Origin of the sequence: Rhizobium sp. 25PS6 (assembly GCF_032464655.1) — a bacterium.
In the GTDB taxonomy this organism is placed as follows: Bacteria; Pseudomonadota; Alphaproteobacteria; order Rhizobiales; family Rhizobiaceae; genus Rhizobium; species Rhizobium laguerreae.
Genome location: NZ_JAWDIV010000016.1, coordinates 1 through 194447 on the forward strand (window position 1 = coordinate 1; position 194447 = coordinate 194447).

A 194447-nucleotide genomic window follows, 5' to 3' on the forward strand; every position below is an offset into this window, starting at 1 on the left:
CCGGAACAGGAAACTCGCTGGACAACCTAATCGTCGGCGGTAGCGGGGCCGACACCATTGCCGGTGGCGCCGGCAATGATATCCTCGTTGGTGGCGACGCGGCAGACTTGTTCGTTTATTTGCTGAACTGGGGCCACGACACGATCATAGACTTCATGGCAACCGGCACGGCGCACGACACGATCAGAATCGATCACAACATTTTCGCCGACTGGGAATCGCTTTTTGCTGCATCCAGTCAGTATGGCAACGATACAATCGTTACAGCCGACATCGACAACACCATAGTGTTGAGGAACGTAGCCTTGACGAGCCTAGACTCGGGGGATTTTCTTTTTGCGTGAACCCAATCGGACCTCCTGGTAAACGCCCGGGGGAGATCGGGAATGCTGTGGCGGAGAGGATGACGGCGATTGCGGACGGGTTCGGGGAGGGTGGCGGTGTGAAACCGGCTATCGGCGGCCGCGTGGATTTACTCTGATAAATCCTGCGATCGATTGCGCATCAGGAACTGGCCCAACCGGTTCACGATCTTAAAGGCCCAGAACATCGATGTTGAGACCTTCAGGCCGTTGTCGGCAAGGGCGGACAGCACCTCCTTGTTCTGACGCGATATATTTTGAACGTTCTTGTTCGTGGCGCCCCCTAAGCGCATTCTGACCAGGACTCGCGGGATATAGATTGTTCTGATCCGCGCGACTTCCAAAAATCGCATCATAAGCTCGACGTCGGCTGCAAGCCGGTAACGCAGATCGAACCGCCCGAACTGTTCATAAATGCTACGTCGAACATAGAATGTCGGATGCGGCGGACACCAGCCGCGTGCGAAAGAACCGGATTTGAATGCACGCGATTTCCAGTAACGGATCTTGCGATCGACATGCCGGTTGGAAACATAGACGAGATCGCCGTAGCAGCCGTCATATGCTTGATCTTCCAGCGCAGCCGCCACAGTTCCGAGGGAGTCGCTGCTCTCGAAAATATCGTCCGCATTCAGGAACCCGATAATATCGCCGGTTGCTAGACCAATTCCTTTGTTCATCGCCTCATAGATACCTCCATCCGGTCCCGAAAGCACACGGCGGTTCTCCGCCGGCGCCGAAGCGATGATGGCGAGCGTAGAATCTTGTGAGCCGCCGTCGATGATGATGTGTTCGAAATCGCGGTAGGTTTGCGTGTCGATGGACCGCAACGTATCGGCAATGGTCCCCTCGGCGTTCCAGCAAACGGTGATGAGACTTATCCGGGGGGAGCTTGGATTGGCAGTATCTGCAGCCATCTAACGGTATCTTGCTCATATTTCAAAAGGCGATAGTAAGCCGACCCGTATCAGACGGAAAGGCAGTACCGCAATCGAGTACTGCAAGTTATCCTGGATCAACGCCTGATTGATGAGCGGTGGCGGCTCCTCATCTCGCTAAGTGCATTGCATGCGCATCAATCTATCTGTAGTGAGCACTGTCAAATAGCGATCGTCATAACGACAACCTCGCGAATGCGCGCGGATTTACCGGTTGCAGGAGGTCTCTTGTCTTCGAAGAAAAAACTGCGCAAGGGCATATTGCTCGCGGGGGGCTCAGGCACTCGGCTCCATCCCGCGACCCTCGCCATTTCGAAGCAACTTCTTCCGGTTTTTGACAAACCGATGATCTATTATCCCCTGTCGACGCTCATGCTTGCGGGAATCCGGGATATCTTGATTATCTCGACGCCGCAGGACACGCCGCGCTTTGAACAACTGCTTGGTGATGGCGCGCAGTGGGGATTGAATCTTCAATACGCCGTTCAGGCCGCGCCGGAAGGAATTCCCCAGGCATTCTCGATCGGCAGGGAATTCATCGGGCGAGAGGCAACCGCCCTCGTGCTCGGAGACAATATCTTCTACGGCAATCTCCTGACGCATGACTTGTCCGCGGCTTCGGAACGGTCAGACGAAGCAACCATTTTCGCGTATCAGGTTCACGATCCCGAGCGATATGGTGTGGTGGAATTTGACAGCCAAGGCAAGGTGCTGAGCTTGGAAGAAAAGCCATCCAAGCCTCGCTCCGCCTATGCTGTGACCGGATTGTATTTCTACGATAATGACGTTGTTGATATTGCGGCGGGTTTGAAACCCTCGCCCCGCGGTGAGACCGAAATTACCGATATCAACCGACACTATTTATCGGCGGGCCGGTTGAACGTCGCTGTCCTCGGCAGAGGGCATGCCTGGCTCGACACCGGCACCCACGATTCCCTGCTGGAAGCCAGTCAATTCATTGCCACCATCGAGAGGCGTCAGGGGCTGAAGATCGCCTGTCCCGAAGAAATCGCCTATCATTTGGGTTATATCGACGCCGAGCAATTGGAAAGGCTTGCGGCTCCACTTGAAAAGAGCTCCTACGGTCGATACCTGATCAGCCTGGTCAGGGAGCCAGCTCCGCATTTCCCGACCGGCTGAGGCGCCAACTGGAAACCAATCTTGTCTGCTTTTACCTTGCTTACGCTAAAGACGATGTCCGACACACGCGGCATGCTGACCGTCATGGACGGAATACTGCCCTTTCCGATCATCAGAAGTTTCTGGATCTATGGGGCTGACGGGCATAAGCGGGGTGGGCATCGTCATCACGAGACCCGGCAGGCGTTAGTGGCGCTTTCGGGATCCGTGGTGGTATCGATGGACGATGGTCAAACCCGGGAAGACATCACCTTGTCATCGCCAGACCAATGCTTGCTGGTAGAGCCAAAGGACTGGCACGAAATGACCTTCGGTCAGGATTCAATCCTGCTCGTTTTTGCCTCTCACGGATACGACAAGGACGACTACATCCACACTCCCTATGAGCGGCTTTGAAATGATCGAGTATGAAAGTCTTGCGCAGGCCAACCGTGCACTGATGGAAGAGTTGGAGGCAGTCGCTTCCCGTGTCATTCGTTCCGGATGGTACATTCTTGGGAACGAGGTCTCCTCATTCGAATCCGAATTTGCGACTTTCGCCGAAAGCAAACATTGCATTAGCGTGGCCAATGGGCTGGATGCTTTGATCCTGTCAATCGAAGCGCTCGATCTGCCCAAGGGCAGCGAGATCATGGTCGCATCCAATACCTATATTGCGACGATCCTGGCAATTCTCCGCGCGGGTCACATTCCGGTCCTGGTGGAGCCCGAGCGAGATACTTTCAATATAGATCCAGACTGTCTTCATGCGGCGCTGACACACAACACCCGCGCAATATGTGTGACGCATCTTTTCGGGAAAGCCTGCCGGATGACCGAGATCGCCGCGTTTGCGAGCGAGTATGGTTTGCGGGTGATCGAGGATTGCGCTCAGTCGCATGGCGCGCGCTATGATGGCAGGCTGACGGGAACCTTTGGAATCGCCGGCTGCTTCAGCTTTTATCCGACCAAGAATCTTGGTGCTCTGGGAGATGCCGGTGCGATCGTCACGGACGATGATGAGTTTGCGGATCGCCTTAGGCATATGCGCAATTACGGCTCGAAGAAAAAATATGAAAACCTTTATATCGGCGTGAATTCCAGGCTTGATGAGATGCAGGCGGCATTCCTGCGGGTTAAACTGCGTCACCTCGATCAAGTCACTGAACATAAGCGCGCGCTGGCGAACCTCTATTTCGCCAATCTGCCTGAATGGCTGACGCAACCGCTTCGCCGTTCTTCCGAGTATGATGTATTTCATATCTTCGGAATACGTCACCCAGACCGTGACGAATTGCGTCAGTGGCTGCTCGATAACGGGGTGAAAACCGAGATCCATTACCCGATCGCGCCGCATCGGCAGAAGGCAATGCAAGGAATTTTATCCGGCAATTATCCCATCGCCGATGAACTGCACGCCACCGAACTGAGCCTGCCTATTTCGGCGGGGCATAGCAGCGTTGAGATCGAGCGAGTCTGCAGCCTGTTTGCCGCGCTCCCCGAAAAGTTGAAGTTGACCGCATGACAGAGCACCTGAAGGAATCGACCTCCGCACGCGAGGAAGATTGGGATATCATTATCAGGCCCTCGAAGGGCAGTGCGCCGGATCTTGGCCTTGTCTGGCGATATCGCAATCTCATCTGGATGTTCTTCAAGCGAGATTTCACGACATTCTACAAACAAACCATTTTGGGCCCTGTCTGGTACATCATCCAACCGTCGCTGACGGCGATGACCTATTATGTCGTGTTCGGAAAAATAGCCAATCTTTCCACGGATGGTCTTCCGCCCTTCCTATTTTACATGTCGGGTACGATCGTCTGGAGCTATTTTGCTGCGTGTCTGACCAATAACTCCGAAGTCTTTTCGAAGAACGCCAATCTGTTCGGAAAAGTCTATTTCCCCAGGCTTGTGGTGCCACTGTCCGTTGCGATGAGTGGTGTTGTCGCCTTTGCCATCCAATTCCTGCTACTGCTCACGGTTGCCTTTGGGATCAAGATTGCGAACCCCGATCTGGCATTGAGCTATCGTTTCCTGTTTTTGACGCCATTGGTCCTGCTCTACATTGCAGTGCTGGGTATTGGTGCTGGACTGGTCGTTTCCGCTCTGACGGTGCGTTTTCGCGATCTCGTCTATGCCGTCGGATTTATGACGCAACTCTGGATGTACGCTACGCCGATCGTGTATCCATTCAGTCAGATCCCGGAACGGTATCATTGGTTCTACTACATCAATCCAATGACGACACCGGTTCAGATTTTCCGTTGGGCGCTCTTTGACGCTTCAGCTTTGCCCGTCACTCTCTGTCTTGCCAATCTAGCGGTGACCGTTGCGATCACGGTATGCGGGCTGGCACTTTTCTCACGGGCGGAAGCTAACGCGATGGATACCGTCTGATGAACGATGTTGTTATTCGAGCGGAGCACGTCAGCAAGCTGTATCGCCTCGGCGTGATCAATCACGGCACGCTTTATCGCGACCTTCAGAGTTGGTGGGCTAGGTGGCGCAATCTTCCGGATCCGAATGTTTCTGTATCCGACTATGCCTCCGACACGAGAAAGCAGTCGCGATTGAAGGGCGACATCTTTCATGCGCTTGATGATGTCTCCTTCGAGGTCGGGCACGGCGAGATCGTCGGAATTATCGGCAGAAACGGCGCCGGAAAATCTACGCTGCTGAAAGTAATGTCACGTATCACAATGCCCAATTCGGGTTTCATCGGTATCCGGGGCAGAATTGCCAGCTTGCTTGAGGTCGGCACCGGATTTCATCCTGAGCTCACCGGTCGAGAGAACGTCTATCTCAACGGCGCCATCCTTGGCATGAGCCGCGCCGAAGTCAGATCTAAATTCGAGGAGATCGTCGAATTTGCCGAAATCGGCGAATTTATCGACACGCCGGTGAAGCGATATTCATCTGGGATGTATGTGCGTCTGGCTTTCTCCGTCGCCGCGCATCTTGAGCCGGAGATTCTTCTGGTTGACGAGGTGCTGGCGGTCGGAGACGTCAACTTCCAGAACAAATGCATGGGGCGCATGCAGGAAGTCACGAAGACCGGTCGAACGATTCTCTTTGTCAGCCACAATATGACTGCGATCAGCAGCATCTGCCCGAAATCGATTCTAATGGCCGATGGCAAGGTCGCCGCGATGGGCGATACCGCAGATGTGATAAAGGCTTATCTCGATCGCCCGGAATTCGGTGGTACAGCAAGCTACTCGGTCAATCCCGAGGACGTCGACGGAAAGGCGATCATCTGCCGTGTCGCGGTACTGAACGACAAGGATGAAGTTTCTGGAACACTGGAGCTTTCGAAGGGATTCTCGGTCGAGGTCGAATACGAATTGAGGGAGCCTCTTTCCGGCTTATCGGTCGGGATGCAGATCAAGATGGAAGACGGCTACACCACGCTCGTCAGCCTATCCGATCCCGAACTCGACGTCGGTCGCTTGGATACCCGGCCAGCCGGTTACTATAGAGCTCGCGTCAAATTTCCGGGATATCTCCTCAACACGGGAACCTTCTACCTGCGACTTGGCATATCGAGCCGGTTCTCGATCTATTCGGTCGCCGAGGGCATCCGATTTGACGTGGAGGATAATGTAGGAATTATCCAGATGCTTGGTCAGCAACGGAAGCCATCGATTTCGGCGATCCAATTGCCTTGGGAAGTGGAGAAGCTCTTCCTGCGCGATTCTGAGGGTATTTTGAAATGAAGAAAGCGCTTGTCACTGGGGCGGATGGGTTTATCGGCTCTCATCTTGTCGAGACGCTGGTCAGGTCGGGTGTCGAAGTTCGTGCCCTCTGCCAGTACAATTCGTTTTCCAGCTGGGGCTGGCTTGACCAGTCTGAATACCGCGGCAAATTTGAGGTAATCCTCGGCGACGTCCGCGATCCAGCTCAGATGCGCACCGTTGCCAAAGACGTGGATACGATATTTCACCTGGCCGCGCTTATCGCCATTCCCTACTCCTATCAGGCACCGTCAAGTTACGTTGATACCAATGTGCATGGCACGTTGAATGTGCTTCAGGGCGCTCTCGATGCCGGCGTTGGCCGTGTCATCCAGACCTCGACGAGCGAAGTCTACGGCACGGCGCGTTTTGTGCCGATCAGCGAAAGCCATCCCCTGCAGGCCCAGTCGCCCTATTCGGCGTCCAAAATCGGTGCTGACGCGATGGCATACAGTTATCATTCGAGTTTTGACCTACCGGTGACGATCGCACGGCCTTTCAACACTTTCGGCCCGCGACAATCTGCAAGGGCGGTTATTCCGACTGTGATTTCGCAGCTTCTGAGCGGACGGACGACGCTGAAACTAGGTTCGCTGTCACCCACGCGGGATTTCAATTTCGTGCAGGATACATGCGACGGCTTTGTGGCGCTCGCAACCTGCGACGAGGCCATCGGCCAGACGGTCAATATCGGCTCCGGCAGCGAAATATCGATCGGCGATACCGTTCGGCTGATCGCCGACATCATCGGCGTCAGCGTGGAGATCGAATGCGATGAACAGCGTTTGCGTCCGGCAAATAGCGAAGTGGAACGTTTGTGTTGCGACAACAGCCTGATTAAGTCTCTGACAGGATTTTCGCCGCGTTACAGCTTGGAAGATGGTCTGAAAGCGACGATCGACTGGCTGCGTCAGCCGCAGAACCTGGCGAGATACAAGGCGGATATCTTCAATGTCTAGGCGTGCGGTCATTCTGGCGGGCGGAATGGGAACGCGGTTGCGGCCCTATACTGTCGTGCTTCCCAAGCCACTGATGCCGATCGGTGATTATCCTATTCTTGAGGTGATCATTCGTCAGCTGATATCGGGCGGATTTCAGCATATAACGCTTGCCGTCAACCATCAGGCCGAGCTGATCAAGGCTTTTTTCCAGGATGGCGACAAGTGGGGTGTACGCATCGACTACTCGCTCGAGGACGAGCCCCTTGGCACCATGGGGCCGCTGCGGCTGATAGAGGATCTGCCCGAGAATTTCCTGGTGATGAACGGCGACATTCTGACGGATCTCAACTATGCCGATTTTCATGATGCTCACGTCCGCGACGGGAATATATTCACGATCTCGTCCAAGACGCGTCAGCATCGCATAGACTATGGCGTTCTTGACACCGGCGAGGCCGGGCTGCTGACCGGCTTTCGAGAGAAACCAACGGCCGAATACAAAGTCAGCATGGGCGTCTACATGGTGTCTTCGAGGGCCGTCGAGCACATACCACAAGGTGGTGCCTACGGCTTCGATCAGCTGATGCTTGAACTTCTTGCGGCCGGCAAGCCGGCCACGGTTCGAGATTTTGCGGGCTATTGGCTCGATATCGGGCGGCCTGACGATTATGCCTTGGCGATCGAGCAGTTCGAATCCATGCGGTCCAGGTTCTTGAATGGTTGATGCCATCGTCACCGGTGCTGGCGGTTTTCTCGGGAGCCGTCTGGTCAGACGGCTCAAGGAGGCCGGTTTTGACGTGCTTGCGCTTGACCGGACACATGGAGATATAAGCGAAGAGCAGCTTTGGCAGGAGCTTCCCGCCGCACGCACGCTGTTTCACCTTGCCGGCAGGACATTCGTTCCAGATAGCTGGAGCCAAGGACCGAGTTTCACGGCCGCCAACGTTCTCGGAACGCAACACGCTTTGAACTGGTGCAAGCGACACAGGGCCAAACTCGTGTTCGCAAGCGCCTATGTTTACGGAGCGCCTGACCGGCTGCCGATCCATGAAAGCGATCCGGTCAGGCCGAACAATCCTTACGCTCTTTCCAAACATCTTGCCGAACAGCTTTGTGAGTTCGCCGCCACGCACGAGCAGATACCGGTGGTGGTATTGCGTCTTTTCAATATATATGGCGCAGGGCAGCGACCCGAATTTCTGATACCGACGCTTCTGAACCAGATACGGACCAAGCAGGAAATACAGGTCCTGGATCTCAGTCCCCGGCGTGACTATATCTTCGTTGACGATGTCCTGAGCGCCTTTGCCAAGGCCATGGACCTCGCGGAAGGCTACCATTGCATCAATATCGGCTCCGGAATGTCGTATTCGGTGCGGGAAATAATCGACATCTTGCAAGAAGCTGCCGGCACTGCTCTACCTGTAGTGTCATCTTGCACAGTTCGGCGGAATGAAATACCTGACGTGCGGGCCGATATCACGCGGGCTCGCACCGTTCTCGGATGGCGGCCGGAATGGGATCTGCCGGCCGGGATGCGCGCGATGATGAAGGAGTCGTAAATTGAACGAGCGTTACGTCCCGATCAACAAGGGCAACTACTCGATGGACACGGACGAGCGCGAAGCCGCGTTCGACAAATTCCGTGGCGAAGGATGGGAAGCAGAATACGCGGATTACCGTCGCAAATGGTCAGAAAATGCCCTGAACCAGCAGGTTTCGGATTATCCGCTGCTGGTCGATCTCGAGCTGGCGTCGATCTGCAATCTGCGCTGCCCGATGTGCTATACGATCAGCGACGAGTTCAAGAAAAGTGTGAACACGACGCGGATGGACTGGGATCTCTACTGCCGCATCATCGATGAGATCGGCGGCAAGGTTCCTGCGATCCGTCTGTCGCTGCGGGGCGAGGCTACGTTGCATAAGCGCTTTGCTGACTGCGTGCGCTATGCCAAGGACCATGGGATCAAGGAAGTCTCGACCCTCACGCACGGCTTCAAGCTTAACAGAGACTATTTCGCTCAACTCGTCGATGCCGGCATCGACTGGATCACCGTTTCGATCGACGGCACCGGTGAGACCTACGAAAAGATCCGCAAGCCGATCAAGTTCGAGGCCCTACTCGACAAGATCAAGGACATCAAGAAGTACAAAGACGAGCGCGGGCTCCACCGTCCGGTCATTAAGGTGCAGGGCATCTGGCCGGCGATCAGGGAAAATCCGGATCTCTATTATGAAACCTTTGCACCTCACGTGGATCTTGTCGCCTTCAATCCGCTGATCGATTACTTGTGGAAAGATACGGAGATCCAGTATCTCGACAATTTCACTTGCCCACAGCAGTATCAACGCCTCGTCATTGGCGCTGATGGACTTGTCATGAAATGCTCGAACGACGAGGAAAACAAAGAGCTTATCGGCGATGCCAATAAGCAGACTGTTCATGAAATCTGGCACGGAGAGAAGATGCAGGCTGTGCGCGATCTGCACAAGGAGCCGCAAGGCTTTATGAAGAGTGAGGTTTGCCGCCGGTGCTATCTGCCGCGATTGACAAATGACGAGACAGTGGAAATTGCTGGCCGGAAGGTGATCGTGCGTAACTATATCGATCGTATTCAGGAAGTCGGTAAGTAATGTGACGTCGAAGTATACGGAACTATGCTTTCCTATGGATTGATCACGTCGGAATATAAGCTCGTCATCGGTGATAATTTTGACCGGCGCTGAAACATTAGAGCGGTGTAATAACATCACCATCGAGAGCACAGCGTTTATGGGCTGCGATGTGCAGATAATTGACCACTATCGTGAAAAGGCCGCCGATCAGCCGATCTTTGAGAGCGTCGAAATTGAGCAGATGTTCATCGGCAACAGCATATGGGCCGGCGAGGAAGCAACAACTTTGATTAACACCCGCGCCAGAAACGGTGCGGCATTCGGTAGCTATGCCGTGGTGCGCGGAGTTACCCGACTACGCAATCGCGGTGATGTCCCTGCTCGGGCGCAAAATTAGGGAGTGGTAAATGTTCCGCAATTATAGACAAGACAGATGCTATATTATTGCCGAGATCGGTGGCAATTTCACAACTTTAGAGCAGGCGAAGCGTCTGATTGACGAGGCCAAGAAGGCGAACGTCGATGCGGTAAAACTTCAGACCTATCGGGCCGCGACCATTTCGAGCAAGCATGCAATCTTCGATATGGAGAATACGGGGGTTACCTCCCAATTCGACCTGTTCCGCAAGTACGAGGTCGACTTGGACTTGCATGAAGCCGTGTTCCGCTATGCCGAAGGGCATGGACTTGATTGGTTTTCCACGCCATCTCATGAAACTGACGTGGATCTTCTGGAAAAGTGCGGGGTGGGTGCGCACAAAGTCGGCTCGGACGATGCAGTAAATCTGCCTTTCTTGCGTTACTTGGCAAAGACCAAAAAGCCGATCATCCTTTCAACTGGCATGTGTACGATGGATGAAGTCAAAGAATCTGTGGCGGTCATCAAGGCAGCGGGCAATGAAAAATTGATCTTGTTGCATGCAATCACCAGCTATCCTACCCATGCTGAAAATGTCAATCTGGGTGCAATGCAGGCCATGATCCAGGCCTTCCCTGGTATCGATGTAGGTTATTCGGATCACACCCTGACTCCGATAGCCAGCCTCTGCGCTGCCTCCATGGGCGCGCGTGTCATTGAGCGACATTTCACTTACGACAAGAAGGCCGAAGGTCCCGATCATATGCTGTCTGCCGATCCCGAAGAAATGAGTTGGTTGGTTGATGCCATCAGGTCGTTCGAAATTATGCGCGGCAGCGGTGTGAAGGAGCCTGCGGCAAGTGAGGCGACGACCCGTATCAACAACCGAAAGAGCGTGATCTTGAGCAGGGCTATGAAGGCAGGTGACACGATTGGCACCTCTGACATCGCAATCAAGAGGCCCGGCTATGGTATCGCACCAAAGGACTTCGATCAGGTAATGGGACGCAAGCTCGCAAGGGATATGAGCGAGGACGCGGTGCTGAAGTGGGATGATTTGAATTGACGCTGGGAATAATCGTGCAGGCTCGGATGGGTTCAACTCGTCTGCCTGGCAAGGTGATGCGCCTGCTCAATGGCAAGCCACTAATCTCTCATGTAGTTGGCCGATTGGTCATGCTGCGCAACGACGCCGAGATCGTTGTCGCAACTGGACAAGGGCCCGAAGATGAAATCATCGAACGCTGGTGCCGCGAGAATAATGTGAAATGCTTTCGCGGCCAGGAGATGGATGTCCTCGACCGTTATTATCAATGTGCAAAAACCTATGGCTTCACTGATATAGTGCGGCTGACGGCCGACAACCCATTTACAGATGTTGCTGAACTGGACCGCTTAATTGATTTTCACCGGAGTGGGGGCTATGATTATACCCACGCTTTTGGCCACCTACCTGTAGGCGTCGGTGCTGAGATATTCACTTTCGTGGCATTGGAACGCAGTCATCGGGAAGGGTTGCTGCCGCATCACCGCGAACACGTCAACGAATACTTTATCGACCGGCCAGAACTCTTTTTGATCGGGGAACTGGATGTCTCAACCGCAAAGACTGCCCCCGGCTTGCGGCTTACAGTCGATACCGATGACGATTTGCGGCGAGCCGATGCGCTGGCGAGACATGCCGCCGAGATCTGGTTAACTACCGAAGAAGCGATCACCTTATGTTCGTCTTCTGCATAGAGAGTTCTCATTCGCGCGGCATGGGGCATTTGTATCGTTCGTTGACCCTCGCGGAGGAACTACGTCGACGAGGGCGTGATATCCATTTTTTGGTCAATGACCATGCATCGACACTGAATGTCCTTCAATCACGTGGCTTCGAATCCACCATCTATGATCCTTCAGCTCCCGACGGCTCATGGGAGGCTGCATTCACTGAAAAAGTTCAGCAGCTTGAAGTGTGGATCAACGATCGTCTCGACACTGCCTTTGCCCATGCGGAGGCGGTGATGAGTACCGGAGCTAGACTTGTGACCTTCGACGATCGGGGAGACGGAGCTGAATTGGCCGACATCAATATCGGAGCGCTTGTTTTTGACAACACTGCTCAACTCAAAGGGCGAGAAGTACGGACCGGTATTGAATATATGATCCTCAATCCTGAGATCGAGCGCTACCGTCGAGCACGCACGAGATTGGGCTCCATCCTGGTGACGCTTGGAGGAGCCGATACCCATGGCGTCACAGTTCGTGTCGCGCGTTGGTTGCGGAACAAACCGCTCAAGCTGACAATCGTGACTGGCCCCGCTTTTCAGCACCGAGAAGAGCTTGACGCTATATTGTCCGAACCAAGTTTAGCACACATCGAACATCTGGACGGTGTTCCTTCGATGGCATGGGAAATGAGTAGGCACGAGCTTGCAATCACCGGCGGGGGCCTCACCCCTTTCGAGGCAGCAGCAAGTGGGCTGCCCTCAATTGTCATCGCGAATGAACTTTTTGAAATTCCGGTCGGGCGCGCCTTGGAAGAGCTAGGCTTCTCCCGGTTCGCAGGTCACCACCGTTCTTTGGATCTTGGTAAACTATCCGTCGATTTGCCGATCGATGTGATGAGCCGAACGGCGTTGAGCCGCACCAATCTAGATGGCTATAGTCGGATCGCAAACCTTCTTGAGAGCTTGGTGCAGTGATGCTCACGGTAGTTATTCATCAACCGGACTTTGCGCCGTATCTCGGCTTTTTTCAACGCTTTCTAAATGCGGACCTTTATGTCGCCCTCGACCATGTATCTTTCGTCTACGGAAGCCGAGGTTGGACTCACAGAGACAAGATCAAGACGGCTCAAGGAGCAAAATGGATCAATGTTGGAATTCAGAAGCCTGATTATGGCGCTCCCATAAATGCAGTGAGGATGGCGGAAGATCGTGCCTGGGTCGACCGTAATCTGTCCTTGTTGCGAGAAAACTATAGAGGATGCGCAGGCTGGAACGAAGTGTTTCCTCGCATCGAACAGCTAATGCACGTCCGTTTCGATCTGATGTCGGACTTCAACCTTCACTTCTTAAATGGCATTCTGGAAATACTGCACGTGGACATTCCAACGGTGCGGTCGAGTACGCTTCAGCCGGAGGGCAACAAGAACGAATTGCTAATTGAGCTTCTTCAAAAAGTTGAGGCCACTTGTTACCTCTCGGGCCTTGGCGCACGGGATTATATGCAGCCGGAGCTTTTTGAAGCAGCAGGCATTCATGTGATATGGCAGAATTTCGTCCATCCCATTTATCCACAGCCGTTCGGCGAATTCATTCCCTATCTCAGCATCCTCGACACACTATTGAATTGTGGTATTGCAGGCACGCGTGACCTGCTCTGGAGTTGCAAATGAATATTCTCGCGATCGGTGCCCATTTTGACGACGTGGAACTGGGCTGTGGCGGTGCACTGGCACGCCATGCGGCAAACGGAGACACGGTTTACGTCTATGTCGCGACCGTATCCGGCTTTTCCAACCAGTATGATCAGTCCGTGCGCAGCAGCCAGGTCGCCAGGGCGGAAGCGGATGCTGCGATGGAAATCCTCGGCGTCGACAAGATGTTTTGCGGCGAGTTCAAAACGCTTCAGATCGAATTCGTCGATCCGCTGAATATCGAGATCCTCAAGCTCGTGCAGGATCTGAAGATCGATATGGTCTACACCCACTGGGTCGGAGACATCCACCATGACCATCTGGCCTTGTCGCGCGCATCGCTGCACAGCTGCCGCCATGTGCCCCGCCTCTTAATGTATCGCAGCAATTGGTATCATTCGACAGTCGACTTCAGGGGGAATTTCTACGTCGACATCACCTCCCATTGGGACCAGAAGGAAAAGGCGATCCTTGCGCATGAATCCGAGATGGAGCGCACGGGGCGGAAATGGGTGAGCTTCTTCCGCAATGAAGCCGAGAACGCCGGCCAGCGCATCGGTGTAAAATACGCGGAGGTTTTTGAGGTGGTGAAGTGGCTGCAGCTTTGAGAAAGATTTTGACCTTTGGCTCCATGCTGCTCCCCTATGGTGTGCATGAGCTGAAGCGCAGGCTAAAAAATCGTCACAAGTTATCTGCTGATGTCGCGAGATCGCTGGCAGAAAATAGACAGCTTGTTGGTCTGCACGCGGGGCAGCGCTGTTTTATTTTAGGCAATGGCCCGAGCGTCAAGGGCTTGGATCTGTCGCGACTTCAGGGCGAAACCGTTATAACCGTTTCCAATGGTTACCTGCACTCCGATTTCGACAAGTTCCAGTCTCGTTATCATTGTGTTCCGCAAATTACCTACGGATTGATGACGCCGGAGGACGTGGTCCGCTGGTTCGACGAGATGCATTCGCACCTGGGCGCCGCGGAACTGTTCCTCAGTTCCACTGAAGCGGAGCTGGTTCGAAAACACAATCTGTTTTCAGGGCGAACGGTTCGGTATCTCGTGCTCGGTGAAAGCTTCGACGAAAGACCATCTGTGGAAATCGTCGATATCTCTCGACCGGTGCCGCGTGTCGAGTCGGTGCCGGTGATGACCTTGATGATAGCAATGTATCTTGGTTTCAAAGAGATCATCCTGCTCGGCGTCGACCACGATCGTTTCCTGTCGTCAAGTTACGAATACGCGTTCGACCTCAAGGTGCAAAAGGGAAAAGATTTCACCGTAAATGCGGACGGCACCCCGACCACGACCCGTCACGACGACTTTCAGCGGGCGGCACGGCTGTGGCGACAATATCGAGCCATCGCAAATATCGCGAGAGCGAGTGATATCCGCATCTTCAATTCCACACCCGGCGGAGCACTGGACGAATTTGAGCGACGGCCGTTCGAAGCCTGGTTCGAGAAATGAGGCACATTAGTTTTTCGCTACCGGGCCTTCACTGTTTGCTGGAGGTGACGCGGGATTCGCCGCAGGCCCGTCAACAGGACATCTGGAGCGAGTTTCGGCGTCATAACGTCTTTTTCGACGGGCCGCACAATGATTGGCACTCGGCTATGGCTGCTTCAGAGGGATATGATGCGCCTGCTATTCTTGCCAGGGCCCTTGACGCGACACGCGCAGTTGCTCAGGGACGTGCCTCCTACGAGCGAGACACCGTCGTTTTCACGGAAAGAAGCTACTCGCACCCTCTGCTCGCCTGGCTTCTCTATGTCGCGTCCCGATCCGATCTTCGTTTGAGGGTGGTCGATTTTGGGGGCGCGTTGGGAAGTTCTTATTTCCAACACCGTTCGGCCTTGGCGCATCTTGCGGAACTGAATTGGTGCGTTGTCGAGCAGCCTCATTTTGTGAGCGCGGGCCGAGCCGAATTTGAAGACGGAGGATTGAGCTTTTCCGAAAGCCTGGATGAGGCGGTCGATCGTGTGAGGCCTAACGTCGTTCTGCTCTCCGGTGTTCTTCAATATCTTGAACATCCTCATGAATATCTCGAGGATCTTCTGTCGCGAGGCGTCAAGTTCATACTTATCGACAGGACAACAGCGCAATTCGATGTCGCAGCCGCACCCTTTGTGCAGCATGTGCCGGCGTGGATCTACAGCGCGAGCTACCCGGTATGGTTCTTAAATGCGGATGAACTGCACGACAGTTTTGCCAGGCATGGCTATGAGGTTGTGGACCGTTTCCAGCCCGCTGGAACATTTGGCTTAGTGACGCCGCCGCCCTTGCAAGAATTGAAGAGTTGGGGCATTGGCGTGACACCAGCGCCTCAGCAGCACGAATGGCCCTATGCTGGCTGGTTTCTCGAGAAGCTGGAAATCTAGCGAATGCGCGTGAACGTCATTATCCCTGTCTTCAATCGTCTGGAGCACACCCGAAAGGTGTTGGAAGTCCTCAGGAGACAGACGCTCTTCTCTGCGTTGACAATCGTCGTTGTCAACGACGGTTCGACAGATGGAACGGCAGAATACTTGCAGTTGCAGAGTGATGTGGTTGAAGTCCGAAGCGACGGCAATCTTTGGTGGGGGGGTGCCATCGAGGAAGGACTGAAACACGTACTTCCGTCCTGCCAAGCGGACGACTATGTCCTATTTCTCAATAACGATACTTGGTTCGACGAGCATTATGTTGAGACCTTGGTGCAGACATCCAGGGAAAATGGCGAGGCCGCGGTCGGAAGCGTCATCCACGAAGAGGGCCGGGATCCGCCCCTTGTCAGTATCGGGGCGAAGGTCAACGTTAACCGACTTGCGGTGTGGGATCTGCTTTCGGAATTGAGCGAAACGGAAAAACGATCGCCCAAAAGCCAGTACCGCGTCGATGCGCTGAGTGGTCGGGGAACGCTCTATCCTGCACCCCTGTTCAGGAAATATGGCGGTATGCGGCCGTCCCTTCTGCCGCACTACATGGCTGATTACGAAATCGCCATGCGTTTCGCGCGCGCGGGAGTGTCCCTGGTTGTCAGCAGCAATGCAATCGTTTATTCGCCTCCGATATATGGAAATGACACATCCAGACTTTCCTGGTGGAAGCAGTTATTTGGCAGGCGTTCGCCTCACAACGTGTTTCAGCGCCTCATTTTCTATTCGCTTGTCGGCTCACCGGTGCAACGCATGACCGCACCGATCCGAATGGCATATTTCTCGTGCAGCCGCGCGTTTTCGACGTGGAGGTCATTGGCGAAACGAAAGGAAGGAACAATATGAGCGGCGGCCAGTATCAGCAGTGCATCGCATGCGGATCGAAGATGGAAACTTTTATCGAGCGCATCAGCGATGATCGATACGGTTGCCCAGGCGTCTATGCGATAGACCGATGCGTTTCCTGTGGTCACATGTCGACGACGCCGCGGTTGACGGAAGAGGATCTGCCCGCGCTCTACAGCAATTACTATCCCCGCCGAGAGATCGATTTTGGTGCGCTGGAAAGAGAGGCTGCTCTCGTCGAGAAACCTCTCGCCGGGTTCCGCCGATGGATTGCTGGTACCGACAACCAAGGACACTATCTGGCCAAGCCGGGACAGAAGGTACTGGATATCGGCTGCGGTTCGTGCCTGTCCCTTCTGGAGATGCGCAGGCTCGGCGTGGAATGCTGGGGTGTCGAGGCTGATCCGAACGTTCGTACGATCGCGGAGAAATATGCTCTACGCGTTCATATAGGCAACATCTATGACGTGCCGTTCGCCGATCAGAAATTCGACCTCATCGTGCTGAACCAGGTCATCGAACATGTGCCCGATCCGCTTGCAATGCTGGTGGCACTCAAGGATCGTCTCAATAGAGGCGGACGCGTCGTACTGGCTTTCCCGAATACCGGTTCCTTTCATCGCAAGCTCTGGAAAGAACGTTGGATAAACTGGCACATTCCATACCACCAGAACCATTTCAATCGAACGTCCTTTGCTCTACTTGCTCGAAAATCCGGTTATGACGTCGAGCGCATCAGGACGATTACGCCCAATCTTTGGTCGGTGCTTCAGCTTAGAATGTCTCGGGAGCAGCGACAGGAGGGCAAGGCGTCCAATACCTGGTCGGAAAGCGGCGACTCTCAGAAGCCGCCGAGCTTTATTCAAAAGGTCCGCAACGTCGCAGTCTCGCGGGGCGCACGCCTTGCCGGCGTGATGATGGGCTTTGGAAACCGAACTCTGGACGCCATGGGGCAGGGCGATAGTCTCCTAGTAGAACTGCGACTCTCCGCGACAAAGAACTAGGATTTAGCGTCATGCGGATCGCCGTATTCGATACCTACTATTCCCGATTTCTGACGATGCATTATCGTCGCAATCGTGATCTGAGGTCGGCCTCTTCCCAAAGGCAGACCGACGCTCTGCTTGAGGCAGCGTTCGGCACGTCCGATTTTTATTCGCGCCACCTGAAGCAACTTGGGTGCGACGTCATCGATATCGTCGGCAATTGTGTTCCGCTTCAATCGGCTTGGGCGCGAGAGAACAGCGAACCATTCAGCCCTTGGGCGATGAAGTTGCCGCATCGGTTTTTCAGGCTGCCTTATATCGGCGCGCGTCTTGCGGCCCTCCCTGGTTTGCTCGAGGTCGCGATGGCGCGGGTCCGCGCATTCAAGCCGGATGTACTCTATTGCCAGGATCTCAGCTTCTTTCCGCCTCACGCCCTGACAGAGCTGAAAAAGACTGTACCATTGATCGTGGGGCAGATCGCTTGTCCATTGCCGCCCGACGGCTTTCTGCGACCCTATGACCTCATTCTGACATCCTTCCCCCATTTCGTCCCGCGTTTTCGCGAGATGGGGATAAAATCCGAATATTTCAGGATTGGATTTGATACGCGGGTGCTCGATGTCCTTGGCGATATCGCGCGCGATGTGCCGGTGAGCTTTGTCGGCGGCATAAGCCGCCATCATGGCAAGGCGATCCCCTTGCTCGAACATCTTGCCAACACGACGCCGATACAATTTTTCGGCTACGGTGCCAGGACGCTTCCGCGCTCCTCTCCGATTCGAAAACGCCACAATGGCGAAGTCTGGGGTCCGGATATGTATCGTGCTCTGGCGCGCAGCCGGATCACCGTCAATCGGCATATCAACGTTGCCGAGAACAATGCCAACAACATGCGGCTCTACGAGGCGACCGGTGTCGGATCGCTGCTCATAACCGACAGGAAGGATAATCTCGGTGAGATCTTCGAGGTCGGCAAGGAGGTGGTTGCCTATTCCAGCCCTGAGGAAGCGGCTGAACTTGTCCGCCACTATATAGACCACCCCGACGAGGCCGACGCGATCGCAAAGGCTGGTCAGGCAAGGACGCTGAAGGACCACACCTACAAGTCGAGAATGGAAGAACTGGTGCCGATCCTTGAGCGGTATCTGGGGGGACAGGGCTGATGTCGTTTCTGCGCGCGAGTCTCAATCGCTTTCCGGGAGTGAAGAACCAGTTGAAGCGATTGCGTGAACATCTGTTGCCCGCGACATCCGTATCATCACGCTATGTCGAGATAGACGCGGCTCGTAGAGACAGTGAAAGTTCGCGGCTTGCTGCATCTTGGAAAGCGAGTGATCTACCAGCACGTCAGAGGACCCTCGTCGAGCGCCAGCTGAAGGAATATCGCAGCGGCGCTTCCATCGATGTATTCGATGTTTTTACCGCCGCGTTGCGCAGAATCGAAAACCTGCCTGCGAATGGCTCGCTGCTCGAAATCGGCTGTTCCAGCGGATATTACTCCGAAGTGCTTGAGGTGAATGGCTTGCCTTTGCGCTATCGGGGCTGTGATTATTCCGACGCTTTCATCGGTATGGCGCGCAGCATCTACCCGGGACTGTCATTCGACGTGGAGGATGCGACTCGGCTCAGCTACCAGGATGAAGCTTTCGATGTCGTGGTCTCGGGATGCTGCCTGCTGCATATTCCCGACTATGAAGCGGCAATCGCAGAGAGCGCCCGCGTTGCCAAGAAATACGTGATTTTTCACCGCACGCCTGTTGTCTATGGAGAACCGACCAAGTATTTCCGCAAGCAAGCCTATGGGGTCGAGACCATAGAGATCCATTTTTCCGAGCCGCAGCTATTGGATATGTTTCACGTTCATCGCCTGGAAGTCCAGGCGACCTTCACGCTGAACGAGAGCGCCGATCCACGTGAGAGTAGCAAGGGCACTGCAAGCCGCACTTATTTGTGCAGGAAAAAATCCCAGTCATGACGAACTACTTTTGTACCCTTTTCGACAGCGGCTATCTCATCAAGGGGATGGCCATGATGGAGAGCCTCGTCCAGTGGTGCCCCGACGCGCATGTCTTTGTGCTTTGCATGGACCAGCAGACGCAGGATATTCTGATCGCCTCCAAGAGGTCCTACATCACTTGCATTGCACTTGCTGATATCGAGACGCCGGAACTCCTCGAAGCTAAGAAATCGCGCGGCGTCGCTGAATATTGCTGGACCTTGTCCCCGTGTCTGCCGAGTTTCGTGCTGGAGCAGCATCCGGAAATCGATTTCATCACGTATCTCGACTCCGATCTGCTGTTCTATTCACCGCTTCGTCCAATTTTTGATGAGATCGGCAATAGTTCCATTGCCATTATCGAACACCGCTTTGCCCCGCGGCTGCAAAACAGGGAAGTAAACGGCCGCTTCTGTGTGGAATGGGTGAGTTTCCGACGCGATGAAGAGGGAATGCGCTGCCTTGCGCGCTGGCGCGAGCAGTGCATCGAATGGTGCTACTATCGCCTGGAAGACGGCAAAATGGGTGACCAGAAATATCTGGACGAATGGCCGGATCTCTATCCGAATTGCCATATCATCGAGCATCCGGGAGCTGGGGTTGCTCCCTGGAATTACGAAAAGCTGCATTTTACGCAGGATGCATCAGGCAAGATCGAGGTCGATGGTTCGCCTCTGATTTTTTATCACTTTCACCAGTTTCAGTTGCTGACCAATGGCATGTTCGATCGGTTGTCGACTTTCTACACCGCCGTTTGCGAAGAGCCGGTGGCTGTCTACGAGACTTACGAGCGCGCTCTGATGCGAGCCCTGAAGGTGATCAGGACGATTTCCCCAGGCTTTTCCGGCGGCCTTCGCCCCTTTTTCAAGGTCATGGCGCGCAGATGGGTGCAACGTCATGTGCCCCTGTCGGTCAAACGCTTCCTGCACAATTTCATCAGGTATTGACGTCACGCTCGCGAGGAGGAGCCTTTCCTCCTCCGACCCGTTATTGATACTGGCGCTCGATCCATTGGCGGTAGCCGCCGCTTGTGACGTTTTCGACCCATGCTTGGTTGGCGAGATACCATTCGACGGTCTTACGAATGCCTGTCTCGAAGGTCTCGCTCGGGCGCCAGTCCAGCTCCCGCTCGATCTTGGTCGCATCGATGGCGTAACGGCGATCATGACCAGGCCGATCGCGCACAAAGGAGATCTGGGCCTTGTAGCTCGCCCCTTGTGGCAGGGGCCTCAATTCATCGAGGATCTCGCAGAGCGTATTGACCACCGATAGATTGGTCAGCTCGTTTCTGCCGCCGACATTATAGGTCTCCCCAACTTTTCCATTCTCCATAACGCACCGGATCGCGCTGCAATGGTCCTTGACGAACAGCCAGTCGCGCACCTGCATCCCGTCGCCGTAGATTGGGATCTGCTTTCCCGAGAGAGCATTATGAATGACCAGGGGAATAAGCTTCTCGGGAAAATGATAGGGACCATAATTGTTCGAACAGTTCGTCGTCAGAACCGGTAACCCGTAGGTGTGATGATAGGCGCGAACCAGATGATCGCTCGCTGCCTTGCTTGCGGAATAAGGGCTGTTGGGTTCGTATTTGCGATGTTCGCTGAAAGCCGCCTCCGCCGGGGCAAGCGAACCGTAGACTTCGTCCGTCGACACGTGAAGAAAACGGAAGCTCTCTCGGAAGGCTTCATCCTGTGAGGCAAGAAATCCGCGGATAGCCTCCAACAGGCGAAAAGTGCCGACGATATTCGTCTGGATAAATTCCTCAGGCCCGTGGATCGATCGATCGACATGACTTTCGGCAGCGAAATTCAGGATCGCGCGAGGCTGATGAGAGCGGAGCAATTCTTCAATAAGATCATAGTCCGCGATGCTGCCTTTGACGAACAGATGGCGCGGGTCCTCCCAGACGGAGGCGAGGTTCTCCAGGTTGCCGGCATAGGTCAGCACATCGAGGTTGACGATCGGTTCATCATGAAGCGCAAGCCAATCGAGTACGAAATTCGCACCGATGAAACCGGCTCCCCCCGTCACCAGGATCATATTTTCCCCCTTGGAGATCTGATAATTTGGAAAACTCTAGTCTCATTGTGCCAGCCCCACGTCAACCGCAGAGATCTGCAATGGCCATTTCGCTTGCCTGGCTCGGTTACATGGGGGTTGCGCTAGTTCGGCCGTTTCCATAAACACATCCCGAAGATTGCATCGAAAGACGACGTAGAAAATGACGAAAACCGCGCTTATCACTGGGGTGACCGGTCAGGATGGTGCCTATCTGGCCGAATTGCTACTGAGCAAAGGCTATACGGTGCATGGTATCAAGCGGCGATCCTCGTCTTTTAACACCGGCCGTATCGAGCATATCTATCAGGATCCGCATGAAGCGCATCCGCGCTTCATCCTGCATTATGGAGATATGATCGACGCGACCAATCTCCTTCGGATCGTGCAGCAGACGCAGCCGGATGAAATCTACAATCTGGCCGCACAAAGCCATGTCGGCGTAAGTTTCGAGACGCCGGAATATACGGCCGACGCAGATGGAATCGGTACCCTCAGGTTGCTCGAAGCCATCCGGATCCTGCGTCTCGAGGAAAAGACTAGATTCTACCAGGCATCGACCTCGGAACTCTACGGTCTTGTGCAGGAAGTGCCGCAGAACGAGAAGACGCCCTTTTACCCGCGTTCTCCCTATGCCGCAGCCAAGCTCTATGCCTACTGGATCGTCGTGAATTATCGCGAGGCCTACGGCATGCATGCGTCGAACGGCATACTTTTCAATCACGAAAGCCCGCTTCGCGGCGAAACCTTCGTCACGCGCAAGATCACCATGGCGGTGGCTGCCATCCATCTGGGGCGGCAGGATAAGCTTTTCCTCGGCAATCTCGACGCCAAACGTGACTGGGGCCACGCGCGTGAATATGTCGAGGGCATGTGGCGCATGCTGCAGCAGGACAAGCCGGATGACTACGTCTTGGCGACCGGTGAGACGACGAGTGTCCGCCAGTTTGTGGAGTGGGCTTTTGCCGACGTGGGCATTGCTTTGGAATGGAAGGGGTCCGGCGTCGACGAAAAGGGTTATGACGCCGCGTCCGGTGCCTGCCTTGTGGAAATCGACCCGCGGTATTTCCGCCCGACGGAAGTCGACCTTTTGCTTGGCGACCCGACCAAGGCACGTCAGAAATTGGGCTGGCACCACAAGACCCCGGTTCGCGAACTCGCCGCCGAAATGGTGCGGGAGGATGTCAAGCACTGGAAGGCTCAAAACAGCCGGAGAGAGATCTGAGTGTCCGACCTGTCCAACAAGAAAATCTGGGTCGCCGGTCATCGCGGCATGGTCGGCAGCGCGCTTGTGCGCAGGCTTCACTCAGAAAACTGTACTGTCATCACGGCAACGCGACAGGAGCTTGATCTCAAACGGCAGGACGAGGTCGAGAGATTCGTCCAGACGAACAGACCGGATGCGATCATCCTCGCTGCTGCAAAGGTTGGCGGTATTCTTGCGAACGATACCTTCCCGGCCGATTTCCTCTACGATAACCTGATTATTGAGGCCAATATTTTCGAAGCCGCGCATCGTAACGGCGTCGACAGGCTTCTGTTTCTGGGCTCAAGCTGCATTTATCCTAAATTCGCGCCGCAGCCGATTTCTGAAGATGCGCTTCTGACCGGACCGCTTGAGCCGACCAACGAGTGGTATGCTGTCGCCAAGATTGCCGGAATCAAGCTGGCCGACGCCTACCGCAAGCAGCACGGACGCGATTATATTTCTGCCATGCCCACCAATCTCTATGGTCCGGGCGATAATTTCGATCTGCAATCAAGTCACGTTCTGCCGGCGCTAATTCACAAGGCGCACCTCGCAAAGGTGACGGGGGCATCCGAAATTGCCATCTGGGGAACCGGAAAGCCACGACGGGAATTCCTCCACGTTGACGATTGCGCGGATGCGCTGGTTTTCCTGTTGAAGAACTATTCGGACGCGCAGCACGTCAATGTCGGTTCGGGAGAGGACATTGAAATCATCGAGCTCGCGCGGTTGGTTTGCCGTGTTGTCGGTTACGAAGGAAAAATTGCCCACGACCTCTCCAAGCCTGACGGGACGCCGCGTAAGCTCATGAGCACCGACAAGCTGAAGAATATGGGCTGGAAGCCACGCATCTCGCTGGAGGAAGGTATCCACGCAGTGTATGATTGGTTTCTGCAGTTCGAAGGAAACGCCGCCGTGGCGCGACAATAGCTGTCGGGCATCCAGAACTCCAAAGGGCGGCGATTGGCGTGACGTGTGAGCCGTCAGCTGTAGCCGACGTGGCTGCTACCCTTGATCGAGACGATGGGGTATGCCGAAAGTCCGGACTTGAACACCAAGTTCACCGTCGTTCCCGGCGTCTGTCCGCTCAATCTCATGGAGAAGCGGAAGACGTTCGACCAGCGTTCGGCTGAGAATTTGCAGTTCGTTCGGATTGCCTGGCGTGCGGCGGTACCAGGAAATCGAGGAGACCGTCGCCCCGTAGATCGGCGGTTCTCTTTTCCAGAATGTCACCAATCAGGGTCGTCAGAAATTCTGCTGTCAGATGGTTCCAGTCTGTGATGAACGGAACACCCCTGCTGGTCGTGAGGCATTTCTCCTTGTCGTAATCGCAGTGAAGCTTGACGATATCGAGGTAGGTGAACGCTAGATTGGATGGGAAAAATGGCAGTTGCTCTAAAGGCTGGTTGGCCGGCGGATAGGTCGCTTCCCGCAGGCATATAGAGGCATCGGATTTTCTCTGAAACATGAGCCCAAGGCACGAGTGTAATTCGTCGAGCTGGAAATAATTTCCGAAAACGAAAATTCGCGCGTCATCCGAGTGGCTTTTCATCCAGGAAAGAAGCTCAAACCTGAAGGGGTTGACGGTGTACTCAAAAGGCCGAAGGCTCGTGAGGAAGATCGCTTTCGTTCGGCTGAGCAATGACTTGTCGTTGATAAATTTTTCAAAGGGAATGCAGTATTTATCGTAAATGCTGGCGCGAGAGGGGGCCCTGACAATATCGTTCTTGATCTCTACCATGCAGTTTAAGTAGCTGACTGCCACGACTTGATATCGGTCGGTGTCGATGTAATTTTTCAGCGCGATCGACCAGTTTCTGGCGTGCGAGTCCCCAATTATGAAGATAATGGGCTTCCCGGCTTGAATGTTGTTGTTCAAGCTTAGAAAAGTGCTTTCGAGCCGTGCTTCGTTCGCCTGCGCGAGAGGTGGATAAATTTGATCCAACCTGTGAGGAAAACCGGCCATAGAGATTGCTGACACAACTGCAGCCGTGATGGTTGCAACTGATGAGCTCAGGGTGATCCAGAGAGCGCGGCTTCTCCTGGTGTGGCGAAGGGGCTTTTCGATAACGACAAAGCTCACGACCGCGACCAAGACCGTCGCTGCGATGGCGAGGAGCTTATCGCCGTTGTTGAGATTCAAGCTTGTCAGCCGCAAGAAGGCGAAGACCGGGTAATGCCACAAATATAAAGAGTAGGATACCAGTCCGGTGAGCGCCGCCGGTCGAGAAGCCAACAGGCGCCCGACTGCGTCCTGATGACCGGCAAATGCGAGCACCAGACAGGTCCCGATGACTGGGATCACAGTCAACACGCCAGGATGAACCGTGTCCTTCCTGAACAAGATGAGCGAACCAACAACGAGGACAAGCCCGGCCGCCGCGAGTAACGGCCGAGGGCGAGTTCGTCCACGCCTCACCTCGTAATAGGCGAGAAGTGTCCCGGCCAACAGTTCCCAGGTCCGGGTGAGTGGCGAGTAGAACGCCTGCTGCTGATCATACCGTACCGTCACCACACACAATACAAAGCTGAGGGACGCCACGAGCAACACGCACGGCAAAAACCTTGATTTCAGGTATCGGCGTGTGATCAACAATAAGAGCGGAAACCCAATATAGAACTGCTCTTCGACGCTCAACGACCAGGTGTGAAGAAAAGGCTTGAGAAGGGTATTGGGCTCCCCGTACTGAGCCGCAGTAAAATAAAAATAGATATTCGATCCAAATAGGAGCGTCGAACCTATGGAATTCGTGTAATCCAGTAGTTCCGATGGTAATAAAAGGTAATATGCGAAAGGAATTGTCGCGAAAATGACTGTGAACAACGCAGGAAGAATTCTTCGCGCACGCCGAGCGTAGAATTTAAGGAAATCAATACGCCCGGTTGCTTCGATTTCTGTCAACAACATTTGGGAAATCAGAAAGCCACTGATCACAAAAAACACATCGACGCCGATGTATCCGCCTCGCAGCAACGTGTGGCCGGCAACCGTGAACTCGGCGTGATACAGAATAACCGCGATCACCGAGATGGCCCTTAAGCCATCGATCTCTGGTCTGTAAACCTTCAATGTTAGCGCCTGCCTTCGATATCGAGAGCGTAACGTTGTCGCGCGCAAGGTTGGCGCTTGTGGGCTGCCTAACACAGAGATCTTGGAGGAGAATAGTATGGCCTGATAAAAGATTTGCGGGCGCGGCCGATTTCAGTCTTTATTTTCAGTGCTGTTGTAAATCAGCATTCCGGAACCCTCATTTGTTCTCCCAGTCGCTGACTAATTTTGTCTATCGGCCGTTCCAGAAGCGAGAAGACGTCAGTCCGACGCCAATAGCGCCTACCATCGCTGCCCGCCACGGCGCGTCCGAAATCAACAAAAATCGAAATGGCGCGGGTAATGCGTAGATGCTGCAAGATGCTCACCCAAGACACGATGTCGGATTCGCTGACATCCTGCGCCCGTCGATCTAAGCGATCAGGGGCAGCGAAAAGGAAGCAGGCATCGGAAGGGACGGGAGGGCAGATAAAAGCAAACCCGTTTTTGCCATAAAATCAATCGCTCAGTGTGAAATATTGGCTGGGGAACCTGGATTCGAACCAAGATTAACGGAGTCAGAGTCCGTCGTTCTACCATTGAACTATTCCCCAGCATAAGCGAACCGGCGGGCGGTCGGCTGGTGTGCGGCGCTTATAACCAAAAGCCGGGGAATTGCAAATAGCTGTTTTGAAAAAAATCGGTGCTGCCGCGGAAAGGTGAAACCGCTGCAAATCCCTTGGTCCAAAAAAGAATTTGGCGATTTCGGCGGGCGCTGATATCCTTGCGGCAACGCAATAATCGAATGAGCGCCTGCTGCATATCCCAGGACTTGCGCGGCGCGGTGGAAAAATAACGTGGAAGACCCCGAAGGCGGCGCAAAGCCGCAATTTGACGGGGCGTCGGCGGCAGGGCGCAAGGACGGCAAAAAGTCCAGGCGCCGCAAGGGCAAGCGTGGCGGGCAATCCCGCAACGCGGCTCATCCCGCTTCGCATGAGCCTTCCGGCAGTGCCGGACAGCCTGCGCGCCCGATGGAAGATGCAGCCGGGAATCCGGCCCGCAAGCGCAAGCGTCGCCGTCGAGGCGGCCATGGTGCTGTGCAGGACGGTTCACCTCTCCCCCAGGCAATGGAACAGACGGCGGCGGCAGGCAATGCTGCCCGCTCTGATAGCGATTCAGCGCCTAGCCGTCGCAACCGCCGCAAACACCGCGGCAAGCGCGGTCTGCAGGGCCGGCCGCTGACACCGGCAAAACCATCAGGTGCCCCGCAACAGGAACGCCGCTCAGAAGAAACGGTGCTCAGGGTCGAACTGCGTGAAACACTGAATGGCGCAAGCGCCAACCGCAGGACCCGCCCGGAAAGCCATTCCCATTCCGGGCATCAGGGGGATCGTCAGGCCGGCGAACACGCGTGGCCGGAGGAGCTCTACGCCGCCCTCGATCTCGGCACCAACAATTGCCGTCTCCTCATTGCCCAGCCGACTCGTCCGGGTCAATTCCGCGTCGTCGACGCTTTTTCCCGCATCGTGCGCCTCGGCGAAGGCCTTGCGGCCAGCGGTCGCCTGTCGGACGAGGCGATGGAGAGGGCGATCGAGGCGCTGAGGATCTGCGCCTCCAAGCTCAGGAACCGGCAGATCCGCCGCATGCGGCTGATCGCCACCGAAGCCTGCCGCCAGGCCGTCAATGGCGAGGACTTCCTCAGCCGGGTCGTTGCCGAAACCGGCCTCGAGCTCGAGATCATCGATCGGGAGACAGAGGCGCGGCTTGCAGTCTCCGGCTGCTCCTCGCTGGTCGGTCGCGAAACGCGCTCCGTCGTGCTCTTCGATATCGGCGGCGGCTCGTCGGAGATCGCGGTCATCCGCATCGGCGACAATCGCTTCAGCCGCCTTGCCAATCACATCACCCACTGGACCTCATTGCCGGTCGGCGTCGTGACGCTGTCGGAGCGCCATGGCGGGCACGACGTCACGCCGGAGGCCTTCGAAGGCATGGTGCGTGAAGTCGAAGGCATGCTTGGAAGCTTCGATTGCCCGGAGATCGAGGTCGCCCAGACCAGCGACTTTCACCTGATCGGAACATCGGGCACGGTGACGACGCTTGCCGGCGTCCATCTCGACCTGCCGCGTTATGACCGGCGCAAGGTCGACGGCATCTGGCTGTCCGATGATGAGGTCTCCGCCATGCAGGCAAAGCTTCTCTCCTGGGATTTCGCAAGCCGTGCCGCCAATCCCTGCATCGGGGCTGACCGGGCCGATCTGGTGCTCGCCGGCTGCGCCATTCTCGAGGCGATCCGCCGCCGCTGGCCGAGCCCGCGCATGCGGGTTGCCGATCGCGGCTTGAGGGAAGGCTTGCTCACCGACATGATGGCCGACGACGGCGTGTGGCGACGCAACCGCAACCGCCGCGGCCAGCGCGTGAGATCGTGAGATAAGGAATAGGCATGACCAAGGCACCGATCGCGGGAAACCGCACCGGCCGCAAGCTCGGCCAGCGCGTCAAGAACAAGAAGATGAAGGCCTCCTCCCGCCAATGGCTGGAGCGCCACATCAACGATCCCTATGTGCAGCGCGCCCAGCTCGAAGGCTATCGCGCCCGGGCCGCCTTCAAGCTGCTGGAGATCGACGAGAAACATCATATCCTGCGTGGCGCCAGGCGCATCATCGATCTCGGCGCTGCCCCCGGCAGCTGGTCGCAGATCGCAGCCAAAGTCACCGGCTCGACAGATGAGGATATTCGTGTGGCTGCGATCGATTTCCTTGAAATGACCCAGCTGCCGGGGGTCAAGATCCTGCAGCTCGATTTCCTCGATCCCAGTGCGCCGGAAAAGCTGCTGGAGGCCGTCGGCGGCACACCCGACCTTGTGATATCGGACATGGCGGCGCCCACCACCGGCCACCACCGCACCGACCATCTGCGCACCATGCATCTCTGTGAGGTGGCGGCGCATTTCGCCGTCGAAGTGCTGGGGGAAGGCGGGCACTTCCTCACCAAGACTTTTCAGGGCGGTACCGAGCGTGAGCTGCTCGCCATGCTCAAGCAGAACTTCCGCCAGGTCGTCCATGTCAAGCCGAACTCGTCGCGCGCCGAATCGGTCGAGATGTTCCTGCTGGCCAAGGGGTTCAAGGGGCGCAAGGCCGAAGGCGAAGCAGAAGCAGAAGAAGCTTGATCTTCGGGCCGGTCCTGACAGATGATGGCGATCGACTGCATAATTCCTTAGATCGGGATCGATTTGAGGATAAGATAGGCAGCAATGGAATGCGTTGCCGCGTCCTTTGCGCGTCCGAAAGGACGCGCGGCGCTCTAACGATTTGAACCGCTGATCCCATGCTTCTTTACGTCACGCTCGGAACCAACGACCTTTATCGCGCAGGGCATTTTTACGATGCCGTGCTGTCTCCCCTCGGCTATCGCCGCCAACGCTCTTCCGAAGAGGAAATCGGCTATTCCGCCGAGGGCGATACGCGCTGCCGCTTCTGGGTGGTGACGCCGTTCAATCACCGCCGGGCGACCTCGGGCAATGGCGCCATGGTCGCGCTGGCGGCCGAAACGCGGGCCGATGTCGATGCCTTCCATGCGGCGGCGATCGCGGCAGGCGCCGTGGATGAGGGCGAGCCCGGCCTGCGCTCCTACCATGCCCATTTCTATGCCGCCTATATCCGTGATCTCGACGGCAACAAGCTCTCTGCCGTCTGCGAAAGCCCGGACTAGAGCCTTTCCGGGTTAGATTGAAGCATTCTGCCGGAGCAGGTTTTCGTCAGGGCAAAGGCGATTGGCGAAGGGCATACCCCAAGGTACGTGCGAGCCGATCGCCTTTGTCCTGGCGGAAAGATGCCCGGCCCACCGGCCGCACCGCTTCGCCGTGGCGAAGCAATAGGTGCGTCCGGCAATTCCAAGTCTTGCAGATTTGCCAGGCAAATCTGCGGGAAGGTTGGCTGAAACGGGCCGGCTGATCGACCGGCCGGCTTGGCCGTAGAACTTGGCTACGACGCGCGCCGGCCGGTCGACCATCCGACTCCGTTTGAGCCAACAGAATGCTTCAATCTAACCCGGAAAGGCTCTAGCGGCTGCCTATTTCACCGCCTGCTGTTCGGCTTCAACCGTTGCCGCCGTCATCGCCTTGGAGCGGTGGCCGGAAACGATTGCGCCGGCATTGCGGTCCATCCGAATGAAGGGAATGGTCGCAATCACTGTCAGGCCGGCAATGATGTAGAAGGCGAGGTGGAAATCGGCAACCTGCAGCGCTTCGCCGCGGAAATAGATCGAGCTTTCCAGGATCGCGGCGGCGACCGCAACGCCGAGCGCCAGGCTGACCTGCTGCATCACCGAGCTCATCGATGTCGCCTGGCTGGCTTCCGCATCTTCGATATCGGCGAAGGCAAGCGCATTGACGCCGGTGAACATGAAGGAGCGGGAGAAGCCGCCGAGCAGCAGCACGCCGATGATGACGAGATGCGGCGTTGACGGCGTGAACAGGCCGGTGACGACAGTCACCAGGGTCGTCACCATGGCGGCGCCGAGAAGCGTCGTGCGAAAGCCGGCGGCGGCAAAGACGCGTTTCGCCATGAACTTGGTGGTGATTGCCCCGATCGCGCCGGCAAAGGTGATGAGGCCGGATTGAAACGGCGTCAGCCCGAAGCCGAGCTGGAGCATCAGCGGCGTCAGGAAGGGCATGGCGCCGACGCAAATGCGAAAGAGCATGCCGCCCAAGGTGGAGGCCCGGAAGGTCGGGTTCTTGAACAGATTGAGGTTGAGGATTGGCGCCGGATGCCGCTTGGCATGGCGCACGTAAAGCACGCCGCAGATGAGGCCGATCAAGGTGGCGGTGACGCCGATGATCGGGGGCAGGGCCGGCAGACTGACCACCGACAGGCCGAAGACGACGCCCGCGGCCGAAAGCGAGGTCAGCACGAAGCCGGTGACATCGAGCCGCGGCGGCGCCGTCGCTTCCACCTCCGGCAGAAAGATCGTCGCAAGCCAGATGCCGAGGATGCCGACCGGCACGTTGATCAGGAAGATCCAGTGCCAGCTGAAATAGGTGGTGATGAAGCCGCCGAGCGGCGGGCCGGTGAGCGGGCCGACAAGCGCGGGGATGGTGAGCAGCGCCATGGCCGAGACCAGATCACTGCGCTGCGTCGTGCGCACCAGCACGAGGCGGCCGACCGGCGTCATCATCGCGCCGCCCATGCCCTGCAGGAAGCGGGCAAATACGAATTCGAGGAGGTTGGACGAAATCGCGCAGAAAATCGAGCCGATGACGAAAACCGAGATGGCAAGGCGGAAGATCTTCTTGGCGCCGAACCTGTCGGCCATCCAGCCGCTGATCGGGATGAACACCGCAAGCGCCACCATGTAGGAGGTCAGCGCCAGCTTCAGCGTGATCGGCCCGACATTGAGATCCCTCGCGATCGCCGGCAGCGCCGTCGCAATCACGGTCGAGTCCATCTGTTCCATGAAAAGAGCGACGGCAAGGATCAGCGGGACGATGCGATTCATAGGCGGGAGCCTTGAGGGGCGCGGATGGGAGGTGGGAAGGCCCGTGCTGTTTAGTCCCAGTTTCGGGTTCTGCCAATCCCCCAATCCGGGTCCCAATTCGGGTCGATGACACGTTTGCTTCACGTCTGCGTGAGATGGCTTGCCCGATAACCAAGCCTATCAAGATTGACATATGTTTGCTTCGCCCGAGAAAAACCGGGCGGATCTACGTCGGGGCAGTGCGGCGACGCCGCGTATAAAAGACGCCGCGTATAAAAGGGGAGTGGATATGGCGATTTCAAAGAAGATAAAACGACGCACGCTTTTTGCCGCAGGCATCGGGCTACTGGCGGCGCCGGCGATTTTAAGAGAGAGGGCCGAAGCGGCCGCGACTGGAGAAAGCAACAATATGAATGCAACGCCTTTGCCCGAAATCAATCAATTCAAGCTCGGCTCCTATAAGTTCAGCGTCGTCCGCGACGGCATCAACGTTTCAGAAAAGCCCTATGAAACCTTCGGCACCAATCAGGATGCCGAAACGGTCAAGGCGTTGCTCTCCGCAAATTTCCTGCCGGCCGACAAGTTCCTGAACGGCTATACGCCGGCTCTCATCGATACCGGTTCGGATGTCATCCTCATCGATACCGGCTTCGGTGCGAGCGGTCGCGCACGCGGCGCCGGCCAGCTTGCCGAAGGCCTGAAGGCGGCGGGATATTCGGCCGACGACGTCACGCTGGTGGCGCTCACCCATCTGCACGGCGATCATATCGGCGGTCTGATGGAAGACGGCGCGGCTGCCTTCAAGAATGCCCGCTATATCGTCGGCCAGGCGGAATATGATTTCTGGTCGGACAAGGCACGTGAGGGCACACCTGCCGAGGGCGGCCACAAGGCGGTGCTCGCCAATGTCGTGCCGCTCGCCGAGAAGACCACTTTTATTAAGGACGGTGATAGCGTCGCACCCGGCATAACGGCGATGCTGGCGGCCGGCCACTCACCGGGCCATATGGTGTTCCACGTCGAATCCGAGGGCAAGCGCCTTGTGCTCACAGGCGATACCGCCAACCATTATATCCTGTCGCTGCTGCGGCCGGATTGGGAGGTGCGCTTCGACATGGACAAGACGCAGGCAGCCGCCACCCGTCGCAAGGTTTTCGAGATGATCGCCACCGAAAAGATCGCCTTCCTTGGTTATCACATGCCATTCCCGGCAGTCGGCTTCGTCGAGAGGCAGGATGGCGGTTATCGCTTCGTACCGAAGACCTATCAGTTCGACATCTGATCCGAAGCGGTTCAGCCTTTCACGGAAGCGCTGAACCGCTATAACATATTGTTTTTACAGAATTCTGGACAGAAAAACGCTTAGCGTTTTTCCCGAAATGCTCCTGGCGCATGGCACCCATGCCGAGCCGGGCGGGCATGCCGGGCTTTTTGCTATTTCCTTCCTGTCATAGACGTGTTACCAGCCCTCGCCAACTTCCAAGCAACCCATGCAGACCGCCGGGGCGGACGATTCGTTTCCGGACAGGGTCGCATTTTTATTAAACGAAGGAATTTGGCCATGGCACGCATCATTGAAACGGCAACCGGCGCCGACGCGCTTACCTTCGACGACGTGTTGCTGCAGCCGGGACATTCCGAGGTCATGCCCGGCCAGACGAATATCTCCACCCGCATCGCCCGGGATTTCGAACTCAACATCCCGATCATCTCATCCGCCATGGATACCGTCACCGAGAGCCGCCTGGCGATCGCCATGGCCCAGGCCGGCGGCCTCGGCGTCATTCATCGCAACCTGACGCCGATCGAACAGGCCGAGCAGGTCCGGCAAGTGAAGAAGTTTGAAAGCGGCATGGTCGTCAATCCGGTGACGATCGGCCCCGATGCGACGCTCGCCGATGCATTCGGGCTCATGAAATCCTACAGCATCTCCGGCATCCCTGTCGTGGAGAAGTCCGGCCGCCTCGTCGGCATCCTGACCAACCGCGACGTCCGCTTCGCTTCCGATCAGGAACAGAAGATCCATGAGCTGATGACCAAGGACAATCTGGTCACCGTCAAGGAAAACGTCGATCAGCAGGAGGCCAAGCGCCTGCTGCATTCGCATCGCATCGAGAAGCTGCTGGTGGTCGATACCGAAGGCCGCTGCGTCGGCCTCATCACCGTCAAGGATATCGAGAAGTCGCAGCTGAACCCGAACGCTTCCAAGGATGCGCAGGGCAGGCTTCGCGCTGCCGCCGCCATCAGCGTCGGTGACGACGGCTTCGAGCGCGCCGAGCGATTGATAGAGGCCGGCGTCGACCTTCTGGTCGTCGATACCGCCCACGGCCATTCGCAGCGCGTCCTCGATGCGGTTGCCCGCGTCAAGAAGCTTTCCAACTCGGTGCGCATCATGGCCGGCAACGTCGCCACCTATGACGGCACCAGGGCGCTGATCGATGCCGGCGCGGACGCCGTCAAGGTCGGCATCGGTCCGGGTTCGATCTGCACGACGCGCATCGTTGCCGGTGTCGGCGTTCCCCAGCTCGCAGCCATCATGTCGGCGGTTCAGGCCGCAAATGATCAGGACGTGCCTGTTATCGCCGATGGCGGCATCAAGTTCTCCGGCGATCTTGCCAAGGCGATCGCCGCAGGCGCTTCCGCCGTCATGATCGGCTCGTTGCTTGCTGGTACCGATGAGAGCCCAGGCGAGGTCTATCTCTACCAGGGTCGCTCCTTCAAGGCCTATCGCGGCATGGGCTCCGTCGGCGCCATGGCCCGCGGCTCGGCCGACCGTTACTTCCAGGCGGAAGTGCGCGACACGCTGAAGCTCGTGCCTGAGGGCATCGAAGGTCAGGTGCCGTACAAGGGGCCGGTCTCGGGCGTCATCCACCAGCTCGCCGGCGGCCTCAAGGCGGCCATGGGTTATGTCGGCGGCAAGGACCTCAAGGATTTCCAGGAGCGGGCGACTTTCGTGCGCATCTCCGGTGCCGGTCTTCGCGAAAGCCACGCCCATGACGTGACGATCACCCGCGAGAGCCCGAACTATCCGGGCGCCGGCCTCTGATCATGAAGGCGGGCAGCGGGATTCCTCTCTGGATCGTCGCGCTGCTCGCAGCCCTTTGCCTTGCCGTGCTCGCCTGGACGACCTTCGGCTTCGTCGTTCCCTTCAAGCACGAAACCGGCCAGGCGGTGCTCGATTCTTATTTCGCCGGTTACGACGAGTCTGCGGTCTTCCACATGCAGCAGCTGCTTGATGAGAACGAGACGGCGACCAGGCTGCTGCGCGCCATGTATTTCGGGCCGGAGCTGATCTTTCCGGCATTGCTGACGGCGCTGCTGTTCCTCGCCTTCCTCAAGCTCGGTCCTGTCAGTTCGTGGTTCGGCCAATCGGTCCATCCGGTCATTAGCAAGGCGGTCTACCTGCTGCCGTTCATCTACGGCATCGCCGATTATGGCGAGAATATCTCGAGCCTCATCGCCTTCGGCAACGGCGCGTATGCAGGTCTTGCAACGTACCTGCTGCCCTGGATGACGCGATTGAAATTCGCAAGCCTCGCCATCTGCTTCATCGTCGCCGCCCGGCTCGCCGTCATGCGCTGGCTCTCTTCGCGCCAGGACTGAGGCGCCGTTTCCATCCAGCTCCATGTCGAAAAGCCGGGACACCTGCGCCGACGTGCCTTAGCGACGCAGGTGCCGATGGGGCGTTGCCCTATGCTGGTATCCAGCTCCCCTTTCGGCTAATGCTCGCGTCGAAAGCGGAAGCCGAAAGGAAACGACCAACATATGACCGGCTATCAAATCTTCTGGCCACTGCTTGCCCATGTGGCCCTGGTCTATGGTCTTTATGCGCTTCTGGGCATGCGTCGCGCCAGGATGGTCCGCGCCGGCAGCATCGCGAAATCGGATTACCGCGAAAACCGTGGCGAGCCGGCCGAAAGCCAGGTCGTCAAGAACTGCCTCGCCAACCAGTTCGAACTGCCTGTGCTCTTCTACGCCTGCTGCGTTCTTCTTTATATCACGGACGCCGACAATATCGTCACCGTCGGGCTTGCCTGGGGCTTCGTTGCCCTGCGCTACGCTCATGCCGTCATCCACGTCACGAGCAACGACCTGCGCTATCGCAGTCCGATCTTCGCTGCGGGTTACCTGGTGCTCGCCGCCATGTGGGTTTGGCTCGCCATATGGATGGCGATGGGGTGAGGCGGCAGGCCTATCAACCGTCATACGGACCAGACCGCTTGGATCTGGTTGTGTGGCGATAGAATCGCAGCCTGAAATCGCGATAAAACCCGCTTTTTCCAGTCGTTAAAATACGAACGTTTCCATTTACCGCGGATGAAGACCTGCATGTCATATCGGCTCGACGCGCTGGCTGGCATATGCCTTCCGCCGCGAACAAAAAGAATGGGAACGACATGGGCGCGGAAAGCATGGATCGGATCGGCTTGCGCAGGAAGCCGAAGCAGGAGCGCAGCATCCAGAGGCTGGACCTCATTCTCGCCGCCGCCGCCAAGATCATCGCCGAAAAGGGCGTCAGCGCCATGCGGATGACGGAACTCGCCATCGCCGCCAAGGTACCGATCGGTTCGGTCTACCAGTATTTCCCGGAGAAGGCGGCAATCGTCAAAGCGCTCTTCGATCAGCATGCCTCGGCGATCCAGGCGAAGACCGCGGCGATGTTTAGCGACGTACGCTCACTCGACCAGGCGCTCGACCGCGTCTGCGCCACCATCGACTGGTATTACGATTCCTACCACAACGATCCCGTCTATCTCGGCGTCTGGATGGGAACGGAGACCGATCAGGATCTGCTGCAGCTGAATATCGAGCATAGCGGTCACGTCGCCGGCATCTTCCATGACGCCGTGCGTCAATTGGCTCCCGACCTTTGCGACGAAGACATGTATGCGCGCACTTACCTGTTCAGCCACCTGATCGGCGCCGTCATTCGACTTGCCGCCGTCAGTGAAGAGGCGCTGGCGCGGCGCATGCTCGATGAGTGGAAGCGCGTCATCCGCGCCTCCCTTTTTGCCACGATCGTGCCCCGCGCCGCCTGAACTCTTACCAGCTTGGTACCATATTGGCCGCCTTCAGCCGCGGATAAAGGCGCGCCTGGGCGGATTTGACGTCTGCCTCCAGGCTGTCGTCGGCGACAGTAGGCGTGATATTGTCGAGGCAGGCGGTGATATGTGCCGTGATCGCATTCATCAGCGAGAGTGAAACGCCCGGCCGCTTCATGATTCCGATCTGCACCGGCGGCAGCGCCGGGAAACCGTCTGCCTGGCTCAGCACCTTCATGCCTGTCCGCAGCGCCGATTCCGGCATCACCGAAACCGCCATGCCGGCAAGCACGGCAGCGGCAACGACAGTGCAGGACCAGCTGGTGAACAGGATCTGGTGCTCGCGTCCCACAGCATCGAGCGCCGAGCAGGCGAGCTGGCGCCACTGGCAATCGCGCCGGCCGACGGCAAGCGGCACCGGGGCGTCGTCACGGATCGGATGGTTGGCCGAGCCCACCCAGCAGAGCGGCTCGGTTCTCACCACATCTGACATGCGCTCGCGCGGATTGTGGGTGACGAGCGCGATGTCGAGTTCGCCCTTGTGCATGCGCTCGGCCAGATCCACCGAGGGCTCGCAGACGATATAGAGCTCGACATTCGGATGCGTCTTGGCGAAGCGGCCGATGATTTCGGGCATGTAGCGGTCGGCATAATCGTCCGGCGTACCGATGCGCAGCATCCCCTCCAGTCTGTTGTCGTCGAAAGCAGCAATCGCCTCATTGTTGAGGCGAATGATGCGCCGGGCATAGTTGAGCAGTTTTTCGCCCTCGACCGTCAGCCGATTGCCGCGTCCGTCTTTGATGAACAGCTGTTTGCCGATGCGCTCCTCAAGACGGCGCATCTGCATGGAGACGGCCGATTGGGTCTTGTAGACCCTGTCGGCGGCCTTGGTGAAGCTGCCGGAATCGACGATGGCGATGAAAGTCTGCAATTGGTCGAGATCAAGAGGCGCGGACATGTTTTCACCCATAAAGATAGCTGATGATAATCATTAGAAACATTCGTTGGACTGATCAATAGGTCTTTGGCATCTTCGGGATGCAAATCAAGCAAAGTGAAGGACAGACACCCTGCCTGTCCGAGCCAATTTCAGCCTTGCTCCTTCCCGTGCGACCTCGCGGGAGGGGTGGGTTGTTGCGCGCCTGAAAGAAATCGAAAGAAAGGAGAGTCCCATGCGGATGACAGACAGAACAATAGAACTCGACTGCGGCAAGCTCACCCCGACGTTTTCCCAACGTCTGGCAGCAGGCCTCGCACCGTTGACCTCCCTCTTTCGCGGGTTCCGCAATCGCATGGAGATCAACACGCTGCACGATCTGAGCGACGCTCAGCTGAGGGATATCGGCCTTAGCAGGGCCGACCTGACCTCCGCGTTCCTGGCGTCGACCTTCTTCGAGGACCCGTCGGAACATCTGACGCGCTCGGCGCGCAATCGCTGGCGCCTGTCGTCGTTCTTGCGCTCCTACGAGGAGCAGGAGCGTTAAGTTTCCCCGCAGGGTGATAGCCAATAGCCCTGCCGCTTGACCCGGTGATCGGCTTTCCCAAGCCATCTCCGGGTTTTTTTATGCGCGAAAGCATGTCGCGCAAAAGTGTGTCGCGGTTTTGCGATAACGACATGCGCAAAAATCTAAAGCATGTCGCGCAAAAGTGTATCGCGGTTGTGCGATAACGACATGCGAGAAACCAAGGACCTAAAGCGTGGCAAGCGAATCTGAAAGATCGCGACGCGCTTTAGTGCGCTATTCGCTCTTTTCCGAGGAAGGCTTCGGCCGATAGGTTTCGAAGATCGCTTCCAGGTTCCGCTGGTAGTTCTTCTGCACTTCCAGCCCGCTGTCGAACATGGCGTTCAGCATCTCGGTATAGCTGTCGGCATTGACCTTCGCCTCTTCCTTCGGCCCCTCCGGCGTCTTGGCCTTGGTCGTGGCCGCCGGCTGCTGGCCGAGTCCGCCCATCATCTCCTGGAAGGCCTTGGCGAAAGGATTGTCGAGGAAGGGGTTCGGCGTCTGCGTTGGGGCAGGCTTCGGCACGGAAAACATCTGCTGCATCGCCTGCGTAAAGGGATTGTCGAAGACGCTAGGCTCCGGGGCCGGCTTCGGCGCGAAGCCGGTACTCTCAAGCCATTTCTGGATGGTCTCGCCCATCGGCGTGTTGACGAAGGGGTTGACCGGCGAGGCCATCTGGCCGGTCGTCTGTTTGAAGAGCCCGCCCATCAGCGTATCGGCCAGCACCGGCAGCATCCGCTTGTAAATGTCCTGGCCGATCCCGGTCATCTGCGCCGCCTGGGCAGCGACCGCGCGCGAAACCTCCTTCGAGCCGAAGAGTTGGGCAAGGATGTTGTTGCCGTCGGAAATACCCTCCGGCGTGAACGCCCGGTTCATATCCTCGAAATATCGCGCGTAATTGCCGGAGGAAACCGCCTGCATCAGCCCGACGAAATCATAGGGATTGCTGGTGCTGCGTTTCAACCCGGCGGAAAAGGCCGGCATCAGCGCCGCCATCGCCTTCGTCGCCTGTTCCTGCGCAAGGTTGAACTGTCGGGCGATCGCCTCCATCGCCGCCCCGTTCTGCGCCTGCATCATCATGTCGAAGAGTGGCAGCATGGAAGTTCCTTTCCCCCGGTCGTGCGCGTTGTAACGCCACTATAACCGGAAATGGCAATGCGCAAACGGCTTTTTGCCATAAGAACTTAGCCTGATGAGGCGAAAGCGGCGATAACGACGGCCGGCCGTCACTCTCCGTCGGCCTATATGCTATCCTCACCGGAAACCGATCCCTGCGCGCCGGCGTTCTTCTTCCATGGCCGAAACCAAATCCTCCACTGGTCACGACGAGCCGCCACCGAATGAAGACGGTGCGAAGCCGGGCGCCGACATTTCCTTTCCCTACGACAGGATGACGGTCGAGCAATTCCGAAGACGCTTCCCCCGTGCCCGCTGGAGTGATACCCGCAAGGCCTGGTTCGTTCCCGGGCGGACGGCGTCCCGCCGCATCGGACGATGGCTTGCCGAGATGGAGGCCGAAGCCGACGCCCATGCGGATGCGAAGGGCCGCGACGCCTTCGCCTTCGATCCCATCGACAGTCCATATCTTGAACTTGGCAAGACGGGCTTTCGAATCCGCACGCCGTATTCGAAGACCGTCGTCAACGAACTGCGCGAAGTGCCATTCTCGCGATGGGACGGCGATCTCAAGATATGGCACGTTCCCTTCCGGTCCTATGAGGAACTCAGACGCCGGTGGCCGGAGATCGAGGCGGCGGCGCGCAGAAACGAGCCGGAAGAAAGACGACGTCGAGCCGAGGAGCGCAAGGGGACCGAACAGGATGTGCGCAGCAAGCTCCGCTTTGCAGAACGAAAGCGTCATCGCTACCCGCTTCAGAGCGACGACTTGCCGCCGATAGGCCGGCCTGTGGTCACCACCTATGGAATCGTCGTCTTTACCGAAATCTCAGGCGAACTGGTCGACCCGCACGTCGTTGCGGACTTCTATGCCGGCGTGACCGAGGATCACGTCTGGGGATATTGGCGGGTGCCCACGTTGGATGAACTTGTCCGCACCTGGCCTGCGAAGACGCCGCCAGTTCAAGACGCCGAGTGGTGGCTGCCGACGATCGAGGAACTGAGGCCCGCCCGCCGCACGGCCAGATCGCGCGAAGCCAGGAAGCGCGCGAAGGCGCCGTGACCACAGCTTGCTACTGCATATTCCTTGAATCGATTCCGATTTAGGGAATTCAGGGGCTCAGGCTCAGTACTGATAGTCCTCAAACACCGGTTCGACCGAGCCCTGCCAGCGGCCGTGATAGAGCGACAGCAGATCCTCGGCGAGCGTCGCCTTTTTGGCGAGCACCTCTTCGAGCGGCGCCAGGAAGATGCTCTCGTCCTGGCCTTCCCGGTTGAGCCTGCCCCGCGCCTTGAGGCCGGCCCTTGATATGCCGATCACCTCGCGCGCCATGTCGAAGAGCGGGTGCCCGCGGAATTGCGCCTTCAACCCTTCGGCGGGAACGGCGTTGCGCATTGCCTGGACCTCGGCAAAACCCCAATCCTTGGTCAGTTCGTCGGCGGCCTCGAGTGCGGCATCGTCGTAGAGCAGGCCGACCCAGAAGGCCGGCAAGGCACAGATGCGCCGCCACGGGCCGCCGTCGGCGCCGCGCATTTCGAGGAAACGCTTCAGCCGCACGTCGGGGAAAAGTGTCGAAAGATGGTTCGTCCAATCGCCCATCGTCGGCGCCGGATCGGCGACCTCGCCCTTCAATGCGCCGTTCATGAACTGGCGGAAGGTGACATGGGTGCAGTCGTGATAGCGGCCGTCGCGCACGATGAAATACATCGGCGCGTCGAGCGCCCATTCGGCATAGTCGCGGAAGCCGAAATCGTCGCGGAAGGTGAAATCGAGCAGGCCGGCGCGCCGGTTGTCGACATCGCGCCAGATATCGCCGCGCCAGGAGAGCAGCCCGTTCGGCTTGCCCTCGGTAAAGGGCGAGGATGCGAAAAGCGCGGTCGCCAGCGATTGCAGCTTCATCGAGACACGCATCTTCTTGCGCATGTCGGCTTCCGAGGAGAAGTCGAGATTCACCTGGATCGTGCAGGTGCGGTACATCATGTCGAGACCCTGGGTACCGACCTTCGGCATATAGCGGGTCATGATCTCGTAGCGCGACTTCGGCATCTGCGGGGTTTCCGCATAGGTCCATTTCGGACTGCCGCCGATGCCAAGGAAGCGGATGCCCATCGGCTCGGCGATTTCGCGCAGCGTCGCCAGATGCTGGTTTGATTCCCGACAGGTCTCATGGATCGTCTCGAGTGGTGCGCCGGAGAGTTCGAACTGGCCGCCTGGCTCGATCGAGATCGCGCCCATACCGTTCTGCTCGGCAAGGCCGATGATGTTGCCGCCGTCGGTGATCGGCTCCCAGCCGCTTTTCTTCTGCAGGCCGGTCAGGAGGGCCGAAATGCTGGCATCGCCAAAATAGGGAACCGGGCTGTTGTCGGCGCGAAAGAAGGCGAATTTCTCGTGTTCGGTGCCGATCCGGAAGCGCTCCCGCGGCTTGTTGCCCGCGGCGATATAATCGGTCAGATCCTGGACCGAAGAGAGCGGTGTCTGGTCGGTAGTGTCGCGGGCCATGCGGGATACCTGTATTCGGAAAGGTGCCCAGGGGGCCGGGCAATTGGAAGGGTGATTTGGACCCAAGCCACCTATGTTGCAAGTGAAATTCTTTCAACGACGCATCAAAAAAATAGCGCCGATTTCCATGTCAACCCGTTTTCGGGGTCAATTCCAGTCGCCGATCGCCGCCTGCACCACCGCAAGCGCCGCAACAGCTGCCGTATCGGCTCGCAGGATGCGCGGTCCGAGCGGAATGGCGGTGACGAAATCAAGGCTTCGCAACCGCGCCCGTTCTTCTTCCGAAAAGCCGCCTTCCGGCCCAACGAGCAAAGCGAGATGTCTTTCCCTGATCGCCGACAGCACCGGCAGCGGGTTTTGCCCGGCATCGCCCTCGTCGCAATAGATGATGCGGCGCTCGCTCGGCCAGCGGTCGAGCAGGTCGAGAAGCCTCACAGGCTCGGCCACATCGGGGATGCCGAGGATGCCGCATTGCTCCGCCGCTTCGACGACATTGGCGCGCAGCTTGTCGAGATTGGTGATCTTGCCCTGGACGTGCTGGGTCATGACCGGCTGCAGCAGGCCGGCTCCCATTTCGACCGCCTTCTGCACGAGGTAGTCCATACGGCCGACCTTGAGCGGCGCAAAGAGGTAGTGCAGGTCGCAAGGCTGCGGCTGCGGCCGCGTCTCTTCGGTTGCCGTCAAAAGGATGCGTTTGCGCGTGGGGAAGGTAAGGGTCGCCTTCCATTCGCCGTCGCGGCCGTTGAAGAGCAGGATCTCCGCACCTTCCTCCATCCGCAGCACATTGCCGAGATAGTTGAACTGATCGGCATTCGCCTCCACGACGGCGCCGCTGGAAAGCGGCGCGTCGACGAAAAGCCGTTGCATACGGAAATTGGCGCGCATTCGAAAACTCGGGGTTTCAGACGAAGAGCGCGAACATAACCCAATAAATCATTGCCGCAAGCGCTGCCGAAACCGGCACGGTGACGATCCAGGCGGCGATGATCGTCATGAAATGCGAACGGCGCACGAGATAGCGCCGCCGTGTCTCGTGGATATTCGGCTCTTCCGGCTCGTCGATGTCCCAGCTCTCGGCTTTGCGCCTTATATAGGCGATGCGGCGCTTCGAATGGCGAGTGTACCATTCGCGGAAGAATCCGACGCCGAAGACGGCGCCGACGGCGATATGGGTGGTGCTGACCGGCAGGCCGAGCCAGGAGGCGACGATGACGGTAAAGGCTGTCGACAGCGCGACGCAGTAGGCCCGCATCGGATTGAGCTTGGTGATCTCCTCGCCGACCAGGCGAATGAGACGCGGCCCGAACAGCAGCAGGCCGACGGAGATACCGAAGGCGCCGATCAGCATGACCCAGAGCGGCGGATGCCCGACGCCGCCGCTGCCGCCGATACCGACCGAATGGACGATTGCCGAAAGCGGCCCGACCGCGTTGGAAACGTCGTTGGCGCCATGCGCGAAGGACAGCAGTGCCGCAGAGCCGATGAGCGGCAGCCGGAACAGCGTCCGCAGCGAGCTGTTGCGGTTTTCGAGATCCCGCGCTTGGGCGAGAACGAGCGGTCGGGCGGCAAGCCAGCTTACCAGCCCGATGCCGATCCCGATGAGTATGATGGTGAAAGGCTGAAATCGACCGATAGGCGACAGCTGCAGCACCATATAGGCCATGAAAACGCCGGCCATCACCGCCACCAGCACCGGCACCCAGTGCCGCGCGGCTGCTACCTTGTCGTCGCGATAGACGATCAGGGTCTTGACGAGATAAAGCAGCCCGGCGGCGATCAGCCCGCCGATCAGCGGTGAGGTGATCCAGCTCGCGGTGATCTCCAGCATCACCCGCCAGTTCACCGGTTCGGGCCCGACGGCCGAGATGCCGGCGCCGATCACCGCCCCGACGATCGCATGGGTGGTGGAGACCGGCGCGTTCATCCAGGTTGCAAGGTTGATCCAGAGGGCTGCGGCCGTCAGCGCCGCCATCATGATCCAGCCGAGCATTGCCGGCGGCACCTGGACGGCGTCGACAATGTTTGTGGAAATCGTCTTGACGACCTCGCCGCCTCCGACCGTGGCACCAAGAAGTTCGAATGTTGCGGCAATGATGAGTGCCTGGCCCATCGTCATGGCGCGCGCGCCGACGGCGGCACCGACATTGTTGGTCACGTCATTGGCGCCGATGTTTAGTGCCATGTAGCCGGCGAGGGCCGCGGCGGCCACGACCAGCACCGCTCCCGGCTGGTCGAACACGTAGACGCCGGCAAAGAGCATGGCCAGACCGACGAAGATCAACCCGAGACCAGGCGTCACCAGCCGCCGCAAAACATGCTTCGCCGCGTCCTCGGCATGGGTGATCTTGTCGAGGTCCTTGTCGAGCGTGCGTTTCGTGAGGACTGCGGGACGTGGCGGCATTCTTTTTCCTGAGGATGAATCTGCTTCTACGCTGCTTTTTTAGCAGCGCAAGATGGCAGGATTCACTCTGCCGGAAATTGTTTCACCGCCGGAGTTTGCTTCGGTGCTTTGGACGAAAGCCTGTCGGCTATCGTCTGCTGAAAGGCGAGGAAAAGATTGCGGAGTTCGGGTTCGCGCACGCGCCGGACCGCCTCGTCGAAAGAGACCCATTCGATAGTGCGCTCGCCTTTTTCCTTGAAGTTCTTTGCCATGTTGGTGACTTCGAGCGCATAGACCTGCACCTTACAGATCACCTGCACCCCGTCGCGCAGCACCTTCGGATAGGTGTAGGCGCCGAGCGTCTCCGTTTCGACCGCGCCGCGGACGCCGGCTTCCTCGAAGGCTTCCTGCACCGCAACCTCATGGGCGCGTTTTCCAGTCATCGGCCAGCCCTTGGGAATCACCCAGCGGCCGGTGTCGCGGCTCGTCATCAGCAGCACCTCGACCTCACCGCTCTTTTTCTTCACCCGATAGCAGAGCGCACCATATTGCTGTCGCGGCGGACGCCGGAACATCAGTTGCACATCGGAAGCCAGTCGGGCGAGAAGAGTCAATGGTCGGGTCACCTTCGCAGTCGTCGTTAGGAATCACTCATATACGTATATCATGGAAAGCTTACGCAATCCAAAAGGCCGCAGGACGATTCGAAACGCGATTTGATCGCCGTTCATAGGGGAAATCGAGGTGGACAGGTTCGGAAAATCCGTCACGCCTTGTCCCGAATGCGTCACATTGCACAGCTGTACAATATGGCGTGATCTTGCCTTTCGTTCAATGGCGAGATCTAGTGATCCACTGTTGATTTTGTGAATGTCGTCCTCATGCGTCTTCCACCGCTCAATGCCATCCGCGCCTTCGAGGCCGTCTGCCGTCACGGCAGCATTCTGAAGGCTGCCGAAGAGCTGAATGTGGTGCGCGGCGCCGTGCGCCAGCAGATCGACACGCTGGAGAATCACTTCGGTCGCAAGCTCTTCCTGCGTGACGGCCGCAGGCTGGTTCCGACCTTGCAGGCCAGCGCTTTCGCGGCCGCCGCGAGTGCGGCTTTCGACATTCTGCAGCGCGCCGCTTCGGAACTCGAAGGCGCCGTGCCGGGCCGCATCCGCCTTGGCGTGCCCTCCGCCTTCGCGGTCTGGTGGCTGATGCCGCGCGCGGCAGACATGCAGGCAAGCCTCGGCCATACCGTCGACATCGTGCCGATGACCGTGGTCGAACCGCTGCAGATGCACCCCGAATTGGACGCTGTGATCATGGGTGGCGAATACCGGCCGGCCGCAGGCATTACCGCCCTGCGGTTCATGGAGGATGAATTCGGCCCAGTCGCAACGCCGGCGCTTGCCGCGACACTATCGAGCGGCCCGGCTGCAATGGGCGCGCTGACGATGCTTATCAGCCGCAGCGTTCCGAAGCTCTGGGACGAATGGATTGCCGAAAGCGGCACTCCCCCGATCGTCTTTACGCGCGTCCAGGAATTCGAAGATCTGCTGCTGGCGCTGGGTGCTGCCCGCTCCGGGCTTGGCGTCGCGCTTGCGCCACGCGCTTCGATCGAGGACGATCTCGAGCGCGGGCATCTGGTCGCGCCCTACGGCTTCATCTCCCGGCCATCGGGCTACAGCCTCTGCTGCCGCACGCCGGATGCGAAACGGCCGGCCTTTGCCGCCTTGTCCGGTTGGCTGCTTCGTTGCGGGACACCGGCCTGAAAGGGCAGATTTTCTGCCCCTTCGCCAGAATTACTTCCATACTCGCAGCCCTATTGCTCCGCTAAAAACAGCGCCACGCAAATAGGAAAGAGATGATGGAAAAGAGCGCAATCCGCATCGACTGGATCGGCAACAGCTGCCGGCTGCTTAAGGCGACGGCGGCCGAATTCGAACGGACGCATCCTTTGAAGGGCCTGTCGATCGGCACCGGCATTCATTTGGAGCCGAAGACGGTGGCGCTGCTGATGACGCTTCGCGCCGGCGGCGCGCGTCTCGTCTGCACCGGCAATCTCAACAGCACCCAGCCATCGACGGTCGAGTTCCTGCGCTCGCAGGGCATCACGGTCTTTGCTACCCAGACAACCGATCCCGCCGCGCATCATCGGAGCCTCGAAGCTGTGATCGCCGAAAAGCCGGATCTGCTGCTCGACAATGGCGGCGATCTTTTCGCCATCGCGGCGGAAAAACCCTACACCAATCTCCGCGGCGGCACCGAGGAAACCACCTCGGGCCGCACCCGCCTGCTGCGGCTGCGCGAGCGCCTGAACATGCCGATCCTCGTCATCAACGACAGCCCGATCAAGCAGTTCGCCGAAAACAGGCATGCCGTCGGCCAGAGCCTGTTCGAAAGCTATCTGCGCTTCACCAACCGCTCCACCAACGGCAAATGCGTGACGGTCTTCGGCTACGGCGCATGCGGCAAGGGTACGGCTGCCTGTTTCCGCAATGCTTTTTCCACCGTCAGCGTCGTCGATATCGATCCGGTGACGACGCTCGAAGCCCATCTCGATGGCTTCGTCACGCCGCTCCGCGACGCGGCCATCCGCTCGGCCGACATCATCATCACCGTCACGGGTTTTGCCGGTATCGTGACGGCAGCCGACCTGCCGCTCGTCAAGGACGGCGCGATCCTGATGAATGGCGGCCATTTCCCGCATGAGATCGATGTCGAGGCCTTCCGCCGCCATTCCGATGTCGTCGGCATCGACCGTTATGAGACCGATCATATCGAGACCTTCCAATTGAGTGACGGCCGCTCCTTCCACGTGCTCGGCGGCGGCCACATGGCCAATCTCGCCGGCCCGCGGCCGCTCGGCAATACCGTCGAATCGATTCAGGCCCGCTGCCTGGAACGCATCGCCAGAGGCGAAGCCGGTCCCCAATCCTGCATCGTGCCTGTGCCCGCCGATATCGATGCGATGGTGGCGAACGCCTATCTCGATCTGGCGCGCTGAAGCGGCGTCAACGCTCCCAATAGGGGACAGGCCCGTAAAGTTCCGCCAGATAGTCGATGAACAGTCGCACCTTGGCCGGCAGGAACTGCCGGCTGGGATAGACGGCCGACAGCGCTACATTGTGCGAGCTCTCATAGGCCGGCAGCACCTGCACCAGGCGGCCACTCTTGAGCTCTTCGCCGATGTCCCAGGTGGAGCGCAGCGCGATCCCGAGACCGGCGATGACAGCCTCGCGGATCACTTCGCTGGAATTGGTAATCAGCAAGCCTTCCGGCCTGAGACTCAGCGCCCCGTCCGGCCCCTTTAGCCGCCAGGTGTCATTATTGTGGGCCGGCAGGCAGCGATGGTGTTTCAGCTCGTCGATATGCTTCGGCTCGCCATGCGCCGCGAGGTAATCCGGCGAAGCGCAGAGCAGCCGGCGCACCGGCGCCAGCCTTCGGGCAACGAGGCTCGAATCGGTGAGTTCGGCGATGCGGATCGCCAGATCGAAGCCGCCGCCGACAATGTCGCTGAATTCGTCGGTCAGCACCAGGTTGATCGCAAGCTCCGGATGCGCCTCCATGAAATCCTTCAGGTGCGGCGCGATATGCATGCGCCCGAATGAGGTCGGGGCCGAGATCTTCAGCGTGCCGTGCATCTGCGCCGAGCGGCCGGAAATATAGAATTCCGCCTCTTCCAGCCCGGCGAGAATGCCGAGAACACGGTCGTAAAAGCCCTGTCCGGCTTCCGTCAGCGAGATCTGCCGCGTCGTGCGCTGCAGAAGCCTTGTGCCGAGCCGGTCCTCCAGCCGCTTGATCCGTTTGGAGACCACGGCCGGCGAAAAGCCGAGCGCCCGCCCGGCGAGCGACATGCTTCCGGTCGAAACGACCTTGGCAAAGATTTCGAGATCACCCAAATTGGTCATAAGGTTTTCGTGACTTTTTCCCCTTTTGGCATAAGTGCTTAGCATTTGCGCCACTTTCGGGAAAGTGCTAAGCCGATCTATCGGCGGGAGGGAGGTTTGCAGCCGGTTTCCGCTGTCATCTTCCCGCTGTCATTCCCCGTCGTCAGGGCCAGGGAGAACGCCATGTCCGACGCCATTTCGTTTCTCGAGCCGCGCGCCGACGTGCTGGCGCGCCGCGCCCAGATCGTCGCCGATCTGACCGATCTTCTGCCGCCGGAATGCCTGGTGCATGAGGCGCGCGAACTGGTGCCGTTCGAGACCGACGCCTTCGTGTCCTATCGCCGCCTGCCGCTCGCCGTCGCCCTGCCGCGCACCACGGCTGAGGTTTCGGCCATCATGCGCTATTGCAATCGCTACAGCATTCCCGTCGTGCCACGCGGCGCCGGCACCTCGCTTTCCGGCGGCGCCATTCCGCAGGAGGATGCCGTCGTGCTCGGCCTGTCGAAGATGAACAGCATCCTCGAAATCGATCTGCCGAACCGCGTCGCCGTGGTTCAGGCGGGCGTCACCAATCTCAACATTTCCGAATCCGTCTCCGTGGACGGCTTTTTCTACGCGCCTGACCCGAGCTCTCAGCTTGCCTGCACCATCGGCGGCAATATCGGCATGAATTCCGGCGGCGCCCATTGCCTGAAATACGGCGTCACCACCAATAATCTGCTCGGCGTCAGGATGGTGCTGGTCGATGGCACGGTGATCGAGCTTGGCGGCAAGGCGCTGGATGCGGCCGGCTACGATCTGCTCGGCCTCATCTGCGGCCACGAAGGCCAGCTTGGCATCGTCACCGAGGCAACGGTGCGGCTGATCGCCAAGCCGGAAGGCGCGCGCCCGGTGCTCTTCGGCTTCGAAAGCTCGGAGGAGGCCGGCGCCTGCGTTGCCGATGTCATTGCCGCCGGCATCATTCCGGTTGCGATCGAATTCATGGACAAGCCGGCGATCGAGATCTGCGAGGCCTTCGCCCATGCCGGATACCCCCTCGATGTCGGGGCGCTGCTGATCGTCGAGGTCGAGGGATCGGAAGCGGAGATGGACGCCGCGCTGAAGGACATCGTCGAGATCGCCCGCCGGCACGCTGTCAAGACCGTGCGCGAATGCCAGTCAGCGACCGAGGCGGCATTGATCTGGAAGGGCCGCAAATCCGCCTTCGGCGCCACCGGCCGCATCGCCGACTATATCTGCATGGACGGCACCGTGCCGCTCAGCCAGCTCTCCTACGTGCTGAAGCGGACCGCCGAGATCGTCGATCATTACGGCCTGCGCGTCGCCAACGTCTTCCATGCCGGCGACGGCAATATGCATCCGCTGATCCTTTTCAACGCCAATGATCCGGAGGATGCCGCCCGCGCGGAAGCCGCCGGCAACGATATCCTGAGGCTCTGCGTCGATGCCGGCGGCTGCCTCACCGGCGAACATGGCGTCGGCATCGAGAAGCGCGACCTGATGCGCCACCAATATTCCGAGGCGGACCTCGCCCAGCAGATGGGCGCGCGTGCTGCCTTCGATCCCGGCTGGATCCTCAATCCGTCGAAGGTATTCCCGCTCGAAGGGCGTCCCGCCGTATGATCGATCTGATGCCGAAGACCGAGGAAGAGGCATCAGTGATCGTCCGCGCCCATGCGGAAGCCGGCCGGCCGCTGGCAATTTGCGGCGGCGACAGCCGCTCGGGCTTCGGCAATGCGGTTGCCGCCGAAGACCAGCTGCGCTCGAGCGAAATCTCCGGCATCGTCGCTTACAACCCCGGCGAAATGGTCATGACCGTCCGATCCGGCACGCCGCTTGCCGAGGTCGAGGCGGCACTTTCGGAGAGCGGCCAGATGCTCGCCTTCGAGCCTATGGATCATCGCCCTGTGATGGGCACGTCGGGCGAGCCGACCATCGGCGGCGTCTTTGCCGCCAATGTTTCCGGTCCGCGCCGGCTGATCGCCGGTGCCGCCCGCGACAGCCTGCTCGGTGTGCGCTTCGTCAACGGCAGGGGCGAGATCATCAAGGCCGGCGGCCGAGTGATGAAGAATGTCACCGGCCTCGACCTCGCCAAGCTGATTGCCGGCTCGCACGGCACGTTGGGTTTCCTCACCGAAGTCACCTTCCGTGTGCCGCCGCGCCCGAAGACGGAGCGGACGGTGGTGCTATCAGGTCTGAACGACGCCGAGGCGGCAAACGCCATGGCGGCGGCGATGGCCCTGCCGGTGGAAGTCTCAGGCGCCGCCCACCTGCCGCTGACGGTGACGTGGAAATTCCTCGCCGGCACATTGCCCGAGGGTGAGGCGACGGTTCTGCGCATCGAAGGCTTGGCCGGCTCGGTCGACGTGCGCGTCGAAAAGCTCGTGGCGGCCATGTCGGCCTTCGCCACGGTCACGCGGCTGGAACAGCCGGAAAGCTCCAGGCTCTGGCAGGAAATCCGCGACGTGCTGCCCTATGCCGATGACACCGCACGACCGGTCTGGCGCGTCTCGGTCGCCCCCGGCACCGGCCATCAGCTGGTCGCAGCCCTTCGCCTCGAGGCCGGCATCGACGCCTTCTACGACTGGCAGGGCGGCCTCGTCTGGATGCGCATGGAGGCCGGCCCCGAAGCCGAACTGGTCCGCCGCTACATCAAGGCGCTCGGCGGCGGCCACGCAACGCTGATCCGGGCATCGGGTGAGGCGAGGGCGGTCACCGCTGCCTTCCACCCGGAGCCCGAGGCGGTGGCGATGTTGTCTCGGCGGGTGAAGGAAAAATTCGATCCGGCCGGCATATTCAATCCGGGCAAGATGGGGTGAGGAACAAGATGGGTCTGCGTCTGAGATACCCCCCTCTGTCCTGCCGGACATCTCCCCCACAAGGGGGGAGATTGGCTGGGGGCTATGACTTCGCCAAACAATTCGGGCAGTGCGACTCCGACACAGCAGATAGGAAGCGATGGTCCAACCTCTTGTTGATCTCCCCCCTTGTGGGGGAGATGTCCGGCAGGACAGAGGGGGGTATTCCAGACACAACCCCCGACATCCTCCCAAAGCGGAGGCTCCGCTAGATGCAAACCAATTTTACCCCGACCCAGCTCCTCGACCCCGACGTCGCCGAATCCGAGCAGATCCTGCGCAAATGTGTCCATTGCGGCTTCTGCACCGCCACCTGTCCCACCTATGTGACGCTCGGCAACGAGCTCGACAGCCCGCGCGGCCGCATCTACCTGATCAAGGACATGCTGGAAAACGGCCGGCCCGCCGATGCCGAAGTGGTCACCCATATCGACCGCTGTCTCTCCTGCCTTGCCTGCGTCACCACTTGTCCCTCCGGCGTCGATTATATGCATCTGGTCGACCATGCCCGCGCCCATATCGAAAAGACCTATAAACGCCCCTTCATGAATAGGCTGACGCGCGCCATCCTTGCCGCCGTGCTGCCCTATCCCGGCCGTTTCCGCCTGGCGCTCAATCTCGCCCGCCTCGGGCGGCCCTTCGCCGGCCTGATGCGGGGGCGCGCGCTGAAACCCTTTGCCGCCATGCTGGCGCTTGCGCCGCGCCGCATCCCCGCCGCTTCGGACTTTGCAAAGCCCGGCACGTATCGGCCCGAGACGGAACGGCGCGGCCGGGTGGCGATGCTTTCCGGCTGCGCCCAGCCGGTGCTCGATCCCGGCATCAACGCGGCGGCGATCCGCCTGCTGACGCGGTTTGGCGTCGAGGTCGTGATGCCGGAAGGCGAGGTCTGCTGCGGCTCGCTGGTCCACCACATGGGCCGTGCCGAACAGGCGCTTGCTAGCGCGCGTGCCAATGTTGATATCTGGACACGCGAGATCGACGGGCAAGGCCTCGACGCGATCATCATCACCGCTTCGGGCTGCGGCACGACGATCAAGGATTACGGCCACATGCTGCGCCTGGATCCCGCCTATGCCGCAAAGGCGGCCAGGGTCTCAGCGCTGGCCAAGGACGTCACCGAATATCTGGCAACCCTCGACCTGCCGGCGCACACGCCGAAGGGCATCACGGTCGCCTATCATTCCGCCTGCTCCATGCAGCACGGCCAGCGCATTACGCTCGCGCCGAAGCAATTGCTGAAAGCGGCGGGCTTTACGGTGCGCGATCCGGCGGAAGGTCATCTCTGCTGCGGCTCCGCCGGCACCTACAACATCATGCAGCCGGAGATCTCGGCCGCGCTGAAGGCGCGCAAGGTCAAGAACATCGAGGCCACCAAGGCCGATATCATCGCCACCGGCAATATCGGCTGCATCACCCAGATCGCCACCGGCACCGGCATGCCGATCCTGCATACGGTCGAGCTTCTCGATTGGGCCTATGGCGGCGCTGTGCCGGAAAAATTAACAGGTTTGCCGTTAGGCTGAGACCTATTGCAGCGCCGCGCATCTTTTCGAGAGCCGCAAACGACGCTGTCTCGGAGGTTGGGCAATGTGGCGTGGAATGATCGTATTTGCGGGACTGCTCGGTGCGGCAGGTGCTGCCCATGCCGACAGTCGCTTTTTCTGTTCCGCCGATGACAAGGAAGCGCGCTTCACGGTCGAAAGCGGTTTCGAAAGCGCTGCCGGCCACAAGCTCAACCATTTCCGCGGCGCGCTGATCGTCAAGGATCCGGCCCAAGAGGCGGTGTTCGGAAAACGTGTTTTCGAATCGCAGCACCTGACCAACCATTGGTCACGTGACGGCGAACTGCTCATGGAAGTCTTCGACGGCGGCGAAGATGATACCGGTGGAGCAACGCTGGATCTGGTGGTCGTCGCCGGCGAGCGCGGCAAGCCGGCCGCAAATTTCAGCGGCAGCTATTCCCTGACCATCGAAGGCGGTGAAAAACCCTATGCCGTCGAGGGCAAGGTCAGCTGCGGCACCAAATAGAGCAATTTCAGGCAAAGCGCGAAGCGGTTTTGCCGGGAATTGCGTAACAATAAAAGGTTAGAGCGGTTCTGCGCTTCTATGCGCTGAACCGCTCTAACACCGCAGCTGAAATTTGTTACCAGTGGAACGAAACGCCGACGTTGACGGCATTCGTGAAGATATTGGTCTTCAGGTCCACGCCGCTATCGATCGGAACGTCGATGCGCGAATAGGTGCCCTTGTATTCGACGAAGGTCGACCAGCGCTCGGTCACCTTGAAGTCGACGCCGGCCTGGGCCTGCAGCGTCACGCCGCCGAATTCGTAGGCCCAGGTCTTGCCCTCGGGACGAATCACTTCGACATGCGGAATGTTCACGCCGATACCGGCGCCGAGATAGGGCGTCCAGCGGCGGGCCGGATCCTGGAAGCGGTAGAGACCGTTCACCGTGATGAGGTTCAGGCCGTCGGTGAATTCGAAATGCGACCAGCCGGCCTTGGCCAGCGTATCGTCGTCGGCATAGACCTTGTCATGGGTAAAATCGAGCGAGATGCCCCAGTTCGGCTTGTTGAAGTCCTCGAGCCACCAGGTGACGCGGGCACCGTAATAAGGCGGGCTGCCGAAGGACTTGCCTTCCCAGCCGGCGGTGAAACTCGTGCCGTCCGAAAGGTCGACGCCGCTGTGCGGTGCGGTCTGGTAGCCGCCGTAAATGGAGAATTGCAGGTCTTCCGCCAAGGCGGAAACTGCCGAACAGACGGTAAAAAACGCGATGCCCGCAAGCAAGGAAGCGGAGGAACGCAGCGCAGATATCATTGAATAGCCCCGAAACAAATATGTCGACTCTTAGGCACGTGTGCCAGCTTTTGGCCGCAAAGTCTAAGCAAAACAAAAGGCGCGTCAAACTGCGCCTTTCGTTTTTTTGGTAAGTGTTGCTCAGCCGCCGAACATCGTGCGCAGCACGTCGATGCCCCTGTCCTCGAACGCCACTTTGCCCTGCCTGTTGCCGGGGCCGATGACGATCACCTTGGTGCCGACGGAGGCGCGATCGTAAAGATGCATGACGTCGGCGTTCATCATGCGGATGCAGCCGGAAGACATGTTGAGGCCGATCGTCCAAGGCTGGTTGGTGCCGTGGATGCGGAAGATCGTGTCGCGGCCGCCCTGGTAGAGATACATGGCGCGGGCGCCGAGCGGATTGTCCTCGCCGCCTTCCTGGAAAGCGGGAATGATATGGCCCTTGGCGGCTTCGCGGCGGCGCATCTCGGCCGGCGGCGTCCAGCTCGGCCATTCGGCCTTGCGGCCGATCTTGACGACCCCCGACCAGCCGAAGCCGTCGCGGCCGACGCCAATGCCGTAGCGGGTGGCGCGATTGTTGCCTTCGACGAGATAGAGATACTTGTTGTTGGTATCGATGATGACGGTGCCGGCGGCCTCCGTCGTGACCAGCCGCACTTTCTTGCGCTTGAACTGCGGCTTCACATATTTCGGCATCTGCGCCACGCGCACGATCTGCGCCGGGCGCCGTGCATTGTCGGACGCGGAGCCGGCGGGTGCAGCAAAGGCGGATGTGGACATCAAGGACAGGACAAGTCCGGCAGCAGCCAGACCCGACATTAGTTTGATCATGATCGATTCCCCTCAAGCAAATCCGCTCGAAGCTACATGAACTTCTGCCCGATTCAAGATCGGTGTGGCCGGATAAAACATTTTTTGGAGAAGGGGAGCCGGATGTTCTTGCGGCTCCTACTGCATAATTTATCCTCAAATCGGAATCGACGTAAGGAAAAATTATGCAGCAATTTAAAGAATTAGAGCGCCCCTTGCGCATCAGAAAAGACGCGCGGCGCTGTAAGTATTGCGCCGCCGTTACATGACGATGACGCGGGTCCCGACATTGACGCGGTCGTAGAGGTCGACGACGTCTTCGTTGCGCAGGCGGATGCAGCCGGAGGAAACGGCGCTGCCGATTGACCAGGGCGCGTTGGTGCCGTGGATGCGGTAAAGCGTCGAGCCGAGATACATGGCGCGCGCACCGAGCGGGTTTTCCGCCCCGCCATCCATGCGCGCCGGTAGATAATGGCCCTTGGCGGCTTCGCGGCGGACCATCTCGGAAGGCGGCGTCCAGTCCGGCCATTCGGTCTTGCGGGTGATCTTGTGGGCGCCTGCCCATTCGAAGCCCGGCTTGCCGACGCCGACGCCATAACGCCGCGCCTTGCCGCCTTGCATCACCAGATAGAGGAAGCGGTTGTTGGTATCGATGACGATCGTGCCGGGCTTTTCCGTGGTGTCGTAATCGACCATTTGCGGCAGGTATTGCGGTTCGATCGGGCGGCGGATCGACGGAATGCCGGGATTGATCGCCGAGACGGTCTGCGGTGCGGCCTGCGGCGCCTGGCGCAGCACGCGGCGCTGGAAAAGGCCGCGCTGCTGCTGGCGGATGACCGGCCGCTGATAGACGACGGGACGAACCCTGCCGCCGCCCAGCTGGTTGATCCAGGGCGCAGTCAGATCGGGGCTGAGCACGACGGGCGGGCGGGTGGCGTAGCGGTCGTCTGCAATGGCGGCCGTGGAGAAAATGCCGAACAGGGTTGCGGCAAGAACAAGCTGTTTCATCATCGGACGAACTCTCTACAAATGACCGAAAATGCGGCTGGCGGGACAGGTCCGCCCGGGCGGAGATGTTCCGCCCGGGAAAGACGCTGCCACCCTATCCGCCAGCGAATGGTAAAGATCGATTCATGAAAAGCCGACCGACGGGATAAACTTTTCGTCAGGGTTACCGTTCGGTTTGGAAAGACGGTTTGCAAATGGTAAAGCCGGAATCATGAGCAGAGAACGAAGCGGACCCCCGCAGAATGAAGGATCATGAGCGCGACTGGCATCATCATCGGCGAGGACGGCAGGAGCCGCTGCCACTGGCACGCCAACCTGCCCGATTATCTCCGGTATCATGACGAGGAATGGGGCCGCCCCGTCACCGATGATACCCGCCTCTTCGAGAAGATCTGCCTCGAAGGCTTTCAGTCCGGTCTTTCCTGGCTGACGATCCTGCGCAAACGCGAGAATTTCCGCGCCGCCTTTTCAGGTTTCGATTTCGAAAAGGTCGCCCTCTTCGGCGAAGGGGATGTCGCTCGCTGTCTTGCCGATGCCGGCATCATCCGCCATCGCGGCAAGATCGTCTCGACCATCAACAATGCCAAGCGCGCAATCGAACTCCGGGACGAATTCGGCTCGCTCGCCCATTATTTCTGGCGTTACGAGCCCGGCCATAACGAGCGGCCGGCGGTGGTCGACCGCGAGCATATCGTCGCCAATCCGACGACGCCGACATCGGTGGTCATTTCGAAGGATCTGAAGAAACGCGGCTGGACCTTTGTCGGCCCGACCACAGTTTATGCTTTCATGCAGGCGATGGGTCTCGTCAACGATCATCTGGAAGGCTGCTTCTGCCGGCCCGAGGTCGAGGCGATGCGCACCGCTCTGGTTCGCCCATGAAAGATCATTCCGTGAGAACACTGATCGCAGCCGCTGCCCTTTTCCTCCTGACCGTCTCCGCCATGGCGCAGACGCCGCAGCTCGATCCCGGCGAGAAGCTGGAGAAGCTGCAATTCCCGGCCGTCACCATGCAGTTGAAGGGCTGGACGAAGTTCGGCAATGGCCATGTTTATACGCTGCCGGTGCGCGCCGGCCAGCACCTGAAGATCAGTTTTTCCACCAAGAGCAAATTTGCCTTCCTGGCGATTTTCGACCTGTCGAAACCCGATGACGAGGCCTTCTTCGGCACCGACGAGGACGGCATGAGCTTCGAGACGACGATCAAGGAAAACGCCACCTGGCTGCTGCGTCCCTATTATTCCAAGGTCTCGCCGCGCCGTGGCCTCGGCGCTCCCTTCAGCATCCTGATCGAGCCGCTGGTGGCTGCGCCGCCAGCGAAACCGCCGGCCGAGCCGGAGCGCCCCTCGCTCTTCCCGAAGGCCCCGCCGAAGCGGCAATGAGGCAGAGGGTGTGCCCGGCTTAGCCGAGCCGGTCGATCAGGTCGCGCAATTCGCCGAGGTGGTCGATCTTGCGGAAACGCGGCGCCTCTTTTGGCTCGTCCACATGTTCCAGCACCCAGGTCAGTTCGTGCGGCACGAAGACGCCGTAGCTGCCGGCGGCGATTGCCGGCACGATATCCGATTTCAGCGAATTGCCGACCATCATCGCTCGCTCCGGCCCGTCGCCGACCTTGGCGAAGATGCGGCGATAGGTGACTGCCGTCTTGTCGGAGACGATCTCGACGGCATCGAAGAAGTCGCCGAGCCCGGATTGGGCAAGCTTGCGCTCCTGATCGAAGAGATCGCCCTTGGTGATCATGACGAGCAGGTATTTGCCGGCAAGCGCCTCCAGCGTATCGCGCACATGCGGCATCGTCTCGACCGGGTGATTGAGAAGATCGCGGCCGGTATCGAGGATCTTGGCGATCACGCTCGCCGGCACCTTGCCCTCGGTGATCTCGATTGCGGTTTCGACCATCGACAGCGTGAAGCCCTTGATGCCGAAGCCGTAATGGCGAAGGTTGCGTTTTTCGGCCTCCAGCAGCCGTTCGGAAATCTTCGGTCCTTCGGCGAAATCGGCAAGAAGCCTGGTAAAATGCGCTTCCGTCAGCCGGTAATATTGTTCGTTCTGCCAGAGCGTATCATCGGCATCGAAGCCGATCGTGGTCAGTGGTCGCGTTGCCATATGCGTACCTCTTAAAATATGGTCGGCAATCTATCGGCGGCCTGTGTCGAGACAAGGGCATCGCCTCCGCAGAGCCAAGCTACGGCGTTGAAAAGCGCCGCCGCCGCACTACATGAAAATCGCCTCACCTTGCAGCCAGCCACGGCTGTGCCTGTCATATGCAGGCCAATAATCAAAAAATGAAGTTCTTGAGTTCGCAAGCCCTCTTGCGGCAGACACAAAGGAATTTTTCCACCATGCGTTACAATCAACTCGGAAATACGGGGCTTTTCGTCTCGGAAATCTGCCTCGGCACGATGACCTTCGGTGAAGCCAAGCAAGGCAGCGCCTGGGGCGCCATCGCCGATGTCGACCAAAATGCCGCCGACCGGATCGTCGAGCGCTCGCTTGCATCAGGCGTCAATTTCATCGACACGGCCGATGTCTATTCATTCGGCGAGTCCGAACGGCTGCTCGGCCAGGCGCTGAAGAACCTCGACATCCCGCGCAAGGACGTCGTCATCGCCACCAAGGTCTACGGCGTCATGGGCGACAAGCCGAACGACCGCGGCGCCTCGCGCGGCCACATCATGGATTCGGTCGAGGCGAGCCTCAAACGCCTGCAGACCGATCATATCGACCTCTATCAGATCCACGGGACCGATACGGTGACGCCGATCGAGGAGACGTTGCGCGCTCTCGACGATCTCGTTTCCCGCGGTCTCGTGCGCTATATCGGCGTCTCCAACTGGCAGGCCTGGCGCATTTCCAAGGCGTTGGGCCTCTCCGAACGCCGGAGCTTTGCCCGTTTCGAAACCGTGCAGGCCTATTACTCCATCGCCGGCCGCGACCTCGAACGCGACATCGTGCCGATGATGCAGGAGGAAAAGCTTGGCGTGATGGTCTGGTCGCCGCTCGCCGGCGGTCTGCTCTCCGGTAAATATGGTCCGGGCGCGCCCGGCAATGGTGAAGGCCGCCGCGCCAGTTTCGATTTCCCGCCCGTCGACAAGGACAAGGCCTGGGCCTGCGTCGCCGTCATGCGCGAAATCGCCGAAAAACACGGCGTCAGCGTCGCCACCGTGGCGCTCGCCTATATCCTCGCCAAACCTTTCGTCACGACGGTCATCATCGGCGCCAAACGTGTCGACCAGCTCGACCAGAACCTTGCCGCCGTCAAGCTCAAGCTTGATGAAGACGATATGAAGAAGCTCGACGAGGTGAGCGCACTTGCGCCCGAATATCCGGGCTGGATGCTGGCGCGACAGGGCGCCGGGCGCCGGCCAGCCGATTTCGAGCCGAAGGACTGAGATCTCATAAGTCTTGGGGAACGCCGGACATCCGGCGTCCCCTTTTCCTCAACGATCGACTACTTGCCGTGGGCCCTGAGCCAGGCGTTCATCTCGGCGATCTCGGTTCGCTGTGAATGTCGGCTGCAACCCAATACTGCCGGCGGTCACATCCGGATCACCAGCCGGCAATGACCTTGTGCTCGATCCTATAATCCTTGCTTTCTTCGCCGAGCGGAGCGACCGGCCATGTCCAGGCCGCTTTTGCCAGCGGCGGCAAAACGCCGTGCAGCAGGTCGGCCTCCTCATGCGTCCTGCCGTTGCGGTCGATGACGGCATAGGCGATATCGGTCACCAGGCAGTTGCGGCAGGGAAGCCCCGACAGTCCGGTCAGATGTGCCGAGATCAGCCTTTCCACCGTGTCTTCAGGCATTCGCCCGGCCTCGGCCTCATGGCGCCGTTTCACGCCGCGGCCGATCTGCGACAACAGGTTGGCGGAAACCACGAAATCGAGATAGGGCACGCCGCGCAGGAAGCCGAGCGGTTCAGGCTCGCGGCCGGTGGCGAGGTCGTCATAGCCGGAAAGGTCGCGCTCGATCAGCCGGACATTGCGATAGCCCTTGGCCGACAGCCACAGGCGCACCGAGGCGAGATGAGCGAGATCGACCAGGACGACGGTGTCGAAATCCCGCGCCAGCACTTCGATCGGCACGTCGCGCAACAGGCCGGAGCCGAGCACGACGGCCGTCCGTTTCTGCCGGAGATCGGCCGTAGCCGCCAGGATCGCCTTCCGGCTCATCTCCTCATGTTCGGCCCAATCCGCCGAACAGCGCCCGGCCCGCGACCAGAGATTGACGGAATAGCGGATGAACTTTCGATACGGCTTGCCGGTCAGCGGCAAGGTCGCGGCATAGAGAAGCGCCTCAGTGATCATGAGCATATCCGCATTTCTGATGGACGCCTCTTCGTTCAATCGATTCCGGTCTTGAGATCAAGTCCCTTCGCCCTTGCCGCTCCCCGCCCAATCCGCTAGGAAACCGCCACTGTCACAGTCAGTGGAATCCCCGGAAATGAACGACAAGCAGAAGAAACCGCAAAAGCTCAAGGCCCGCCTGCCGCGCGGCTTCGTCGACCGGACGGCCGGCGATATCCGCGCCGTCAACGAGATGACGGCAAAGATCCGGGAAGTCTATGAGCATTATGGTTTCGATCCGCTCGAAACGCCGCTGTTCGAATATACCGATGCGCTTGGCAAGTTTCTGCCCGATAGCGACCGGCCGAACGAGGGCGTGTTCTCGCTGCAGGACGATGACGAGCAATGGATGTCGCTGCGCTACGACCTGACGGCGCCGCTCGCCCGTCATGTCGCCGAGAATTTCAACGAGATCCAGCTGCCCTATCGCACCTATCGCGCCGGCTACGTCTTCCGCAACGAGAAGCCAGGCCCAGGCCGGTTCCGCCAGTTCATGCAGTTCGATGCCGATACCGTCGGCGCGCCTGGTGTTCAGGCCGATGCCGAAATGTGCATGATGATGGCCGATACGCTGGAAGCCCTCGGCATCAAGCGCGGCGATTACCTCATCCGCGTCAATAACCGCAAGGTTCTGGATGGCGTGCTCGAGGCGATCGGTCTCGGCGGCGACGACAAGGCGGGGCAACGGTTGAACGTGCTGCGCGCCATCGACAAGCTCGACAAGTTTGGCCCGGAGGGCGTGGCCCTGCTGCTCGGTCCCGGCCGCAAGGATGAATCCGGCGACTTCACCAAGGGCGCAGGGCTCGATCAGGCGCAGATCGACAAGGTACTGTTCTTCGTCGGCATCAAGGACTATGCCGAAAGCGCTCAACGCCTCGCCGAGCTGGTTGCGGGAACCTCCAAAGGTGGCGAAGGCGTCGACGAGCTGAATTTCATCGGTGCGCTGGTGACCAGCGCCGGCTATGGCCCTGACCGCATCAAGATCGACCCCTCCGTCGTCCGCGGCCTGGAATATTATACGGGTCCGGTCTATGAGGCCGAACTGACCTTCGACGTCACCAATGAAAAGGGCGAGAAGGTCGTCTTCGGTTCGGTCGGCGGCGGCGGCCGTTATGACGGCCTCGTCTCCCGCTTTATGGGCCAGCCGGTTCCGGCGACGGGCTTTTCGATCGGCGTCTCCAGGCTGATGACGGCGCTGAAGAACCTCGGCAAGCTCGGCGCTAGCGAGGTCATCGAGCCGGTGCTGGTGACCGTCATGGACGGCGATGTCGAGGCGATGGGCCGTTATCAGAAGATGACGCAGGAACTGCGCGCCGCCGGCATCCGCGCCGAGATGTTCCAGGGCAACTGGAAGAAGTTCGGCAACCAGTTGAAATATGCCGATCGCCGCGGCTGCCCCGTCGCCATCATCCAGGGCGGCGACGAGCGCGCCGAAGGCGTCGTGCAGATCAAGGATCTGATCGAGGGCAAGCGGCTCTCCGGCGAGATCGAGGACAATGCCAGCTGGCGCGAAGCGCGCGTAGCGCAGGAAACGGCGCCGGTAGCCGACCTCGTCGCCAAGGTGAAGGAGATCCTTGCTGCGCAGGCCGAAGATCGGAAAAGGGCGGCGAATGCGTAGCAAACCCCTCCCCAACCCCTCCCCACAGGGGGGAGGGGCTTCAAGTGGCGCCGCTGTGCCCAACTCGGCGTTTGCTTCACCGAGGAAACTCTCAATTTATTTCGGCGATCGCCGCGGGTTAGTCCCTCCCCCCTGTGGGGAGGGGTTGGGGAGGGGTCTTTTTCCAGGAGCGTCACTATGCCCCTGATCAATCTCCCCGAATTCGCCAACGACCTGCTTGCCGAATTCATCGAGCGCAACGCCGAGCGCATCGACACGCCTGTCATTCAGCCGGCCGAACCTTTCCTTGACATCGCCGGCGAAGATCTGCGCCGCCGTATTTTCATGACGGAGAGCGAAACCGGCGCCAGCCTTTGCCTGCGTCCCGAATTCACCATTCCCGTCTGTCTGCGCCACATCGAGACGGCAACCGGCACGCCGAAGCGTTACGCCTATCTCGGCGAGGTTTTCCGCCAGCGTCGCGACGGCGCCAACGAATTCTATCAGGCCGGCATCGAGGATCTTGGCGATATCGACCTATCAAACGCCGACGCCCGCGCCATCGGCGATGCCACCGGCATTCTCGCCCGCCTGCTGCCGGGCCGGCGCTTAGCCGTGACATTAGGCGACCAGGCGGTGTTCGAGGCCGTCGTCCAGGCGCTCGGTCTGCCGCTCGGCTGGCAGAAGCGCCTGATCCACGCCTTCGGCAATATGACGCAGCTGGAGGCACTACTTGCCAGCCTGGTCAGCACGCAATTCGTCACCGGGCTGGACGATGATATCGCCAGGCTTGTCGCATCAGGCGACGAGCAGGCGCTCGTCGCCCATCTCGAGCGCGAAATGCAGAAGACCGGCTATTCGACGAATGCCGGCCGCTCGCCTCTCGAGATCGCCCGACGGCTCAAGGAAAAGCTCATCCTGTCCGAAACGCGCCTCGACGATGCCGCCTTCCATGTGCTGGAAGAGTTCCTGTCGCTCGACGTGCCGCTCGTCAATGCGTCCGCAGCCCTTTCCGGTTTCGCTGATGCCGCCGGCCTGAAACTCGGCAACGCGCTCGCCCGCTTCAATGGCCGCGTCGCAGCACTTTCCAATGCCGGCGTCGATCTTTCCTGCCTCGACTACCGCGCCGCCTTCGGACGGCCGCTCGACTATTACACCGGCCTCGTCTTCGAGGTGACAGTCGAAGGCTCGACCGCAGTTCTGGCCGGCGGCGGCCGTTTCGACCGGCTCCTGACTTTCCTCGGTGCGACGGACCGCATCCCGGCCGTCGGCTTCTCCTTCTGGCTCGACCGCATCGAAACCGAGAGGACAGCCGCATGACCATCACCATCGCGCTTCCCTCCAAGGGCCGGATGAAGGAAGACGCGTCGGCGATCTTCGAGCGTGCCGGCATGACGATCTCGGCGGTCGGTAACGATCGCTCCTATCGCGGCCGCGTCGAAGGCTGGGACGATGTGGAAATCGCCTTCCTCTCGGCTTCCGAAATCTCCCGTGAAATCGGCAACGGCACCGTCGATTTCGGCGTCACCGGCGAGGATCTGATGCGGGAAGGTTTTGCCGAAGTCGACAAGCGCGTCGAATTCTGCGCCCGCCTCGGCTTCGGCCATGCCGATGTCGTTGTTGCTGTGCCGGAGATCTGGCTCGATGTCGAGACCATGGCCGATCTCGTCGATGTCGCCGCCGATTTTCGCGCTCGCCACGGCCGACGCCTTGCCATCGCCACCAAATACTGGCGGCTGACCCAGCAGTTCTTTTCGAGCCAGCACGGCATCCAGCTTTATCGCATCGTCGAAAGCCTGGGCGCCACCGAGGGCGCTCCCGCCGCGGGCTCGGCCGATATCATCGTCGATATCACCTCCACCGGCTCGACGCTGCGGGCCAACCACCTGAAGGTGCTCCAGGACGGTGTCATCCTGCATTCGCAGGCCTGCCTGGTGCGGGCCCGAAAGGAAAGCCACGCCGGCGAGCCCGCCGTGCAGGCGATCATCGAGGCGGTGCGCGCGGCCCTCTGATCCCGGCCATTCAGGCACGAGAAAACCCGCCGTCGGATGACGGCGGGTTTCGTATTTGCGGGAGGATGTCTGCTGGTATCAGGCGGCCACGTAGGCGCCGCGGCGTGCGTCGATCGAATAGGCACCGGCACCAACGGTGGCGAGCAGGATGTACGCACCGGCCAGCGTGACGTTCTTCATGACCATGATCTGGTTGAGAATATTCACGAGTTCCGTGCCGCTTGCGTAGGGCAGGTGGAAGGCAACACCCGTGAAGACACAGAAGGCGGCGAGCAGCCAGCCGGCGATGCGGACCTGGAAGCCTGTGAGAACCGCAAGGCCGGCCAGCAGTTCGAAAAGGCCTGCGACATAGGCCAGCAGGGTTGCTGCCGGCAGGCCGGCACCGGCGATCATGCCCGCAGTACCGGCAGGATCGGTGAGCTTCATGAAGCCGGAAAGGATGAACATGAAGGAAAGAAGAATACGGGCAATCAGGATGATGACGTTGTTCGACATGGACGTTGTCTCCGTTTCAAGGACTTTGGAGATCTTGGTGCCCCGGCACCGGTTCGACCTCGGATGCCTCTATGTCGCTCTTTTCTTGCGTTGTGGAAAGATAAACGAAAGGGGACAGTTCGTTCACTAATATGGAACGATCTCTCTTGAGGTCTCCCCGCTTGCCTTTGCCAAGCCCGGTTTTTATGGTCAGCACCCAACATGGAGAATCCGATGGCAGATCTTTCCGCATTTCCGATCACGACGCGCTGGCCGGCGAAAAATCCCGACATCATCCAGCTTTATTCCCTGCAGACGCCGAATGGGGTGAAGGTCTCAGTCGCCCTCGAAGAGCTCGGCCTTGCCTATGAGCCGCATTATATTTCCTTCGCCGCCAACGAGCAGAAATCGCCGGAATTCGAATCCCTCAATCCGAACGGCCGCATTCCTGCGATCATCGATCCGAACGGGCCGGATGGGAAGCCGATCGGCCTTTTCGAATCCGGCGCCATTCTGCTTTATCTCGCGGAGAAAACCCGCAAGCTCATCCCTGCCGATGCCGCCGGCCGATATGAAACCATCCAGTGGGTGTTTTTCCAGATGGCGGGCATCGGTCCGATGTTCGGCCAGTTCGGCCATTTCTACAAATTCGCCGCCGACAAGGTCGCCAACAACGCCTACCCGGTGGAACGTTATCGCGATGAATCCAAGCGCCTGCTCGGGGTGCTTGAAGACCGGTTGAAGGGCCGTCAGTGGATCATGGGCGATCAGTACACGATCGCCGACATCACCACCTTCACCTGGGTTCGCGGTGCCGATATTTTCTATGGTGGCCGCGAGGTGCTCGAATACGCGAAATTCCCCGCCATCTCGGATTGGCTGGAGCGCTGCATCGCTCGTCCGGCAAGTGCCAGAGGCCTCAACATACCGGTCAAGCCGGAGTAACGAACGACCCAAGAGATCGCCGATCCCCCCTCATCCGGCTGCCGCCACCTTCTCCCCGTAAACGGGGCGAAGGGACAAGCCGCGACCTTTCCGTTCCCCGCCTACCTACCGCAGGGCACGTCCCCTCGCCCCGCGAGCGGGGAGAGAGTTAGGGTGAGGGGCAGCCATTCCGGCCTATCGTCGGCTTGTGATCTGCTTTGCGCCTTCCAGCTTGAAGCGTGGAAAGACGAGGACGCCGACCATGCTGCCGCCGAATTTTTCTTCCAGACCGTTGGACTCGCCGATGCAGAAGAGCGGCTGGCGAAAGCCGTTCGGCATGATGATCGTCGTCGAAAAACAGAAGGAGGAGCAGCGCGCCGCCGCCTGCTCGAACAGCTCCAATATGTGGCTGCGGTCCTTGGCATCATAGCAGCGGATCAGGCTGAGCAGTCCGCATTCCTGTGCGGCGAGGCCGTGCAGCATCGCGCTCCATTCGCCGAGACGGAGCATGCCGCTCGAAAAATCTCCAGTCCAGGCTTCGGAAACGGAAAACTGCGCCAACATCTTATGATTTTGATTGGCGTCATCAAGCGTGCTGGGTGTCAAAGGTACGGCTGCATTGGCTCTGGCGATGTTAAACAAGGCGTCCCCCCGTTCGGATGCGGCTCCTCGGCCGCACGCTCGGCAAACACAAAGAAACAGGATCACGCAGCAGCGGGCATGATGCCCGCGCTTACCTCCGGCGATTATTGCCACGGCCATCTGGCCTCCGTAACCGGAGCTCCTCAAAGCCGAACGTTCACGTATCGCCTTCCGCGCTCCGGCCTCGTCCATTGGCGAAAAATTATCGCCGGGCGCGCATTAATTCAGCGCGGATTTATAGGAGCTTTTGGACAAACGGCAACGGCTTTTTAAGGGGTCTTCGGATCGGCCTCTTTTCTTAGGATGTCTGCATCTTCGGCCTATTTCGCGAGAATTGGCATGGGAGGATCAGCTTTGAAAGCTTTGCAAACGTTTTCACTCCACGTCAGGTCGGAAATACTGCAGCAGCACTGCGATCTCTCGCATGTCGGCAGGCTGATAAATACGCAGGCAGCGCAAGTTTGGCGCAAGCTTCGTGCCCGGAGCCCGCAAGAGAGAACTGCGCAGGCGTTCGTCGGCTATGCAAATCACTGTGCCGCGCGTCGAATCGCTTTGGGCAAAAGAAAAGGGCGACCCGAGGGCCGCCCTTCCTGTTCCGGATGCCGGAATGGTGGTCAGTGATGGCTTTCGCCGATCACATCATGTCCATTCCGCCCATGCCACCCATGCCGCCCGGCATGCCGCCGCCAGCCGATTCTTTCTTCGGCAGTTCGGCAATCATGGCTTCGGTGGTGATCAGCAGCGATGCAACAGAAGCAGCGTTCTGCAGCGCCGTGCGAACGACCTTGAGCGGGTCGACGATACCCATGGCGATCATGTCGCCATATTCGGACGTCTGGGCGTTGTAGCCGAAGTTGTCTTCGTTCTTGTCGAGGACCTTGCCGACAACGATCGAGGCTTCGTCGCCTGCGTTTTCAGCGATCTGACGAACGAGCGACTGCAGGGCGCGGCGAACGATGTTGATGCCGGCTTCCTGGTCGTCGTTTGCACCCTTGACGGTGATCTTCGTGGAGGAGCGGAGCAGAGCGATACCGCCGCCGGGGACGATGCCTTCCTGAACTGCAGCGCGCGTCGCGTTGAGCGCGTCGTCGATGCGGTCCTTCTTTTCCTTCACTTCGACTTCCGTCGAGCCGCCGACGCGGATGACGGCAACGCCGCCAGCGAGCTTGGCAAGACGTTCCTGCAGCTTCTCGCGGTCGTAGTCCGAAGTGGTTTCTTCGATCTGCGCCTTGATCTGGGCAACACGGCCTTCGATGTCGGTCTTGGCGCCCGAACCGTCGACGATCGTGGTGTTTTCCTTGGAGATCGAAACCTTCTTGGCACGGCCGAGCATGTCGAGCGTGACGGATTCGAGCTTGATGCCGAGATCTTCGGAGATGACAGTGCCGCCCGTCAGGATGGCGATGTCTTCGAGCATGGCCTTGCGGCGGTCGCCGAAGCCAGGAGCCTTGACGGCAGCAATCTTCAGGCCGCCGCGCAGCTTGTTGACGACGAGCGTTGCAAGGGCTTCGCCTTCGACGTCTTCAGCGACGATGAGGAGCGGCTTGCCAGTCTGAACGACGGCTTCGAGAACCGGGAGCATCGACTGCAGGTTCGAGAGCTTCTTCTCGTGAAGGAGAATGAAGACGTCTTCGAGGTCGGCGATCATCTTTTCCGGGTTGGTCACGAAGTACGGGCTGAGGTAGCCACGGTCGAACTGCATGCCTTCGACGACTTCGAGTTCGGTTTCGGCGGTCTTGGCTTCTTCAACCGTGATGACGCCTTCGTTGCCGACCTTCTGCATGGCTTCAGCAATGTCGAGACCGACCTGCTTGTCGCCATTTGCCGAAATCGTGCCGACCTGTGCAACTTCTTCCGAAGTCGAGATCTTCTTGGCCTTGGCCTGGAGATCCTTCACGACGTCGGCGACAGCAAGGTCGATGCCGCGCTTCAGATCCATCGGGTTCATGCCGGCTGCAACGGCCTTGTTGCCTTCGCGAACGATCGCCTGGGCAAGAACGGTAGCCGTCGTGGTGCCGTCGCCGGCGATGTCGTTGGTCTTCGAAGCAACTTCGCGGACCATCTGTGCGCCCATGTTTTCGAACTTGTCTTCGAGTTCGATTTCCTTGGCGACCGAAACGCCGTCCTTGGTGATGCGCGGAGCGCCGAAGGACTTGTCGATGATGACGTTACGGCCCTTCGGGCCGAGCGTGACCTTCACTGCATCGGCGAGAATGTCGACGCCGCGCAGCATCTTTTCGCGCGCGGTGCGGCCAAACTTGATTTCTTTAGATGCCATATTCTTAACTCCTGAATTCGAGTTGTTCGGGCAAAAGGCCCGTCAGCCATTTCGGGAAAGCAGGTCGGCCGATCAGCCGATGATGCCCATGATGTCGGCTTCCTTCATGATCAGAAGGTCTTCGCCGTCGATCTTGACTTCGGTGCCGGACCACTTGCCGAACAGAATGCGGTCGCCAGCCTTGACGTCGAGTGCGACGACCTTGCCGGACTCATCGCGCGCGCCGGAGCCGACGGCGACGATTTCGCCTTCCTGCGGCTTTTCCTTGGCGGTATCGGGAATGATGATGCCGCCCTTGGTCTTGGCTTCGGACTCAACGCGGCGAACAACGACGCGGTCGTGAAGGGGGCGGAAGTTGGTGCTTGCCATTGTCTAATCCCTCGATCGAATGACATTCGCGGACCGGAGTGGCCCACATGGATAGATGTTAGCACTCCCTTGCGGTGAGTGCTAGCGACGAGCATTTAGGGATGGCTCCGAGAGGAGTCAATGAGAGCAATCACGAATTTTTGTGCCGGAATTGTGAAGAGACCGGAGAATAGTCGGAGATTGCGGCCGAAACCCGCGCAGGCGAACTTTGCCGAACTCGTCCGCCGTCGGCGATCTGCCGCTTGGCGATAATCGTCAAACCCTTTGCCTTCCGCTTTGTCGGACCGCCGTTCGAGCTCTTCGCATTGGCCCGGCAGCGAAGAAAATGCCTTGCCATCGCCTTGCGCCTTTGCAATGTCACCGGTGACTGAAGCAAATCGGGAAATCGGAATGGCCAAGCGGATAGAAAACTTCTCGGAGATATCAGATCGCTATGATGTGGTGCTCTGCGATGTCTGGGGCGTCGTTCACAATGGCGTCGATCCGTTCCCGAAGGCGGCCGCAGCCCTTGAAGCGGCACGCGGCAGCGGCCTCGCCGTCGTCCTCATCACCAATTCGCCGCGCCTTTCCTGGCAGGTGGTCGAGCAGCTGCGCCAGATCGGCGTTCCCGACAGCGCCTATGACAGGATCGTCACCTCTGGCGACGTCACGCGCGGTTTGATCGCCGAAGGGCCGAAGACCGTCTTTCTGCTCGGCCCCGAGCGCGACAAGGCGCTTCTCGAAGGTATTGGCGTCGAGCGCCGGCCGGCGGGCGAAGCGCAATCGCTGGTCTGCACCGGCTTTTTCGACGACGAGACGGAGAAGCCGGAGGATTACACCGACATGCTTCTCGATTTCAAAGCCCGCCACGTGCCGATGATCTGCGCCAATCCCGACCTCGTTGTCGAGCGCGGCCATCGCATCATCCCCTGCGCCGGCGCCATGGCCGCCTATTACCAGCAGCTCGGCGGAAAAACCCGCATCGCCGGCAAGCCGCACCGGCCGATCTACGAGGCGACACTTGCGGCTGCCCGCGAGCTTCGCGGCGATTTCCCGGTCGACCGCGTGCTGGCGATCGGCGACGGCATGCCGACCGATGTGCGCGGCGCCTTGAATTACCGCCTCGACCTCCTCTACATCAGCGGTGGTATCCACGCTAAGGAATATACTCTCAACGGCGAGACTGATGAGGCGATCCTCAACGCCTATCTCGAACGGGAAAACGCCGCGCCGAAGTGGTGGATGCCCCGCCTTGCATGAAGACACGCCTTGCATGAAGAGAAGCCAGCCGATGACCGTCTTCCACCGCAATGAAACCCGCGAACCCCTGCCCGCCCATCTGAAGGGCGGCGTCATTGCCATCGGCAATTTCGATGGCGTGCACCGCGGCCATCAATCGGTGCTGAGCCGGGCGCTCGAGATCTCCAAGGCGCGCGGTATCCCCGCTTTGGTGCTGACCTTCGAGCCGCATCCGCGCACGGTCTTCCGGCCGCAGACACCGGTCTTCCGGCTGACGCCGGCGCCGCTGAAGGCCCGCATCCTGGAAACGCTGGGTTTCAGCGCCGTCATCGAATATCCCTTCGACTACGAGTTCTCGCAGCGCTCGGCCGATGATTTCATCCATTCGATCCTGAAGGATTGGCTCGGTGCCTCCGAAGTCGTCACCGGCTTCGATTTCCATTTTGGCCGCGGCCGCGAGGGCGGTCCGGCCTTCTTGATGAATGCCGGCCATGCCTACGGCTTCGGCGTCACCCTGATCGATGCCTTTCGCGACGAAAACGCCGATGTCGTCTCTTCGAGCCATATCCGCGCGCTGCTGAAGGAGGGCAATGTCAGCGAAGTCGCCGGCATGCTCGGTTACCGCTATACGGTGGAAGCTGAGGTGATCGATGGCGAAAAACTCGGCCGGCAGCTTGGTTTCCCGACAGCCAACATGCGCCTGCCGCCGGAGGTCGATCTTGCCGCCGGCATCTACGCCGTCCGCTTCCGCCGACAGGACGGCACGCTCCACGATGCCGTCGCAAGCTATGGCCGCCGCCCGACGGTGACGGAAAACGGCGCGCCGCTGCTCGAAACCTATCTTTTCGATTTCAGCGGCGATCTCTATGGCCAGCGCTGCTCCGTCTCCTTCTTCGGCTATCTCCGCCCGGAGCTGAAATTCGACGGCCTCGATCCGCTCGTCGCCCAGATCAAGCGCGATGAGGAAGAGGCGAGGGCGCTGCTTGCAGGTGTTAAGCCGCTCGGCGCTCTTGATCAGAAACTCTGCTTTTCCTGAGGTCGCCTTGAGTGCGGCTGTCGCTGAGATGCTGACAATTTAAGCCGATATAGCCGATTGCCAACCGCGAATTCTCCTCTTCCTTTTCCCGGCAAAAACGCCTATGAACCGGCGCGATGAAGAAATATCGGCTGGCAATGATGATGCGAATTATCGGCCCGGCCTTCCGCGCGCGCTAAGCGGCCGGAAGGTCCGGGTTTTTGGCGCTTGGATACGAGCGCTTCCGTCACCAGCTATTTCACGCCCGTTGCGCCCCTTCCTGGGCCGCCAGAAAACGATTGTCAGACATGACCGACACAGCCGAAAAGATCGACTATTCGAAGACCCTCTATTTGCCCGAGACCGATTTTCCCATGCGCGCCGGCCTGCCGCAGAAGGAACCGGAACTCGTCAAGCGCTGGCAGGAGATGGGTCTCTACAAGAAACTGCGCGCTTCCGCCGCCGGCCGCGAGAAATTCGTCCTCCACGACGGTCCGCCCTATGCCAACGGCAACATCCACATCGGCCACGCGCTGAACAAGATCCTCAAGGACGTCATCAACCGTTCGTTCCAGATGCGCGGCTACGACGCCAATTACGTGCCCGGCTGGGATTGCCACGGCCTGCCGATCGAATGGAAGATTGAAGAGAAGTACCGCGAGAAGGGCAAGAACAAGGACGAGGTCCCGGTCAACGAATTCCGCCGGGAATGCCGTGAATTCGCCGCCGGCTGGATCAAGGTCCAGGCGGAAGAGTTCAAGCGCCTCGGCATCGAGGGCGACTTCGACAATCCCTATACGACGATGAACTTCCACGCGGAATCGCGCATCGCCGGTGAACTCCTGAAGATCGCCGCGAGCGGTCAGCTTTATCGCGGCTCCAAGCCGATCATGTGGTCGGTGGTCGAGCGCACGGCGCTGGCCGAGGCCGAGGTCGAATACCAGGATTATGAGAGCGACACGATCTGGGTGAAATTCCCGATCGTTAGAGGAGTGACCGCCGATTATCGCCGTGATGGAACATCGCCTACAGCGGATGAGGTCAACCCGCCGTTGGTCAATGAAGATGCGTTCATCGTAATCTGGACAACAACACCTTGGACGATCCCGGGAAATCGCGCGATCGCATTTTCTGCTCGCCTTGAATATGGCCTGTACGAGGTCGAAAGCGCTACGAATGATTTCGGCCCGCAGCCAGGCGAGAAATTGGTTTTCGCCAAGCGCTTGGCTGAGGATTGTGCTTCGAAAGCCAAAGTAACCTTGCGTTTTGTGCGGGACGTAAGTGACGACGAACTGGCTAACGTTGTTTGCGCTCATCCATTCAGAAATTTGGATAATGGCTATACGTTCGATGTCCCGCTGCTCGATGGCGATCACGTCACCGATGACGCCGGCACCGGCTTCGTCCACACCGCGCCAAGCCACGGTCGCGAAGACTTCGATGCCTGGATGTCGGCTGTCCGCACGCTTGAGGCCCGCGGCATCGAGACCAAGATCCCGTTCCCGGTCGACGACGGCGGCTTCTACACCGCCGACGCCCCCGGCTTCGAGGGCGCCCGCGTCATCGACGACAACGGCAAGAAGGGCGATGCCAACGACCGTGTCATCAGGGAGCTGATCGCCCGCGGCGCGCTCTTTGCCCGCGGCCGGCTGAAACACCAGTATCCGCATTCCTGGCGCTCGAAGAAGCCGGTCATCTTCCGCAACACGCCGCAATGGTTCGTCTATATGGACAAGACCCTTGCTGACGGCACGACGTTGCGTTCGCGCGCGCTGGGTGCAATCGATGATACCCGCTTTGTGCCGGCCGCCGGCCAGAACCGCCTGCGCGCCATGATCGAGGGCCGTCCGGACTGGGTGCTCTCGCGTCAGCGCGCCTGGGGCGTGCCGATCGCCGTCTTTGCCGACGATGAGGGCGAGGTCCTGGTCGACGAAGCCGTCAACGGCCGCATCCTCGAAGCCTTCGAACATGAGGGCGCCGACGCCTGGTTTGCCGAAGGCGCCAAGGAGCGCTTCCTCGGCAATGACCACGACCATTCCCGCTGGACCCAGGTCATGGATATCCTCGACGTCTGGTTCGACTCTGGCTCGACGCACACCTTCACGCTCGAAGACCGCCCGGACCTGAAGTGGCCGGCCGACCTTTATCTTGAAGGTTCCGACCAGCATCGCGGCTGGTTCCATTCGTCGCTGCTGGAATCGGCGGCAACCCGCGGCCGCGCGCCTTACAACGCCGTCCTCACCCATGGGTTCACCATGGACGAGAAGGGCGAGAAGATGTCGAAGTCGAAGGGCAACGTCACAGCACCTCAGGAAGTGATGAAGGATGCCGGCGCCGATATCCTGCGCCTCTGGGTGATGACCTCCGATTATGCCGACGACCTGCGCGTCGGCAAGACGATCATCCAGACTAATGTCGATGCCTATCGCAAGCTGCGCAACACCATCCGCTGGATGCTCGGCACGCTTGCCCACGACAAGGGCGAGGAGATCGCGCTTGCCGACCTGCCGGAGTTGGAGCAGTTGATGCTGCACCGGCTGGCCGAACTCGACGAGCTGGTGCGCGAGAACTACGATGCCTTCGACTTCAAGAAGATCGCCCGCGCGCTGATCGATTTCGCCAATGTCGAACTTTCGGCCTTCTATTTCGATGTCCGCAAGGATGCGCTCTATTGCGACGCGCCGTCGAGTCTGCGCCGGCGCGCCAGCCTGCATGTCATCCGTCAGATCTTCGATTGCATGGTGACCTGGCTCGCCCCGATGTTGCCCTTCACCACCGAGGAGGCCTGGCTGTCGCGCAACCCGTCCGCCGTTTCCGTGCATCTGGAGCAGTTTGCTCCGGTCGCAAAGGAATGGCGCAACGACGTCCTGGCCGAGAAGTGGAAGAAGATTCGTACCGTGCGTTCGGTCGTGACCGGCGCCCTGGAAATCGAGCGCAAGGACAAGCGCATCGGCTCCTCGCTGGAAGCGGCTCCTGTCGTTCATATCGCCGATCCGGAACTGCTGAAGGCGCTGGAAGGCCAGGACTTCACCGAAGTCTGCATCACCTCGGCAATCGAGATCAAGGCCGGCGAAGGACCGATGGATGCATTCCGCCTTGCCGAGGTGCCGGAGGTCAGCGTCGTCCCGAAGCTTGCAGAGGGCGAGAAATGCGCCCGCTCCTGGCGCATCACCAGGGATGTCGGTTCCGATCCGGAATATCCAGATGTTTCGGCCCGCGACGCCGCTGCCCTTCGCGAACTTGCGGCGCTTAAGTGAAGAATATTGCCGGATGAATTGCGTTTTCGCGGTTCATCCGGTAAAAGCTGCCTGAAAATGGCCGGATTTTTGCGTCAGGGGGACGGTTGTCCGGTTGGGCGACGATTGCACCGGCAGGGCTGGAAGGGTTTTCATGTTAGCAACGCATTGGTTCCGTATGGGCGCCTGCCTGTCTGTTGTAGTGGCGGGATGTTCCCTGGTGTCCGGTTGCGCCAGCAGCCCGACCTACGGCACCGACAAGACCGCTATGGAACAGTTGACCGACGATCTCGGCCAGTCCGTGTCGTTGACCGGTCCGGACCCGAAGAACAAGGGCGTCAAGTACACGCCACGCCCGACGCTGGTGCTGCCGGCGCAGGCGCAGAAAGAGACCCTGGTTGCGCCGCAGCAGACGGTCGCCAACAAGGACAATCCGCAATGGCTTGAATCGCCGGAGGAGACGCGTGCTCGTCTCGTTTCGGAAGCTGACGCGAATTCGGACAATCCGAATTACCGCTCGCCGCTCGCCAGTTCTGCGATCGAAGGCGGCCGGCGCACGACGGAAGCCCAGACCAAGGCCTATCGCGAGGCCCGCGCTTTGCAGAAGGGCTCCTATATCGATCAGCGCCGCTATATCTCCGACCCGCCGCCCGGTTACCGCACCGTCGACGATCCGGCAAAGCTCGATGATGTCGGCGAGCCCGAACTCAAGAAGCAGAAGAAGCGCAAGAAGGAAGCAGCGGTCGCCAACACCGGCAAGCAGTGGTGGAACTTCCTGCAATAGCTTTTTCGGCGCGCCGGCAAAAATGACGCCCGCCGCGCCCAGGCGCCGGGATTACGGCGCCTCTCTCCTTTGCGAAAAGAACCTTCGCAGCAGATCGGCCGACTGGACCTCGTTGAAGCCAGAATAGACCTCCGGGGCGTGGTGGCAGGTCGGTTGCGCATAGAATCTCACGCCATTGTCGACGGCGCCGCCCTTTGGGTCCTCGGCGCCATAATAGAGCCTGCGGATACGCGCAAACGAGATGGCTGCTGCGCACATGGTGCAAGGCTCCAGCGTCACGTAGAGATCGGCGCCGGCAAGACGTTCCTGTCCGAGCGCTTCGCAGGCGAGCCGGATCGCGGCGATTTCGGCATGCGCGGTCACGTCTTTGAGCTCGCGCGTGCGGTTTCCCGAGCGTGAAACGGCAATATCGTCGACAACGACGACGGCGCCGATCGGCACCTCGCCGCGTTCTCCGGCGGCACGCGCTTCTTCGAGCGCCATCTCCATGAAACGATTTGTCTTCACGATCGCAAGAATTTCCACTTAACCGCAGATGCGTGACCTGATAGACAGGCCCAAAAGGCAGGCAAACAACAAATGACACCCAAAGACAAGCCAAAACGCCCCGGCGCAAAGCCCTTTTCACGGGGCACCGGGCAGAAGCCGGGCGATGCGAAGCCGGCAAAGGCTGCAGCCGCGCGTCCGATCGCCGCCGAAACCGAAGGCGAGGCCAAGGCCGAACGCATTTCCAAAGTGATGGCGCGCGCCGGCGTCGCCTCCCGCCGCGACATCGAACGCATGATCATGGAAGGCCGTGTGACGCTGAACGGCAGGGTTCTCGAAACCCCCGTCGTCAACGTCACGCTCGCCGACCGCATCGAGGTCGACGGCGTGCCGATCCGCGGCATCGAACGCACCAGGCTGTGGCTTTATCATAAGCCGACCGGGCTGGTGACCACCAATGCCGATCCGGAAGGCCGGCCGACTGTCTTCGACAACCTGCCGGAAGAATTGCCGCGCGTCATGTCGATCGGCCGCCTCGACATCAACACCGAAGGCCTGCTGCTCTTGACCAATGACGGCGGTCTCGCCCGCGCGCTCGAGCTGCCGGCGACCGGCTGGCTGCGGCGCTACCGCGTCCGCGCCCATGGCGAGATCGATCAGGACGCGCTCGACAAGCTGAAGGACGGCATCGCCGTCGACGGCGTGCTCTACGGCTCGATCGAGGCGACGCTCGACCGCACGCAAGGCTCGAACGTCTGGATCACCATGGGTCTTCGCGAAGGCAAGAACCGCGAAATCAAGAACGTGCTCGGCGCGCTCGGCCTCGACGTCAATCGCCTGATCCGCATTTCCTATGGCCCGTTCCAGCTCGGCGACCTGCCGGAAGGCCATGTCGTCGAAGTGCGCGGCCGCACGCTGCGCGACCAGCTCGGCCCGCGCCTCATCGAGGAAGCCAAGGCGAATTTCGACGCGCCGATCTACAATGCGGCGGCGGTCGCTGCCGAGGAAGAGGCAGAACCCGCAGCACCTGAAAAGCGCGAGCGTCCGCGCCGTGACGAGGACAAGCGCGAACGGGCGTTGAGCCGCCTCGACACCAAGCGCGACGATCGCCACGGTGGGGCGCGCAGAGATGATGATCGCCGTGACGGCGGCCGCAGGGACGACGAGAAGCCGAAGCGTCCCCAGCCGCTCGGCCAGCGCCGCAGCGCCAATGTCTGGATGGCGCCGGGCGCCCGGCCGCTCGGCGAAAAGGCCGCGGCGAAAGCTGCCAAGAATGCGCAGACCGCACGCAAGCGCGGCGAGCAGTCGCCGGCAAAAGGCCCTGGTTTCGATCGCATCGAAGATCGCCCGCGCACCCAGGTGAACCGCGTGCGCGAAGAGGATGGCGAGTGGATCCGCTCGAGCGAAGAGCCCCGCCGCAAGGATGAGGGCGAGGGCTTCGGCCGCAAGCGCGGCTTTGGTGGTCGCCCCGCCCGCGAAGACCGCGGTTCTGGCGACCGCCCGGCGCGCGGCGAACGGCCGTTCGGTGATCGTCCCTCGCGTGGGGATCGGCCCTTCGGCGACAAGCCGCGCGGTGATCGCAAGCCGCGTGCGGATGGCGACGAGCGGCCTCGTGCCGCCAGAAGCTCCGCCGGTGAGGCCCGTTCGGAGCGTCCGCGCGGCGACCGGCCGTTCGGCGATCGTCCGTCACGTGGAGATCGCCCCTTTGGCGACAAGCCGCGCGGTGACCGTAAGCCACGTGCGGAAGGTGACGAGCGTCCTCGGGCCGCGAGAAGCTCCGCCGGCGATCGTCCGTCGCGTGGAGACCGGCCCTTCGGCGACAAGCCGCGTGGTGATCGCAGGCCGCGCGAGGACGGTGACGAACGTCCGCGAGCAGCCAGAAGTTTTGCCAGTGAGGGCCGCTCCGAGCGTCCGCGCGGCGAAAGATCGTTCGGCGACAAGCCTGCGGGTGACAAGCCCCGCGGCAAGAGCTTCGCGGGCAAGCCCGGCGGGCCTAAGAATTTCTCCGGCAAGCCGAAAGGCGCCAAGCCGGGCGGTGACAGGCCGGGCGGCGATAGGCCTGCGGGCGGGCCGTCCAGAGGTGGTGCTAAAGGAAAAGGAATGACGCGCGGTGCGGATCGTCGGCGGTGAGTTTCGCGGACGGCCTCTCGCCGTGCCAAAATCCAACGAGATCCGGCCGACTGCCGACCGGACGCGCGAGAGCCTGTTCAATATATTGAGCCATGCCTATCCGGAATGCGTCGATGGCACCCGGATTCTCGACCTCTTTGCCGGCACCGGCGCCGTCGGGCTCGAAGCGGTTTCACGCGGCTGTCGCCATGCGCTCTTCGTCGAAAACAGCGTCGAGGGCAGGGCGCTGCTCTGGGAGAACATCGATGCGCTCGGCCTGCATGGCCGCACGCGCATCCTGCGCCGGGATGCGACCGATCTCGGCAGCGTCGGCAATCTCGACCCCTTCGACGTGCTCTTTGCCGACCCGCCCTATGGCAAGGGTCTCGGTGAGAAGGCGATGGCGGCGGCGGCCGAGGGCGGCTGGCTGCGGCCAGGCGCAATCGCGGTGCTCGAAGAACGCGCCGATATTGTCGTTTCCGTGCACCCTTCCTATGTTTTCCTCGAAAGCCGCATCTTCGGCGATACGAGGGTGCATTTCTTCCGATATCAGCCGCAATAAGCGGGGGCGGGCGTGCAGCAGGCAGAGATCATCAGCCCGAAATTGCCTGCGATCAGCGATGTGCCGACGGTCGCCGTCGCTTTTGGCGGCGGCGGTGCGCGCGGACTTGCCCATATCCATGTCATCGAGACGCTCGATGAACTCGGCATCCGCCCGGTGGCGGTATCAGGCTCGTCGATCGGTGCGATCATGGCAGCCGGCATGGCGGCTGGCATGTCCGGCGCCGAAATCCGCGAACATGCGCTGACGACCGTCGGCAACAAGACGGCGGTCGTTGCCCGCATCTGGGGCCTGAGGCCGGCGACGGTGCGCGATGCGGTGGCCAAGGGTATCCGCATCGGCCAGTTCAATCTGGAGCGGATCCTGAAAGCCTTCCTGCCGTCCGAGCTGCCGGCCCGCTTCGAGGATCTGCTGGTCCCGATGAAGGTGATCACCACGGACTATTACGGGCAGTGCGAAGTCATCATCGAGCAGGGCGAACTATTTCCCGCACTCGCCGCCTCTTCCGCCATCCCCGCCGTCTTCATGCCGGTGCGCCTGCGCGATCGCGTGATGATCGACGGCGGCATCAGCAATCCGGTGCCCTATGAATGCCTGATGGATCTTGCCGACATCGTCGTCGGTATCGATGTCGTCGGAGCGCCGGAAGGTGACGGCACCCATATTCCGAACCGTATGGAGAGCATTTTCGGTTCCGGTCAGCTGATGATGCAGACGGCGATCTCGCTGAAGCTGAAGCTTCGCCCGCCGCATATCTTCCTGCGCCCGACGGTCGGCCGCACCGGCGTCATGGATTTCCTCAAGGCCCGCGAAGTCCTCGCTATGTCCGTCGGCGTCAAGGACGACCTGAAATTCGCCCTTGACCGGGAAATTGAGGCTCGGCTGAAGCGCTAGCTGTTTCTTTGCTTCATTGGGCATGGCCCTCATGGCCGGCATGACCCGCGCCGTTTGAAGCCTCGTTCATCATCACCGTGCCCTCGAAGCTTGAGAAGAGCGCAAGCGCGGAAGAATCGAGGCCGGTCTCGGCATGCTTCAGTTTCGCAGCTAGCCCGGCGGCGTCACCTGCGGAGAGCCCGATCGTCTCCAGTGTCGCGGCATCCTTCAGGCTGTCGCCGCTGCAGAGATAGATGCTCCAGCCGTGATGCGTCTTCTTCATCAGGGCCCGTCCGCCGCGTCCGTCCTGCCTCCAGCCGACGATCGCCCAGTCGGCCTGAACTACGACCGGCGCGATATCGAGCGGCTTGTCTGGCCTTTCGAACATCACCTTCAGCCTTGCCGGGATCGCCTGTTGCGGATCGTCGGTCGCAGATGCCATGGATGCAAGCAGCACGCCTGCAACGATCGCGATGATCTTCTTCATCTGATGGCCTCCCTCAGGTGATGGCCTCCCTCAGGCGAGAACGCGTTTCAGCAACGGTACGAACCGCACGACGATCTGGTCGAAGGCGATCATGGCGAGAATCGCGAGCCCGCTCATCGGGAAGGTGACCGCGAAGATCCCGACAATCACCCACAGGCCGTAATAGATCGAAGGCTTTGGCGGCATGGGTGGCACGCCGAGGCGGCCGATCGGGCGCCGTTTCCACCACATGACGACGGCGGTCACGCAGCTGAGCACAATTGCGAGGCATGTTGCGAGCATCAGCAGCTGGTTGAAACGCCCCCATTCCTGTCCTTGGTGGACATTGATGCCCCACTCGATCGCTTTGCCGAGGAATGGATATTGATCGAAGCCGATATCGATCAGTGGTTTGCCGGAGTATTGATCGATATGGAGGGTGCGTTCGTCGGTAAGGGCGTCCGGAAAGAGAGAGGCGGTATAAACGCCCGTCTCGTCGGAGGGGATCGCCACGTCGAAGCCCGACGCCATGCCCAGCCTCCTGGCGATCTCCACGGCTTTGTCAAGGCCGATTGGCCTGGCTGATTGCGCTGCGGCGATATCGGAAAGCGGAACGGGCGCCTTCTCGACGATCCAGCCGCTGTTCGGAAGGATATCCTCGGTGACTTTTCGCGACTTCGGCACATCGTCCCAGAGCTGCACCGGATAGCCGAGGCCGTGTTCGGTCAGCCAGGCATTGGCGTTCGCCCCCCAATAGCCCGACCATGGCATGCCTGACATCGCGAGGAAGAAGATCAGGACACCGGCGAAGGCGCCAGTCACGGCATGCAGGTCGCGCCAGAAAACGCGGCGGCCGGGCGTCCCCCGTACGCTGACAACGCCGCCCGTCTGGCGTCGCGGCCACCAGAGATAGATGCCGGTGACGACGAGTACCATGGCAAAGCCGCCGGCAATTTCGATCAGCCGGTTCGTTATGCTGCCGAAATAGGCGAGGCTGTGGATGCGCTTGACGACATAATTGAACTCGTCGGTCGATCCGACCACATCGAGCACCTTGCCGTCATAGGGGTTGACGAAGACCAGCATCGAGCCGGCATCGCTGGAGAGGGTGACGATGGCCGATCGCTCGGGCAGGACCGGGTCTTTGTAGGATGTTGCGGTTGAGCCCGGCACGGCGGAGGCGGCGATCTCTGCGATCCGCTCCGGCGACAGCGCTTTGCCGATAGGCTGGACACTGTAGCGGTAGCCGAAGAAGGTGCTGTTGATCTCGTCCTTGAAAAGATAGAGCGATCCGGTAACGGCCAGATTGAGCAGGAAGGGTATGACGAGAAGCCCGGCAAAGAAATGCCAGCGCCAGATGGCACGGTAGAGCGAAACGCCGTTTGCGACGTCCTCTGCCGGTTCGGCAGCAGTAATGGTCGACATGAGAATGGATCCGTATCCACGACCGACAGCACGCATGCAGGTCGGCCGGCGTTGAAAGGCGCGTCACGGCGCCTGCCGCAACGCGAAGTTCAGGCAGGGATCGGATCGGAAGGAGGAGCCCGGGGACCGGTATTGGGCGGGAAAAGCTGGCGATGGAAGGCCTCGGTCCGGATCGGCAGTTCAACCGCAGGCGCAAAGGGTATGACAGCACCGGCGATGTCCGCCGCCGGCAGGAGGATGGCGGCGCTGATCCGGCAGGCTTCGCAACCATGCGAATGCGCCTTGTCGTGTTGGTCCTGACCGGATTTGTCCGTTGTGGTGACGCAAAGCGTCGGCAGCGTCCCGTCCGGAAGCACATATTGAGCGAGTTCGGCCGGATCGAATTCGCCAGCCGCTGCGGCAGGCAGCTGATGGGAGAAGCCGACGAACACCAATGCGACCGCGCAGAGGATGCGCAGCGCCCATTGTTCGATCTGTGTCGCCCGTTTGATCAAGTTTCCCTCTTGGATCGCTCCGATCGCGCGTTTGATAAACGCCGCCCCCTTGATATTCAATGCGTCAATTTCGCAAGCCGGTCAGGGGCGATCAGGCATCCGCCGTCGCATCCGCGGTTCCGGCCAGCGGATCGTCCTCGAAGGGATCGGCAGCGCGCTTCGGCTTGACCAGCGGTTCGGGGCGGACAGGGTGGGAAAACAGCATGTCGCGCCCGGCCTGCAGCCCTTCGGACACCTGCAGCACCAGGCGCGCCTCGTCGCGCTTGCGGATATCCTCGCCGATTTCGTAAGCGTCGACCTCGGAAACGCCGAGCGCCTCCAGCGTTCGCCGTCCGAAGAGCAGGCCCGATTCCAGCGTTTCGCGCAGCTCGTAGTCGACGCCCTTGTTGCGCAGCTCGATCGAATGGACGCGGTCGTAGGAACGCACGTAGAGCCTTGTGTGCGGATAGTCGGCCTGCACCAGTTCCACCACCTTGTCGGTGATTTCCTTCTTCTGCGTGCAGACCAGCACGATCTTCGCCCTGTCGATGCCGGCCGAGCGCAGCACATCCTTGCGGGCGCCGTCGCCGAAATAGATACGGAAGCCGAAGGAGGAAGCCTGGCGGATGCGGTCGGCCGAAAAATCGATGACGGTGACGCTGCGCCCGCCGGCAAGCAGGATCTGGGCGGCGATCTGGCCGAAACGCGAAAAGCCGACCATCAGCACGTCGGCGCCGGCTCCTTCGAAATCCTCGTCCAGCTCCTCCTGCTTATCGCCGTTGAGCAGCCGCTTCGAAAGGGCCGACCCGATCGGCGTCAGCGCCATGGACAGCGTGACGATCGCGACCAGCAGCGAGGCTGTGCTCGTCGACATCAGCCCGGCCGCCCCCGCGGTGGTGAACAGCACGAAGCCGAATTCACCGCCCTGCGGCAGCAGGAAGGCGATGCGGATCGCATCGTTGTGCGGAGAGCCGGAGATCCGGCAGAGCCCATAGATGACGATCGCCTTGACGGCCATGACGATCGGCACGGCGACGATGACGAAGAGCGCATTGTCGGCAAGAACGTCGAGCTCCAGCGACAGGCCGACGGCGATGAAGAAGATAGCGAGCAGCACGCCGCGGAAGGGCTCGATATCAGCCTCCAGCTCGTGCCGGTAGGAGGATTCGGCAAGCATCACGCCGGATAGGAAGGCGCCCATCGCCATCGAAAGCCCGGCCAACTGCATCAGGATCGCCGACCCCATGACGACGAAGAGGGCAGCCGCGATCATTGCTTCGCGCGCGCCGGTCCGGGCGATAATCTGGAAGAGTGGCGTCAGCAGGTAGCGTCCCATGACGATCATCGCCGCAACCGCGCCGATGGCGATGGCGAAATCCAACAGCGGCGCGTTGCTGCCCTTGTCGCCGCCGTCGAGGATGGTGATCAGCGCCAGCAGCGGCACGATCGCCAGGTCCTGGAACAGCAGCATCGAAAAGGAGCGCTGCCCGTATCGCGTATTGACGTCTCCGTCGCCCTCGAGGATCTGCATGGCGAAGGCGGTCGAAGATAGCGCCAGGCCAAATCCGGCAACGATGCTGCCGCGCCAGTCGAGAGCCTCGGAAAGCCAGGCAAGCGCGGTCAGCGCCAGGCCCGTCAGCACCACCTGCGCCGTGCCGAGGCCGAAGATGTCGCGCCGCATCTGCCAGAGGCGGGTGGGTTTCAACTCCAGTCCGATGATGAACAGCAGGAAGACGACGCCGAGTTCGGCGACGGCGAGGATCTGTTCGCCATCGGTGATGCCGTGGAAGACCGGGCCGATGACGATGCCGGCAGCAAGATAGCCGAGCACCGTGCCGAGCCCGAGTTTCTTGAAGATCGGAGCGGCGACCACCGCCCCGCCAAGCAGCAGGATCGTTTCGGAAAAAAAGGCATTGGACGCTGACATGCTGACAATTTCTTTCGACGGCGGGGAGCAAGCAGGCAGCCCCGATAAAGAATCGGTGACGGCGGCCTTGATGCTTGGGAGAGTGCACAATAAATGGAAGCCGAAGGAAAGGCCAAATCATGTCCTCTGAAATTGATTCCTCGACACTTCTTTCCCGCGCAAGTCAATTGATCGATCTGGCAAGGAAGGCAGGGGCCGATGCCGCCGATGCCGTCGTCGTCCGGTCGCGCTCGCAATCGGTCAGCGTCCGCCTCGGCAAGGTCGAGGGAACGGAATCCTCCGAAAACGACGATTTTTCCCTGCGCGTCTTCATCGGCCAGCGTGTCGCCAGCGTTTCAGCCAATCCGGGCTTCGATCTTCAGGCGCTGGCCGAACGCGCCGTCGCGATGGCCAAGGTTTCCCCGGAAGACCCCTTCGCCTGCCTGGCGGATGAGGCGAGCCTTTCGAGAACCTATCCCGACCTGCAATTGCTCGATACCACCGAGGTCTCCTCCGAGATGCTGCGCGAGGCCGCTCTTGCCGCAGAAGCTGCCGCGCTTGCGGTCAAGGGTGTCACCAATTCCTCCGGCGCCGGCGCCTCCGCCGGCATGGGCGGCCTCGTTCTTGCCACCTCGCACGGTTTCGAAGGCAGTTACATGGCCTCGCGTTTCGGCCATTCCGTCAGCGTCATATCAGGCGAAGGCACAGGCATGGAGCGCGACTATGATTTCGACAGCCGCCTCTATTATGCCGAGCTCGACGATCCCGCTGAAATCGGCCGTCGCGCAGGCGAACGGGTGATCAAGCGCGTCAATCCGCGCCAGGTACCGACCGGCAAGGACGTCACGGTCATTTTCGACCCGCGTGTCGCCCGTGGCTTCGTCGGCCATATCGCCGGTGCGATCAATGGTGCTGCCGTCGCTCGCAAGTCCAGCTTCCTGCGTGACAAGATGGGCCAGCAGATCCTGAAGTCAGGCCTGTCGATCACCGATGATCCGCTGATCGTACGCGGCCCTTCCTCGCGGCCCTTCGATGGCGAAGGCGTCTCCGGCGAGCGGCTGGTGATGATCGAGGATGGTATTTTGAAGCACTGGTTCCTCTCGACCTCGACGGCGCGCGAGCTCGGCCTCGAAACCAACGGCCGCGGCGTGCGCGGCGGCACCGCCGTCTCGCCTTCCTCCACCAACCTTGCCCTGGAACCCGGCGATATCTCGCCGGAGGATTTGATCCGCAGCGTCGGCAACGGTTTTTATGTCACCGAATTGATCGGCCACGGCGTCAACATGATCACCGGCGAATACAGCCGCGGCGCCACCGGCTTCTGGATCGAGAATGGTGAACTCACCTTCCCGGTCTCCGAGGTGACGATCGCCTCGAACCTCAAGGAGATGTTCATGCGCCTGACGCCGGCAAACGACATCGATCGCAAATTCGGCGTTGCAGCTCCGACCTTCGCCATCGAAGGCATGACGCTCGCGGGGCGCTGAGCATGATGCCGAAAAGTGTGAGCGGTTTTCGGACGACATCATGCTCCCACTGTTGAATTGAGAAACGGATTGACGGGGATGAGCGACATGGAGAAAGCCCGCTGGCAGAGCGATCTCACGCTGATCGCCGATGCTGCGAGAGAGGCGGGCGCCGTCGCTTTCGGCTTCTTCAACCAGTCTCCCGAGGTCTGGTGGAAGAACGAGGACCGGTCTCCCGTCAGCGCCGCCGATTTCGCCGCCAACAAGACGCTCGAGACCATCCTGCGCAAGGCCCGGCCGGATTATGGCTGGCTGTCGGAAGAGACCGACGACGATGCCGACCGTCTCTCACGCGAGACGCTGTTCATCATCGATCCGATCGACGGCACGCGAGCCTTCCTCGGCGGGCAGAAGGTCTGGTGCGTCAGCGTCGCGGTGGTTCATCGCGGCCGGCCGGTCGCCGGCGTGCTCTATGCCCCGGCGCTCGAAGAGCTCTATGAGGCGGTCGAGGGCGGCGTGGCGCTGAAGAACGGCGTTCCCTTCACCGTCTCGGCCGCCGGACCGGAAGAGATGAGCCGCCTTGCGATCGGCGAAGACCTGCTGAAGACCTTTCCGCCGGCGTTCCGTGACCGGGTGACGCGAGAGAAATACATTCCCTCGCTCGCCTATCGCATCGCCATGGTGGCGGACGGTCGTCTCGAAGGCACCTTCGTCAAGGGCAATTCACATGATTGGGACCTTGCCGCTGCCGATCTGATCCTTGTCTGCGCCGGTGGCGGCCTCGTCGACATCGAAGGCCGGCCGATCGTCTACAACCGCACTGAGGTCACCCACAAGGTCCTCTGCGCGGCGCCAACGCCTCGCCTCGAGGAGTTCCTCACGGCCTTTGCGGGACGACGAGACAGTTGACGTTTCCGTCAAAATCCCGCAGATGGGTGGCGGAGGAGAATAGGCAGAAAGAGAAGAAAAAAATGACTGACTCCGGTGACAAGAAGCAGCTTCTGCATCTCGTTTTTGGCGGCGAACTGGAAAGCCTCGATGACGTCCAGTTCCGTGACCTGCAGGGTCTCGATATCGTCGGCATTTTCCCGGATTATGCCACGGCACTGACGGCCTGGAAGTCTAAGGCGCAGCAGACGGTCGACAATGCGCATATGCGCTACTTCATCGTCCACATGCATCGTTTGCTCGATCCGCAGGAAAAGGCCAGGGGCAACTGATCCCTAGCATGTGCCGCCGGCCGGCCGCTCGTCGAGCGGGCTTTGCTGCATCGGGCGCGCCCGTCGATCCGGATTGTTTGACGCATTCTGAACAAATTAATCGGCCATTGCGGCCGCAACGATAATTAGGGAATGGGTTTGATGTCGATCGGTTTTGATCGGAGGCTGGCGCGATGAGTTCCCGGATGGCGCGGTTCGGTCTGAGCGCATACCGTCTGGCGGGAACCGTGGCCTCTCCTGTCGTCGGCCTCTATATCACCTACCGCACGGCCAAGGGCAAGGAAGATAGGGCCCGCCGCCTGGAGCGCTTCGGCTATCCGAGCGCCAACCGGCCGCAGGGCCCGCTCATCTGGTTCCATGCCGCAAGCGTCGGTGAAACCAACGCCGTCATCCCGCTGATCCGTGAAATCCGCCGCCGCGACATCCATGTCATCCTGACGACCGGCACCATCACGTCGGCCAAGCTCGCCGCCGAGCGCCTCGGCCAGGAAGCGATCCATCAATATGTGCCGCTCGACCTGAAGCCCTCCGTCAGCCGCTTCCTCGATTATTGGCAGCCCGATTGCGCCATTATCGCCGAATCCGAGATCTGGCCGGCAACGGTGCTGGAGCTCGGCCGCCGCCGCATTCCGCAGATCCTGATCAATGCCCGCATGTCGGACCGCTCCTTTGCCCGCTGGCGCCGCCGCCCGGCGATCGCCGAAGCCTTGTTCGAGAATCTTGCCCTCGTCATCGCCCAGTCGGATGTCGATGCCGAACGATTCCGCGATCTCGGCGCCGTCCCCGTCATCACTTCGGGCAATCTGAAGGTCGATACCGACGCGCCGCCTTATGACAGCGCTGTCTTCGCCCGCTACAAGAAGCAGATCGGCGAGCGCAAGACCTGGGCGGCGATTTCAACCTTCGACGGCGAGGAGAATGCCGCCGCCATCGTTCACCGGGCGCTCAGGGAGCGCGACCATCAATTGACCATCATCGTGCCGCGCCATCCCGAGCGCAGCGACGAGATCGAGGCAGCGCTCGTCAAGCAGGGGCTGAAGGTCGCCCGCCGCACCCGCGACGATGTCCTGTCCGCCGATGTCGATATCTTCCTCGGTGATACGATCGGCGAAATGGGCCTCTATCTCCGCCTGACGGAAATCGCCTTCGTCGGCCGTTCGCTCTTTGCCGAAGGCGGCCAGAACCCGCTGGAGCCCGCCATGCTCGGCTGCGCCATTCTCTCCGGCGGCCATGTGCAGAATTTCCGCGATGCCTATCAGAAGCTTGCCCGCAGCGGCAGCGCCCGCATGGTGCGCGATACTGAAATGCTGGCCAAGGGCGTGCATTATCTGCTGATAAACGACGACGCCCGCCGCAACATGATCGAGGCCGGCATCACCGCCGTGCACGAGATGCGCGGCGCGCTGACGGCGACGGTAAAGGGGCTGGAACCCTATATCAATCCGCTGACGGTCAAGGCGCGGCTGCTGCCCAAGGCCGTGGCCCAGGTCTGAGGAGCGAAGATGTCGGCAGCGTCCCCTATCAAAGGCATCCTCTTCGACAAGGACGGCACGCTGCTCGATTATGACGAGAGCTGGCTGCCGGTAAACCGCGAGCTTGCCCGCATCGCCGCCAGAGGGGATGAGCTTCTCGCCAACCGGCTGCTTTCGGCCTGCGGCATGGATCCGCTGACCGGCCACATCGTTCCCGACAGCCTGCTTGCCGCCGGCAATACCCGCCAGATCGCCGAGGGTCTGGTTGCGGCGGGCTCGATGGTCGATGTCGGCGAACTGACGATCCGCCTCGACGCCCTTTTTTCCAGTGCCGCCGAATTTTCCGTGCCGGTGACCGACCTCGCCGGCTTCTTCGCTCGGCTGCATCGACGCGGCTTCAAGCTCGGTGTCGCCTCTAGCGACAATGAGCGGTCGATCCGCCAGACGGCGGAACGTTTCGGTTTCGCCCGCTATATCGATTACATCGCCGGCTATGACAGCGGTTTCGGCGTCAAGCCGGAGCCGGGCATGGTGCTCGGCTTCTGCGCTGCGACCGGTCTTTCGCCTGAAGAGGTCGCCATGGTCGGCGACAACAATCACGATCTGCACATGGGTTTGAATGCCGGCACCGGCCTGAGGATCGCGGTGCTGACCGGCACCGGTTCGCGGGAGACGCTTGCCGCCGCGGCCGATCATGTGCTCGACGATATCACTGCCATCGAGACCCTGCTGCCGGACCTGCAGCCGGCCTGACGGGTAAGGGCTTGCATTTTTTCTGGTTTTGGCTTCTCAATCCGGCCGGGAAACGAAAATTCTGTGGCCGGGCAGGGAGCGGGACGGCAAGATGATATCCGAAGCGCCACCGTTCTGGTGGAGGAAAGCCGATTGGCGGGCCTGGCTGCTGCTGCCGCTTTCTTTTCTCTATGGCCGTATCGCTGGCCACCGCATGGCCCATGCGCGCCGCGCCTCGGTTGCGGTTCCGGTTATCTGTGTCGGCAATTTCACCGTCGGCGGCGCCGGCAAGACGCCGACGGCGCTGACGATTGCCCGCGCCGCCAAGGCGAAGGGGCTGAAGCCCGGCTTTCTCAGCAGGGGTTACGGCGGCTCGCTCGATGTGACGACCGTGGTCGACCCCGATCATCACCGGGCGATTGCCGTCGGTGACGAGCCGTTGCTGCTTGCCCAGGAAGCGCTGACGGTGATTTCGCGCCGGCGCGTCGAAGGGGCTCAGCGCCTGGTGGCGGAGGGCGCCGATCTCATCATCATGGATGACGGTTTCCAAAGTGCCCGGCTGGCGATCGACTATGCCTTGCTCGTCATCGACGCGACGCGCGGCCTCGGCAACGGCCATATCGTGCCGGGTGGCCCGGTCCGCGCGCCGATCCGCCAGCAGCTGCGGTCCGCAACCGCTTTGCTGAAGGTCGGTGGCGGCAATGCCGCCGACAGGATCGTCCGCATGGCGGCGCGCGCGGCAAAGCCCTATTTCACCGCATCGCTGAAAATCCGCGGCGACAATACGCTGGCCGGCACGAAGGTGCTAGCCTTTGCCGGCATTGCCGATCCCGCCAAATTCTTTCGCACGGTTGAATCCCGCGGCGCCGAGATCGTTGTCGCCAAATCTTTCGGCGATCACGAGCACCTGACGGAGGAGGAGATCGACGACATCCTGACGACCGCAGAGCGTCAAGGTCTCCTGATCGTCACCACCTCCAAGGATTTCGTCCGCCTTTCCGGCCATCACGGCAAGGCGGCGCGGCTCGTCGAAAAGAGCCGGGTGATCGAGGTCGACATGGTCTTCGAGGATCACCTCGCCCCCAGCCTCATCATCGACCGGGCGATCGTCGCTTGCCGCGAGCGGCGGCTGCGGGAGATGAAGGCCGGGGTTAAAGCGATTCCAGCAAAGGCGGAACCGCTCTAGCTAGCAGGCTGCTGCAAAACGTCTCGTCCTGCGTACAACTCCACATGCAACGCTATCACGCGATCGAGTGAAGCAAAGTTTCGCGGGCGGAAGTCAGATGCAACCGGCATGCGCGATCGATCAAGGCGATATTGCGGCTTTCGAGGGCTTCGATCAGGGCGAGATGTTCCCTGATGGCGACCTCATTCCGCGTGCGTTCATCACGCTTGTTCCACTGATAGTGATAGTGGAAAACCATGGTTATCACGTCTTGGAAGCTTTCGATAAAGCGGTTTGGCGCGACTGCGGTAATCAGCCGGTGGAAACGGCTGTCCAGCTCCGAGAAATCCTGAAACCGAGCGTCGATATCCGCGAGCAGTTCCAAATGTGCCGCCCGCATGGATTGGATCTGTTTCCAGACGGGCGACCCGTCGGGCAGGGCAGCGAAAAGCCGTGCGGAGCGCATTTCGAACATCTCTCTGATCTCAAACAGTTCGAGTGCGAAACTGGCTGTGAACCCTTTAAAAACCCAGCCTGCATTCTGACGCTTCTCGATCAGCCCATATTTCTGAAATCGATTGAGAAACTCACGGATAATCGTTGTCGCGACGCCGAATTTCCGAGCTAATTCCGTCTCATTGATTTCTGTGCCTGGACAGGCATCACCGCGCAGCATCCATTCCATGAAGCTCGTCTCGACCTGTTCCGAAATTGCCAAGGTCTCTTCCTTCGGATAGCGCTCTTTTTGCCGCGGCTGCTCACGTATGATCCGCCTGTGCGCTTCAGATATGATGATCCCACGTGCGGACATCCCCGCCAGCACCTTCCGCACCGTTGTTCTGCTCACGCCAAGCTGGGTACGCAGTGAATTTTCGGACGGCAATTCCGCCCCAAGATCGAGCGTCCGAATGATATCGATCATATCATTGAATGCCCGCTTGAAAGTCGTATCCGTTCTCATGGCGCAACTCCTGGTATGATTAGATATCCATAAAAAACAATTTGACGCACGTGTATCATATGTTTCTTATGTATAAAAAACGGGGGAGGCTAGGGAATTTGGAAGACTCCGGGATTCTGCCTCAGAACTCGTCCCGGCCTGGTGGTTCGCAAGATGCAACCTTCCAGCCGAGACAATCTGGCATCACATTCGGGCTGAAGCTATTGAGCCTCGGCCCTCTATTGATCCTGATTATGCTCATCGCCGTCGTCAGTTTGATCACGCCGGCTTTTCTAAAGCCCGTTAACCTGGGGAACATCCTGGCGCAGACAGCAGTGATTGCTGTTGTGGCAATGGGGCAGCAACTCGTTATCCTGACGCGCGGCATCGACCTGTCTGTAGGCTCGAATCTTGCGCTGGCAACAGTCATCGGCGGACTTGTCTATCAGCAGATTGATTCCTCGATCGTCGTCATAATGGCCATGCTGCTTGCCGGTGCTGCTATCGGTGCGGTCAACGGCTTGGTCTTTGTCTACGGTCGGCTGCCACACCCCTTTATCATTACACTTGCGACCTTGAGTATCTGCCGCGGCCTGGCACTTGCATTGGCGCCCGGCCACACCACCATGCGCGGGATGCCCGATGCAGTGACCGCGATCGGCGGCGGTACGACGCTTGGTGTGCCCAATTCCTTCTTTGCCGTTGCGATGTTCGGGCTTCTTTTTCTGATCCTCACGAAGTCGATGGTCTTTGGCCGATGGATCTATGCCGTCGGTGGGGCGCCGAATGCCGCCAGAAGCATGGGTATCCCAGTAAAGGGCGTTCTGCTCGCAACCTACATTATTTGCGGCTTTTGTGCAGGTGTCGGCGCGGTGCTGCTCGCAGGACGGACCGCCGCCGCCTCGCCAATCTACGGCAATCTTTTGGAACTCGACACGATTGCTGCGGTGATTATCGGTGGCGCCAGCTTCCTTGGCGGACGCGGCCATCTCGGACACGCCCTGATCGGCGCCGTGCTGATCGGCGTCATCCGCAACGCCCTTAACCTTCTCGGGGTCGACGTGTTCTTTCAAATGATCGCGATTGGGCTCGTCATCGTCATCGCCGTAGAGGCCGACGTGCTTCGTAACCATCTCGAGGCGCGCGCACGCGTGCTTCAATCGGCGAGAGTGCAATGAACCCAGCATCTACCACACCGGCACTTTCGGTTCGAAATGCCCAGAAGCGCTTTGGCGCCATCCATGCCCTGAAAAAAGTAAGCTTTGATGCGTACTCGGGTGAGGTAACCGCTCTCTTGGGTGACAACGGCGCCGGCAAGTCGACGCTCGTCAAATGCATCAGCGGGCTTCATAGTCTCGACGAAGGAGAGATCCTCGTGGATGGTGCGCCCGTATCCCTCCATTCAACGGCGGCCGCCCGCCGCGCCGGTATTGAAACCGTCTACCAGGATCTGGCGCTTTTCGACAACCTGACCCCGGTACAGAATTTCTATTGCGGACGAGAAATCTCTTTCCCCTCTTGGCTGCCGCGTCCGCTCCGCTTCCTCAACACGGGCGTGATGAAGCGGGAGGCAGCAAGTGTCATCGATCGCCTGAAGGTTAAGCTGCCGAGATTCGATGCGCCGGTCGCCCTGATGTCCGGGGGACAGCGACAGGCGATCGCGGTCGCGCGCGCCATTGTTTTTGCGCGCAAGCTGGTGATTCTTGACGAACCAACGGCCGCCCTCGGTCTTCGCGAGTCTCGCCAGGTTCTTGACCTTATCCATCAGCTCAAAGCCGACGGCAATGCCGTGATCATCATCACGCACAATATGGAACATGTCGTCGAAATCGCCGATCGGGCGGTTGTGCTGCGCCAGGGGCGCAAGGTGGGTGAACTGAAGCCAACGCAAGCGAACAAGCAGGACCTTGTTGCGATGATTGTCGGCGCCGAGGCTTAAGGGAGATCGCTGCTTCTTTGGGGCAGCGGACAACGAGATCGCTCTAGAGGAGGGCGGTCGAAACATGGGAGGTGTATCATGAAACTGCAATCCCTGCTGGGAGCTCTTGCGCTCCTGGCCGTCGCTGTAGTCCCGTCTTTGGCGCAGGAGCCGGTGAAGCTCGGCTTTATAACCAAATTCCCAGTACCGTTCTTCGCAACAATGGAGAACACAGCCAAAGATTATGCAAAGAGAAATCCCGGCGTCGAGATCATCTACGGGCAGGGTACGTCCGCAACCGACATCGAGGGCCAGATTGCACAGATCGAGTCCATGGTGACACGAGGCGTGCAGGGTATTGCCCTCACGCCTGTCGATCCCACCGTGTCCACTGCCCTGGACAAGGCGGTGGCGGCCGGTATCAAGGTCGTGCTGATGGATAACAATATTCCGGATTGGAAAGGCAGGACGGCGCTTGCCACAACCGATAACTTCGCCGCCGGCAAAATCGCGGGCGAATATCTCAAAACTGTTCTTAAAGCCGGCGACACGCTCGGGATTCTTGAGGGCGTGCCCGGGGTGCCAGCGCTTGATGACCGTGTGACGGGAATGCTTGAAGGGCTGAAGGGACTTGACGTCAAGATCGTCGGGAAAGGCGCGACAAACTGCACCGAGGAGCTCGGGATCAGTGTCGCCGAGGATCTGCTGACGAAGAACCCAGACCTCAAGGCCATTTATGCCGCTTGCGGCCCGCCCGCTGCTGGCGCGGCGCGCGCAATCAAGAACGCTGGCATTGCCAATGACAAGATTGTGCTGGTCGGTTTCGACTTCTGCTGCGGCGAAGAGGAGGCGCTGAAGAGTGGAGTCGAGGATGCGTCGGTGGCGCAGTTCCCCACCAAGATGGCCGAACTCGGTGTGGATGCGCTGGTAAAATCGATTCGCGGAGAGAAGGTTGAGTCCTTGATCGATTCCGGCGCTGCGCTCGTGACGCCAGAGAATATGGCGAAATTCAAGTGAACCGTTGCCCCTGCGGGGATCGGATCACGCAAACGGCCCGTCCTTCGTGGGCGGGTCGGACGTGTGACCTCTCGTTGTGCCCAGATTTCAATCTTCTATCAGGACGGCCGGCACGTCTTCAACAAAGCCTTGGCTGATCGTTATCGATGGTGAGGCGCGCGGCGCTTTAGAGCACGACGCCGAAAAGCGTGAGCGGTTTTCGGACGACATCATGCTCTAACTATATAATGTAGAACAGGATTCAGACTTTAGGCTGACCCGGCCTAAATCATCCAGTTCTAGCGCCGCTGGTTTGGCAGCACGCCGGCGCGTTTGTCGGCATCGATGGCCGAGATCACGTCGGCATAGGGCTCCTGCCGGGCGACGCTCCAATAGCGCAATTCGTCGAGCGGGATCTGTTTCCCCGTCATCGCGCAGACGACATAGGAGCCGGGCGAGAGAATCTGGAAATCGCCATCGAGATACCGGATCTTCGCCTCGCGGTTTCCGTGCCCTTCGAACAAATTCATGCGCTCCGTTCCCTGCCGTCTGTCATTAGAGCATGTCGCGCAAAACTGTGCCGCGGTTTTGCGGTCACGACATGCGGAACACCAAAGACCTAAAGCGTGGGCCAAGTGAATCTGAAAGATCGCGACACGCTTTAGTCTGCCATACTCCCGCAAGGGCTGCTTTTCCAGCTTTTTTAGCTTCTGCCGAAAAGCCGTTCGATATCGCTGAGCTTCAATTCGATATAGGTCGGCCGGCCGTGGTTGCATTGGCCGGAGCCGGGCGTCACTTCCATCTCCCGGAGCAGCGCGTTCATTTCCTCCGGCCGCAGCCGCCGTCCGGAGCGCACCGACCCGTGGCAGGCCATGGTCGCCGCCACATATTCGAGCTTGGCCGACAGGCCTGACGCCGTGTCCCATTCGGCGATCTCGTCGGCAAGCTGGCGGATCAGCCCGTGCGCATCGACCTCGCCGAGCATCGCCGGCGTCTCGCGCACGGCGATCGCGCCGGGGCCGAAACGCTCGATCGCCAGGCCGAGTTCGGAAAGCTCCGCGGCATGCTGCATCAACCGGTCGCAATCCTCTTCCGGAATATCGATGATCTCGGGGATGAGCAGCACCTGCGAGGCCAGCCGCTTCGAATGCAGCGCCTTGCGCATCGCTTCGAAGACCAGCCGCTCATGTGCGGCATGCTGGTCGACGATGACGAGCCCGTCCTCGGTCTGGGCGACGATGTAGTTTGCGTGGATCTGCGCCCGTGCCGCGCCGAGCGGATGCCGCGCGGCTGCTTCGGGCGCAGCCGGCTGCGGCGAAAACTGCGGCTCGGCTCGCGCCGTCGGCATCGAAAGTCCGTCGAAGGATGCCTGCGGCCGCTCGCCGAAACCCGTTGTCGGCTGATAGGGCCGGGAGGGCGAGGTCTCGGCCGACCATGCCGTTTGCGGCCACGGGTTATTCGGCTGGAAGCCGGGGCGGAAGGAACGCAGCATGTCGCTCGCCCCGGTCGTCGCCGCCCGGCTGCCGTCGCGCGCCAAGGCCTCGCGGATGGCGCCGACGATCAGGCCGCGCACCAGGCCCGGGTCGCGGAACCGCACGTCGGATTTTGCCGGATGCACGTTGACGTCGACGAGAGCGGGATCGAGCGTGATCGACAGCACCGCCACCGGATGGCGTCCGGAAGGGATCGTCTCGGCATAGGCGCCGCGGATCGCCGAGAGGATCAGCTTGTCCTGCACCGGCCGGCCGTTGACGAAGGCGTATTGATGAGCGGAGTTGCCGCGATTGAAGGTCGGCACGCCGGCAAAACCGGTCAGCGAGATCTCTTCGCGCACGGCGTCAAGCGCAATGGCGTTGTCGCGGAACTCCTTGCCGAGCACCTGCGCCATGCGCCCCAGATGATCGTCACCGGTCGCTGGAAATTCCAGCGTCGTGCGGTCCGAGCCCGACAGCACGAAACGTACCGCAGGAAAGGCGATCGCCATGCGCTTGACGATCTCGGTGATGGCGCCGGCCTCGGCCTTCTCCGTCTTCAGGAATTTGAGCCGGGCGGGTGTGGCGAAGAAAAGGTCGCGCACTTCGACGATCGTCCCGGGATTGGCGGCGGCTGGGCGCAGATGCGCAATCTTGCCGCCGGCAACGGCGATCTCGTGGCCGCCGGCGCTGTCGCGTCTGCGGCTTGCGATGCTGAGCCTGGCGACCGAGCCGATCGAGGGCAGCGCCTCGCCGCGGAAGCCGAGCGTGCGGATATCCTCGAGCGTCTCTGAGATCTTCGAGGTGCAATGGCGTCTGACCGCCAGTTCCAGATCGACCACGTCCATTCCCGAGCCGTTGTCGCTGACGCGCAGTAGCGCCTTGCCGCCGCCTGACGTGGCGATTTCGATGCGCGTCGCGCCCGCGTCGAGCGCGTTTTCGATCAGTTCCTTGGCAGCGCTCGCCGGCCGTTCGATGACTTCGCCGGCGGCGATCTGGTTGATGAGCGTTTCGGAAAGCTGTCTGATTGCCATGGCCTATTTTCGGGGATTCGCGGGCCGGAGGGAAGGGCTTTCCAAGCGTTTTCCCGAAACGTGATCCGGGGCTCCCCTCAAATTTGGGAATAGGTAATGTTAAGCCGGTTTTAACATAAAAATGGCATTTCTAATCACATACCTCCGGAAGCTGCGAAATCGAACAGATGTGGGACGCAACAGAATGAGTGCCGGCTTCGAAAAGGCGGACACATCATCAGAAATCGATGGGGCTCCCGCCGAGGCCGATCTGCAGACGGCGCTTTTCGATGTGGTGTGCGACAGCCTTTCCGCAGCTTTCATTATCTACGACAAGAACGATCATCTGATCTTTGCAAGCCGCCAGACTATCGATTTCTTTCCGCTGCCCGCCGAGATGCTGAAGCCGGGCACGCGGCTTCGCGATTTCCTCGGCGCGATGTACGACACCGGCATTCGCCAGCAGTATGATGTCAGGCAGGGTGGCTCGCTGAGCCGCGAAGACTGGCTGTCGCAGAAAATCGCCTCGCATTGGCGCGAGCGCTTCGACGCTGTCGAGCGCCACGGTGCCGATAGCTGGGTCCGCTTCGTCAAGCGCAGGCTGCCCGGCGGTTACGGCGTCACCATCATTTCCGACATTTCCGAGAACAAGAAGCGCGAAGAGCAATGGCGCTCCGATCTGGAGCGGGTGCAACTCACCGAGGATATTCTCGACAACCTGCCGTTCCCGCTCTTCGTCAAGGATCGCAACCTCACCTATGTCGCGGTCAACCTCGCCTTCTGCGAGAAATATCAGACAAGCGCCGACGAGGTGCTTGGGCGCAAGAGCGGTGATCTTTTTTCAGAAGAGATCGCCAAGCGCTTCGAAGAAAGCGACCGCCATGTGCTGGAGACCGGCGAGATGTCCGTCTCCCGCCAGCGGCAGATCTCCCGCGACGGCATCGAGCGCGATATCGTCAGCCGCAAGCACCGCATCGGCAAGCCCGGCCGCTATTTCCTGGTGTCGACTATGCAGGACCTGCCGCGCGACGGCGCCGATCTCGACGAGTTCGGCCAAGCGTCCGCGATCACCGCCTCCAGCAATCAAAGCTATCGCCGGGCCTATGTGCCGGTACCAACCGGCATCGCACGGCGCGAACCGGCGGCGATGGAAGCGATCGTTCCGGAGAATTTCTCCGGCCGCAAGGTCCTCGTCGTCACGGCCGACCTCGCCGCTGAGACCGCCGCGCTGCGGACGCTGACGAAATACGGCTTCGAATCCTGCTCGGTCCGCGGCGAGGACGAAGAGGAGCGGTTCCTGGAAATCGCCACCTCCTCCGGCATCTCGCTCGATCTTCTGATCATCGACAACCAGATGGGCATGCGCTGCCTCGAACTTGCCGAGCAATACGGCATCCCGGCGCTCGTCATGGACGGTTTCCAGATCGCCAACGAACTCACCTTCCAGATCGCCCGCCATTTCAATCGCAGCAGCCGCAGCGCCGCCGGTTCGGATGCGGATTGGGAAATCACCATTTCCGACGATCCGGTTGGCCTGCAGGTTCTCGTCGCCGAAGACAATGATATCAATCAGATCGTCTTTTCACAGATCCTCGAAGGCCTCGGCTATCGCCACATGCTTGCGGCGACCGGCGACGAGGCCGTGCGCCTCTGGGCCGAGCACCGGCCGCAGATCGTGCTGATGGATATTTCCCTGCCGGGTTTCAACGGCTTCGAGGCCGCCCGCCTCATCCGGCAGATGGAGGAAACCGGCGGCGGCACCCGCACCCCGATTATCGGCGTGCTCACCCAGGCATTCGAGCGTGACCGCGCCGAATGCGTCAAATCAGGCATGGACGACGTCATCATGAAGCCCGTCAGCCCTGACATGCTGGAGACTATATTTCAGAAATATCTAATGAATGAGGCCATGCGGGCCCAAAACTGAACGATGGCGCGCAAAAGTGTGCAGGCGCCAAAATACCCGTCAACTCCCTAGATTTTGGGGAGGTTCAGGCGGCTATGCCGCTGATTTACTATCGAATTGTTAAGACCTGCCGGTCATTCTTCTGCATGGCTCCGGAGGAAAGCTCGGGTTTGGATGATGAAATCGGCGGACATAGCTTTCTTGACCGTCGGTCAGAATGAGCTTCAGGCGATGGCCTATACCGATCCGCTGACTGGATTGGGCAACCGCAATCGCATGCGGGACAAGGTCTTGCAGATCTCCGCCGAGCGCGCCAGCGATCCGGCGCCCTTCACCATCGGCATCGTCAACCTCGACAGTTTCAAGCCGATCAACGATCTGTTCGGCTCGACAGCCGGCGATGAAATCCTCTGCCAGGTCGCCCATCGTCTCAGGGCCTGCATTCCTGACGGCGCGCTGGTCACCCGCCACGATGGCGACGAATTCGCCTTCGTGCTGCCGTTGATCTTCGAGCGGGCGAGTGCCGAGAAGTTCGGCCAGATGATCCGCGAGGTGCTGTCGGCGCCTTATGACCTCGGCGACCGCAACGTTCGTCTTTCCGCCTCCCTCGGCTTTTCCATCTATCCCTTTGCCGGAGAGGATTGCGAGGAGCTGCTGAAGAGCGCCGAAACCGCCCTCTACCGTTCCAAGCGTCGCGGCCGCGGCCAGATCACCGTCTATTCGCGCGAGATCGCCCAGGAAATGAAGCGCGCGACGCAGCTGGAGCAGGCGCTCAGAAATGCCATCATCTCCGACGCGATCGACGTGCATTTCCAGCCGATCGTCTCGCTGTCCAACAATCAGGTCGTCGGCTTCGAGGCGCTCGCCCGCTGGAACGATCCCGATCTCGGCTTCGTGTCGCCCGGCGTCTTCGTGCCGCTGGCCGAGGAGCGCGGCTTCATCGACGCGCTGTCGGAGGCGCTGCTGCGCAAAGCCGCCGAGGCAGCGCTCTCTTGGCCGCGCGAACTCTTCCTGTCGTTCAATCTTTCCTCGGCCCAACTGATGGATCCGGGCACGAGCAGCAGCGTCCTGTCGATCCTCGGCCGCGTCGGCTTCGATCCGCATCGCCTGGAGCTGGAGATCACCGAGACGGCGGTGATGAGTTCGGCCGATACCGCTCACCGCATCATCGCCGATCTGCGCGCCGCCGGTGTACGCATCTCGCTCGACGATTTCGGCACCGGCCAATCGAGCCTCGGGCGCCTGCGCGACTTCATCTTCGACAAGATCAAGATCGACCGCGCCTTCGTCTCGCGCATCAATTCCGATCGCGCCTCCGAACACATCATCAAGGCGATCCTCACCATGTGCGAGGGCTTGGAGCTGGAAGTCGTAGCGGAAGGCATCGAGGATTATGCCGAGGCGGTGAAATTGCGCGCACTCGGCTGCGGCATGGGCCAGGGCTATCACTTCGGCCGTCCGGCCGACGGTATCGCCACGCTGCGCTTCCTGCACGAAAACTATTACGATCCGACCATGGCGGAGCGTGCCAGCGCATAAAACGATGGCGCCGCATAAAAACGATGGCGCCCCTAAGAGCGCCATCGCCTACGCTATGCTACCGCGCACGGATTACTTAGGCGTGGTCGAGCCAGTCGCCGTGGTATCGGTGCCGGTCGCAGCCGGAGCCTTTTCGGCCGCCAGCATTGCCAGCGTCTTGAACTCGGGGGCGGCCTTCAGCGATTCAGCCGTTTCGCTGGTCGTCAGCTTGACGCTGCCGTCCTGGGTATTCTGCGCGACGGTGATCTTTTCCATCGGCACGGCGACGTTCTTTTCGCCGATCCCGAGGAAGCCGCCGACGCCAACGATTGCGGCAACCATGCCGCCATCCTTCTTGAGGATCAGGTCGTTGACGCTTCCGATGCTTTCATTGTTGCCGTTATAGACCGACTGGCCGATATAGGTGTTGGCGCTGATCTGGTCCGGAGCCTGCTCCGTCAGATAGGCGGCCTGAGCCGTATCTGCCGTCGGTGCCGGGGCCGGAGCCTGTGCGGCATCGCCTGCGGGCTTGGTGACATCGGGCGTCATCGGCTTAGGTGCTGCCGGATCGGCGGGAGCCGTCTGGGCCGGAGCGGCGGGATCCGCCGGCTGCGGCGCCGTCTGCGAAAATGCCGCCGGTGCGAAAGCCGTGGCAAACAACGCGCCAGCGGCAACGGTCGTCAAGAGTTTGCGTGTCATTTCGAACCTACCTTCGTTTTTCCCTGGAGTGATCGCTGACCCGGCAACGTCTGCGTGATTGCCGCGCCGGTTCGAAGGGAAAATGACTGGTGGGCCGATTGGTTCCGGTTGAAAACACGGAAAATTTCTCGATTCTCACGGAACATTTATCGAAGACCGCCGCTGAAACGAGAAAAGGCGCCCCCAAATCGGAGAGCGCCTCTGATGGCCTCGGATCCCCTGTGTTCAGATCACATAGACGGGATCGAACACGCCCTTGACGTCGATGCCGAGTTCCAGCAGCGCGCCGGCACTCGGCTGGGCCGAACGGGCATCCTCATCCAGCCCTTCCCAGGCGGTCGTCACCGCCAGGCGGTCGGCATTGACGCCGATGAAGGCGGGGCAGGAGGGCTGGACGGCGGGAACCGTGTAGCGCGAGATGCGCAGGCCATCGGGATTATAGCGGTCGACGACGCCCGCACCCCAGCGTGCATTCCAGATATAACCGTCGGCATCGACCACCGAACCGTCGATGTCGCCGGGTTCGTTCATGCTGTCGACCAGTACGATCGGCTCGCCCGAGGGCAGGCCGGTCAACGGATCGACCATGACGCGCATCAGCCGGTTGATGCGGGAGTCCGTATAATAGCCGATCGTGCCATCAGGCGAGAAGCAGATCGAATTCGGGATGCTGATGCCGTTGAAGATCTTCGTCACCTTGCCGCCCGCGACATGATAGATGGCGCCGGCCTGATTTTCTGCCCGTTTGCTCATCGTGCCGATCCAGAGCGCACCGGAAGGATGGGTGCGGCCGTCGTTCGAACGGTTTTCCGGCCTGTCGTTTTCAAGCGCGGCATAGAAGGTGAGGTTGCCGTTTGCCACATCGCGCACGAAGAGCCCTTCCTCTGTCGCGATCAGCTGACGTCCGGCGTCGATGCGGGCCAGCACACTCGCCATCACAGGCAGCGGGTGTACCTTTTTCTCGCTCGTCGAAAGATTGAGCTCGTGCAGTTCCTTGCCGAGAATGTTGAACCACCAGACGGTGTCGCTGTCCGGATCATAGGTCGGGCCTTCGCCGAGAACGGAATTCGTGTTGCAAAGGGTCTTGCCCTCGAACTCATAAATATCGGTCATACGTTCACGCTCCCAATGGCTGCATCATAGGCGTAAATGGTCGCCTTGGCGCGCTCGGCAACCTCTGATGCGGTCATTCCCGGCTTGTAGATGCTGGTGCCGAGGCCGAAGGCGAAGATGCCGGCCTTGGTGTAATCGCCGAAATTCTTGTCCGACACACCGCCGACGGCGGCAATCGTCAACTCCGGCGGCAGGATTGCCCGGATCGCCGTGATGCCGGAAGGACCGAGCACACTGGCCGGAAAGAATTTGAGACCGGTGGCGCCGGCGCGCGCAGCCGCCAGCGCCTCGGTCGGCGTAAAGACGCCCGGCATCGTCACCATGCCGTATTCGCGCGCCCGGATGATCACCTCAGGCTCGACATTCGGGGTGACCAGCAGCTTGCCGCCGGCTGCATGCAGGCTGTCGACCGCCTCGATGGTCAGCACTGTGCCGGCGCCGATCAGCACCTCGGGCGGCGCCATCTTCGCGGCGAGCTCGATGGATTTGAACGGTTCCGGCGAGTTGAGCGGGATCTCGATCGCCGTCAGGCCGTTTTCGATCAAGGCGCCGACGACGCTTTCGGTCTCGTCAGGCCGGATGCCGCGAAGGATGGCGATCAGCGGACGCTTCATGTCGGGGAAGGGGATACGGTTCATCGTGTCAGCTTTCTCAATTCGGCCAGATGGCTTCGGCGGCGGCCGAAAGCCCGCGGCGCACGGCAGCGTCGGCGTCTATGGCGGTGAAGGCAAGGGAGAGGGTTCTAAAGGCCTGTTCGTAGAGTGCCTGCAGGCGCCCGGAGGCGACGAGGGTGATGGTGGTGCCGTTTGCCGCATCCTGCAGCGCCCCGGCGATTTCGAGGCCGATCAGCGTACCGGAAAGCCGGGCTTGTGCGGCAGCGGCGGATATGCCGTGCAGGAGCTGGCCGGAACGGGCGGCAAAGAGCAGGTTGGAGGCAAGGGCCGGGCGTGTGAAAGCGGCCGAGACCGCGGCCTCGAAGGCCGCCGCATCCGCCGGCTGCTCTTCCGCACCGGCCACGGCATGCGAAAGGATCGTGTGTTTGCTGATGACGTCGAAAAGCTCGCCGGTCATGAAGGTCGAAAAGCCGGTCACCTTGCTGTCCGTCACATGCACCCATTTCGAATGCGTGCCGGGCATGCAGACCGCCTGCGCGCCTGAGCTTGCGCGGCCGAGCGCGCCGAGAAGCTGGGTTTCCTCGCCGCGCATGACGTCGGGCCTCGCCATATCCCGCTGGGCAAGGCCCGGCAGGATGCGGATGTCGCGGCTTTCGCCGGGCACGGAGACCGCCCCGGTCAGGATCGAGGCGAGCGGCGCCGGCACTTCGATGTAACCGGCCTCGACCCAGCCCTGCCTGGCGCCGGCCATGCCGCAGACGATCACCGGCAGGTTTTCCGGCGCCTCGATGGCGGCGAGATGGCCGGCAAGCACCGCGGAAAAGCCGGTCTTTGCCGCGCTCGTCATGCCTTCGCCGCTGCGGCGTTCGGCAAGCACGGTGCCGTCCCTGCCGATCAGCCAGAGCCGGAAACTGCTGGTGCCCCAGTCCACCGCGACATAAGCGGGATTTGTCATTACAGAACGCCTCCATCGACAATCAGGGACTGGGCGGTCATCGCCGCCGCACAGTCGGATGCAAGAAACAGGCAGGGACCGACGATCGCATCGGGTTTGAGCGCAACCTTCAGGCACTGATCCTCGACCGAGCGCGCAATGCTTTCCTCGGTGAGCCAGTGCTGCATCTGCCGCTCTGTGACCACCATGCCGGGCAGGATGCAGTTGACCCGGATGTTCTCCGGCCCGAGCCTGCCCGCCATACTCTTCGTCAGCCCGACGACCGCTGCCTTCGCGGCCGCATAGGCGGGAAAACCGCCCATGTTCAGCTTGAAGGCGATTGACGACATATTGATGATCGCCCCGCCGCCGGCCGTCCGCATCGACGGCACGACTGCCTGCGAGGCGAAGAACACATGCTTGAGGTTGACCGCCTGGTTGTTGTCCCAATAGGCCTCGGTCACCGCGTCGAATTCATGGCGGTCGTCCCAGGCGGCATTGTTGACCAGCACGCGGATCGGCCCTGAATCGGCAATGACGGTATCGACCGTGCGCCGGATCGCCTCGATGTCGCGCACGTCGGCATGGTGAAAGGAGACCGGATGCGCAGTCTCCCGCGACAGCCTTTCGGCAAGCTCGCGGCCCGCGATCTCGGCGATATCGATGAACGAGACCTTGGCGCCCTGGCGCGCGAAACCTTCGACGATCGCAGCACCGATGCCCGATCCGCCGCCGGTCACCAGCACGGCTCGGTCTTTGAATTCGGGAAATTGTGCTGCCATCATGGTCACCGTCGCCTCCCAACGTCTGCTGTTCCATTATTTGGAACTTAATTTGACTATATGGAATTATCGAATTACACTGCCCTTTCTGTCAAGGGCGGACAAGGTGATGAATTCAAACGGCGAAAGCGCGGCACAGACACGCGAGACCGGCACGCTCGGCAAATTGATGGTTCTGCTCGATCTCGTCACCCATGCCGATGCGCCGCTGCGTTTCACCGATATCCTGGCGCTTGCCGGCCAGCCGCGCGGCACGCTGCATCGCCAGCTCACCCATCTGGTCGAGGAGGGGCTGCTCGAGCTCGATGGCGACGGCCGTTATACGCCTGGCCTGCGCCTGCTCGATTTCGCCGCGCGCAGCTGGGCGCGCAACGAGTTCCGCCTGATTGCCGAACCGCACCTTAGAGATCTGCAGCAGGCGACCGGCGAGACGGTGCATCTCGGCGTTCTGAGAGGGCAGTCGATCATCTATCTCGATAAGGTCGAAGGTCGTCAGCCGGTACGCATGTATTCGCAGATCGGCAATGCCTCGCCCTGTTATTGCACCGGCGTCGGCAAGGCCGCCCTTTCGCTGCTGCCGGCCGAAAGCCTCGTCGATCTGCTTGCCGGCCTGAGCTTCACCAGCTTTACCACCTCGACCCATGTCTCTGCCGAAACGCTGCTTGCCGAAATCCGCGAGATTGCCGATCGGGGTTATGCCTTCGACCGCGAAGAGCATGAGGCCGGCATCCGCTGCGTTGCCGCACCCATCTGGTCGGAGGATCGGACCTTTATGGGTGGCATTTCGATTACCGGCCCGGCCTATCGCTTGTCGATGGAACTTCTGCACCAATGGTCCGTTCCGGTGCAACTGGCGGCTGCGAGTATCATGGAAGGCATGCGCGTCCGTCTCGGTCCGCGCCGTTGACAGAAGATCGCCGTCGGCCACTGCTGGACGTCATCGCAGAGCATGCTTATGATAAGCGCGATATTGAGATTTTCCGGCGAATCACCACAACTAGAACGGTCCGCGAAATCTACAACCATTCACCGGCCGAAACGCTCAACGCCGAAGCCGATTCCAACCAGCGATCGTCGTTCCCCGATGCAATCGAAACACCCATAGCGGGCAGGTTTCGCAAACGGTTTGCCGGCCGCTGTGCCGAAAATGAAGAAATGTGATGGCACCCTTGTCGCAAACATCCACGGAAGAAGACGATTATGTTCAGGAAATAGCGGGCCTGAAAACCCAGTTCGATATTTTCCGTTTCATGAAACGGGTGACGGAAGCCTATCGCAGCCGTGCCTTCATGGTTCTCAACCTGCCGCCGATCACCTCTTTCGATCTTCAGGGCAGCACTGTCATCACCAGCTGGCCGGCCGAGCTTCTGGCCCTCTACGACCAGGAGGGCCTGATGGTGAACAGCCCGGTTCTCCGGCGGCTCAGAACATCCGCGCGACCCTTCTTCTACGACATGTCACGACATAACCTGTCGCGGGACGACGGCAAGTCCAATCTCGTCGCCTCCCTGTTCGAACGTTTTAAGATGATGCGCTGCGCCTACTTCCCGACACATGACCCCTCCGGCCTGCGCGGCGCCGTCTCTTTTGCCGGCGACCGCGAACCCTTCAGCGCGGCAGAGATGCGCGAACTCTCCTACATCGCCATCCACGTCTTCGACAGGCTTGCCGAGATCCGCAACCTCGATACGCGCATGACGGACACGCTGACCGACCGCGAGATCGATTGCCTCAACTGGACGGCGGCCGGCAAGACCAGTGCTGAAATCGCCGAAATCCTCACCCTGTCCGAGCACACGGTCAATCACTATCTCAACCGCGCCACCAAGAAGCTCGACACGGTCAACCGCACCCAGGCCGTCGCCAAGGCGCTGCGCATCGGCCTGATCAAATAAGTTGCAAAAAACAACCGACTGCTTTCGAAGCCGCCCAGCGCGTAGGCAAGTCTTTCCCGCTGAGGGGCTGCCGCAAGCGCTTTTGCGCTCTTTTTTCTGATTTTCCATCTGGCACGCTTTCTGCATCTCTTCTGCGAGAGGTCCAGAGGGGACTTTGAGACCAGCGCCAGCAAATGGCGCGGCCGACACACCGCTGCCCGACGCCGATGCCGCTTTTCTCCCGGCCCTTCGGTGTCGGCGGCGGTTGTTGCGTTTTGGCACCGCTTCTTTCCCGGCTGCCTGCGATTTTCCCTTCCTCGTTCACTTTTCGCTGGTCTTTTTTTCGGCTTGCTCTAGTTCGCCCCGGATTGCGCCGGTTCTCGGGGAGACCGTTGCGGCCATCAGGGCGAAAGCCCGGCGGACTTGATGGCCGCAACGGACTGCCAATTCTCCCCGGCGCCTTTTTGCGCGCCGGCAATCGATTTCCCTCCCGATGATTTTGTTTGGCGAAGGCTTCCGTCTCCACTATTTGTGATCTGCAAGAAGAAGCAGTGAGGGTGGAATGGCCGACGTCACCAAGGAACAGGTTCTCGAAACGCTGAAGACCGTGCGTGGACCGGATCTCGAGCACGATATCGTCGAGCTCGGCATGGTCTCCGATGTCTTCATCTCTGACGGCAAAGTTTATTTCTCCATCACCGTCCCGGCCGATCGCGCCAGGGAACTGGAGCCGATGCGGCTCGCCGCCGAGCGCGTCATCAAGGAAATGCCAGGCGTCAAAGGTGCCCTCGTCACACTGACAGCGGACAAGAAGGCGGCTGCCGCCGCTCCGGCTGCCCGCCCTGCGCCGAACCCGCCTCACGGCCATGCCGGCCACGATCACCAACATGATCATGCGGGCCACGCCCACGCTCCTCAACAGCCTTCACGCGCCGGCAAGATCGGTGTGCCCGGCATCGGCGCCATCATCGCCGTCGCCTCGGGCAAGGGTGGGGTCGGCAAGTCGACCACCGCCGTCAATCTCGCACTCGGCCTGCTCGCCAACGGTCTTCGCGTCGGCATTCTCGATGCCGATATCTATGGTCCCTCGATGCCGCGGCTGCTGAAGATATCGGGCCGCCCGACGCAGATCGACGGCCGCATCATCAATCCGATGGAGAATTATGGCCTCAAGGTCATGTCGATGGGTTTCCTCGTCGACGAGGAGACTGCGATGATCTGGCGCGGGCCGATGGTCCAGTCGGCGCTGCTGCAGATGCTGCGCGAAGTCGCCTGGGGCGAACTGGACGTCCTCGTCGTCGACATGCCGCCCGGTACCGGCGACGCCCAATTGACCATGGCCCAGCAGGTGCCGCTTGCCGGCGCCGTCATCGTCTCGACGCCGCAGGATCTCGCTCTGATCGATGCCCGCAAGGGCCTCAACATGTTCCGCAAGGTCGAGGTGCCGGTGCTCGGCATTGTCGAGAACATGAGCTATTTCATCGCCCCGGATACCGGCACCCGCTACGACATCTTCGGCCATGGCGGCGCCCGCAAGGAGGCCGAGCGCCTTGGCGTGCCCTTCCTCGGCGAAGTGCCGCTGACGATGAATATTCGCGAAACCTCCGACGCCGGCACGCCGCTCGTCGCCTCCGAGCCGAACGGCATCGTTGCCGGCATCTATCGCGGTATCGCCGCCAAGGTCTGGGAGCAGGTCGCGGGCCAGTCCCAGCGCCCGGCGCCGGCGATCGTCTTCGAATAATGCATGCCGCCCGGCGTGTGAAGCGGTTCCGGGATAACGGCATGATTGGAACAAAGGGCTAAGCCCGCCGTATGAATCACGTACGCTGCCAGGCGCTAACCGGCCCGAATCACCGCAGCGGATACCCCAAATTGTGGGGGAAACGTGGTGAAAAGCCGCGCTTCACGGAAGATGTCTTGATTATTTCACGGCTTTGCTTCATATGCCGCGGCGCCATGATGGCGTTTTGCTGCAGATGCTCAGTGACGGCGGTCTTCGTTTCGAAGAGGCCGGCCCGCCTGCAAGTTCGGAGTTATCTTGTCGATCGAAGGATTGGGAACTGCGATGCGGTCGAGCACAACGCGCATGCCGGCCTTTAAGGTTGGATGCAGGCGGAGAGACGACCGGTGATTACCGCTTACTGTTCCAATTGCAGGTCGGTCGAGATTCGCGATCTGTCGCATGCCGCGTCCTTTCCCGAGGATGTCGTCTGGATCGACATGGTCGAGCCGACCCGCGATGAGGAACTCTATGTCGAGAAGATTCTCGGCATAGAGGTCCCGACCCGCGACGACCTCAAAGATATAGAGCCTTCCGCCCGTCTCTATGTCGAAAACGACGCCGTTTTCATGACCGCCTCGCTGCTCTGGAAGGCTGACACCGACGTGCCGACGCTGACCGATGTGGCCTTCATTCTGGCTGGAAACCGCCTGGTCACCATTCGCTACGCCCATCCCAAGTCCTTTGCACTGTTTATCGCCGCCCTCCACCGTTTGCCGGAAAACTGGCGCAGCGGCGCTGCCCTTCTCGCCAAGCTCTTGGAGACGATCGTCGACCGCACCGCCGAGATCCTCGAGATCTCCGTCTCGCGCATCGACATCTTGTCGACGCATGTCTTCGGCGACCGGGCAAAAAAGGTGCGCAAGCCCTCGAACTATCTTGAGGAGAAGCTCAGGGATATCGCCGGCCATCACCGGATGATCAGCAAGGTGCGTGACAGTCTCGGTTCGCTGTCCCGCCTGCTGACATTCTTTCACACCATCCCGGCGATCCAGCAGGACCGCGAGGCGAAGGAGCTCTGCCGCACCGTTTCCCGCGATATCCAGTCGTTGTCGGAGCATGCTTCCTTCGTCGCCGCCAACATCACTTTCCTGCTCGATGCTTCGCTCGGGCTGATCAACATCGAGCAGAACTCGATCATCAAGATTTTCTCGATTGCCTCGGTGGTGTTCTTGCCGCCGACGTTGGTCGCTTCCGTCTATGGTATGAACTTTCAGGTCATGCCGGAGCTGACCTGGGCCGCGGGTTATCCCTATTCGCTGGCCTTGATGGTGATCTCCGCCGTCATCCCCTTTTTCTTTTTCCGCTGGAAAGGCTGGCTCTGAGGAGCCTGTTAAACCTTCATGTCCGAAGATAGCCATCCGAACGAACGCCATATGACGCCGAAAAAGCTGTTCTATCTCGGGCTGGGTTCCGTCGGTGTCGTCTACGGCGATATCGGTACCAGCCCGCTCTACGCCTTTCGCGAAGCGCTGAAACCGGTGGCCCATGACGGCCTCACCCGTTTCGAAGTCATCAGCCTGATCTCGCTGATGATCTGGGCGCTGACGATTATCGTCACCATTAAATATGTGCTCTTCCTGCTGCGCGCCGACAACGACGGCGAGGGCGGCACGCTGTCGCTGCTTGCCCTTCTGATGAAGACCGCTAACGGCCATACCGCCATGCTGATGTTGCTTGGCCTGATGGGTGCGGCCCTCTTCCTCGGCGATGCGATGATCACGCCGGCTCTATCCGTGTTGTCGGCCGTCGAGGGCCTGAAGCTCGTCACACCCCGCCTCGCGGATTACATAGTGCCGATCTCGGTGGTGATCTTGGCGCTGCTCTTTGTGGTGCAGTCGCGCGGCACCGGCGCCGTCGCGAGGTTTTTCGGCCCGATCACCGCCGTCTGGTTCCTCGTCATGGCGGCCGCCGGCATTTCCCATATCTCCGACGATTACGGCATCCTAGCCGCATTCAATCCCTATTACGCCGTCAGTTTCCTGCTGCATGAGGGCTTTTACGGCGTCGTCGTGCTCGGCGCCGTCTTCCTGACGGTGACGGGCGCTGAGGCGCTCTATGCCGATCTCGGCCATTTCGGCCGCCGCCCGATCCAGTGGGCCTGGTTCCTGTTGGTTTTCCCGGCGCTGACGCTGAACTATCTCGGGCAGGGCGCTCTCGTTCTCGGCAATCCGGCGACGATGTCCGATCCCTTCTATCTGATGTATCCGAAATGGGCGCTGCTGCCGGTCGTCATCCTGGCGACCGCAGCGACGATCATCGCCAGCCAGGCGGTCATCACCGGCGCCTTCTCGATGGTGCGCCAGGGCATCAACCTCGGCTTCCTGCCGCGCATGGAAATCCTTTTCACCTCGGAAACCAATACCGGGCAGATCTTCGTGCCTTCGGTCAATGCCGTGCTGTTCATCGGCGTCATCTTCCTGGTTCTGAGTTTCAAGACATCGGACGCACTGGCGACCGCCTACGGCATCTCCGTCACCGGCGCCATGGTCGTCACCTCGATCATGGCCTTCGAATTCGTCCGCGCCCGCTGGAACTGGTCGCTGCCGGTTGCGGTGATCGCGCTCGTGCCGCTGGTCGTGCTCGAATTGATCTTCCTCGGCGCCAACCTTTTGAAGATCCACGACGGCGGCTATATCCCGATTCTGATCGCTACGGCCTTTACCGTCGTTATGTGGACCTGGCGTCGCGGCACCGCGATCCTGATGGAAAAGACCCGCCATACCGATATTCCGCTCGCCTCCTTCGTCAGCTCGATCGAGCGCAAGAGCGAACATTCGCCGGCCCAGGTTCCGGGCACCGCGATCTTCCTGACCAGCGATCCGGAATCCGCCCCCGCCGCCTTGCTGCACAATCTCAAGCATAACCACGTGCTTCACGACCGCAACGTCATCCTGACGATCCGCACGGTCAACAAACCGCGCGTTCCAAGCCATGACCGTTACAGGGTCGAGCAGATTTCCGAGCGTTTCTCCCGCGTCGAACTGCTGTTCGGCTTCATGGAATCGCAAAACGTCTCGCAGGCCCTGGCGACGCTGCGCAAGACCGGACTGAAGTTCGACATCATGTCGACCTCCTTCTATCTCGGCCGACGCAAGCTGGTGCCGGACGCCAAGTCGGGCATGCCCTACTGGCAGGACCGGCTTTACATCGCTCTCGCCAACGCCGCCGCCAACCCCTCGGATTACTTCCGCTTGCCGGCAAACCGTGTGGTTGAACTGGGCTCGCACGTTATTATTTGAGCTCCCTCTTCTCCCCCAGCGGGGAGAAGGTGGCCCGCAGGGTCGGATGAGGGGCCACACGGTACACCATTCATTGCCCTTCGCTTGCGCTCAGCGCATTCGCGGCTTTGCCGCTCACCCCCTCATCGCCTCGCTATCGCTCCGGCACTTCTCCCCGCTGGGGAGAAGAGGACGGTCGTGGCGCCTTGGTCCCCTTTCTCCGTAGCCGGAGCAAGAGAGATTGGACCAAGTTGCTGTTGCTTCATCATTGACATCCCTTGGGATCGAGGCCGGAGGTGCTGCACCGCTGTTCCCAAACACACGAGATTACCCCTCACATTAGAACATCCAAAACTTCTCACGGTCACATTTCGGCACGGCCTGTTAACCGGACATCAAGGTTAATGCGAGACTTTCAACGGAATGTTCCCGCGTTCCATGCCCGGAGTCCGTGTTGCGTCGAAAGAGCCCTTCCCGTAGCAAGCTGCGTCTCATTCCCGAGAATTGGGTGTCGCCCGTAATCTTCGGTCTCGCCGGCTGGCTGATTTTCCCGAGCGCCGCATCTCATGCCGATCTCGCCGCCATGCTCGCCGGCCTCGATCATGAGGGGGAGAACTGGCGCATGGTGCTGACCAATTCGCCAGCCGGCTCCATCCACCAGGCCGAACTCGCCTTCGCCGAGCCGATGGTGACCGGTTCGATCTCCGCCGGTGCCGGCATGGTGCTGCCCGATGGCCGCAAGGTCGCCTTCAATACCAAGGACAAGGGCACTGCCAAGGATAGGGGCCACGAGGACACGCCGGACGAGGATCGCGTCAACCGTGGCAGCAAGAAAGGCCGCGTCGTCGCCGTGGAGAAGATGCAGCCGCCGAAGGATTTTTCCGCCGGCTCGATCCTCGAGCGCACCAAGATGCTCTTCACCCCGAGCTTCGATCTCAAGGACCGGTCGGCTTTCGTCAAGCCGAAGATCCAGGGCAAGGAAATCGAGATCGCCACATCTTTCTATAAGACACAGCCTGCGGTGACCGATAATGGCGTGCCGGCAATGCTCGCAGGCCTCGTCACCAGCAACAAGGCCGATGTTCTGGCCACCGCCTATGCACCGGCCACACCCGACTATGCCCGCCAATCGCCCTTCGATTCCATCCTGACCGAACAGGACAGCGGCCGCTTCGTTCCGGAGATCGGCCCGCGCGATCACGCCTGGGCCGCAAGCGTGCTGGCGCCGAGCGTCTTTTCCGCCCGAGAACAGCAGTGCCTTGCCTCCGGCATCTATTTCGAGGCGCGTGGAGAATCGGTGAAGGGACAGGCGGCCGTCGCCCAGGTCATCCTCAACCGCGTCCGCAACCCTTCCTATCCGAAGACCATCTGCGGCGTCGTCTATCAGAACGAGGATTGGCGCAACCGCTGCCAGTTTTCCTTCGCCTGCGACAGCATCAAGGACAGGGTGAACTCGGAATATCACTGGCGAGTCGCCCGCGACGTAGCGATGGCTGTGACATCAGGCAAGATCTGGCTGCCGCAGGTGGGTTCGGCGACGCATTACCATGCCGTCTATGTCAGACCAAAATGGGCAAGGACCATGGAAAAGGTCGGCCGCATCGGTCTTCACGTCTTCTATCGCACCTATGGCGGCGGCTGGAGCTGAGATAAATCGCTGGGGCAAGCCGATTTCCGGCCCGCAAAAGCGGATTCTTTCCGTCGAATTTGCGCGATCGACCCGGAGTCGATTTATCTCTTTGATTTGATGGAATTATTTTCTCGCTGGACAGAAGCTGTCTACGCCTTGACTATGCTAATCCCTAAAACTATGTTGCGCGCGACTTCAGAACGGGCCGGAAGGGTCTCAACCTTCGCGTCCGGGGTCCGAATGACCGGGGTAGCGGGAGTGCGGGCGACGGACAGGTGAGGAGAGATCCATGGCGGATGACCGCGAGGAAAGTCTTGAAAAGCGCCGTGCGCAATTGGGAGCGAAACTCGCGACCAAGCGTGTCGAGACGGGACAGGACGAGGCTAGGGAAGCCCGCGCCGAGGTAAGCCGCAAAGGTTATGCCCAGGCGATGAAGCTTTCCAGCGAGTTCATTTCCGCAATCGTCGTCGGTGCTCTCCTTGGCTATCTCCTCGACCGTTTTGTTGGCACGGCGCCTTGGGGTTTGATTGTTCTTCTGCTTCTCGGATTTTGTGCTGGCGTTCTGAACGTGCTGCGTTCTGCGGGGGTGGTGGCCCATCCCCTGGACGACAAGGACGACAAGAAATAAGGACCGGTTCCGGTCCAGTGCAATGACCCCGCGTCCTGCGGGCCAAAGAGAGAGAACAAGCGGTGTCTAACGATCCGACTCATCAGTTCCTGATCCAGAAGATTGTGCCGATCGAAATCGGCGGAGTTGATTTTTCGTTTACCAATGCATCGCTCTTCATGGCCGTTTCGGCTGCCGCTGCCGCAGGCTTCCTCTATTTCTCGACCTCGAACCGCGCCATCGTGCCGGGCCGTTCGCAGTCGGTCGCCGAAATGTCCTATGAGTTCATCGCCAACATGCTGAAGGAAGGCGCCGGCAAGCAGGGAATGAAGTTCTTCCCGCTGGTCTTTTCGCTCTTCATGTTCGTCCTGACGGCCAACCTGCTTGGCATGTTCCCGTATTTCTTCACGGTGACGAGCCAGATCATCGTCACCTTCGCGCTCGCGATTCTGGTTATCGGTACGGTTCTCGTCTACGGTTTCTATAAGCACGGCTTCCACTTCCTGAATGTCTTCGTGCCTTCGGGCGTGCCGGGCATTCTGCTGCCGCTGGTCGTCACGATCGAAATCATCTCCTTCCTGTCGCGACCGATTTCGCTCTCGGTTCGTCTTTTCGCCAACATGCTCGCCGGTCACATCACGCTCAAAGTGTTCGCAGGCTTCGTCGCCTCGCTCGGAACCATGGGTGCTCTGGGTATCGGCGGCGCCGTTCTTCCCCTCATCATGACCGTCGCCCTGACCGGTCTCGAGTTCCTCGTCGCCTTCCTTCAGGCTTACGTCTTTGCGGTGCTGACTTGCATGTACCTCAACGATGCAATCCATCCGGGCGGGCACTAAGGATAACGACATCGACGTCAAAGGGCGTCAGTCATTCGCCGCAACAACCATTTCAAAGGAGTTCAACATGGAAGCGGAAGCAGCAAAGTACATCGGTGCAGGCCTGGCTTGCTTTGGTATGGCCGGTACGGCTCTCGGCCTCGGCAATATTTTCGGCAGCTACCTCTCCGGCGCACTGCGCAATCCGTCTGCCGCTGACAGCCAGTTCGGCCGTCTGGTATTCGGCTTCGCCGTTACGGAAGCTCTGGGCATCTTCTCGCTGCTCGTCGCTCTCCTCCTCCTCTTCGCCGTCTGATATCGGCGAATAGATGGATCACGGCCTGCGACCGCAAGCCGTGATCCTTTGCATTTGCAGTCCACCTGGAGGTGAGCATGTTTTTTGTGACCCCGGCTTACGCTGAGGAAGCACCGGCGGCAGCGACGGGTACGGATGCGCATGCCGCTCCGGCCGCAGGCGAGGTCCATACCGAGACTGGTGTTGCCGAAGGCGAACACGCCCGCGGCCCTTTCCCGCCTTTCGATTCGACGACCTACGCGTCCCAGCTGCTTTGGCTGGTGATCACGTTCGGCGTCTTCTATTTGCTCATGCAAAAGGTCATCGCGCCGCGCATCGGGGCCATCCTCGATCAGCGTCACACGCGCATTTCCCAGGATCTGGAAGAGGCCGGCCGCCTGAAGGCCGAAGCCGACGCCGCCGTCCAGACCTATGAAGGTGAACTGGCCGCCGCCCGCGCCAAATCCAACGCGATCGGCTCCGCCGCACGCGACGCCGCCAAGGCCAAGGCCGAAGAGGAACGCCGCGCTGTCGAGGCGAGCCTTTCGGAAAAGATCAAGGCTGCCGAGCTCCGTATCGGCGAGATCAAGGCCAAGGCCTTCGCCGACGTCGGCACCATTGCCGAGGAAACGGCGGCTGCCGTGGTCGATCAGCTGATCGGCGGTACCGTCGCCAAGGCCGATGTCGCTGCCGCCGTCGCGGCTGCCAAGAAGGAGGCTTGATCGATGGAATTTGCCTTTGACGCGACTTTCTTCGCCTTTGTCGGCCTCGTCCTGTTCCTGGCGCTGGTCGTTTACCTGAAGGTTCCGGGCATGATGGCACGGTCGCTCGACGACCGCGCCGACCAGATCCGCAACGAGTTGGCTGAAGCCAAGCGTCTGCGCGAGGAGGCCCAACACCTGCTCGCCGAATACCAGCGCAAGCGCAAGGAAGCAGAAGCCGAAGCGGCCCACATCGTTGCCGCTGCTGAGCGCGAAGCCGAAATGCTGACCGCCGAAGCGAAGAAGAAGACGGAAGAATTCGTCGCCAACCGCACGGCGCTATCCGAGCAGAAGATCAAGCAGGCCGAGGTTGAGGCGATGAAGGCGGTGCGTTCCGCTGCTGTCGATCTCGCAATCGCGGCCGCTGAAACCGTGCTTGCCAAGCGGGCCGACACCAAAATCCAGTCCGAGCTCTTCGGCAATGCCGTCGGCCAGGTCAAGACGCGGCTGAACTGAGCAGCTTCGAAAAAGAGAAAAGGCCGGGCATGTCCCGGCCTTTTCTTTTGGAAGTCTTCTTTGCCCGGCTTTTCTGTTGAATGACCTACTCGGAAAGCAGCTCGTCCGTCTCGGGGCCGCCCTCGGTCTTGCGCAGCGGCCTGAAGCTCATCCGGTGCAGCGAACAGGGGCCGTGCCTCTCGATGCCGGCGCGGTGTTGCGCCGTGCCGTAGCCCACATGCGCGGCAAAACCGTAATCCGGAAACACATGATGTGCCCGCGCCATCATCCGGTCGCGCGTCACCTTCGCGACGATCGAGGCGGCGGCGATCGAGACCGAGCGGGCATCGCCCTTGACCACAGCCTGTCCGGGGCAGTCGAGGCCGGGCGGCACGTCGAGCCCGTCGGTCAGCACGTAGCTGGCCGGAATGGCGAGGCTGCAGATGGCCCGGCGCATGGCGTCGAGGCTTGCCTTGCGGATATCCGTCTCGTCGATGCGCGTCGAACTGGAGGAGGCGATGGAGACGGTCGCAGTCGCCAGAATCTGCACGAACAGTTCCTCGCGCCGTTGCGCCGAAAGCTGCTTGGAATCGTTCAGCCCCTCAGGGATGCGCTTCGGATCGAGAATGACGGCGGCCGCCACGACGGGTCCCGCCAGCGGCCCGCGGCCTGCCTCATCGGCGCCGGCGACCGGCCAGTGGCCGGCCTTGCGGGCTTTGAGTTCCAGTCGGAAATCCGGCACGAGCGGAGCCGTGTCGAAAAGCAGGGGAGAATCGGGTGGCGTGCGAGGTTTCATGCGGCTGAACCTCGCACGCCAACCCGATTTCCCGCAAGTCCCCGGATCAGGGCGGCGGCCGGGGACCGGTCCGGCGGATGGTGGCGGTCAGGGCCATCCGCGGGAATTGCGCTCGGTGCTCGAAAACAGGGCGGTTTTGTCGAGATGCCGAAACGCAAGCTTAAAAATCAAAGAAGCGACAATTGCACGCCGCTGCCATCAGGCGGTACGAACAGGTCATCGCGCAGCGGCACACTACGTCGCGTCAGCTCGAAACGTCTGGCGGCCATTTCAAAGCGCCGGGCGATCTGCCAGGCATAGGGACCGGCGCCCTTCATGCGCTTGCCGAATTCGGCATCGTAATCCTTGCCGCCGCGCATCGAGCGTACCAGCGACATCACATGCCGGTAGCGATCGGGATAATGCTGCAGCAGCCAGTCGCGAAACAGCGGGCTGACCTCGAGCGGCAGTCTGAGGATGACATAACTCGCCTCGGCAGCGCCCGCAGCCTTTGCCGATTCGAGGATGCGCTCCAGCTCGTGGTCGTTCAGCGCCGGGATGAGCGGGGCGGCCATCACAGCCGTCTGGATGCCTGCTTCGGCAAGGGTGCGGATCGTCTCCAGCCGCCGCGGCGGTGTGGCGGCACGCGGCTCCATCGTCCGGGCAAGCTTGCGATCCAGCGTGGTCACCGAGATGCCGACGCGCACCAGGTTCTTAGCTGCCATCTCCTGCAGAATGTCGAGATCACGCAGGATCATCGCCGACTTGGTGACGATCGATACCGGATGGTTCGCCTTGTTCAACACCTCCAGAATGCCGCGCATGATGCGCCATTCCTTCTCGATCGGCTGATAGGGATCGGTATTGGTGCCGATCGCGATCACCCGTACCTTGTAACCGGGCTTGGCGAGTTCCCGCTCCAGCAGTTTTGCCGCATCGGGTTTGGCAAAGAGCTTCGTCTCGAAATCGAGCCCTGCGGAAAGCCCCATATAGGCGTGTGTCGGCCGGGCGAAACAATAGATGCATCCGTGTTCGCAGCCGCGATAGGGATTGATCGAGCGGTCGAAGGAAAGGTCCGGCGATTCGTTGCGGGTGATGGCCGTGCGCGGCTTCTCGACCTGCACTTCGGTCTTGAAAGGCGGCAGCTCTTCCCAGGTCTGCCAGCCATCGTCGACGGTCTCCCGCTGCAGTGGCTCGAACCGACCTGTCGGGTTCAGTCCCGCCCCACGTCCACGCCGCCGGTCGACCTCGACTCTCAGGCCGGAGGACACGATCATCGCATCGGCAATATCTGCCGTATTGGCAGGCGCGAATGCGGCCTGCCCTGCCAGGGACTGCTCTCTCATCGGATTCTCCCGCGGCGGAAAGCCATCGCCTCCGCCCGTTTTGCTGATTAAATTCCTATCCGCAAAATGAGAACAATGCAAGAACAAAATGAGGAAAACGATGCTGGCAAAATTTTGTGCGGCGCATTATAAATAGTCAATGTTGACGGTTGTTCTCGAATGTCAGGATCAGGAATCTGAGCTGGCACAGACTTTATCGGTATTGGTGGCAGGCGCGGTGGAAGGGCTGGTGAGCGATGTGGTCGTGCTCGATCACTGCTCGCGCGACGGCACCTCGCGGGTGGCCGACGCTGCCGGCTGCCGCTTCCATTCGCAATGGGATATCAAGGACATCGTCCGTTCGGCGCGCGGCGAATGGCTGCTCTTCGTCGAGCCGGGCGCCAGACCCCAGGCCGGCTGGATCGATGAGATCGCCGAATATGTGGCGCTGAACAAGCTGCCGGCGCGCTTCACCGCGTCGCGCGGCTACAGGCGCCCGTTCTTCCAGCGTGTTGGCCGTGCCGTGCCGCCGCTGGAACTCGGCTTCCTCCTGCCGAAGAAGCAGGCGCTCGCCATTGCCAAAAGCGGCATGCGGCTGACCGAATTCGTCAAGGGCCAGAAGCCGCGCAAGCTCGCGAGCGAACTGATTCCGTCCTGGGTCGCCCGCGCTGCGCGATAGGGCCGCAACCCTCTCCATGAGCAAAAGATGGCGCCCAATAGGATTTCGCGCTATAATTCAAACATGGCGCCGTCGAAGCGCCTCGCTTCGCAACGGAATGGCCATGGAATGCCGGTGAACGGCAGAACAGGTCAGCGAAAATCTCCTCTTCTGCCGGGTTCCCGGCGAAAGGAGGTGCGTCATGGTACGCGGTATGATCTACGGCCTCATGGCCGTCATATTGCCGACATTGGTGATCGCGCATCCGCATTCGGCAGCATCGCAGATGATGCGCAGTTGCGCAGGCCGATCCGAAATCGTCAATTTCCTCGACAAGAATTTCGCCGAAAAGCTCACGGCAGTCGGACTGATCAACCAGAACGCCGTTCTCGAGGTCTATGCCGCCGAAAGCGGCACCTGGACACTCATCGTCACGGATGTTCACGGCATAAGCTGCGTCCTGCTGTCGGGTGACAGCTGGGACACGATGCCCGTCCTGCCAGGCCTTGCGACATAGCGCAAGGCACATCGGTCTATTTGGTCGCGCCGCGTTTCAGGTGCTCGTCCAGACGCGGCATGATCTCGACGAAATTGCACGGCACGCTGCGATAGTCGAGCTGTCCTTTCAGAATGCCGTCCCAGGCATCCCGGCAGGCGCCGGGCGAACCCGGCAGCACGAAGATGAAGGTGGCGTTGGCAACACCTGCCGTGGCGCGCGACTGGATCGTCGCCGTGCCGATCTTCTCGTAGGAGATCCGGTGGAAGATGGCGGAAAAGCCGTCCATCCGCTTTTCGAACAAAGGTTCCAGCGCTTCCGGCGTCACATCGCGGCCGGTAAAGCCGGTGCCGCCCGTGGTGATGACGACGTCTATGTCTTCTCTCTCAGTCCAGGCCTTCACCCGTGCGGCAATCTTTTGGCGATCATCGGGCACGATCCCCCGGTCGACCAGCCTGTGACCTGCCTCGGTGATCCGCGCCGCCAGCGTGTCGCCTGACTTGTCCGTCTCCGGCGTACGGGTATCCGAGATCGTGAGAACCGCAATGCCGACCGCGATGAAGGGCCGCTTTTCGTCCAGACCTGCCATCATGCTCCTCCCGAAACCGTTTCCGTCGCCTGGAAATACCAGCCAGGGCGCTCGTCGTGAAGAGCTGCCGCCGCATCTTCGGCAACAGTCATGCTCGCAAAGATGCCGAAACAGGTGGCGCCGGAACCGGACATGCGGGTCAGAAGCGCGCCGTGAGCCTGCAGCATCGACGAGATCTGCGAAATCTCGGGCACGAGTTCGCGCGCCGGTGGCTCCAGGTCGTTGCGGGCCGCAGCAATCGCCGCGAGCCAGTCGGCAGTCTGAGGCCGGCTCGGTGCCAGGTTCAGAGCCGGATTGTTCTTTGTCGCCAGCCGGCGGAAAACCTCAGGCGTCGAGACGCCCTTCAGCGGATTGGCGAGCACCATGGTAAAGGCCGGCAGATCAGGCACAGCTTCGATCTTTTCGCCGATGCCGCGGGCAATCAGCGGCCGGCTCTCCAGGCACATCGGCACGTCGGCGCCGAGCTTCAGCGCCAGCGCGGCAAGCGTCTCCGCCGATAATGTCGTGCCCCAGAGCCGCATCAGCCCGCGCAGCGTCGCGGCTGCATCGGCCGAGCCGCCGCCGATGCCGGAGGCAACCGGCAGGTTCTTTTCGAGATGAATGCGGACGGGAAAGGCGAGGGGACCGATCGCCTCGCGCAGGAGGTCGCGGGCCTTCAGCACCAGGTTGGTGCCGCTGTCGCCGGCAAGTATCTCGCCGAAACGGCCCGACAGGGTGAATGCATCGGCCGGCGACCGCATGAAGTCCAGCCGGTCGCCATGATCTGCGAAGGTCACCAGCATATCGAGCAGATGATAGCCGTCCGGCCGCTGGCCCGTCACATGCAGGGCCAGGTTGATTTTAGCGCGAGCTTCCTCGGTGATGCTGGAGCATGATGCCGAAAAGTGTGAGCGGTCTTCGGACGACATCATGCTCTATTTCTTTGATCTGAATCCAGCCAAGCCCCATCCGGCATGGTTTCGAGCACGGCCCGTCAGGATTTCTTGTCGACCGGCGGCGGGGTGACGGGCGCCGGATCCGGCTGCTTCTTGTCGGCTGCCTTGGCATCGTCACTGACGGGGGGCAGGCCGTTGGCGACCTTGTCCTTGATCTTCGGGATCTCGGCAGCTTCGGGCTCGGAGGCGAGCGCCCGGTTCCACTGGTAGACGGCCTCGAGCTTACGCCCGACGCGCCAATAGGCATCGCCGAGATGGTCGTTGATCGTTGCGTCGCCGGCCTTGATCTGTGCGGCCCGCTCCAGCTCGTCGACGGCATCGTCGAAGCGGTTGAGGCGGAAATAGGCCCAGCCGAGCGAATCGATGATGTAGCCGTCGTCAGGCCGAAGGTCGACGGCCTTCTTGATCATGCCGAGACCTTCGTCGAGGTTCCGATTCATGTCGATCCAGGAATAGCCGAGATAGTTCAGCACCTGCGGCTGGTCGGGATTGAGCTCCAGCGCCTTGCGGAAATTCGGTTCCGCCTGGTCCCACTTCTTCAGCCGCTCATAGGCAATGCCTCGCTGGAAGAAGACGCTCCAGTTGACCCGGCCGGGGATGGGGCCGATCACTTCGACGGCCTTGTCGTAATTCGTGGCCATCGCCTGGTAGTCCTTGGCGTCGGAGAGCACGCTGCCATAGGCGAGGTAACTGCGGATGTCCTTCGGGTCGGAGGCGATCAGCGCCTGCAGGTGCTTGCGCGCTTCGTCCACCTTGCCGCCCTGGGCAAGGGCAAGGCCGAGCTGCAGCTCGGAGATGCGCCGCATCGGTGAATTCTCCGGCACCTTCTTGTAGAGCGCGATGGCGCGGTCCATCTGGTTCTGCTTCTCGGCAATGCCGCCGAGCAGCACCAGCGTATCGGCGCTGTTCGGATCGAGCGCATTGGCCGTCTGCAGGTAGAGCGAGACGATGTCCTCGGCGCCGTCGCGGTTCAGCGCGCCGCCGACCGAGAAGAGCACGCCGGCGGCACCTTCTTCGGCCGTCTTGACCTGCTGCTCCTGCTTTTCGTTCTTTCCGATACTGTCGCGCAGCGCGTTCAGCGGCGCATAGTTCGGCAATAGGTTGTCGCCGACGGAAACGGCGTCGAGCGCCTTTTGCTTATTGCCTTGTGTTGCTTCGAGGCGGGCAAGCGCCATCACGGCGCGCACGAAGGTGTCGGGCGCCGTTGCGCCCCCCTCCTTGTCGAGCACGGCATCGTTCAGATGCTTTCGGGCGGATTTCACGTCGCCGATGGCGATGGCGATCGCTCCGGCATTGTAATTCTGGAAGATGCGGAACCAGTCCGGCCCCTTCATCTTCTCGACCATCGTCAGCGCTTCCTTGCCGCGGCCGGCGCCGACGCGGGCCCAGGCGAGCAGCAGGTCGTTCATCATCCGGTCGAGATCGTTTGGCCCCTTATATTTCAGGATGGCCTCGGCCGACTTGTAGTCGTCACGGCGCACGGCATCCATGCCGCGCACGATCGTGGTGATACGCTCGACGGAAGGATCGCCCTTCAGGTCATTGGCATATTTGACGCCGTCCTTGATATCGCCATTGAGCAGCAGCGAGATCATCAGCCGCTGGCGAATCTCGGGATTGCCAGGCTCGATCTGCAGCGCCTTCTTGTAGAGTTCGATCGCCGTTTCATAGTCATGATCGACATCGGCGGTGCGCGCGGCGAGAAAGGCGCCGGAGAAAGTGGTGACGCTGTCTGCATCGAAGTGAACGGCCGTGCCGGCATCGTCTGTCTTGGCCGCATCCTCGGCGTTCGCGCCGCCGACACCGCTGAGCGAAAGGACAGCGGCCAGCGCTGCGCTCGTAAGAAGACGGATGGCAATTCTCTGCCGCATTAGGAAACCTTTCTTCGACAGCGTCCCGACAAATGGTGCCGGCCGCAAAACCAGTTGCGATCACTGATTCATAACAGGATGGCTTTTTTGAAGCGGCGCTGCAAGAAAATCAGCCTGCGATCAAGGACGTTTGATCAATTGACGCGCTCGATGCAGAAGTCGATCACTTCCATCAGAGCGGATTTCCAGACCGTATCGGGAAGGGGCGCAAGCGCATCGCGCGCGATCGTGCCGTAATGGATCGCGCGGCCGATCGTGTCGCCGAGCGTGCCGTATTTGGTGATCAGTCCCAGCGCTTTTTCGAGGTTGGCGTCGGTGCTGTTGCCGGCCTCGATCGCATCGCGCCAGAAGGCGCGCTCATCCTCAGTGCCGCGGCGATAGGCGAGAATGACCGGCAGGGTGATCTTGCCCTCGCGGAAATCGTCGCCGACATTCTTGCCGAGATCGGCGGCCTTGCCGCCATAGTCGAGCGCATCGTCGACCAGCTGGAAGGCGAGCCCGAGATTCATGCCGTAGGATTTCAGCGCATTGCGGCCGGACCGGCCGGCCTCGGCGACGATCGGCCCGACTTCGGCGGCGGCGGCAAAGAGAGCGGCCGTCTTGGCGCGGATGACCGAGAGATAATCGTCCTCCGTCGTCTCCATGTTCTTGGCGACGGAAAGCTGCAGCACCTCGCCTTCGGCGATCACGCAGGCGGCGGCAGACAAGACGTCCAGCGCATCGAGCGAGCCGACATCGACCATCATGCGGAAGGCCTGGCCGAGCAGGAAATCGCCGACCAGCACGCTTGCCTGGTTGCCCCAGATCATTCGCGCCGTCGATTTGCCGCGGCGCAGATCGCTTTCGTCGACGACGTCGTCATGCAGCAGCGTTGCCGTATGCATGAACTCGACCGATGTGGCGAGCTTGACGTGGTTTTCGCCCCTGTAGTCGAACAGCGATGCGGAAGCCAGCGTCAGCATCGGCCGCAGCCGCTTGCCGCCGGACGAGATCAGATGGTTCGCCACTTCGGGGATCATCTGCACGTCGGAGCCGGCCTTGGAGAGAATGAGCTGGTTTACTCGCTCCATATCCGCCCTGGTGAGATCGACCAGCGGCTTTATGGATGCCAGTTTGTTTTTGCTTTCTTCAAGCGGTATGACCACGCCCAACGACCCGGACTCCTATTCATTCATTGCACCTGACAATAGAAAGGGGCGATGGACGCGGCAAGGGGTGAATTGTCGCGCTGAGCGAAATTGGAAGGAAAACGACGGCAATGCATGAGCTTATCCGCGCCAACGACCCCGTTCTTCTCTCCTATGCCGAGAGTTTGATGAAGGATGCCGGGATTCACTGCTTCATCGCCGATCAGGGCATGAGCGTGCTGGAAGGCTCGCTCGGCATGCTGTCGCGCCGCCTGCTGGTGGATGAGGAGATGGCCGATCAGGCGCGCCGCATCCTCACCGATGCCGGTCTCGGCGGCGAGCTGCGCGAGCGGAAGTGAGCTCCGATGACCGCCACTGACACTGTCGATGCCTTTCATCGCGGCGGCTTCCATGTGGTGCAGCCGAAGGGCAGGGGCCATCGCTCCGGCATGGATGCGATGCTGCTTGCGGCTCTGGTCGCCGACGATCGTCCGGTCAGGGTTGCCGATCTCGGCGCCGGCGCCGGCGCTGCCGGCCTTGCCGTCGCCTCGCGCCTTGCCGATGCAGAAGTGGTGCTGTTCGAACGCTCGGCCGAGATGGCCGATTATGCCCGCCGCAGCATCCTCTTGCCCGACAATGCCCATATCGCCGGCCGCGTCAGCGTCATCGAGGCCGATGTGACGCTGACCGCCAAGGCACGCAACGATGCGGGGCTCACCGATGAGAGTTTCCACCACGTCATCATGAACCCGCCCTTCAACGACGCCGGTGACCGGCGCACGCCGGATGCGCTGAAGGCCGAAGCCCGTGCGATGACCGACGGCCTGTTCGAAAGCTGGATCCGCACCGCCGGTGCCATCATGATCCCAGGCGGGCAATTGTCGCTGATCGCCAGGCCGCAATCGATCGCCGAGATCATCGACGCCTGCGGCCGGCGCTTCGGCGGCATCGAGATCACCGCCATTCATCCGCGTCCGGGTGAAAATGCCGTGCGGATCCTGGTGACAGCGATCAAGGGATCGCGGGCGCGGCTGTCGCTGCGGGCGGCCCTCATCATGCACGAAGAGGGGAGCCACAAGTTCTCCTCTCTCGTCGATGATTTCAACAATGGCCGGGCGGCCTATGCCAGGCTTTAGACCGGCTTCAGACTTTTCCTGAAAGTGCTTCAGCCGGTGACGAAGTCGAGGAGCAGCTTGACGTTCAGTCCGGCGATCACGACCGCGATCAGATAGGCAACCCCACTCAGCCAGCGCGGCGCCACGAGTTCGCCCATCTTGGCCTTGTTGGCGGTAAACATGACAAGCGGGAAGACGGCGAAGGACAGCTGCAGGCTGAGCACCACCTGGGTCAGGATCAACAGCTCCGCCGTGCCCTGGTCGCCATACCAGATGGTGACGATCGCTGCCGGCACGATGGCGATGGCACGGGTAATCAGCCGGCGCACCCATGGCTTCAGCCGGATCTTGAGGAAGCCTTCCATAACGATCTGGCCGGCAAGCGTTGCCGTTACCGTCGAGTTGAGACCGCAGCAGAGAAGCGCGATGCCGAACAGCGTCGGCGCGATGGCGAGGCCGAGCAGCGGCGACAGCAGCGAATAGGCATCGCCGAGTTCGACGACGTCGGTCCTGCCGTGCGCATTGAAGGCGGCGGCCGCCAGGATCAGGATCGAGGCATTGATCAGCAGCGCGAAACAGAGGGCGACCGTCGAGTCGATCGTTGCAAAGGTCAGCGCCTCCCTCTTTTCGGGAACCGTATGGCCGTAGGCCCGCGTCTGCACGATGCCGGAGTGGAGGTAGAGATTGTGCGGCATGACGGTCGCACCGAGAATGCCGAGCGCCAGATAGAGCATCTCCGGATTGGTGACGATCTCGGTCGTCGGGAAGAAGCCGGTGAGGACCGCGCCCCATTGCGGGTCGGCCAGCAGGATCTGCACGCCGAAGCAGACCGCGATGACGCCGAGCAGCGCGATGATGAAGGCTTCCACCCAGCGGAAGCCGAGCTTCTGCAGGAAGAGGATGACGAAGACGTCGAGCGCGGTAATCAGCACGCCGAGCTCGAGCGGGATGCCCATCAACAGGTTGAGGCCGATCGCCGTGCCGATCACCTCGGCGATATCGGTGGCGATGATGGCGATTTCCGCAAAGGCCCAGAGCGGCAGCGAGACATATTTCGGAAAGGCGTCGCGGCAGGCCTGCGCGAGGTCGCGGCCGGAGGCGATCGCCAGGCGCGCGCAGAGCGATTGCAGCACGATCGCCATCAGGTTGGAAAGCAGCGCGACGGTGAGTAGCGCATAGCCGAATTTCGAGCCGCCGGCGAGCGAGGTCGCCCAGTTGCCGGGGTCCATGTAGCCGACGGCGACCATGTAGCCCGGCCCGGCGAAGGCTGCCGCCCTTCGCCACATCGAGCTGTGACGCCCGGTTCCGACGGTGCGGTAGACATCAGATAGCGAGGCCTCGCCGCGTTCGTGCCGCCAGCCGCTCTTTGCTTTCGGATTGAGGACGTCCATGCGATTTCCATTGTTTTATCGTGCGCGCACTATGACGATTTAGAATGATAATGCAAGTCATTCGCAACAACAAATTCAAACCCGATGTTTTCAGGCCCAATGTTTTCAAGAACGCAGCCATTGCGTTTGTCGTTCCAGCGCATACATGGGTGACGATCGTGCGACCCGAAGCGAAGGATGGGAAATGGCCGGATTCTTGAGAAAACTGATGCCGAAACGGTTCCGCAAGGACGGCATCACCATTCCGGTCGTTCGCCTGCAGGGGGCGATCATCAGTGGCGGGGGCCAGTTCCGGCCGATCCTCAACCTCGCCAATGTCTCTCCGGTTCTGGAAAAAGCCTTCGCCATGAAGGACGCACCGGCAGTCGCCATCTCCATCAATTCGCCGGGCGGCTCGCCCGTGCAGTCGCGCCTGATCTTCACCCGCATTCGCGAGCTCGCCCGCGAGAAGCAGAAGAAGGTTCTGGTCTTCGTCGAGGATGTCGCCGCCTCGGGCGGTTACATGATCGCGCTCGCCGGCGACGAGATCATCGCCGACGCCACCTCTATCGTCGGCTCGATCGGCGTCGTCTCCGGCGGTTTCGGCTTTCCCGAGCTCTTGAAGAAGATCGGCGTCGAACGCCGGGTCTATACGGCGGGCGAAAACAAGGTGATCCTCGATCCTTTTCAGCCGGAAAAGGAAAAGGACATCGAGTACCTGAAGAGCCTGCAGCTCGAAATCCACCAGGTCTTCATATCCATGGTGCGCGAGCGGCGCGCCGGCAAGCTGAGGGACGATGCGGCGGTGTTTTCCGGCCTGTTCTGGAGTGGCACGCGTGGCCTCGAACTCGGCCTGATCGACGGCCTCGGCGACATGCGCCAGGAACTGAAGCGGCGCTACGGTCAGAAGACCAAGCTGGAGCTCGTCACCGCCGGCCGTGGTCTGTTCGGCCGCAGGATCCCCGGTGTATCGCCGGTCTCGCTCGAAGGTGCTGCATCCGGTCTCGCCACGGGGCTTGTCGAAGCGGCGGAAGAGAGAGCATTGTGGAGCCGGTTCGGGCTTTGAGAGGAGCAAGAGAGGGGCATGGCACAGCTTATTACGATCCTGGTCCTGGTTTTCTCAGCCTGGTGGCTCTACCGCCGCTTTGTCTCCGATGCCCGCAAGCTCGCCGAAAAGTCGCGCCGCGCTGAAAAGGAGCGCCAGACCGGCGCGATCGGCACGCTGGTCAAGGACCCGGAGACGGGGGAATACCGGCTCAAGCGCGAGGGAGAATAAGAGGCCTCGTAACTCATCTGCCTCTCATCAGGCTGCCGCTCCGCAGTGCGCAGCGTAGGGCGGGCTTGGAACCCTCCTCTGTCCTGCCGGACATCTCCCCCACTCGGGGGGAGATCGGTAGGGCAGAGGGGTATTCCGGAATTATGGGGCAGATGCCACCAACCGATAACGATGCGGTGTTGGCAGCTTTGCGCCCCAGAAGCGGACGGTTGAAGATTTCCGATCAGCGGCTGGAATGACCCAAAGCAGTCGCTCGAGGAGGCTACGATCCATGTTCTGTGGCCCGCATCGAAACCTGCCTCCCGAGAGATGGCCAGTCCCCAAATTTCCGAAAGTAGGCGCGGGAGAATGCTGCGGCACTGCCGAAGCCGACTTGCCGTGCCACCGTCTTCACCGTCGCCCCTTTGGACAGCTTCCGTCGGCCAATGACCAAGCGCCATCCCGTCAGGTAAGCCTGGGGCGTTGTGCCAACCACGTCGCGAAAAAGAGCCATAAAATGGCTTCGTGACATCCCGGCCTCCGCAGCAAGGTCTTCGATGTTCCAAGCGCGAGTCGGAGCATCATGCATAGCGACCAATGTCCGGTGTAATGAGGGGTGGGACAGGCCTGCCAGTAAGCCAGGTCCGGTTGCACCGCGGTCGATCGCTGTCCGCAGAATAAGCAAAACCATCACTTCGCAGAGGCGGTTGAGGGCCGCGCTGCGCCCGCAACGGGATTCCAAGGCCTCCGCCAGGAAAGCGGCTGTCGTGTCCCGAAGGGTTGGAATGTCGTTGATTTCGACCAGAACTTGATCCGGCAGCGCGTTCAAGAGCGGGTTGTGTACCCCCTCGAAATCGACCGTTGCTGTTACCGAAGCTGGCGGTTCAGGGATCGTGTCGCCGCGCAGGCAAAGGATGATCTTTTCCGCACGCCCCCCCGGTTCGCCGATTACAAATAGCCTCGCTTGTCTGTCGTTGGCCCGCGTCGGTTCTAGCGAGGCTTTCAGCTCGAACGTGTCGAAGAAGGCTGAGAGGCGATCCACTTTCGGAAGGGTTTTCGGATTCTTGATCATACTTTCAGGACCATTGACGGCCCTGACTATGGAATATTGAAACACCAACGTCAACTTGGGCGTCGGAAGCGTCATACAAGCGGAGTTGATCGATGTTAGTCCCGAGAACACTGGCCCCTCATTTGACCGTCAAAACCCTCCAGCACGGAGAGTTCGATCTCACCCGCGAAAAGCCATCGCTTATGACGCTCGTGTGCTTTTACCGTGGTCTCCACTGCCCGGTCTGCGGAATCTATCTCAAGGAGCTGGAGCGGATGACGCTATCCTTCGACGAGCGCGGAGTCAGTACAATCGCCATAAGCTCTGACGGGGAAGACCGCGCCCGGCAAATGGCCGATAAGATTGGTGCTGAGCACTTGCGTATCGGCTTCGGTCTGCCTTTAAGCGTGGCACGGCAATGGGGCCTCTACATTTCATCCTCGCGCGGAAAAACCTCAATCGGCATCGAGGAGCCCGAACTGTTTTCCGAGCCGGGGGTCTTCCTGATCAAGCCGGATCAAACGGTCTATTGGCTCTCGGTGCAATCCATGCCAACCGCACGACCAAATTTCGTCGAGATGGTGCAAGCTTTGGATTTCGTCATCAAAAACGACTACCCGGCACGAGGTGAATATACCGGCGAGGTTTAAGTCCGGTTGGCGGCCCTGGAACGCTGGAATGCAGCTCTAGAGCATGATGCCGAAAAGTGTGAGCGGTTTTCGGACGACATCATGCTCTAACCATTTAATTTAGAACAGGATTCAGATTTCAGGCCGACCCGGCCTGAAATCATCCTGTTCTAGCCGCCTCGGCCCTGTCTCGGAATACGCAGCCTTCGGCGTGATCATTGATCAGTCCCATTGCCTGCATGAAAGCATAGACTGTGGTGGGGCCGACAAATGACCAGCCGCGCTTCTTCAGGTCTTTCGACATGGCGATGGACGCGGCTGAGGTGGATGCAGTCTGCGGAGCAGCAAGCTCTGTCGCCTTCGGTTCGAAGCGCCAGACATAGGCGGCGAGCGACCCCTCCTGCTTCACTAGTTCCTGGGCACGCTGCGCGTTGTTTATGACCGCCGCGATCTTACCGCGATGGCGCACGATGCCATCGTCCCGGAGCAGGCGCATAATGTCGGCCTCCGTGAATTGCGCGATGCGGTCAAAGTCGAAACCGAGAAAGGCAGCCCGAAAATTCTCGCGCTTGGACAGGATAGTGCGCCAGCTCAAACCGGACTGGAAGCCTTCGAGGCAGAGCTTCTCAAATAAACGGTGATCATCATCTACCGGGAAGCCCCACTCGGTGTCGTGATAGGGCATGAACTCCGGAGCGGCTGCGCACCAGCGGCAACGCGGCTGCCCATCCGGGCCGAAGATCGTCGCGCTCACTTTCTCACGCCCTAAGAAAGGCCAAGCGGTCGTCGGTGTGGCCCGGTGCAATTTCAAGAATGTCTGCGCTTACGACACCCCCCACAACGAAAGGATCTTGCTGGAGCCGCATTTCGAGATCGGCGCGGGATGTGTTGTGGGCGAGAACCGCTCCGCCCGCACTTTGCTGAAGGCTTCCGGTAAGGAGGAAGATACCATCGTCAAAGCCCTGTTTGATCCAGGCATTATGCCCTTCCATAAGGGCGGAGGCTCGGGCCTTGTTGGCGGAGAATTTAAGTGTAACGACGAACATACAGGGCCTCCTTCAGTAATTCTGGATGGAAACGGATTCGGGATGATCGGATAGATTGGGTCGCTGCACTGCCAACCATAGGCACATATCGTCGACTTCACGGCGGACGAAGGCTTCGTCGCGGAAGGCGGTCGCGAGTGCGGCGACGCCCTGGCTTCGCATCAGGATGTGCATGGCAAGCGCGTCGGCATCGGTCTCACGGCCAAGTGCGGCAAACTGGCGCGAAAGCCAATTGCGAAACAGAGTGAAAAGCTTGGTCGCCTCGTCCTTGGCAGTGTGGTCGAGTTTGGCGAGTTCGTTGCAAAGCGTGCCGACTGGGCAGCCAAAGGCCATGATCTTTGTCTGGTTCATGATGAGCATGTGGATGAAGCTTCTGATCCGTTCGCCGGGGGCTTCAGCCCCAGCCTCCCACGCATCTAGCATCGCCTTGGTCTTTGACAGACGCTGGGCGATCACCCCATCGAGAATCTCGTCTTTCGTCTTGAAGTGATAGTAGAAATTGCCTCGCGAAAGTCCGACGACTGCCGCAATGTCGGCGAAGGACGTCGCCTCGAATCCCCGCTCATAAAAAAGCCTGTCTGCAGCCTCAACAATCTGCAGTCGTGTGGTCGCTGCCCCCAAGTGCCCGGTTCTCCATCGCCATCGCTCACCGCGTAGGGCAATTGCCCTACAAAGCTCTTTAGGACGATTGTCCTAAAGACGTCAAGGGTGGACGTGAAGGTGACGGGATTCAGCAAGTGACTGCTATCCCCAATGTAGACGCTCGACTATCGAGAGAAGCGACCGCTAGGGGCCAGGCAGAAAGCGGTCGTTGGTGGCATTTGCTGCATAATTCCGGGGTATTCCCCGCTGCACGCCGCCACAAGGGTTAGGGGAGGGGCGGCTAAGTCCTCTTCCATATCGGCTTTCGCCGGCTGTCCGCCGCAAACGTCTTGACCCCCGCCGCCCTCCATGGCACCTGTCGCGCCGATAAATCCCAAGCAATCGGTGCCGTTCGATGTCAGCTATCCCAGACCATATGAACCCGAAGCGCTCCTTCCAGGCGCTGATCCTGACCCTGCATAACTACTGGGCGGACAAGGGTTGCGCGGTGCTGCAGCCCTATGACATGGAAGTCGGCGCTGGCACCTTCCACCCGGCCACCACGCTGCGCGCCCTCGGCCCGAAACCGTGGAAGGCGGCCTATGTCCAGCCGTCGCGGCGCCCGTCCGACGGCCGCTATGGCGAAAACCCTAACCGGCTGCAGCATTATTACCAGTACCAGGTCATCCTGAAGCCGAACCCGCCCAACCTGCAGGAGCTTTATCTCGGCTCGCTGGCGGCGATCGGTCTCGATCCGCTGCTGCACGACATCCGCTTCGTCGAGGACGACTGGGAAAGCCCGACGCTCGGCGCCTGGGGCCTCGGCTGGGAGTGCTGGTGCGACGGCATGGAAGTCTCGCAGTTCACCTATTTCCAGCAGGTCTGCGGCATCGAATGCTCGCCGGTATCAGGCGAACTGACCTATGGACTCGAACGCCTCGCCATGTATGTCCAGGGCGTCGACAATGTCTATGATCTGAACTTCAACGGCCGCGACGGCGACGAGAAGATCAGCTATGGCGATGTCTTCCTGCAGGCCGAACAGGAATATTCGCGCCATAATTTCGAATTCGCCAACACCGAGATGCTGCATCGCCATTTCGTCGATGCCGAGAAGGAATGCCGGGCGCTGCTCGACGCCGGCGCCCCCGGCGACAACGCCAATCAGCGCCTGCACAAATGCGTCTTCCCGGCCTATGACCAGTGCATCAAGGCCAGCCACGTCTTCAACCTGCTGGACGCCCGCGGCGTCATCTCGGTCACCGAGCGCCAGAGCTACATCCTGCGCGTGCGCACCCTCGCCAAGGCCTGTGGCGAAGCCTTCCTGCTGACCGACGCCGGCGGCGTCAACCTGGGCAAAGAAGCGGCATAACGCAACAGCTCGCCAGCCGTATCGTCCATATAAACGGCTGGTCGGGCACCCCGAATCCTCACGGATATCGGCGTTTGACGGCAGCCGGCAAAACCGCTTAGTCTCCGCCTCAACTTTACTTCGCTGCGGGGGGTTCGCGATGTATATTGCGCTTGGCGTCATCGTTCTGGTCGCGCTTTATCTCGTCTTCATCTACAACGGCCTGGTTCGCGCGCGGCAGATGGCGGAAGAGGCCTGGTCGGGCATCGATGTGCAGTTGAAGCGCCGCGCCGATCTGATCCCGAACCTGATCGAGACGGTCAAGGGCTATGCCGCCCATGAAAAGTCGACGCTCGAGGAGGTGGTTGAGCTCCGCAACAAGGCGCAGGCCGTGCCATCAGGCGATGTTGCGGGCAGGGCACAGGCGGAAGGGCTGCTCGGCCAGGCGCTTGGCCGCGTCATCGCGCTTGCCGAAGCCTATCCCGATCTCAAGGCCAACGAGAACTTTGCCGAGCTGCAGGCCTCGCTGGAAACCATGGAAGGCGAGCTGCAGATGGCACGGCGTTATTACAACGGTGCTGCCCGCGACCTGAACGTCAAGGTCGAAAGCTTCCCGTCCAATCTCGTTGCCGGTCAGTTCGGTTTTGCCAAGCGGGAATATTTCGAAATCACCAACGAGGCCGATCGCGCCGTCCCCACCGTGAAATTCTGACGATCCGGCATTTTGCCTTTGCGAAAAAGCGATTAAGAGCAGGGGCAGACTGCGGCCGATAAGGCTCGCCCCACGGACGGACGAACAGCATGACATGCACAGCCAAACTGACGATCACCCCGCCGGGCAGGCCGCTTTCGGGCCGCGCCATGCCGCCGGGCTCCAAGTCGATCACCAATCGCGCGCTTTTGCTCGCCGGCCTTGCGAAGGGCACGAGCCGGCTGACCGGGGCGCTGAAGAGCGACGATACGCGTTATATGGCCGAAGCGCTGCGCGCCATGGGTGTTGCGATCGACGAGCCCGACGACACGACCTTCGTCGTCACCGGCAGCGGCAGGCTGCTGCCGCCGAAAACGCCGCTCTTCCTCGGCAATGCCGGCACGGCGACACGCTTCCTGACAGCGGCTGCGGCTTTGGTCGACGGCACCGTCATCGTCGATGGCGACGAGCATATGCGCAAGCGTCCGATCGGCCCGCTGGTCGAGGCGATGCGCGCGCTCGGCATCGACGTCACCGCCGAAACCGGCTGCCCGCCGGTCACCGTCAAGGGCACCGGCCGCTTCCAGGCCGACCGCATCCGCATCGATGGCGGCCTGTCCAGCCAGTATGTCTCGGCGCTGCTGATGATGGCGGCCGGCGGCGACCGGCCGGTTGATATCGAACTCGTCGGCGAGGATATCGGCGCGCTCGGCTATATCGATCTGACCACGGCGGCGATGAAGGCCTTCGGCGCCAAGGTCGAGAAGACCAGCCCGGTCACCTGGCGCGTCGAGCCGACCGGCTACCGCGCTGCCGACTTTATCGTCGAGCCGGATGCCTCGGCCGCGACCTATCTCTGGGCCGCCGAAGTCCTCACAGGCGGCGCGATCGATCTCGGTGTTCCCTCCGATACCTTCTCGCAGCCCGATGCGCGCGCCTATGACATCATCGCCAAATTCCCGCATCTGCCGGCGGAGATCGACGGCTCGCAGATGCAGGATGCCGTTCCGACCCTTGCCGTGCTTGCCGCCTTCAACGAGACGCCGGTTCGCTTCGTCGGCATCGCCAACCTGCGCGTCAAGGAATGCGACCGCATCCGAGCGCTCTCGACCGGCCTCAACCGCATTGTGTCAGGTCTTGCCCGCGAAGAGGGCGATGATTTGATCGTCGAGTCCGATCCCGCACTTGCGGGCAGGCATCTGCCGGCGGAGATCGATAGCTTCGCCGACCATCGCATCGCCATGAGTTTCGCTCTCGCCGGGCTGAAGATCGACGGCATCACCATTCTCGATCCCGATTGCGTCGGCAAGACCTTCCCCGCCTACTGGCGGACGCTGGCCGCACTCGGCGTGACCTATCAGGACAAAGATTGACGAAACAGGCAGCCGAGGCTGCCGGCGGGGAGACAGGGATGGGGCGTCGGTTTTTCGGTCTTTGCTTGGCGCTGCTGTTGATGCTGACCGCCCCAGTGGCGTTTGCCGCCGAGGTGATCGACAGTTTCGCCTCCGATATCGCGCTCGACAAGAGCGGCGCGATGTCGGTGACGGAGACGATCACCGTCAATGCCGAGGGCGACCAGATCAACCACGGCATCTTCCGTGACTTCCCGCTCTATTTCACCGACGCCGACGGCCGTCGCCGCAGCGTCGATTTCGATATGGTCTCGGTCAAGCGCGATGGCGAGGAAGAACCCTGGCACACCGAATCGATATCACGCGGCATCCGCATCTATGCCGGTTCTGCCGATGTGACGGTGACGCCGGGCCGTCATCGATATGTCTTCACTTACAGGACCAATCGCCAGATCCGCTATTTCGACGATCGCGACGAACTCTATTGGAATGTCACCGGCAATGGCTGGATCTTCCCGATCCGGTCGATCACGGCGACGGTGAAGCTGCCGCCCGGCGTCGGTGCGACGGAGACGACCTTCTTCACCGGCCCTGAGGGCGCGACGGGAAAGAATGCCCGCGTCAGCGAAACCGGCGCCGGCCTGGTCTTTTCCACCATCGCGCCGCTTGATGCCCACGAAGGCCTGACCTTTGCGATCCGCATGCCGAAGGGTTCGATCGATCCGCCGAGCGCGGATATGGAAAGCACATGGTGGCTGAAGGACAACCGCAATTATTTCATCGGCTTCGGCGGCCTGATCCTCGTTTTCGCTTACTACACCCGCTCCTGGCTGAAGGTCGGCCGTGATCCCGCCCGTGGCGTCGTCGTGCCGCGCTGGGACGCGCCTGATGGTATCTCGCCGGCGCTGGTCAACTACATCGACAATAAGGGCTTCTCCGGTCAGGGCTGGACGGCGCTGTCCGCCACCGCCCTCAACCTTGCCGTCCGCGGTTACGTCAAGCTCGAAGACCTGAAGAATTCGATCGTTATCCAAGGCACCGGCAAACCGCTCGGCAAGGAGAAATTCCAGGCCGGCGAAATCGAACTGCTGAAGGTTGCCGGCGGTGCCGGCTCGTCCCTGACGATCGACAAGGCCAATGGCGAGCGGGTGAAATCCGTCGGCCAGGCCTTCCGCTCGGCGATCGAGAAGGAGCATCGCGGCAAATATTACAATTCCAACCTGGCCTATACCGCAGGCGGCATCGCGCTCAGCGCCGCGGCCCTGGTGGCGTTGTTCGTCTTCGGATCGTTGGAGCCCGACACGATCGCGCTGTTGCTGATCCCGATTGCCATCTCGGTCTTCATTGCCGTTTTCATCGCCGGCTTCGTCCGGTCGCTTCATCGCGGCAGATCGCTGTTCGGCAAGATCGTCGCCCTTGTGGCCACCGCGATCGGCGTTTTCGTCGGCGTCAGCATGCTTGCGATCGTGGTCCTGACGTTTGCCTCGTCGCTGGTGGAACTGCACGAAACGCCGATGCTCTTTGCCATCGGCGGCATCGTGTTGCTCAACGTCCTCTATGTCTTCATCATGGGTGCGCCGACCCCGCTCGGCGCCAAGATGATGGACGGCATAGACGGCCTGCGCCAGTATCTGACGCTTGCCGAGAAAGACCGGATGAACACGGCTGGCGCCCCTGATATGTCGCCGCGGCATTTCGAGACGCTGTTGCCCTATGCGGTGGCGCTCGGCGTCGAAAAGCCCTGGTCGCGCACCTTCGAAACCTGGCTTGCGGCAGCTGCTGCCGGCGCGGCTGCCGCCTATGCGCCCGCCTGGTATTCCGGCAACTTCAACAGTGGCAGCTTCTCCGATCGCATAGGCGGCTTTTCCTCTTCGATGGCCTCGACCATCGCGTCGACGATACCTTCGCCGCCGCCGTCGAGCTCATCCTCCGGTTTTTCCGGCGGCGGCTCGTCCGGCGGCGGTGGCGGAGGTGGGGGAGGCGGGGGCTGGTAAGCTTTCCCGCTTGACCTTTCGGCCCCCGGCCCTTAACCGCCAGACAGAAAAGGAAAGGGTGGCGCATGAAGGTTCTGTTGATCGGATCGGGCGGACGCGAGCATGCGCTCGCCTGGAAGCTGGCGCAATCGCCGTTGATGAGCGAATTCTATGCCGCGCCCGGCAATCCCGGCATTGCCGAACATGCCATCCTCGTGCCCTTGAATATCGAGGATCAGGAAGCGGTCGCGGCCTTCTGCAAGGACAAGGCGATCGATTTCGTCGTCGTCGGCCCGGAGGCGCCGCTGGTTGCCGGCCTCGCCGACCGGCTGCGCGCCGATGGCCTGGCGGTTTTCGGTCCTTCCGCTGCCGCCGCCCAGCTCGAGGGTTCCAAGGGCTTCACCAAGGATATCTGCGCCCGCTACGATATTCCGACAGGCGCCTACCAGCGCTTCAACAATGGACCGAAGGCGAAAGCCTATATCCGCGCCGAGGGCGTGCCGATCGTCGTCAAGGCCGACGGTCTTGCCGCCGGCAAGGGCGTGACGGTTGCGATGACGCTCGATGAAGCTTTGGCCGCCGTCGACGACTGCTTCCAAGGCGCCTTTGGCGCTGCCGGCGCTGAAGTCGTCGTCGAAGCCTATCTCGATGGCGAGGAGGCGAGCTTCTTCTGTCTCTGCGATGGCAAACATGCGCTGCCGCTCGCAACCGCGCAGGATCACAAGCGGGTGGGCGAGGGTGATACCGGCGTCAATACCGGCGGCATGGGCGCCTATTCGCCGGCGCCTGTGATGACCGCCGAAATGGTCGAGCGCACCATGAAAGAGATCATCGAACCGACGATGCGCGGCATGGCCGAGAGCGGCCATCCCTTCTCCGGTGTCTTTTTCGCCGGGCTGATGATCACCAGGAAGGGGCCGGAGCTGATCGAATACAATGTCCGCTTCGGCGATCCCGAATGCCAGGTGCTGATGATGCGGTTGAAGAGCGATCTCCTGCCGCTGCTGCTCGCCACCGCCAACGGCACGCTCGATCAGGTCAAGGCCGAATGGAGCGACGATCCGGCACTGACGGTGGTCATGGCCTCGAAGGGTTATCCCGGCGCCTACGAGAAGAATACACCGATCCTCTCCCTGCCCGACGCAGGCGAGGGTGAGAAGGTGTTTCATGCCGGTACGGCTCTGAAGGACGGGGCATTGGTTGCGACCGGCGGCCGTGTGCTGAATGTTACCGCGTCAGGCGGCACGGTCGCCGAGGCCAAGGACCGCGCCTATACGCTGCTCGATAGGGTGAGATGGGAAAACGGCTTCTGCCGGCGCGACATCGGCTGGCGGGCGATCGACCGCGAAACCGGCTCGGAATGAGCATAAACCGGCTCGTTCTTTAAATTTTTACCCTTTCCCCTGACGGGATGGAAACAAAGCTGCGCTAATTTGCTCCCAAGATGAGACGGAGTAACTTTGATGCGTCAGATTTTCCTCGGTGCGGCAGTCCTGCTGATGGCAGGCTCAGCAATGGCGTCCTCGATAGAGGTGGTCGGCAAGACTGCGCCGTCCGCTGAAGGCAGCATCGTCACCGAAAGCTGCGCCCATTGCCCGCCGCTCCAAGCGGAGCTCACCAAGAAGGACTATACGGTGCCGGAGTTGAAGCCCGGCGTCCTCCAGGCGAGTGAAATCCGCGATGTCGGCGGCGAAAAGAAGATCTATCGCACCGAAGGCTGGATGGGCGGCTCGCCCGTCGTCTTCGTCAGCAAGGCGACCCCGGAAGCGATGCTTGCCGCGGCGCCTTCCGCCCCGCCTGCAGACGGAATCGACATGAATGCGACGACGGCGGCTGTCATCGGCGGCGACGCCAAGCCCGTTGCCGCCGGCATGGCGGAACTACCGGCAGCCCTTAACGTTTCCGAATTCAAGCTGCGTTTCTAAAGCATGTCGCGCAAAAGTACGCGGCGCTTTAAAACCAAAATTCCCTGCCCCTGCCTGATCAAGGTTTCGATCGATTGGGGTTCCACCACCGGTGGACCGAATGCACCCTCGATGAGCAGCGAGGGTGCATTCTTGTTTTGATATGCTGAGATCCGGCGGTTTTGCTTTGTAAATTACCCCTCGATTTTTAGGAAAACTCGCGCCGCGAACAATAAAGTTAAAGCTTTTTTATAGGGTGAGCATCAATTGTTCCTTACCCGGTCGCAGCATGTTTGTTTTAGCAGCGGTAGACGCGTCCTCTTTTTGGCGCGCTCGCACAGGCGGTAGAAAACCGCACCGGAATGCAGCCATCCATTCCCGTTGCGAGGCGTCATGAAAAATTTGAAGATATCGAAGCAGCTCATATTGCTGGTCGTCGGCCTGATGATCGCCTTTGCGATCGCCACCTCCCTGCAGATCCGCTCCTCGGTCGATGCGATCTACAAGGAGCGTTACGACATGCTGCGCGCCGAGGTGCAGTCGGCGGTCTCCGTTCTCAAACTTTACCAGGCCAAGGTCACATCAGGCGAAATGACGCTGGAGGATGCCCAGAAGCAGGCCTACACCACCGTCAACGGGATGAAATACGATCCGGACGGCTATTTCTTCGGCTATAGCTACGACGTCCAGATGATGTTCCACTACGATGCTGCGAAAGTCGGGCAGAACCTGAAGGCTCAGCCGGACAGCAAGGGCAAGCTCTATCGCGAAGAGCTGGTTAAGCTCGGGCAGCAGGGCGGTGGTCTCGTTGAATATTATTCCACCAGCAAGCCGGGCCAGCCGGCCGGCGATTACCGCAAGACGGCCTATGGGCAGGCCTTCGAACCCTGGAAGGTCGTCGTCGTCACCGGCGTCTATATGGACGATCTCGATGCGCAGATAAACAGCACGATCCTGACTGCACTGTCCGGCAGCATCGTCCTGTTCTTCCTTGCCATGGCCGCCGCCTACTTCGTCATCCGCGGCATATCGGGACCTCTCAACAACGTCCATGCCGCTCTGAAGGCTGTCGCCGAAGAGGATGTTTCGATCGCCATCCCGCATATCGGCATGAACAATGAAGTGGGCATGATGGCCAAGGCGACGCAGTCGCTGCAGGAAAAGATCAGGGAACGCCATGCGATGTCCGATCGCGAGGCGGCCCAACAGCTGGCGCTGGAAAGCGAGCGCGAAAACAATCTGCGCCAGCAGCAGGACGAAGCAACGCTGCAGGCGCGGGTGGTGACGACGATCGGCCAGGCGCTGGAGATGATCGCCCGCGGCGATCTCACCGTCCGCTGCGCCGATCTCGGCCAGAAATACGCCGCCCTTCGCGATAACTTCAACGATGCGCTGTCGCATCTCGAAGCCGCCATGGCCAAGGTCAGCGCCAAGGGCACCGATATCGGCACCAGCAAGGAAGAGATCCGCCGCGCTTCGAACGAACTGTCGCAGCGCACCGAGCGCCAGGCCGCCAGCCTGGAAGAAACCTCAGCCGCACTCGACGAACTCACCGTCGCCGTCCGCCAGACCGCCGATGGCGCCCATGAAGCCAGCAAGCGTGTTCACTCGGTCAGCACCGAGGCGACCCACAGCGATGCGATCGTCACCCAGGCGATCGAGGCGATGAGCGGCATCGAGAAGTCGTCGTCGGAGATCACCAAGATCATCGGCGTCATCGACGAGATCGCCTTCCAGACCAATCTGCTGGCGCTGAATGCCGGCGTCGAGGCAGCGCGCGCCGGTGAAAGCGGCAAGGGTTTTGCGGTTGTCGCCCAGGAAGTCCGTGAGCTTGCCCAGCGCTCCGCCGCTGCGGCCAAGGAGATCAAGGATCAGATCGCCCGCTCCTCCAGCCAGGTCGACCACGGCGTCCGTCTGGTCGGCGAGGCAGGCGAGGCGCTGAAGCGGATCTCCGACCAGATCAAGGCCGCCAACGAGATCGTCGCCAAGATTGCCCACAGCGCCTCCGAACAGGATACGACGCTGCGCTCGATCTCCTCGTCGATGAACCAGCTCGATGCCGCCACCCAGCAGAATGCCGCCATGGCCGAAGAGACCACGGCATCGGCAGAGACGCTCGCCACCGATACCGACGAGCTGATCGACCTTATCCGCGGCTTCCGCGTCAGTGGCGAAAGCGCTGCCCCGGCCATGCATCGGGGTCGCCGCGCCGCATAAACGGCGCGGGACAAAAGCGTTTTTTATCACCAAATTCTTAGCGGCCGTCGGTTCTCCGGCGGCCGTGCAATTTGGACCCCTATTCCGCGATACGGTCGATCAATTGCTCGATTTCGTGATCGGAAAACACTTCGACGCCGGCTGCCTTCAGCGCCGCCGCCGTCACGCCGTTGCCGGTCTGCTTACGGCCGGAAAACGTGCCGTCATAAATGAAACCGGACCCGCAGGACGGGCTGCCGTCGATGAGCAGCGCATAATGGCAGCCGGCTTGCAGTGCGAGCGTCACGGCATTCTTGGCAGCCTGCAGGAATTCTTCTGTCACATCGGCGCCCGTCAGCTCGACAACCCGCGCCTTGCCGGCCAGCACCTCTTCGCCGGTTGCCGCCTCTGCGATCTCCGCGGGCGGCCGCGGCACCGTCATGCCTGCCGACATCTCGGGACAGATCGTCACCAGCCGGCCCTCGGCCCGCCAACGCTCGATCGCCGGGTGAAGCAACGGCTTCGCCCGCCCGTCATACCGAACGGCGTGGCCCATGAGACAGGCGCTGACGAGAATCTTGCTCTGCATGTCTGCATGAATAACGCCACGGCGGCGGCAATGCCAGACCGCCGATGGCGGACGAACATCACCCCGAAATCTTCGAGAAATCCGCAACCGTTCCCGTCGCTTCGCGGATCAGCCGCAGCAGGGCGAGGCGGTTGGCGCGGATGGCGGCGTCCTCGTCGTTGACGAGTACCTCTTCGAAGAAGCGGTCGACCGAGCCGCGCAGCTTGGAGAGCGCTTCCATCGCCGAGCGGAAATCCTCACCGGCAACGGCGTCCGAGGCATCCTTCGAGGCGCTGGAGATTGCGGTGAAGAGCTCCTTCTCGGCATCGAGCTTCAGAAGCGCTGGCGAAACGCCGTCGGCGATCACGGTGCCCTTCTTTTCCTCGGCGGCGAGCAGCTGCGTCGCGCGTTTGGTGCCGGCAAGCAGGTTCTTGCCGTCTTCCGAGGTGATGAAGGCCGTCAGCGCTTCGACGCGGCGCGCCACTATCAACAGGTCGTCGGCATCAGGCGTCAGCACGGCGTCGATCAGATCGTGGCGGGCGCCCTGGTCGCGCAGATAGACCTTGAGACGGTCGTGGAAGAAGGAGAGCAGGTCGCCATCCCTGGTCGTTGCCATCAGCGGCAGGCGGATCCTTCGCTCGAGCAGGATCCTGACGACACCGAGTGCAGCGCGGCGCAGCGCAAACGGATCCTTCGACCCGGTCGGCTTTTCGTCGATCCCCCAGAAGCCGATCAGCGTATCGAGCTTGTCGGCAAGGGCGATGGTGATCGCCACTCTGTCCTCCGGCACGCGGTCCGACGGACCCTGGGGCTTGTAGTGGTCCTCGATCGCTGCGGCAACGGAGGCATTCTCGCCCTGCAGCACTGCATATTTGCGGCCCATCAAGCCCTGCAGCTCCGGGAATTCGCCGACGGCTTCGGTGCGCAGATCGGCCTTGGCGAGCACGGCGGCGCGATCGATGAGAGCCGCGTCGGCGCCGGTGATATCAGCCAATTCCTTGGCCAGCGTGCGGATGCGGGCGACGCGTGCGCCCTGCGTGCCGAGCTTGGCATGGAAGGTCACATTGAGCGCATCGAGCTTGGCCATGCGCTGGTCGAGCGGCTTGTTGATGTCGAGGCCGAACTTTGCCGCCGAAGCCGTGAGCGTATCGAGATCCGGCAGATTGCCCTGGTCGCGCTTCCAGAAATGCAGCGCATCGGAAAGCCTTGCCCGCACCACCTTGCCGTTGCCGTGGACGATTTCCTTGCCGCCGTCGCTTGCCTGGATGTTGGAGACGAGGATGAACTTGTTCGACAGCGTCTCGCTGCCGCTCGCGCGCGTCACGAAACATTTCTGGTTGGTCTTGATCGTCAGCCGGATGATTTCGGAGGGGATCGAGAGATAATCCTCCTCGAAACTGCCCATCAGCACCTGCGGCAATTCGACGAGGCCGGAGACTTCTTCCAGCAGACCTTCGTCTTCCACCAGCTCCAGCCCGTTGGCAAAGGCGATGTCGCGGGCATCGTGCAGGATGATGTCCTTGCGTCGCTCGGCGTCGAGGATGACCTTCGCCTTTTCCAGGTTCGCCGCATAATCGTCGAAGCGCCGCACGGTGATCGCCTCGGGCGCATGGAAGCGATGGCCGTAGGTGATGTTGGAAGCGGTGATGCCGTCGATCTCGAAGGGGATGACGGTAGTCTCTTCATGCTCCGGGCCGAAGGTACAGACGATCGACTGCAGCGGCCGCACCCAGCGCAGGGCGCCGGGCTTCGACGAGGCCTTGCCCCAGCGCATCGATTTCGGCCAGGGAAAATCGCGGATGATGCCGGGCATAATATCGCTGACAATCTCTTCCGTCGCGCGGCCGGGCTTGGAGATGACCGCGACGTAGAAATCGCCCTTCTTCGGATCGCTCACCACCTGCGCCTCGGAAACCGAGGAAAGCCCGGCGCCGCGCAAAAAGCCTTCAATCGCCTTCTCGTTGGCGTCGGTGCGCGGTCCCTTGCGTTCCTCGCGCACATCGGCGGAGCGTGCCGTCAGGCCATGGATGTCGAGCGCAAGCCGCCGCGGCGTCCAGTATTCGCGTGCGCCCTCGTAGGACAGACCCGCTTCGACAAGCGCATCGGTGACGAGCTTCTTCAGGTCGCCGGCAGCCTTGCGCTGCATGCGGGCCGGAATCTCTTCGGAGCGGAGTTCGAGAAGAAGGTTTGGCATGTCGAATTTCCTTGCCTCCCGCGACAGGGGAGGGATGGCATAGGCGCCGGGTCAAAACGTTGCTTCTGCTAGCAAAGAATGGCGCATCTGCACAACCGCAAAATCGCCGTCTTTCCGGCCTGCTTATCCTGTGGATCGGCGTTCGGCCGTAAACTCCAACATTGCCTTGCCGCTTTTCGCCGCTATGGTCCCGCCACCTCTGACGAAACAGGAAATCTCATGGCCGCAGACCTCCGTTTTCTCGCAGTCCGCATCTCCGCCGAAATCAACGCCCGGCCCGAACAGGCCAAAGCCGCCATCGAGCTGCTCGACGAGGGCGCAACCGTGCCCTTCATCGCCCGTTACCGCAAGGAAGTGACGGGTGGGCTGGATGATACGCAGCTGCGCAATCTCGCCGAGCGGCTGGTGTATCTGCGCGAACTCGAAGCCCGGCGCGACGCGATCGTCGAATCGATTACCGGCCAGGGCAAGATGACCGACGAGCTGATGGTGAAGGTCGCAGGCGCCGAAACCAAGGCCGAGCTGGAAGATCTCTACCTGCCCTACAAGCCGAAGCGCCGCACGCGGGCCGAAATCGCCCGCGAACGCGGCCTCGGCCCGCTCGCCGAGACGATCCTTGCCGACCGCGCCAGGGAACCGGCGGCGTTGGCCGAAGGCTTCATCACAGCTGATGTGCCCGATGTGAAGACGGCGCTGGAAGGCGCGCGCGACATCATCGCCGAAGGCATTGCCGAAAATGCCGACCTGCTCGGCAAGCTGCGCGCCCATATGCGCCAGGCCTCGCTGCTGAAGGCGAAAGTCGTCGACGGCAAGCAGGCGACGGGCGAGAAGTTTTCCGACTATTTCGACCATTCCGAACGCTGGGCGACCGCCCCCGGCCACCGCGCGCTCGCCATGCTGCGCGGCTGGAACGAGGAGGTGCTGACGCTGACGATCGAGGCCGACGCCGAGACGACTTCTCCGAACAAGCCGGTCGAACGCATGATCGTGGCGGCCTACGAGATCGGTACGAGCCGTCCCGGCGACCGCTGGCTGATGGAGGTCGCAAGCTGGACCTGGCGCGTCAAGCTTTCCATGTCGCTCTCGCTCGACCTGATGCGGGAACTGCGCGAAAGGGCCGAAGAGGAGGCGATCCATGTCTTCGCCCGCAATCTCAAGGACCTGCTTTTGGCAGCGCCCGCCGGCTCGCGCGCGACGATGGGTCTCGATCCCGGCATCCGCACCGGCGTCAAGGTCGCCGTCGTCGACGGCACCGGCAAGGTGGTGGCGACATCGACCGTCTATCCCTTCCAGCCGAGGAACGACGTGCGTGGCGCCCAGGTCGAACTCGCATCGCTGATCCGCAAGCATAATGTCGAGCTGATCTCGATCGGCAACGGCACCGGCAGCCGCGAAACCGAAAAGCTGGTGGCCGACATGCTGGCCGAGTTGCCGGCGCCGAAGCCGACCAAGGTCATCGTCTCGGAAGCCGGCGCCTCGGTCTATTCCGCCTCGGCGACGGCAGCGGCTGAGTTTCCCGATCTCGACGTGTCGCTGCGCGGCGCCGTCTCCATCGCGCGGCGCCTGCAGGACCCGCTGGCCGAACTGGTCAAGATCGAGCCGAAGTCGATCGGCGTCGGCCAGTATCAGCATGACGTCGACCAGCAGAAGCTGTCGCGTTCGCTCGATGCCGTGGTGGAAGATGCGGTGAATGCCGTCGGTGTCGATCTCAACACGGCGTCAGCGCCGCTGCTCTCGCGCGTCTCCGGCCTCGGCCCGTCGATCGCCGATGCCATCGTCCGCCATCGCGACAGCGAGGGCCGTTTCGAGACGCGAAAGGATCTGCTGAAGGTCGCACGCCTCGGCGGCCGCACCTTCGAGCAATGCGCCGGCTTCCTGCGCATCCCCAACGGCAAGGAGCCGCTCGACTCCTCCTCGGTCCACCCGGAGGCCTATGGCGTCGCCAAGAAGATCGTTGCCGCCTGCGGCCGTGATCTGCGCGCGCTGATGGGCGATAGCGCCGTGTTGAAATCGGTCGATCCGCGCCAGTTTATCGACGAGAAATTCGGTCTGCCGACGGTCAGGGACATTATCGCAGAGCTGGAAAAGCCCGGCCGCGACCCGCGTCCGAGCTTCAAGACCGCGACCTTTGCCGAGGGAGTCAACGAAATTTCCGACCTGAAGCCCGGCATGGTGCTCGAAGGCACGGTGACCAACGTCGCCGCCTTCGGCGCCTTCGTCGATATCGGCGTGCACCAGGATGGTCTGGTGCACGTGTCCCAGCTTGCCGATCGTTTCGTCAAGGACCCTCACGAGGTCGTCAAGGCCGGCGATGTCGTCAAGGTGCGTGTTGTTGAAGTCGATGCCAAGCGCAAGCGCATCGCTCTCTCGATGAAACGTGATGACGGCTCTTCAGCGCCGCCGCCGCGTGGTGATTCTCGCGGAAGTCAGGGTTCCCGGCCGCAGAACGAGCGCCGGCCGGCGGCGCAGAAAGCCGAAAGCCAGGGTGCATTCGGTGCAGCACTTGCCGAAGCCATGAAGCGAAAATAAGGGTTTAGCCGGAATTTCGGCAAAAATGCAACAGTTTGGCAGCGTTCTGAGCGGAGTGCTAAATCCGGCGCTTGTAAGGCGAAAGAGAGCGATTAAGTTGATGTGACCATCCTGTCACATTTGCGAGGCGTCCATGGCGTCGGCATTCTTATCGATCGTCCAGCAAATCGTCCGCAAGGGTTCGTTGAAACTTACCCTTGCCAATGGCGAAACCCATATTATCGGCGACGGCACCGGTGAAACCGTTGTCGCCCGCCTTGCCGATCAGGAGGCCGAGGACGCCATCCGGCGCGACCCGACCATGAAGCTCGGCGAAATGTACATGCAAGGCCGGTTCATTCTCGAACAGGGCAACATCTATGATTTCCTGTCGCTGGTGAAGCAGAACACCACCAACGAGATCTTCGATTTCAAGATGGCGGCACTGCTCCTCGGCCGCATTGCCCGGCAGCAGCTGAAGAGCCGCGTGCCGGTCAATCGCAACAAGCACAATGTCGCCCATCATTACGACCTGTCGGCCAAGCTCTTCGATCTTTTCCTCGACGAGGACTGGCAATATTCCTGCGCCTATTTCGAGCCGCCGGGCATTGGTCTCGACGAGGCGCAGCTCGCCAAGAAGCGCCATATCGCCGCCAAGCTTCTGCTCGAGCCGAACCAGCGCATCCTGGAGATCGGCTCCGGCTGGGGCGGCATGGGCATGTACCTGACGGAGGCGACGGAAGGTGCCGAGTTCACCGGCATCACGCTGAGCGAGGAACAGCTCAAGGTCTCGCGTAAGCGCGCCGAAAAGCGCGGCCTTGCCGATCGGGTGCGTTTCGAACTGCAGGACTACCGCACCATGACGGGCAGGAAGTTCGACCGTATCGTCTCGGTCGGCATGTTCGAACATGTCGGCATCGGCCACTACGGCAATTTCTTCCGCAAGGTATCGGATCTGCTCGACGACAACGGCGTCATGGTGCTGCATTCGATCGGCCGCCCCAAGCCGAGCTTCGGCACCAATGCCTTCATCGAGAAATACATTTTCCCGGGCGGCTACATCCCTTCCGTCGGCGAGGTCGTGCCGCCGCTTGAAAAGGCCGGGCTGCTGGTCAAGGATATCGAAATCCTGCCGCTGCATTATGCCTATACGCTGCGTCATTGGCGCGAGCGTTTCGTGGCGCGCAAGGCCGAAGCGGTAGCACTTTACGATGAGCAGTTCTTCCGCATGTGGGAATTCTATCTGGCGGGTTCCGAAATGGGCTTCCGCTGGGACGAGCTTTTCATCCTGCAGATCCAGATCGCCAAGAACCAGTTCGCCGTTCCCGACAATCGCAGTTACATTGCGCGGAATGAAGCGAAGTTGAAGGAATTCGAGGCGAGGCGCGCCCCGCTCGAAAAGGTGACATTCTGATCCCCCGGAAATGCCGCTTCCGCTGGCGATTTTGCCGAGGAGCCAATTCTCATGAAAGGTTGTGCCGATGAGCAGTGCGTTTCCCGAGATCTACCTGGTCCGCCACGGTGAAACCGAATGGAGCCTGTCGGGGCGGCATACCGGACGCAGCGATATTCCCTTGACGGCGAACGGCGAGGCCGCCGCCCGCAAACTCGCCGACCGGCTGGCGGGCCTTAGCTTCTCCGCCGTCTGGTCGAGCCCGTCCGAGCGGGCCCGCAAGACCTGCGCGCTCGCCGGGTTCGGATCGGGCGCGGTGATCAAGGACGATCTCGCCGAATGGGACTACGGCTCTTATGAAGGCATCACCACCAAGGCGATCCTTGCCAACCGCCCCGGCTGGCAGCTCTTTCGCGACGGCTGCCCGAAGGGCGAATTCGCCGCCGATGTCGGCGATCGCGCCGACGCCGTGATTAGCGGACTTCGTCAAACGGCCGGCACCATCCTGGTCTTTTCGAGCTCGCATTTCCTGCGCGTCCTCGCCGCCCGCTGGCTCGGCCTGCCGCCGGAAGACGGCTCCCGTTTCGTACTCGATACGGCCAGCATCAGCGTGCTCGGCTACGAGCACGATCTGACCGAGCCGGTCATCCGCCGCTGGAACCAGCGGTAAAAACCAGACGCAGTCGTCTGCCTGCTCAATCTCGCCGCCGTGGTTAACATTGGGGTAACGACATCGGGATAGATGTAGCGAGCGCCGCCCTCCGCGGCTTTGTTTTTGCGTTTTCTGGAGTGTGGACGTGTCTCATCGATCAGTCGTATCGATCTCTTTGGCTATTGCCCTTTTATCTGCTGGCTCAGTGGCCGCCCAGGAAAGCGGCCAGCACTTCTGGTCCGGCGACTGGTATCTGAGCGTCGGCGTCGCCGGCTTCTCCGCCCCGAAATTCGAGGGCTCGTCGCACAATGAATTCAAGTTCAGCCCGCTGATCTCGGTCGGCCGCCAAGGCGCCGGCGCGCGTTTTTCCTCGCGCAACGACAATCCTTCCTTCGCCCTTATCGACAAGGGCGCGGTGCGCGCCGGCATCGTCGGCAGGTTCGTGCCGTCGCGCGATGATGGCGACGGCAACGAGCTGAAGGGTTTGAAGAAGGTCAAATGGGGGGCGGAAGCCGGCGGTTTCGTCGAGGTTTACCCGACCGACTTCCTTCGCGCCCGCGCCGAAGTCCGCCAGGGCATCCGCGCCCATGACGGCATCGTCGCCGATCTCGCGGTCGATGCCTTCACCGATATCGCCCCCGACCTGCAACTATCTGGCGGTCCGCGCGCGACCTTCGCTACCAGCGGCTATTACGATGCCTATTACGGCGTCAACGCCAAGCAAGCGGCGGCAAGCGGCCTTGATCCCTACAAGCCGTCGTCGGGCATCCAGTCCTATGGCGCAGGCGCGGCGCTCACCTGGAAGGCGACGGAAAACCTGTCGGCAAGTTCTTTCCTGGAATATAAGCGGCTGGCAGGCCCTGCCGCCGACAGCAGCCTCGTGCGCGAGCGCGGCTCGAAGAACCAGCTGCTGATCGGCGTCTCGGCGACCTACAAATTCAATTTCTCACTGCAGTGATCGACAGCGCCGCGCGTCTTTTCAAGACGCGCAAAGGACGTTTCAACGCTCTGAATTGCTTACAATTCGCCTTCAGCCGATTCCGATTGAAGGAATTATGCGAGTGGCAGTGCAGTGATCGCTTCTTGACCCCATCGACGGCTCGCCGCTAGATGGCGGCATGCACGATACCGGCGACTTCAACGATCGCGTTTCCGACGCACCTTCCGATAACTGGGTCTACCGGATCCTGCCGCGATGGCTGTGGCCTTATGCGCAGCTGGCGCGCTGGGATCGTCCGATCGGCTGGCAACTCCTGATGTGGCCCTGCTTCTGGTCGGCGACACTTGCTTCCAATGCGGCGATCGGCGAGGGGATCTATTCCGGCAGCTTGCTGGTGTCTCATTTGTTCCTTTATTTCATCGGCGCGGTCGCCATGCGCGGCGCCGGCTGCACCTATAATGATCTCGTCGACCACGAGATCGACATGGAAGTGGCGCGCACGCGGTCGCGTCCGCTGCCCTCCGGCCGCGTCACGCGCGCCCACGCGAAAATCTTCATCGGCCTGCAGGCGCTGGTCGGCCTCATCGTGTTGCTGCAGTTCAACTGGCTCAACGTCTTCCTCGGCGTGCTCTCGCTCGGGATCGTGGCGTTCTATCCCTTTGCCAAACGGTTCACCGACTGGCCGCAATTCTACCTCGGACTTGCCTTCTCCTGGGGCGCGCTGATGGGCTGGGCCGGGATTATGGGCGGCCTCTCCTTCGCCGCTATCCTGCTCTACGCCGCCTCCGTCGCCTGGACGATCGGTTATGACACGATCTATGCGCATCAGGACAAGGAGGATGACGAGCTGATCGGCGTCCGCTCCACCGCGCGCCTGTTCGGCGACAGGACACGGTTATGGCTGATCGGCCTTTATGGGCTGACGCTGCTGCTGATGTTTATCGCTTTCACTCTCGCCGGCGCCAATCTCATCGCTTTCCTGGCCCTGCTCGGCGCCGCCGGCATGTTCGCCTGGCAGATCGTCCGGCTCGATATCAACGATCCCGACCAGTGCCTGGCGCTCTTCAAATCGAACAACCGCGTCGGCCTGATCATCTTCTTCGGCCTCTTCGTCTCGCTGCTGTTTGCCATTCCCTGATTGGGACGGTGGATGAAACGATAAACCCGGCGCGGGCGCCGGGTTTCAATGGCATTGCCACATTGGGACTTTCGCGATCTCGCTTAAGTCCGGGCGATAATTTCCTTGCCCTCAATCTTCATGGCGACGCCCAGCCGGCCGGTGGTGCGGCGCACGAGGAAGCGCGGGCGGCGGTTGGCGAAGTAGGAATGACGGCGGCGCGGCTTGAGGTCGCTGGTGCGCAAGGCGCCGATGTGATCTTCGAGCGGCCGGGCGACGCCGTCGGCCTCGACCATCAGCATCGGAATGCGGAAGGCTTCGGACCAACTGCGCCAGTCGGCGGCGATGTCGCTGAGATCATGGGCGACGAGCAGCGGAATGCAGAGCTCCGGATCGGTGTGATGGAGTTCGAGAGTGACAGTGACATCGCCGTCGCCATGGTCGATGGCGCGGGCGGCGACGCCCTTGAAAACGCGCTTCGGCAGCGCAATCGAGAGCGGCAGGCCGCTGGAGGGGAGGACCTTGCGCAGGACCGCACCGCGTTCGTCTATCGTGATATTGACGTCATCCGAACAATCGTGGATGGCGTAGCTGACCTGCTGGGGAAAGCGGGACGGATCGAGGCGTAACGTCGTGCCAGCCCAGGCGGGCTTCATAACGGGATTGTTCATTTCATTCTACCCTTGTCTTACCTGAGAGCCGATTTCCGGTCTTCTCCTTGGGACTTTTCGTCCTCTATGGCCGACAATAGGCAGCCGCCGTTCCGTACAGCTTAAAAATTGCGGTTAAGAAAACTTTGCCTCCTCTGATGGTTATCAAAACCGAATCCGGCAGGGTTTCCGGAAGGTGAACGATGTGGTGTCCTGGAATGACGCATCCGGAGGTAAGCCTCAGGTAAGCTTTCCATGGCAAAATGTGCTCACCAGCATTTCGTCGTTCTTTTAGAGATTTTGCCGAAAAGGGCGCTTTCCATGATCACGGCTTCCCTCGCTTACACGATCCTGTCGCGGGACATGACGTCGAGCCTCAACAGGGTCGCGTCGCAGACGACGGTCAAGAAGGATGCCCAATATTACGCCGACCATATCAACAAGGTCACCAATGTCGACGACTTCCTCGGCGACTACAAGCTCTACAGCTATGCGATGAAGGCCTATGGCCTCGAGGACATGACCTACGCCAAGGCCTTCATGAAGAAGGTGCTGGAAAGCGATCTCACCGATCCCGACAGCTACGCCAACAAGCTCTCCGATACGCGCTACCGCGAATTCGCCGCCGCCTTCAATTTCAACGCGCCGGAGAAGGACGTGCAGACGGATGCGCAGGAGGACGAGCTCATCGGCCTTTACAAGCAATCCTTCGCCGACGCCGAAAAGGCCGCGAACGCCGAGAGCACCTATTACAGCAACAATATCGATAGCGTGCAGAGCGTCGACGATCTGGTCAACAACACCCGGTTGCGCACCTATGTGCTGAAGACCTTCAAGATCGATCCCACCTATGCGTCGAAGGATTTTCTGCGGCAGGTGCTGACCAGCGATCTCAGCGACCCCACGAGCGTCGTCAATACGCAGGGCGGCGACAAGTATAAAGCGCTTGTCGCCCAGTTCAGCTTCAACGCCGACGGCACCGTCACCGGCACGGCCCAGACCGCCGCGCAAAAGGCCTCGGTCATCGAGTCCTACACACTGAATTCCCAATCGGTCATCATCGACAATTCGGTCGGCTCCGACGTCTATTACGTCGGCAAGACGGCGGCCGAATACAACAAGGCCTATTACACCGCCAAGATCGGCACGATCACCAATGTCGATGACCTGGTCGCCGACAACCGGCTGACCTCGTATATCAAGACAGCCTACAGCATGGGTGCCGACTTTACCGCCGCAGCGCTGCGTACCGTGCTGACCGACCCCGGCTATGCCCAGCTGATGGGCTTTACGAATGTCTACAATGCTTTCAATTTCAAGGCGGACGGTTCGACGTCGAGCACGGCGCGCGCCCAGTCTATCGCCCAGGCGAACAACCTGCAGTCGGCTGCGTCGAACACCGGCAGTTATTATACCTTGACCTCGCAATCGAGCAGCATCACCAATGTCGACGACCTGCTCGCCGATGACGTGCTGGCGCGCTATATCAAGGATGCCTATGGTCTCGGCACGAATTTCAGCAATGCCGACCTCAAGAGCATTCTGACGGATCCGGCCTATGCCGCGGCTCAGGGCCATGCCGACATCAATGCCGACTTCAATTTCCAGGCGGACGGTTCGATCAACGGTTCGGTAATTCAGACGGAAGCGCAACGAAAGTCGACCACCGATAAGTCGGCGGCGAACGCCGCGCATTTCAACGGCATGATCGGCAATGTCACCAATGTCGATGACATCATGTCCGATGCCGTTGCCGTCAGCTACATCAGAAACAGCATGCAGATCGCAGACAGCGTCTCAGATGCGACCTTGAGGACCTTCCTGGTCGATCCCACGGCTGCCAGCGCCCAGGGCTATAGCGACGTCCACGATCTTTTCAATTTCAAGACGGATGGTTCTGTCGCCACCCTTTACGCCTCGCAAAGTGCCTCGCAGAGCGCGAGCACCACCAGCAAGGCCAATGATGCGGCCGTCTACTATCAGGCGACCATCGCCGGCATCTCGGACGTCGATCAGTTGCTGGCGGACCAGAAACTGAACAATTTCGTCCGCAACGCCTTCGGCATCCCGTCGACGGTCAGTGATCTCGATCTCAGGAATATCCTGACCGACCAGAGCGGCACCGGCACTTATGCCGACGTTGCTGCTGCCTTCAACTTCAAGGCGGACGGCACGCTTGAAGATGGTATGCAGGCGCAGACGGCCGCCCAGATCAGCAATACGAAAATTAGTGCGACAGCGCGGACCAACGACTATTCCGCACGGATGGGGGCGATCGCCAATGTCGATGATCTCATCGCCGATGACGCCATCACCAATTTCCTGAAGAGCACTTACAATCTGCCGTTCGATATCTCGGATGCCGACCTGAAGAGCATCCTGACCGATGCGACGGCGGCTGCCGCAGCCGGTCACGCCGATCTCAATGCCGACTTCAACTTCGCCGCCGATGGATCGCTTCCTGTCGTCAGCTCGGTCCAGACTGCCGATCAGGCACAGACCACCAACGACAATTACGCGGCGCGCTATGACGACGAGCGCGACGAGGCGATCGACGAGGTCGCATCCAACTACCAGAAGCTTATGGCCGACAGCAGTAGCCTGCTGAATTTCTCCGACGTCAACAGCGTCAATGATTTCCTGCGCAGCAATTCGGCGGCCGATTTCAGCAAGAGCAACGACAATCTACCGGATCTCTTCCATGTGGCGCTGCAGGCTTTCGGCCTGACCGACCAGGACGTATCGCGTTCGATGATGCGCAAGATCCTGACCAGCGATGCCTATGATCCGAACGGCTATGTCGCTTCGCTCAAGGATGAACGCATCACCAACCTTGCGCGCGCCTTCAACTTCGGCCCCGACGGCAAGGCGGCATCACCCTTCCAGGCGCTGCCAGACGCGACCATGGCCAAATACGCCACCGATTATAGATCGCATATCACCATGCTGATGAAGGACGGTCCGGTAAAGGACAAGGCGGCGAAGGACGCGACGGCCGAAGTCGATTATTTCGCCAAGGGCATGGCAAAGGTAAAGTCGCTCGACGATTTCCTCGACGACAGTCGGCTGACCGACCTGGTGCTGAAGGCGAATAACCTTGACCCCGAGGATTACGACAAGGCAACGCTGAAGAAGATCTTCACCTCCGATCCCGACGACAAGAAGAGCTATCTCAACGCCACCGCCGACGCGCGATTCAAGGACATCGTCGCCGCCTTCAATTTCGACAAGGACGGCAACCTGACCCGTGCCAAGATCGGCACCATCCAGAACAAGGCGGCCGAGGAACACACCCAGGAGCTCTACGTTCAGCAAACGATGGAGAACCAGGAGGGCGAAAGCAACGACGGCGTCCGCCTGGCGCTCTATTTCAGCCGCAAGGCCTCGAGCATCACCTCGATCTATGGGATCCTCGGCGACAGGGCGCTTTATCAGGTCATCACCACAGCCTACAGCCTGCCGTCGCAGATCTCCGGCATGGATGTCGCCAAGCAGGCCGATCTCATCAACCGCTTCGTCAAGCTCGAGGATCTCCAGGATCCGAAGAAGGTCGATAAGCTGCTGCGGCGGTTCACCGCGATGTACGACGTCCAGAACGCCACCCAGCAGTCGCCGGCGCTGATGATCCTGACCAACGGCGGCACGCAGTAGGCCTAAGGCGATTCCCGGCAAAGTACGCAGCGGGTTTCCCCCGCGCTTCGTCGTCCCAGGCTTGAGCTACAGCTGTCCGGTTGGCGTCAATGACTGCCCCTCACCCTAACCCTCTCCCCGTAAAAACGGGGCGAGGGGACGTGCCCTGCGAGAGGTGAGCGGGGGACGGAGAGGTTGCGGCATATCCCCTTCGCCCCGTTTACGGGGAGAAGGTGGCGGCAGCCGGATGAGGGGCCGGCATCGGCGATCTCTTGGGCCGAGTAGCAGGAGATGACATTGAACTCGCGCTCTCAACCATGGGGAAATGCCCTGATCGTTAACCTCGCGGATCGAGGCTGACAACCTTTCCCGGGTTCATGATATCGGCTGGGTCGAAGGCGCGCTTGATGCGGCGCATCAGCTCGATTTCGATCGCTGGCCGGATCGCCGCCAGTTCGTCGCGCTTCAGCTGACCGATGCCGTGCTCGGCCGAAATCGAGCCGCCATGCGCAAGCACCAGTCCATGCACGATTTGGTTCATCTCATGCCAGCGGGCAATGAAGGCGTCCTTGTCGGCGCCGAGCGGCTGGGAAATATTGTAATGGATGTTGCCGTCGCCCATATGGCCGAAGGCGCAGATGCGGGCGCCGGGCATCGCCGCCATCACCGCTTCTTCGGCCTCGGCCATGAAATGCGGGATCTTCGACACGGGCACGGAAACATCGTGCTTGATCGATCCGCCTTCCGGCTTCTGCGCGTCCGACATGCTCTCGCGCATGTGCCAGAGCGCCTTCTGCTGGGCTACCGATGAGGCGATTGCGGCGTCGAGCACCAGCCCGGCCTCGAAGCCCTGTTCCAGCACGCCACTCATCATCCGTTCCGCCGTCTCGGCCGAATCCGACGTCGAAATGTCGATCAGCACATACCAGGGATAGGCGGCCTCGAGCGGATCGCGCACGCCGTCGATATGGCGCGTGGTGATCTCGACGCCGAAACGCGGCATCAGCTCGAAACCGGTGAGCGAGGCGCCGCAGAGGCTGGAGGCGAGGTTGAAGAGGGCAAGGGCGTCCGTCACCGAATTCAGGCCGGCGAAGGCCACTTGGTGGCCGAGCGGCTGGGGAAAGAGCTTCAGCACCGCGCCGGTGATGATGCCGAGCGTGCCTTCGGCGCCGATGAAGAGATCGCGCAGGTCGTAGCCGGTATTGTCCTTCTTCAGGCGGCGTAAACCGTCCCAGATCTCCCCGGTCGGCAGCACCACTTCAAGGCCGAGGCAGAGCTGACGTATATTGCCATAGGCAAGCACGGCCGTGCCGCCGGCATTGGTGGAAAGGTTGCCGCCGATGCGGCAGGAGCCCTCCGAGCCGAGAGACAGCGGAAACAGCCGCCCATGCGCCTCAGCTGCCTTCTGCACCTCGGCCAGGATAGCGCCGCCATCGGCCACCAGCACATTCGCCACCGGATCAACATCGCGAATTCTGTTCATGCGTTCGAGCGACAGGATGATATCGGACTTGCCCTGACGCGGTGTCTGGCCGCCGACGAGGCCGGTATTGCCGGTCTGCGGCACGATCGCCGTTCCGGTCTCCGTTGCAAGCTTCATGATATCCGAGACTTCCTCAACCGAGCCGGGTTTCAAGAGGAGAGGGGAGGAGCCGTGATAGAGCCCGCGGTTTTCGATCAGATGCGGCGCAAGATCGGCCTCGCTGCGAAGCGCGTATTTTTCGCCGACGATCGCCACGAAGCGGTCGAGATCCTCGTTGGAAATGCTGCTCATCGGGCTCGATTCTCCATCCTGTTTCCGGTCCTTCAGTCGCGGGGCGCGGCTGCCCGCTGCAGGCGGTCGTTGATCGCCTCGCCGAGCCCCTCCTTGGGAATCGGCGAAAAGGCGATGCTCTGAGCGCCGCTGGCATCGGCCCGCTTCATATAGTCGAAAAGATTGGCGGCAGCCTCTGCCAGGTCGCCTCGCGGGCTGAGATCGAGGACGATCCGCGCACTGTCCGCGCCGGAGACCGCAGCGCTGCCGAAGGCGATCAGCGCTTCGCCGGGTTCGACTGCCGTTGCATTGAGGCGCACGGAAGCACCCGGCGCGTAATGCGAGGCAAGCATGCCCGGTGCCTCGATGGCCGCCGATGCCGTCTTCGCCCGCAGCAGCGGTTGGCCTGCAACACGCTCGATCTCGCGCGCCGCCAGTCCACCCGGCCGAAGCAGCCTGAGTTGGCCGCCCTCTGCCTTGACGATCGTCGATTCGACGCCGACAGCACTTGAACCGGCATCGAGGATCAACGGGATTTTCGCTCCGAGATCGGCTTCGACATGGGCAGCACTCGTGGCGCTGACCCCGCCTGAGGTATTGGCACTGGGGGCCGCGAGCGGCCGTCCGAAGGCGCCGATCAAAGCGCCAGCGAACCCCTTCGGCACGCGGATGCCGACGCTGTCGAGCCCCGCGGTCGCCAGCGAATGGATCGAGCTCTGAGGCTTTAGCGGCAGCACGAGGGTGAGCGGGCCGGGCCAGAAGGCTTCAGCGAGCGCTCGCGAGACCGGGTCGAACTCGGCATGTTCTTGAGCCATTGCGAGGTCGGCCATATGACAGATCAGCGGGTTGAAGCGCGGCCGTCCCTTTGTCTCGTAGATGCGGGCAATGGCCAAAGGATTGGTGGCGTCGGCGGCAAGGCCGTAGACGGTCTCCGTCGGGATGGCGATGGCAAAGCCGTCGGCAAGAGCGGCTGAGGCCGCCTCCAGCGCTGCCTGCCTGTCTGCCGTGATATCGATCGTGCGTGCCATGTCCTGCCCGTGTTCCTCCCGGCAGTCATTAGGCTTTCCGCCGCCCGCGATCAATCGCTTAAAGCTGCCGGATGATTTCGCGCAGCTGTTCGTTGCGGGCGCCGAGCAGCAGGATGTTGCGGATCGCCGCCTGCGGATCGTGGGTGCGGAAAAGCAGGCCGTTGCCGCGCACCGACCGGTCGATGGTCATCTTTTCCGCGGACTCTTCGCCTGGCTTTATGGCGACGGCGAAATACATGCGGGAATAACCGACGTCGATGCGCTCGAAGAAATTGTCGTTGTCGCCGATGTCGGAGTAGAAATTGGCGATATAGAAAGCCCAGCTCACCTCCTCGTAGCGGGCGAACTTCGTCCGTGCGGCGGTGACGTGGCAATAGCCGAGATGCGGGCTATCCTGCAGCGTCCGGTGGAAGATCATCTTCGGAAACTGGATCGAATGGTGGAAACCGTTGATGTTCTGATGCGTTTTTTCGCCGGCCACCTGCAGCTTGCGGCCGGTCTTTGCGGCGACCTCGTCATGGGTGAAATACCGCTTTTCCTCTGCCAGCCAATGCCGCCGCTCGCGGGGAATGCGGCCGGTGCGCAAGAATTCGGAATGAGCGGCAATCAGCTGCGGCTCTTGCGATCTGCTCGCATCTTTCGCGTCGAAATAACGGAGTTTGGCCATGGTTCGCGTTCTTCGGTCGGTCGGTGATCACCAGGAGGATAGGACCGTATGCTTAAGGCGATGTTAAAAAAATAGTCTCGCAGCCGGCCGGCGGAAGGGCAAATTCCGGCAGATGTCGCAAACGAGACGGCGGTCGATCTCGGCAGCAGACCTCTTTGCGGAGCGGGTCTTTACGCCATGTCGCAATTGACGATAATTGCCCGGAGAGTCGGGCGATGTCATCGACTGGGATCGGCAGCTTGCGGCTTGCCGCATCCTGTCGTCAATTTCGAAGCCGATGTCGCATTACAACCAAGCGGCAGGCAAGCTCGGTGATTAAATGCATGAACAACTCTCCCGAAGGAGAAGGAAGCGGGCGCGCTTTCGCCGGCCTTCTTGCCGGAAGGCGGCAGCCGGGTGCACGAGGACATGAAGATGGATATTCGCAGCAACGTTTTGCGTCAGCTCAAGAGCCGCCGTGAGGGCTTCAGCCTCGAGCAGCCGTTCTATATCGACGAGGATTATTTCCAGCTCGACATGGAGATGATCTATTATCGCGACTGGCTGTTCATCGGCCATGATTGCGAACTGCCGAAGCCGGGGGCCTATTTCACAGTTCAGATCGGCAGCTATCCCGTCGTCATCGTCCGCGGCCGCGACAATGTCATCCGCGCCTTCCACAATAGCTGTCGTCATCGCGGCTCGCGCGTCTGCACCAAGGAGCATGGCTCCTCCGTGCGTCTCGTCTGCCCCTACCATCAGTGGACCTATGATCTCGAAGGCAAGCTCGCCTTCGCCCGCCACATGGGCGATGATTTCGACAAGACCGGGTTCAATCTGAAGCCCGTCCATTGCGAAATCGTCGCAGGCTATGTGTTCATTTGCCTTGCCAACACTGCCCCCGATTTCCAGCCGGTGCGCGACAAGATCGAACCCTATGTCGCGCCGCACCGGATCAGCGAGAGCAAGGTCGCCTTCCAGAGCACGATCATCGAGAAGGGCAACTGGAAGCTTGTCTGGGAAAACAACCGCGAGTGCTATCACTGCGCCGCCAATCACCCCGAGCTCTGCCGCACCTATCCCGAAGCCCCGAGTGTCACCGGCACGGATGGCGGTGCCGACGATCCGGAGATCGCCGGCCATTGGGCGCGTTGCGAGGCCGCTGGCCTGCCGAGCAAGTTCCAGATTTCGCCGGACGGTCAGTTCCGCACCGCCCGCATGCCGCTGATCGAAGATGCCGAGAGCTACACCATGTCGGGCAAGAGTGCCGTCAAGCGCCCGCTCTCCGACGATATCTCGATCAGCCACATCGGCACCATGCTGCTCTTCCATTACCCGACGACGTGGAACCATCTGCTCGGCGACCACGCCATCTCCTTCCGGGTGCTGCCGCTCAGTGCCAATGAGACGGCGGTGACGACCAAGTGGCTTGTCCACAAGGATGCCGTCGAAGGCGTGGATTATAATCTCGAGGAACTGACCCACGTCTGGACCGAGACCAACGATCAGGATCGCCGCATCGTCGAGGAAAACGCCTTCGGCATCCGCTCGCCCGCCTATGAGCCAGGCCCCTATTCTTCCCTGCATGAGGGCGGCGTCATGCAGTTCCTCGAATGGTATTCGAACTTCATGGTGAACCGTCTGCAGGGCGACCAGGCGAAAATTTCCGCCGTGGCCTAATGCATTTAGCCCGGAACTGTTACGGTTCCGGGATAACGGCATGCATGAACAAAGGACTGAAGTGCGTTCCGGGCGACATCATCGGCCTCCCGGTTAATGCCCGGTTCAGATCGATTTCTGTACACATACGAAAGCAGCTGGCCCCGGCCGCTTTCGGAACCATTCCGGCACGAAAGCGTTGCTGAGCAGGCGGTTATCGCTGTTGAATGGGAGAGAAGAATGTTCGGTTTGAGTAACAAGATCGCGACCGCAATTCTGGCGGCCGCCGTGGTGCTGACGGGCTTTGCGCCGTCGCAGGCAATCCAGATGCCCACCGCCCCGCACGTGGAAAAATCCTCCGCCGTCGAGAACGTGCAGTACCGCCGCTATTATCGCCCCGGTTACCGGCCTGGCTATCGTCCCGGCGCCTACTACCGGCCCGGCTATTACGGTGGCTATCGCGGATATTCCTATTACCGCCCGGGATACCGCCGCTATAACGGCTACTGGTATCCGCTCGCCGCCTTCGGCGCCGGCGCGGTCATCGGCGGCGCGATTGCCGCACAGCCGCGTTACGTCGCACCTGCGCCCCGCATGGGTTCGAGCCACGTCGCCTGGTGCGCCAACCGCTACCGGTCCTACCGCGCCTACGACAACACGTTCCAACCCTATAACGGCCCGCGCCAACAGTGCTATTCGCCGTATTGAGGTCGGGTCTAGGAGACGCGCTACCCATCCGCTGCTTCGCGTGCTCCTTCAGCCAGGCGCTTACCTCCCTCATTCCTGTGCTTGTCACAGGAATCCAGCGCACCCAAGTCCTTGGGTGCAAAAGACTCTTTTCGTTTGAGGTATCGGTTCATTCACCGCGCAGACGCGCGGTGGCTGGATTCCTGTGACGAGCACAGGAATGAGGGAGGGATAGGGGGTGCCTCGCGGCAGCGGTGGCCTGCGAATGTGTCCCTCCGCCCAACTATCCTCCGTCGTGCCCGGGTTACGTCTCGATTCCCCACTTCTCCTCAGCGGGAGAAGTGGTGGAAGGCGCGGTGGGTCCGCCGGACGCACAGATTCACGGGCGTTCTGATCCCAGACCGCCCTGCGGTTTTGGCATGCCCGGCCGCCCTGCCTCAAAGAATATCCACCCGCCTCAGCAGCCACCAGGCAAGGGCGACGGAGCCGACGATGAGGACGACGGCGTATTCGGTGCCGTAGTCGCCGACGGCGAAGGGCAGGTTTGCCGTGTTCATGCCGAAAAAGCCCGTGACCAGGGTCGGCGGCAGCAGGAAGGCCGTCATGATCGACAGCAGATAGAGGTGACGGTTGGTTTCGGAGGATTGTTTCGAATCGATTTCTTCGTGCAGCAGGCGTGCCCGGTCCTGCAGCGCATAGATATCGTGGTCGACCGTTTCCAGCCGGCCGGTCAGCCGCCGCGCCACGTCGTCGAAGCCGAAGGGCATTTCGTCGTCGTCGGCCGCCGCCGCCCGGCGCATCAGCGCCAGCACTGTGCGCAGATGCCGATGCAGCCTGACCACGGTGCGCCGCACCGGCGCCAGGCGCCGGCGTTCATCGCGTTGTGCGCTGTCGTAGACGATATCCTCGATCTGGTTCAGCTCTTCGGTGAGCTCGATGACGATCGCGATCAACGTCCGCTGGAATTCGGTCACCAGCAGTTCGAACAGATCGACCGGCCGCGAGAATTTGCCCGGATTCTTCTCGATCAGGGCGCGTGCCCGTTCGACGCTGCGCAGCGGCTGCAGCCTTGTTGTGATGAGGAAGCGGTCAGACATGGCGAAATGCAGCCAGCCGAGATTGTTGGTATCTTCGGCGAAATCGCGCTGACAGTCGACAAGCGTGCCATAAAGCATCTGCTCATCGACGGTGATGGCCGCATGCGTATCCCGCGTCGTCAGCGCCGACTTCGCGTCCTCCGTCAGCCCCTCCAGCGTCTCGAGCAAGGCCGGCACGCGGGCGTCGACAAGGTTGAGGTGCAACCAGTAGAAACAGTTGTCGGCGGTCAGTTCCGCCACCGTCGCACCATTGTTCAGCCGCACCGCGGTCTTTTCATCCGGCGAGAAGCGATAGGCCCAGACAAAACCGGGTATGTTGACAGGCAATGTGTCCACTGTTCGCCGGTCCTTTGCGAAGGCGATGTCTTTCCTTAGAGTTTGTTCATGACGTCCATTTGGCCGACGGTGCAAGAGCAAAGCGTCATTTCCGCCAAACTATCGCATGACCACTGAAGAAATCGAAATTGACGCTTACGTAAAAATCAACTAGCCCTTGCCTCGGAGGGGCTTTGCCGCGCGCGAAGCCGGTCTGCGGAGGAAAAATCATGTACAAGGCGCCCGTCGAGGAAATTGCATTCACGCTGAAGCATGTCGCCGGCATGGGCGAGGCAATTTCAAAGGGGCTTCTCGGCGATCTCGGCGAGGATCTCGTCGACGCCATCCTCGCCGAGGCGGGGCGTTTTGCCACAGAGGAAGTGGCCCCGCTTGCCGAAATCGGCGATCGCCAGGGCGCTCGTCTGGAGGGTGGCGAGGTCCGGCTGCCGGATGGCTGGCGCGATCTCTACCGCCATTGGATTGCCGGCGGCTGGAACGGACTGACGGCGCCCGAGACTTTCGGTGGCCAGGCCTTGCCGCATATGCTGAATGTCGCAGCACTTGAAATGTGGAATTCCGGTTCCATGGCCTTCGCGCTCGCTCCGACGCTGACGATGGGCGCCATCGAGGCGGTCAGCACCCATGGCAGTGCTGCGCTGAAAGACAAATATCTGAAAAAGATGGTCTCCGGCGAATGGACCGGCACCATGAACCTGACTGAGCCGCATGCCGGCTCCGATCTCGGCGTGCTGAAAGCCCGCGCCGAGCGCCGCGACGACGGCAGCTACCGCCTCTTCGGCCAGAAGATCTTCATCACCTGGGGCGAACATGACGCGGCCGACAACATCATTCATCTGGTGCTGGCCCGTCTGCCGGATGCGCCGGCCGGCACACGCGGCATCTCGCTCTTCCTGGTGCCGAAATTTCTGGTGAACGACGATGGCTCGCTTGGCGCCCGCAACGATCTGTTCTGTCACTCGCTGGAGCACAAGCTCGGCATCCATGGTTCGCCGACCTGCACGATGATCTACGGCGACGGCAAATTCGGCGATGAAAAGGGCGCTGTGGGCTGGCTGCTCGGCGAGGAGAACAAGGGGCTCGCCTGCATGTTCACGATGATGAACAATGCCCGCCTTGCCGTCGGCATGCAGGGCGTGGCGATCGCCGAGGCCGCCACCCAGAAGGCGCTCGCCTATGCCCGGGAGCGCACCCAGGGCAGGGCGCCGGGCTGGACCGGCGTCGGCATGAGCCCGATCGTCGACCATCCCGACGTCGCCCGCATGCTGCTCACCATGAAGGCTCTGACCCAAGGCGCGCGCGCCATCTCCTATGCCTGCGCCCATGCGATCGACATGTCACACCGGGCAGGTGACACCAGTCGCCACTGGCAGGAGCGCGCCGCCCTTTTGACGCCGATCGCCAAATCCTTCTCGACCGATGCCGGCGTTGACGTCGCCTCGCTCGGCATTCAGGTGCATGGCGGCATGGGCTTCATCGAAGAGACGGGTGCCGCGCGTTATCTCCGCGATGCCCGCATCGCCCCGATCTACGAGGGCACCAACGGCATCCAGGCGATCGACCTCGTCGCCCGCAAGCTGCCGCTTTCCGGCGGCAATCAGGTGAAGGGTTTCATCGCCGAGCTTAGAGAGATCGCCGACGACGTCCGCCGCTCCAATCTCAATGGTTTCGGCGAGACCGCTGTGAGGCTCGACGCGGCGATCGCCGACCTCGAGCAGGCGACCGCCTGGCTGATAAAGACGCTTGCCGATGACCAGACCGCCGCGGCGCTCTCCGGCGCTACGCCTTACCAGCGCCTGTTCGGCCTCGTGCTCACCGGCTGTTATCTCGCCAAGGGCGGTCTCGCCGAGAGCGCCGATGGCGCGGCCGAAAACCGCATCGCGCTATGCCGCTTCGCCACCGAAAACCTGCTTGCCGAGACCGCAGCCCTGCGCGACCGCGTCGTCAATGGCGCGGCAAGCCTTGCCGCCGCCCGCATCCTGCTTGCCTGAGGAAACCAAATGACCGATCACATCATCGTCGAGCAGCCTTCCGCCCATCCCGGCGTCCAGTTGATCCGCTTCAACCGGCCGGAGAAGAAAAACGCCATCACCCGCGCCATGTACCGAACCATGGCCGATGCGCTGAATGCGGCGAATGCCGATCCCGCCATCCGCGTAACCGCCTTCCTCGGCACCGAAGGCTGTTTCTCGGCCGGCAACGACCTCAACGATTTTCTCGCTGCTGCAATCGGCAGAGGCGGCCTCGGCCAGGAAATCCTCGATTTCCTCTATGCGCTTGTGAAGGCCGAAAAACCCGTCGTCTCCGGCGTCGACGGCCTGGCGATCGGCATCGGCACGACGATTCATCTCCATTGCGACCTGACCATCGCCTCCAGCCGCAGCCAGTTCCGCACCCCCTTCGTCGATCTGGCGCTGGTGCCGGAGGCAGCTTCGAGCCTCGTCGCGCCGCGCCTGATGGGTCTCCAGCGCGCCTTCGCCATGCTTGCGGCCGGCGAAGCTTTCTCGGCAGAGGAAGCGAGGGAAGCCGGCCTGGTCTGGAAGGTCGTCGAGCCAGGCGAGGTCGATTCACTGACGCTTGGCCTGGCGGCAAAGCTCGCGGCCAAGCCGCCGGAGGCGCTGCGCATCGCCCGCGATCTCATTCGCGGCGACCGCGGCGAGATCATCGCCCGCATCGACGAGGAGGCCCGCCATTTCTCCGCGCGGCTGAAAAGCGCCGAGGCCCGGGCGGCTTTCGAAGCCTTCATGCGCCGCTAAGCGCCGCCTGGCATCGCTTCGCGGCAATCTCGGTCGTTTCCGAAGAATCTATGGCAGTGTGGCAGCAAACGCATGCCGATCAGACTGCGGGCACGTCGAATACTTCGCCGGCCCTGAGCGGCCGGAACCGTTCCGGGGGAATATCATGCTCGCGCATTGCGTCTTGCAACGCTCTTGCCGGCGCATCGACCGCTTCATTCGTCAGTTGGAACGTGGCGAAGTGATGCCCGGCCACATAGGCCGCATTGGCCAACTTCATCCCGATCACCGCCTCCTGCGGATTCTGGTGCTGCCCTTTCATGAACCATCGCGGCTCGTAGGCGCCGAAGGGTAAGATGGCCAGACGAAAGCCGCCATGCTTCTGCTGTGCCGCTGTGTAATTGATGCCGTGGTGAAAGCCGGTATCTCCGACGTGATAAATTTTTCCGGCTGGAGTCGACAAAACGAACGACGCCCAGAGTGCCATCCGGCGATCGGCGGTTCCGCGGGCGGACCAATGGTGTGCAGGCTCCGCATCAATGCTTATTCCGGCGTGCGAAATGCGCTCGCCCCAGTCCATCGATGTCGTCTCTATATCAGGCACGGCACGGCGTATGATCGTGTCATTGCCGAGTGGCGTCACGACACGCGGCCGATGCTTCGCACCCAACCGCCTGAGCGTTGCGATATCGAGATGATCATAATGATTGTGCGATACCAGCACGAGATCGATTGGCGGCAAATCATCGAACGCGATGCCCGGTGGGACGACGCGCTTGGGTCCGGCAAAAGCCAAGGGACTCGCGCGCTCCGACCACACCGGGTCGGTGAGGATATTCAGTCCGGCGACCTGCACGAGCATTGTTGCATGGCCGACCATGGTCACCCTTAGGTCCTCGCCGTCGACGTATGGATCCGGCTTGGCCGCCGCGTACGGACTTGGGACCGACCTCGGCCAAGGCTCACGGCCACCGCCGAATTGCCACCGCATCAGATCACGGAAACCAAGGGGCTCAATACCTTCGGGATTGAAGAAATGCGTGCCGTCGAAATGATCGGACACGGGGCCGTTATAGTATGGGTTGCGTCTTTTGGTCTTTTCGACAGACACGCCTATTTCTCCAGCGTCGCCACCACCTCGACATGCGAGGTCCAGAGGAACTGGTCGATCGGCGTCACGCCGGTAATGCGGTAGCCGCCCTCGACGAGGATCGCGAGATCCCGCGCCAGCGTCAGCGGATTGCAGCTGACGGCCACGATCCTCTTCACGCCTGAGCGGGCGAGTTCCTGGCACTGGAACTCGGCTCCGGCGCGCGGCGGATCGAAGACGACGGCGTCAAAGGGCTTGAATTCCTGCGTCATCAAAGGACGGCGAAAGAGATCGCGCTTTTCGACGGTGATCGGTTTCAGCCCTTGCGTGTTGCGGGCCGCATGATCGAGTGCGGCGAGCGCCTTTGCCTCGGCTTCGACGGCGTGCACACGGCCGATCCGCGCCAGGCGCAGCGAAAACGTGCCGGAGCCGGCAAAGAGATCGGCGATCCGCTTCGACTTGCCGACATGAGCAAGCACTAGTTCGGCCATCGCCTCTTCCGCGGGCTTGGTTGCCTGGGTGAAGCCGCCCGGCGGCGGTGAAACCTGGACGCCGCCGAATTCTACCATCGGCTTCGACGGCTCGACCAGGATTTCGCCGTTCAGCGAAACACGGGCGATGCCGCGCAGGCTGAGCGCGGTCTCGATCGCCTTGCGCCGCTGCGGGTCGGAGAGCTTCTTCACGTCGTCGACTGAGATGTCGAGGCCGGAAAGCGTTTCGAGTACGGCGACGCGGAAGGGTTCGGCACTGGTCGCGAGCGATGCAGCCATCGCCCTGATCGCCGGCAGCCGGGCGATGATCCCTGCCGACGAGATCGGACATTCCTCGATGGCGACGATATGGTGGCTTTCGGCCTGGTTGAAGCCGATTAGCATGTCCTTCTCGGTCTTGCGCGCCGCAAACACCACGCGCCGCCGTTCGCCCGGCCGAGCCGGAACGATCTCCCCGACCTCTGATGTCAGCCCCTTCGATTTCAACGCATCGATGACCAACTGTCGCTTGAAGGCGCGGTAGGGCGCATCTGCCATATGCTGCAGCGTGCATCCGCCGCAGGTGCCGTTGACGCCATCCGGGCCGAAATGCCGGCAGGGCGGCTCCTGCCGGTCGGGCGAGGGCGTCGTGATCGACATGATCGTGCCCTGGCTCTTGACCCGGGCAATCGCCACCGTTTCGCCGGGCAGGGAAAAGGGCACATAGACAGGTCCGCCGGCGCTGCTGGCGATACCGTCGCCCTGGGCGCCGAGCTTCTCGATCTTGACGGTTTCGGTGCTCACGGTTTCAATCCTGCCAGAAGAAATTCCTGATTGCCATCGCCGCCGGAAATCGGGGAGGGGATGAGGCCGAGGCTTTTCCAGCCCATATCCTCGATGAACCAGCGCTCCAGTTCCGCAGCAACGGTGGGAGCGGACGAGGGGTCCTTCAGCATCCCGCCCTTGCCGATCGCCTCGCGCCCGGCCTCGAACTGCGGCTTGACCAGCAGCACGGCGACAGCGCCGGGTTCGGCGATCTCAAGAGCCGGCGCGAGCGCCAGTCTCAGCGTGATGAAGGAGACGTCGGAAACAATGAAAGTGGCGGGATGGCCGATATCGTCTGCCGTCAGGTTGCGGGCGTTGAGGCCCTCCCTGTTCGTCACCCGCGGATCGCCTGATATGCGCGGATGCATCTGGCCATGGCCGACATCGATCGCGGTGACATGCGCGGCACCGCGCTGCAGCAGCACCTCGGTGAAGCCGCCGGTGGAAGCACCGACATCGAGACAGTGATGGCCGACGGGATCGAGCCGGAAATGGTCAAGTGCGGCGGCAAGCTTCAGTGCGGCGCGCGAGACATAGTCCTGCGCCGGATCGTCGATCTCGATTGCCGCGTCTGCGCTAAACAGCGCGCCGGCCTTCGTGACCACCTGGCCACCGATCCTGACGGTGCCGCGCTGCACGGCGTCGCGGGCGCGTGAACGGCTGGCAAAGAGGCCGAGGGAGACGAGAAGCTGGTCGAGGCGTTGGGTGTTTTGATCTGACATCGGCTGTGCATGACCGGCAAAGCCGCCGGTTGCAAGCATTTTGTTCCCCAGACTGTCATTGACCCTCGAAAGCTTTCGGCGATAATCCTGCCGCGGTGATCGCGGAGCGAGCCGCATGGGGGTGCTCTATGCTGAAGCTCTTCACTCTTCTTGTCGCCGCTGGGATCGCATCGCCCGCGCTGGCGAACGATACCCTGGCCGAGATCAAGACCGGCGGGCTGATCTTTGCCCAATCCGACGATGTCAGCATGGCAGAGGAGGATCTCTTCATCTCCGCTTCGGAAGTGCGCGTCGACTACGTCTTCGAAAACAGCTCCGATAAGGATGTCGAGAGCCTGGTCGCCTTCCCGATGCCCGACATATCAGGTCAGGTGGACAATAATTCCGCCATTTCCGATTATGACAGCGACAATTTCCTGCATTTTTCCACCCAGCAGGATGGCAGGCCGATCACCGCCAAGCTGCAGCAGCGCGTCGTCTCGCTCGGCATCGACGTCACTGACGAGTTCGCCGAACAGGGCATTCCCGTTCTGCCCTATAGCCAGAAGACGACCGAGGCGCTGGCCAAACTTCCCGAAACCGTCCGCAAGGACTGGATCGCCCGCGGCCTCGTCTATCCCATGGGCGCCGGCGATGCCGAGATTGATCTCGTGCCGCTCTGGACGCTGCGCTCGACCTATTGGTGGCGCACCACCTTTCCGGCAAAGAAGAAGGTCAGCGTAGCGCACCGTTACAAGCCGGCCGTCGGCGGCACCGTCGCCATCAGCTTTCTCGAAGGTGGCGAGCCGAAGGGGGAGCGCTTCGAGGAATATTCCCGCAAATACTGCCTCGACGGCGACTTCGTCAGGGTTGCCCAGCAGCGTGCCCGGGAAGCCGAGACCGGCGGCGCCAACTACACCGAAAGCTGGATCTCCTATGTGCTGTCGACCGGCGCCAACTGGGCGGGGCCGATCAAGCGCTTCCAGCTGACGATCGACAAGGGCAAGCCCGGCAGCCTCATCAGCTTTTGCGGCAGCAATGTTCAGAAGATCGGCCCGACGACCTTTCGGATGACGGCCGAGGATTTCGATCCATCAAAGGATTTAGACATCCTGATCCTCAATCCTCCGGAAACGGCACAATAATCCGCAGGTTTGGCCGCTGCTGCGCTGCACAAATTTAAACAAATTTAAAGCCTGCGCGGGTAGGGTCGGCGTGATTGCAGCGGTTCATTCGAGCCGCTCGGCGCCATGACGGCGCACGCGTTTCCACGCCGATCATGTTCTCAGTTTCAAACATCCCGGCGGTTGCGTCTCGCGCAACCTGCCTCTCGCCGCGTCGACTGTCGTCAGGAGAAATCACCGATGTCCGCCAAAAACATATCCTTGAACGGTAAGCTTGCGGCCACGTTCGCAGCCCTCATTCTCATTTTCGTCGCCGTTTCCGCTTTCGTCTATTCCAAGGCGACGGCGTCCGCGGCAGCGTCTGCCGAGCAGGAAAAATCCGAGCTGCTCGTCAACCAGATCGACGATGCGCTGCAGGCGATGCTCGAGCAGGCCGTCAACCTGCGCGGCTTCATCCTATTCCGCAGCGACAGCACCTATGGCGATGTCTTCGCCAACCGCGAGCGCATGCTGAAGGCGATTGCCGCCGCCAAACAGACGGCCGCCGGCGAGCCGCAGCTTGTCGAGATGATCGACGGCATGCAGAAGGCCGCCGATCTCTATTTCCATGAACTTGCCGAGCCGCAGACCAAGGCGCGCAAGGAAACCGACATGCCGATCGCAGAGGTCGTCAAGATCGGCGTCAACGCCACCAAGGGCCAGCTCGACGGCTTCCGCCAGGCCTCGGCCAAGATCAAGGCCACCGCGCGTGAAAAGTCGAATGCGCTCGCCGCAATCCGCGCCGATGCCAACAGCCATCTGAAGACGACGCTCATTGCCGGCGGCATCGTCGCCTCGCTCGCCGCGGCTATGCTCGCCTGGCTGATGTCGCGCATCATCGTCCGGCCGGTCGTCGGCATGACGAGCGCTATGGATCGCCTCGCCGGTGGTCAGAACGACATCGAGGTTCCGGCTGTCGAGCGCGGTGACGAAATCGGCCGCATGGCCCAGTCGGTCCTGGTCTTCAAGCAGGCGGCGATCGAGAAGCTGCGCCTTGCCGGCGAGACCGACCGCATGCGCGATGACGCCGAGCGCCAGCGCCGGGCAGGCGACGAGCAGAAGGCGCGCGAGGAAGGCGAGATCCGCTATGCCATCGACGCCTTGGCGGGCGGCCTTGCCGAGCTTGCCAATGGCGATATGGCCGGTCGTATCCAGACGCCGTTTGCCTCGCAATATGACAGCCTGCGCAATGACTTCAACCATGCCGTCGAAAAGCTGCAGGCGGCGCTGCAATCGGTCGGCCGGAACGCTTCGGCGATCAATGCCGGCGCTAGCGAAATCCGCTCGGCCGCTGACGATCTTGCCCACCGCACCGAGCAGCAGGCTGCCGCCGTCGAACAGACGGCCGCAGCGCTCGAGGAAGTGACGACGACCGTCCGCGACAGCGCCAAGCGCGCCGAGGATGTCGGCAATCTCGTCGAGCGCGCCCGCCTCGGCGCCGAAAAATCCGGCGAGGTCGTCCGCAAGGCCGTCTCCGCCATGCAGCAGATCGAGAAGTCCTCGGGCGAAATCTCCAACATCATCGGCGTCATCGACGACATCGCCTTCCAGACCAACCTTTTGGCTCTGAACGCCGGCGTTGAAGCCGCCCGCGCCGGCGATGCCGGCAAGGGCTTTGCGGTCGTCGCCCAGGAAGTGCGCGAGCTCGCCCAACGCTCGGCGAAGGCCGCCAAGGAGATCAAGGCGCTGATCACCACCTCGGGCGAACAAGTCGTTGCCGGCGTCGGCCTCGTCGGCGAGACCGGCAAGGCGCTGGAGGTCATCGTCTCCGAGGTGCAGGAGATCAACCACCACGTCAGCGCCATCGTCACCGCCACGCGCGAACAGTCGATCGGCCTGCAGGAGATCAACACCGCCGTCAACAACATGGACCAGGGCACGCAGCAGAACGCCGCCATGGTCGAGGAGCAGACCGCGGCAAGCCATGCGCTCGCCCAGGAGGCAAACGCTCTCGAAGAATTGCTGCGTCAGTTCAAGCTCGGCCAGGTGGCGCCGACGCCGCGCGCCAGCGTTGCCGGCACGAGTTCCCGCCCGGTCGCCTCGCCGGCCCACGCTTTGACCCGCACCGTCGCCAAGGCCTTCGGCGGAAGACAGGCGAGTGCTGCGGCGACCGTTCAGGAGGAATGGACGGAGTTCTGAGAGGCGCCGTTCTCAGGGATATTAAATGAAGAGGGCGGTGCAGCGATGCGCCGCCTTTTTTCGTTGGATGGACTGCCGGGCAGCCCCCTCATCCGCCTGCCGGCACCTTCTCCCCGAGGGGAGAAGAGATTTGCGGCGACGTCTCGATTCCCTCTTCTCCCCTCGGGGAGAAGGTGCCCGTAGGGCGGATGAGGGGGCTACACGGCACACCCTCGCATATTCACCTATCCTGCAACCCCAACCCCAACCCCAACCGCAACACCGCGCCCCAGCGCCCTGAACACCGTCGAGACGATGCCGGCGCGGTCGAGGCCGGCGTGGGCGTTCATGGCTTCGGGCTTGGCCTGTTCCATCCAGATGTCGGGCATGACGAGCGAGCGGATCTTTAGCCCGTTATCAAGCAGGCCTTCGCTCGAAAGGTACTGCATCACATGGCTGCCGAAGCCGCCGATCGAGCCTTCCTCGACGGTGATCACCATCTCGTGGTGGCGGGCAAGCTGGCGGATCAGGTCGCGGTCGAGCGGCTTGGCGAAACGCGCATCGGCGACCGTCGTCGAAAGCCCCGCGGCATCGAGATCCTCGGCGGCCAGCAGACAGTCGGCAAGCCGCGTGCCGAAGGAGAGCAGCGCCACCTTGGTGCCTTCCTTGACGATGCGGCCCTTGCCGATCTGCAGGATTTCGCCGCGCGCCGGCATGTCGACGCCGACACCTTCGCCGCGCGGATAGCGGAACGAGATCGGCCCGCCGTCATAGGCGACGGCGGTGCGCACCATGTGCTTGAGTTCGGCCTCGTCGGCCGCTGCCATCACCACGAAGCCGGGCAGGGTGGTGAGGAAGGTGGTGTCGAAGGAGCCGGCATGGGTCGGCCCGTCGGCGCCGACGAAGCCGGCACGGTCGATCGGGAAACGCACCGGCAATCCCTGGATCGCCACGTCATGCACGACCTGGTCGTAGGCGCGCTGCAGGAAGGTGGAATAGAGCGCGGCAAACGGCTTGTAGCCTTCCGCTGCCAGTCCGGCAGCGAAGGTTACGGCGTGCTGTTCGGCAATACCGACGTCGAAGCAGCGCGACGGAAAAGCCTCGGCGAGCTTGTCGAGGCCGGTACCATTCGGCATGGCGGCGGTGATGCCGACGATCTTGTCGTCGAGGGTGGCTTCCTGCACCAGCGCTTCGGCAAAGACGCTGGTATAGCTCGGCGCATTCGGCTTGACCCTTGCCTGGGCGCCGGTGATGACGTCGAACTTGTTGACGCCGTGATACTTGTCGGCCGCGGCTTCCGCCGGCGGATAGCCCTTGCCCTTCTGGGTGACGACGTGGATCAGCACCGGTCCGCGCCCATTGTCGCGCACATTGCGCAACACGGGCAGCAGGTGGTCGAAGGAATGCCCGTCGATCGGCCCGATATGATAGAAGCCCATCTCCTCGAACATCGTGCCGCCGGTGACATAGCCGCGGGCATGCTCCACGGCGCGGGTGATCGCCCGGTCGATGTTCTTGCCGAGATAGGCCGTCAGCTTCTTGCCGAAGTCACGGAAGCCCATATAGGTGCGCCCCGAGGCAAGGCGCGCGAGATAGGCGCTCATGGCGCCTGTCGGCGGCGCGATCGACATGTCGTTGTCGTTGAGGATGACGATGAGGCGCGCATCGAGCGCGCCGGCATTGTTCAGCGCCTCATAGGCCATGCCGGCCGACATCGCCCCGTCGCCGATGACGGCGATGACGCGGCGGTCTGATTTGTCGAGGTCGGCGGCAATCGCCATGCCGAGGCCGGCCGAGATCGAAGTCGAGGAATGCGCCGCCCCGAAGGGATCATATTCGCTTTCGGCCCGGCGGGTGAAGCCGGACAGCCCGTCTTCCTGGCGCAGCGTCCGGATGCGGTCGCGCCGGCCGGTAAGAATCTTGTGCGGATAACATTGATGGCCGACATCGAAGATCAGCCGATCATCAGGCGTGTCGAAGACGCTGTGAATGGCGATCGTCAATTCGACGACGCCGAGACCGGCGCCGAGATGGCCGCCGGTGCGCGACACCGCATCGATCATTTCGTCCCGGACTTCGCGGGCGAGTTGCGGCAGGTCGCGATCCTCGAGCTTGCGCAGGTCGGCGGGATAGTTGACCTGGTCGAGCAGGGGGGTCTTCGGCAGTTGTGTCACGGGCGGGCGCTCTTTCTTGCTTTTCCTTGTTCCGCTTTATTCGATTAGATTGCGGCAAAACAAGTGCATTTCAGGAACCGAAGCTTTTCACCTTAGAGCATGGTGTCGAAAAGTGTGAACGGTTTTCGGAGTATACCCTGGTCTATTTCTCTCATTTCGTGGCGCTCAGCCCTCCGGCAACGGCACGAATTCCTCTTCGTCACCGGGCACGATATCGAAGCGGCCGCTGCGCCATTCTTCCTTGGCCTGTTCGATCCGCTCCTTCGAGGAGGAGACGAAATTCCACCAGATATAACGTTTCGAATTGAGCGCCGCACCGCCGAAGAGCATCAGATGACAGCCATCGCGACCGGCTTCCAGCGTGATCGCATCGCCCGGCCGAAAGACCAGCAACTGGTCGGCGGCAAAACGGTCGCCTGATATGACGACCTCGCCCGAGAGCACATAGACGGCGCGCTCTTCATGAGCCGAGCCGAAGGGAAATTTGGCGCCCGCCTGCAGGTCGAGATCGACATAGAGCGTGTCGGAGAAAACACCGACCGGCGATGTCATGCCTTCGAATGAGCCGATCACCACACGCCCGCGTACGCCCGCCATCTCGATCAGCGGCATGGCGGATTTTTCCGTATGGGCGAAGGCAGGATCGATCTCTTCCTTGTCGTCGGGCAGCGCCAGCCAGGTCTGCAGCCCCGACATCAGCAGCGGATGGCCGCGCAGATTGTCGGGCGTGCGCTCGGAATGGACGATGCCGCGGCCGGCCGTCATCAGGTTGATATCGCCGGGACGGATGACCTTTTCGGTGCCGAGGCTGTCGCGATGGCGGATCTCGCCGTCGAACAGATAGGTGACCGTCGACAGCCCGATATGCGGATGCGGCTTGACGTCGAGCGCCTCATCCGGCTTCAGGATCGCCGGCCCCATGCGGTCGAAGAAGATGAACGGCCCGACGAGCCGCCGCTGCCGGCTGGGCAGCGCGCGGCGCACCTGAAAACCGCCGATATCGCTGGTGCGCGGGATGATCAGGCTCTCGATCGCGTCGCAGGCGAAGGCATCGCCGGGCAGGGGATCTTTACCGGGAAAGAAGGACATTGGAATCTCCGATCGCTACAGTGCCGAGCGTCATCGCCCACAGATAGCGCCTGGAGCGCCGCGCGTCCAATCGGACGCGCTTAGACGCTCCAACACTTGAAAGCGTGCCGCGCGTCCAATCAGGCGTGCGTCGGGCTCAGATCGCGGTAAAACCATTGTCGACGAAGAGATGGGCGCCATTGACGAAGCTCGATTCGTCGCTGGCAAGATAAAGCGCGGCCCGCGCCACGTCTTCGGGCTCGCCGATCCGCCCCTGCTGGGCGGCAATGGCGGCATCCGAAACATCGACACCGAGAGCCTGCAGGTCGGCCACCTCGCGCAGGCCGTGCGGCGTGCGGATGAAGCCGGGGCAGACGGCATTGCAACGGATATTGCGGTCACGGAACTCCACCGCGATGGCGCGGGCAAACATATGCACCGCCCCTTTGGTCGTGTCGTAAAGCACTTCCATCGGCGTGGCGGCGACCGCCGAGATCGACGAGGTGCAGACGATCGATCCACCGCCGCTTGCAATCATCTTCGGCAGCACGGCCTTGGTCATCAGAAACATCGAGCGCACATTGACGGCGTGCAGCCAGTCCCATTCCTCGACGGTCGTTTCGAGAAAAGGTTTGATGACGATCGTGCCGGCATGGTTGAAGAGCACGGTCACCGGGCCGTAGCGTTTCTCGACGCCGGCGACGGCGGCATTGACGGCTGCTTCCTCCGAGACATCGGCCGTCCAGCAATCGGCCTCGCCGCCGGCATCACGGATTTGCTTCACGGTCTCTGCGGCTGCATCGCCATTGCGGTCGATGATCGCAACACGCGCGCCTTCCGCCGCAAAAAGCTTCGAGGCGGCGCCGCCCATGCCGGTCGCGCCGCCCGAGATAATGGCGACCTTGCCCTTCAACCTGTCCGTCATGTCCTTGTCCCCTCATCGTTTTGGATGGGGATCATAGATCGGTCCGAAGCCGATAGCCAAGCATCTTCAAAAGGGAGTTTGCTGCCTCAGGCGCCGTCGAGCGGCTCGACGCCCTGCGGCTTGCCGGCGCGGTCGAGCCTGATTTTTTCGATGCGGTTTTCGGCGGCCGAAAGCAGCGTTTCGCAATGTTTCTTCAGCGCTTCGCCGCGCTCGTAGATTTCGATCGATTCATCCAGCGCCACATCGCCGCGTTCCAGCCGGGCGACGATGCTTTCGAGTTCGGCGACCGCCTTTTCGAAGGAAAGGCCGGATACCTCCGGCTTGGCGCTGTCAGTCATTCTCAACCCTTCATCATTCTCAGAATATGCATGCCCGCCGATTCGGCGAGTCCCTCGAGATCATAACCGCCTTCGAGCAGGCTGACGACCCGGTTCTTCGCGTGCCGGTCCGCGAGTTCCAGCACGCGCCCGGTCGCCCAGTCGAAATCCTCGCCGGTCAGATTGATCTGCGCTAAGGGATCGCGGTGATGCGCGTCGAAGCCGGCGGAGATGATGATGAGATCCGGTCGGAAATCGTCAAGGGCGGGCAGCACGCGCGATTTGAACGCCTCGCGAAAGTGGTCGCTGCCGACATTCGGCGACAGCGGCGCATTGACGATGGTGTTGTGCTTGCCCTTCTCGTCCTTGGCGCCGGTGCCGGGATAGAGCGGCATCTGATGCGTCGAGCAGAACAGCACCGAAGGATCGTCCCAGAAGATATCCTGCGTGCCGTTGCCGTGGTGCACGTCCCAGTCGACGATGGCGATGCGCTCGGCGCCATGCGTCTTTTGCGCATGCCGGGCGGCGATCGCCGCATTGTTGAAGAAGCAGAAGCCCATCGCCGTCATCTTTTCGGCATGGTGCCCCGGCGGGCGGGCGGCGACGAAGACATTGTCGGCCCGGCCGGTAAAGACATCGTCCACCGCCGCCATCGCCCCGCCAATGCCGGTCAGCGCCGCCTGCAGGCTCTTGCTGCTGGCATAGGTATCGGCTTCGATCTGGTTGATTTCACCCTCTTCCTCGGGAATCTCCCGCATGACGGCGGTCAGATGCTCCTCCGGATGCGCAAGCAGCACCGCATCCTCATTCGCCTGCGGCGCCTGCCGGCGCTCCAGCCGCTCGAAATTCGGATGTTCCAGCGCAACATTGATGGCGCGGATCCTGTCCGATCGCTCCGGATGGCCGGCGGGCGTGACATGTTCCAGGAAGATCGGGTGTTCATAAAGACGGGTGCTCATGAAGACACTCTATCGGTCGCTTATGTCATGTGCCACAGCAGATGGGGCGTTGCCTGGGGATTTCAACAAGCGCTCTTGCCGCGCCTTCCGACCGTTCGCCTATCACACTGTCTCGTTTGCGCCGTTCCCGTCGATCAGGTCCAATTGCAACGGCCCGCACCTTTCCGGTACGTGGAGGACACTGTAACACTTTGAACTATTGCGTAATTTTATCCTTAAGCCGGTTCCGGTATAAGCAATTATGAAGTAGTGTTGCCATGGGAACTCTGTAGGGCAGATTTGTTGATGAGTCAGTCGAAACGTCCTGATGTGGCGGAAATACGCGTGCCGTTTCGCGATGTCGATATGACCGGCCGGATGTTTCTGGCATCCTATATTTCCTATGCCGAGTCCGTGCTTGCGAGCTTCTGGTCCTCACGGCCCGATGTCGACGACGAACCCGTCTATAGCCCCAGCAAGGTTTCCTGCTTTCTCCACCGCCCGCTCCACTACGACGAGCCGGCAACCTTCACCGCCACCGTCGACAAGATCGGCGTGCGCTCTATCGGCTTCCTCATCTCGATCGAGACGGGCGAGGAGCGCGCCGCCGAGGTGGAAATCATCTGGCAGGCCCACGCCCCCGAAGACGAATCGCCGGCTCCGTTGCCGGAGGAGACGCGCGATTGGCTTTATCGGTTTTTGAATTAGGACCACGGCGCGTGATCGGCCTGAGCTCAAGCCCGGCTATGCGCTGACCGGCTCCGAAACGCTCTTTCGCGAACGCCACTCCTCCTTGGTCTGCGTCTTGATGTCGAACTGGTCGCGCGTCCTTGCGTAGGTATGGCCGCCCATTCGTCCGACGGCGTCCATCAGTTGCTGGTCGATATGCAGGTTCGTCGGATTGACCGCATCACTTCTGACATAGACGCCGAGGACTTCGCCAAGGATGATTTCGCGGGCCGGGCCAACCTGCAGGGTCGTGTGGCGGCGGCATTCGAGTGCTGCGGGTGCTGCCAGGATGCGCGGGCTTCTGACCATCTGTCCCGGCGCCGTTGCCAGTCCGGCTTCGGAGAGTTCGTCGACCTCGGGTCCGAACTTGATGGCGCAGACCTCCATCTGGTCGACGAGGGCGTCATCGCAGATATGGACCGTGAACTCGCCGGTTTCGCGGATGTTGCGGGCGGTATCCTTGAAGCGCATGTCGGCATAATTCTCGACGCCGATGGCGACGATCGCCGGGTCGTGGGTGAGGACGTTGAAGAAGCTGAACGGGCCGGCATTCGGCAGGCCCTCCTTGCTCAGGGTGGTGACCAGCGCAATCGGGCGCGGGATGACCGTGCCGATGAGGATCTTGTAACGCTCGCGCTCGGTCAGCTTGGCGAAATCGAAATGCGTGTGTTGTTTATTGTTGGTCATGTCAGGCCTCGGCAGCGACGCGGTGGGTTTCAAGCGGGGTATGGCGGCTGAGGTTCTCGAAACCGTCCTTAGTCACGACATACATGTCGCCGATATTGCAGCCGGCCGACAGCGGCTCCAGCCACTGCGTGTGCAGCACGAAGACCATGCCCTCCTCCATCCTGTCGTAATTATGCGAGGAGATGTTGAAGCTGTTCTGGCCACCAGCCATGCCGACCGAATGGCCGAGGTTCGGATTGTGCGGTCCGTGCGTTGCCGGATAGACATGCATGAGCTTGCGGCCCTGCGCCTCCCAGTCGATGTTCTTGACATACTGATGGGGGATCAGGCGTGCGCCGCCGTCTTCCATTGGCGACCAGTTGTAGGGCATGGTGCGCGCCTCGGGTGAGGTCAGCATGCCGCGCTCGATCATAGGTTCGAAGGCGGCATTGTTGACGTCGCGCATCAATGCGCCGGGCTTGATCAGCTTTTCGGCCCGCTTGACGCCTTCGGTGCAGGCGGCAAGCACCTCCTCCTGACGGCTGGTGATATCGCCGACAGCGATCATGCGGGCGGTCTGGGCCGTGTAGCCGCGACAGGTGACGTTGGAAATATAGAGGTTGATGAGGTCGCCGGGCCGGACGATGTGGCCATAGGGTTTGCCGCAATGGGTGCCGAATTCGTTGATGCCGATCTGGTAACCGTCGCCCGTCTCGCCGCCGAGCGCCATCTGCGCATAGGTGAAGGCAGCCAGGATTTCATGGTCGGTGACGCCTGACTTCGCCACATGATAGGCGGCCTGCGTGCCGATGCTGATCAGTTGGGCGGCGGCGCGAAACATCTCGATCTCGGGCAGTGAGCGGACCTTCTGCATGCGGTCGAGAATGGCGTTGTCAGCCACGAACTTGCTCTTCGGCAGCAGTTCGTCGAGCGCTGACCAGAAGGTCAGCGACGTGCGGTCGCCGATCCTGCCGATCTGGGCCTTGGCGAGGCCTAGGCTGGCGAGAACCTCGGCGCATTTCTCGGCGGTCTTGATAACGGAATCGCCGGGGCGGTCGGCATATTCGCGGCCGATCGGGCCGATCTGCCAGACTTCGTCGACGAGCACTGGCTCGCCGCCCGGCGGCAGCAGGACGGATTGGGTGAAGAAGGAGAGAAGCACCATCGCCTTGTCGGCATCAGTCGGAATGATCAGCACGCCTTCGCGCATCCAGTCGCAGATGTAGCGCAGATAGGCATTCGAGGCGTGGAACCAGCCGACGCTGCCGGCATGAACGATCAGCGCGTCATGACCGGCTTCGACCGCCTGACGGCGAATTCTGCGAAGGCGATCCTCGAACTCTTCGACAGGAAGCGGCAGCGGGGCGGAGAAATCGAAATCCGGCTGGAAATCGGCCAGCAGCGATCCCATCCGGTAGCCGCCTGCGTTTGTCGCGCGCATGTTCATGAGTTTGTTCCTTCTAATTCAGGCATAGGTCAAATGGCGGATCGTTCAGGCCTGCCGCGGCGGCGCAAGAACGCGCCGGGCAACCAGCAGTCCCAGCAGCGTCACGGCGATCAGAATTCCGGAGATTGCCGCGACGCGCACATCGAGCGATTCCTCGATCAGCGCGAACATGCGCAGCGGCAAGACGGTCGTTCGGGCATCGGCGAGGAAAAGCGATACCGACACGTTATCGAGCGACTGGATGAAGACGAGGAATGCGCCGGCCAGGATGCCGGGCATCAGCAGCGGCAGGGTGACGCGCCGCAGCGTCATGAACCAGCTCGCGCCCATCGTCGTCGATGCCTCGGCAAGCGAGGGATTGAGACCCTGGGCGACGACGGAGGCGGCGCGGTACATCAGCGGCCCGAAGACGACGACATGGCCTGATACGGTCAGCCAGAGCGACGGCTTGAAGCCGATGAAATTGGCGACGATCAGGGCGGCAAGGCCGTAGACCAGGCTCGGCAGGACGAGCGGGGCGAGCAGCAAGGGCTCGATGGTGCCGGCGGTGCTGCGCCTCATGCGCGTCATGCCGATGGTTGCCGGAACCGCAAAGATCAGCGATCCGAGGACGGCAAGGCCGGCAATCTTCAGCGAATTCCAGGCGGCGATATGTTCGGTTGCCGAGCGAACGGGATCGAGCAGCGCCGCATACCACCTGAGCGAAAAGCCCTGCGGCGGATATTTCAATGTCTGCCCCGAGGTGAACGACATCGTCAGCGCAATCACGATGGGTGCGACCAGATAGATGACGCAGAGCCCGCCGAAACCGTAGACGAATGCCTTGTAGAGCATGACGGGAATGGGATTTTCGCGACGATCAGGCATGACCGACCAACCTCCTGTGACGGGACATCATGGTAAGGGCGACCAGCAGGCAGCCGGTGGAGAGCAGCAGGACGACGGCGATGGCCGAGGCCAGCGGCCAGTCGAACAACGTGCCGACTTCGCGGTAGATCAGCTGCGGAACATAGACGTTGCGCGCGCCGCCGATGACGGCCTGGGTGACGAAGGAGCTGCTGGTGCTGGCAAAGACCAGGATCCAGCCCGCCAGCAGGCCCGGCAGCATCAGCGGCAGAAGCACGGTGACAAAGATGCGCCAGGGGCCGGCGCCGGAAACCTGGGCCGATTCCGCCAGTTGCACCGGCGTGCGCGACAGGATCGCGATCAGCGGCAGGATGATCAACGGCAGGTCGATCTGGCACATGGCCATGACCAGGCCGAGTTCGGTAAACAGCAGGCTGGTCGGCATTCCCGTCAGGCCGAGCCCGACCAGCGCTTCGCTGATCGGCCCCTGGCGTCCGAGGATGACGATCCAGGCGAAGGTGCGCACGACATTGCTGGTCAGCATCGGAATGAGCGTCAGGAAAATCAGCACCTGCCGAAGGTTTCGGCCGCCGTGCCAGTAGAGGAGTGCGATTGGCACGCCGAGCAAGGTCGTGCCGATGACGGTTTCGAGCCCGAGCCTTGCGGTATTGACGAGGACGCGGAAATTGAACGCGTCGCCGAAGAAGCGGACATAATGTTCGAGGGTCGCTCCGCCAGGGCCGGCGAAGCTGAAACCGACGAGGACGGCGAGCGGCGTCGCAAAGAACGCCACGGAAAGCAACAGCATCGGCAGGACGTATGGGAAGCCGCTCGCCTTCATCACATCACCTCAACCGGCAACGAGCGCGTCGAACTGGCGGATCCAGCCGTCGCGGTTCTTGTTGATCGCGACCCAGTCCGGATAGACCATGGTCTTGATCTGATCGCGGGTGACATAGGCTTCGATGCCCGGCGTCAGCGCCACGTCCTTGTTGGTCGGGAACATCTCGGTCGGCGGCTCCTTGAGCTGGTCCTGGGCGGCCTTGGAGATGGCGGCATCCATATAGGCATAGGCCGCGTCGAGATTGGCCGTGCCCTTGGTCAGGTGGATATTGACGGGGGCTGCCGGCGAGCCGGTTTCGGGTTGGACGAACTCGGCGTTGAGGCCGAGGCTCTTCAGGCGGGCGACATTGCCGGTCGAGCACATGAAAACGGCGATTTCACCCTGCTGGAACAGCGTCATCTGATGGTTGGTGCTGTCGACCACGCCCTTCAGATGCTCCGGATGATCCTTGAACAGCTTGAAGACGGCGTCCATGTCGTTGGGGCCGGAACCGAAGATCTTGGCGATCTCGGTATAGGCCATGACGGCGGTGTTCGAGGCAAAGCCGGTCCAGGAAACCTTGCCGCTATAGGCCGGGTTTTCGAAGAGATCGCGATAGCCCTTCGGCTTCGGAACGAGATCGGGATTGTAGGCAATGCCGTTGACCTCGATGGTCACGGTCGGGCCGTATTCGCCCTGGAAGGACGGATCGAGCATGCCCCAGTTCTTGAGCTTGCTCGGATCGATCTTCTGGATGAGATCCTTCTCGATGGCGACGGCCATCTGGCCAGGCGACATCAGCAGCGTGTCATAGGGCGGGTTGCCGGGGCTCGCCATGATCTTGGCAAGCTGGTCCTGCGCCATCGCCGGGGCAATTGTCAGGTCATAGCCCGCATCCTTGACCATCGGCGTCAGCACTGCGGGTAGGCGTCTTCCCAGCTGCCCGGGAAAGTGGCGGCAACGGCTCCGCCACCGGCAGCGCGGGCGGCGAATGGAAGCATGGCCGATGCGGCAACACCAGCCGCCAGGAAACCGAACCCACGACGGGTAATCTGAAAGTCCTTCATCTCGTTCACCTCTGTTGAATTGTTTCTTCACTCATGATTTCCGGTCCGCCCGGAAAGGCGTGACACCTTGCAGTGTCGATCTCGGCAAATAGCTGCGTTCCCGGTTCGGGAATGAATGTGGTGGGGCCTCTGACCTCGGAGGCGCGCAGGCCTGTGCCGTCTTCCAGAACAAGGTCATGGACGAGCGACGGGCCGAGCGGCACGGAAACCGTCATGCGAACCGGCAGGGTGCTCTCGCCCGGCTGAGTCGACAGGCGAACCTCTTCCGGCCGGAAGGTGATCGTCACCTTCGAGCCGAGGGTGAAATTCAACCGGCGCGGCAGGAGTAGGGTCCGGTCATTGGCAAGGCCGATCAGCGTGCTCTCGGCATCGAGCCGCAGCGCCGTTCCGTTGAGAAGGTTTGCCTGGCCGATGAAGGTGTTGACGAAAAGCGTCTTCGGGCGATCGTAGACGGTCATCGGCGTGTCGATCTGCTCGACATTGCCCTTGTTCATCAGCACCAGGCGGTTCGCCAGGCTCTGGGCCTCCTCCTGATCATGCGTGACGATCAGCGTCGTGATGCCGAGCGTCTTCTGCAGGTGAAGCAGTTCCACCTGCAGATCGAAACGCAGGGCGCGGTCGAGCGCGCCGAAGGGTTCGTCTAGAAGCAGAAGGGAGGGGCGCCCGGCGATGGCGCGGGCGACGGCGACGCGCTGCTGCTGTCCGCCGGAGAGTTCCCGCGGCAGGCGGTTGCCATAATCCTTGAGCCTGACGAGCGACAGCATCTCCTCGACGCGCGCCTTGCGCTGAGTGCGAGGAAGCTTCTGGCAGGCGAGCGGATAGGCGATGTTTTCTGCGACCGTCAGATGCGGAAACAAAGCATAGTTCTGGAAGACCATGCCGACGCCGCGTGAGCGGGCCGAGACATCGGCCAAGTCTTTCTCCCCGAGCACAATCCTGCCGGTCTTCGGCTGGATCAGCCCGGCAATGGCGCGCAGCACGGTCGACTTGCCGCAGCCGCTCGGCCCGAGCAGGGCAACGATCTCGCCGGCCTCGATATCGAAGGCCACGTCGGTGATCGCATTCTGGCCACCATAGCTGTGTGTGAGGCCCTGAACGCTGAGCCGTTTGCGTTCAGCCGTATTCGGTATGCCTGGCATAGGGCCTCCCTGGTTCTGGGTCGAGGTCACGGATTGCTGCGCGGTCTCCGGCACAAGTCGGAGATGCGGTCCGGCGAGAAATTTTGCGTCGAGCTTGTTCATGAGAAACGAATTGCAAGCGGCGTGCCAGTTTTGCCGCGCGTCGTTGATGAAAGTGCCAAGTCTATGAAAATAAATCGATATTTCTGACTTATAAAGTTTCAAAACTTTGTAATAATAATCATGAAATTTTAAATTCGCATTTGCTTTTGTATAAATTTTCGCCAGCGTCGTATATTAAATGGGCATCGGATAGAAGTAGCAACGGCCCCTGAGCCGGGATCAAGCGCCGAAAAGTGCGGGTTTTGGCCTCTGAATCGGTGATTTTGGGTCTTGGGGGCGAATGAGGCGGTCAAAAACGATGCGGCGGGGCCTGGGAGAGTAAAAATTGTGCATTGTGCGTTCGAAACTTTATGCGAATTCTATTGCGAAACTCTATCCGAAATATCGTCATAAACAAAAATCATATTAATATCAAGTATTTATTGACAAATAGCTGCAAGTGGCACGGCGATTGCATGGATGATCCCGAGAATTCACCGATACAAAAATGACAGGGGATCACATGATGCGCATCCAGAAAATCTTGAAGGCCGGAGTTGCCGGAGCGATGGTCACTTTGATCGCGGCCTCTGCTTACGCTGCCGGAGGTGCCGCCGAGAAGATGACGGCCGATGCCGATGTCGCCAAGCTCTCCGGTGTCGTCCTCACGCAGAAACTGGCCGACGGGCTGCCACCCTCCATCAAGTCATCGGGCGTGCTGAAGGTCGCGACCGACCTGACGCCGCCGATCAGCTTTCATGGCGAAGACGGCAAGCTGATCGGCATCGATGCCGATATCGCTGCCGCTCTCGGCGTCATCCTGGGTGTCGATGTTGAGATGACCGATGTCGGCGCGGGTGCCGCAATCGTGCCCTCCATATTGGCGAAGCGCTTCGACATCTCGATCTCGGGCATCAACGACGATCCGGAGCTGGAAAAGCAGGTCGACGTCATCGACTATATGTATGACGCGACGACGATCATGACGATCAAGGGCAATCCTCTCGCCATCAAGGGCCTGGAGGATCTGTGCGGCAAGAAGGTCGCCGTTCCCGTCGGCACCTTCCAGGCGAAAATGGTCGAGGCGGCATCGGCCAAATGCGCGACGCCGGTCAAAATCATGTCGATCCCGAAAATGCCGGATGTGCTGCAGGCCGTCCGCACGGGGAGAGCTGACGCCACGGTCAACGGTTACGCCACCAGCGTCTACACGACCGAGCACCAGACCGGAAACGGCAAGGGCCTGCAGGCGCTGCCGGATATCCGCCTTGCCGTCGGGTATCTCGGCATGCTGACCGCCAAGGACAATCCGCAGCTGCGCGACAGCGTCGTTGCCGCCTTGCAGCAGATGGTGGACTCCGGCGCCTATGAGACCATCATGAAGAAGTGGAGCCTCGGACCGCTGGCCGTGAAGACCGTCAAGGTCAACGATGCTGCCAGCATGCCTGCGGATTGACGCCGATGGCCCTGTTTCAAGCGTCACCCATATCGCTCTCGCTTGCGCCATCGGTCGGAAGACCGATGCGTTGGGGCCAGATCGCAACCGGTGCCATCGCGATTTCAGCGCTGGCCTTCTTCGCGCTCATCGTCGGGCAGAGCCAGAGCATCCAGTGGTCGGAGATCCCCCGCTATCTGGTGGATCCTTCGATCCTGCGCGGCGTGCTGCTGACGCTTGAACTGACGGCAGGCGCCATGGTGTTCGGCATCGTGCTCGGATGCCTGCTGGCGCTGATGGCGACGAGCCAGAACCTGGTTCTCAAGGTGATCGCCGCCGGCTTCGTCTGGTGGTTTCGCGGCGTGCCGCTGATTGTCCAGATCTTTTTCTGGTTCAATATCGCCCTCTTCATCCCGCAGGTCGGGATGGGAAGCTTCACCATTTCGATCAACGATCTGGTGACGCCGGCCCTGGCCGGCTTCCTCGCACTCGGACTGCACGAAGCCGCGAACATGTCGGAGATCATCCGCGGCGGCCTGGTCGCGGTCGATCGCGGCCAGCGCGAAGCGGCAACGGCGCTCGGGCTGAAAAAGACACAGACTTTTCTCACCGTCATCATGCCCCAGGCCACGCGTATCATCGTGCCGCCGACGGGGAACCAGGCCATCGGCATGCTGAAGGCCAGTGCCATCGTCTCGGTCATCGGCATGCAGGATCTGCTGACGCAGGCCCAGGCGATCTACGCCCGGAACTTCCTCGTCATCGAACTGCTGTTCGTCGCCTCGATCTGGTACCTCGCCATCACGAGCGTCGCATCCATAGGCCAGCACTATCTCGAAAAGAGCCTCGTTCCGAAAGGCCGGACAGCAGAGAAGCCTCGCGCTCCCGGACGGGCGTGATCGCGGATCCATCGACGTGAATTGAGATCAACAACGAAGGGGTCGCCAGTGCAGCGCGCCCCATCAGGAAACAGCAGAGGAGCATGACATGAAATTGGGTATCGACAGCATAAAGCTGCCCGAGGCAAAAAAGCGGGGGCCTCTGGCAAGCCTTGATCACGTCAAGGAGCTTGGGCTCGCAGGCATTTTCTTCAGTACGGCGCTGGACATGAGCCCCGATCTCGACACCGGCCTGCTGCGCGAGATCAGGGCGAAGGCCGACGACCTTGGCCTCTATCTCGAAAGCGGCATCGGCAAGATCAATCCCTATTGCAGCGCCGAGGAACCGGCGCTCCGGGCCGCCGGCGGCGGCGATATCATCGCCGGTTTCACGCGCATAATCGAGGCAAGTGCCGCAATCGGCTGCTATGAGCTCTGGGTCGCTCCGGGCAATTTCAAGAGCGAATATCGCGGCCGGCTGGCCAATGACCGCTTCCGCACCGACGTGACCTGGGAAGAGCAGTTGCTCGGGATCGAAAAGGTCCTCCGCAAGCTCGCGCCCGTCGCCCGCGCCAATGGCGCACACATGAACATTGAAACCCATGACGAGATCACCTCCTTCGAGATCCTGCGATTGATCGAGAAGGTCGGTGACGATTGTGTCGGCGTTGTCTTCGACACGGCCAACGGACTGCAGCGGGGCGAGCATCCGGTCTTCGCCGCCAAGCGCCTGGCTCCCCATATCCGCCAGACCCATATCAAGGATGCCTATGTCGGGCGCGCTCCAGGTGGACTCGATTTCCAGGCCAGACCTGTTGGCGGCGGCATCGTCGATTTCGCCACGATCCTTCCCATTCTTGCGGACGCCAACCCGGTTCTGAACCTGTCGCTGGAGGTTGCCCAGTCTGTCGCCGACAGGCCGCGCAAGGCTAATCCGCGCCAGTGCATCGAGATCGACGATCCTATCTGGCGCGCCGGCCACCCCGACCTGACGGCGGATGAGCTTGCGGCCTATATGGCGATGGTGGATGCCTATGAGAAACGGGTCGCCTCCGGGGCTGTTCTCGACTGGGAGGCCTATGAGAGCAGCCGCTACGGCTATCCGACCTATGAGGTGCAATCCTACGGTTTCGACGAGGCAATCGCTTTCATCCAGCAATCGGCTCGTCACGTCGAGACGGTTTGCGCCGAAAAGGGCATTGCCCTGTCGGTGCCGGAAAAGAAGCAGAAAGCGGCTTGAGTCCCGAGACGGTGCCGGAATTTTTCCGTCGCCACCGCCTATCGAAACGCTGGCGCCGGAACTATTTACGCAAAAACATTCTTATGGAAAAAATTATGGCGCTTGGATATTTGATGTTCGATCGAATCCACGCCGGGCCGCCAGAGGCAATTTGGAGACTGCAATGAGAAAGATGCGCCGCCAGAGTCCCAAAGCGATGGCAGCAGCCAATGGGCCGGTGGAAAGCACCGACACCAATGACGATGTCTCGGAACGCATTCGCGCCACGCTTGCCGCCGCCATCGGCGAAGGGGCGCTCAAGCCCGGCACCAAGATCCTGGAGGAAGCGATCGCCGAGCATTTTGGTGTCAGCCGAACGGTCGTGCGCGGCGCGCTCGGCGTGCTTGAAAGCGACCACCTGCTGGAGCGGAAGAGAAACCGCGGCACTTTCGTTGCCGAGCCGAGCGTCGAGCAGGCCAGGAGCCTTTTCGAGGCGCGCCGGAAGATCGAGGGCCTGCTGCTAGAACTGGTGATCGCCCGGGTCACGCCCGAGCAGCTGGATGCGCTGCAAAAGCTGACCGACGAAGAAGAGCACATCCACCACCATGGCGACGAAAAGTCGAAGACGGTTCTGTCCGGCAAGTTCCACATCGTGCTTGCCGAAATCGCCGGCAACCCGGTGCTGACCGAAGTGCTCGCCAAGATCGTTGCTCGGCTTTCGCTGGTCATGTCTTTGTACGAAGAGGACCGCAAGGACGACTGCGGCGCGGACCACCATCGCATGATCGTTGCCGCCCTGAAGGAGAAAAACCTCGCCAAGGCGCAACAGCTGATGGACCACCACCTCGCCGACATCGAGGGTCGCGTGCGCCTGACCGAAGGGCAGGGCGACCGGCACACATTCCTGGCGGTGCTGGAGAATTTTTCCTGATGGAGACCCGCGCATATCGGATGACGGCTTCCATCGCGCGGGTGTGGGGCTTTCCTGCCGCCTGAGGTCACGCTGTCATGTCATCTGGCCGCCATGCTTGCGACCAGATCGCTGAACCTCTCTCCCTGAATGCCGACATGCCCCCGCAGCAGGCGGCGGGCCTTATCTCCGTCTCCGGCAAAGATCGCGTCGACGATGGCGCAATGTTCTGAGAAGGATGTCGACAGACGGTTGCGCACGCGCAGCTGGAGGCGGCGATAAGGCCGTAGGCGGCGGTGCAATTGCACGCATTGCTCCTCGAGGAATTCGCTTCGGCCGGCTGCGTAGATGGCCTTATGGAATTCCTCATTGTCGTAATAATAGGCATCGCTGTCACCGGCCGCGGCTGATTGCTCGCAGCGGCTGTGGGTGGCCGTGATCGCTTCCCGGGAGGCGTTGTCCAGCCGTCGTGCGGCGAGCGACCCGGCCAGGCCCTCCAATTCGGCCATCACCTCGAACATCTCGTAGACGCGGTGCGGCCCCGGATCGATGACGATTGCGCCTCTGCGCGGTCGAATTTCGATGAGGCCGATCGCATCAAGCTGCATCAGCGCCTCGCGCACCGGCGTGCGGGAGACCCCGAAACGCGTCGCAAGCACCATTTCGTCGAGTCGCTCACCGGGGGAGAACTCATTGGAAAGAATTGAATTTTCAATCTCATCGCGAAGCCATCGGCCGACATTCTCGGACATTCGTTTCAATTCCCTCATACATAAAGGCACTTCTTGTATACACGATCATTGACCTCGTGTACGAAGAGTGGCATTCTACATACTACCGGTGAAACCCGACGATGGGAAGCAGCCGTCAAAAACGGTCCGCACCGAGCCGGCCGGTAGAAGAAAGGAGAATGGCATGTCTGAGGCTTCCTTCTTCACCGACATGCTGCAGAGCATCACGGATCGCGGACGCCAGCTTCTGTTTTCCGGCTCCCGCGCCACGCAGGTCGCAGCCAAGGCCGATCTCCAGACACTCTGTGAAATGCTGCTGTCGAGCCGAGGCGAAGCCTCGGGCATGGCGCTTGCGGCCGAGATACTCGATCGCTGGGGCGCGCTCGAGAGCGAGGGCGCGCAGGCATTCCTCGATATGCTGCATGAAAAGTTCGGGCCCGACACGAACAAGCTCGACCAGGCGATTGAAAATTACCGCACCGACAAAAGCTCTGCCGCGATCATCGCGCTCCACCAGGCAGCCGAGCCGCGGCGACAGGAGCTTCTGCGCCGATTGAATCACGCGCCGAACGGCACCGCCAAGCTTGTCCGGATGCGTGAGCATCTGCTTGCTTCCAAAGACCAATCCCCAGGATATCACGCGCTTGACGCCGACTTCACGCATCTGTTCGGCTCCTGGTTCAATCGCGGCTTCCTGACGCTGCGACCCATCGACTGGTCGACGCCGGCCTACATCCTTGAAAAGATCATCAAATACGAGGCCGTGCACGAGATCGCCGGCTGGGAGGAATTGCGTAGTCGTTTGGCGCCGGCCGACCGTCGATGCTTTGCCTTCTTCCACCCCCGACTGGCCGACGATCCGCTCGTGTTCGTCGAGGTGGCGCTGACACGATCGGTGCCCAGCGCGATCGGAGATGTGCTGGTAGAGGGCAGGGAGCAGATCAATGCCGACGAGGCGACGACGGCTGTCTTCTATTCCATCTCCAACTGCCAGGATGGCCTGCGCGGCATCTCGTTCGGTAACTTCCTGATCAAGCAAGTCGTGGAAGACCTACGCAGAGACCTGCCCGGCCTCAAGAATTTCGTCACGCTATCGCCCGTTCCGGGCTTTGCCCGTTGGCTTGCCAAGGCGCGCGCCTCGACCGCCGACCGGTTGCTGCCGGAAACGGCCCGCGAAACGCTGATGCTGCTGGACGATCCGAGCTGGCCTGACAACGAGAATACGGCGAGCGAAGTGGAGCGCGTGCTGCTGCCTCTTGCCGCGCGCTATTTCCTGGCTGAACGGACGCCGGAGGGCCGCCCCATCGATCCTGTTGCCCGCTTCCATCTCGGCAACGGCGCTCGACTGGAAAGACTGAATTTTCTTGGCGACCGCTCGACCAAGGCGATGCAGCAGGCCCACGGCCTGATGGTCAACTACCTCTACAAGCTCGACGATATCGTGGCCAACCACGAGGCCCTGGCGCAGCGCGGCGAAGTGATTGCCTCGCCTGCCGTCAAGAACCTGCTCAACCAGAACGACGAAAGCCGCCGCGGCGGCAATGGCCAGCAAGGCTCCCGGCCATTCGCACAGATAATGAACTCAACGCTTGGAGGAGGGCGAAAGTGAGCAACCATCTTTTCGACGCCATGCGGGCGGCCGCGCCCGGTAATGCGCCGTTCATCCGGATCGATAACACGCGCACATGGAGCTATGATGACGCTTTCGCTCTTTCCGGCCGCATTGCCGGCGCGATGGACACGCTCGGCATTCGCCCCGGCGACCGGGTGGCGGTGCAAGTCGAGAAAAGTGCCGAGGCATTGATCCTCTATCTCGCCTGTCTTCGAACCGGCGCGGTCTACCTGCCGCTCAACACCGCCTATACGCTGGCTGAGCTCGATTATTTTATCGGCGATGCGGAGCCGCGTTTGGTGGTTGTCGCGTCGGCTGCGAGAGAGGGCGTGGAGAAAATCGCCAAGCCTCACGGCGCGATCGTCGAAACGCTCGATGCCGACGGCAGCGGCTCGTTGCTGGATCTCGCACGCGATGAGCCGGCCGACTTTGTCGATGCCTCGCGTTCCGCGGATGATCTGGCCGCGATTCTCTACACGTCGGGAACGACCGGACGCTCCAAGGGGGCGATGCTCACGCATGGGAACCTGCTCTCGAACGCCCTGACCTTGCGAGACTATTGGCGCGTCACCGCCGACGATCGGCTGATCCATGCCTTGCCGATCTTCCACACGCATGGGCTGTTCGTCGCCACGAACGTCACACTGCTCGCCGGCGCCTCGATGTTCCTGCTGTCGAAGTTCGATCCGGAGGAGATCCTGTCGCTGATGCCGCAGGCAACGATGCTGATGGGCGTGCCGACCTTCTATGTGCGCCTCCTGCAAAGCCCGCGCCTCGACAGAAAGGCGGTCGCCAACATCCGCCTCTTCATTTCCGGTTCGGCTCCCCTGCTGGCCGAAACCCATACCGAGTTCCAGGCCCGCACCGGTCACGCCATTCTCGAGCGCTACGGGATGACGGAAACCAACATGAACACGTCCAACCCCTATGAGGGCAAACGGATTGCCGGAACGGTCGGCTTCCCGCTGCCTGATGTGACCGTGCGCGTCACCGATCCCGCCACCGGGCTCGCGCTGCCGCCTGAAGAAACCGGCATGATCGAGATCAAGGGGCCGAACGTCTTCAAGGGCTATTGGCGCATGCCGGAAAAGACCGCCGCCGAATTCACCGCCGACGGCTTCTTCATCAGCGGCGATCTCGGCAAAATCGACCGGGAAGGTTATGTCCACATCGTCGGTCGCGGCAAGGATCTGGTGATTTCGGGTGGATACAACATCTATCCGAAAGAGGTCGAAGGCGAGATCGACCAGATCGAGGGTGTGGTCGAGAGCGCAGTTATTGGTGTGCCGCATCCCGATTTCGGAGAAGGCGTAACGGCCGTCGTCGTGTGCAAGCCCGGCGCCGTCCTCGATGAAAAGACCATCGTCAGCGCCCTCCAGGACCGTCTCGCCCGCTACAAACAACCCAAGCGCATCATCTTCGCCGACGACCTGCCGCGCAACACCATGGGTAAGGTTCAGAAAAACATCCTGCGGCAGCAATACTCCGATCTTTACACCAGGAGGTAAGGCGACGCGCCCTCTGGGAGGAGTGTGCGTCGACATCCAGCATCAATCTTGAACACAACAACTACGGCGCTGGAGGCGTCGGAGGGAGGGGAATCATGGGTATTGAACTATTGGCCATAGGCCTGCTGGTCGCCATGTTCATCATTGCGACGATCCAGCCGATCAACATGGGTGCGCTCGCCTTTGCCGGCGCCTTCGTGCTCGGCTCGATGATCATTGGGATGAAAACCAGCGATATTTTTGCCGGCTTTCCGAGTGATCTATTCCTGACACTCGTCGCCGTCACCTACCTCTTCGCCATAGCGCAGATCAACGGCACGATCGACTGGCTCGTCGAATGTGCCGTCCGCATGGTGCGCGGGCGGATCGGCTTGATTCCCTGGGTGATGTTCCTCGTCGCCGCCATCATTACCGGTTTCGGTGCACTTGGGCCTGCCGCGGTCGCCATTCTCGCACCCGTCGCGTTGAGCTTTGCCGTGCAGTACCGCATCCACCCGGTCATGATGGGCCTGATGGTGATCCACGGCGCGCAGGCGGGCGGCTTTTCGCCGATCAGCGTCTATGGCGGAATCACCAACCAGATCGTTGCGAAAGCCGGCCTGCCTTTCGCGCCGACCTCGCTGTTTCTCTCCAGCTTCTTCTTCAACCTGGCGATCGCAGTGCTGGTCTTCTTCGTTTTCGGCGGCGCAAAAGTGATGAAGCAAGATCCCGCGTCACTTGGTCCCTTGCCCGAACTCCATCCAGAGGGCGTATCGGAGTCGATCAGAGGTCACGGCGGCACGCCGGCAAAACCGATCAGGGAGCATGCCTATGGCACGGCGGCGGATACCGCGACGACATTGCGCCTGAACAATGAGAGAATTACCACCTTGATCGGCCTGACGGCGCTCGGCGTCGGCGCCCTGGTTTTCAAATTCAACGTCGGCCTCGTCGCCATGACCGTCGCCGTCGCGCTGGCGCTCTTGTCACCGAAGACCCAGAAGGCGGCAATCGACAAGGTCAGCTGGTCGACCGTGCTGCTGATATCAGGCATCATCACCTATGTCGGCGTCATGGAGAAGGCCGGCACGGTCGACTACGTGGCGAACGGCATATCCAGTCTCGGCATGCCGCTGCTGGTAGCGCTCCTGCTTTGCTTTACCGGCGCCATCGTCTCGGCCTTTGCATCCTCGACCGCGCTGCTCGGCGCGATCATCCCCCTTGCGGTGCCATTCCTCCTGCAAGGGCACGTCAGCGCCATCGGCGTTGTCGCGGCAATCGCGATCTCGACGACGATCGTCGATACCAGCCCATTTTCCACCAACGGTGCTCTCGTCGTCGCCAATGCGCCGGACGATTGGCGAGAGCAGGTGCTGCGACAGCTGCTGATCTACAGCGCCTTGATCGCGATCATCGGCCCGGTCGTCGCCTGGTTGGTGTTCGTCGTGCCCGGGCTGGTGTGACGGCGGGCTGCCAGGAACAATCGCTTTCCGCCGCAGGTCATGCCCGCGGCGGCCAACGCATCCGGATCGACGAGCGCGCTTGTTCGAAGCGGCTCTTGATGCTAGGAAAATGGCATGGACAACACCCTGATCAGCACTTTCGTGATGATGATGCCGCGCTCATAGCGTGGCGGATTTCGTGCGTCCAGAATGCACCAGCGACCGCCCTCGAGGCGGTCTTTTCATGGGTCGATCCGTCTCGCGGGCAATAACAGCCTTCGAAAGGAAACACCGATGAACACGATCTACATCACCACCTCGATCCCTTATGTGAATGCCGCGCCGCATGTGGGCTTTGCCCTCGAACTCGTCCAGGCCGATGCCTATGCCCGCCATTTCCGGCTTCTCGGCCACGACATCAGGTTCCAGTGCGGAACCGATGACAACAGCCTGAAGAATGTCCGGTCGGCGGAAGCCGCGGGACAAAAGGTCAAGGACTTCGTCAATGCGAACGCGGACAGGTTCGAGCACCTTGGCAGCCTGCTCGATATCTCCAACGAGGAATTCGTCCGCACCTCCCGCGATCCAAGGCATATCGCCTGCGTCCACGCCTTGTGGAAGGCATGCGCTGAAAAGGGTGACCTTTATCGCAAGGCCTATGAGGGTCTCTATTGCGTCGGTTGCGAGCAGTTCTACGAGCCGTCGGAACTCGATGACGGGCGCTGCCCGGAACATGGCATTGCCCTTGAGATCATCCGCGAGGAGAACTGGTTCTTCCGTCTGTCCCGATATGGCGATCGGCTCATCGAGCTGGTCGAGACCGGTGAGCTCCGGATCGTCCCGGCTCATCGGCGCAACGAAGTCCTTGCCCTGCTGCGGCGTGGCCTGACCGACATCAGCGTATCGCGCAGTGCGGAGCGGGCGCGAGGCTGGGGCGTTCCCATCCCCGATGGAGATGAGGTCGTCTACGTCTGGTTCGATGCCCTGGCGAACTATCTCACTGGTCTCAGCCACGGGTCCGATGAACCCCTCTTGCAGCGCTACTGGAACGGCGGCCAACGCATCCATGTCGTCGGAAAGGGCATCTCCAAGTTCCACGCTATCTACTGGCCGGCCATCCTCTTGTCCGCAGGCCTGCCGCCGCCATCGTCGATCCTCGTGCACGGCTACGTCACGGTGGACGGCAGGAAGATCGGCAAGTCGGGCGGCAACGGCATCGATCCGGAACGCATCATCCAATCCTATGGAACGCCGGACGCACTGCGCTATTACCTGCTCCGGCATATACGCTCGGGAGACGATGGCGATTTCTCCGCCGAGCGTCTCGAAGCCTCGTGGTCGGGCGAGCTCGCCGGGCAGCTCGGAAATCTCGCCAACCGGGTGCTTGCGCTTCTGTCGACGTCATTCGACGGCATCGTTCCACCCGTGCCGGACAGCGCGTTCGTGGACGAGGCTGCCCGCCTTCCGGGGAAGGTGGCTGAAGCCTTCGATGCCTACGAACTCCATGTCGGCCTCGCCGAAATTTTTGCGTTTATCGGCGAGGCGAACAGGCGGTTTACACAATGCGCGCCGTGGACGGATGCAAAAGCCCTGCTTGCCGATCTCACCCCGGAAGACCGGAAGGCGACCGCAGCTCGTCTCGGCGCCTCCCTGGCCGAGCAGATCTACGGCCTTGCGATCATTGCCCGCTGCCTCCTGCCGTTCCTACCAAGCTCGGCCGCAACGCTGCATTCGAGGCTTGGAATACCGTCTCCTCGCCTCTATCGTGACCCCTTGATCGTGGGCGGGGTCAAAGCCGCTCCGCAAGCTGTCCTCTTTCCACAGAGAGCGGCAACGTGAAGGGAAGCAGCCGAGACCAGCGACCCTGCGCTGTAACCAAGGCAGCGCAGAATTCGAGCCTGGTTGGCGGCGGTAGGAGAGGGCAGTCTGCGCTGACAGCGGACATTCGCATGATCTGTAGGATCGATTAAACGTCTGTCTTCTGTCACATCGCAACAGCCAAAATCCCAGTGTAGGTCAAATGATGCAACAGCTGGTCGGCTCCGTGTGCGGCCCAGTAAGGACGGCTTGTCACGGCAGCCGGATGGCGGCGCGAGTGAACGGCCTTTAAGTGATCAACGGTGAAGTGAATTAGAAATTCGGCTAGCGCCAAGACCGCGACCGTCACGCCATCCAGCCCGAACAAAAACAATCCCGGAAGGCTGCCTGCTACGTGGATCGCTGCATGGATATAGCCGCCCGGATGACGGATGTCGCCCTTGCCCTGCAGAATCCAGGCAGGCTGCAAGAGATAGTCGGCGGCGAAATGTTTGACCTGCAGCCAGGCGAGTAGGCCAATAAGGAAAGATGCACTTTCCATGATCCTTCCTCCCTCAAATCGGGGGCGATTTCCGGTCCAGGGTAAAGATCGGCACCGGTTGCGATTTGCCGCGCACCACCGTCTCTCCCAGCGAGCGGGCATCGAGCCGCCGGTCTGCTCGTTCCCACGTCTCGCCACTCAACACGATTTCAACGCCTTTGTCTTTGGCGACGCCGACCAGGCGGCTTGCGAGGTTTACGGCATCGCCAATCGCCGTGTAGCTCAGGCGTTCCGCCGAGCCGATATTGCCGACGAGTGCCGTCCCGCTGTTGATGCCGATCCTGACCCGCACTGCGTCATGCTGGGGCGCGAGCGGCGGGATGGCATGCATCGCGTCACGGATCGCGGCCGCGGCACGGCAGGCACGCGACGCGTGATCGGGCTCGTCGTTCGGGGCATTCCAGATCGCCATCACAGCGTCGCCGATGAATTTGTCGACCGTGCCGCCCTCGGCGTGGATCGCGGCGATGGAAAGCGTGAGGAAGCGGGTGAGATGCGGTTCGACACCGGCGCCGAGTTCCTCGGTCATCTCCGTAAAGCCCGGCAGGTCGGCGAAGAGAACCGTGATGTCGGTAAGCTTGCCGCCGGGCCTGGGCTCGATGCCGCCGTTGACAAGCGGCCTGACGACATCGAGCGGCATGAAGCGGGCGAAGGCCGATAGCCCCGAAGACATCCGTTTCAGCGCGACGGAGAAGTCATTAAGTTCAACCAGCACGGTGGGCGTGTGGCTGACGGCATCGAGTTCGAAGCGTTCGACCGCATGCAGCTGTCGGGCAAGGCGGGCAAGCGGCCGGGCGAAAAGCAGGCGGGCGAAAATAATCGCAGTGACAGCGGCAAGCAGCGCGATGCCAGCGACGATGAAGAGCACGCGCTTGGTGTTCTGATCGATATCGCCGGCGAAGGTGGAGCGCGGAATCGCCGTCAGCAGCCGCCAGTCTTCAAATGGCAGCGCACTGGACGAGATGAAGACCGGCCCGAGAGCGTCACTCCGTTGCAGCGTGCGGAAGACGCTTTGAGGATGGGTTCGGCGCGCGGATGCGACGGCAGCAGAAAGCACGTCGGTTTTCGGAAAATCCGCGAGATGGGCGGCCATGACGCCGTCCGACGGTTCGGATGTAGCGAGGACCACATCGTCCTTCGCGAGCACATAGACTTTGCTCTCGGAAGGAATGTTGAGGCCCTGCAATGTCAGCGACAGCTGTCGCAGGCTGACCGCTACCATGACGACACCTTCGAGCCGCCCGAAGGCTTCGACCCGTTTGGAAAGAACGATCGAAGGCTCGAAACCGCTTGGCAATATGTCCACGACGGTCCATGCCGGACCGGTGCTGTCTTTGCCCTTGCGATACCAGGACGCGCCCTCCGTCACATAGGCGCTCTCGGTCTTGACGCGTTCTTCGAAGAATATGTCGCCGGGGATCGGCTTGTATCTGTCACGGCGCAATGTTCGAGGTTTGCCGGGCGCGGCGTTGCCGATTTCAACCATCTCGATCCGGCCATCGGGGGCGGCATGCGAGCCGAAGAAGCGCCCATCGGTGAAACCGAAACCGATCCAGGCGATCGCCGGCTGCTCACGCAGCAGCGAGAGAAATAAGAACTCGCGCTTGACCTCGTCGTCGGGCTTGATGGCGCCCTGGAAGAAGACGGAGCGGATTATTTCCGCCGTGCTCGATACGAGTGCGAGTTGCGAGGCGAGTTCGTTGCGGACGGCCCCAGTGCTCTGCGCATCCAGGGCCGCCACGACATTGTCGACATTGGCACTCGCGGTGCGTTGCCAGATCAGATGAACCAGGACCGCCGTCGAGATGACGGCAAGCAGCAGCAGCATGGTGACTGCGCGGCCCATCTTCACGCGGGGAAGGAAATCAGCGCTCATGGCGGTCGGTGATGAGGCGGGCGCTCCGCTCATAGCGAAGATAGGCCAGG

The 194447-nt window shown here is 60.9% G+C and carries 181 protein-coding genes, 1 tRNA gene and 2 pseudogenes; 113 read left to right on the forward strand and 71 right to left on the reverse strand.

The window, feature by feature from the left end:
• Positions 1 to 344 (forward strand): annotated as a pseudogene (locus tag RWK44_RS22355) (hypothetical protein); the annotation flags it as partial.
• A gap of 128 nt (positions 345 to 472) precedes the next feature.
• Here the strand turns inward: RWK44_RS22355 and RWK44_RS22360 are convergent.
• Positions 473 to 1279: a glycosyltransferase family 2 protein gene (locus RWK44_RS22360; RefSeq protein WP_316029386.1), complete on the reverse strand. Its 807-nt coding sequence runs from the start codon at positions 1277 to 1279 to the stop codon at positions 473 to 475.
• A gap of 249 nt (positions 1280 to 1528) precedes the next feature.
• On the opposite strand from RWK44_RS22360, the gene rfbA reads away from it, so the two are divergent.
• The 19 genes from rfbA to RWK44_RS22455 all read left to right on the forward strand — a co-directional run bounded on the left by rfbA (position 1529) and on the right by RWK44_RS22455 (position 17730).
• A complete protein-coding gene (gene rfbA, locus RWK44_RS22365; RefSeq protein ID WP_020048549.1) occupies positions 1529 to 2440 on the forward strand; it encodes a glucose-1-phosphate thymidylyltransferase RfbA in 912 nt (303 codons plus the stop codon).
• 21 nt (positions 2441 to 2461) lie between these two features.
• The gene (locus tag RWK44_RS22370; RefSeq protein WP_020048550.1) at positions 2462 to 2836 is read left to right on the forward strand and encodes a sugar 3,4-ketoisomerase; all 375 of its coding nucleotides are present in this window, start codon (positions 2462 to 2464) and stop codon (positions 2834 to 2836) included.
• Position 2837: 1 nt separating this feature from the next.
• Complete coding sequence (locus tag RWK44_RS22375; protein ID WP_131666761.1) at positions 2838 to 3944, forward strand: DegT/DnrJ/EryC1/StrS family aminotransferase; 1107 nt, start codon at positions 2838 to 2840, stop codon at positions 3942 to 3944.
• Positions 3941 to 4816 (forward strand): ABC transporter permease, encoded by an 876-nt coding sequence (locus RWK44_RS22380; RefSeq protein ID WP_168256684.1) that lies wholly within the window; start codon positions 3941 to 3943, stop codon positions 4814 to 4816. Before RWK44_RS22375 ends, RWK44_RS22380 begins: the two co-directional genes overlap by 4 nt.
• Positions 4816 to 6135 (forward strand): ABC transporter ATP-binding protein, encoded by a 1320-nt coding sequence (locus RWK44_RS22385; protein ID WP_131666759.1) that lies wholly within the window; start codon positions 4816 to 4818, stop codon positions 6133 to 6135. The genes RWK44_RS22380 and RWK44_RS22385 overlap by 1 nt, the downstream gene beginning before the upstream one ends.
• Positions 6132 to 7112 (forward strand): NAD-dependent 4,6-dehydratase LegB, encoded by a 981-nt coding sequence (locus RWK44_RS22390; RefSeq protein WP_316029387.1) that lies wholly within the window; start codon positions 6132 to 6134, stop codon positions 7110 to 7112. Before RWK44_RS22385 ends, RWK44_RS22390 begins: the two co-directional genes overlap by 4 nt.
• On the forward strand, positions 7105 to 7818 hold the full coding sequence (locus RWK44_RS22395; RefSeq protein ID WP_316029388.1) for a nucleotidyltransferase family protein: 714 nt from the start codon (positions 7105 to 7107) through the stop codon (positions 7816 to 7818). Before RWK44_RS22390 ends, RWK44_RS22395 begins: the two co-directional genes overlap by 8 nt.
• Complete coding sequence (locus RWK44_RS22400; protein ID WP_316029389.1) at positions 7811 to 8656, forward strand: NAD-dependent epimerase/dehydratase family protein; 846 nt, start codon at positions 7811 to 7813, stop codon at positions 8654 to 8656. The genes RWK44_RS22395 and RWK44_RS22400 overlap by 8 nt, the downstream gene beginning before the upstream one ends.
• Before the next feature lies 1 nt (position 8657).
• Positions 8658 to 9728, forward strand: a complete 1071-nt coding sequence (locus RWK44_RS22405; protein WP_316029390.1) for a radical SAM/SPASM domain-containing protein — start codon at positions 8658 to 8660, stop codon at positions 9726 to 9728.
• Positions 9729 to 9807: 79 nt separating this feature from the next.
• Positions 9808 to 10107 (forward strand): hypothetical protein, encoded by a 300-nt coding sequence (locus RWK44_RS22410; RefSeq protein WP_316029391.1) that lies wholly within the window; start codon positions 9808 to 9810, stop codon positions 10105 to 10107.
• Between the two features lie 10 nt (positions 10108 to 10117).
• A complete protein-coding gene (locus RWK44_RS22415) occupies positions 10118 to 11134 on the forward strand; it encodes an N-acetylneuraminate synthase family protein (RefSeq protein WP_316029392.1) in 1017 nt (338 codons plus the stop codon).
• A complete protein-coding gene (locus RWK44_RS22420) occupies positions 11131 to 11808 on the forward strand; it encodes a cytidylyltransferase domain-containing protein (protein WP_316029393.1) in 678 nt (225 codons plus the stop codon). Before RWK44_RS22415 ends, RWK44_RS22420 begins: the two co-directional genes overlap by 4 nt.
• Positions 11790 to 12758 carry a PseG/SpsG family protein gene (locus RWK44_RS22425; RefSeq protein ID WP_316029394.1) on the forward strand — a complete coding sequence of 323 codons (969 nt, stop codon included), beginning with the start codon at positions 11790 to 11792 and terminating at the stop codon, positions 12756 to 12758. Before RWK44_RS22420 ends, RWK44_RS22425 begins: the two co-directional genes overlap by 19 nt.
• On the forward strand, positions 12755 to 13453 hold the full coding sequence (locus RWK44_RS22430) for a WbqC family protein (RefSeq protein ID WP_316029395.1): 699 nt from the start codon (positions 12755 to 12757) through the stop codon (positions 13451 to 13453). The genes RWK44_RS22425 and RWK44_RS22430 overlap by 4 nt, the downstream gene beginning before the upstream one ends.
• Positions 13450 to 14082: a PIG-L deacetylase family protein gene (locus tag RWK44_RS22435; RefSeq protein ID WP_018070242.1), complete on the forward strand. Its 633-nt coding sequence runs from the start codon at positions 13450 to 13452 to the stop codon at positions 14080 to 14082. Before RWK44_RS22430 ends, RWK44_RS22435 begins: the two co-directional genes overlap by 4 nt.
• Complete coding sequence (locus tag RWK44_RS22440; protein ID WP_316029396.1) at positions 14067 to 14933, forward strand: hypothetical protein; 867 nt, start codon at positions 14067 to 14069, stop codon at positions 14931 to 14933. Before RWK44_RS22435 ends, RWK44_RS22440 begins: the two co-directional genes overlap by 16 nt.
• Entirely contained in the window at positions 14930 to 15844 is a 915-nt protein-coding gene (locus tag RWK44_RS22445; protein WP_316029397.1) for a TIGR04325 family methyltransferase, read from the forward strand. The genes RWK44_RS22440 and RWK44_RS22445 overlap by 4 nt, the downstream gene beginning before the upstream one ends.
• 3 nt (positions 15845 to 15847) lie before the next feature.
• Positions 15848 to 16726: a glycosyltransferase family 2 protein gene (locus RWK44_RS22450; protein WP_316029398.1), complete on the forward strand. Its 879-nt coding sequence runs from the start codon at positions 15848 to 15850 to the stop codon at positions 16724 to 16726.
• Positions 16723 to 17730, forward strand: coding sequence for a class I SAM-dependent methyltransferase (locus RWK44_RS22455; protein WP_131666749.1), 1008 nt, complete (start codon positions 16723 to 16725; stop codon positions 17728 to 17730). Before RWK44_RS22450 ends, RWK44_RS22455 begins: the two co-directional genes overlap by 4 nt.
• Here RWK44_RS22455 and RWK44_RS22460 read toward each other — a convergent pair.
• Positions 17727 to 18395 (reverse strand): hypothetical protein, encoded by a 669-nt coding sequence (locus tag RWK44_RS22460; protein WP_260692132.1) that lies wholly within the window; start codon positions 18393 to 18395, stop codon positions 17727 to 17729. The genes RWK44_RS22455 and RWK44_RS22460 overlap by 4 nt on opposite strands.
• A gap of 15 nt (positions 18396 to 18410) precedes the next feature.
• On the opposite strand from RWK44_RS22460, the gene RWK44_RS22465 reads away from it, so the two are divergent.
• From RWK44_RS22465 to RWK44_RS22475, 3 genes are read left to right on the forward strand one after another with little or no spacing between them, the layout of a single operon-like run.
• Entirely contained in the window at positions 18411 to 18875 is a 465-nt protein-coding gene (locus RWK44_RS22465; RefSeq protein WP_246621971.1) for a glycosyltransferase family protein, read from the forward strand.
• Positions 18875 to 19687, forward strand: a complete 813-nt coding sequence (locus tag RWK44_RS22470; RefSeq protein ID WP_316029399.1) for a class I SAM-dependent methyltransferase — start codon at positions 18875 to 18877, stop codon at positions 19685 to 19687. The genes RWK44_RS22465 and RWK44_RS22470 overlap by 1 nt, the downstream gene beginning before the upstream one ends.
• Positions 19684 to 20655, forward strand: a complete 972-nt coding sequence (locus RWK44_RS22475) for a hypothetical protein (protein WP_131666746.1) — start codon at positions 19684 to 19686, stop codon at positions 20653 to 20655. The genes RWK44_RS22470 and RWK44_RS22475 overlap by 4 nt, the downstream gene beginning before the upstream one ends.
• A gap of 40 nt (positions 20656 to 20695) precedes the next feature.
• Here the strand turns inward: RWK44_RS22475 and rfbB are convergent, their stop codons facing one another.
• A complete protein-coding gene (gene rfbB / locus RWK44_RS22480) occupies positions 20696 to 21751 on the reverse strand; it encodes a dTDP-glucose 4,6-dehydratase (RefSeq protein WP_131666745.1) in 1056 nt (351 codons plus the stop codon).
• 181 nt (positions 21752 to 21932) lie between these two features.
• Here rfbB and gmd point away from each other — a divergent pair, with 181 nt between their 5' ends.
• Together gmd and fcl are read left to right on the forward strand one after the other, a co-directional pair.
• Positions 21933 to 22994, forward strand: coding sequence for a GDP-mannose 4,6-dehydratase (gene gmd, locus RWK44_RS22485; RefSeq protein WP_131666744.1), 1062 nt, complete (start codon positions 21933 to 21935; stop codon positions 22992 to 22994).
• Complete coding sequence (gene fcl, locus RWK44_RS22490; protein WP_131666743.1) at positions 22995 to 23948, forward strand: GDP-L-fucose synthase; 954 nt, start codon at positions 22995 to 22997, stop codon at positions 23946 to 23948.
• A gap of 163 nt (positions 23949 to 24111) precedes the next feature.
• Here fcl and RWK44_RS22495 read toward each other — a convergent pair whose 3' ends face one another.
• Positions 24112 to 26088 (reverse strand): acyltransferase family protein, encoded by a 1977-nt coding sequence (locus RWK44_RS22495; RefSeq protein WP_222062586.1) that lies wholly within the window; start codon positions 26086 to 26088, stop codon positions 24112 to 24114.
• Between the two features lie 498 nt (positions 26089 to 26586).
• Positions 26587 to 26660 (reverse strand) — tRNA-Gln (locus RWK44_RS22500).
• A gap of 243 nt (positions 26661 to 26903) precedes the next feature.
• Here RWK44_RS22500 and RWK44_RS22505 point away from each other — a divergent pair.
• The 3 genes from RWK44_RS22505 (at position 26904) to RWK44_RS22515 (ending at position 29754) form a co-directional block, all read left to right on the forward strand.
• A complete protein-coding gene (locus RWK44_RS22505; protein ID WP_316029400.1) occupies positions 26904 to 28472 on the forward strand; it encodes a Ppx/GppA phosphatase family protein in 1569 nt (522 codons plus the stop codon).
• Between the two features lie 14 nt (positions 28473 to 28486).
• Entirely contained in the window at positions 28487 to 29212 is a 726-nt protein-coding gene (locus RWK44_RS22510; protein ID WP_131666740.1) for an RlmE family RNA methyltransferase, read from the forward strand.
• Positions 29213 to 29370: 158 nt separating this feature from the next.
• Positions 29371 to 29754, forward strand: coding sequence for a VOC family protein (locus RWK44_RS22515; protein ID WP_020048594.1), 384 nt, complete (start codon positions 29371 to 29373; stop codon positions 29752 to 29754).
• A 360-nt stretch (positions 29755 to 30114) separates the two neighbouring features.
• On the opposite strand, the gene RWK44_RS22520 is transcribed toward RWK44_RS22515, so the two are convergent.
• Complete coding sequence (locus tag RWK44_RS22520; RefSeq protein WP_131666739.1) at positions 30115 to 31539, reverse strand: DHA2 family efflux MFS transporter permease subunit; 1425 nt, start codon at positions 31537 to 31539, stop codon at positions 30115 to 30117.
• Between the two features lie 268 nt (positions 31540 to 31807).
• On the opposite strand from RWK44_RS22520, the gene RWK44_RS22525 reads away from it, so the two are divergent.
• The 5 genes from RWK44_RS22525 (at position 31808) to RWK44_RS22545 (ending at position 36557) form a co-directional block, all read left to right on the forward strand.
• Complete coding sequence (locus tag RWK44_RS22525; RefSeq protein WP_168285002.1) at positions 31808 to 32800, forward strand: MBL fold metallo-hydrolase; 993 nt, start codon at positions 31808 to 31810, stop codon at positions 32798 to 32800.
• 279 nt (positions 32801 to 33079) lie between these two features.
• Complete coding sequence (guaB, locus tag RWK44_RS22530; RefSeq protein ID WP_025393298.1) at positions 33080 to 34564, forward strand: IMP dehydrogenase; 1485 nt, start codon at positions 33080 to 33082, stop codon at positions 34562 to 34564.
• A 2-nt stretch (positions 34565 to 34566) separates the two neighbouring features.
• Positions 34567 to 35121, forward strand: a complete 555-nt coding sequence (locus tag RWK44_RS22535) for a hypothetical protein (RefSeq protein ID WP_168338004.1) — start codon at positions 34567 to 34569, stop codon at positions 35119 to 35121.
• 162 nt (positions 35122 to 35283) lie between these two features.
• Entirely contained in the window at positions 35284 to 35700 is a 417-nt protein-coding gene (locus RWK44_RS22540) for an MAPEG family protein (RefSeq protein WP_131642059.1), read from the forward strand.
• Between the two features lie 215 nt (positions 35701 to 35915).
• Complete coding sequence (locus tag RWK44_RS22545) at positions 35916 to 36557, forward strand: TetR family transcriptional regulator (protein ID WP_077976653.1); 642 nt, start codon at positions 35916 to 35918, stop codon at positions 36555 to 36557.
• Between the two features lie 4 nt (positions 36558 to 36561).
• Here the strand turns inward: RWK44_RS22545 and RWK44_RS22550 are convergent, their stop codons facing one another.
• Positions 36562 to 37518: a LysR substrate-binding domain-containing protein gene (locus tag RWK44_RS22550; protein WP_032999350.1), complete on the reverse strand. Its 957-nt coding sequence runs from the start codon at positions 37516 to 37518 to the stop codon at positions 36562 to 36564.
• Positions 37519 to 37732: 214 nt separating this feature from the next.
• Here RWK44_RS22550 and RWK44_RS22555 point away from each other — a divergent pair, with 214 nt between their 5' ends.
• On the forward strand, positions 37733 to 38044 hold the full coding sequence (locus RWK44_RS22555; protein ID WP_017959118.1) for a DUF1127 domain-containing protein: 312 nt from the start codon (positions 37733 to 37735) through the stop codon (positions 38042 to 38044).
• A gap of 255 nt (positions 38045 to 38299) precedes the next feature.
• Here RWK44_RS22555 and RWK44_RS22560 read toward each other — a convergent pair whose 3' ends face one another.
• Positions 38300 to 39160 carry a DUF937 domain-containing protein gene (locus RWK44_RS22560; RefSeq protein ID WP_131661459.1) on the reverse strand — a complete coding sequence of 287 codons (861 nt, stop codon included), beginning with the start codon at positions 39158 to 39160 and terminating at the stop codon, positions 38300 to 38302.
• 196 nt (positions 39161 to 39356) lie between these two features.
• Here RWK44_RS22560 and RWK44_RS22565 point away from each other — a divergent pair, with 196 nt between their 5' ends.
• Positions 39357 to 40241, forward strand: coding sequence for a hypothetical protein (locus tag RWK44_RS22565; protein WP_316029401.1), 885 nt, complete (start codon positions 39357 to 39359; stop codon positions 40239 to 40241).
• A 63-nt stretch (positions 40242 to 40304) separates the two neighbouring features.
• Here the strand turns inward: RWK44_RS22565 and RWK44_RS22570 are convergent, their stop codons facing one another.
• The 4 genes from RWK44_RS22570 to RWK44_RS22585 all read right to left on the reverse strand — a co-directional run bounded on the left by RWK44_RS22570 (position 40305) and on the right by RWK44_RS22585 (position 44672).
• Positions 40305 to 41678 (reverse strand): glutamate--cysteine ligase, encoded by a 1374-nt coding sequence (locus tag RWK44_RS22570; protein WP_131666731.1) that lies wholly within the window; start codon positions 41676 to 41678, stop codon positions 40305 to 40307.
• Positions 41679 to 41825: 147 nt separating this feature from the next.
• Positions 41826 to 42563 carry a 16S rRNA (uracil(1498)-N(3))-methyltransferase gene (locus RWK44_RS22575; RefSeq protein WP_131666730.1) on the reverse strand — a complete coding sequence of 246 codons (738 nt, stop codon included), beginning with the start codon at positions 42561 to 42563 and terminating at the stop codon, positions 41826 to 41828.
• Positions 42564 to 42579: 16 nt separating this feature from the next.
• Positions 42580 to 44079 (reverse strand): inorganic phosphate transporter, encoded by a 1500-nt coding sequence (locus tag RWK44_RS22580; protein ID WP_222062575.1) that lies wholly within the window; start codon positions 44077 to 44079, stop codon positions 42580 to 42582.
• 62 nt (positions 44080 to 44141) lie between these two features.
• A complete protein-coding gene (locus tag RWK44_RS22585) occupies positions 44142 to 44672 on the reverse strand; it encodes an NUDIX hydrolase (RefSeq protein WP_222062574.1) in 531 nt (176 codons plus the stop codon).
• A gap of 267 nt (positions 44673 to 44939) precedes the next feature.
• Here RWK44_RS22585 and RWK44_RS22590 point away from each other — a divergent pair, with 267 nt between their 5' ends.
• Together RWK44_RS22590 and RWK44_RS22595 are read left to right on the forward strand one after the other, a co-directional pair.
• Positions 44940 to 45815, forward strand: coding sequence for a LysR substrate-binding domain-containing protein (locus RWK44_RS22590; RefSeq protein WP_222023085.1), 876 nt, complete (start codon positions 44940 to 44942; stop codon positions 45813 to 45815).
• 95 nt (positions 45816 to 45910) lie between these two features.
• Positions 45911 to 47050, forward strand: coding sequence for an adenosylhomocysteinase (locus tag RWK44_RS22595; RefSeq protein ID WP_316029402.1), 1140 nt, complete (start codon positions 45911 to 45913; stop codon positions 47048 to 47050).
• Between the two features lie 7 nt (positions 47051 to 47057).
• Here the strand turns inward: RWK44_RS22595 and RWK44_RS22600 are convergent, their stop codons facing one another.
• Positions 47058 to 47954: a LysR family transcriptional regulator gene (locus RWK44_RS22600; protein ID WP_025393312.1), complete on the reverse strand. Its 897-nt coding sequence runs from the start codon at positions 47952 to 47954 to the stop codon at positions 47058 to 47060.
• A gap of 162 nt (positions 47955 to 48116) precedes the next feature.
• On the opposite strand from RWK44_RS22600, the gene RWK44_RS22605 reads away from it, so the two are divergent.
• From RWK44_RS22605 to RWK44_RS22620, 4 genes are all read left to right on the forward strand, one after another.
• Positions 48117 to 49556, forward strand: coding sequence for an FAD-linked oxidase C-terminal domain-containing protein (locus RWK44_RS22605; RefSeq protein ID WP_168284993.1), 1440 nt, complete (start codon positions 48117 to 48119; stop codon positions 49554 to 49556).
• Positions 49553 to 50752, forward strand: a complete 1200-nt coding sequence (glcE, locus tag RWK44_RS22610) for a glycolate oxidase subunit GlcE (RefSeq protein WP_168284992.1) — start codon at positions 49553 to 49555, stop codon at positions 50750 to 50752. The genes RWK44_RS22605 and glcE overlap by 4 nt, the downstream gene beginning before the upstream one ends.
• 251 nt (positions 50753 to 51003) lie before the next feature.
• Positions 51004 to 52314 (forward strand): glycolate oxidase subunit GlcF, encoded by a 1311-nt coding sequence (gene glcF, locus RWK44_RS22615; RefSeq protein WP_316029403.1) that lies wholly within the window; start codon positions 51004 to 51006, stop codon positions 52312 to 52314.
• A 64-nt stretch (positions 52315 to 52378) separates the two neighbouring features.
• Positions 52379 to 52819 (forward strand): hypothetical protein, encoded by a 441-nt coding sequence (locus tag RWK44_RS22620; protein WP_168256720.1) that lies wholly within the window; start codon positions 52379 to 52381, stop codon positions 52817 to 52819.
• A 115-nt stretch (positions 52820 to 52934) separates the two neighbouring features.
• Here the strand turns inward: RWK44_RS22620 and RWK44_RS22625 are convergent, their stop codons facing one another.
• The 3 genes from RWK44_RS22625 to RWK44_RS22635 form a co-directional block, all read right to left on the reverse strand.
• On the reverse strand, positions 52935 to 53609 hold the full coding sequence (locus tag RWK44_RS22625) for an outer membrane protein (RefSeq protein WP_077976637.1): 675 nt from the start codon (positions 53607 to 53609) through the stop codon (positions 52935 to 52937).
• A 120-nt stretch (positions 53610 to 53729) separates the two neighbouring features.
• Positions 53730 to 54422 carry a L,D-transpeptidase gene (locus RWK44_RS22630; protein ID WP_017959135.1) on the reverse strand — a complete coding sequence of 231 codons (693 nt, stop codon included), beginning with the start codon at positions 54420 to 54422 and terminating at the stop codon, positions 53730 to 53732.
• A gap of 240 nt (positions 54423 to 54662) precedes the next feature.
• Positions 54663 to 55412 carry a L,D-transpeptidase gene (locus RWK44_RS22635; protein WP_025393318.1) on the reverse strand — a complete coding sequence of 250 codons (750 nt, stop codon included), beginning with the start codon at positions 55410 to 55412 and terminating at the stop codon, positions 54663 to 54665.
• Between the two features lie 249 nt (positions 55413 to 55661).
• Here RWK44_RS22635 and RWK44_RS22640 point away from each other — a divergent pair, with 249 nt between their 5' ends.
• Positions 55662 to 56291, forward strand: coding sequence for a DNA-3-methyladenine glycosylase I (locus RWK44_RS22640; protein WP_168285258.1), 630 nt, complete (start codon positions 55662 to 55664; stop codon positions 56289 to 56291).
• Complete coding sequence (locus RWK44_RS22645; protein WP_131666259.1) at positions 56288 to 56791, forward strand: hypothetical protein; 504 nt, start codon at positions 56288 to 56290, stop codon at positions 56789 to 56791. Before RWK44_RS22640 ends, RWK44_RS22645 begins: the two co-directional genes overlap by 4 nt.
• 19 nt (positions 56792 to 56810) lie before the next feature.
• Here RWK44_RS22645 and RWK44_RS22650 read toward each other — a convergent pair whose 3' ends face one another.
• Positions 56811 to 57515, reverse strand: coding sequence for an HAD family hydrolase (locus tag RWK44_RS22650; protein ID WP_025393321.1), 705 nt, complete (start codon positions 57513 to 57515; stop codon positions 56811 to 56813).
• A 236-nt stretch (positions 57516 to 57751) separates the two neighbouring features.
• On the opposite strand from RWK44_RS22650, the gene RWK44_RS22655 reads away from it, so the two are divergent.
• The gene (locus RWK44_RS22655; protein WP_316029404.1) at positions 57752 to 58801 is read left to right on the forward strand and encodes an aldo/keto reductase; all 1050 of its coding nucleotides are present in this window, start codon (positions 57752 to 57754) and stop codon (positions 58799 to 58801) included.
• A gap of 157 nt (positions 58802 to 58958) precedes the next feature.
• On the opposite strand, the gene RWK44_RS22660 is transcribed toward RWK44_RS22655, so the two are convergent.
• Entirely contained in the window at positions 58959 to 59720 is a 762-nt protein-coding gene (locus tag RWK44_RS22660) for a hypothetical protein (RefSeq protein ID WP_316029405.1), read from the reverse strand.
• Positions 59721 to 59850: 130 nt separating this feature from the next.
• Between RWK44_RS22660 and hisS the strand changes: the two genes are divergently transcribed.
• The 3 genes from hisS (at position 59851) to hisG (ending at position 63362) form a co-directional block, all read left to right on the forward strand.
• Entirely contained in the window at positions 59851 to 61371 is a 1521-nt protein-coding gene (gene hisS / locus RWK44_RS22665; protein ID WP_221946964.1) for a histidine--tRNA ligase, read from the forward strand.
• A 177-nt stretch (positions 61372 to 61548) separates the two neighbouring features.
• Complete coding sequence (locus tag RWK44_RS22670) at positions 61549 to 62670, forward strand: ATP phosphoribosyltransferase regulatory subunit (RefSeq protein ID WP_316029406.1); 1122 nt, start codon at positions 61549 to 61551, stop codon at positions 62668 to 62670.
• A complete protein-coding gene (gene hisG, locus RWK44_RS22675; protein ID WP_020048629.1) occupies positions 62667 to 63362 on the forward strand; it encodes an ATP phosphoribosyltransferase in 696 nt (231 codons plus the stop codon). Before RWK44_RS22670 ends, hisG begins: the two co-directional genes overlap by 4 nt.
• A 78-nt stretch (positions 63363 to 63440) precedes the next feature.
• On the opposite strand, the gene RWK44_RS22680 is transcribed toward hisG, so the two are convergent.
• Positions 63441 to 63857 (reverse strand): DoxX family protein, encoded by a 417-nt coding sequence (locus RWK44_RS22680; protein ID WP_131642848.1) that lies wholly within the window; start codon positions 63855 to 63857, stop codon positions 63441 to 63443.
• A gap of 213 nt (positions 63858 to 64070) precedes the next feature.
• On the opposite strand from RWK44_RS22680, the gene RWK44_RS22685 reads away from it, so the two are divergent.
• On the forward strand, positions 64071 to 64781 hold the full coding sequence (locus tag RWK44_RS22685) for a glutathione binding-like protein (RefSeq protein ID WP_316029407.1): 711 nt from the start codon (positions 64071 to 64073) through the stop codon (positions 64779 to 64781).
• A gap of 174 nt (positions 64782 to 64955) precedes the next feature.
• Here RWK44_RS22685 and RWK44_RS22690 read toward each other — a convergent pair whose 3' ends face one another.
• From RWK44_RS22690 to RWK44_RS22705, 4 genes are all read right to left on the reverse strand, one after another.
• Positions 64956 to 65402: a hypothetical protein gene (locus RWK44_RS22690; RefSeq protein ID WP_316029449.1), complete on the reverse strand. Its 447-nt coding sequence runs from the start codon at positions 65400 to 65402 to the stop codon at positions 64956 to 64958.
• Between the two features lie 634 nt (positions 65403 to 66036).
• Positions 66037 to 67680, reverse strand: a complete 1644-nt coding sequence (gene groL / locus RWK44_RS22695; protein ID WP_003545786.1) for a chaperonin GroEL — start codon at positions 67678 to 67680, stop codon at positions 66037 to 66039.
• Between the two features lie 72 nt (positions 67681 to 67752).
• Positions 67753 to 68049 (reverse strand): co-chaperone GroES, encoded by a 297-nt coding sequence (gene groES, locus RWK44_RS22700; protein ID WP_003545797.1) that lies wholly within the window; start codon positions 68047 to 68049, stop codon positions 67753 to 67755.
• Between the two features lie 95 nt (positions 68050 to 68144).
• On the reverse strand, positions 68145 to 68447 hold the full coding sequence (locus tag RWK44_RS22705; protein WP_020048634.1) for a hypothetical protein: 303 nt from the start codon (positions 68445 to 68447) through the stop codon (positions 68145 to 68147).
• Between RWK44_RS22705 and RWK44_RS22710 the strand changes: the two genes are divergently transcribed.
• The 4 genes from RWK44_RS22710 to RWK44_RS22725 all read left to right on the forward strand — a co-directional run bounded on the left by RWK44_RS22710 (position 68440) and on the right by RWK44_RS22725 (position 74302).
• Positions 68440 to 69288, forward strand: coding sequence for a TIGR01459 family HAD-type hydrolase (locus RWK44_RS22710; protein WP_316029408.1), 849 nt, complete (start codon positions 68440 to 68442; stop codon positions 69286 to 69288). The genes RWK44_RS22705 and RWK44_RS22710 overlap by 8 nt on opposite strands.
• A gap of 31 nt (positions 69289 to 69319) precedes the next feature.
• Positions 69320 to 70303: a bifunctional riboflavin kinase/FAD synthetase gene (locus tag RWK44_RS22715; protein ID WP_316029450.1), complete on the forward strand. Its 984-nt coding sequence runs from the start codon at positions 69320 to 69322 to the stop codon at positions 70301 to 70303.
• A gap of 287 nt (positions 70304 to 70590) precedes the next feature.
• Positions 70591 to 73539, forward strand: a complete 2949-nt coding sequence (ileS, locus tag RWK44_RS22720) for an isoleucine--tRNA ligase (RefSeq protein WP_316029409.1) — start codon at positions 70591 to 70593, stop codon at positions 73537 to 73539.
• A 133-nt stretch (positions 73540 to 73672) separates the two neighbouring features.
• Positions 73673 to 74302, forward strand: coding sequence for a hypothetical protein (locus tag RWK44_RS22725; protein WP_316029410.1), 630 nt, complete (start codon positions 73673 to 73675; stop codon positions 74300 to 74302).
• Positions 74303 to 74353: 51 nt separating this feature from the next.
• Here the strand turns inward: RWK44_RS22725 and RWK44_RS22730 are convergent, their stop codons facing one another.
• Complete coding sequence (locus RWK44_RS22730; protein WP_032999138.1) at positions 74354 to 74791, reverse strand: nucleoside deaminase; 438 nt, start codon at positions 74789 to 74791, stop codon at positions 74354 to 74356.
• Between the two features lie 90 nt (positions 74792 to 74881).
• Between RWK44_RS22730 and RWK44_RS22735 the strand changes: the two genes are divergently transcribed.
• Genes RWK44_RS22735 through RWK44_RS22745 form a run of 3 tightly spaced genes read left to right on the forward strand, consistent with a single transcriptional unit; the run spans position 74882 to position 78353 of the window.
• Entirely contained in the window at positions 74882 to 76918 is a 2037-nt protein-coding gene (locus tag RWK44_RS22735) for a pseudouridine synthase (RefSeq protein WP_316029411.1), read from the forward strand.
• Positions 76899 to 77459: a 16S rRNA (guanine(966)-N(2))-methyltransferase RsmD gene (rsmD, locus tag RWK44_RS22740; RefSeq protein ID WP_011650636.1), complete on the forward strand. Its 561-nt coding sequence runs from the start codon at positions 76899 to 76901 to the stop codon at positions 77457 to 77459. The genes RWK44_RS22735 and rsmD overlap by 20 nt, the downstream gene beginning before the upstream one ends.
• A gap of 12 nt (positions 77460 to 77471) precedes the next feature.
• Complete coding sequence (locus RWK44_RS22745; protein WP_003556842.1) at positions 77472 to 78353, forward strand: patatin-like phospholipase family protein; 882 nt, start codon at positions 77472 to 77474, stop codon at positions 78351 to 78353.
• A 13-nt stretch (positions 78354 to 78366) separates the two neighbouring features.
• Here the strand turns inward: RWK44_RS22745 and RWK44_RS22750 are convergent, their stop codons facing one another.
• The 4 genes from RWK44_RS22750 to RWK44_RS22765 form a co-directional block, all read right to left on the reverse strand.
• Positions 78367 to 78819, reverse strand: coding sequence for a copper uptake system-associated protein (locus tag RWK44_RS22750; RefSeq protein WP_131642856.1), 453 nt, complete (start codon positions 78817 to 78819; stop codon positions 78367 to 78369).
• Between the two features lie 30 nt (positions 78820 to 78849).
• Positions 78850 to 80223 carry a PepSY-associated TM helix domain-containing protein gene (locus tag RWK44_RS22755; protein ID WP_168336108.1) on the reverse strand — a complete coding sequence of 458 codons (1374 nt, stop codon included), beginning with the start codon at positions 80221 to 80223 and terminating at the stop codon, positions 78850 to 78852.
• An 89-nt stretch (positions 80224 to 80312) separates the two neighbouring features.
• Entirely contained in the window at positions 80313 to 80717 is a 405-nt protein-coding gene (locus RWK44_RS22760; RefSeq protein WP_316029412.1) for a hypothetical protein, read from the reverse strand.
• A gap of 91 nt (positions 80718 to 80808) precedes the next feature.
• Positions 80809 to 82623 carry a monovalent cation:proton antiporter-2 (CPA2) family protein gene (locus RWK44_RS22765; protein ID WP_316029413.1) on the reverse strand — a complete coding sequence of 605 codons (1815 nt, stop codon included), beginning with the start codon at positions 82621 to 82623 and terminating at the stop codon, positions 80809 to 80811.
• Between the two features lie 119 nt (positions 82624 to 82742).
• Here RWK44_RS22765 and RWK44_RS22770 point away from each other — a divergent pair, with 119 nt between their 5' ends.
• The 6 genes from RWK44_RS22770 (at position 82743) to lpxK (ending at position 88678) form a co-directional block, all read left to right on the forward strand.
• Positions 82743 to 84089 (forward strand): TldD/PmbA family protein, encoded by a 1347-nt coding sequence (locus RWK44_RS22770; RefSeq protein WP_222006174.1) that lies wholly within the window; start codon positions 82743 to 82745, stop codon positions 84087 to 84089.
• Positions 84090 to 84167: 78 nt separating this feature from the next.
• Positions 84168 to 84977 carry a 3'(2'),5'-bisphosphate nucleotidase CysQ gene (locus RWK44_RS22775; RefSeq protein ID WP_221966715.1) on the forward strand — a complete coding sequence of 270 codons (810 nt, stop codon included), beginning with the start codon at positions 84168 to 84170 and terminating at the stop codon, positions 84975 to 84977.
• A gap of 62 nt (positions 84978 to 85039) precedes the next feature.
• Entirely contained in the window at positions 85040 to 85288 is a 249-nt protein-coding gene (locus tag RWK44_RS22780; RefSeq protein WP_020048652.1) for a DUF4170 domain-containing protein, read from the forward strand.
• 173 nt (positions 85289 to 85461) lie between these two features.
• A complete protein-coding gene (gene waaA / locus RWK44_RS22785; RefSeq protein ID WP_020048653.1) occupies positions 85462 to 86781 on the forward strand; it encodes a lipid IV(A) 3-deoxy-D-manno-octulosonic acid transferase in 1320 nt (439 codons plus the stop codon).
• 9 nt (positions 86782 to 86790) lie between these two features.
• Positions 86791 to 87513, forward strand: a complete 723-nt coding sequence (locus RWK44_RS22790; RefSeq protein ID WP_132613337.1) for an HAD family hydrolase — start codon at positions 86791 to 86793, stop codon at positions 87511 to 87513.
• 91 nt (positions 87514 to 87604) lie between these two features.
• Positions 87605 to 88678 (forward strand): tetraacyldisaccharide 4'-kinase, encoded by a 1074-nt coding sequence (gene lpxK / locus RWK44_RS22795; RefSeq protein WP_168284075.1) that lies wholly within the window; start codon positions 87605 to 87607, stop codon positions 88676 to 88678.
• Between the two features lie 55 nt (positions 88679 to 88733).
• Here lpxK and RWK44_RS22800 read toward each other — a convergent pair whose 3' ends face one another.
• On the reverse strand, positions 88734 to 89618 hold the full coding sequence (locus RWK44_RS22800) for a GntR family transcriptional regulator (protein WP_316029414.1): 885 nt from the start codon (positions 89616 to 89618) through the stop codon (positions 88734 to 88736).
• Between the two features lie 98 nt (positions 89619 to 89716).
• Between RWK44_RS22800 and RWK44_RS22805 the strand changes: the two genes are divergently transcribed.
• From RWK44_RS22805 to RWK44_RS22815, 3 genes are all read left to right on the forward strand, one after another.
• Complete coding sequence (locus RWK44_RS22805; RefSeq protein ID WP_316029415.1) at positions 89717 to 90775, forward strand: ABC transporter permease; 1059 nt, start codon at positions 89717 to 89719, stop codon at positions 90773 to 90775.
• Positions 90772 to 91536, forward strand: coding sequence for an ATP-binding cassette domain-containing protein (locus RWK44_RS22810; protein WP_077976612.1), 765 nt, complete (start codon positions 90772 to 90774; stop codon positions 91534 to 91536). Before RWK44_RS22805 ends, RWK44_RS22810 begins: the two co-directional genes overlap by 4 nt.
• Before the next feature lie 78 nt (positions 91537 to 91614).
• A complete protein-coding gene (locus tag RWK44_RS22815) occupies positions 91615 to 92532 on the forward strand; it encodes a sugar ABC transporter substrate-binding protein (protein ID WP_316029416.1) in 918 nt (305 codons plus the stop codon).
• A 278-nt stretch (positions 92533 to 92810) separates the two neighbouring features.
• Here RWK44_RS22815 and RWK44_RS22820 read toward each other — a convergent pair whose 3' ends face one another.
• A complete protein-coding gene (locus RWK44_RS22820; protein ID WP_003545832.1) occupies positions 92811 to 93041 on the reverse strand; it encodes a DUF2093 domain-containing protein in 231 nt (76 codons plus the stop codon).
• A 173-nt stretch (positions 93042 to 93214) separates the two neighbouring features.
• On the reverse strand, positions 93215 to 95017 hold the full coding sequence (gene mutL / locus RWK44_RS22825; protein ID WP_316029417.1) for a DNA mismatch repair endonuclease MutL: 1803 nt from the start codon (positions 95015 to 95017) through the stop codon (positions 93215 to 93217).
• 184 nt (positions 95018 to 95201) lie between these two features.
• Here mutL and RWK44_RS22830 point away from each other — a divergent pair, with 184 nt between their 5' ends.
• Together RWK44_RS22830 and RWK44_RS22835 are read left to right on the forward strand one after the other, a co-directional pair.
• A complete protein-coding gene (locus tag RWK44_RS22830; protein WP_316029418.1) occupies positions 95202 to 96923 on the forward strand; it encodes a response regulator in 1722 nt (573 codons plus the stop codon).
• 153 nt (positions 96924 to 97076) lie between these two features.
• On the forward strand, positions 97077 to 98441 hold the full coding sequence (locus tag RWK44_RS22835; protein WP_131666232.1) for a putative bifunctional diguanylate cyclase/phosphodiesterase: 1365 nt from the start codon (positions 97077 to 97079) through the stop codon (positions 98439 to 98441).
• Positions 98442 to 98513: 72 nt separating this feature from the next.
• On the opposite strand, the gene RWK44_RS22840 is transcribed toward RWK44_RS22835, so the two are convergent.
• From RWK44_RS22840 to RWK44_RS22860, 5 genes are all read right to left on the reverse strand, one after another.
• Entirely contained in the window at positions 98514 to 99119 is a 606-nt protein-coding gene (locus RWK44_RS22840; RefSeq protein ID WP_316029419.1) for a PRC-barrel domain-containing protein, read from the reverse strand.
• A 225-nt stretch (positions 99120 to 99344) separates the two neighbouring features.
• A complete protein-coding gene (locus RWK44_RS22845; RefSeq protein WP_316029420.1) occupies positions 99345 to 100232 on the reverse strand; it encodes an SMP-30/gluconolactonase/LRE family protein in 888 nt (295 codons plus the stop codon).
• Positions 100229 to 100870 (reverse strand): 2-dehydro-3-deoxy-6-phosphogalactonate aldolase, encoded by a 642-nt coding sequence (locus RWK44_RS22850; RefSeq protein WP_131666229.1) that lies wholly within the window; start codon positions 100868 to 100870, stop codon positions 100229 to 100231. The genes RWK44_RS22845 and RWK44_RS22850 overlap by 4 nt, the downstream gene beginning before the upstream one ends.
• 13 nt (positions 100871 to 100883) lie before the next feature.
• Positions 100884 to 101801, reverse strand: a complete 918-nt coding sequence (locus RWK44_RS22855; protein WP_316029421.1) for a 2-dehydro-3-deoxygalactonokinase — start codon at positions 101799 to 101801, stop codon at positions 100884 to 100886.
• The gene (locus tag RWK44_RS22860; protein WP_410056140.1) at positions 101801 to 102565 is read right to left on the reverse strand and encodes an SDR family NAD(P)-dependent oxidoreductase; all 765 of its coding nucleotides are present in this window, start codon (positions 102563 to 102565) and stop codon (positions 101801 to 101803) included. Before RWK44_RS22860 ends, RWK44_RS22855 begins: the two co-directional genes overlap by 1 nt.
• Before the next feature lie 106 nt (positions 102566 to 102671).
• Between RWK44_RS22860 and RWK44_RS22865 the strand changes: the two genes are divergently transcribed.
• From RWK44_RS22865 to RWK44_RS22920, 12 genes are all read left to right on the forward strand, one after another.
• Positions 102672 to 103469, forward strand: coding sequence for an IclR family transcriptional regulator (locus RWK44_RS22865; protein WP_020048668.1), 798 nt, complete (start codon positions 102672 to 102674; stop codon positions 103467 to 103469).
• On the forward strand, positions 103466 to 103723 hold the full coding sequence (locus tag RWK44_RS22870) for a hypothetical protein (RefSeq protein ID WP_020048669.1): 258 nt from the start codon (positions 103466 to 103468) through the stop codon (positions 103721 to 103723). Before RWK44_RS22865 ends, RWK44_RS22870 begins: the two co-directional genes overlap by 4 nt.
• Positions 103723 to 104457, forward strand: a complete 735-nt coding sequence (locus RWK44_RS22875) for a helix-turn-helix transcriptional regulator (protein WP_032999143.1) — start codon at positions 103723 to 103725, stop codon at positions 104455 to 104457. Before RWK44_RS22870 ends, RWK44_RS22875 begins: the two co-directional genes overlap by 1 nt.
• Before the next feature lie 541 nt (positions 104458 to 104998).
• Complete coding sequence (locus tag RWK44_RS22880) at positions 104999 to 106177, forward strand: Mrp/NBP35 family ATP-binding protein (RefSeq protein WP_168284070.1); 1179 nt, start codon at positions 104999 to 105001, stop codon at positions 106175 to 106177.
• Positions 106178 to 106563: 386 nt separating this feature from the next.
• Positions 106564 to 107541, forward strand: coding sequence for a magnesium transporter CorA family protein (locus RWK44_RS22885; protein ID WP_316029422.1), 978 nt, complete (start codon positions 106564 to 106566; stop codon positions 107539 to 107541).
• 18 nt (positions 107542 to 107559) lie between these two features.
• The gene (locus RWK44_RS22890; protein WP_131642881.1) at positions 107560 to 109458 is read left to right on the forward strand and encodes a potassium transporter Kup; all 1899 of its coding nucleotides are present in this window, start codon (positions 107560 to 107562) and stop codon (positions 109456 to 109458) included.
• A gap of 433 nt (positions 109459 to 109891) precedes the next feature.
• The gene (locus tag RWK44_RS22895) at positions 109892 to 111085 is read left to right on the forward strand and encodes a cell wall hydrolase (RefSeq protein ID WP_221954307.1); all 1194 of its coding nucleotides are present in this window, start codon (positions 109892 to 109894) and stop codon (positions 111083 to 111085) included.
• Positions 111086 to 111356: 271 nt separating this feature from the next.
• Entirely contained in the window at positions 111357 to 111695 is a 339-nt protein-coding gene (locus RWK44_RS22900) for an AtpZ/AtpI family protein (protein ID WP_077976599.1), read from the forward strand.
• Between the two features lie 62 nt (positions 111696 to 111757).
• Positions 111758 to 112510, forward strand: coding sequence for a F0F1 ATP synthase subunit A (locus tag RWK44_RS22905; RefSeq protein ID WP_077976598.1), 753 nt, complete (start codon positions 111758 to 111760; stop codon positions 112508 to 112510).
• Positions 112511 to 112577: 67 nt separating this feature from the next.
• A complete protein-coding gene (locus RWK44_RS22910; RefSeq protein ID WP_003545854.1) occupies positions 112578 to 112805 on the forward strand; it encodes a F0F1 ATP synthase subunit C in 228 nt (75 codons plus the stop codon).
• Positions 112806 to 112882: 77 nt separating this feature from the next.
• Positions 112883 to 113506 (forward strand): F0F1 ATP synthase subunit B, encoded by a 624-nt coding sequence (locus RWK44_RS22915; RefSeq protein ID WP_077976597.1) that lies wholly within the window; start codon positions 112883 to 112885, stop codon positions 113504 to 113506.
• 3 nt (positions 113507 to 113509) lie between these two features.
• Positions 113510 to 114001, forward strand: coding sequence for a F0F1 ATP synthase subunit B (locus RWK44_RS22920; RefSeq protein WP_012756242.1), 492 nt, complete (start codon positions 113510 to 113512; stop codon positions 113999 to 114001).
• Between the two features lie 85 nt (positions 114002 to 114086).
• On the opposite strand, the gene RWK44_RS22925 is transcribed toward RWK44_RS22920, so the two are convergent.
• Both RWK44_RS22925 and RWK44_RS22930 read right to left on the reverse strand, forming a co-directional pair.
• Entirely contained in the window at positions 114087 to 114776 is a 690-nt protein-coding gene (locus RWK44_RS22925) for a ribonuclease HII (protein ID WP_168284068.1), read from the reverse strand.
• A 167-nt stretch (positions 114777 to 114943) separates the two neighbouring features.
• Positions 114944 to 116101, reverse strand: a complete 1158-nt coding sequence (locus RWK44_RS22930; protein WP_168271494.1) for a PA0069 family radical SAM protein — start codon at positions 116099 to 116101, stop codon at positions 114944 to 114946.
• Positions 116102 to 116240: 139 nt separating this feature from the next.
• Between RWK44_RS22930 and RWK44_RS22935 the strand changes: the two genes are divergently transcribed.
• Both RWK44_RS22935 and RWK44_RS22940 read left to right on the forward strand, forming a co-directional pair.
• Positions 116241 to 116759, forward strand: coding sequence for a glycosyl transferase (locus RWK44_RS22935; protein ID WP_168284067.1), 519 nt, complete (start codon positions 116241 to 116243; stop codon positions 116757 to 116759).
• Positions 116760 to 116940: 181 nt separating this feature from the next.
• Positions 116941 to 117255 (forward strand): hypothetical protein, encoded by a 315-nt coding sequence (locus tag RWK44_RS22940; protein WP_316029423.1) that lies wholly within the window; start codon positions 116941 to 116943, stop codon positions 117253 to 117255.
• A gap of 16 nt (positions 117256 to 117271) precedes the next feature.
• On the opposite strand, the gene moaB is transcribed toward RWK44_RS22940, so the two are convergent.
• From moaB to RWK44_RS22960, 4 genes are all read right to left on the reverse strand, one after another.
• Entirely contained in the window at positions 117272 to 117823 is a 552-nt protein-coding gene (moaB, locus tag RWK44_RS22945; RefSeq protein ID WP_131642884.1) for a molybdenum cofactor biosynthesis protein B, read from the reverse strand.
• Positions 117823 to 118734, reverse strand: coding sequence for a 4-(cytidine 5'-diphospho)-2-C-methyl-D-erythritol kinase (locus RWK44_RS22950; protein ID WP_168284064.1), 912 nt, complete (start codon positions 118732 to 118734; stop codon positions 117823 to 117825). The genes moaB and RWK44_RS22950 overlap by 1 nt, the downstream gene beginning before the upstream one ends.
• A gap of 62 nt (positions 118735 to 118796) precedes the next feature.
• On the reverse strand, positions 118797 to 120629 hold the full coding sequence (locus RWK44_RS22955) for a tetratricopeptide repeat protein (RefSeq protein WP_168271491.1): 1833 nt from the start codon (positions 120627 to 120629) through the stop codon (positions 118797 to 118799).
• Between the two features lie 134 nt (positions 120630 to 120763).
• Complete coding sequence (locus RWK44_RS22960) at positions 120764 to 121780, reverse strand: polyprenyl synthetase family protein (protein WP_168271490.1); 1017 nt, start codon at positions 121778 to 121780, stop codon at positions 120764 to 120766.
• Between the two features lie 107 nt (positions 121781 to 121887).
• On the opposite strand from RWK44_RS22960, the gene RWK44_RS22965 reads away from it, so the two are divergent.
• Together RWK44_RS22965 and RWK44_RS22970 are read left to right on the forward strand one after the other, a co-directional pair.
• Entirely contained in the window at positions 121888 to 122115 is a 228-nt protein-coding gene (locus RWK44_RS22965; protein WP_003545870.1) for a putative signal transducing protein, read from the forward strand.
• A gap of 6 nt (positions 122116 to 122121) precedes the next feature.
• On the forward strand, positions 122122 to 122892 hold the full coding sequence (locus RWK44_RS22970) for a tRNA1(Val) (adenine(37)-N6)-methyltransferase (RefSeq protein ID WP_316029424.1): 771 nt from the start codon (positions 122122 to 122124) through the stop codon (positions 122890 to 122892).
• 29 nt (positions 122893 to 122921) lie between these two features.
• On the opposite strand, the gene RWK44_RS22975 is transcribed toward RWK44_RS22970, so the two are convergent.
• Positions 122922 to 124262 carry an Nramp family divalent metal transporter gene (locus RWK44_RS22975; protein WP_168330297.1) on the reverse strand — a complete coding sequence of 447 codons (1341 nt, stop codon included), beginning with the start codon at positions 124260 to 124262 and terminating at the stop codon, positions 122922 to 122924.
• Positions 124263 to 124446: 184 nt separating this feature from the next.
• On the opposite strand from RWK44_RS22975, the gene RWK44_RS22980 reads away from it, so the two are divergent.
• Together RWK44_RS22980 and RWK44_RS22985 are read left to right on the forward strand one after the other, a co-directional pair.
• Complete coding sequence (locus RWK44_RS22980; protein ID WP_020048687.1) at positions 124447 to 125307, forward strand: S49 family peptidase; 861 nt, start codon at positions 124447 to 124449, stop codon at positions 125305 to 125307.
• An 18-nt stretch (positions 125308 to 125325) separates the two neighbouring features.
• The gene (locus tag RWK44_RS22985) at positions 125326 to 125517 is read left to right on the forward strand and encodes a membrane protein (protein WP_020048688.1); all 192 of its coding nucleotides are present in this window, start codon (positions 125326 to 125328) and stop codon (positions 125515 to 125517) included.
• A 262-nt stretch (positions 125518 to 125779) separates the two neighbouring features.
• Here the strand turns inward: RWK44_RS22985 and RWK44_RS22990 are convergent, their stop codons facing one another.
• Positions 125780 to 126613 (reverse strand): AraC family transcriptional regulator, encoded by an 834-nt coding sequence (locus tag RWK44_RS22990; protein WP_312889420.1) that lies wholly within the window; start codon positions 126611 to 126613, stop codon positions 125780 to 125782.
• A 47-nt stretch (positions 126614 to 126660) separates the two neighbouring features.
• Here RWK44_RS22990 and RWK44_RS22995 point away from each other — a divergent pair, with 47 nt between their 5' ends.
• Complete coding sequence (locus RWK44_RS22995; RefSeq protein WP_316029425.1) at positions 126661 to 127197, forward strand: peroxiredoxin-like family protein; 537 nt, start codon at positions 126661 to 126663, stop codon at positions 127195 to 127197.
• A gap of 139 nt (positions 127198 to 127336) precedes the next feature.
• On the opposite strand, the gene RWK44_RS23000 is transcribed toward RWK44_RS22995, so the two are convergent.
• From RWK44_RS23000 to RWK44_RS23010, 3 genes are read right to left on the reverse strand one after another with little or no spacing between them, the layout of a single operon-like run.
• Positions 127337 to 127930: a DNA-3-methyladenine glycosylase I gene (locus RWK44_RS23000; protein WP_020048691.1), complete on the reverse strand. Its 594-nt coding sequence runs from the start codon at positions 127928 to 127930 to the stop codon at positions 127337 to 127339.
• Positions 127931 to 127934: 4 nt separating this feature from the next.
• A complete protein-coding gene (locus RWK44_RS23005; protein ID WP_316029426.1) occupies positions 127935 to 128222 on the reverse strand; it encodes a YciI family protein in 288 nt (95 codons plus the stop codon).
• 12 nt (positions 128223 to 128234) lie between these two features.
• The gene (locus tag RWK44_RS23010) at positions 128235 to 128843 is read right to left on the reverse strand and encodes a TetR/AcrR family transcriptional regulator (protein WP_077976584.1); all 609 of its coding nucleotides are present in this window, start codon (positions 128841 to 128843) and stop codon (positions 128235 to 128237) included.
• Positions 128844 to 129219: 376 nt separating this feature from the next.
• On the opposite strand from RWK44_RS23010, the gene RWK44_RS23015 reads away from it, so the two are divergent.
• From RWK44_RS23015 to RWK44_RS23045, 7 genes are all read left to right on the forward strand, one after another.
• Positions 129220 to 130176, forward strand: coding sequence for a glycine--tRNA ligase subunit alpha (locus tag RWK44_RS23015; RefSeq protein ID WP_132613313.1), 957 nt, complete (start codon positions 129220 to 129222; stop codon positions 130174 to 130176).
• 139 nt (positions 130177 to 130315) lie between these two features.
• On the forward strand, positions 130316 to 130867 hold the full coding sequence (locus tag RWK44_RS23020; RefSeq protein ID WP_168271484.1) for a LemA family protein: 552 nt from the start codon (positions 130316 to 130318) through the stop codon (positions 130865 to 130867).
• Positions 130868 to 130956: 89 nt separating this feature from the next.
• Entirely contained in the window at positions 130957 to 132219 is a 1263-nt protein-coding gene (locus RWK44_RS23025) for a 3-phosphoshikimate 1-carboxyvinyltransferase (protein ID WP_316029427.1), read from the forward strand.
• Positions 132220 to 132257: 38 nt separating this feature from the next.
• A complete protein-coding gene (locus RWK44_RS23030; RefSeq protein ID WP_316029452.1) occupies positions 132258 to 134192 on the forward strand; it encodes a DUF2207 domain-containing protein in 1935 nt (644 codons plus the stop codon).
• Between the two features lie 65 nt (positions 134193 to 134257).
• Positions 134258 to 135535 (forward strand): phosphoribosylamine--glycine ligase, encoded by a 1278-nt coding sequence (gene purD / locus RWK44_RS23035; RefSeq protein ID WP_316029428.1) that lies wholly within the window; start codon positions 134258 to 134260, stop codon positions 135533 to 135535.
• Positions 135536 to 135634: 99 nt separating this feature from the next.
• Positions 135635 to 136096, forward strand: coding sequence for a plant virulence effector HPE1-like domain-containing protein (locus RWK44_RS23040; RefSeq protein ID WP_316029429.1), 462 nt, complete (start codon positions 135635 to 135637; stop codon positions 136094 to 136096).
• Between the two features lie 372 nt (positions 136097 to 136468).
• Positions 136469 to 138292: a methyl-accepting chemotaxis protein gene (locus tag RWK44_RS23045; protein WP_316029430.1), complete on the forward strand. Its 1824-nt coding sequence runs from the start codon at positions 136469 to 136471 to the stop codon at positions 138290 to 138292.
• A 79-nt stretch (positions 138293 to 138371) separates the two neighbouring features.
• Here RWK44_RS23045 and RWK44_RS23050 read toward each other — a convergent pair whose 3' ends face one another.
• Entirely contained in the window at positions 138372 to 138860 is a 489-nt protein-coding gene (locus tag RWK44_RS23050; protein WP_316029431.1) for a DUF523 domain-containing protein, read from the reverse strand.
• Positions 138861 to 138918: 58 nt separating this feature from the next.
• On the reverse strand, positions 138919 to 141033 hold the full coding sequence (glyS, locus tag RWK44_RS23055) for a glycine--tRNA ligase subunit beta (protein WP_316029432.1): 2115 nt from the start codon (positions 141031 to 141033) through the stop codon (positions 138919 to 138921).
• Between the two features lie 219 nt (positions 141034 to 141252).
• Here glyS and RWK44_RS23060 point away from each other — a divergent pair, with 219 nt between their 5' ends.
• The 5 genes from RWK44_RS23060 (at position 141253) to ubiA (ending at position 147664) form a co-directional block, all read left to right on the forward strand.
• Positions 141253 to 143562 (forward strand): Tex family protein, encoded by a 2310-nt coding sequence (locus RWK44_RS23060; protein WP_316029433.1) that lies wholly within the window; start codon positions 141253 to 141255, stop codon positions 143560 to 143562.
• Positions 143563 to 143695: 133 nt separating this feature from the next.
• Positions 143696 to 144955 carry an SAM-dependent methyltransferase gene (locus RWK44_RS23065; protein WP_131666089.1) on the forward strand — a complete coding sequence of 420 codons (1260 nt, stop codon included), beginning with the start codon at positions 143696 to 143698 and terminating at the stop codon, positions 144953 to 144955.
• A gap of 67 nt (positions 144956 to 145022) precedes the next feature.
• Positions 145023 to 145604 carry a histidine phosphatase family protein gene (locus tag RWK44_RS23070; protein WP_077976573.1) on the forward strand — a complete coding sequence of 194 codons (582 nt, stop codon included), beginning with the start codon at positions 145023 to 145025 and terminating at the stop codon, positions 145602 to 145604.
• Between the two features lie 127 nt (positions 145605 to 145731).
• Positions 145732 to 146544 (forward strand): MipA/OmpV family protein, encoded by an 813-nt coding sequence (locus RWK44_RS23075; protein ID WP_168284052.1) that lies wholly within the window; start codon positions 145732 to 145734, stop codon positions 146542 to 146544.
• A 160-nt stretch (positions 146545 to 146704) separates the two neighbouring features.
• Positions 146705 to 147664 (forward strand): 4-hydroxybenzoate octaprenyltransferase, encoded by a 960-nt coding sequence (gene ubiA, locus RWK44_RS23080; protein WP_316029434.1) that lies wholly within the window; start codon positions 146705 to 146707, stop codon positions 147662 to 147664.
• Positions 147665 to 147747: 83 nt separating this feature from the next.
• On the opposite strand, the gene RWK44_RS23085 is transcribed toward ubiA, so the two are convergent.
• Positions 147748 to 148314 carry a DUF6101 family protein gene (locus tag RWK44_RS23085; protein WP_027666623.1) on the reverse strand — a complete coding sequence of 189 codons (567 nt, stop codon included), beginning with the start codon at positions 148312 to 148314 and terminating at the stop codon, positions 147748 to 147750.
• 300 nt (positions 148315 to 148614) lie between these two features.
• Between RWK44_RS23085 and RWK44_RS23090 the strand changes: the two genes are divergently transcribed.
• Complete coding sequence (locus RWK44_RS23090) at positions 148615 to 151944, forward strand: DUF1217 domain-containing protein (protein ID WP_316029435.1); 3330 nt, start codon at positions 148615 to 148617, stop codon at positions 151942 to 151944.
• Between the two features lie 316 nt (positions 151945 to 152260).
• Here the strand turns inward: RWK44_RS23090 and RWK44_RS23095 are convergent, their stop codons facing one another.
• The 3 genes from RWK44_RS23095 to RWK44_RS23105 are packed head-to-tail and all read right to left on the reverse strand — an operon-like array spanning position 152261 to position 155371.
• The gene (locus tag RWK44_RS23095) at positions 152261 to 153697 is read right to left on the reverse strand and encodes an FAD-binding oxidoreductase (RefSeq protein ID WP_316029436.1); all 1437 of its coding nucleotides are present in this window, start codon (positions 153695 to 153697) and stop codon (positions 152261 to 152263) included.
• A gap of 32 nt (positions 153698 to 153729) precedes the next feature.
• Complete coding sequence (locus RWK44_RS23100) at positions 153730 to 154704, reverse strand: L-threonylcarbamoyladenylate synthase (protein WP_316029437.1); 975 nt, start codon at positions 154702 to 154704, stop codon at positions 153730 to 153732.
• Between the two features lie 58 nt (positions 154705 to 154762).
• Positions 154763 to 155371, reverse strand: coding sequence for a DUF6656 family protein (locus RWK44_RS23105; protein ID WP_131642439.1), 609 nt, complete (start codon positions 155369 to 155371; stop codon positions 154763 to 154765).
• Positions 155372 to 155785: 414 nt separating this feature from the next.
• On the opposite strand from RWK44_RS23105, the gene RWK44_RS23110 reads away from it, so the two are divergent.
• A complete protein-coding gene (locus RWK44_RS23110) occupies positions 155786 to 157030 on the forward strand; it encodes an aromatic ring-hydroxylating oxygenase subunit alpha (RefSeq protein WP_222271376.1) in 1245 nt (414 codons plus the stop codon).
• A 219-nt stretch (positions 157031 to 157249) separates the two neighbouring features.
• Positions 157250 to 157717, forward strand: coding sequence for a BA14K family protein (locus RWK44_RS23115; RefSeq protein WP_316029438.1), 468 nt, complete (start codon positions 157250 to 157252; stop codon positions 157715 to 157717).
• Between the two features lie 416 nt (positions 157718 to 158133).
• Here RWK44_RS23115 and RWK44_RS23120 read toward each other — a convergent pair whose 3' ends face one another.
• Complete coding sequence (locus RWK44_RS23120) at positions 158134 to 159129, reverse strand: transporter (RefSeq protein WP_222011279.1); 996 nt, start codon at positions 159127 to 159129, stop codon at positions 158134 to 158136.
• A 209-nt stretch (positions 159130 to 159338) separates the two neighbouring features.
• Between RWK44_RS23120 and RWK44_RS23125 the strand changes: the two genes are divergently transcribed.
• Both RWK44_RS23125 and RWK44_RS23130 read left to right on the forward strand, forming a co-directional pair.
• A complete protein-coding gene (locus tag RWK44_RS23125) occupies positions 159339 to 161117 on the forward strand; it encodes an acyl-CoA dehydrogenase (protein ID WP_316029439.1) in 1779 nt (592 codons plus the stop codon).
• 9 nt (positions 161118 to 161126) lie between these two features.
• Positions 161127 to 161882: a crotonase/enoyl-CoA hydratase family protein gene (locus tag RWK44_RS23130; protein ID WP_168257652.1), complete on the forward strand. Its 756-nt coding sequence runs from the start codon at positions 161127 to 161129 to the stop codon at positions 161880 to 161882.
• Positions 161883 to 161961: 79 nt separating this feature from the next.
• Here RWK44_RS23130 and RWK44_RS23135 read toward each other — a convergent pair whose 3' ends face one another.
• Genes RWK44_RS23135 through RWK44_RS23145 form a run of 3 tightly spaced genes read right to left on the reverse strand, consistent with a single transcriptional unit; the run spans position 161962 to position 165007 of the window.
• Entirely contained in the window at positions 161962 to 162972 is a 1011-nt protein-coding gene (locus tag RWK44_RS23135; RefSeq protein WP_168257651.1) for an MBL fold metallo-hydrolase, read from the reverse strand.
• Between the two features lie 2 nt (positions 162973 to 162974).
• Complete coding sequence (locus RWK44_RS23140) at positions 162975 to 164225, reverse strand: class I SAM-dependent RNA methyltransferase (RefSeq protein ID WP_077976565.1); 1251 nt, start codon at positions 164223 to 164225, stop codon at positions 162975 to 162977.
• On the reverse strand, positions 164222 to 165007 hold the full coding sequence (locus tag RWK44_RS23145) for a TlyA family RNA methyltransferase (RefSeq protein WP_316029440.1): 786 nt from the start codon (positions 165005 to 165007) through the stop codon (positions 164222 to 164224). Before RWK44_RS23145 ends, RWK44_RS23140 begins: the two co-directional genes overlap by 4 nt.
• 89 nt (positions 165008 to 165096) lie before the next feature.
• On the opposite strand from RWK44_RS23145, the gene RWK44_RS23150 reads away from it, so the two are divergent.
• Together RWK44_RS23150 and RWK44_RS23155 are read left to right on the forward strand one after the other, a co-directional pair.
• Entirely contained in the window at positions 165097 to 166092 is a 996-nt protein-coding gene (locus RWK44_RS23150; protein ID WP_316029441.1) for a DUF4424 domain-containing protein, read from the forward strand.
• A gap of 219 nt (positions 166093 to 166311) precedes the next feature.
• Complete coding sequence (locus tag RWK44_RS23155) at positions 166312 to 168249, forward strand: methyl-accepting chemotaxis protein (RefSeq protein ID WP_131666103.1); 1938 nt, start codon at positions 166312 to 166314, stop codon at positions 168247 to 168249.
• Between the two features lie 224 nt (positions 168250 to 168473).
• On the opposite strand, the gene dxs is transcribed toward RWK44_RS23155, so the two are convergent.
• The 5 genes from dxs to RWK44_RS23180 form a co-directional block, all read right to left on the reverse strand.
• Positions 168474 to 170402: a 1-deoxy-D-xylulose-5-phosphate synthase gene (dxs, locus tag RWK44_RS23160; protein WP_316029442.1), complete on the reverse strand. Its 1929-nt coding sequence runs from the start codon at positions 170400 to 170402 to the stop codon at positions 168474 to 168476.
• A gap of 165 nt (positions 170403 to 170567) precedes the next feature.
• Positions 170568 to 171491 carry a pirin family protein gene (locus RWK44_RS23165; RefSeq protein ID WP_077976561.1) on the reverse strand — a complete coding sequence of 308 codons (924 nt, stop codon included), beginning with the start codon at positions 171489 to 171491 and terminating at the stop codon, positions 170568 to 170570.
• A 136-nt stretch (positions 171492 to 171627) separates the two neighbouring features.
• Positions 171628 to 172395, reverse strand: a complete 768-nt coding sequence (locus RWK44_RS23170) for an SDR family NAD(P)-dependent oxidoreductase (protein ID WP_131666105.1) — start codon at positions 172393 to 172395, stop codon at positions 171628 to 171630.
• A gap of 86 nt (positions 172396 to 172481) precedes the next feature.
• On the reverse strand, positions 172482 to 172733 hold the full coding sequence (locus tag RWK44_RS23175; RefSeq protein ID WP_003545921.1) for an exodeoxyribonuclease VII small subunit: 252 nt from the start codon (positions 172731 to 172733) through the stop codon (positions 172482 to 172484).
• Between the two features lie 2 nt (positions 172734 to 172735).
• A complete protein-coding gene (locus RWK44_RS23180) occupies positions 172736 to 173671 on the reverse strand; it encodes a histone deacetylase family protein (protein WP_017959231.1) in 936 nt (311 codons plus the stop codon).
• A gap of 285 nt (positions 173672 to 173956) precedes the next feature.
• On the opposite strand from RWK44_RS23180, the gene RWK44_RS23185 reads away from it, so the two are divergent.
• The gene (locus RWK44_RS23185) at positions 173957 to 174358 is read left to right on the forward strand and encodes an acyl-CoA thioesterase (RefSeq protein ID WP_024321263.1); all 402 of its coding nucleotides are present in this window, start codon (positions 173957 to 173959) and stop codon (positions 174356 to 174358) included.
• Positions 174359 to 174394: 36 nt separating this feature from the next.
• Here RWK44_RS23185 and RWK44_RS23190 read toward each other — a convergent pair whose 3' ends face one another.
• The 6 genes and pseudogenes from RWK44_RS23190 to RWK44_RS23215 all read right to left on the reverse strand — a co-directional run bounded on the left by RWK44_RS23190 (position 174395) and on the right by RWK44_RS23215 (position 180469).
• Positions 174395 to 175066, reverse strand: coding sequence for a flavin reductase family protein (locus RWK44_RS23190; RefSeq protein WP_131642449.1), 672 nt, complete (start codon positions 175064 to 175066; stop codon positions 174395 to 174397).
• Position 175067: 1 nt separating this feature from the next.
• Complete coding sequence (locus tag RWK44_RS23195) at positions 175068 to 176492, reverse strand: Xaa-Pro peptidase family protein (protein WP_316029443.1); 1425 nt, start codon at positions 176490 to 176492, stop codon at positions 175068 to 175070.
• Between the two features lie 45 nt (positions 176493 to 176537).
• Positions 176538 to 177359 carry an ABC transporter permease gene (locus RWK44_RS23200; protein ID WP_131642451.1) on the reverse strand — a complete coding sequence of 274 codons (822 nt, stop codon included), beginning with the start codon at positions 177357 to 177359 and terminating at the stop codon, positions 176538 to 176540.
• Positions 177352 to 178179, reverse strand: coding sequence for an ABC transporter permease (locus RWK44_RS23205; RefSeq protein ID WP_316029444.1), 828 nt, complete (start codon positions 178177 to 178179; stop codon positions 177352 to 177354). Before RWK44_RS23205 ends, RWK44_RS23200 begins: the two co-directional genes overlap by 8 nt.
• Positions 178180 to 178188: 9 nt before the next feature.
• Positions 178189 to 179237: pseudogene (locus tag RWK44_RS23210) on the reverse strand (ABC transporter substrate-binding protein).
• Positions 179234 to 180469 carry an ABC transporter ATP-binding protein gene (locus RWK44_RS23215; RefSeq protein WP_316029445.1) on the reverse strand — a complete coding sequence of 412 codons (1236 nt, stop codon included), beginning with the start codon at positions 180467 to 180469 and terminating at the stop codon, positions 179234 to 179236. The pseudogene RWK44_RS23210 and the gene RWK44_RS23215 overlap by 4 nt, the downstream one beginning before the upstream one ends.
• A gap of 502 nt (positions 180470 to 180971) precedes the next feature.
• Here RWK44_RS23215 and RWK44_RS23220 point away from each other — a divergent pair.
• From RWK44_RS23220 to RWK44_RS23235, 4 genes are all read left to right on the forward strand, one after another.
• Positions 180972 to 181904 (forward strand): ABC transporter substrate-binding protein, encoded by a 933-nt coding sequence (locus RWK44_RS23220; RefSeq protein ID WP_131661480.1) that lies wholly within the window; start codon positions 180972 to 180974, stop codon positions 181902 to 181904.
• 5 nt (positions 181905 to 181909) lie between these two features.
• A complete protein-coding gene (locus RWK44_RS23225) occupies positions 181910 to 182782 on the forward strand; it encodes an amino acid ABC transporter permease (RefSeq protein ID WP_131642455.1) in 873 nt (290 codons plus the stop codon).
• Between the two features lie 88 nt (positions 182783 to 182870).
• On the forward strand, positions 182871 to 184001 hold the full coding sequence (locus tag RWK44_RS23230) for a sugar phosphate isomerase/epimerase family protein (RefSeq protein WP_316029446.1): 1131 nt from the start codon (positions 182871 to 182873) through the stop codon (positions 183999 to 184001).
• Positions 184002 to 184164: 163 nt separating this feature from the next.
• Positions 184165 to 184911, forward strand: a complete 747-nt coding sequence (locus RWK44_RS23235) for a GntR family transcriptional regulator (RefSeq protein WP_131642457.1) — start codon at positions 184165 to 184167, stop codon at positions 184909 to 184911.
• 80 nt (positions 184912 to 184991) lie between these two features.
• Here RWK44_RS23235 and RWK44_RS23240 read toward each other — a convergent pair whose 3' ends face one another.
• Positions 184992 to 185642, reverse strand: coding sequence for a GntR family transcriptional regulator (locus RWK44_RS23240; RefSeq protein ID WP_131642458.1), 651 nt, complete (start codon positions 185640 to 185642; stop codon positions 184992 to 184994).
• Positions 185643 to 185805: 163 nt separating this feature from the next.
• Between RWK44_RS23240 and RWK44_RS23245 the strand changes: the two genes are divergently transcribed.
• From RWK44_RS23245 to metG, 4 genes are all read left to right on the forward strand, one after another.
• Complete coding sequence (locus RWK44_RS23245; RefSeq protein WP_222035208.1) at positions 185806 to 187230, forward strand: malonyl-CoA decarboxylase; 1425 nt, start codon at positions 185806 to 185808, stop codon at positions 187228 to 187230.
• The gene (locus RWK44_RS23250; RefSeq protein ID WP_316029447.1) at positions 187227 to 188741 is read left to right on the forward strand and encodes a malonate--CoA ligase; all 1515 of its coding nucleotides are present in this window, start codon (positions 187227 to 187229) and stop codon (positions 188739 to 188741) included. Before RWK44_RS23245 ends, RWK44_RS23250 begins: the two co-directional genes overlap by 4 nt.
• 95 nt (positions 188742 to 188836) lie before the next feature.
• Positions 188837 to 190183 (forward strand): SLC13 family permease, encoded by a 1347-nt coding sequence (locus tag RWK44_RS23255; RefSeq protein ID WP_132613277.1) that lies wholly within the window; start codon positions 188837 to 188839, stop codon positions 190181 to 190183.
• Between the two features lie 273 nt (positions 190184 to 190456).
• Positions 190457 to 192001, forward strand: coding sequence for a methionine--tRNA ligase (gene metG, locus RWK44_RS23260; protein ID WP_316029448.1), 1545 nt, complete (start codon positions 190457 to 190459; stop codon positions 191999 to 192001).
• A 145-nt stretch (positions 192002 to 192146) separates the two neighbouring features.
• Here metG and RWK44_RS23265 read toward each other — a convergent pair whose 3' ends face one another.
• Together RWK44_RS23265 and RWK44_RS23270 are read right to left on the reverse strand one after the other, a co-directional pair.
• Positions 192147 to 192521 (reverse strand): DUF3307 domain-containing protein, encoded by a 375-nt coding sequence (locus tag RWK44_RS23265; protein ID WP_131666113.1) that lies wholly within the window; start codon positions 192519 to 192521, stop codon positions 192147 to 192149.
• A gap of 13 nt (positions 192522 to 192534) precedes the next feature.
• Complete coding sequence (locus RWK44_RS23270; protein WP_222062758.1) at positions 192535 to 194397, reverse strand: adenylate/guanylate cyclase domain-containing protein; 1863 nt, start codon at positions 194395 to 194397, stop codon at positions 192535 to 192537.
• Between the last annotated feature and the right edge of the window lie 50 nt (positions 194398 to 194447).

Coding starts and splice junctions, on each gene's coding strand:
- glcE (WP_168284992.1), top strand. CDS start 49,553: ATGATCGATCTGATGCCGAAGACCGAGGAAGAGGCATCAGTGATCGTC.
- RWK44_RS23150 (WP_316029441.1), top strand. CDS start 165,097: ATGCTGAAGCTCTTCACTCTTCTTGTCGCCGCTGGGATCGCATCGCCC.
- RWK44_RS23005 (WP_316029426.1), bottom strand. CDS start 128,222: ATGTTCGTCGTTACACTTAAATTCTCCGCCAACAAGGCCCGAGCCTCC.
- RWK44_RS23030 (WP_316029452.1), top strand. CDS start 132,258: ATGGGGCGTCGGTTTTTCGGTCTTTGCTTGGCGCTGCTGTTGATGCTG.
- RWK44_RS22920 (WP_012756242.1), top strand. CDS start 113,510: ATGGAATTTGCCTTTGACGCGACTTTCTTCGCCTTTGTCGGCCTCGTC.
- RWK44_RS23230 (WP_316029446.1), top strand. CDS start 182,871: ATGAAATTGGGTATCGACAGCATAAAGCTGCCCGAGGCAAAAAAGCGG.
- RWK44_RS23240 (WP_131642458.1), bottom strand. CDS start 185,642: ATGTCCGAGAATGTCGGCCGATGGCTTCGCGATGAGATTGAAAATTCA.
- RWK44_RS22975 (WP_168330297.1), bottom strand. CDS start 124,262: ATGGACGTCCTCAATCCGAAAGCAAAGAGCGGCTGGCGGCACGAACGC.
- RWK44_RS22375 (WP_131666761.1), top strand. CDS start 2,838: ATGATCGAGTATGAAAGTCTTGCGCAGGCCAACCGTGCACTGATGGAA.
- RWK44_RS22445 (WP_316029397.1), top strand. CDS start 14,930: ATGAGGCACATTAGTTTTTCGCTACCGGGCCTTCACTGTTTGCTGGAG.
- RWK44_RS22935 (WP_168284067.1), top strand. CDS start 116,241: ATGTTGACGGTTGTTCTCGAATGTCAGGATCAGGAATCTGAGCTGGCA.
- RWK44_RS22930 (WP_168271494.1), bottom strand. CDS start 116,101: ATGAGAGAGCAGTCCCTGGCAGGGCAGGCCGCATTCGCGCCTGCCAAT.
- RWK44_RS22400 (WP_316029389.1), top strand. CDS start 7,811: ATGGTTGATGCCATCGTCACCGGTGCTGGCGGTTTTCTCGGGAGCCGT.
- RWK44_RS22890 (WP_131642881.1), top strand. CDS start 107,560: ATGTCCGAAGATAGCCATCCGAACGAACGCCATATGACGCCGAAAAAG.
- RWK44_RS22580 (WP_222062575.1), bottom strand. CDS start 44,079: ATGCCGCCACGTCCCGCAGTCCTCACGAAACGCACGCTCGACAAGGAC.
- RWK44_RS22855 (WP_316029421.1), bottom strand. CDS start 101,801: ATGACAAATCCCGCTTATGTCGCGGTGGACTGGGGCACCAGCAGTTTC.
- guaB (WP_025393298.1), top strand. CDS start 33,080: ATGGCACGCATCATTGAAACGGCAACCGGCGCCGACGCGCTTACCTTC.
- RWK44_RS22545 (WP_077976653.1), top strand. CDS start 35,916: ATGGGCGCGGAAAGCATGGATCGGATCGGCTTGCGCAGGAAGCCGAAG.
- RWK44_RS22635 (WP_025393318.1), bottom strand. CDS start 55,412: ATGATGAAACAGCTTGTTCTTGCCGCAACCCTGTTCGGCATTTTCTCC.
- RWK44_RS22965 (WP_003545870.1), top strand. CDS start 121,888: ATGCATGAGCTTATCCGCGCCAACGACCCCGTTCTTCTCTCCTATGCC.
- RWK44_RS22360 (WP_316029386.1), bottom strand. CDS start 1,279: ATGGCTGCAGATACTGCCAATCCAAGCTCCCCCCGGATAAGTCTCATC.
- RWK44_RS22385 (WP_131666759.1), top strand. CDS start 4,816: ATGAACGATGTTGTTATTCGAGCGGAGCACGTCAGCAAGCTGTATCGC.
- lpxK (WP_168284075.1), top strand. CDS start 87,605: ATGATATCCGAAGCGCCACCGTTCTGGTGGAGGAAAGCCGATTGGCGG.
- ileS (WP_316029409.1), top strand. CDS start 70,591: ATGACCGACACAGCCGAAAAGATCGACTATTCGAAGACCCTCTATTTG.
- glyS (WP_316029432.1), bottom strand. CDS start 141,033: ATGCCAAACCTTCTTCTCGAACTCCGCTCCGAAGAGATTCCGGCCCGC.
- RWK44_RS23050 (WP_316029431.1), bottom strand. CDS start 138,860: ATGCAGAGCAAGATTCTCGTCAGCGCCTGTCTCATGGGCCACGCCGTT.
- RWK44_RS22750 (WP_131642856.1), bottom strand. CDS start 78,819: ATGAAGAAGATCATCGCGATCGTTGCAGGCGTGCTGCTTGCATCCATG.
- RWK44_RS22605 (WP_168284993.1), top strand. CDS start 48,117: ATGTCCGACGCCATTTCGTTTCTCGAGCCGCGCGCCGACGTGCTGGCG.
- RWK44_RS22925 (WP_168284068.1), bottom strand. CDS start 114,776: ATGAAACCTCGCACGCCACCCGATTCTCCCCTGCTTTTCGACACGGCT.
- RWK44_RS22560 (WP_131661459.1), bottom strand. CDS start 39,160: ATGCTGCCACTCTTCGACATGATGATGCAGGCGCAGAACGGGGCGGCG.
- RWK44_RS22680 (WP_131642848.1), bottom strand. CDS start 63,857: ATGTCGAACAACGTCATCATCCTGATTGCCCGTATTCTTCTTTCCTTC.
- RWK44_RS22475 (WP_131666746.1), top strand. CDS start 19,684: ATGACGAACTACTTTTGTACCCTTTTCGACAGCGGCTATCTCATCAAG.
- RWK44_RS23100 (WP_316029437.1), bottom strand. CDS start 154,704: ATGGCACGCACGATCGATATCACGGCAGACAGGCAGGCAGCGCTGGAG.
- RWK44_RS22625 (WP_077976637.1), bottom strand. CDS start 53,609: ATGATATCTGCGCTGCGTTCCTCCGCTTCCTTGCTTGCGGGCATCGCG.
- mutL (WP_316029417.1), bottom strand. CDS start 95,017: ATGGCAATCAGACAGCTTTCCGAAACGCTCATCAACCAGATCGCCGCC.
- RWK44_RS23155 (WP_131666103.1), top strand. CDS start 166,312: ATGTCCGCCAAAAACATATCCTTGAACGGTAAGCTTGCGGCCACGTTC.
- RWK44_RS22775 (WP_221966715.1), top strand. CDS start 84,168: ATGAGCGACATGGAGAAAGCCCGCTGGCAGAGCGATCTCACGCTGATC.
- RWK44_RS22415 (WP_316029392.1), top strand. CDS start 10,118: ATGTTCCGCAATTATAGACAAGACAGATGCTATATTATTGCCGAGATC.
- RWK44_RS22650 (WP_025393321.1), bottom strand. CDS start 57,515: ATGGCAACGCGACCACTGACCACGATCGGCTTCGATGCCGATGATACG.
- RWK44_RS23060 (WP_316029433.1), top strand. CDS start 141,253: ATGGCCGCAGACCTCCGTTTTCTCGCAGTCCGCATCTCCGCCGAAATC.
- RWK44_RS23205 (WP_316029444.1), bottom strand. CDS start 178,179: ATGAAGGCGAGCGGCTTCCCATACGTCCTGCCGATGCTGTTGCTTTCC.
- RWK44_RS22815 (WP_316029416.1), top strand. CDS start 91,615: ATGAAACTGCAATCCCTGCTGGGAGCTCTTGCGCTCCTGGCCGTCGCT.
- RWK44_RS23085 (WP_027666623.1), bottom strand. CDS start 148,314: ATGAACAATCCCGTTATGAAGCCCGCCTGGGCTGGCACGACGTTACGC.
- RWK44_RS23045 (WP_316029430.1), top strand. CDS start 136,469: ATGAAAAATTTGAAGATATCGAAGCAGCTCATATTGCTGGTCGTCGGC.
- RWK44_RS22730 (WP_032999138.1), bottom strand. CDS start 74,791: ATGGAGATGGCGCTCGAAGAAGCGCGTGCCGCCGGAGAACGCGGCGAG.
- RWK44_RS23180 (WP_017959231.1), bottom strand. CDS start 173,671: ATGAGCACCCGTCTTTATGAACACCCGATCTTCCTGGAACATGTCACG.
- RWK44_RS22425 (WP_316029394.1), top strand. CDS start 11,790: ATGTTCGTCTTCTGCATAGAGAGTTCTCATTCGCGCGGCATGGGGCAT.
- RWK44_RS23235 (WP_131642457.1), top strand. CDS start 184,165: ATGAGAAAGATGCGCCGCCAGAGTCCCAAAGCGATGGCAGCAGCCAAT.
- RWK44_RS23125 (WP_316029439.1), top strand. CDS start 159,339: ATGTACAAGGCGCCCGTCGAGGAAATTGCATTCACGCTGAAGCATGTC.
- RWK44_RS22820 (WP_003545832.1), bottom strand. CDS start 93,041: ATGAATTTGTTCGAAGGGCACGGAAACCGCGAGGCGAAGATCCGGTAT.
- RWK44_RS22630 (WP_017959135.1), bottom strand. CDS start 54,422: ATGATCAAACTAATGTCGGGTCTGGCTGCTGCCGGACTTGTCCTGTCC.
- RWK44_RS23190 (WP_131642449.1), bottom strand. CDS start 175,066: ATGACCAACAATAAACAACACACGCATTTCGATTTCGCCAAGCTGACC.
- RWK44_RS22380 (WP_168256684.1), top strand. CDS start 3,941: ATGACAGAGCACCTGAAGGAATCGACCTCCGCACGCGAGGAAGATTGG.
- RWK44_RS22985 (WP_020048688.1), top strand. CDS start 125,326: ATGGCACAGCTTATTACGATCCTGGTCCTGGTTTTCTCAGCCTGGTGG.
- RWK44_RS22865 (WP_020048668.1), top strand. CDS start 102,672: ATGAATTCAAACGGCGAAAGCGCGGCACAGACACGCGAGACCGGCACG.
- RWK44_RS22395 (WP_316029388.1), top strand. CDS start 7,105: ATGTCTAGGCGTGCGGTCATTCTGGCGGGCGGAATGGGAACGCGGTTG.
- RWK44_RS23065 (WP_131666089.1), top strand. CDS start 143,696: ATGGCGTCGGCATTCTTATCGATCGTCCAGCAAATCGTCCGCAAGGGT.
- RWK44_RS22970 (WP_316029424.1), top strand. CDS start 122,122: ATGACCGCCACTGACACTGTCGATGCCTTTCATCGCGGCGGCTTCCAT.
- RWK44_RS22755 (WP_168336108.1), bottom strand. CDS start 80,223: ATGTCGACCATTACTGCTGCCGAACCGGCAGAGGACGTCGCAAACGGC.
- RWK44_RS22980 (WP_020048687.1), top strand. CDS start 124,447: ATGGCCGGATTCTTGAGAAAACTGATGCCGAAACGGTTCCGCAAGGAC.
- RWK44_RS23105 (WP_131642439.1), bottom strand. CDS start 155,371: ATGGCCAAACTCCGTTATTTCGACGCGAAAGATGCGAGCAGATCGCAA.
- RWK44_RS22660 (WP_316029405.1), bottom strand. CDS start 59,720: ATGCTCATGATCACTGAGGCGCTTCTCTATGCCGCGACCTTGCCGCTG.
- RWK44_RS22770 (WP_222006174.1), top strand. CDS start 82,743: ATGTCCTCTGAAATTGATTCCTCGACACTTCTTTCCCGCGCAAGTCAA.
- RWK44_RS23090 (WP_316029435.1), top strand. CDS start 148,615: ATGATCACGGCTTCCCTCGCTTACACGATCCTGTCGCGGGACATGACG.
- RWK44_RS22555 (WP_017959118.1), top strand. CDS start 37,733: ATGCGGATGACAGACAGAACAATAGAACTCGACTGCGGCAAGCTCACC.
- RWK44_RS22850 (WP_131666229.1), bottom strand. CDS start 100,870: ATGAACCGTATCCCCTTCCCCGACATGAAGCGTCCGCTGATCGCCATC.
- RWK44_RS22510 (WP_131666740.1), top strand. CDS start 28,487: ATGACCAAGGCACCGATCGCGGGAAACCGCACCGGCCGCAAGCTCGGC.
- RWK44_RS22390 (WP_316029387.1), top strand. CDS start 6,132: ATGAAGAAAGCGCTTGTCACTGGGGCGGATGGGTTTATCGGCTCTCAT.
- RWK44_RS23270 (WP_222062758.1), bottom strand. CDS start 194,397: ATGAGCGCTGATTTCCTTCCCCGCGTGAAGATGGGCCGCGCAGTCACC.
- RWK44_RS22670 (WP_316029406.1), top strand. CDS start 61,549: ATGCCCCTGATCAATCTCCCCGAATTCGCCAACGACCTGCTTGCCGAA.
- RWK44_RS22435 (WP_018070242.1), top strand. CDS start 13,450: ATGAATATTCTCGCGATCGGTGCCCATTTTGACGACGTGGAACTGGGC.
- RWK44_RS22900 (WP_077976599.1), top strand. CDS start 111,357: ATGGCGGATGACCGCGAGGAAAGTCTTGAAAAGCGCCGTGCGCAATTG.
- RWK44_RS22540 (WP_131642059.1), top strand. CDS start 35,284: ATGACCGGCTATCAAATCTTCTGGCCACTGCTTGCCCATGTGGCCCTG.
- gmd (WP_131666744.1), top strand. CDS start 21,933: ATGACGAAAACCGCGCTTATCACTGGGGTGACCGGTCAGGATGGTGCC.
- rfbB (WP_131666745.1), bottom strand. CDS start 21,751: ATGATCCTGGTGACGGGGGGAGCCGGTTTCATCGGTGCGAATTTCGTA.
- RWK44_RS22525 (WP_168285002.1), top strand. CDS start 31,808: ATGGCGATTTCAAAGAAGATAAAACGACGCACGCTTTTTGCCGCAGGC.
- groL (WP_003545786.1), bottom strand. CDS start 67,680: ATGGCATCTAAAGAAATCAAGTTTGGCCGCACCGCGCGCGAAAAGATG.
- RWK44_RS22725 (WP_316029410.1), top strand. CDS start 73,673: ATGTTAGCAACGCATTGGTTCCGTATGGGCGCCTGCCTGTCTGTTGTA.
- glcF (WP_316029403.1), top strand. CDS start 51,004: ATGCAAACCAATTTTACCCCGACCCAGCTCCTCGACCCCGACGTCGCC.
- RWK44_RS22450 (WP_316029398.1), top strand. CDS start 15,848: ATGCGCGTGAACGTCATTATCCCTGTCTTCAATCGTCTGGAGCACACC.
- RWK44_RS22715 (WP_316029450.1), top strand. CDS start 69,320: ATGACCGTCTTCCACCGCAATGAAACCCGCGAACCCCTGCCCGCCCAT.
- RWK44_RS22765 (WP_316029413.1), bottom strand. CDS start 82,623: ATGTCAGCGTCCAATGCCTTTTTTTCCGAAACGATCCTGCTGCTTGGC.
- RWK44_RS22835 (WP_131666232.1), top strand. CDS start 97,077: ATGATGAAATCGGCGGACATAGCTTTCTTGACCGTCGGTCAGAATGAG.
- RWK44_RS22565 (WP_316029401.1), top strand. CDS start 39,357: ATGGCCGAAACCAAATCCTCCACTGGTCACGACGAGCCGCCACCGAAT.
- RWK44_RS22910 (WP_003545854.1), top strand. CDS start 112,578: ATGGAAGCGGAAGCAGCAAAGTACATCGGTGCAGGCCTGGCTTGCTTT.
- RWK44_RS23200 (WP_131642451.1), bottom strand. CDS start 177,359: ATGCCTGATCGTCGCGAAAATCCCATTCCCGTCATGCTCTACAAGGCA.
- RWK44_RS23115 (WP_316029438.1), top strand. CDS start 157,250: ATGTTCGGTTTGAGTAACAAGATCGCGACCGCAATTCTGGCGGCCGCC.
- RWK44_RS23225 (WP_131642455.1), top strand. CDS start 181,910: ATGGCCCTGTTTCAAGCGTCACCCATATCGCTCTCGCTTGCGCCATCG.
- RWK44_RS22470 (WP_316029399.1), top strand. CDS start 18,875: ATGTCGTTTCTGCGCGCGAGTCTCAATCGCTTTCCGGGAGTGAAGAAC.
- RWK44_RS22840 (WP_316029419.1), bottom strand. CDS start 99,119: ATGACACGCAAACTCTTGACGACCGTTGCCGCTGGCGCGTTGTTTGCC.
- metG (WP_316029448.1), top strand. CDS start 190,457: ATGAACACGATCTACATCACCACCTCGATCCCTTATGTGAATGCCGCG.
- RWK44_RS22595 (WP_316029402.1), top strand. CDS start 45,911: ATGGAAAAGAGCGCAATCCGCATCGACTGGATCGGCAACAGCTGCCGG.
- RWK44_RS22455 (WP_131666749.1), top strand. CDS start 16,723: ATGAGCGGCGGCCAGTATCAGCAGTGCATCGCATGCGGATCGAAGATG.
- purD (WP_316029428.1), top strand. CDS start 134,258: ATGAAGGTTCTGTTGATCGGATCGGGCGGACGCGAGCATGCGCTCGCC.
- RWK44_RS22780 (WP_020048652.1), top strand. CDS start 85,040: ATGACTGACTCCGGTGACAAGAAGCAGCTTCTGCATCTCGTTTTTGGC.
- RWK44_RS22845 (WP_316029420.1), bottom strand. CDS start 100,232: ATGACCGATATTTATGAGTTCGAGGGCAAGACCCTTTGCAACACGAAT.
- RWK44_RS22830 (WP_316029418.1), top strand. CDS start 95,202: ATGAGTGCCGGCTTCGAAAAGGCGGACACATCATCAGAAATCGATGGG.
- RWK44_RS22570 (WP_131666731.1), bottom strand. CDS start 41,678: ATGGCCCGCGACACTACCGACCAGACACCGCTCTCTTCGGTCCAGGAT.
- RWK44_RS22950 (WP_168284064.1), bottom strand. CDS start 118,734: ATGATGTCGTCCGAAGACCGCTCACACTTTTCGGCATCATGCTCCAGC.
- RWK44_RS22875 (WP_032999143.1), top strand. CDS start 103,723: ATGGCACCCTTGTCGCAAACATCCACGGAAGAAGACGATTATGTTCAG.
- RWK44_RS23040 (WP_316029429.1), top strand. CDS start 135,635: ATGCGTCAGATTTTCCTCGGTGCGGCAGTCCTGCTGATGGCAGGCTCA.
- RWK44_RS22575 (WP_131666730.1), bottom strand. CDS start 42,563: ATGCGCGCCAATTTCCGTATGCAACGGCTTTTCGTCGACGCGCCGCTT.
- RWK44_RS23170 (WP_131666105.1), bottom strand. CDS start 172,395: ATGACGGACAGGTTGAAGGGCAAGGTCGCCATTATCTCGGGCGGCGCG.
- RWK44_RS22735 (WP_316029411.1), top strand. CDS start 74,882: ATGACACCCAAAGACAAGCCAAAACGCCCCGGCGCAAAGCCCTTTTCA.
- RWK44_RS22810 (WP_077976612.1), top strand. CDS start 90,772: ATGAACCCAGCATCTACCACACCGGCACTTTCGGTTCGAAATGCCCAG.
- waaA (WP_020048653.1), top strand. CDS start 85,462: ATGAGTTCCCGGATGGCGCGGTTCGGTCTGAGCGCATACCGTCTGGCG.
- RWK44_RS22600 (WP_025393312.1), bottom strand. CDS start 47,954: ATGACCAATTTGGGTGATCTCGAAATCTTTGCCAAGGTCGTTTCGACC.
- RWK44_RS22460 (WP_260692132.1), bottom strand. CDS start 18,395: ATGATGGCGGCTTATGCCGCCGACAAAGCTCACCGGCACATCGCGCGC.
- moaB (WP_131642884.1), bottom strand. CDS start 117,823: ATGGCAGGTCTGGACGAAAAGCGGCCCTTCATCGCGGTCGGCATTGCG.
- RWK44_RS23025 (WP_316029427.1), top strand. CDS start 130,957: ATGACATGCACAGCCAAACTGACGATCACCCCGCCGGGCAGGCCGCTT.
- RWK44_RS23145 (WP_316029440.1), bottom strand. CDS start 165,007: ATGCTTGCAACCGGCGGCTTTGCCGGTCATGCACAGCCGATGTCAGAT.
- ubiA (WP_316029434.1), top strand. CDS start 146,705: ATGCACGATACCGGCGACTTCAACGATCGCGTTTCCGACGCACCTTCC.
- hisS (WP_221946964.1), top strand. CDS start 59,851: ATGAACGACAAGCAGAAGAAACCGCAAAAGCTCAAGGCCCGCCTGCCG.
- groES (WP_003545797.1), bottom strand. CDS start 68,049: ATGGCAAGCACCAACTTCCGCCCCCTTCACGACCGCGTCGTTGTTCGC.
- RWK44_RS23215 (WP_316029445.1), bottom strand. CDS start 180,469: ATGAACAAGCTCGACGCAAAATTTCTCGCCGGACCGCATCTCCGACTT.
- RWK44_RS23070 (WP_077976573.1), top strand. CDS start 145,023: ATGAGCAGTGCGTTTCCCGAGATCTACCTGGTCCGCCACGGTGAAACC.
- RWK44_RS22955 (WP_168271491.1), bottom strand. CDS start 120,629: ATGCGGCAGAGAATTGCCATCCGTCTTCTTACGAGCGCAGCGCTGGCC.
- RWK44_RS22520 (WP_131666739.1), bottom strand. CDS start 31,539: ATGAATCGCATCGTCCCGCTGATCCTTGCCGTCGCTCTTTTCATGGAA.
- RWK44_RS23265 (WP_131666113.1), bottom strand. CDS start 192,521: ATGGAAAGTGCATCTTTCCTTATTGGCCTACTCGCCTGGCTGCAGGTC.
- RWK44_RS22880 (WP_168284070.1), top strand. CDS start 104,999: ATGGCCGACGTCACCAAGGAACAGGTTCTCGAAACGCTGAAGACCGTG.
- RWK44_RS22710 (WP_316029408.1), top strand. CDS start 68,440: ATGGCCAAGCGGATAGAAAACTTCTCGGAGATATCAGATCGCTATGAT.
- RWK44_RS23175 (WP_003545921.1), bottom strand. CDS start 172,733: ATGACTGACAGCGCCAAGCCGGAGGTATCCGGCCTTTCCTTCGAAAAG.
- RWK44_RS23130 (WP_168257652.1), top strand. CDS start 161,127: ATGACCGATCACATCATCGTCGAGCAGCCTTCCGCCCATCCCGGCGTC.
- RWK44_RS22940 (WP_316029423.1), top strand. CDS start 116,941: ATGGTACGCGGTATGATCTACGGCCTCATGGCCGTCATATTGCCGACA.
- RWK44_RS22535 (WP_168338004.1), top strand. CDS start 34,567: ATGAAGGCGGGCAGCGGGATTCCTCTCTGGATCGTCGCGCTGCTCGCA.
- RWK44_RS22860 (WP_410056140.1), bottom strand. CDS start 102,565: ATGATGGCAGCACAATTTCCCGAATTCAAAGACCGAGCCGTGCTGGTG.
- RWK44_RS23220 (WP_131661480.1), top strand. CDS start 180,972: ATGATGCGCATCCAGAAAATCTTGAAGGCCGGAGTTGCCGGAGCGATG.
- RWK44_RS23255 (WP_132613277.1), top strand. CDS start 188,837: ATGGGTATTGAACTATTGGCCATAGGCCTGCTGGTCGCCATGTTCATC.
- RWK44_RS22915 (WP_077976597.1), top strand. CDS start 112,883: ATGTTTTTTGTGACCCCGGCTTACGCTGAGGAAGCACCGGCGGCAGCG.
- RWK44_RS22590 (WP_222023085.1), top strand. CDS start 44,940: ATGCGTCTTCCACCGCTCAATGCCATCCGCGCCTTCGAGGCCGTCTGC.
- RWK44_RS23195 (WP_316029443.1), bottom strand. CDS start 176,492: ATGAACATGCGCGCGACAAACGCAGGCGGCTACCGGATGGGATCGCTG.
- RWK44_RS22645 (WP_131666259.1), top strand. CDS start 56,288: ATGAAAGATCATTCCGTGAGAACACTGATCGCAGCCGCTGCCCTTTTC.
- RWK44_RS22640 (WP_168285258.1), top strand. CDS start 55,662: ATGAGCGCGACTGGCATCATCATCGGCGAGGACGGCAGGAGCCGCTGC.
- RWK44_RS22995 (WP_316029425.1), top strand. CDS start 126,661: ATGTTAGTCCCGAGAACACTGGCCCCTCATTTGACCGTCAAAACCCTC.
- RWK44_RS22800 (WP_316029414.1), bottom strand. CDS start 89,618: ATGAGAACGGATACGACTTTCAAGCGGGCATTCAATGATATGATCGAT.
- RWK44_RS23015 (WP_132613313.1), top strand. CDS start 129,220: ATGTCAGCTATCCCAGACCATATGAACCCGAAGCGCTCCTTCCAGGCG.
- RWK44_RS22655 (WP_316029404.1), top strand. CDS start 57,752: ATGCGTTACAATCAACTCGGAAATACGGGGCTTTTCGTCTCGGAAATC.
- RWK44_RS22515 (WP_020048594.1), top strand. CDS start 29,371: ATGCTTCTTTACGTCACGCTCGGAACCAACGACCTTTATCGCGCAGGG.
- RWK44_RS23245 (WP_222035208.1), top strand. CDS start 185,806: ATGTCTGAGGCTTCCTTCTTCACCGACATGCTGCAGAGCATCACGGAT.
- RWK44_RS23110 (WP_222271376.1), top strand. CDS start 155,786: ATGGATATTCGCAGCAACGTTTTGCGTCAGCTCAAGAGCCGCCGTGAG.
- RWK44_RS23020 (WP_168271484.1), top strand. CDS start 130,316: ATGTATATTGCGCTTGGCGTCATCGTTCTGGTCGCGCTTTATCTCGTC.
- RWK44_RS23165 (WP_077976561.1), bottom strand. CDS start 171,491: ATGTCCTTCTTTCCCGGTAAAGATCCCCTGCCCGGCGATGCCTTCGCC.
- RWK44_RS22550 (WP_032999350.1), bottom strand. CDS start 37,518: ATGTCCGCGCCTCTTGATCTCGACCAATTGCAGACTTTCATCGCCATC.
- RWK44_RS22685 (WP_316029407.1), top strand. CDS start 64,071: ATGGCAGATCTTTCCGCATTTCCGATCACGACGCGCTGGCCGGCGAAA.
- RWK44_RS22790 (WP_132613337.1), top strand. CDS start 86,791: ATGTCGGCAGCGTCCCCTATCAAAGGCATCCTCTTCGACAAGGACGGC.
- hisG (WP_020048629.1), top strand. CDS start 62,667: ATGACCATCACCATCGCGCTTCCCTCCAAGGGCCGGATGAAGGAAGAC.
- RWK44_RS22620 (WP_168256720.1), top strand. CDS start 52,379: ATGTGGCGTGGAATGATCGTATTTGCGGGACTGCTCGGTGCGGCAGGT.
- RWK44_RS23095 (WP_316029436.1), bottom strand. CDS start 153,697: ATGAGCAGCATTTCCAACGAGGATCTCGACCGCTTCGTGGCGATCGTC.
- RWK44_RS23185 (WP_024321263.1), top strand. CDS start 173,957: ATGAGTCAGTCGAAACGTCCTGATGTGGCGGAAATACGCGTGCCGTTT.